The sequence below is a fragment of the Microbacterium phyllosphaerae genome (assembly GCF_017876435.1).
Classification (GTDB): domain Bacteria; phylum Actinomycetota; class Actinomycetes; order Actinomycetales; family Microbacteriaceae; genus Microbacterium; species Microbacterium phyllosphaerae.
In genome coordinates this window covers 3,235,275-3,463,454 of record NZ_JAGIOA010000001.1, presented here as the reverse complement: position 1 = coordinate 3,463,454, position 228,180 = coordinate 3,235,275, and the positions used below count along the sequence as shown (strand labels likewise).

Annotated in this window: 219 protein-coding genes, 5 tRNA genes, 1 other RNA gene and 1 pseudogene (2 of these 226 running past the window's edge); 169 read left to right on the top strand and 57 right to left on the bottom strand. The window is 68.6% G+C overall.

Annotated elements, in window-relative coordinates:
- The 3 genes in view from JOF42_RS16470 to JOF42_RS16460 are tightly spaced (at most 48 nt apart) and all read left to right on the top strand, a layout consistent with a single transcriptional unit that may run on beyond the window.
- On the top strand, positions 1–153 hold the 3' portion of the coding sequence (locus JOF42_RS16470) for a DUF4287 domain-containing protein (protein WP_056312982.1). 138 nt of this gene lie to the left of the window's left edge; the window shows 153 of its 291 coding nt (coding positions 139–291); the start codon falls outside the window, past its left edge; the stop codon is at positions 151–153.
- 33 nt (positions 154–186) lie between these two features.
- A complete protein-coding gene (locus JOF42_RS16465; protein ID WP_210099247.1) occupies positions 187–834 on the top strand; it encodes a dihydrofolate reductase family protein in 648 nt (215 codons plus the stop codon).
- 48 nt (positions 835–882) lie between these two features.
- A complete protein-coding gene (locus JOF42_RS16460; protein ID WP_210098792.1) occupies positions 883–1,860 on the top strand; it encodes a 1,4-dihydroxy-2-naphthoate polyprenyltransferase in 978 nt (325 codons plus the stop codon).
- 1 nt (position 1,861) lies between these two features.
- Here the strand turns inward: JOF42_RS16460 and JOF42_RS16455 are convergent, their stop codons facing one another.
- A complete protein-coding gene (locus JOF42_RS16455) occupies positions 1,862–2,206 on the bottom strand; it encodes a DUF4229 domain-containing protein (protein ID WP_210098791.1) in 345 nt (114 codons plus the stop codon).
- Between the two features lie 37 nt (positions 2,207–2,243).
- A complete protein-coding gene (locus JOF42_RS16450) occupies positions 2,244–3,137 on the bottom strand; it encodes a hypothetical protein (RefSeq protein WP_210098790.1) in 894 nt (297 codons plus the stop codon).
- 152 nt (positions 3,138–3,289) lie between these two features.
- Between JOF42_RS16450 and JOF42_RS16445 the strand changes: the two genes are divergently transcribed.
- The 5 genes from JOF42_RS16445 to JOF42_RS16425 all read left to right on the top strand — a co-directional run bounded on the left by JOF42_RS16445 (position 3,290) and on the right by JOF42_RS16425 (position 9,256).
- Positions 3,290–4,270, top strand: coding sequence for a glycosyltransferase family 2 protein (locus tag JOF42_RS16445; RefSeq protein ID WP_210098789.1), 981 nt, complete (start codon positions 3,290–3,292; stop codon positions 4,268–4,270).
- Positions 4,267–5,625, top strand: coding sequence for a polysialyltransferase family glycosyltransferase (locus JOF42_RS16440; protein ID WP_210098788.1), 1,359 nt, complete (start codon positions 4,267–4,269; stop codon positions 5,623–5,625). Before JOF42_RS16445 ends, JOF42_RS16440 begins: the two co-directional genes overlap by 4 nt.
- A gap of 11 nt (positions 5,626–5,636) precedes the next feature.
- Positions 5,637–6,827, top strand: coding sequence for an acylneuraminate cytidylyltransferase (locus tag JOF42_RS16435; RefSeq protein WP_210098787.1), 1,191 nt, complete (start codon positions 5,637–5,639; stop codon positions 6,825–6,827).
- A gap of 85 nt (positions 6,828–6,912) precedes the next feature.
- The gene (locus JOF42_RS16430) at positions 6,913–7,785 is read left to right on the top strand and encodes an N-acetylneuraminate synthase family protein (protein WP_210098786.1); all 873 of its coding nucleotides are present in this window, start codon (positions 6,913–6,915) and stop codon (positions 7,783–7,785) included.
- A 40-nt stretch (positions 7,786–7,825) separates the two neighbouring features.
- Entirely contained in the window at positions 7,826–9,256 is a 1,431-nt protein-coding gene (locus JOF42_RS16425; protein ID WP_210098785.1) for a DUF6716 putative glycosyltransferase, read from the top strand.
- An 85-nt stretch (positions 9,257–9,341) separates the two neighbouring features.
- Here the strand turns inward: JOF42_RS16425 and JOF42_RS16420 are convergent, their stop codons facing one another.
- On the bottom strand, positions 9,342–10,268 hold the full coding sequence (locus JOF42_RS16420) for a hypothetical protein (protein WP_210098784.1): 927 nt from the start codon (positions 10,266–10,268) through the stop codon (positions 9,342–9,344).
- 135 nt (positions 10,269–10,403) lie between these two features.
- Here JOF42_RS16420 and JOF42_RS16415 point away from each other — a divergent pair.
- Positions 10,404–10,479 (top strand): annotated as a pseudogene (locus tag JOF42_RS16415).
- Between the two features lie 91 nt (positions 10,480–10,570).
- On the opposite strand, the gene JOF42_RS16410 reads toward JOF42_RS16415, so the two are convergent.
- On the bottom strand, positions 10,571–10,738 hold the full coding sequence (locus JOF42_RS16410) for a hypothetical protein (protein WP_210098783.1): 168 nt from the start codon (positions 10,736–10,738) through the stop codon (positions 10,571–10,573).
- A 252-nt stretch (positions 10,739–10,990) separates the two neighbouring features.
- On the opposite strand from JOF42_RS16410, the gene JOF42_RS16405 reads away from it, so the two are divergent.
- The 3 genes from JOF42_RS16405 to JOF42_RS16395 are packed head-to-tail and all read left to right on the top strand — an operon-like array spanning position 10,991 to position 13,016.
- Entirely contained in the window at positions 10,991–11,980 is a 990-nt protein-coding gene (locus JOF42_RS16405; RefSeq protein WP_210098782.1) for an Abi family protein, read from the top strand.
- The gene (locus JOF42_RS16400) at positions 11,977–12,267 is read left to right on the top strand and encodes a hypothetical protein (RefSeq protein ID WP_210098781.1); all 291 of its coding nucleotides are present in this window, start codon (positions 11,977–11,979) and stop codon (positions 12,265–12,267) included. Before JOF42_RS16405 ends, JOF42_RS16400 begins: the two co-directional genes overlap by 4 nt.
- A gap of 8 nt (positions 12,268–12,275) precedes the next feature.
- Entirely contained in the window at positions 12,276–13,016 is a 741-nt protein-coding gene (locus tag JOF42_RS16395; protein WP_210098780.1) for a hypothetical protein, read from the top strand.
- 112 nt (positions 13,017–13,128) lie between these two features.
- Here the strand turns inward: JOF42_RS16395 and JOF42_RS16390 are convergent, their stop codons facing one another.
- From JOF42_RS16390 to JOF42_RS18240, 9 genes are all read right to left on the bottom strand, one after another.
- Positions 13,129–14,322: a low temperature requirement protein A gene (locus JOF42_RS16390; RefSeq protein ID WP_210098779.1), complete on the bottom strand. Its 1,194-nt coding sequence runs from the start codon at positions 14,320–14,322 to the stop codon at positions 13,129–13,131.
- A gap of 76 nt (positions 14,323–14,398) precedes the next feature.
- A complete protein-coding gene (locus tag JOF42_RS16385) occupies positions 14,399–16,180 on the bottom strand; it encodes an ABC transporter ATP-binding protein (protein WP_210098778.1) in 1,782 nt (593 codons plus the stop codon).
- Entirely contained in the window at positions 16,177–17,823 is a 1,647-nt protein-coding gene (locus JOF42_RS16380) for an ABC transporter transmembrane domain-containing protein (protein ID WP_210098777.1), read from the bottom strand. Before JOF42_RS16380 ends, JOF42_RS16385 begins: the two co-directional genes overlap by 4 nt.
- Positions 17,820–18,608, bottom strand: a complete 789-nt coding sequence (locus tag JOF42_RS16375; RefSeq protein WP_210098776.1) for an ABC transporter ATP-binding protein — start codon at positions 18,606–18,608, stop codon at positions 17,820–17,822. The genes JOF42_RS16380 and JOF42_RS16375 overlap by 4 nt, the downstream gene beginning before the upstream one ends.
- Positions 18,609–18,619: 11 nt before the next feature.
- The gene (locus JOF42_RS16370) at positions 18,620–19,717 is read right to left on the bottom strand and encodes a FecCD family ABC transporter permease (RefSeq protein WP_307803627.1); all 1,098 of its coding nucleotides are present in this window, start codon (positions 19,715–19,717) and stop codon (positions 18,620–18,622) included.
- A complete protein-coding gene (locus tag JOF42_RS16365) occupies positions 19,714–20,787 on the bottom strand; it encodes a FecCD family ABC transporter permease (protein ID WP_210098775.1) in 1,074 nt (357 codons plus the stop codon). The genes JOF42_RS16370 and JOF42_RS16365 overlap by 4 nt, the downstream gene beginning before the upstream one ends.
- A gap of 8 nt (positions 20,788–20,795) precedes the next feature.
- Positions 20,796–21,857: an ABC transporter substrate-binding protein gene (locus tag JOF42_RS16360; RefSeq protein ID WP_210098774.1), complete on the bottom strand. Its 1,062-nt coding sequence runs from the start codon at positions 21,855–21,857 to the stop codon at positions 20,796–20,798.
- 165 nt (positions 21,858–22,022) lie between these two features.
- Positions 22,023–22,865: a helix-turn-helix transcriptional regulator gene (locus JOF42_RS16355; protein ID WP_210098773.1), complete on the bottom strand. Its 843-nt coding sequence runs from the start codon at positions 22,863–22,865 to the stop codon at positions 22,023–22,025.
- Positions 22,862–23,815 carry a LacI family DNA-binding transcriptional regulator gene (locus JOF42_RS18240; RefSeq protein ID WP_210098772.1) on the bottom strand — a complete coding sequence of 318 codons (954 nt, stop codon included), beginning with the start codon at positions 23,813–23,815 and terminating at the stop codon, positions 22,862–22,864. The genes JOF42_RS16355 and JOF42_RS18240 overlap by 4 nt, the downstream gene beginning before the upstream one ends.
- Positions 23,816–23,902: 87 nt before the next feature.
- On the opposite strand from JOF42_RS18240, the gene JOF42_RS16345 reads away from it, so the two are divergent.
- Positions 23,903–24,922, top strand: coding sequence for a zinc-dependent alcohol dehydrogenase (locus JOF42_RS16345; protein ID WP_210098771.1), 1,020 nt, complete (start codon positions 23,903–23,905; stop codon positions 24,920–24,922).
- Between the two features lie 20 nt (positions 24,923–24,942).
- Positions 24,943–25,491, top strand: coding sequence for an isochorismatase family protein (locus tag JOF42_RS16340; protein WP_210098770.1), 549 nt, complete (start codon positions 24,943–24,945; stop codon positions 25,489–25,491).
- Between the two features lie 9 nt (positions 25,492–25,500).
- Here JOF42_RS16340 and JOF42_RS16335 read toward each other — a convergent pair whose 3' ends face one another.
- On the bottom strand, positions 25,501–26,115 hold the full coding sequence (locus tag JOF42_RS16335) for a TetR/AcrR family transcriptional regulator (RefSeq protein ID WP_210098769.1): 615 nt from the start codon (positions 26,113–26,115) through the stop codon (positions 25,501–25,503).
- Between the two features lie 70 nt (positions 26,116–26,185).
- Here JOF42_RS16335 and JOF42_RS16330 point away from each other — a divergent pair, with 70 nt between their 5' ends.
- Together JOF42_RS16330 and arfB are read left to right on the top strand one after the other, a co-directional pair.
- Positions 26,186–27,484, top strand: coding sequence for an MFS transporter (locus JOF42_RS16330; RefSeq protein WP_307803626.1), 1,299 nt, complete (start codon positions 26,186–26,188; stop codon positions 27,482–27,484).
- A 24-nt stretch (positions 27,485–27,508) separates the two neighbouring features.
- Positions 27,509–27,949 carry an alternative ribosome rescue aminoacyl-tRNA hydrolase ArfB gene (arfB, locus tag JOF42_RS16325; protein WP_210098768.1) on the top strand — a complete coding sequence of 147 codons (441 nt, stop codon included), beginning with the start codon at positions 27,509–27,511 and terminating at the stop codon, positions 27,947–27,949.
- An 11-nt stretch (positions 27,950–27,960) separates the two neighbouring features.
- On the opposite strand, the gene JOF42_RS16320 is transcribed toward arfB, so the two are convergent.
- On the bottom strand, positions 27,961–30,033 hold the full coding sequence (locus tag JOF42_RS16320; protein ID WP_210098767.1) for a DUF2156 domain-containing protein: 2,073 nt from the start codon (positions 30,031–30,033) through the stop codon (positions 27,961–27,963).
- A gap of 4 nt (positions 30,034–30,037) precedes the next feature.
- Positions 30,038–30,790 carry a hypothetical protein gene (locus JOF42_RS16315; RefSeq protein ID WP_210098766.1) on the bottom strand — a complete coding sequence of 251 codons (753 nt, stop codon included), beginning with the start codon at positions 30,788–30,790 and terminating at the stop codon, positions 30,038–30,040.
- Between the two features lie 103 nt (positions 30,791–30,893).
- Between JOF42_RS16315 and JOF42_RS16310 the strand changes: the two genes are divergently transcribed.
- Both JOF42_RS16310 and JOF42_RS16305 read left to right on the top strand, forming a co-directional pair.
- On the top strand, positions 30,894–31,970 hold the full coding sequence (locus JOF42_RS16310; RefSeq protein WP_210098765.1) for a PQQ-dependent sugar dehydrogenase: 1,077 nt from the start codon (positions 30,894–30,896) through the stop codon (positions 31,968–31,970).
- A 40-nt stretch (positions 31,971–32,010) separates the two neighbouring features.
- A complete protein-coding gene (locus tag JOF42_RS16305; protein WP_210098764.1) occupies positions 32,011–33,861 on the top strand; it encodes a glycerophosphodiester phosphodiesterase family protein in 1,851 nt (616 codons plus the stop codon).
- A 15-nt stretch (positions 33,862–33,876) separates the two neighbouring features.
- Here the strand turns inward: JOF42_RS16305 and JOF42_RS16300 are convergent, their stop codons facing one another.
- Entirely contained in the window at positions 33,877–34,545 is a 669-nt protein-coding gene (locus JOF42_RS16300; RefSeq protein WP_210098763.1) for a DsbA family protein, read from the bottom strand.
- Between the two features lie 80 nt (positions 34,546–34,625).
- Positions 34,626–35,051: a hypothetical protein gene (locus JOF42_RS16295; protein ID WP_245340831.1), complete on the bottom strand. Its 426-nt coding sequence runs from the start codon at positions 35,049–35,051 to the stop codon at positions 34,626–34,628.
- Positions 35,052–35,150: 99 nt separating this feature from the next.
- Here JOF42_RS16295 and JOF42_RS16290 point away from each other — a divergent pair, with 99 nt between their 5' ends.
- Genes JOF42_RS16290 through JOF42_RS16280 form a run of 3 tightly spaced genes read left to right on the top strand, consistent with a single transcriptional unit; the run spans position 35,151 to position 38,080 of the window.
- A complete protein-coding gene (locus tag JOF42_RS16290; protein WP_210098762.1) occupies positions 35,151–35,504 on the top strand; it encodes a PLD nuclease N-terminal domain-containing protein in 354 nt (117 codons plus the stop codon).
- Entirely contained in the window at positions 35,501–37,192 is a 1,692-nt protein-coding gene (gene menD / locus JOF42_RS16285) for a 2-succinyl-5-enolpyruvyl-6-hydroxy-3-cyclohexene-1-carboxylic-acid synthase (RefSeq protein ID WP_210098761.1), read from the top strand. Before JOF42_RS16290 ends, menD begins: the two co-directional genes overlap by 4 nt.
- Before the next feature lie 45 nt (positions 37,193–37,237).
- Positions 37,238–38,080 carry a polyphosphate kinase 2 family protein gene (locus JOF42_RS16280; RefSeq protein ID WP_210098760.1) on the top strand — a complete coding sequence of 281 codons (843 nt, stop codon included), beginning with the start codon at positions 37,238–37,240 and terminating at the stop codon, positions 38,078–38,080.
- 18 nt (positions 38,081–38,098) lie between these two features.
- Here JOF42_RS16280 and JOF42_RS16275 read toward each other — a convergent pair whose 3' ends face one another.
- A complete protein-coding gene (locus JOF42_RS16275) occupies positions 38,099–39,349 on the bottom strand; it encodes an isochorismate synthase (protein ID WP_210098759.1) in 1,251 nt (416 codons plus the stop codon).
- 59 nt (positions 39,350–39,408) lie between these two features.
- Between JOF42_RS16275 and JOF42_RS16270 the strand changes: the two genes are divergently transcribed.
- The 5 genes from JOF42_RS16270 (at position 39,409) to JOF42_RS16250 (ending at position 44,352) form a co-directional block, all read left to right on the top strand.
- Positions 39,409–39,972, top strand: a complete 564-nt coding sequence (locus JOF42_RS16270; RefSeq protein ID WP_210098758.1) for a DUF402 domain-containing protein — start codon at positions 39,409–39,411, stop codon at positions 39,970–39,972.
- 56 nt (positions 39,973–40,028) lie between these two features.
- Positions 40,029–40,688: a ubiquinone/menaquinone biosynthesis methyltransferase gene (locus tag JOF42_RS16265; protein ID WP_235560052.1), complete on the top strand. Its 660-nt coding sequence runs from the start codon at positions 40,029–40,031 to the stop codon at positions 40,686–40,688.
- 45 nt (positions 40,689–40,733) lie between these two features.
- Entirely contained in the window at positions 40,734–41,795 is a 1,062-nt protein-coding gene (locus JOF42_RS16260; RefSeq protein ID WP_210098757.1) for a polyprenyl synthetase family protein, read from the top strand.
- Positions 41,796–41,853: 58 nt separating this feature from the next.
- A complete protein-coding gene (locus tag JOF42_RS16255; protein WP_210098756.1) occupies positions 41,854–43,248 on the top strand; it encodes an FAD-dependent oxidoreductase in 1,395 nt (464 codons plus the stop codon).
- 81 nt (positions 43,249–43,329) lie between these two features.
- The gene (locus JOF42_RS16250; protein WP_210098755.1) at positions 43,330–44,352 is read left to right on the top strand and encodes an alpha/beta hydrolase; all 1,023 of its coding nucleotides are present in this window, start codon (positions 43,330–43,332) and stop codon (positions 44,350–44,352) included.
- On the opposite strand, the gene JOF42_RS16245 is transcribed toward JOF42_RS16250, so the two are convergent.
- Entirely contained in the window at positions 44,343–44,978 is a 636-nt protein-coding gene (locus JOF42_RS16245; RefSeq protein ID WP_245340830.1) for a GntR family transcriptional regulator, read from the bottom strand. The genes JOF42_RS16250 and JOF42_RS16245 overlap by 10 nt on opposite strands.
- Positions 44,979–45,418: 440 nt before the next feature.
- Positions 45,419–45,907, bottom strand: coding sequence for a YajQ family cyclic di-GMP-binding protein (locus tag JOF42_RS16240; protein ID WP_210098754.1), 489 nt, complete (start codon positions 45,905–45,907; stop codon positions 45,419–45,421).
- A 187-nt stretch (positions 45,908–46,094) separates the two neighbouring features.
- Here JOF42_RS16240 and JOF42_RS16235 point away from each other — a divergent pair, with 187 nt between their 5' ends.
- The 48 genes from JOF42_RS16235 (at position 46,095) to rplQ (ending at position 89,905) form a co-directional block, all read left to right on the top strand.
- A complete protein-coding gene (locus JOF42_RS16235) occupies positions 46,095–47,303 on the top strand; it encodes a sugar ABC transporter substrate-binding protein (RefSeq protein WP_210098753.1) in 1,209 nt (402 codons plus the stop codon).
- A gap of 64 nt (positions 47,304–47,367) precedes the next feature.
- The gene (locus JOF42_RS16230; protein WP_210098752.1) at positions 47,368–48,972 is read left to right on the top strand and encodes an ABC transporter permease subunit; all 1,605 of its coding nucleotides are present in this window, start codon (positions 47,368–47,370) and stop codon (positions 48,970–48,972) included.
- Position 48,973: 1 nt separating this feature from the next.
- Complete coding sequence (locus tag JOF42_RS16225) at positions 48,974–49,897, top strand: sugar ABC transporter permease (protein WP_210098751.1); 924 nt, start codon at positions 48,974–48,976, stop codon at positions 49,895–49,897.
- Between the two features lie 79 nt (positions 49,898–49,976).
- Complete coding sequence (locus JOF42_RS16220; RefSeq protein WP_210098750.1) at positions 49,977–50,309, top strand: PadR family transcriptional regulator; 333 nt, start codon at positions 49,977–49,979, stop codon at positions 50,307–50,309.
- Positions 50,306–50,953 (top strand): HAAS signaling domain-containing protein, encoded by a 648-nt coding sequence (locus tag JOF42_RS16215; RefSeq protein ID WP_210098749.1) that lies wholly within the window; start codon positions 50,306–50,308, stop codon positions 50,951–50,953. The genes JOF42_RS16220 and JOF42_RS16215 overlap by 4 nt, the downstream gene beginning before the upstream one ends.
- A 61-nt stretch (positions 50,954–51,014) precedes the next feature.
- Complete coding sequence (locus tag JOF42_RS16210; protein WP_210098748.1) at positions 51,015–51,167, top strand: hypothetical protein; 153 nt, start codon at positions 51,015–51,017, stop codon at positions 51,165–51,167.
- A gap of 132 nt (positions 51,168–51,299) precedes the next feature.
- Positions 51,300–52,313: an ABC transporter gene (locus JOF42_RS16205; RefSeq protein ID WP_210098747.1), complete on the top strand. Its 1,014-nt coding sequence runs from the start codon at positions 51,300–51,302 to the stop codon at positions 52,311–52,313.
- Positions 52,314–52,321: 8 nt separating this feature from the next.
- Positions 52,322–52,813, top strand: a complete 492-nt coding sequence (locus JOF42_RS16200; RefSeq protein ID WP_245340829.1) for a DUF6121 family protein — start codon at positions 52,322–52,324, stop codon at positions 52,811–52,813.
- Positions 52,814–52,873: 60 nt separating this feature from the next.
- Positions 52,874–53,521: a spermidine/putrescine ABC transporter substrate-binding protein gene (locus tag JOF42_RS16195; RefSeq protein ID WP_210098746.1), complete on the top strand. Its 648-nt coding sequence runs from the start codon at positions 52,874–52,876 to the stop codon at positions 53,519–53,521.
- 146 nt (positions 53,522–53,667) lie between these two features.
- Positions 53,668–54,144 carry a DUF2975 domain-containing protein gene (locus tag JOF42_RS16190; RefSeq protein WP_210098745.1) on the top strand — a complete coding sequence of 159 codons (477 nt, stop codon included), beginning with the start codon at positions 53,668–53,670 and terminating at the stop codon, positions 54,142–54,144.
- The gene (locus tag JOF42_RS16185) at positions 54,144–54,362 is read left to right on the top strand and encodes a helix-turn-helix domain-containing protein (RefSeq protein ID WP_210098744.1); all 219 of its coding nucleotides are present in this window, start codon (positions 54,144–54,146) and stop codon (positions 54,360–54,362) included. The genes JOF42_RS16190 and JOF42_RS16185 overlap by 1 nt, the downstream gene beginning before the upstream one ends.
- On the top strand, positions 54,362–58,132 hold the full coding sequence (locus JOF42_RS16180) for an SCO7613 C-terminal domain-containing membrane protein (RefSeq protein WP_210098743.1): 3,771 nt from the start codon (positions 54,362–54,364) through the stop codon (positions 58,130–58,132). The genes JOF42_RS16185 and JOF42_RS16180 overlap by 1 nt, the downstream gene beginning before the upstream one ends.
- A gap of 223 nt (positions 58,133–58,355) precedes the next feature.
- Positions 58,356–58,724, top strand: coding sequence for a 30S ribosomal protein S12 (gene rpsL / locus JOF42_RS16175; protein ID WP_056223944.1), 369 nt, complete (start codon positions 58,356–58,358; stop codon positions 58,722–58,724).
- Between the two features lie 5 nt (positions 58,725–58,729).
- A complete protein-coding gene (rpsG, locus tag JOF42_RS16170; RefSeq protein ID WP_042538706.1) occupies positions 58,730–59,200 on the top strand; it encodes a 30S ribosomal protein S7 in 471 nt (156 codons plus the stop codon).
- Positions 59,201–59,284: 84 nt separating this feature from the next.
- Positions 59,285–61,402 carry an elongation factor G gene (fusA, locus tag JOF42_RS16165; protein WP_210098742.1) on the top strand — a complete coding sequence of 706 codons (2,118 nt, stop codon included), beginning with the start codon at positions 59,285–59,287 and terminating at the stop codon, positions 61,400–61,402.
- Positions 61,403–61,550: 148 nt separating this feature from the next.
- Complete coding sequence (tuf, locus tag JOF42_RS16160; RefSeq protein ID WP_053097508.1) at positions 61,551–62,741, top strand: elongation factor Tu; 1,191 nt, start codon at positions 61,551–61,553, stop codon at positions 62,739–62,741.
- A 287-nt stretch (positions 62,742–63,028) separates the two neighbouring features.
- Positions 63,029–72,142 (top strand): isopeptide-forming domain-containing fimbrial protein, encoded by a 9,114-nt coding sequence (locus tag JOF42_RS16155; protein ID WP_210098741.1) that lies wholly within the window; start codon positions 63,029–63,031, stop codon positions 72,140–72,142.
- Positions 72,143–72,268: 126 nt separating this feature from the next.
- The gene (locus tag JOF42_RS16150; RefSeq protein ID WP_056312873.1) at positions 72,269–72,481 is read left to right on the top strand and encodes a hypothetical protein; all 213 of its coding nucleotides are present in this window, start codon (positions 72,269–72,271) and stop codon (positions 72,479–72,481) included.
- 862 nt (positions 72,482–73,343) lie between these two features.
- Entirely contained in the window at positions 73,344–73,652 is a 309-nt protein-coding gene (rpsJ, locus tag JOF42_RS16145) for a 30S ribosomal protein S10 (RefSeq protein WP_017201594.1), read from the top strand.
- 8 nt (positions 73,653–73,660) lie between these two features.
- Positions 73,661–74,320 carry a 50S ribosomal protein L3 gene (rplC, locus tag JOF42_RS16140; RefSeq protein WP_210098740.1) on the top strand — a complete coding sequence of 220 codons (660 nt, stop codon included), beginning with the start codon at positions 73,661–73,663 and terminating at the stop codon, positions 74,318–74,320.
- Between the two features lie 2 nt (positions 74,321–74,322).
- Complete coding sequence (gene rplD, locus JOF42_RS16135) at positions 74,323–74,985, top strand: 50S ribosomal protein L4 (RefSeq protein WP_194765132.1); 663 nt, start codon at positions 74,323–74,325, stop codon at positions 74,983–74,985.
- The gene (rplW, locus tag JOF42_RS16130) at positions 74,982–75,305 is read left to right on the top strand and encodes a 50S ribosomal protein L23 (RefSeq protein WP_017829206.1); all 324 of its coding nucleotides are present in this window, start codon (positions 74,982–74,984) and stop codon (positions 75,303–75,305) included. The genes rplD and rplW overlap by 4 nt, the downstream gene beginning before the upstream one ends.
- Positions 75,306–75,325: 20 nt before the next feature.
- On the top strand, positions 75,326–76,165 hold the full coding sequence (rplB, locus tag JOF42_RS16125) for a 50S ribosomal protein L2 (protein ID WP_053097483.1): 840 nt from the start codon (positions 75,326–75,328) through the stop codon (positions 76,163–76,165).
- 12 nt (positions 76,166–76,177) lie between these two features.
- Positions 76,178–76,459, top strand: a complete 282-nt coding sequence (rpsS, locus tag JOF42_RS16120; RefSeq protein ID WP_017829205.1) for a 30S ribosomal protein S19 — start codon at positions 76,178–76,180, stop codon at positions 76,457–76,459.
- A 25-nt stretch (positions 76,460–76,484) separates the two neighbouring features.
- On the top strand, positions 76,485–76,883 hold the full coding sequence (gene rplV / locus JOF42_RS16115) for a 50S ribosomal protein L22 (protein WP_194765133.1): 399 nt from the start codon (positions 76,485–76,487) through the stop codon (positions 76,881–76,883).
- A complete protein-coding gene (rpsC, locus tag JOF42_RS16110) occupies positions 76,883–77,638 on the top strand; it encodes a 30S ribosomal protein S3 (protein ID WP_042538759.1) in 756 nt (251 codons plus the stop codon). The genes rplV and rpsC overlap by 1 nt, the downstream gene beginning before the upstream one ends.
- Positions 77,638–78,057: a 50S ribosomal protein L16 gene (gene rplP, locus JOF42_RS16105; RefSeq protein ID WP_042538761.1), complete on the top strand. Its 420-nt coding sequence runs from the start codon at positions 77,638–77,640 to the stop codon at positions 78,055–78,057. The genes rpsC and rplP overlap by 1 nt, the downstream gene beginning before the upstream one ends.
- The gene (rpmC, locus tag JOF42_RS18125; protein WP_017829202.1) at positions 78,057–78,374 is read left to right on the top strand and encodes a 50S ribosomal protein L29; all 318 of its coding nucleotides are present in this window, start codon (positions 78,057–78,059) and stop codon (positions 78,372–78,374) included. Before rplP ends, rpmC begins: the two co-directional genes overlap by 1 nt.
- Positions 78,374–78,691, top strand: a complete 318-nt coding sequence (gene rpsQ, locus JOF42_RS16095) for a 30S ribosomal protein S17 (RefSeq protein WP_042538763.1) — start codon at positions 78,374–78,376, stop codon at positions 78,689–78,691. The genes rpmC and rpsQ overlap by 1 nt, the downstream gene beginning before the upstream one ends.
- Positions 78,688–79,056 (top strand): 50S ribosomal protein L14, encoded by a 369-nt coding sequence (gene rplN / locus JOF42_RS16090; RefSeq protein ID WP_053097479.1) that lies wholly within the window; start codon positions 78,688–78,690, stop codon positions 79,054–79,056. The genes rpsQ and rplN overlap by 4 nt, the downstream gene beginning before the upstream one ends.
- 3 nt (positions 79,057–79,059) lie before the next feature.
- Entirely contained in the window at positions 79,060–79,419 is a 360-nt protein-coding gene (gene rplX, locus JOF42_RS16085) for a 50S ribosomal protein L24 (RefSeq protein WP_140037892.1), read from the top strand.
- Positions 79,419–80,009, top strand: a complete 591-nt coding sequence (gene rplE, locus JOF42_RS16080; protein ID WP_210098739.1) for a 50S ribosomal protein L5 — start codon at positions 79,419–79,421, stop codon at positions 80,007–80,009. Before rplX ends, rplE begins: the two co-directional genes overlap by 1 nt.
- 120 nt (positions 80,010–80,129) lie before the next feature.
- The gene (gene rpsH / locus JOF42_RS16075; protein ID WP_045253835.1) at positions 80,130–80,528 is read left to right on the top strand and encodes a 30S ribosomal protein S8; all 399 of its coding nucleotides are present in this window, start codon (positions 80,130–80,132) and stop codon (positions 80,526–80,528) included.
- Between the two features lie 6 nt (positions 80,529–80,534).
- On the top strand, positions 80,535–81,071 hold the full coding sequence (gene rplF, locus JOF42_RS16070) for a 50S ribosomal protein L6 (protein WP_045253834.1): 537 nt from the start codon (positions 80,535–80,537) through the stop codon (positions 81,069–81,071).
- A gap of 2 nt (positions 81,072–81,073) precedes the next feature.
- Complete coding sequence (rplR, locus tag JOF42_RS16065; protein ID WP_029260926.1) at positions 81,074–81,433, top strand: 50S ribosomal protein L18; 360 nt, start codon at positions 81,074–81,076, stop codon at positions 81,431–81,433.
- Positions 81,430–82,128 carry a 30S ribosomal protein S5 gene (gene rpsE, locus JOF42_RS16060; RefSeq protein WP_056514163.1) on the top strand — a complete coding sequence of 233 codons (699 nt, stop codon included), beginning with the start codon at positions 81,430–81,432 and terminating at the stop codon, positions 82,126–82,128. Before rplR ends, rpsE begins: the two co-directional genes overlap by 4 nt.
- Positions 82,128–82,313, top strand: coding sequence for a 50S ribosomal protein L30 (gene rpmD, locus JOF42_RS16055; protein WP_042538783.1), 186 nt, complete (start codon positions 82,128–82,130; stop codon positions 82,311–82,313). The genes rpsE and rpmD overlap by 1 nt, the downstream gene beginning before the upstream one ends.
- Entirely contained in the window at positions 82,313–82,939 is a 627-nt protein-coding gene (rplO, locus tag JOF42_RS16050) for a 50S ribosomal protein L15 (RefSeq protein ID WP_210098738.1), read from the top strand. Before rpmD ends, rplO begins: the two co-directional genes overlap by 1 nt.
- Before the next feature lie 102 nt (positions 82,940–83,041).
- Positions 83,042–84,364: a preprotein translocase subunit SecY gene (gene secY / locus JOF42_RS16045; protein WP_210098737.1), complete on the top strand. Its 1,323-nt coding sequence runs from the start codon at positions 83,042–83,044 to the stop codon at positions 84,362–84,364.
- A complete protein-coding gene (locus tag JOF42_RS16040; RefSeq protein WP_210098736.1) occupies positions 84,361–84,957 on the top strand; it encodes an adenylate kinase in 597 nt (198 codons plus the stop codon). The genes secY and JOF42_RS16040 overlap by 4 nt, the downstream gene beginning before the upstream one ends.
- A gap of 10 nt (positions 84,958–84,967) precedes the next feature.
- Complete coding sequence (map, locus tag JOF42_RS16035) at positions 84,968–85,816, top strand: type I methionyl aminopeptidase (protein ID WP_210098735.1); 849 nt, start codon at positions 84,968–84,970, stop codon at positions 85,814–85,816.
- Positions 85,817–85,972: 156 nt separating this feature from the next.
- A complete protein-coding gene (locus tag JOF42_RS16030) occupies positions 85,973–86,632 on the top strand; it encodes a DsbA family protein (RefSeq protein ID WP_210098734.1) in 660 nt (219 codons plus the stop codon).
- Positions 86,633–86,811: 179 nt separating this feature from the next.
- On the top strand, positions 86,812–87,033 hold the full coding sequence (infA, locus tag JOF42_RS16025; protein ID WP_017201569.1) for a translation initiation factor IF-1: 222 nt from the start codon (positions 86,812–86,814) through the stop codon (positions 87,031–87,033).
- Positions 87,034–87,097: 64 nt separating this feature from the next.
- The gene (gene rpmJ, locus JOF42_RS16020; protein WP_005050492.1) at positions 87,098–87,214 is read left to right on the top strand and encodes a 50S ribosomal protein L36; all 117 of its coding nucleotides are present in this window, start codon (positions 87,098–87,100) and stop codon (positions 87,212–87,214) included.
- Positions 87,215–87,369: 155 nt separating this feature from the next.
- Positions 87,370–87,744, top strand: a complete 375-nt coding sequence (gene rpsM, locus JOF42_RS16015; protein WP_056312854.1) for a 30S ribosomal protein S13 — start codon at positions 87,370–87,372, stop codon at positions 87,742–87,744.
- Between the two features lie 32 nt (positions 87,745–87,776).
- Entirely contained in the window at positions 87,777–88,175 is a 399-nt protein-coding gene (rpsK, locus tag JOF42_RS16010) for a 30S ribosomal protein S11 (protein WP_045253826.1), read from the top strand.
- A gap of 134 nt (positions 88,176–88,309) precedes the next feature.
- Positions 88,310–89,299: a DNA-directed RNA polymerase subunit alpha gene (locus JOF42_RS16005; RefSeq protein ID WP_042538798.1), complete on the top strand. Its 990-nt coding sequence runs from the start codon at positions 88,310–88,312 to the stop codon at positions 89,297–89,299.
- A gap of 63 nt (positions 89,300–89,362) precedes the next feature.
- Positions 89,363–89,905 carry a 50S ribosomal protein L17 gene (gene rplQ / locus JOF42_RS16000; RefSeq protein ID WP_210098733.1) on the top strand — a complete coding sequence of 181 codons (543 nt, stop codon included), beginning with the start codon at positions 89,363–89,365 and terminating at the stop codon, positions 89,903–89,905.
- Positions 89,906–89,985: 80 nt separating this feature from the next.
- Here the strand turns inward: rplQ and JOF42_RS15995 are convergent, their stop codons facing one another.
- Positions 89,986–91,557, bottom strand: a complete 1,572-nt coding sequence (locus tag JOF42_RS15995) for an AMP-binding protein (RefSeq protein ID WP_210098732.1) — start codon at positions 91,555–91,557, stop codon at positions 89,986–89,988.
- A 131-nt stretch (positions 91,558–91,688) separates the two neighbouring features.
- Here JOF42_RS15995 and JOF42_RS15990 point away from each other — a divergent pair, with 131 nt between their 5' ends.
- The 12 genes from JOF42_RS15990 to JOF42_RS15935 are packed head-to-tail and all read left to right on the top strand — an operon-like array spanning position 91,689 to position 102,778.
- The gene (locus tag JOF42_RS15990; protein ID WP_210098731.1) at positions 91,689–92,489 is read left to right on the top strand and encodes a sulfite exporter TauE/SafE family protein; all 801 of its coding nucleotides are present in this window, start codon (positions 91,689–91,691) and stop codon (positions 92,487–92,489) included.
- A 60-nt stretch (positions 92,490–92,549) separates the two neighbouring features.
- Positions 92,550–93,005, top strand: coding sequence for an FAS1-like dehydratase domain-containing protein (locus tag JOF42_RS15985; protein ID WP_210098730.1), 456 nt, complete (start codon positions 92,550–92,552; stop codon positions 93,003–93,005).
- Positions 93,005–93,403: a MaoC/PaaZ C-terminal domain-containing protein gene (locus tag JOF42_RS15980; RefSeq protein ID WP_210098729.1), complete on the top strand. Its 399-nt coding sequence runs from the start codon at positions 93,005–93,007 to the stop codon at positions 93,401–93,403. Before JOF42_RS15985 ends, JOF42_RS15980 begins: the two co-directional genes overlap by 1 nt.
- Positions 93,403–94,548: a UDP-N-acetylmuramate dehydrogenase gene (locus JOF42_RS15975; RefSeq protein WP_245340827.1), complete on the top strand. Its 1,146-nt coding sequence runs from the start codon at positions 93,403–93,405 to the stop codon at positions 94,546–94,548. Before JOF42_RS15980 ends, JOF42_RS15975 begins: the two co-directional genes overlap by 1 nt.
- A 7-nt stretch (positions 94,549–94,555) precedes the next feature.
- The gene (gene pnuC, locus JOF42_RS15970) at positions 94,556–95,185 is read left to right on the top strand and encodes a nicotinamide riboside transporter PnuC (protein ID WP_210098728.1); all 630 of its coding nucleotides are present in this window, start codon (positions 94,556–94,558) and stop codon (positions 95,183–95,185) included.
- Between the two features lie 10 nt (positions 95,186–95,195).
- Positions 95,196–96,266 carry an AAA family ATPase gene (locus tag JOF42_RS15965; RefSeq protein ID WP_210098727.1) on the top strand — a complete coding sequence of 357 codons (1,071 nt, stop codon included), beginning with the start codon at positions 95,196–95,198 and terminating at the stop codon, positions 96,264–96,266.
- A 4-nt stretch (positions 96,267–96,270) separates the two neighbouring features.
- Positions 96,271–97,839: an AAA family ATPase gene (locus JOF42_RS15960; RefSeq protein WP_210098726.1), complete on the top strand. Its 1,569-nt coding sequence runs from the start codon at positions 96,271–96,273 to the stop codon at positions 97,837–97,839.
- A complete protein-coding gene (locus tag JOF42_RS15955) occupies positions 97,836–98,510 on the top strand; it encodes a potassium transporter Kef (RefSeq protein ID WP_307803625.1) in 675 nt (224 codons plus the stop codon). Before JOF42_RS15960 ends, JOF42_RS15955 begins: the two co-directional genes overlap by 4 nt.
- Positions 98,507–100,372, top strand: a complete 1,866-nt coding sequence (locus JOF42_RS15950) for a VWA domain-containing protein (RefSeq protein ID WP_307803624.1) — start codon at positions 98,507–98,509, stop codon at positions 100,370–100,372. The genes JOF42_RS15955 and JOF42_RS15950 overlap by 4 nt, the downstream gene beginning before the upstream one ends.
- Positions 100,365–100,973 (top strand): phosphohydrolase, encoded by a 609-nt coding sequence (locus JOF42_RS15945; RefSeq protein WP_210098725.1) that lies wholly within the window; start codon positions 100,365–100,367, stop codon positions 100,971–100,973. Before JOF42_RS15950 ends, JOF42_RS15945 begins: the two co-directional genes overlap by 8 nt.
- On the top strand, positions 100,966–102,327 hold the full coding sequence (locus JOF42_RS15940; protein ID WP_210098724.1) for an AMP-binding protein: 1,362 nt from the start codon (positions 100,966–100,968) through the stop codon (positions 102,325–102,327). Before JOF42_RS15945 ends, JOF42_RS15940 begins: the two co-directional genes overlap by 8 nt.
- Before the next feature lie 49 nt (positions 102,328–102,376).
- Positions 102,377–102,778, top strand: coding sequence for a VOC family protein (locus tag JOF42_RS15935; protein WP_210098723.1), 402 nt, complete (start codon positions 102,377–102,379; stop codon positions 102,776–102,778).
- A gap of 102 nt (positions 102,779–102,880) precedes the next feature.
- Here the strand turns inward: JOF42_RS15935 and JOF42_RS15930 are convergent, their stop codons facing one another.
- Both JOF42_RS15930 and JOF42_RS15925 read right to left on the bottom strand, forming a co-directional pair.
- Positions 102,881–104,080 (bottom strand): pyridoxal phosphate-dependent aminotransferase, encoded by a 1,200-nt coding sequence (locus JOF42_RS15930; RefSeq protein WP_210098722.1) that lies wholly within the window; start codon positions 104,078–104,080, stop codon positions 102,881–102,883.
- Between the two features lie 49 nt (positions 104,081–104,129).
- A complete protein-coding gene (locus tag JOF42_RS15925) occupies positions 104,130–105,557 on the bottom strand; it encodes an amino acid permease (RefSeq protein ID WP_210098721.1) in 1,428 nt (475 codons plus the stop codon).
- A 179-nt stretch (positions 105,558–105,736) separates the two neighbouring features.
- Here JOF42_RS15925 and JOF42_RS15920 point away from each other — a divergent pair, with 179 nt between their 5' ends.
- From JOF42_RS15920 to JOF42_RS15885, 8 genes are all read left to right on the top strand, one after another.
- Positions 105,737–106,195: an Lrp/AsnC family transcriptional regulator gene (locus JOF42_RS15920; RefSeq protein WP_210098720.1), complete on the top strand. Its 459-nt coding sequence runs from the start codon at positions 105,737–105,739 to the stop codon at positions 106,193–106,195.
- 37 nt (positions 106,196–106,232) lie between these two features.
- On the top strand, positions 106,233–107,060 hold the full coding sequence (locus JOF42_RS15915) for a PaaX family transcriptional regulator (RefSeq protein ID WP_210098719.1): 828 nt from the start codon (positions 106,233–106,235) through the stop codon (positions 107,058–107,060).
- A gap of 79 nt (positions 107,061–107,139) precedes the next feature.
- Entirely contained in the window at positions 107,140–107,580 is a 441-nt protein-coding gene (locus JOF42_RS15910) for a cupin domain-containing protein (protein ID WP_210098718.1), read from the top strand.
- Positions 107,577–108,443 (top strand): acyl-CoA thioesterase, encoded by an 867-nt coding sequence (locus JOF42_RS15905; protein WP_210098717.1) that lies wholly within the window; start codon positions 107,577–107,579, stop codon positions 108,441–108,443. Before JOF42_RS15910 ends, JOF42_RS15905 begins: the two co-directional genes overlap by 4 nt.
- Positions 108,444–108,476: 33 nt before the next feature.
- Entirely contained in the window at positions 108,477–110,138 is a 1,662-nt protein-coding gene (locus JOF42_RS15900) for an AMP-binding protein (RefSeq protein WP_210098716.1), read from the top strand.
- A 1-nt stretch (position 110,139) separates the two neighbouring features.
- Complete coding sequence (locus tag JOF42_RS15895) at positions 110,140–112,530, top strand: bifunctional salicylyl-CoA 5-hydroxylase/oxidoreductase (protein WP_210098715.1); 2,391 nt, start codon at positions 110,140–110,142, stop codon at positions 112,528–112,530.
- A gap of 82 nt (positions 112,531–112,612) precedes the next feature.
- Positions 112,613–113,020, top strand: a complete 408-nt coding sequence (locus JOF42_RS15890; protein ID WP_210098714.1) for a RidA family protein — start codon at positions 112,613–112,615, stop codon at positions 113,018–113,020.
- Complete coding sequence (locus tag JOF42_RS15885; RefSeq protein ID WP_210098713.1) at positions 113,020–113,856, top strand: fumarylacetoacetate hydrolase family protein; 837 nt, start codon at positions 113,020–113,022, stop codon at positions 113,854–113,856. Before JOF42_RS15890 ends, JOF42_RS15885 begins: the two co-directional genes overlap by 1 nt.
- 87 nt (positions 113,857–113,943) lie before the next feature.
- Here the strand turns inward: JOF42_RS15885 and ald are convergent, their stop codons facing one another.
- Complete coding sequence (ald, locus tag JOF42_RS15880; protein ID WP_210098712.1) at positions 113,944–115,038, bottom strand: alanine dehydrogenase; 1,095 nt, start codon at positions 115,036–115,038, stop codon at positions 113,944–113,946.
- 115 nt (positions 115,039–115,153) lie between these two features.
- Here ald and JOF42_RS15875 point away from each other — a divergent pair, with 115 nt between their 5' ends.
- Positions 115,154–115,663, top strand: a complete 510-nt coding sequence (locus JOF42_RS15875; protein WP_210098711.1) for an Lrp/AsnC family transcriptional regulator — start codon at positions 115,154–115,156, stop codon at positions 115,661–115,663.
- Between the two features lie 145 nt (positions 115,664–115,808).
- Entirely contained in the window at positions 115,809–116,885 is a 1,077-nt protein-coding gene (locus tag JOF42_RS15870) for an AraC family transcriptional regulator (RefSeq protein ID WP_210098710.1), read from the top strand.
- A 405-nt stretch (positions 116,886–117,290) separates the two neighbouring features.
- Here the strand turns inward: JOF42_RS15870 and JOF42_RS15865 are convergent, their stop codons facing one another.
- From JOF42_RS15865 to aceA, 3 genes are all read right to left on the bottom strand, one after another.
- Positions 117,291–117,725 carry a hypothetical protein gene (locus JOF42_RS15865; protein ID WP_210098709.1) on the bottom strand — a complete coding sequence of 145 codons (435 nt, stop codon included), beginning with the start codon at positions 117,723–117,725 and terminating at the stop codon, positions 117,291–117,293.
- Positions 117,726–117,815: 90 nt separating this feature from the next.
- On the bottom strand, positions 117,816–119,486 hold the full coding sequence (aceB, locus tag JOF42_RS15860) for a malate synthase A (RefSeq protein ID WP_210098708.1): 1,671 nt from the start codon (positions 119,484–119,486) through the stop codon (positions 117,816–117,818).
- Positions 119,487–119,507: 21 nt separating this feature from the next.
- Positions 119,508–120,833, bottom strand: coding sequence for an isocitrate lyase (aceA, locus tag JOF42_RS15855; RefSeq protein WP_210098707.1), 1,326 nt, complete (start codon positions 120,831–120,833; stop codon positions 119,508–119,510).
- Between the two features lie 136 nt (positions 120,834–120,969).
- On the opposite strand from aceA, the gene JOF42_RS15850 reads away from it, so the two are divergent.
- Positions 120,970–122,421 (top strand): helix-turn-helix domain-containing protein, encoded by a 1,452-nt coding sequence (locus JOF42_RS15850; RefSeq protein ID WP_210098706.1) that lies wholly within the window; start codon positions 120,970–120,972, stop codon positions 122,419–122,421.
- A 13-nt stretch (positions 122,422–122,434) separates the two neighbouring features.
- Here the strand turns inward: JOF42_RS15850 and JOF42_RS15845 are convergent, their stop codons facing one another.
- On the bottom strand, positions 122,435–122,992 hold the full coding sequence (locus tag JOF42_RS15845; protein WP_210098705.1) for a TetR-like C-terminal domain-containing protein: 558 nt from the start codon (positions 122,990–122,992) through the stop codon (positions 122,435–122,437).
- Positions 122,993–123,047: 55 nt separating this feature from the next.
- On the opposite strand from JOF42_RS15845, the gene JOF42_RS15840 reads away from it, so the two are divergent.
- Positions 123,048–123,761 carry an MBL fold metallo-hydrolase gene (locus JOF42_RS15840; RefSeq protein WP_210098704.1) on the top strand — a complete coding sequence of 238 codons (714 nt, stop codon included), beginning with the start codon at positions 123,048–123,050 and terminating at the stop codon, positions 123,759–123,761.
- On the opposite strand, the gene JOF42_RS15835 is transcribed toward JOF42_RS15840, so the two are convergent.
- A complete protein-coding gene (locus tag JOF42_RS15835) occupies positions 123,743–124,369 on the bottom strand; it encodes a class I SAM-dependent methyltransferase (protein WP_210098703.1) in 627 nt (208 codons plus the stop codon). The two genes, JOF42_RS15840 and JOF42_RS15835, sit on opposite strands and share 19 nt — an antisense overlap.
- Positions 124,370–124,533: 164 nt before the next feature.
- Here JOF42_RS15835 and JOF42_RS15830 point away from each other — a divergent pair, with 164 nt between their 5' ends.
- Both JOF42_RS15830 and JOF42_RS15825 read left to right on the top strand, forming a co-directional pair.
- Positions 124,534–126,087 carry a glucoamylase family protein gene (locus tag JOF42_RS15830; RefSeq protein WP_210098702.1) on the top strand — a complete coding sequence of 518 codons (1,554 nt, stop codon included), beginning with the start codon at positions 124,534–124,536 and terminating at the stop codon, positions 126,085–126,087.
- Between the two features lie 37 nt (positions 126,088–126,124).
- Entirely contained in the window at positions 126,125–126,754 is a 630-nt protein-coding gene (locus JOF42_RS15825; protein ID WP_210098701.1) for a TetR/AcrR family transcriptional regulator, read from the top strand.
- An 82-nt stretch (positions 126,755–126,836) separates the two neighbouring features.
- Here the strand turns inward: JOF42_RS15825 and JOF42_RS15820 are convergent, their stop codons facing one another.
- Entirely contained in the window at positions 126,837–128,345 is a 1,509-nt protein-coding gene (locus JOF42_RS15820; RefSeq protein WP_210098700.1) for a PucR family transcriptional regulator, read from the bottom strand.
- A gap of 116 nt (positions 128,346–128,461) precedes the next feature.
- Between JOF42_RS15820 and gabT the strand changes: the two genes are divergently transcribed.
- The 8 genes from gabT to poxB all read left to right on the top strand — a co-directional run bounded on the left by gabT (position 128,462) and on the right by poxB (position 139,905).
- Positions 128,462–129,823 carry a 4-aminobutyrate--2-oxoglutarate transaminase gene (gene gabT, locus JOF42_RS15815; RefSeq protein ID WP_210098699.1) on the top strand — a complete coding sequence of 454 codons (1,362 nt, stop codon included), beginning with the start codon at positions 128,462–128,464 and terminating at the stop codon, positions 129,821–129,823.
- A 1-nt stretch (position 129,824) separates the two neighbouring features.
- Positions 129,825–131,303, top strand: coding sequence for an amino acid permease (locus JOF42_RS15810; protein WP_210098698.1), 1,479 nt, complete (start codon positions 129,825–129,827; stop codon positions 131,301–131,303).
- A gap of 80 nt (positions 131,304–131,383) precedes the next feature.
- Positions 131,384–132,766: a flavin monoamine oxidase family protein gene (locus tag JOF42_RS15805; protein WP_210098697.1), complete on the top strand. Its 1,383-nt coding sequence runs from the start codon at positions 131,384–131,386 to the stop codon at positions 132,764–132,766.
- Positions 132,766–133,650 (top strand): universal stress protein, encoded by an 885-nt coding sequence (locus JOF42_RS15800; RefSeq protein WP_210098696.1) that lies wholly within the window; start codon positions 132,766–132,768, stop codon positions 133,648–133,650. The genes JOF42_RS15805 and JOF42_RS15800 overlap by 1 nt, the downstream gene beginning before the upstream one ends.
- Positions 133,650–135,194, top strand: coding sequence for an APC family permease (locus tag JOF42_RS15795; protein WP_210098695.1), 1,545 nt, complete (start codon positions 133,650–133,652; stop codon positions 135,192–135,194). Before JOF42_RS15800 ends, JOF42_RS15795 begins: the two co-directional genes overlap by 1 nt.
- A gap of 32 nt (positions 135,195–135,226) precedes the next feature.
- Positions 135,227–136,693, top strand: a complete 1,467-nt coding sequence (locus JOF42_RS15790; protein WP_210098694.1) for an NAD-dependent succinate-semialdehyde dehydrogenase — start codon at positions 135,227–135,229, stop codon at positions 136,691–136,693.
- A gap of 25 nt (positions 136,694–136,718) precedes the next feature.
- Positions 136,719–138,083: an NAD-dependent succinate-semialdehyde dehydrogenase gene (locus JOF42_RS15785; RefSeq protein ID WP_210098693.1), complete on the top strand. Its 1,365-nt coding sequence runs from the start codon at positions 136,719–136,721 to the stop codon at positions 138,081–138,083.
- Positions 138,084–138,180: 97 nt separating this feature from the next.
- On the top strand, positions 138,181–139,905 hold the full coding sequence (gene poxB, locus JOF42_RS15780; RefSeq protein ID WP_210098692.1) for a ubiquinone-dependent pyruvate dehydrogenase: 1,725 nt from the start codon (positions 138,181–138,183) through the stop codon (positions 139,903–139,905).
- Positions 139,906–139,922: 17 nt separating this feature from the next.
- On the opposite strand, the gene JOF42_RS15775 is transcribed toward poxB, so the two are convergent.
- A complete protein-coding gene (locus JOF42_RS15775; RefSeq protein ID WP_210098691.1) occupies positions 139,923–142,721 on the bottom strand; it encodes a hypothetical protein in 2,799 nt (932 codons plus the stop codon).
- A 27-nt stretch (positions 142,722–142,748) separates the two neighbouring features.
- The gene (locus tag JOF42_RS15770) at positions 142,749–144,572 is read right to left on the bottom strand and encodes an HSP90 family protein (RefSeq protein ID WP_210098690.1); all 1,824 of its coding nucleotides are present in this window, start codon (positions 144,570–144,572) and stop codon (positions 142,749–142,751) included.
- 192 nt (positions 144,573–144,764) lie between these two features.
- On the opposite strand from JOF42_RS15770, the gene JOF42_RS15765 reads away from it, so the two are divergent.
- From JOF42_RS15765 to JOF42_RS15730, 8 genes are all read left to right on the top strand, one after another.
- A tRNA-Trp gene (locus JOF42_RS15765) sits at positions 144,765–144,837 on the top strand.
- A 39-nt stretch (positions 144,838–144,876) separates the two neighbouring features.
- A complete protein-coding gene (gene secE / locus JOF42_RS15760) occupies positions 144,877–145,149 on the top strand; it encodes a preprotein translocase subunit SecE (protein WP_056312767.1) in 273 nt (90 codons plus the stop codon).
- A gap of 41 nt (positions 145,150–145,190) precedes the next feature.
- Positions 145,191–146,231: a transcription termination/antitermination protein NusG gene (nusG, locus tag JOF42_RS15755; RefSeq protein ID WP_210098689.1), complete on the top strand. Its 1,041-nt coding sequence runs from the start codon at positions 145,191–145,193 to the stop codon at positions 146,229–146,231.
- Positions 146,232–146,421: 190 nt separating this feature from the next.
- Complete coding sequence (gene rplK, locus JOF42_RS15750; RefSeq protein ID WP_053097443.1) at positions 146,422–146,853, top strand: 50S ribosomal protein L11; 432 nt, start codon at positions 146,422–146,424, stop codon at positions 146,851–146,853.
- 11 nt (positions 146,854–146,864) lie between these two features.
- Positions 146,865–147,554, top strand: a complete 690-nt coding sequence (rplA, locus tag JOF42_RS15745) for a 50S ribosomal protein L1 (RefSeq protein ID WP_210098688.1) — start codon at positions 146,865–146,867, stop codon at positions 147,552–147,554.
- Between the two features lie 164 nt (positions 147,555–147,718).
- Positions 147,719–148,537, top strand: a complete 819-nt coding sequence (locus JOF42_RS15740) for an amino acid ABC transporter substrate-binding protein (protein ID WP_210098687.1) — start codon at positions 147,719–147,721, stop codon at positions 148,535–148,537.
- A gap of 3 nt (positions 148,538–148,540) precedes the next feature.
- Complete coding sequence (locus JOF42_RS15735) at positions 148,541–149,206, top strand: amino acid ABC transporter permease (protein ID WP_210098686.1); 666 nt, start codon at positions 148,541–148,543, stop codon at positions 149,204–149,206.
- The gene (locus JOF42_RS15730; protein ID WP_281070773.1) at positions 149,193–150,014 is read left to right on the top strand and encodes an amino acid ABC transporter ATP-binding protein; all 822 of its coding nucleotides are present in this window, start codon (positions 149,193–149,195) and stop codon (positions 150,012–150,014) included. The genes JOF42_RS15735 and JOF42_RS15730 overlap by 14 nt, the downstream gene beginning before the upstream one ends.
- A gap of 15 nt (positions 150,015–150,029) precedes the next feature.
- Here JOF42_RS15730 and JOF42_RS15725 read toward each other — a convergent pair whose 3' ends face one another.
- Entirely contained in the window at positions 150,030–150,710 is a 681-nt protein-coding gene (locus JOF42_RS15725) for a LysE/ArgO family amino acid transporter (protein WP_210098685.1), read from the bottom strand.
- Between the two features lie 71 nt (positions 150,711–150,781).
- On the opposite strand from JOF42_RS15725, the gene JOF42_RS15720 reads away from it, so the two are divergent.
- A complete protein-coding gene (locus JOF42_RS15720; protein ID WP_210098684.1) occupies positions 150,782–151,660 on the top strand; it encodes a LysR family transcriptional regulator ArgP in 879 nt (292 codons plus the stop codon).
- Between the two features lie 43 nt (positions 151,661–151,703).
- Here the strand turns inward: JOF42_RS15720 and JOF42_RS15715 are convergent, their stop codons facing one another.
- Both JOF42_RS15715 and JOF42_RS15710 read right to left on the bottom strand, forming a co-directional pair.
- Positions 151,704–152,198, bottom strand: coding sequence for a MarR family winged helix-turn-helix transcriptional regulator (locus JOF42_RS15715; protein ID WP_245340826.1), 495 nt, complete (start codon positions 152,196–152,198; stop codon positions 151,704–151,706).
- 11 nt (positions 152,199–152,209) lie between these two features.
- Complete coding sequence (locus JOF42_RS15710; RefSeq protein ID WP_210098683.1) at positions 152,210–153,889, bottom strand: MDR family MFS transporter; 1,680 nt, start codon at positions 153,887–153,889, stop codon at positions 152,210–152,212.
- Between the two features lie 314 nt (positions 153,890–154,203).
- On the opposite strand from JOF42_RS15710, the gene JOF42_RS15705 reads away from it, so the two are divergent.
- Genes JOF42_RS15705 through JOF42_RS15685 form a run of 5 tightly spaced genes read left to right on the top strand, consistent with a single transcriptional unit; the run spans position 154,204 to position 157,276 of the window.
- Positions 154,204–154,827 carry a SipW-dependent-type signal peptide-containing protein gene (locus JOF42_RS15705; RefSeq protein ID WP_210098682.1) on the top strand — a complete coding sequence of 208 codons (624 nt, stop codon included), beginning with the start codon at positions 154,204–154,206 and terminating at the stop codon, positions 154,825–154,827.
- Between the two features lie 2 nt (positions 154,828–154,829).
- Positions 154,830–155,447 carry a SipW-dependent-type signal peptide-containing protein gene (locus tag JOF42_RS15700; protein WP_210098681.1) on the top strand — a complete coding sequence of 206 codons (618 nt, stop codon included), beginning with the start codon at positions 154,830–154,832 and terminating at the stop codon, positions 155,445–155,447.
- A 28-nt stretch (positions 155,448–155,475) separates the two neighbouring features.
- Positions 155,476–156,102 (top strand): signal peptidase I, encoded by a 627-nt coding sequence (locus JOF42_RS15695; RefSeq protein WP_210098680.1) that lies wholly within the window; start codon positions 155,476–155,478, stop codon positions 156,100–156,102.
- A complete protein-coding gene (locus tag JOF42_RS15690; protein ID WP_210098679.1) occupies positions 156,099–156,746 on the top strand; it encodes a hypothetical protein in 648 nt (215 codons plus the stop codon). The genes JOF42_RS15695 and JOF42_RS15690 overlap by 4 nt, the downstream gene beginning before the upstream one ends.
- Entirely contained in the window at positions 156,743–157,276 is a 534-nt protein-coding gene (locus JOF42_RS15685) for a hypothetical protein (RefSeq protein ID WP_210098678.1), read from the top strand. Before JOF42_RS15690 ends, JOF42_RS15685 begins: the two co-directional genes overlap by 4 nt.
- A 15-nt stretch (positions 157,277–157,291) precedes the next feature.
- Here the strand turns inward: JOF42_RS15685 and JOF42_RS15680 are convergent, their stop codons facing one another.
- On the bottom strand, positions 157,292–157,984 hold the full coding sequence (locus JOF42_RS15680) for a YqaJ viral recombinase family protein (protein ID WP_210098677.1): 693 nt from the start codon (positions 157,982–157,984) through the stop codon (positions 157,292–157,294).
- Positions 157,985–158,065: 81 nt separating this feature from the next.
- Positions 158,066–159,430: a glucose-6-phosphate dehydrogenase gene (locus tag JOF42_RS15675; protein WP_210098676.1), complete on the bottom strand. Its 1,365-nt coding sequence runs from the start codon at positions 159,428–159,430 to the stop codon at positions 158,066–158,068.
- A 51-nt stretch (positions 159,431–159,481) separates the two neighbouring features.
- Here JOF42_RS15675 and JOF42_RS15670 point away from each other — a divergent pair, with 51 nt between their 5' ends.
- From JOF42_RS15670 to rplL, 3 genes are all read left to right on the top strand, one after another.
- Positions 159,482–161,275, top strand: coding sequence for a glycoside hydrolase family 15 protein (locus JOF42_RS15670; protein ID WP_210098675.1), 1,794 nt, complete (start codon positions 159,482–159,484; stop codon positions 161,273–161,275).
- A gap of 233 nt (positions 161,276–161,508) precedes the next feature.
- Positions 161,509–161,997, top strand: coding sequence for a 50S ribosomal protein L10 (rplJ, locus tag JOF42_RS15665; RefSeq protein WP_210098674.1), 489 nt, complete (start codon positions 161,509–161,511; stop codon positions 161,995–161,997).
- Positions 161,998–162,047: 50 nt separating this feature from the next.
- Complete coding sequence (rplL, locus tag JOF42_RS15660) at positions 162,048–162,425, top strand: 50S ribosomal protein L7/L12 (protein WP_042539579.1); 378 nt, start codon at positions 162,048–162,050, stop codon at positions 162,423–162,425.
- A gap of 106 nt (positions 162,426–162,531) precedes the next feature.
- On the opposite strand, the gene JOF42_RS15655 is transcribed toward rplL, so the two are convergent.
- Entirely contained in the window at positions 162,532–163,536 is a 1,005-nt protein-coding gene (locus JOF42_RS15655) for a LacI family DNA-binding transcriptional regulator (RefSeq protein ID WP_210098673.1), read from the bottom strand.
- Positions 163,537–163,817: 281 nt separating this feature from the next.
- On the opposite strand from JOF42_RS15655, the gene JOF42_RS15650 reads away from it, so the two are divergent.
- The 8 genes from JOF42_RS15650 (at position 163,818) to JOF42_RS15615 (ending at position 172,966) form a co-directional block, all read left to right on the top strand.
- A complete protein-coding gene (locus JOF42_RS15650; protein ID WP_210098672.1) occupies positions 163,818–165,134 on the top strand; it encodes an ABC transporter substrate-binding protein in 1,317 nt (438 codons plus the stop codon).
- A 108-nt stretch (positions 165,135–165,242) separates the two neighbouring features.
- A complete protein-coding gene (locus tag JOF42_RS15645; protein ID WP_210098671.1) occupies positions 165,243–166,382 on the top strand; it encodes a carbohydrate ABC transporter permease in 1,140 nt (379 codons plus the stop codon).
- Positions 166,379–167,338, top strand: a complete 960-nt coding sequence (locus JOF42_RS15640) for a carbohydrate ABC transporter permease (protein ID WP_210098670.1) — start codon at positions 166,379–166,381, stop codon at positions 167,336–167,338. The genes JOF42_RS15645 and JOF42_RS15640 overlap by 4 nt, the downstream gene beginning before the upstream one ends.
- Positions 167,339–167,427: 89 nt before the next feature.
- Positions 167,428–168,804, top strand: coding sequence for a cystathionine beta-synthase (locus JOF42_RS15635; protein WP_210098669.1), 1,377 nt, complete (start codon positions 167,428–167,430; stop codon positions 168,802–168,804).
- A 76-nt stretch (positions 168,805–168,880) separates the two neighbouring features.
- Positions 168,881–170,032 carry a cystathionine gamma-synthase gene (locus JOF42_RS15630; protein WP_210098668.1) on the top strand — a complete coding sequence of 384 codons (1,152 nt, stop codon included), beginning with the start codon at positions 168,881–168,883 and terminating at the stop codon, positions 170,030–170,032.
- Between the two features lie 273 nt (positions 170,033–170,305).
- The gene (locus JOF42_RS15625) at positions 170,306–171,670 is read left to right on the top strand and encodes a multidrug effflux MFS transporter (RefSeq protein ID WP_372443565.1); all 1,365 of its coding nucleotides are present in this window, start codon (positions 170,306–170,308) and stop codon (positions 171,668–171,670) included.
- Positions 171,671–171,700: 30 nt separating this feature from the next.
- Positions 171,701–172,336 carry a phosphatase PAP2 family protein gene (locus tag JOF42_RS15620; protein ID WP_245340825.1) on the top strand — a complete coding sequence of 212 codons (636 nt, stop codon included), beginning with the start codon at positions 171,701–171,703 and terminating at the stop codon, positions 172,334–172,336.
- A gap of 30 nt (positions 172,337–172,366) precedes the next feature.
- On the top strand, positions 172,367–172,966 hold the full coding sequence (locus JOF42_RS15615) for a GNAT family N-acetyltransferase (RefSeq protein WP_210098667.1): 600 nt from the start codon (positions 172,367–172,369) through the stop codon (positions 172,964–172,966).
- A 208-nt stretch (positions 172,967–173,174) separates the two neighbouring features.
- On the opposite strand, the gene JOF42_RS15610 is transcribed toward JOF42_RS15615, so the two are convergent.
- Positions 173,175–173,262, bottom strand: a tRNA-Ser gene (locus JOF42_RS15610).
- A gap of 245 nt (positions 173,263–173,507) precedes the next feature.
- Here JOF42_RS15610 and JOF42_RS15605 point away from each other — a divergent pair.
- On the top strand, positions 173,508–174,386 hold the full coding sequence (locus tag JOF42_RS15605; RefSeq protein WP_210098666.1) for a hypothetical protein: 879 nt from the start codon (positions 173,508–173,510) through the stop codon (positions 174,384–174,386).
- Positions 174,387–174,395: 9 nt separating this feature from the next.
- Positions 174,396–175,286 carry an oxygen-dependent tRNA uridine(34) hydroxylase TrhO gene (gene trhO, locus JOF42_RS15600; protein ID WP_210098665.1) on the top strand — a complete coding sequence of 297 codons (891 nt, stop codon included), beginning with the start codon at positions 174,396–174,398 and terminating at the stop codon, positions 175,284–175,286.
- Positions 175,287–175,363: 77 nt separating this feature from the next.
- Here the strand turns inward: trhO and JOF42_RS15595 are convergent, their stop codons facing one another.
- The 4 genes from JOF42_RS15595 to JOF42_RS15580 all read right to left on the bottom strand — a co-directional run bounded on the left by JOF42_RS15595 (position 175,364) and on the right by JOF42_RS15580 (position 182,825).
- A complete protein-coding gene (locus JOF42_RS15595; RefSeq protein WP_210098664.1) occupies positions 175,364–177,619 on the bottom strand; it encodes a transglutaminase TgpA family protein in 2,256 nt (751 codons plus the stop codon).
- Entirely contained in the window at positions 177,606–178,823 is a 1,218-nt protein-coding gene (locus tag JOF42_RS15590) for a DUF58 domain-containing protein (RefSeq protein WP_210098663.1), read from the bottom strand. The genes JOF42_RS15595 and JOF42_RS15590 overlap by 14 nt, the downstream gene beginning before the upstream one ends.
- A gap of 15 nt (positions 178,824–178,838) precedes the next feature.
- Complete coding sequence (locus JOF42_RS15585) at positions 178,839–179,828, bottom strand: AAA family ATPase (RefSeq protein ID WP_210098662.1); 990 nt, start codon at positions 179,826–179,828, stop codon at positions 178,839–178,841.
- An 87-nt stretch (positions 179,829–179,915) separates the two neighbouring features.
- The gene (locus JOF42_RS15580) at positions 179,916–182,825 is read right to left on the bottom strand and encodes a DEAD/DEAH box helicase (RefSeq protein ID WP_210098661.1); all 2,910 of its coding nucleotides are present in this window, start codon (positions 182,823–182,825) and stop codon (positions 179,916–179,918) included.
- A gap of 50 nt (positions 182,826–182,875) precedes the next feature.
- Between JOF42_RS15580 and ffs the strand changes: the two genes are divergently transcribed.
- The 18 genes from ffs to JOF42_RS15490 all read left to right on the top strand — a co-directional run bounded on the left by ffs (position 182,876) and on the right by JOF42_RS15490 (position 204,049).
- An RNA gene (gene ffs / locus JOF42_RS15575) (signal recognition particle sRNA small type) lies at positions 182,876–182,972 on the top strand.
- Between the two features lie 43 nt (positions 182,973–183,015).
- Positions 183,016–183,627 (top strand): rhomboid family intramembrane serine protease, encoded by a 612-nt coding sequence (locus JOF42_RS15570; RefSeq protein WP_307803623.1) that lies wholly within the window; start codon positions 183,016–183,018, stop codon positions 183,625–183,627.
- Positions 183,624–184,313, top strand: coding sequence for a hypothetical protein (locus JOF42_RS15565; RefSeq protein ID WP_210098660.1), 690 nt, complete (start codon positions 183,624–183,626; stop codon positions 184,311–184,313). Before JOF42_RS15570 ends, JOF42_RS15565 begins: the two co-directional genes overlap by 4 nt.
- 61 nt (positions 184,314–184,374) lie before the next feature.
- Positions 184,375–186,489, top strand: coding sequence for a phosphate acetyltransferase (pta, locus tag JOF42_RS15560; RefSeq protein WP_210098659.1), 2,115 nt, complete (start codon positions 184,375–184,377; stop codon positions 186,487–186,489).
- A gap of 25 nt (positions 186,490–186,514) precedes the next feature.
- Positions 186,515–187,228 carry a hypothetical protein gene (locus tag JOF42_RS15555; RefSeq protein WP_210098658.1) on the top strand — a complete coding sequence of 238 codons (714 nt, stop codon included), beginning with the start codon at positions 186,515–186,517 and terminating at the stop codon, positions 187,226–187,228.
- Positions 187,229–187,237: 9 nt separating this feature from the next.
- Positions 187,238–188,458 carry an acetate/propionate family kinase gene (locus JOF42_RS15550; RefSeq protein WP_210098657.1) on the top strand — a complete coding sequence of 407 codons (1,221 nt, stop codon included), beginning with the start codon at positions 187,238–187,240 and terminating at the stop codon, positions 188,456–188,458.
- 102 nt (positions 188,459–188,560) lie between these two features.
- Complete coding sequence (locus JOF42_RS15545; RefSeq protein ID WP_307803622.1) at positions 188,561–189,352, top strand: HAD family hydrolase; 792 nt, start codon at positions 188,561–188,563, stop codon at positions 189,350–189,352.
- Positions 189,349–191,853 (top strand): glycoside hydrolase family 65 protein, encoded by a 2,505-nt coding sequence (locus JOF42_RS15540; RefSeq protein ID WP_210098655.1) that lies wholly within the window; start codon positions 189,349–189,351, stop codon positions 191,851–191,853. The genes JOF42_RS15545 and JOF42_RS15540 overlap by 4 nt, the downstream gene beginning before the upstream one ends.
- 2 nt (positions 191,854–191,855) lie before the next feature.
- Positions 191,856–192,935: a DUF2207 domain-containing protein gene (locus JOF42_RS15535; protein ID WP_210098654.1), complete on the top strand. Its 1,080-nt coding sequence runs from the start codon at positions 191,856–191,858 to the stop codon at positions 192,933–192,935.
- 104 nt (positions 192,936–193,039) lie between these two features.
- Positions 193,040–195,427, top strand: coding sequence for a DNA polymerase III subunit gamma and tau (locus JOF42_RS15530; RefSeq protein WP_210098653.1), 2,388 nt, complete (start codon positions 193,040–193,042; stop codon positions 195,425–195,427).
- Positions 195,427–196,020 (top strand): recombination mediator RecR, encoded by a 594-nt coding sequence (gene recR, locus JOF42_RS15525; RefSeq protein ID WP_210098652.1) that lies wholly within the window; start codon positions 195,427–195,429, stop codon positions 196,018–196,020. The genes JOF42_RS15530 and recR overlap by 1 nt, the downstream gene beginning before the upstream one ends.
- Positions 196,021–196,036: 16 nt before the next feature.
- Complete coding sequence (locus tag JOF42_RS15520; RefSeq protein WP_210098651.1) at positions 196,037–196,975, top strand: DMT family transporter; 939 nt, start codon at positions 196,037–196,039, stop codon at positions 196,973–196,975.
- Positions 196,976–197,069: 94 nt separating this feature from the next.
- Positions 197,070–198,353 (top strand): aspartate kinase, encoded by a 1,284-nt coding sequence (locus JOF42_RS15515; protein ID WP_210098650.1) that lies wholly within the window; start codon positions 197,070–197,072, stop codon positions 198,351–198,353.
- 270 nt (positions 198,354–198,623) lie between these two features.
- Entirely contained in the window at positions 198,624–199,694 is a 1,071-nt protein-coding gene (locus JOF42_RS15510; RefSeq protein WP_210098649.1) for an aspartate-semialdehyde dehydrogenase, read from the top strand.
- 83 nt (positions 199,695–199,777) lie between these two features.
- The gene (locus JOF42_RS15505; protein ID WP_210098648.1) at positions 199,778–201,250 is read left to right on the top strand and encodes a malate:quinone oxidoreductase; all 1,473 of its coding nucleotides are present in this window, start codon (positions 199,778–199,780) and stop codon (positions 201,248–201,250) included.
- 7 nt (positions 201,251–201,257) lie between these two features.
- The gene (locus tag JOF42_RS15500; RefSeq protein ID WP_210098647.1) at positions 201,258–201,911 is read left to right on the top strand and encodes a thymidine kinase; all 654 of its coding nucleotides are present in this window, start codon (positions 201,258–201,260) and stop codon (positions 201,909–201,911) included.
- A gap of 144 nt (positions 201,912–202,055) precedes the next feature.
- Positions 202,056–202,778 (top strand): FadR/GntR family transcriptional regulator, encoded by a 723-nt coding sequence (locus JOF42_RS15495; RefSeq protein ID WP_210098646.1) that lies wholly within the window; start codon positions 202,056–202,058, stop codon positions 202,776–202,778.
- Positions 202,779–202,789: 11 nt separating this feature from the next.
- A complete protein-coding gene (locus tag JOF42_RS15490; RefSeq protein WP_210098645.1) occupies positions 202,790–204,049 on the top strand; it encodes an alpha-hydroxy acid oxidase in 1,260 nt (419 codons plus the stop codon).
- A 3-nt stretch (positions 204,050–204,052) separates the two neighbouring features.
- Here JOF42_RS15490 and JOF42_RS15485 read toward each other — a convergent pair whose 3' ends face one another.
- The 6 genes from JOF42_RS15485 to JOF42_RS15460 form a co-directional block, all read right to left on the bottom strand.
- Complete coding sequence (locus JOF42_RS15485; RefSeq protein ID WP_210098644.1) at positions 204,053–204,898, bottom strand: DUF1295 domain-containing protein; 846 nt, start codon at positions 204,896–204,898, stop codon at positions 204,053–204,055.
- Between the two features lie 46 nt (positions 204,899–204,944).
- Positions 204,945–205,700: an HAD-IIB family hydrolase gene (locus JOF42_RS15480; protein WP_210098643.1), complete on the bottom strand. Its 756-nt coding sequence runs from the start codon at positions 205,698–205,700 to the stop codon at positions 204,945–204,947.
- Positions 205,697–206,173: a VanZ family protein gene (locus JOF42_RS15475; RefSeq protein ID WP_210098642.1), complete on the bottom strand. Its 477-nt coding sequence runs from the start codon at positions 206,171–206,173 to the stop codon at positions 205,697–205,699. The genes JOF42_RS15480 and JOF42_RS15475 overlap by 4 nt, the downstream gene beginning before the upstream one ends.
- Positions 206,174–206,239: 66 nt before the next feature.
- Positions 206,240–206,316 (bottom strand) — tRNA-Pro (locus JOF42_RS15470).
- Between the two features lie 53 nt (positions 206,317–206,369).
- Positions 206,370–207,305 carry a metallophosphoesterase gene (locus JOF42_RS15465; RefSeq protein ID WP_307803621.1) on the bottom strand — a complete coding sequence of 312 codons (936 nt, stop codon included), beginning with the start codon at positions 207,303–207,305 and terminating at the stop codon, positions 206,370–206,372.
- On the bottom strand, positions 207,302–209,863 hold the full coding sequence (locus JOF42_RS15460) for a transglycosylase domain-containing protein (protein WP_210098640.1): 2,562 nt from the start codon (positions 209,861–209,863) through the stop codon (positions 207,302–207,304). Before JOF42_RS15460 ends, JOF42_RS15465 begins: the two co-directional genes overlap by 4 nt.
- Positions 209,864–209,940: 77 nt before the next feature.
- Here JOF42_RS15460 and sp36 point away from each other — a divergent pair, with 77 nt between their 5' ends.
- Complete coding sequence (gene sp36 / locus JOF42_RS15455; protein ID WP_210098639.1) at positions 209,941–210,165, top strand: Sp36 family protein; 225 nt, start codon at positions 209,941–209,943, stop codon at positions 210,163–210,165.
- Positions 210,162–210,620 (top strand): RidA family protein, encoded by a 459-nt coding sequence (locus tag JOF42_RS15450; RefSeq protein WP_210098638.1) that lies wholly within the window; start codon positions 210,162–210,164, stop codon positions 210,618–210,620. The genes sp36 and JOF42_RS15450 overlap by 4 nt, the downstream gene beginning before the upstream one ends.
- Positions 210,621–210,684: 64 nt before the next feature.
- Here JOF42_RS15450 and acs read toward each other — a convergent pair whose 3' ends face one another.
- The gene (gene acs / locus JOF42_RS15445; protein ID WP_210098637.1) at positions 210,685–212,652 is read right to left on the bottom strand and encodes an acetate--CoA ligase; all 1,968 of its coding nucleotides are present in this window, start codon (positions 212,650–212,652) and stop codon (positions 210,685–210,687) included.
- Positions 212,653–213,064: 412 nt separating this feature from the next.
- Here acs and JOF42_RS15440 point away from each other — a divergent pair, with 412 nt between their 5' ends.
- The 10 genes from JOF42_RS15440 (at position 213,065) to JOF42_RS15395 (ending at position 222,493) form a co-directional block, all read left to right on the top strand.
- Positions 213,065–214,078 carry a TadA family conjugal transfer-associated ATPase gene (locus JOF42_RS15440; RefSeq protein ID WP_210098636.1) on the top strand — a complete coding sequence of 338 codons (1,014 nt, stop codon included), beginning with the start codon at positions 213,065–213,067 and terminating at the stop codon, positions 214,076–214,078.
- A 53-nt stretch (positions 214,079–214,131) separates the two neighbouring features.
- On the top strand, positions 214,132–214,971 hold the full coding sequence (locus JOF42_RS15435; RefSeq protein WP_307803620.1) for a type II secretion system F family protein: 840 nt from the start codon (positions 214,132–214,134) through the stop codon (positions 214,969–214,971).
- A gap of 71 nt (positions 214,972–215,042) precedes the next feature.
- The gene (locus JOF42_RS15430) at positions 215,043–215,240 is read left to right on the top strand and encodes a DUF4244 domain-containing protein (RefSeq protein ID WP_210098634.1); all 198 of its coding nucleotides are present in this window, start codon (positions 215,043–215,045) and stop codon (positions 215,238–215,240) included.
- Positions 215,240–215,584, top strand: a complete 345-nt coding sequence (locus tag JOF42_RS15425; protein ID WP_210098633.1) for a TadE family type IV pilus minor pilin — start codon at positions 215,240–215,242, stop codon at positions 215,582–215,584. Before JOF42_RS15430 ends, JOF42_RS15425 begins: the two co-directional genes overlap by 1 nt.
- 28 nt (positions 215,585–215,612) lie before the next feature.
- On the top strand, positions 215,613–215,942 hold the full coding sequence (locus JOF42_RS15420; RefSeq protein ID WP_210098632.1) for a helicase: 330 nt from the start codon (positions 215,613–215,615) through the stop codon (positions 215,940–215,942).
- A gap of 98 nt (positions 215,943–216,040) precedes the next feature.
- A complete protein-coding gene (gene topA / locus JOF42_RS15415) occupies positions 216,041–218,899 on the top strand; it encodes a type I DNA topoisomerase (RefSeq protein WP_210098631.1) in 2,859 nt (952 codons plus the stop codon).
- Positions 218,896–219,525, top strand: coding sequence for a dTMP kinase (gene tmk, locus JOF42_RS15410; protein WP_210098630.1), 630 nt, complete (start codon positions 218,896–218,898; stop codon positions 219,523–219,525). Before topA ends, tmk begins: the two co-directional genes overlap by 4 nt.
- 130 nt (positions 219,526–219,655) lie before the next feature.
- Positions 219,656–220,813, top strand: coding sequence for a DNA polymerase III subunit delta' (locus JOF42_RS15405; RefSeq protein ID WP_210098629.1), 1,158 nt, complete (start codon positions 219,656–219,658; stop codon positions 220,811–220,813).
- Positions 220,810–222,366: an alpha/beta hydrolase gene (locus JOF42_RS15400; protein WP_210098628.1), complete on the top strand. Its 1,557-nt coding sequence runs from the start codon at positions 220,810–220,812 to the stop codon at positions 222,364–222,366. The genes JOF42_RS15405 and JOF42_RS15400 overlap by 4 nt, the downstream gene beginning before the upstream one ends.
- 51 nt (positions 222,367–222,417) lie before the next feature.
- Positions 222,418–222,493 (top strand) — tRNA-Thr (locus JOF42_RS15395).
- Between the two features lie 58 nt (positions 222,494–222,551).
- Here the strand turns inward: JOF42_RS15395 and JOF42_RS15390 are convergent.
- Positions 222,552–222,869: a hypothetical protein gene (locus JOF42_RS15390; RefSeq protein WP_210098627.1), complete on the bottom strand. Its 318-nt coding sequence runs from the start codon at positions 222,867–222,869 to the stop codon at positions 222,552–222,554.
- A gap of 28 nt (positions 222,870–222,897) precedes the next feature.
- Entirely contained in the window at positions 222,898–223,797 is a 900-nt protein-coding gene (locus JOF42_RS15385) for a hypothetical protein (RefSeq protein ID WP_210098626.1), read from the bottom strand.
- 205 nt (positions 223,798–224,002) lie between these two features.
- Between JOF42_RS15385 and JOF42_RS15380 the strand changes: the two genes are divergently transcribed.
- Together JOF42_RS15380 and JOF42_RS15375 are read left to right on the top strand one after the other, a co-directional pair.
- Positions 224,003–224,584 (top strand): isochorismatase family protein, encoded by a 582-nt coding sequence (locus tag JOF42_RS15380; RefSeq protein WP_210098625.1) that lies wholly within the window; start codon positions 224,003–224,005, stop codon positions 224,582–224,584.
- Positions 224,581–225,108, top strand: coding sequence for a DUF1697 domain-containing protein (locus JOF42_RS15375; protein ID WP_210098624.1), 528 nt, complete (start codon positions 224,581–224,583; stop codon positions 225,106–225,108). The genes JOF42_RS15380 and JOF42_RS15375 overlap by 4 nt, the downstream gene beginning before the upstream one ends.
- On the opposite strand, the gene JOF42_RS15370 is transcribed toward JOF42_RS15375, so the two are convergent.
- Positions 225,098–225,316 carry a hypothetical protein gene (locus tag JOF42_RS15370; protein ID WP_210098623.1) on the bottom strand — a complete coding sequence of 73 codons (219 nt, stop codon included), beginning with the start codon at positions 225,314–225,316 and terminating at the stop codon, positions 225,098–225,100. The two genes, JOF42_RS15375 and JOF42_RS15370, sit on opposite strands and share 11 nt — an antisense overlap.
- Before the next feature lie 25 nt (positions 225,317–225,341).
- On the opposite strand from JOF42_RS15370, the gene JOF42_RS15365 reads away from it, so the two are divergent.
- A complete protein-coding gene (locus JOF42_RS15365) occupies positions 225,342–225,863 on the top strand; it encodes a CGNR zinc finger domain-containing protein (RefSeq protein ID WP_210098622.1) in 522 nt (173 codons plus the stop codon).
- A 28-nt stretch (positions 225,864–225,891) separates the two neighbouring features.
- Here the strand turns inward: JOF42_RS15365 and JOF42_RS15360 are convergent, their stop codons facing one another.
- From JOF42_RS15360 to JOF42_RS15350, 3 genes are all read right to left on the bottom strand, one after another.
- Positions 225,892–226,440, bottom strand: a complete 549-nt coding sequence (locus JOF42_RS15360; protein WP_210098621.1) for a type 1 glutamine amidotransferase domain-containing protein — start codon at positions 226,438–226,440, stop codon at positions 225,892–225,894.
- 108 nt (positions 226,441–226,548) lie between these two features.
- Positions 226,549–226,621: transfer RNA gene (locus JOF42_RS15355), tRNA-Lys, on the bottom strand.
- A gap of 130 nt (positions 226,622–226,751) precedes the next feature.
- The gene (locus JOF42_RS15350; RefSeq protein ID WP_210098620.1) at positions 226,752–227,408 is read right to left on the bottom strand and encodes a fasciclin domain-containing protein; all 657 of its coding nucleotides are present in this window, start codon (positions 227,406–227,408) and stop codon (positions 226,752–226,754) included.
- Between the two features lie 267 nt (positions 227,409–227,675).
- On the opposite strand from JOF42_RS15350, the gene sigK reads away from it, so the two are divergent.
- Positions 227,676–228,180, top strand: the 5' portion of a protein-coding gene (gene sigK / locus JOF42_RS15345; protein ID WP_210098619.1) for an ECF RNA polymerase sigma factor SigK. 95 nt of this gene lie beyond the right edge of the window; only the first 505 of its 600 coding nucleotides appear in the window; it begins with the start codon at positions 227,676–227,678; its stop codon lies off the right edge, out of view.

Genomic DNA, 228,180 nt, shown 5'->3' with positions numbered 1-228,180 from the left:
TACAGCCTCGGTCACGGCCATGCCCAGGCCATGGTGCACGTGATCCTCAAGGGACCGAAGATCAGTGACAAGCACGTCGGCAAGGGCGGGGCCCACGGCGATGCATCCGACACGCTCTGGCTCGACGGCAAGGACAGCAACCCGAACGCCTGACCCGCACCAGCCGACACCTGCAGAAGAGAGAGCATCATGGCCGTCCGCGTCGATCTCAACGTGTCCCTCGACGGATTCGCGACCACCACCGATCAGACACCCGAGAAGCCGTTCGGTGACGACTGGCCGCGTCTGGTCGCGGCCTATGCGGCCACGCGCACGTTCCGCACCCGCGTGCTCGGAGACGACTCCGGCGCCGGCACGACGGGGGTCGACGAGAAGTACGCCCACGCCTACTTCGAAGGCATCGGCGCCGAGATCATGGGCGCGGGCATGTTCGGTCTGCACCAGAATCCGGACGACCCGGAGTGGCGTGGCTGGTGGGGTGACGAGCCCCCCTTCCACCTTCCGGTCTACGTGCTCACACACACGGCCCGCGACTCGATCGAGTTCGCGAACGGCACGGTCTTCCACTTCGTCGATGCGGCGCCCGAAGAGATCCTGCCGCGTGCGATCGAGGCGGCCGGCAGCGGAGACGTGCGCATCGGCGGCGGTATCGACGTCGTGCGGCAGTTCCTCCGCGCAGGATTGGTCGACCGGGTGCACCTCGCGGTCGCTCCCCTCGTGCTCGGCAGCGGAGAGCGCATCTGGGACGGCCTGCGAGGCATCGAGAACGGCTACGACGTCGCGTCCGAGGTCGCCGAGTCCGGCGTCACGCACCTGACCTTCACCCGCGACTGAGGTCCCCTCGCCACGGCGCTCATCGGGTGCCCCAGTAGGATTCCCTGCGTGGCAGCATCCTCGAAGCGCAAGAAGAATCCGACCCGCGTGAGCGGCAATCCCGCGAAGCGGGCGAGCGGCGACCCGGCCCAGCGACCCGTCATCGAGGCGGGTCCGGTCACGGTCGGCGACTGGATCGGCGCGGCACGCCTGCGCACCCTGCCATTGGCGGTCGCGCCGGTCGTGATCGGCACCGGCGCCGCGCGCAGCACCGGGCCCGAGTTCCACTGGGTCATCGCCCTCGCCTGCCTCGCGGTCGCTGTGCTGCTGCAGATCGGCGTGAACTTCGCGAACGACTACAGCGACGGCATCCGCGGGACCGATGCGGTGCGTGTCGGCCCCGCGCGCCTCACGGCATCCGGCCGCGTGAAGCCCCGCACCGTGCTCATCGCGGCGCTCGTGTTCTTCGCTCTCGCCGCGGCGGTCGGCGTCGCGATCGTCATCCGCACGGAGCAGTGGTGGATGCTGGCGATCGGCGCGGCCTGCATCATCGCCGCCTGGTTCTACACCGGGGGCAAGAGGCCCTACGGCTACAACGCTCTCGGCGAGGTCTTCGTCTTCATCTTCTTCGGACTCGTCGCGACCCTCGGCACCACCTGGGTGCAGGTGTTCGTGCTGCCGCAGCAGGCCTGGCTCGGAGCCGTCGCCGCGGGTCTGTTCGCCTGCGCCGTGCTTCTGGCCAACAACCTGCGCGACATCGATCAGGATCGCGTGGTCGGCAAGCGCACACTCACGGTGCTGATCGGCAAGCGCGCGACGCAGGTGCTGTTCACCCTGTTCGTGCTGGTGCCGTTCGGCATCCTGGCCTTCATCGCTCTGCTGTACCCGATCGCCTGGATCGGCCTGTTGGCGCTGCTCGCGGGGCTCCCGGCGATCCTGATCGTCTGGACGTACCGCCAGGCGAAGGAGCTGGTCATCGCCCTCGCGCTGACCTCGCTGACAGCACTGCTGTACTCGGGCGCGTTCTTCTGGGCGCTCGCCTTCTGAGTCAGTCCTCGCGGCGAGTGGCTGTGTCGGCCGGGAGGGCTGTGTCGGCGGGGAGAGCTGTGTCGGCCGCGGTGGCGTCGTCGATCGCCTCGTCTTCGGCATCCGCATCGGCCTGCTCGGCCTCGCTGCGTCCGCCCCGGCGCTCGACGAGCCGCGCGGACGCGTCGGTCAGCGGCGCGCGCAGGAACAGCATCGAGATGCTGACGCCGATGAGGGCGGCGAAGATCGCGGCCAGCCACCAGAACTCGCGGAAGATCGGGAAGAAGAACCACAGGATCGCGAGCGGCACGAGGAAAGCCAGCAGTCGGAGCACGGTGTAGACGAGGAAAGGTGCGCGGTTCTTCACCCGGACAGTCTACGTTCGCGACCTGAAGGGTCAGCTGTCAGTCGTCGACCCCGAGCGATGCGAACGGAATTCCGCGGACCACGCGCTTCCACGGATGCTCCCCGAGCGACCAGAGCAGCTTCGCGTCGAGGTCGAGCGCCAGGTCCTCGCATCCGACCGGGAGCGGCACCCGGTCGCGTACCAGCGCGTCGCGCGTCCCGGTCCACAGGACTCCGGGGTGCATGCGATCGGACTGACTGATGAAGTGCCGGTCGCCCCAGCGCACCGCGCCCTGCATGCGACGGATGCCGGGGGAGAAGCGGCTCTCTTCGCGGAACGCGTCGTCGTCCGATTCCGGGATCGAGAACTCCGCGATGCGACCCGTGTCGTCTTTCAGATACTCGCCGATCAGCACCCGACGCAGGGGTGTGCCATCGTCGTCGAACACGCGACCGAGATATGAGCACCGGATGTCGATCGGATGCACGCGCGTGCGCACCGCGACGAGAGCGGTGGCGCGCAGGCCGCGACCGGCGGCGCCGGCGAGGCGTCGCGCCTCGGCACCGCGGACGCGGCGGATGCCGGCGAGGTCGAACTCCCAGATGCCCTTGCCGGTCGCTGCGACGAAGAGCCTGTCATCGAACCAGGCGAGGCCGCCGGCGTGGATGCGCGCGGGCTGCAGCACACCGTCTTCCTCGACGGCGAGCAGCACGTCGAGGTGGCGCGAGCGGTCGAGATCGACGAACGCGACACGCGATGCGAGGTGGTGCCCGTCGAGCCGCTGACGGAACCAGCTCACCGCGAGGGTGCGTCGGCCGTGCCACAGTCCGAGATCGATGCCCTGCGGATACCAGCGGCGGGTCCACGTGCGGGCGCTGAGCCAGCGCAGGTCGACCGTGCTGCGGCGCTTCTGCCGCACCGGGCGCCATGTCGTTCCGAACGGCCAGAGCATGGTCCCATCGTCGCCGATCGCCGACCTCGGTGCGAATCGGGCGCGCGCGCTCTGCAGGCGCACCGGGCAGCGTCACCGCCCGTTCACCCTCACGTCCCCGAACGGCAACGAACGCCTGAGAGCATGCCGAAACCGTCGACCCGGGGAGTTCCGTGCGCACACCGCTCGTCACCGTCATCGTGCCCGCCAAGGACGCGGGCCAGTACATCGGCACGACGCTCGAGACGCTGACCCGCCAGTTCGACGATCCGGCCTCGCTCAAGCTCGTCGCGATCGACGACGGATCCCGCGACGACACGGGCATGCTGATGCGGCACTACGCCGAGCGCTTTCCACATTCGACGGTCATCGAGAATCCGCAGCCGCGGGGGCTCGCGAGCGCTCGCAATCAAGGACTCGCGCATGTCGAGGGCGACGCCGTCTGCTTCCTCGACGGGGACGACTGGATGCAGCCGCAGCGACTGGCGGTGCTCACGCGACGCCTGCGCGAGCTGGACGCCGACTTCCTCCGCACCGATCACGTGACCGTGAAGGCCGGCGTGCGCACGCTGGTGCCGGCGCCGTATCCGTGGCGTGAGCGAGTGGGGTCACCCCGCGAGGCGATCCTTCCCGAGAACGAGCCGACCATGGTCGACTACCCCTTCGCGTGGGCGGGCGTGCTGCACCGCCGGCTGATCGACGACGGGCTGGTCGCGTTCACCCCCGGGCTCTTCACCGCCGAGGATCGCCCCTGGATCTGGCGGCTGCATCTGCAGGCCCGTTCGTTCGCGGTGGTCGATGCCCCCGCTCTGCTCTATCGCCGAGGGGTGTCGACCTCGCTCACGCAGGTGCGCGATCGGCGCCAGCTCGACTTCGTGCGCGCGATGGACGAGGTCCTCGACATCGCGGCGGCGGATGCCGAGGCGGACCGCTTCCTCCCCAAGGCCGTGTGGACCGTGCTGGCGCTCAGCTCGCGTCACCTCGTGCGCGCTCGACGGATGACGCCGTCGCTGCGCGCGGAGATGCGCGCCGGCATCCGCGGGCTTCTCGCCCGGCTGCCCGAGGCTGAGGCGTCGGCGGTGCTGGCCAGGCTCGACGGCCCGCGGCGCCGCGTGCTCGCCCCGTTGCTGCGCACGGTCGGGCGGGCGGCATGACCCAGCTCTTCGCGCTGCACAGCGCCTACGGCCTCGCCACCGCCGCGGCCGCGCTCGACGGCGGGCTCCTCGGAGACCACGGTGAGCGCATCCTCGTGCCGTTCGTGTCGTCGAAGATCCCCGAGACGTCGGTGGGGATCCTCGCCGACCCCGCGCTCGCGACCCTTCGGGACCGCTTCGACCGGGTCGAGGACCTCGACGCGCTGCTCGGGCCCCTGCATCCGAGCTCGTGGAAGCCGGATGCCGCCGATCTGCCACTGCTGCGCAGACTGTTCACGCGTGCCTGGGGTCTCGACGGCGACGACCTCGAGGTGCTGGTGCAGAGTCCGCAGGTCGCTCCCGCTCGCACTCTGATGATGCTGTTCCCGCACGCGCGCCTCACGATCATCGGTGACGGGCTGATGACGTACTCGCCCATGCGGGTGCGCCTGCCCCACACCGTGACCGCGCGGATCGGGCGGGTCGTGCACGCCGACGTGGTGCCGGGCGTGACCCCGCTGGTCGGCGCGCCCACCGCGACGGCGGTGCCCGTCTCTCCCGCGCTGTTCCGCACGGTGCTCGCGGAGACGGCCACGGGGGTGGATGACACGGCGGAGCTCGAGAGCGTCATCACGGGGGAGCCGACGGTGCTCGTGCTCGGCCAGTACCTCTCGGCGCTCGGCCTCGTGACAGCGAGCGAGGAGGTGGCGCTCCAGACGCAGATGATCGACAGGGCCGCGAGCCTTCACCCTCGGCACATCGTCTTCAAGCCGCATCCTGCCGCGCCGCCCCGGCTGAGCGACGCGCTGCGCGATCGGGCGAGGGCGCACGATGCCGTCTTCCACGAGTACCGCGGCGCGCTCGCCGCAGAGACGCTGGCCGAGCGGATCGACGCGCACGCCGTCATCGCCGGGTTCTCGACCGCGCTGCCGACCGTGCGCGCCCTCTTCGGCAGGGACATCGAGGCAGTCGGTGCCGACACCGTGCTCTCTCGGCTGACCCCGTACGAGAACAGCAACCGGGTGCCCGCGACCATCGTCGATGTGCTCACACGGCCGGACTCGCCCTATCGGGAGCCCGAGCGGATGCAGCTGCTGATCGACGCGGTCGGCTACGCCATGCAGCCGGTCGTCGCGGCACACCTGCGGAGGCGCGCGGTCGAGCTGCTGACGAGCATCCGCCCCTCCGATCGCGACCGCTACTTCGCGCCGGAGCGGCTGGCCGAACTGCTGCTGCCGGGGGCGCCACCCGAGACGGCGGTGCGCCGTGCGCTGCGTCCGGCCGGCGGAATCGGTCGAGTGGAACAGGTGCGGCTGACGGCGCTGGGCGCGCGTCGACGGATCGGGCGCGCGTGGCGCGCACTGCGGGGACGATGAAGGAGACGACGATGACGGATGACAGTCGAGAGGATGACGCCCTCAGGGTGGTCGCGATCATCCCGGCGCGGGGCGGGTCGAAGGGTGTGCCTCGCAAGAACGTGCGCAGGGTCGGCGGGGTGCCGCTGATCGAACGGGCGGTGCGCAGTGCGCTGGCAGCCGAAGGGGTCGACCTCGTGGTGGTCTCGACGGACGACGACGAGATCGCCGCGGTGAGCGCTGCCGCCGGGGCACGGGTCGTCAGGCGTCCCGCCGAGATCTCCGGCGACACCGCCTCATCCGAGAGCGCGATCCTGCATGCGCTCGACGAACTCGACAGGTCGGGTGACCGGGTCGACGTGGTCGCCTTCCTGCAGGCCACATCGCCGTTCATCCCCAGCGATGCGCTCGCGAACGCTGTGCGCGAGGTGCGCGCGGGCACCGCAGACAGTATGTTCTCGGCGCACGAGACCTACGGATTCCTGTGGGCGCGCGAGCACCCGGATCAGGCGGATGCCGGGGCGGCCGTCGCGGTCAACCACGACGCCACCCACCGGCCGCGGCGGCAGGACCGTGAACCGCACTTCCTCGAGACCGGGGCGTTCTACGTGTTCCGGGCCGACGGCTTCCGTCAGGCGAAGCACCGCTTCTTCGGACGCATCCGCATCGCCGAGGTGCCCGAGTGGACGGCCATCGAGATCGACGACGAGCAGCAGCTGAGGATCGCGCGCGCGCTCGCCGCGCTGCACGAGACTCCCGAGCGGATTCCTGTGCGGGCGATCGTGACCGACTTCGACGGCGTGCACACCGACGACACCGCGAGTGTCGACGCCGACGGCGTCGAACGCGTGCGCGTCAGCCGCGAGGACGGCATGGGGGTATCGCTGCTCCGCCGGGCCGGCATCCCGATGCTCATCCTCTCGACCGAGGTGAACCCCGTCGTGCGGGCGCGGGCCGACAAGCTGCGCGTCCCGGTGCTGCACGGCATCGACGACAAGGAGTCGGCGCTGCGCGGGTGGGCGCAGGAGAAGGGCATCCCTCTCGCCGAGATCGCCTACCTCGGCAACGACGTGAACGATCTGCCCGCGCTGCGCATCGTCGGGTGGCCCATCGCGGTCGCGAACGCGCATCCGCTCGTCCTCGAAGCGGCCCGCGTCGTACTCGGTCGCACGGGCGGCCACGGCGCCGTGCGCGAGCTGATCGAACGGGTGTTGCCCGCCTGACCGACTCCGGTAACCCTCCTGTCGCACGGCGTTCACCCCCGGCGCGTACTCAGGGGAGAAGGCCATTTCGACGACCGGAGGAACCATGACTGTCAGCATCGGCTCACGCGTGATCGGCGGCGGTCACCCCGCCTACCTCATCGCGGAGATCGGCCTCAACCACAACGGCGACGTCGACATCGCCAAGCGTCTGATCGACGTCGCGGCGAAGGCGGGTGCCGACGCCGTGAAGTTCCAGAAGCGCACTCCCGAGATCTCCACCCCCGAGCACATGCGCGACGTTCCGCGTGAGACGCCGTGGGGCACCATGAGCTACCTCGACTACCGTCGCCGTGTCGAGTTCGGTCGCGACGAGTACGTCGCGATCGGCGACCACGCCACGATGCTCGGCCTCGACTGGTTCGCCTCGCCGTGGGACGTGCCCAGCGTCGAGTTCCTCGAGGACCTCAACGTCGTGGCGCACAAGGTCGCCTCGGCCAGCCTCACCGACACCGAGCTGCTCGTCGCGCTGCGTGAGACCGGCAAGCCCGTCATCCTCTCGACCGGGATGTCGACGATCGAGCAGATCGACCGCGCGCTCTCGACGCTCGGCACCGACCGTGTGGTGCTCATGCACGCCACGTCGACGTATCCGCTCGAGCCCGAGGAGGCCAACCTCCGCGCGATCGCCACGCTGCGTGACCGCTACCCCGGCGTGCCGGTCGGATACTCGGGCCACGAGCGCGGTCTGCAGATCTCGCTCGCGGCCGTCGCGATCGGCGCCGTCGCGGTCGAGCGCCACATCACCCTCGACCGCACCATGTGGGGCTCCGACCACGCGGCCTCGCTCGAGCCGACCGGCCTCGAGCACCTCGTGCGCGACATCCGCGTGATCGAGACGGCCCTCGGCGACGGCGTCAAGCGCGTGTTCGACAGCGAGCGCGCACCGATGGCGAAGCTGCGACGCGTTCCGGCGTGACCGGAACGGCGCGGGCAGAACGGGCATGGGCGGAATGGGCATGAGCGGAATGCGCGGGAGCAGTTCGGACGGTTTGCGGGTCGTCGCGATCGCCGACGCCGACTCGTTCGTGAAGTGGTCGGCGTCGCTGCTCGGCAGCGTGCCCGGCATCCGCCCGCATCTGCTGCTGGTGCAGACGCCGTTGACGGCGAGCGTCGAGCAGCAGCGCACGGCACTGAGCGGAACGGGGATGCTGCCCGAGAACATCACCAGGGTGGCCTTCGCGCAGGCTGCGGGGTGGCTCGAGGGTCAGCGCCCCGACGTCGTCCTGCTCGCCGGGCGGGGTCCTTTCGTGCGCCTTCTGGGCCGGGTCATCGACGGTCTGTCGCGTCGCCCGGTCGTCGTCGCAGGGCTCCCCGGCATGGCGATCCCCGCGCAGCGCGGCGCCCTCGACTACCGCCGGCATGCCGACCTGCTCGTCGTGCATTCGCATCGGGAGGAGCGGGCGTTCGCCGAGCTCGGACGCCTGATCGGGGTGCAGGTGCCGACAGCGCTCGCGACTCTGCCGTTCGCACGGTCGCGTTCTCGGATGCTCGCCCACGATCGGGCGCGCGTGCTGACGTCGGACTCCGCAGGCGCGAACGGCACTCTCGTGGCCGAGCGACCCCGATCGCCGGAACAGGTGCCGCAGTCGGAGCTGCGTCCGGTGCGGATGCCGGCCACGGACATCGTGTTCGCCGCGCAGGCGCTGGTGCCGGTCGGCCGCGACGAGCGCGCGGAGATCGCGGCGACCCTCGTGCGCGCGGCCGAGGCAGATCCGAACCGTCGTGTCGTCGTGAAGCTGCGTTCGCGGCCGGGGGAGTCCGAGACCCACCTCGAGCGCGACCCGTACCTCGACCTCCTGCCCGCTCGGCTGCCCGACAACCTCGTCGTGTCCTACGGATCGATGGCGCAGGCGCTGTCGACGGCGGCCGGGCTCGTCACGGTGAGCTCGACCGCGGCCGTCGAGGCCGTGGCGCTCGGCGTTCCGGTGATCGCACTCGACTCGTTCGGAGTGAGCAAGAGCCTGCTGAACACGGTGTTCGTCGGCAGCGGTCTGCTCGGCGGGCGCAGCGAGGTCGTGGCGGGGCGCTTCCGGCATCCGCTGCCCGCTTGGCTGCGTGACAACTACTTCCACTCCTCGGCCGAATCGACCTGGTGGGAGCATGTCGAACAGCTCGTCGCGCTGCGCAGGGCCGGTGCTCTGCCGGCGAGACCGGTGCCCGCGGCACGGGGTGGCGCCCTGCACGAGGCATGGCACCGCGCGAGCGTGCTCGGCGCCGCGGACCGTACACTCAGCGGCGCGGCTGCCCTGGCGATCGGGGCTCCGGCCACGAAGGCGCTCGGGGCTCTGCGCCGGGGACGGAACTCGGGCGACGGCGGCACCTGGGCGGATGCGTCGACCGACGTCACGCTCGAGCCGAACCCGTTCCACGATTCGATCAGGCGGTGAGCTCACGCGGGTAGCGGTCTGATCCGGTTGCAGTTCGTGCCGCCCCGTCCGGACTGCGGCGACGCAGACTGCGACCGGAACGAGATCACGCCCGCCGAACGACGATCGACGGCGGGTTCGGGTCATCCCATCGCTGGAAGGTCTGCACCCACCAGAAGGCGGCGAACAGGATCAGCGCGACGGCCTCGCCGAAGAGCACGACCGGGGTCTCGCCGAACACCTGGCGGAAGGCGAGCGCCGCGACGAGCAGCAGGAGGTCGACGATCAGGAGACCTGCGATCCAGCGGTAGATCGATCGTTGGCGAGGAGTGGGCGGGGTCTCGCCGGGGTCGAGCGGCCCGCCGGCGTAGAGGATCGGGACCGCGGCGAACACGCCGAGGAACAGCAGGGTCACCACGAAGTGGATGCTGTGCACCGGCCAGAAGTTGAACGGGAAGTACTCGTTGAGTGCGGGTGCGAAAGCGAGGGCGGCGACGGCGGCCGCCGTGATCAGCGCGATGATCGACACCAATCGGGCCGAGGGGTTCGGCGTGCGGGTGCGGAGCCGGATCACGGCCATCGTGATCACGAGCGCCATGACGACCACGGCGTAGACGGCGATGCCGAGTCGCATGTCGCCCTGGAACTCGACCGGTACGCACTCGAAGATGTCAGGGCACTCGAACGGGCCGACTCGCTGGTGGTTCGCGAGACCGGTCGGCACGATTGCGATCAACGGCGCGAAAAGCGCTGAGATGTCGAGCAGTGTGGTCGCGCGGTCACGCCCGGACAGCGCGAGGAGTGCGAGTGATGCCGCGATCAGAGCCCCCACGAAGACGGTGCGAGCCGGTGTGTAGAAGTAGTGACTGATCGAGGGCAGAGGAGTCCATCCGAGAGCGAACGGCTCCCACGAGGTGACGATCGTCTGGATCACCACGCTGAGCAGCAGGGTGACGACGATGAAGACGAGGGACAGTCGCAGGTATCGATGCGTCTTCAGGCTGGTGGGGGCGGTGTCCTCATCAACGGCCATGAGGTGACCGTACACCTCGCTCGGGACGGAGTCGGATGACGCGGCGTGACGCCTCTCGACACGCGAGGACTCACTTTGTCAATCCCCGCAACGATGCTGGTCATCCAGATCACGGCGAGGTAACGTCATTCCCATCGCGGCGATCCGGGCGGTCCCGGGCCTCAGCTCATATCTGACGGCGTTGCGGGTTCGACTCCCGCCGTCGCGTCCACTTGCGGAGCCGAGCGGCCCCCTAGCCCGCTGGGATGCGCATCCTGGCGGGGATTTGAGCGGTATCGCAGGGGCTACGGTGTCACCCCTCGTCAGCCGCAGTAGTCCTTGAGGTTCGCGGAGCGCGTGTGCCGCTTCCAGCCGTTCTGCGCGGCACGCGGGCTAGCCCCGGCGCCTGTCCGACCGCAGGCGCATTTCCAGGCGGCACGGGGGCGTCCGAGGCGGTCCTCGCTGGCGTCGATCTCGATGAGCTGATGCATGAGTCAATCATGTGGCTGACTTCCGACACCGCCCGCTGTCGGATGCTGTCGACTGCGGTGGGCTTTCGTAGTACTCCTACAACGAAATCTGTGTCCGGCTATGAGAAGTCATGAGGTTCCGGAACTGGCTTGGCCGATGCCCCCGGATCCAAATAGGGTAGTGGTCATAAACACCAGCCCCTCTGTCGCTCACAGACTTTCGAGTCACCGAGATGACATGGGCTGGTTTTCTTCTTTCCGACGTTGGATAGCGTGAAACCTCATCTCCCTTACGACGAGCAGCTCGCGAAGATGCTCGGCCGTGGACTCACGAGCGAGGGACGTCCGGCCGCGATCGCCGCTCTGAAGCGCATCGGCTACTACCGACTGTCTGCCTACACATACCCATTTAGGGAACCGCCGACTGAGGCGGATGTGGAGATCAAACGCACTCGCTCCGAGAGGTTTCGAGCAGGAGCTCGCCTCGAGGATGCTCTCCATCTCTATGAGTTCGACCGTAAGCTCCGGGCCGTGCTGCTGCAGGCGCTTCAGGAGATCGAGGTCGGCTTTGCGACGAAGGTCGGGTACACGCTCGGCAAGCGAGCTGGCGATGGCCACCTCAAGATGGAACATCTCGACCAGTCGGCTTGCTGTCGTGTCACTCGGGACGGGGTCACGGAACACGCGGCGTGGGTGCAGCGCTACGAGAAGCTCCGCAAGGATGCGATGGACGAAGAATACGTAAAGCACCATATTCTGCACTACGACGGCGAGATTCCGATCTGGGTCTCGACCGGTTTCATGGACTTTGGCTGCTTGATCCGGCTCTACTCGCTCATGGACGGACGTGACCGCAAGAAGATCGCGTACGAGCTGGGGCTGAAGGGCAACGGTTCCGACACGCTCCATCGGTGGCTTCGGGCCCTCAACATTCTGCGCAACAATTGCGCACACAGCAACAGGATCTGGAACCGCGCGACGGTCGATGTGCCGCCGAAGTTCTCACCGCAGGTGGCTGCGGGGCAGCTGCACCATTTGAACGACCTCGAGAATCACCAGCGGCAGAAGATCTATCTGCTGATCGCGCTCACCGCGCACCTCCAGCGAGCTGTGAACCCGACCAGTACTTGGGCGTGGTCCACTCTGGTTACGCAGGCGAAGAAGCTCGGCAACGTCGGAGGAATGACGCTCGAGAACACGATGGGTTTTCCGGTGGGGTGGCAAGATCTGGAACTTTGGAAGAAGCCTGAAGGCCAACCGTGACCGGGGATCGCATTCACGATCACGTTTCTGTGCCGCAGGGTTGTTTGACCAGGGTGCCGCTGCTGACCGATGTCGGTGCCCTGTGCCATCCTGTCTTCATGACACCGGAACCGATCGTGAACGTGCTCATGCCGACCGATCTTGAGGCTCGGCGCCGTGAGCTACTGACTTCTGTCGGCTGCTCTCTCTACGATTTGCGGGACCGCGCGCACGAGTACGCGTTGTCGATCGAAGAGCTTGAAGTTCTCCGCGAACTCGAGCGCCTTGAGTTTCTCGCTGGTAACTAGCCGCCGACGTGGACGCATCGGCTCTCGAAGACGAGGCACACGAGTTCGCAGTCCAGCTGATGCTCCGCCTCTCGGAGATCCTCCCCACTGGACACCTCGGTTTCACCGCGGACGCTTCACCAGAACTTGATGGCTCGGCGCGCATCGCGATCGCCTCGGTGTTCGCGGGCGGGATCCCGCTGACGATTGATCAGCGCCCCGCCCTTCAGCTCGAGGTCGATTACAAGCTGATGATGAGTCCGACCTCGAAGCGCGCCACCGTCGTGGGGTCGACTTTCCTTGTGCGTCCCTTCGAAGTCGGCCGCCCGCTGTTTACCGTCGACTATGTGAGGAACGCCCACTCGAACACTCCTGCTGCGCACTACAATCTTCACTTCGAACACGGAAGTATCGAAGCTGAGCTGTTGAAGACGGGCGCATCTCGGCGCGGCAAGATCCATCAGAAAGGCGTCAAGTCCGGGAAGCCCCCGCGCCTGGCTGATCTGCATTTCCCCACGGGCGGGCACCGCTTCCGACTCTGTCTCGAGGATGTGATCGAGATGCTCTGGATCGAGTTCGGGATCGATGTGAAATCGACGGCGAAGGCCGCCATCTGCGAAGGTCGGGAACGTTGGCGTGTGATGCAGGTGCGTGCAGCGGTCGCTGATGATCCGCAGCCGGCAGCTGAAGAACTGCGTGCTCTTGGATATGTCGTCGAAGATCCGAAGTCGTTGCGGCCGCGGCGCCTCGACCGCATCCACGCGATCTGATTCCGTGACGTCGACGTGGTCCACGACACAGTTTGAGGCGCCGCCAGGGTGCGCCAGACCCAACGGTGGGCGTAGGTCCACGGTAAATGCGGCGGAGGGTGACCGCTCCCGTTCAGCCCCCGGAGCGGCGGCCTCGACGCAGACGTTCGACGGTCTCGCCCGCTGCGACACCGACGAGCACCAGCGCGGTCGCGATCGACAGGGTGAGGACGGTGACGATGACGCCTGCGAGCCCCACACCGGCGAGCAGGACGAGAGCCACCAGACCGATGAGCTGAGCCCGCGCCCAGCGCCCTTCGAGCACGCGGCGGAACAGCACAGTGCCGGTGAGGAAGAGGATCGGTGCGCCGACGACCACGACCGTCGCGGCGAGGCCGTGCTGGTCGGGCAGCGCGAGCATCTCCTTGTCGCCCACACTCAGGAGCACGATGCCGGCGATGATCGGAAGATGCACCCAGGTGTAGACGGTGCGAGCGAGCCGTGCCGGTTCGTCCGATGCCTCGATCGCCTCGGCGCCGATGCGTTCGCCGTGATCGAAGTAGATCCACCAGGTCGCCGCTGCCGCGACGAACGCCGTCATCATCGCAGCGATCGATGCGACGGACGACTCCTTGTCGACGAACGCGAAGCCGGTCACCAGCAGGCCTTCACCGAGCGCGATGAGCACGAACAGCGACGTGCGCTCGGCGATGTGCGGACCGGAGAGGTCCCACGAGCTCAGCCGGACCTTCTCGCGTCCGGGGACCGGAAAACCGAGCACAGTGCCCAGCAGTTCGAGTGCCAGTGCTGCGGCCCACAACGGCAGCTGCCACCCGAGGGGCATCAGTGCGCCCGCGATCCACAGGGCGCCACCGGCGACCGTCCAGCACAGGATGAGTGAGAAGTCGCGGGCCACCCGCCGGTCGTGTCGGGCTGTCGCCCACACGATGAACGCCGTGCGCCCGACCTGGAAGACGACATAGGCGATCGCGAACGCCCACGCCCGCTCGCCGAACGCCTCGGCGATCGAGACGCTCATCACGAGCGCCACGAAGGCCAGTGCGATCACCGCCGCGCGCACGGGGAGCTTCACGGGGTCGAGCCAGTTCGTCACCCAAGTGGTCGACACCCACGCCCACCACAGTGCGCACACCATGATGACGCCCTCGAAGGCACCCAGAGGCGTCTGGTTGTCGTAGAGGTAGGCAGACAGCTGCGTCAACGCGAGGACGAAAAGGAGGTCGAAGAACAGCTCGACGTACGTCACCCGATCCGCGCGCGGAGAGTCCGTGGGGCGCAGCACGTCACGGGCCATTCCGAATGCCATGCGACCATCCTGGCATCGCCGCTCGAGACCTCGGCGCACTCGCTCAGAGATGGGTCCTTGCCGAAGCCGGGAACGGTCAGCGGAACCCCGCCGTCGAGCCGGACGCTCCGGTGCGATCGATTCTGCCGGCGCTCTGGGCCAGCCAGAAGCTGCGGTACGGGCCGTCGGCCGCGAGCAGCTCGTCGTGCGTCCCGAGCTGCGCCACCCGCCCGTCGGCGAAGACCGCGATCTGCTCGGCGGTCGAGACGGGCTCCAGGCGGTGCGAGATCAGCACCGTCGTGCGGTCTCGGCGCAGTACCCGGATCGCGCTCTCCACGGCATCCCGGTGGTGGAGTCCGATGTCGGCCGTCGCCTCGTCGAGGATCACCAGGGCCGGGTTCGCGAGCAGGGCCCGAGCGATGGCGAGCTGCTGGATCCGACCCTCGTCGAGCGGGGCGGGGGCGACGGATGCGAGGAGCTCGACCGCCCACTCGGCATCCACCGCGACGAGTGCGGCGACCAGCTCGTCCTGGCTCGCATCGGGCGCCACGAGACGCAGGTTGTCGGCGAGCGAGCCGCGGAACTGATGAAGCTCCTGCGACACGTAATAGGGAGTCGTCGCCGCGGGCTCGAGCCGCACGCTGCCGGACTCCGGCAGATGGTGTCCTGCGATGACCCTCGCGAGCGTGCTCTTGCCCGATCCCGACGAGCCGACCAGGGCTGCGGTCGTGCCCGGCTCCACGCGCAGCGTGACGTCGACGACGCCTCGTCCGGTCGACGGATACCGATAGCCGACATCCTGCAGGTCCAGCTCGACCCGGGCATGATCGCCGACCGTACGGGCCGTGCCGGAGGCGGCTGTGCCGGATGCCGCGGAGTCCGTCTCCGGCGCCAGATCGATGACCCCCACGAGCCGTGCGAGACCGATCGCCGCGCGCTGGATGTCGTCGAGACCGAAGATCAGCTGACCGACCGGATCGAACAGGCGATGGAACACCAGCGCGGCCGTCGTGACCATGCCCACCGTGATCGCTCCGTTCGCGTGCAGCAGGAACCCGGTGGCGAGGATCGCCCCCAGGCCCACGAGTTCGCCGCCGTTGATCCAGCGGAAGAGGCGGTTGCGCACCCGGACGCCCTCGATCTGCATCCGGATCGAGTCCTCCGCGCGCGCAGCGACCCTGGCGAGTGCGTGGTGCTGCTCGTTGAGCGCGGTGAGGGTCTCGATTCCCTCGACGGCGTCGAGCACGGCCTGACTCCGCGCGGCCTCGCGCACCCGCACCTCGCGGAACACGACGCGCGATCGCCGGAGGAAAGCCCGGGTGCCGAGCACGTAGAACGGCACGGATGCGACGCCCGCGAGCGCGAGCCACGGGTCGAGGGCGGTCAGCGCGATCACCGAGACGCCGATCGCGAACCCGGCGGACAGCAGCACGGGGACGACGTTCCCACCGGCCTCGGCGACCGCGTCGACGTCTCCGGTGACCCGCGAGAGCAGATCCGCCGTCTCGCCGTCGTCGACCGTGCTCACCGGCAGACGCATCGCCGAAGCGAACACGTCTTCACGCAGGTCGGCGAGAAGGTCCTGCACGAGCCCGGTCAGCACACGAGCAGCCCACAGCATCACCGCCGCGGCGCCGACCGCCCCGGCGCCGGCGCCGGCCACCCACCCGGCGATCACGGCGAGACCCGCATCGCTCGACACGGCATCGACGACTCGGCCCAGGCATGCGGGAAGCACGATGCCGAGACCGGATGCCGCGAGGAACAGCACCGACACGCCGACGGTTCGTCCGCGGTGGCGGCGCAGCAGCATCCCGATGACGACGCGCACGCGAGCGCCCGTCGCGATCGGCAGCAGAGGCGTCGCAGTGTCGTTCATGCCTGGACCTCCGCCTCGTCGGGGGAGAGCGCGATGACGCGGTCGCAGGCGGAGAGGAGCACGGGGGAGGTGCTGATCACGATCGTCGTCCTTTCGAGTCGGGCGATCGAGCGCGCTATGTGCGCCTCGGTGATCGCGTCCACCGCGGACGTGGGTTCGTCGAGCACCAGGATGTCGGCGTCGGTGTGCAGCCCGCGTGCGAGCCCGATGCGTTGACGCTGCCCTCCGGAGAGGCGGCGGCCGGCTTCGCCGACCTGAGCGTCCCACCCTCCGACCTCGACGACCGTGTCGTGCAGTGCAGCCGCGGCGACGAGCGACGGCGTCGGCTCCGCCGCGGTGCCGGGGCCCTGCACGGCCTCGCGGACCGTGCCGTTCACGATCGTGTGACGGTGGGGCAGGGCGACGACCCGGCGGCGGTAGTCCGCCGCATCCAGGTCTCGCAGGTCATGGAGCGAGCCGTCGATCGCGACCGAGACGCGGCCCCGTGCCGCCGGAGTGCGCATGCCCAGGAGGCGCGACAGCGCGCGCGCCTCCTCGCTGTCGGACGGGCGGATGCCGAGCATCTCGCCGCGGCGCACGTCCACCCGGATCGACTCGTCGGGGCCTGTGAGGAAGGACAGAGCGACATCGCCGGCCGACGGGAGCGCGGAGCCGGGCGTCGGCGCGGTCGGGGACGGATGCAGAAGGTCTTCGGCATCCACCATTCCGGCGAGCCTCTTCGCGGAGGCGAGCTTGTGGATCCAGTTCGAGGGGAAGGACCCCGCATATGCCAGCGATCCGCTGAGGAACTGGGCGAGACCGAGCACCGTCACGAGCTCGCCGATGCTGATCTGCCCCTCGGCGGCGAACCACGCCGAGAGCCCGGCCAGCGCGGTGGTCGCCACGGCGGCGAGGACCGAGCTCACCGCTTCGTAGGCCGCGAGCGATCGGCCGGCGGTCGTCGCCGCGATGCGGCTGGCGTCGCTGGCCACGACGTAGCGCCGCACCGCCTCTTCGCGTGCTCCGATGCCGACGAGCACCCGGAATCCCGACATGAAGTCGGCGGCCACGGCACCCGCTTCCGTCGCCGCGCGCTGCTCTGCGGCACCTCGGCGTTCGAGCGGACGCGAGACGATCCGCATCGTGACCATCATGGCGACCGTCGAGACGAACACGACCAGGGTCGCGAACGGCGAGATCACGAGCATCGCGAGCGCCGCCCCGACGATCGCCGCGATCGTCGCGCATTGCTGCGCGACCGACCACGCGACGCCCGCGACGCGATAGGTGTCGGAGGTCACATACGTGAGCGCTTCGCCCGGAGTGGTCGCGCGCTGAGAGAGGCGAGGGCGAAGCATCCGCGACAGGGTGAGGTGGCGCAGTGCCTGCTCGCCGTATCCGTAGACGCCGACCATCAGTCGTGATGCCGCCTGGTAGCTCGCCGTCAACAGCAGGAAGGTGCCGACCAGGATGCCGATCCAGAGGGTGAGCGCGGCCGCGTCCGACGGGAGCACGGCGCGGTCGATCGTGGCGCCGATGATGACGGGGATGGCCGCCTCGGTGAGCGAGTGCACCACGAGCAGCATCGTCGCCGCGGCCAGGGTCAGCCCTCGCCCCTGCGACGTGAGGGCCAGCGCGAAGAGCCGTCGCGGAGTCGTGGTCACGGCTTCCGCCGACCGAGCGGCAGCACGAGCGGCGTGCCGGACACGGGATCGGTGATCACCCGGCAGGGCAGGTCGTACACGGCCTCGACGAGCTCCGCCGTGATGATCTCGCGGGGATCGCCCTGCGCCACGATCTCACCGTCGCGCATCGCCACGAGGTGGGTCGCGTACCGGGCGGCATGGTTGAGATCGTGCAGCACCGCGACCAGGGTCGTGCCGTTGCGGTGAAGGTCGGCGAACAGCTCCATCAGATCGATCTGGTGGGCGATGTCGAGGAACGTCGTCGGCTCGTCGAGCAGCAGATGCTTGGTCTGCTGCGCGAGGGCCATCGCGACCCAGACGCGCTGACGCTGGCCGCCGGAGAGCTCGTCGACCAGGCGTCGAGAGAGGTCGGTGACACCGGTGGCTGCCATCGCCTGCGACACAGCGCGCTCGTCGGCGCTGCTCCAGGTGCGCATCGCGCTCTGGTGCGGGAACCGTCCGCGTCCGACCAGATCCGCGACGGTGATGCCGTCGGGCGCGATCGACGACTGGGGAAGGAGCCCGAGCTTCTTCGCGGCATCCTTGGGCTTCAGCGTGCGCAGCTCGGCGCCGTCGAGCAGCACCGTGCCGGTGGTCGGGCGCAGCAGTCGGGCGAAGCCGCGCAGCAGCGTCGACTTTCCGCAGGCGTTGGGTCCGATGATGATCGTGAACGAGTCATCCGGAACCTCCAGCGACAGCCCCGAGACGATCGGGGTGTCGCCGTAGCTCAGGGTGATGTCGCGGGCCAGCAGCGAGGTGGTCATCGATGTTCCTTTCAGGCGCGACGCGCGTACTGGGCGGCGAGCAGCCAGGCGAGGTAGAGCCCGCCGACCGACACGGTCACCACGCCGACCGGCACGGCGACCAGCTGGGCGACGGTGTCCGACACGACGACGAGCGCGGCACCGGTGAGCATCACGGGGGCGGTGCCCATGGGGGTGTTCGAGCGGGTGAGACGCTGCGAGATCTGCGGTGCGGCGAGGGCGATGAACGAGATCGGGCCCGCGGCGGCGGTGACCAGGGCGACCAGGGCCACCCCGAACACCATCGCGGCGAGCCGCGTGCGTCCGGGGCTCACCCCGAGCGCGGTCGCCGCGTCATCACCCATCTCGAGCACCGGCAGGGTGCGGTTCAGCGGGAGCGAGGCGAGCGTCACGATCGCGAAGACGATCGCGGCGGGAATGAGCTGGTCGAACCCGAGGGAGGCGAGGGAGCCCGCGCCCCAGGTCGCTGCCATCATGGCCTTCTCGACGCTGACCGAGATCAGGATCCACGAGGTGAGAGACCCGAGCCCTGCCGAGACGCCGATGCCCACGATGATCAGTCGGAACGACGACAGCGTGTTCTTGTGGGCGAGCACGTAGACGAGCAGAGCCGTGAACAGGCCACCGACGAGGGCTCCGACGGCCTTGAACATGTATGCGTTCAGCTCGAGCACGACCATCATCACAGTCACGCCGAACTGGGCGCCCACTCCGAAGCCGATGATGTCGGGCGAGCCGAGCGGGTTGCGCGTGAGTGACTGGAAGATGCCGCCGGAGAGGGCCAGAGCCGCGCCGCACAGCACCGCGAACAGCACGCGCGGCAGCCGCCACTCGAAGACCACCTGACGGATGTCGGGGTCGGATGACGGGTCGAAGATCGCGCGGACGACGGAGGCGAAGTCGACCTCGTAGGCGCCGATCGTCATCGATGCGAGACCGGCAGCGATGATCACGACGACGAGAACCGCGCTGACGACGACGGAGCGCACCGGGATGAGCGCGGCGACGCGCGCGGTCTCGACGCGGAAGAGGCGACGGCTGTGATCGACCGGGGTGAAGTCGGGGGTCCGCTGGTCGTGAGAGGGCCGCTGACGCTGGTCGATGCTCACAGTCCGCTCACCCGCTTGCGACGAACGAGGATGATCAGGATCGGCGCACCGAGGAGCGCCGTGACGATGCCGACGCGCAGTTCTCCGCTGGGCAGCACGATGCGCCCGAGGATGTCGGCGGCCAGCAGGAACGCGGGGCCGATGACCATCGAGTAGGTGAGCACCCAGCGCTGGTCGGGGCCGGTGAACCAGCGCACGACGTGCGGGATCATGAGGCCGACGAACGCGATCGGGCCGGCGGCGGCGACGCTCGTGCCGGCGAGGATCGTGACGGCGATGATGACGAGCACACGGGTCACGCGCACGCGTGCTCCCAGCGACTGCGCCAGGTCGTCGCCCAGTGCCAGGGCGTTGAGCGAACGCGCGCACAGCAGCGCGATGATGAGGCCGCTCGCGATGAGCGGTGCGGCCCAGGCGAGCTGGTCGAGGGTGCGTCCGCCGATGGATCCGACTCCCCAGAAGCGCATGACCTGCAGGGTGCCGAGATCTCGCAGAACGATCGCGGTGGTGAATCCGGTGAACGCGGCGCCGAGAGCGACCCCGGCGAGCGTGAGCTTCATCGGTGTCGCACCGGAGCGTCCGAACGAGCCGAGGATGTAGACGAGAACGGTGAGGACGAAGGCACCGAGCAGCGCGAACGGCACGTACGCGCCGGGGGTGGTCAGGCCGAGGATCCCCACCGCGAACGTGACGGCGAACGACGCGCCGGCGTTCACGCCCAGGATGCCGGGGTCGGCCAGAGGGTTGCGGGTGAACGCCTGGATCAGTCCGCCGCAGACGGCGAGAGCCGCGCCCACGACGATGCCGAGCAGTGTGCGCGGGACACGCAGCTCCATGACCATCAGGTGCAGAGGGTTCTCGTCGTCGTAGGCGAAGACCGCGTTCAGAACCGTCACCGGGTCGATCGCGCGGTTGCCGATGGCGAGCGAGGCGACCGTGGCGGCGGCCAGCACGATCGTCGCTGCGACCAGGCCCGCCACGAGCGCCCCGTTGCGGCGCGGGGAGTCGTCTGCACGACTCCCCGCGCCCGTGATCGAGACGTCCGTGCCGTCTTCCGTCGCCAGGGACATCTCTCGGATCACTCGCCGGCGATCGTCGGCTCGCCCTGCAGGGCGGCTGCGAGGTCGTCGACGTAGGTCGGCAGGATGTACTTCAGCGAGAGCACGGTGGGGGCGCTGATCGCGGAGGCCTGGGCGTCGTCGGCGTAGATCACGTACGAGCCCGCCTCGATCGGCTCCCAGCGGGAGACGACCTTGTTCTCGACCGTGTACTCGCCCTCGTCGACGCTGCTGCCCCATGCGGCGAACAGGTCGGCCTGCACGTCGTAGAGCTTCTCGAGGCTGACGCCGGTGTACCAGTTGTCCCCCTCGGCGGTCGCCAGGAAGCTGTCCATCGCCGAGGTCGAGGTGAAGCCGAGCGCCTCGGTGATGCGCACGCGCGGGTCGTACTCGAGGTAGACGCCGAGGTCGGTGCCGCCCTCGTTCAGGGTCAGGCCCCAGACGAACGTCTTGCCGTCGAATTCGGGGTGCTCATCGGCGAGCGAGGTGATCATCTCCTCGGTCTCGGTGATCAGCTCCTCGGCCTTGTCGTCCTCCGACATGGCCTTGCCGATCGTGCGGGTCATGTCCTCCCAGGTGCTCGGGTCCCAGGCGCGCTCGATGTAGGGCACGGTCGGGGCGATCTCGGTCAGACGCTCGTACTCGACGTCGGTGACGCCCGAGTAGAGGCTCAGGATGAGGTCGGGCTTCAGCGCCTTGATCGCCTCGTAGTTGGGGCCGTCCTCCGTGAAGGGGATGATCTCGGGCGTCTCGCCGTACTCCTCGGTGACGAAGTCCTCGAACCAGGGCTGGTACCCGCTCTCATCGGCACCCCAGACCTCCTCCATTCCGACCGGGTTGGTGCCGAGGGCTGCGACGATGTCGGGGGTCATCCAGCCGAGGGTGACGATGCGCTGCGGCTTCTCGGGGATGACGGTCTCGCCGTGGGCGTGCTCGATCACCACGCCGTCGGCGGAGGTCGAGGCCGAATCGGCGGTGTCGGCAGAGGCCGTGCACCCCGCGAGGGTGAGGGCGGCGGCCAGGGCGGCCGCGACGAGCGCAGCACCACGGCGGGTCTTCGGGCGCGCAGAAGCGTGCGTCATGATTCTCCTTCAGAGAGAGGGGGGAGGGTATGCCGCGTCAACGCGGCGCAAGGTTAGGTAAGCATGTCCTAACAGAACGATGCTAGAACGCAGAGGACGGTTCGAGTGTCGTCAGGCAGACGACTTGTGTCGCTGAATCGACACCGGGACGTCATCCCGGGAGCGTCATCGCCAGTAGAGCTGGTGCGCGGAGTCGGCCTGCACGCGTGCGACGTGCTGCCTGGGGGTGAGGCCGAATCGCTCTTTGAACGCCGCAGAGAACGCGCTCGTCGTGGAATAGCCGCAGCGGTGGGCGGCAGCGCCGATGGGGGTGCCGTCGACGATCAGCCGGGCTGCGAGCGTCATCCGCACCCCGGTGCGCCATCGGGCGAAGGTCATGCCGACGTCGTTCTGGAAGATGCGCAGCACTGTGCGCTCATGGAGTCCGTGCGCGAGGAACAGCTGTCGCGCGCTGCGCGGGTCGCCGGGGTCGGCGAGCACCGCCTGCACCAGCGGGCGTACGCGCTCATCGGCCGGCAGCGGCACCTCTCCCCATCCGTCCGCGGCCTCGGCGGACGGATGCTGCAGCATCTCGATGAGCACTGACTGGATGCGCACCCGGAGGTCGGTCGGCATGTCGTTGATGCCGAGGTGCAGCAGCATCTCCTGCACGGCCCGGGGGACCAGCACCTGGGTGACCTCGTCGATCGGGGCGATCAGGGACGGGTCTGCGATGTAGGTGTAGCACCCGGTCGAGTCGCGCTCGTGGCGCGCCGTGTGCGGAGTGTGTGCAGGGATCCAGACCCCCTGTCCCGGGGCGAGGCGCCACATCGACTCCTGCAGCTGCACCCAGACCGTGCCGCGGTAGCACCACGCGAGCATCGCATCGGGGTGCGAGTGCGGCGGTGCGAGCGGACGGGTGTCGGTGTCCTCGCCGGTGACGACGCCGGTGCCCATCAGGTACGGCGCGCGGATCGTCGACGGATGCACCGGGCTCGCGTCCCAGTCCTCCTGGCGGTAGGAGTTCACGTCGTGCTCTGCGGTGCCGAGCCGGTCGATCCGCGTTCGATGATGTGAGAGCTCGGAGCGACGGCGGTCGCATCCACGACGCCCAGCGCGTCGCGTGCTGCACGACGGCCGTAGGCCACGGCCTCGATCCGCACGGTCGTGAGCGCGGGGCTCGTGTACGTGCCCCAACCGGCGTCGTCGAAGCCGATGACCGACAGATCATCAGGAACGCGGATGCCGAGACTGCGCGCTGCGCGCAGGACGCGAGCGGCGGAGTCGTCGTCGAAACCAGCGACACCGGTGATGCCCCGGGAGATCGCTTCGGCCAGGCCGGCTGTGCCGGCATCCGGATCTTCGGGCATGGCGACGGTCACGGGCGGGGCGATGTCGAGAGCCCGCGCGGATTCCCGCAGATGGCGTTCCCGAAGGGCGATCATCGCCGGGATGCCGTGGTCGTCGGAAGGTCTGGCGAAGGCGATGCGTGCGTGCCCCCGGTCCACGAGGTGAACCGCCTGCGTGAGCGTGTGCGACGCGAGGCCGTCGATCCATCCGCCGTCGAGACCGTCGCTCTCGGCACCGGCGTAGATCGCGCCGAGGTCGATGACCGCCCGGGGTGAGATGGCGTCGATCATGCGGTCGAGCGCCTCACCGCTCGACGGCAGCACTGCGACGGAGTGGCCGTGGGCGGCGAGTTCGCTGCCGAGTCCGTCGAGGAAGGAGTCGAGCGCGGTGCCTCGGGGTAATCCGCCGGTCGCGACCACGACCGTCCGGGTGGCGCCTTCGCGGAACGCGCGGGCGAGCGTGGTCGGGTATCCGAGTTCCTGCGCCGCATTCCGGACGCGATCGCGAGTGCCGAGGGGGATCGTCTGGCCCGCCGTGTCGTTGAGCACGAAGCTCACGGTGGTCGCCGACACTCCGCTCACCCGGGCGATGTCCCGGATGGTCGGGGTCTTGCGAGAACTCTCAGCCACGGGGATAGCTTAGAGTCACTAATGTTGTTTAGTAATGGCGGCGACCACGCGAGGCGGCACCGCACGACGCGATCGAGGGAGAGCGACATGAAGTCAGTGGTGATCACGGGCCCAGGAACCACCGAGGTCCTCGAGGTCGAGCAGCCGACGGCGGGCCCAAGTGATGTGCTGGTGAAGATGAAGGCCTGCGGCATCTGCGGGTCGGACCACATGTACACGACGTACGGCGGCATCCCGCCTCGCCAGGGGGCCACTCCGCTGGGGCACGAGCCCGCGGGGGAGGTCGTCGAGGTCGGGTCCGAGGTGACCGGTGCGAAGGTCGGTGACCATGTGGTGATCAATGTCATGGCGACGGTCGACGGGTTGCTCGGCAGCGGCGGTGCACAGGGCGGATTCAGCGATGTCATCGTCCTGAAGGACGCGCGGGCCGGGGTGCAGTTCCGAGTCATCCCCGATGAGATCCCGTGGGAGGTGGCCGCGCTGAACGAACCCATGGCCGTCGCCCGGCACGCGACCAATCGCACCGGATCGAAGCCCGGCGACAAGATCGTGGTGTTCGGTGCGGGGCCGATCGGCCTCGGCGCGGTGCTCGGCTTCAAGGCGCGCGGCGCGGGCCATGTCGTGGTCGTGGACATCGTCCCGAATCGCCTCGAGAAGGCACTGCTGATCGGGGCGGATGCGGTGATCAACTCGGCGGACGAGGATGTCTTCGCCCGTCTGGTCGAGCTGCACGGCACGGCGGCGCCGGTCGTCGGTGTGCGCGGGGAGCGCCCGGACTCGGATGTCTATCTGGATGCCGCCGGTGCGCCCGCCGTCATAGCGACGGCGACGTCGGCGGCCAAGCAGGGCGCGACCCTCGGGATCGTCGCCGTGCACAAGAAGCCGGTCGAGATCGACTTCGGGGCTCTGCTCACGACCGAGCTGACCGTCGTGCTCTCGATGGGCTACCCCACCGAGATCTTCGAGGTCACCGACGACATCATCGCGAACTGGCGCAAGTGCGAGCTGATCATCAGCGACCGCATCCCGTTCGATCGGGTGCAGGAGGCGCTCGCCCTGGCGGCGACTCCGGGTGCCGCCGAGAAGGTCGTCGTCACGTTCCCGTGACGACAGGAGGAGAGAACCGGATGCCGAACATCGAATTCCCGTCGACGACGGCGCTGGTCGTCGTCGACGTGCAGGCGGGAACCCTTCCGAACGCGAGAGCGGTCAGTGCCGAGAACCTCGTGTCCCACGTGGGCAGTCTCGTGGAGGCGTTCCGTGGCTCCGGCCGGCCCGTCGCCTTCGTGGTGTCGACCGGGACGGCGTCCGGTGTCACCGACCACGGACCCGGCGGGCGGGTCTGGCCCGAGGGGTTCGCTGAGCTCGCTCCCGGGATCGACGATCGCGGCGACGAACCCGTGCATCCGCGTGCCGGGTGGAGCGCGTTCGCAGGCACCTCGCTCCTCGACGATCTGACCGCGGCCCAGATCACCGACATCGTCGTCGTGGGCCTCGCGACGACCTTCGGCGTCGAGTCGACCGCACGTGACGCCGCCGACCTGGGCTTCTCGGTCGTCGTCGTGTCCGACGCGGTCTCCGACCCTGACCCCTCCGGTCACGAGCGCTCGCTGACGCGGGTGTTCCCCGCGCTCGGGAGAGTGCGGACGACAGCCGAGGTTCTCGCCGCGATCTGATCCGGCTGGTCAGTCCTGCGGTCCGGTGAGGGCTGCCTCGACCGGAGCCCAGCCGTTCTCGAGCACGGCGAAGCCGGCGTCGAGGATCCCGAGCTGGTCTTCGTGCTCGTTGACGAGCAGTTGCATCTGCAGCACGAATCGCGAGTAGACGCGGATCTCCGCCGTCGGCTCGGGGAGTCCGAGCTCGTCGGCGATCGCATCCGCCAGGGCATCCTCGTGCCGTAGCCACATCTTCGCGGCATACTCGCTCAGTGCCGGAGTCTCGTTGAGGAAGGCGAGGAAGATCCGCGTCACGTCGTTGCCGTGCTCGTCGATGTTCGCGCCGACCTCCGCGGTGTAGAAATCGCGGATCGCCCGGTTGATCGTGACGCCCTCGGCGCGGTCGCGCACTGCGGAGACGAGCCGATCGCGCTGCTCGTCGTCTTCGTCGAACACGAGCGCCTCCTTCTGGGGGAAGTGCGCGAACACCGTCGTGGGAGACACGTCGGCCGCATCGGCGACCTCGCGGATGCTGACGTTGTCGAAGCCGCGCTCGAGGAACATCATCGTCGCGACGTCGGAGATGTTCTTGCGGGTCGCCGCCTTCTTGCGCTCCCGGCGTCCGAGGGGTGCAGAGTTCGTCATGTCTCCACGATATCGCGCACTCGATACAAAACTGGCTTGACAACAAAACTGGTATTGATACAGTTTCGGAGTGACTTCACTTAAGAACCCGCCTGCGCGCAGCGAAAAGCGCGCCTGGATCATGCTCATCGTGCTGACGATGCTCACCGTCATCGGCATGACCGTCGTCCTCCCCGTCCTGCCCTTCGTCGTGCTGCAATACGTATCGCACGAAGGCGATCTCGCGATCTGGGTCGGAGTGCTCGAAGCGATCAACGGCCTGTGCGCCTTCCTGGTCGCTCCCTTCCTCGGTCGTCTCTCCGACCGCTTCGGCCGTCGCCCCGTCATCATCGGTGCCGCATTCGGTGCCGCGTTCGCCATGACGCTGTTCGGCATCGGGGGAGCGATCTGGGTGCTCGTCCTCGCCCGCGTCATCCAGGGCCTGACCGCCGGCGACATGCCCGCCCTCTTCGCCTACCTCGCCGACATCACCCCGCCCGAGAAGCGTGCGCAGCGGTTCGGCCTGCTCGGCGCCCTGTCGGGCATCGGCATGATGATCGGCCCGGCGATCGGCGGTCTCCTCGCCGCCGTGAGCCTGCAGCTCCCGGTCTTCCTCACCGCGGCGGTCGGGCTCATCATCGCGATCCTCAGCATCTTCCTGCTTCCCGAGAGCCTGAAGCCCGAGAACCGCATCCCGCGCATCGCCGTCCGCGACCTGCAGCCGTTCGCCGTCTTCAAAGACGCCTTCCGCCGCAAGGAGCTCCGGGGCCTCATGATCGGCTTCGGTCTGCTCGCGCTGCCGTTCGGCTTCTTCGTCAACAACTTCAGCGTGCTCGCCCTGGACTCGATCCAGTGGGGTCCCACGCAGATCGGTCTGCTCACCGCGGCCGTCGGCATCATCGACATCCTCATCCAGGGTGTGCTGCTCGGCATCCTGCTGCCGCGCATCGGAGAGCGCGGCGTGATCGTGAGCGGCATCGTCGCGCAGATGATCGGCCTGATCGGCCTCGCGGTCGTCGCCTCGATCTTCGCGCAGCCGTGGGTGTTCATCGTGGGTGCGCTCATGCTCGCAGCAGGCCAGGGCGCCTCGCAGGCAGCGATGGACGGAGCCATGTCGAACGCGGTCGGCGACGACGAGCAGGGCTGGCTGGGAGGAGCGACCCAGTCGCTCGCCGCGGCGATGAACACGGTCGCACCGCTGATCGCCGGCGCGCTCTACGTCACCGTGAGCCACGCCGCCCCGTACTGGCTGGGTGCCGCGCTCATGGTCGTCGCCGCGATCGTGGTCGGCCGCGCGCACATCGCGAACACCGCGAAACGCGAGCCGACCGATGCCGATGCGGATGCCGACGCCGACCTGCCGACCGAGCTCGCGCACGCCGACAACTGACCTGGGCGGAGGGATGATGGATGCATGCCGTCATCCCACCGCCCCGGGCTCCGGGTCTCGTCGGGCCTCACGATCCCCGAGGCCGAGCTGTCGTGGCGCTTCTCGCGCTCGTCGGGGCCCGGCGGGCAGGGCGTGAACACGGCGGACTCGCGCGTGGAGCTCGTGTGGGATGCCGCGCACAGCACCGTTCTCACGCCCCATCAGCGCGACCGCATCCTCGACCGACTGAGCAGTCGTCTGGTGAACGGAGCGCTGACGATCGCGGCCTCCGAGCACCGCGCGCAGCTGCGCAATCGTGATGCCGCACGGGAACGCCTCGTGGCGCTCGTCGCCGACGCTCTGCGGCCGCCGGCTCCTCAGCGTCGGGCGACGAAGCCGAGCCGTGGGTCGAAGGAACGGCGGCTGACCGCGAAGAAGCGGCGCACCGACGTCAAGCAGATGCGCAAACCGCCGCGCGACGGGTGACGACTCCCCGATCAGTCCTTGCCGCCGCGCACGAGTTCGAGACCAGCGCCGGCGAACTGTCGCAGGGTCGCATCCGGCAGGAACGCCCGAGTGAGGGCCGTGCCGATCGCGGCGAGGTCGCTCTCGTCGCGGAACAGCAGGTACATGGTCTCGTAGCGAGGGTGGAACTTCTGCTTGAACCGGTGCAGCGATCCGAACCCGTACACCGGCTCGAGAGCCTCCGCGAGGCGGTCGCTGAGCGCGGCGATCATGCCGGCATCCGGCGGATAGTCGTGGGCGAGGGGAGCACCCGACAGCGACATGATCTGCGCGCCCTCCTCGGAGAACTGACGAGCGGATGACCCGATCAGGTACTCCATGACCGGAGCGAAGCCGCCCTCCCGACGGCGCATGAGGTCGAGCGTCCAGCCCCGCACCGTTCCGGCGTCACCGTAGACCGGCAGCCACGACAGGAATCCGTCGACGTCGCCGTTCGGAGCCAGAGCGAGGGCGAGGCGCACCTCGGGATCCTCCGCCTCCTCGAGGGTGCCGAGCGTGAACCGCATCTCCGGGAGGTCCTTGTCACCGACCCAGGCCTCCGAGATCGCGCGCAGCTGCTGCTGCACGCCCCACGACTCCGACTTCAGATGCGTCATCCGGAAGGTCATCTCGTCACGGCCGGCGCGGTTCAGCGAGGTGCGCACCGAGTTCCAGCGCTTGCCGGTGAACTCGAGACCAGGAAGGTCGACGATCGTGTCGTCGGCGACCACGATGCTCCGCCAGGTCGATGGCACGGCCTCGCGGGTGGCGTCGTCCGAGCTGAAGAAGCACGGGACGAGTCCCGCGAGTTCCGCGGTTCGGATGAAATCCGCGACGGCATCGGCACGGGCATCCGCCGGTCCGATCGGATCCGCGAGCGCCAGCGCGACCCCGGCTCGCCGCTGGTACGCGACGATTCCCCCGGCTGTGCGGGCGTAGCTGTTGCCCTCCCAGGTCGTCATCCACGACAGGGTGCCGCCGCCGTGCGCACGCAGCTCGGTCTTCACCTCGTCGACCGAGGGAGCCGGCTGGATGCCGAGCAGCGACTTGCGCTTCGCCCGGAACGCGCGCCGCACCCACACCAGGTAGACGAGCAGGATCAGCCAGAGGAAGCCGTTGGCGAGCGAGAGCTCGGTCTCGCCGTCCCACCGCAGGTCGACCTGCGCCTGCGAGAAGACCGTGATGAGGATCAGCAGGAGTGCCGCCACCAGGACGTTGAACAGGCCGAGCAGGATCACGAGCACCCACGCCCAGCGGCGACCACGCAGGAGTCCGTTCATGAGAACGACGATGACGACGAGGTCGATCGCCAGGTCGATGAATCCCCCCGAAGCGGGCTCCGTCGGACCGAACGGGCCGTCGGTGGCGACGAAGGTCGTGATGATCTCGACCGCCCCCAGCACCAGCAGCGCGATCACCGCGATCAGCCTCTGCTCGCGTACCGTCGTGCGCCGCACACGCAGAGTGCGGTCGGCGAACAGGATCAGCAGCACCGCGAGCAGGTGCTCGAGGTCGGCGAGCGCGCCCCAGAACAGCATCGCGGTGAACACGAAGCCGAGCAGCACCAGCCAGCCGCGCACCCGCCACGGCGGGCGGAAGAGGCCGACGGCCGCCGCGATGCAGGCCATCGTCCCGCCGGAAGCGCCGACGTCGAGCGCCTGCGCCTGGGCCTCGGCCCACGCCCACGGCAGCTGCGACGCGACGGCGAGCACCAGAGCGGTCGCGAACACCGCGAACAGCTGACCGATCCAGTAGTAGGCGAGAGCGACTCGGGTTCCCCGGCGGAACTCGAGGTACGCCATGCCCCAGAATCCCGAGATCGTGAAGACGTAGACCCAGGGCTGGTTCACGAAGAACGTGCCGGTGAGGGGAGTCCACCACTTGCCGTCGAGGAAGTTCGGCAGTCCGTAGGCCACGGTGGCGAAGAGCGGGGTGTCTTCGAACGGGCGCCACAGGCCCTGCCACACCACTCCGACGACGAGGATCAGCGCGATCATCGTGAGGGTCGCGGGGAGTCGTCGCACGATGGCGAGAACGGGATGCGCGGGGGTTCGCGTCTCGGTCATGCGCTCAGCGTAGCGAGGACGTGCCTCCGTCCGGAGTGGGGCGCCGGGGCGTGTAGTGACTCCAGGCCCACCGGAACCCGATACCGCCGAACGTCATGAAGCCGACGGTGAAGAGCAGGCCGGCGATGATCCCGCATCCGATGGCCCACGCGAACGAGCCTCCACCGGCGATGATCGCCGAGCCGACCAGCATCCCCACCACGCATGCGTTCACGACGATCAGCAGCATCACCGAGCTGCCGAGCAGGATGCTGGCGCTCCGAGGTCGCAGGAACGAGTACGTGCGCTTCATGCCCGCGGCGTCGTCGTAGGGCGAGGCGAGGAACGCATCCGCCACCGCGGGGTCGAGGTCGACGTACGCGCCGCGGATGCGGTTCATCGCGACGACGTACATCATGTCCTCCTCCGACACGTTCATCACCCGGACCTGCGTCATGAAGCCGATGAGCGCGAGGAACCCGAGGATCGCGAGCGAGGCGCCGCCGAACCAGCCGCCGAAATCGGAGGCCTGCCCGAGCAGCCCGATCGTCACGAGACCGGCCGACACGAGGGTCAGGAAGATCGTGATTCGGGTGAGCACCTCGCTCTGCGCGGTGCTGCGTGCCGCGAGCAGGCCCCAGTGCTCGGTGGCCAGCAGCTGCGCGCGGCGGCCCAGCACCGCATCCGATTCCCTCGTCGGCGGTGCGATCTCATCGTCGGATGCCGGTTCCGGCCCCTCCTCCGGTACGGGCAGCTCCAGGGAGGAGCCTTCGCTCATATCGGTATTGTGCTCCTGCGTCCGGGGTCTCCGATACCGGTTCCGCGGGGCGGTTCGCGGCTCGAGGGTGTCGCTCGGTGGCGATCCCGCCTTGAATGGAGTCATGCACGCGAAGACGACCCGACGCCGTCCGACATCACACCCGCGCACAGCCGCCGCGCTCGCCGCCGCATCCCTGTCGACGGTCCTCCTGCTCGTCTCGTGCACGCCCGAGCCGACGTCGGTCTCGCTCCCGGCGCCCGAGTCGTTCGCCGAAGGGCTCGATGCGCCCTGGTCGATCGCCTTCCACGACGACGTCGCTCTCGTGAGCGAGCGCGACTCCGCGCGAGTGCTCGAGATCGCCGAAAGCGGCGAGACGCGCGAGGTCGCCGTGATCGACGGTGTCGCGCCCGGCGGCGAGGGCGGCCTGCTCGGACTCGCGGTGCATGACGGCGAGCTGTTCACCTACTTCACGGCGCAGAACGGGAACCGCGTCGAGCGTCGGGAGATCCGCGGAGAGGCCGGCGACCTGTCTCTCGGCGAGCCGACGACGGTGATCGACCGCATCCCCTCGGCGGGAAACCACAACGGCGGCCGCATCGCGTTCGGTCCCGACGGCATGCTGTACGTCACCACCGGAGATGCGGGTGACCGCGACAGCGCCCAGGACCTCGATGCTCTGGCTGGCAAGATCCTGCGTCTCACGCCCGAGGGCGACGTGCCGGCCGACAACCCGTTCGAGGGGTCGCCCGTGTACAGCTTCGGACACCGCAATCCGCAGGGCATCGCGTGGGATGCCGACGGCGCGATGTACGCGAGCGAGTTCGGGCAGGACACGTGGGATGAGCTGAACGTCATCGACGCCGGCGGCAACTACGGCTGGCCCGAGGTCGAGGGCATCGCCGGGGACCCCGACTACATCGACCCGGTGCAGCAGTGGTCGCCCGACGACGCGAGCCCGAGCGGCATCGCGGTCACCGGATCCGACATCGTGATCGCGAACCTGCGCGGCGAGCGCCTGCGCACCGTTCCTCTCGACGATCTGACCGCGAGCACCGAACAGTACGTGGGGGAGTTCGGTCGGCTGCGTGACGTCGTGATCGGAGCCGGGGGCACGTTCTGGTTCCTCACGAACAACACGGACGGCCGCGGGAACCCGTCCGACGGCGACGACCGCATCATCCGTCTCGGGCTCGACTGATCCCGCGCCCTCAGTCGCGGTCTCCCGATACGCTCGCAGCATGCAGACGAGTTCCCCGCCGCCTCATGAGCCCTCGGCGGGCCAGCGGGTGCTGGCCGCGATCAGGTCCGCGGCCGCGATCCTGCGACGCCGACTGCTTCTCGTGATGGTGGTGTCCATCGTGACCCAGGGGCTCTACGTCTGGGTCGTGCTCCCGGTGCTGTTGGTCCTGTTCCAGAGCGCGCTGACCGCGGCGGGTGTCGACGGACTCAGCCTCGCCGGGCTCCCCGGCCTTCTCGGCAGCCCCCTCGCTCTGCTCGCCCTGGTGCTGCTCGCCCTCGTGGCGACGGCGTTCGCTCTCGTCGAGGTCAGCATCTTCTCGGTCGTCGCCCACCTCTGCCTCCGAGGCGACGCACCCGGTGTCGCCGCGATCCTCCGCGGCGTCTGGCGGCTCCTGCGGCGAGCGGGCAACTGGCAGCTCATCCTCGTGGCCGTCTACGCGCTGCTGGTGCTTCCTCTCTCGCATCTCGGCGTGGGTGCGAGCCTGACCTCGCACATCGCCATCCCGACGTTCATCAGCGGCGAGCTGGTCAAGACCCCACTCGGCGCATGGGCGTACGGGATCGTCGTGGTCGGCCTGCTGTACCTCGCCCTGAGGCTCGCGGCGACGGCCGCCGCGCTCGCCGGAGACGAGCGCACCGTGCTCGCCGCGATGCGGCGCAGTGTCGCGCTGACGCGGAGGACGCAGGTGCACATCGCGGGGGTCTTCGTCACCGTCGGCGTCGCCGCCGCGACGGTCTACCTCCTCGCGGCATTGCTGGGCGCGATCCCGGTCGCGATCGCCTCGGGGTCGGATGCCGGAGACGGCGTCGCCGGCAGCGTGCTCGCCCTCCTCGACCTCGTGCGCTTCGTCACGACGGGGTTCGCGGCGGCGTTCCTCGCGTTCTTCTTCGTCTCCCTCGACCGTGGAGTCTCCCTCGACCGCAGCCTCTCGGGCGACGGTGGAGTCGCCGCCGAGGAGCGTGCGTCCCGGCCTGTGCGCGACGCACCCTCACGTGTCGTCGCCGTCACCGCCTTGGTGCTCTTCGGCATCCTGGCGGTGCCGCCCGTCGTGTTCGCGACGATCGCATCGGGCGATGCCGCATCCGAGCCGCTGATCATCGCGCACCGCGGCTACACGGCAGCGGGGGTCGAGAACACGATCGCCTCGTTGCAGGGTGCAGCCGAGGCGGGGGCCGACATGGTCGAGATGGACATCCAGGAGACCGCGGATCAGGGGTACGTGGTCATCCACGACGTGAGCCTGCAACGCCTCGCCGGCGACGGACGCTCCGTGTACGACCTCACCGAGGCGCAGGCCTCACAGGTCACGGTCCGTCAGGGTGAGTTCGAGGACCGCATCCCGACCCTCGCCGAGTACCTCCGGACTGCCGACGATCTCGGCATCCGTGTGCTCGTCGAGGTCAAGCCGCACGGGCACGAGATCCCGGGGTTCGCCTCGCGCGTGGTCGCGGTGATGAACGACCTCGACCCCGACCGTCGCCACATGATCCAGTCGCTCGATGCCGGGATCGTCGACGAGATTGCCGCCGCCGACCCCGAGCGCGAGGTCGCGCTGGTCACCGGATTCCAGATCGGCGACGCACCGCGCACGGACGCGGGCACGGTCGCGATCGAGGACTGGTCGTACTCCGACGAGATGCTCGTCGACCTGCACGATCAGGGAAGGCGGCTGTTCGTCTGGACGGTCGACGACGCCGGAGTCCTGGGGGAGTACCTCGACCGCGGCGTCGACGGCATCATCACCGACCGCGTGGCCGAGGCCGTCACCGCGCGTGACCTCGACCAGCGGATCACCAACCCGGTCAGCCGGTACCTCGACGCCGCCAGCCGGACGATCCGGCCCTGGTGACCGCCGCGGCCGAGTTCAGTCGCTCACGGCGTTCTCGCTCACGGCCTTGTCGATCGCGGCCTCGAGGTCGTCCCACGCCTCCAGCACCACGGGCTCGCCGTCGATGAAGAAGCTGGGGGTGCTGCGCACGCCCAGCTTCTCTCCGTCGCTCTTGTCGGCCTGCACGCGCGCGAGGGTCGCGGGGTCGGCGACGGCCGCGTCGTAGGCCGCCATGTCGAGTCCGAGATCTGCGGCGAAGCCCCGGAACACCTCGGGCGTCTCCTGCGACTGCTCGCCCCACTGCGACTGCGTCTCGAACAGGCGGTGGTACATGTCCTCGAAGCGGTCCTGCTGGGCCGCGGCCTCGGCGGCGAGCGCGGCCTGGGTCGAGTTGAGGTGGCCGGGCAGTGGGAAGTACCGCACGACATAGGTGATGTCGCCGGCGTACTGCTCGCGCAGGTCTTCGACGATCGGGTAGAAGGCGCCGCAGGCCTCGCACTCGAAGTCGAGGAACTCGACCACGGTCACGGCATCCGCTCCTCCGTCGTCGAGCACGTGCGAGTCGGTGCGGACGGTCTGCAGCTTCTCGCCCTCGGGGGCGGTCGGCTCCGCGGCGCGCTGCGACATCGCGTAAACGATGCCGACGACGGCGAGGACGATGGCGACGGCGATGGCGATCAGGGTCGCCTTGACAGGGGTCTTCATGGGGTTCTCCAACGGTGGGGATCAGGCAGGGTGAGGATGCCGCGGCGCGGCCGGGGTCGCCGAACGACGGCGTGCCTGATTCAGGTGCGGGAGAGGGAGAGCTGAGCGAGCGTGAGAGCGGGGACGTGCAGGCGAGGGCCGGCGCGTGTCGGGGCGGAGGTCGCGAGCGCTCTGCTCGTCACGATGAGGTTCGAGGCGCGACCGAAGCGCAGAAGAAGCAGCACGAGCAGGAAGCAGCACAGCGCGGCCGCGACCACGAGGCCTCCGTCTGACGACACCGCATCGACGACCGTGATCTCGGCGTCGTGATGGCCGGAGGCGGATGCGGCCGACGCAGCGGACGCACCGGGCGCGAGGCACAGCGCGGAGTGGGCATCGGTCTTGCCGTGCGAGGTCGACCACGCACCGATCACCAGCAGCACGGCGAGGCCGAGGGTGAGAGCGACCCGGAGGATCAGCATCCGCTCGGTGCCGTGCTGTCGCAGGCGCATCGACGGGTGGGGCATGGTCCGCGCAGTCTAACAATCGGGTGTCGGAAAGCGATCTCAGCCCTCGTGGGGCGGCACGACCGGTCCCGCCTTCGCACACCCGCCTACACTGGAGGGGTGGCAAGACTGTTGATCGTGGGCGGCTTCCTGGCCGCCATCTTCTGGGTGTACAGCATCGTCGACTGCGCCGTGCAGCCGTCGACGCGGCACCGCGGTGTGCCCAAGGCCGCCTGGGTCGCGATCGTCGTCTTCATCCCGGTCATCGGCGGGATCCTCTGGTTCGTCATCGGTCGCCGTCGCGCGAACGACCCGGGCGATGCCATCCGCATCACCGGCCCGGACGACGACCCAACGTTCCTGCGCACCATCAGCAAGAGCGAGCAGGATGCCCGCATCCGCCGCCTCGAAGAGGAGCTCGCCCGCCTCGAGGACGAGACCGACGACGGCGCCGCGCCGGATCCGCGTCCGTGACGGCATCGGCTGAGTCGGCGTCGCCGGCTGCGGATGCCGCGGCATCCCTGATCGCCGACCTCATCGGTCACGGAGTGCGTGACCTCGTGCTCTCGCCCGGCTCCCGTTCGCAGGCGCTCGCGCTCGCCGCGATGCACTCCGCGAACCAGGGGCACCTGCGGGTGCACGTGCGCATCGACGAACGCGTCGCCGGGTTCACCGCCCTCGGCCTCTCGCGGGAGACCGGTGTTCCCGCAGCGGTGCTCTGCACCTCGGGAACCGCCGCAGCGAACCTGCTGCCCGCCGCGATGGAGGCATTCCACTCCGGTGTGCCTCTGCTTCTACTGACCGCCGACCGCCCGCCCGAGCTCCGCGGCATCGGAGCGAACCAGGCGACCGCCCAGCCCGGCATGTTCGCACCCTGGGTGCGCGAGCAGGTCGACGCTCCCGTTCCCGGCGACGGTTCCGGCGACGGCGACTGGTCGGGGATCGCTGCCCGTGCGGTCGGGATCGCGATGGGGGCGGATGCTCCGCACGGCCACCCCGGCGTCGCCGGCCCCGTGCACCTCAACCTGCCGTCGCGGGAACCGCTTTCGGGCGCACTCCCGGCCGTCGAGATCGTGCCGGGCGACGCGGCACGCCCCGCGCTGCCCGAGCCGATCGTGCTCGACCGGGGCCCTCGCACCGTGGTGATCGCCGGTGCGGACGCCGGCGCCGATGCCGAGGAGATCGCGCACGCCGGTTCCTGGCCGCTCATCGCCGAGATCGTCAGCGGTGCTCGGTTCGGACGTCAGATCGTGCACGGCTACCGCGCCCTGCTCGGCGACGACGAGCTCGGTGGGCGCATCGAGCGTGCGGTCGTGCTCGGCCACCCGACCCTCAGCCGCGAGGTCACCCGACTGCTGTCCCGCGCAGACGTCGATGTGATCGCCGTGCGTCGAGGCGGCGAAGAGCTGAACCTCAACGGACGCACGACGCCCGCGGCGACCGTCACCGTGGCCCCCGGTGCGGGCGACCGCGACTGGCTCGGCGCCTGGCTCACCGCATCCGCCTCGCAGATCGTCGACCTGAGTGAGCGTGCCCCGGATCACGACGGGCTCGCGTCGTCCGACCCCCGTGCGCGGCGAGACGCCGTCGAGGTCGAGCTCGCGGCCGTGCGGCGCCCGCTCGACCGCGAGCTCCTCGCCGATGCCGTGTGGCGGGCGACCTGGCCCCATGACCGTCTCGTGTTCGGCTCGTCGCGCCTCGTCCGCGTCGCCGATGCGGTGCTCGGCGGCAAGAAGGTGCCGGTCCATGCCAACCGCGGCCTCGCGGGGATCGACGGCACGATCGCCACCGCGACGGGCATCGCCCTCGCCAGTCAGGCGGGCGGGGCTCCCGGTGTCACCCGGGTGCTGCTGGGCGACCTCGCGTTCCTGCACGACGTCGGAGCGCTCCTCCTCCCGCCCGACGAGGACGAACCGCGACTGCAGGTGATCGTCGGCAACGACGGCGGCGGCACGATCTTCGACGGGCTCGAAGTCGGAGCGACCGCCGACCGTGCCGATCTCGACCGTGCCTTCTACACCCCGCACACGGTGCGACTCGAGAAGCTCGCGCTCGCGTACGGCTGGGAGTATCAGCGCGTCACGACCCGTACCGCGCTCGATCAGGTGCTGACCACACCGGCGGGCGGTCGTCAGCTGATCGAGGTCCCGCTGACCCGCTGACCCTGATTCCCCTGCGACGGCCGGCCGCGGTGGCAGGATGAACGCATGACAGCGCACGAGTGGGCCAAGACACTGCAGGTCGGAGACGGATTCCGTCTGGCAGACGTCGACCCGAGGAGCACTCCCGGCTATGACGGCTCCAAGGCCGACGGTGCGCGGGCCCTCGAATCCGGCCTCGACGAGCTCAACCACCTGCAGGAGCGCCTGTTCGCGGAGAGCCGGGTCGGCGTCGCGAAGGACTCGGTGCTGCTGATCCTGCAGGCCATGGACTCGGCAGGAAAGGGCGGCATCGTGCGTCACGTCGTCGGCGGCGTCGATCCGCAGGGCGTCGCGCTCACCGCGTTCAAGGCGCCGACGGCGGAGGAGCTCGCCCACGACTTCCTCTGGCGCGTCACGCCGCGTCTGCCGGAACCCGGGTTCATCGGCGTCTTCGATCGCTCGCACTACGAGGACGTGCTGATCGGTCGGGTGCGCTCCCTGGCTCCGGCCGACGAGATCGAGCGCCGTTACGACGCGATCAACACGTTCGAGGCCGAGGCTGCGGCATCGGGCATCCGCATCATCAAGGTCATGCTGCACATCTCGCCCGACGAGCAGAAAGCGCGCCTGATGGAACGCCTCGAGCGGCCGGACAAGCACTGGAAGTACAACCCGGGTGATGTCGACGAGCGACTGCTGTGGGACGACTACATGGCGGCGTATCAGACCGTGTTCGACCGCACGTCGACCGCTGCAGCTCCCTGGCACGTGATTCCGGCGGATCGCAAGTGGTACGCGCGGCTCGCCGTGCAGGAGCTGCTCCTCGACGCGCTGCAGGGCATCGACCCGCAGTGGCCCGCCGCCGAGTTCGACGTCGAGGCCGAGAAGAAGCGCCTCGCCGCCAGCTGAGCGTCGTGGTCGGAAGGCTCAGGCGAGGGCGTCGACCAGCGGGCGGAACTTGACGCGGGTCTCGAGCAGCTCCGACTCGGGGTCGGAACCGGCCACGATCCCGGCACCCGCATAGGCGGTGACGGCGATCTCGGTGGCGGCGGGGGAGAACTGCGCACAGCGCAGGGCGATCGCCCATTCGCCGTTGCCCGCAGCATCCACCCATCCGACCGGACCCGCGTAGCGGCCTCGGTCGAACGGCTCCAGCTCGCGGATCGCGGCGATCGCGGCAGGGGTCGGGGTGCCGGCCACGGCGGCGGTCGGATGCAGTGCACCCACCAGGTCGAGCGACGAGCCGCCGTCGGCGAGCTCGCCTTCGACGTCGGTCGCCAGGTGGAAGAGGTTCGGCAGCTTGAGCAGGAACGGCTGTTCGCTCGCGGCGAGAGCACGGGTGTGCGGACGCAGCGAGGCGAGGACACTCTGCACGGCGTACTCGTGCTCGTCGAGGTCCTTCGTGCTCGAGGCGAGATGGGCGGATGCCACGGTGTCGGCGTCCGCGTCGGCTCCGCGTCCGATCGTGCCGGCCAGCACGCGTGCGGTGACCGTGCGCTGCTGCACCGTCACGAGGGTCTCGGGGCTCGCGCCGATCAGCCCGTCGACCGCGAAGGCCCACGTGTCGGGGTAGCCGGTCGACAGCGCCCGCACGAGGCGACGCAGATCGGAACCGGCGGGGATGCTGCCCGTGAGGTCGCGGGCGAGCACGACCTTGCTCAGCTCACCGGCGGCGATGCGTGCGAGGGCCTGGCTCACGGAATCCTGGTAGCCCTGGGGGCTCTGCGCGCCCGGGCCGACGGTTCCCGCCCAGTGCGGGCCGTACTCGTGCGTCGTGGCATCGGGGGCGGCATCGGACGACGAGGAGCGGATGCTCGTGAGCCACGTGCGACCGTGACTGCGGCCGATCACGAGCGTCGGGACGATCAGCACGCTGTCAGCGGCCGAGTCCTCGTCGAAGGTCAGCGCTCCGAAGGCCACGAGTCCCGTGCCGGGAAGGCCCAGCTCGTCGTGGATCTCTGCATCTTCCGAGAGGTCACGCCACGCGGTCGAGATCGCCGCCGAGCGCAGATCAGAAATGCCGGCGGGCACCCGCACGGTCTCGACGACACCGTCGCCGACGGCCACGATCCCGTCTCCGCGGCGCAACCACGCGAGAGGTCGGGCCGGGTCGGCATAGGCCAGGAGGTCCTCGACCGGATCGATCTCACGGGTCTCCACGACCAGCCTGGTGCTCACCCCTCCAGCCTAGTTCGTCGCCGATACGCAGGGCCCGAGGCGGCGCCTACGCTGAGTCCATGAGCGACGCGCGCCCCGCACCCGGCACCGAGATGATCTTCCAGTGGCGCAAGTGGGACGGCTCCCCGCACTGGCGTCACGAGTGCGTGTACCTCGGCGCCGACGAATGGGGCGACTGGATCGGACAGCCCGTCGGCTGGCGCAGTGCACGTCCGGGGGCGTCCTTCATCGCGGCGGGACCCAACGTGACGCTGGTGCCGCGGCAGACCGACTACGCGCTGACGGTGAACCGCGACCACCCCAAGGCGATGCGCATCTACATCGACCTCGGATGGGATGTGCGCTGGTCGGACGACCCGCTGCTGGCGACAGGCATCGACATGGACCTCGACGTCGTCCGTGTCGAGGGTGAGCGGGGCACGTGGGTCGACGACCGCGACGAGTGGGCCGAGCACAGCGCGCAGTACGGGTATCCCGCCGACATCATGACGCGGCTCGAAGCACTCGCGCTCGATCTCGAGCAGCGCGTGCGCGAGCAGAGCGCTCCGTTCGACGATGCCACCGCAGATCTCTGGCTCGACCGCCTCGAAGCCCTGCACCTCGCGCCTAGACTGGAGCCGTGACCTCGAACGAAGCAAACCGCGCCGATCTCGGCAAGGACCCCGCCCGCGTCAGCGGCATGTTCGACCAGGTCGCCGCGGGCTACGACCGCACGAACACGGCGATGACGGTCGGCAACGATGCGCTGTGGCGTGCGGCCACGACCCGCGCCGTCGCTCCGAAGCCGGGCGAGAAGATCCTCGACCTCGGTGCGGGTACCGCCTCGTCGTCGGCATCCCTCGCACGCAGCGGGGCAGAGGTCGTCGCCGCCGACTTCTCGCCGGGCATGCTCGCCGAGGGGCAGCGTCGTCACGGCAGCATCCGCAATCTCTCGTTCGTGCAGGCGGATGCCACCGATCTGCCGTTCGCCGACGGAGAGTTCGACGCGGTCACGATGTCGTATGCGCTGCGCAACGTGAACGATCCGAAGAAGGCGCTTCGCGAGCTCCTCCGCGTCACGAAGCCGGGCGGCCGCCTCGTCATCAACGAGTTCTCGACCCCTCCCGGGTCCGTGTTCCGTGCCGCCTACCGCTTCTACAACTCGCAGGTGCTGCCTCGGGTCGCCCGGGTCGCCGGCACGAACGGCGACGCCTACGACTACCTGAACGAGTCGATCCGCGACTGGCCCGACCAGAAGAAGCTCGCGGCCTGGATCCGCGAGGCGGGCTGGACCGAGGTCGAGTACCGCAACCTCTCCTTCGGCATCGTCGCGCTCCACCGGGCGTTCAAGCCCGCGTGAACATCATGCGCGAACCCGCATCTCCGACGACGGTAGGCTGAGAGCGTGACTTCGAGCCGCGTAGCCCCTGGTTCGCGACTGGCGAGCCGTCTCGGTTTCAGCGACCGTGTCTTCATCGGCACCGCTGGCCGACGCGTCGCGCGGGCGATCGAAGACGGCCTCGAGAAGGTCGAGACGGGCCTCGCAGAAGACGTGCGCGTCGCGGATCCGCTGGCAGACGCCGCGAGCCGCTACCTGTACGCGGCCGGAGGCAAGCGCATCCGTCCCGTGCTCACGCTGCTCGCCGCCCAGCTCGGCGACGGCAACACCGAGCAGGTGATCGACGTCGCCAAGGCTCTCGAGATCACGCACCTCGGATCCCTGTACCACGATGACGTCATGGACGGCGCAGACCGTCGACGCGGTGTTCCCGCGGCGCAGACGGTGTGGGGCAACAACATCGCCATCCTCACCGGCGACATCCTCTTCTCCCGTGCGAGCCAGCTGATGTCGCGTCTGGGTGAGCGGGCGATCCGCCTGCAGGCCGACACGTTCGAGCGCCTGGTCCTCGGCCAGATGCACGAGACGATCGGTGCGCAGCCCGACGACGACCCCATCGAGTTCTACATCCAGGTCCTCGCCGACAAGACCGGGTCCCTGATCGCGGCCGCCACCCAGGGTGGCGTGATCTTCTCGAACGCACCGTCGGAGTACGAAGAGCCGCTGCGCGTCTACGGCGAGAAGATCGGCGTCGCGTTCCAGCTGCTCGACGACGTGATCGATCTCTCGGCGAAGCCCGAGGACACCGGCAAGGTCCCGGGAACCGACCTGCGTGCCGGAGTCCCGACCATGCCGTACCTGCTGCTCAAGGCAGAGCCGGACGACGCGTCGATCGACCTCGCGTCCCGCATCGACGACGGTGTCGCCCGTATCGCCGATGGTGCCGACCCGTCGATCCTCGACGGACCGCTCACCGAGCTGCGCGACCACACCGGCACTCAGAAGACCCTGGCGCTCGCGCATTCCTGGACCCAGGATGCGATCGACGCGCTCGCCCCGCTTCCGCGTGGCACCGTGCGCGAGGCGCTCACGCGCTTCGCCGAGACCCTCGTCGAACGCTCCAGCTGATCGTGCCGCGGCGCGTCGCCGCCTGTGCCGAGCGTGACGGCCTACGAAAGGACCCCCTATGACCAAGCTCAGACTGGCCATCGTCGGAGCGGGCCCCGCCGGCATCTACGCCGCCGACATCCTGCTGAAGGCCGAGCGCAAGTTCGACGTCTCGATCGACCTCTTCGAGCAGCTTCCCGCGCCGTACGGACTGGTCCGCTACGGCGTCGCGCCCGATCACCCGCGCATCAAGGGCATCATCAACGCGCTGCGCGACGTGCTCGACCGGGGCGACATCCGCCTGTTCGGCAACGTGCGATTCGGCGAGGACATCACGCTCGACGACCTCAAGAAGCACTACAACGCCGTGATCTTCGCCACGGGTGCGATCCGCGACACGTCGCTCGACATCCCCGGCATCGACGCGGTGGCCTCCTACGGCGCCGCCGACTACGTCAGCTGGTTCGACGGCCACCCCGACGTGCCGCGCGAATGGCCGCTGGATGCCGCATCCGTCGGCGTGCTGGGCAACGGCAACGTCGCCCTCGACGTGGCCCGGATGCTCGCGAAGCACGCGGAAGACCTGCTCGTGACAGAGGTGCCCGAGAACGTCTACGAGGGGCTCAAGGCCAGCGCGGTCACCGACGTGCACGTCTTCGGACGACGTGGCCCTGCGCAGGTGAAGTTCACCCCGCTCGAGCTGCGTGAGCTCGGCGAGCTGCGCGACGTCGACATGGTCGTCTACGACGAGGACTTCGACTACGACGAGGCATCGAAGGATGCGGTGTCGAGCAACAAGCAGGTCATGGTCATCGATCGCATCCTGCAGTCGTGGCGCAAGCGCCCGTCCGTCAACGACGCCCGAGGCGATGAGAACAACGTCGGTGGCACGGCATCCCGTCGTCTGCACCTGCACTTCTGGGCCCGTCCGGTCGAGGTCCGCAAGGACGACGCGGGGCGCGTCGCCGCGCTCGTCTACGAGCGCACGAAGCCCGACGGTCAGGGCGGTGCCGTGGGCACCGGCGAGATGCGCGAGGTCCCGCTGCAGGCGCTCTACCGCGCGATCGGCTACTTCGGTTCGCCGCTGCCGGGCGTGCCGTTCGACAAGAAGCACGGTGTGATCCCCAACCGCGAGGGCCAGGTGCTCGCGAAGGACTCGAATCAGCAGATGACGGGCATCTACGCGACCGGGTGGATCAAGCGCGGACCGGTGGGCCTGATCGGTCACACGAAGTCCGATGCCATGGAGACCGTGCGTCACATCATCAACGACCAGGGCTCCTGGTGGCACCCGGAGGACCCCTCGGAAGAGGCGATCCCCGCGCTGCTGCAGGAGCGCGACGTCAAGTGGACCGACCTCGACGGCTGGCACCGTCTCGACGAGCACGAGGTCTCTCTCGGTGCACCGCACGAGCGTGCTCGCGTCAAGGTCGTCCCTCGCGACGAGATGGTGCGCGTCTCCCGCGGGGAGTGACCGTCATCGGATCGTCGCCGGCGACTCGACGCCGGACACGCCGCTCCGTACGCGCAGGGACGCGTCGGCTAGCCTGGCCGCATGCCTGAGTGGATACCGGACGTCCTCGGCGACGAGTTCGAGCAGCTCACGCTCGAGCTCACCGATGACGACGAGGGAGCGGTCGTCGCCACCCTTGTGCGCGCTCTGCCGGGGGAGCGGAGCTGGTGGGATCGGCTGCGCGGACGCCGTCGCCCTCTTGACGACGTCGATGTGCTCTACGTTCACGGGTGGTCGGACTACTTCTTCCAGAAGAGGCTCGCCCGGTTCTGGACGGCCAGAGGCGCGCGGTTCTTCGCGCTCGATCTGCGCAAGTACGGTCGCAGCCTGCGCGAGGGGCAGACGCCCGGGTACATCACCGACCTCGCCGCCTACGACGAGGACATCGCCGCAGCACTCGAGGCGATGGGACGCAGCGCCGACGGATCCACCTCCGGCCGGCGTCTGGTGCTTCTCGGGCATTCGACCGGGGGGCTCACCCTGAGTCTGTGGGCGTCACGGCATCCGCTTGCCGCGTCCGCTCTGATCCTGAACAGCCCGTGGCTGGAGTTCCAGGTCGCGTCCGCGCGGCCGCTGATCGCGCCCGTGGCCGAGCTGCAGGCGCGCTGGGCGCCGCGGGAGGTCGCTCCGCAGGTCGATCTGGGCTTCTACACGCGAGCGCAGCAGGAAGTCGCCGACCCGGACGATCCGGTGGAGGTGAATCCCGTGTGGCGGCCTGCGCAGACGATGGCCGTGCACGCCGGCTGGTTCCATGCGGTGCTCTCGGGGCACGCCGCAGTGGCCGCGGGGCTGACGATCGACGCGCCCGTGTGCGTGCTGCTCTCGGCGCGTTCTGCGACGCCCACGCGGTGGTCGGAGGACCTCACGCGGGCTGACTCGGTGCTCGTCGTGGACGACATCGCACGTGCGGCGCTGAAGCTCGGCCCCTCGGTGACGGTCGAGCGCATCGACGGTGCGCTGCACGACATCTTCCTCTCTCGCCATGAGGCGAGAGAGGAAGCGTATCGCCGCCTCGACCGCTGGGTCAGAGGCTGGTCGGCCGCAGCCGGTGGTGATCAGACGTAGTGCATCAGCCGAGCGAGACGCTCGGCATCGTCTGCATCGCCGCGCAGCACCGCGAGCCGGAAGTCCCGATAGACCTGGAGCATGCGCTCCCGGTCGTCGTCGGGCACGGTCCAGCCGCGGAGGTTGCGGAACAGCGCCATGCTCGCGTCGTTGATCAGCACCTGGTGCTGGACGTTGCGACTGCGCTCGCTGAGAAACGAGAACACCGCCCACCGTGTATGGGAGATGCGCACGTCATCGTCGAGCGCCGTGAACATCTCCTCGACGAGGTCGGCGAGGGTCTCGCGGTCGTGCTGCGTCATCCGTGCGATGCCCATGCGGGCCGCCATTCCCGCCTGATACCCCGCGAACTCGAGCGTCTGCTCCACGGTCTCCGGAGTGACGGCTGTCACCTCGGTGTATCGGCTCGGGTACATCGTCACGAGCCCGAGGCGCTCGAGGCGCTGCAACGCCTCTCGCACCGGAGTCCGCGACACGTGCAGTTCTTCGGCGACGTCGACATCGCGGATGCGATGCCCCGGTTCCAACACGCCGTCCACGATCTGCGCGCCGATGTGCTGGAACACCTCCTCGGCCAAGAGCTGCTTGCTTTCTCGAATGCTCGTCATCGAACTGTTGCTGTTCATGGATTGCCCCCAGTTGCTTTCCAGATCCGAGCCCCCCATGATGTGCCCGGACGGCCACTACATCACGAAGTAGATCGCGATGCCAACAATCCACAGGCGCATTTTCCGGCGGGGGCGTGAGCCCTCGTGGGAGGTGTGTCGTCGCGGGATTCGTACAGGTGATTTTCTATGGCCGGCGAGCGTCGGAGACACTCGCCGGCCATAGACGATGGCGCGCACGGAGCTGCACTGCGCCCAGTCCCCACAAGGCGAGGACCGCGTTCCGCGAAGCCGCGGAACAGGGTCCGGCAGCGCGTCATGCTTCGCCGTATCGTCTGTCGCATCGGGACGCGACAGCATCAAGTCTCCGGCACCCACGCCCATATATCGGAATGGGATCTGCGGGGACACACAGAGAGGGGGCGGATGCCACGCATCCGCCCCCTCTCTGTGTGCGTGACTCAGCGGTAGTTTATGAACTGCAGATCGAGGTCGAGGTCGGAGCCCTTCAGCAGCGCGATCACCGACTGCAGGTCGTCGCGGCTCTTGGACTGCACGCGCAGCTCGTCGCCCTGGATCTGGCTCTTCACGCCCTTGGGGCCCTCGTCACGGATGATCTTGTTGATCTTCTTCGCGTTCTCCGACGAGATGCCGTCCTTGAGGGAGGAGACGATCCTGAACTCCTTGCCGCTGGCGAACGGGTCGCCGGACTCGAGGCTCTTGAGAGAGATCCCGCGCTTGATGAGCTTGCTCTGGAACACGTCGAGAACGGCGTTCGCGCGCTCTTCCGTGCCGGCGATGATCAGGATCTGCTCGCCGCTCCAGGCGATCGACGCGCCGGTGCCCTTGAAGTCGTAGCGCTGCTCGATCTCCTTGCGCGCCTGGTTGAGGGCGTTCTCGGCCTCCTGGTGATCCACTTTCGAGACGATGTCAAAGGAACTGTCAGCCATACGCAAAGTGTATCGATACCGCTGATTCCACGCCTCTTTGGAAGCGTTTCCACAACGTTTCATCGCCGAGATCACGGTCACAGCTTGGTATCGACCTGCATTCTCGTTGCAGATCCCGTCGATATCGTTGCATACTGTAAGCGCTTGCAGTACCGCAGGCCACCAGTACTCAGAGAGGCACACACCAATGAAGGTGAACAAGAGGGGCATCGTCGCCGCCGGCGTCATCGCGATCGTTTCGACTCTTTCCCTTGCCGGTTGCTCGACCGCGACGAACGGCGATGACTCGTCGGGCGCCGAGAGCGGCGGAACGCTGACCGTCTGGGTCGACGCGGAGCGCGTCGACGCGCTGCAGGGTGCGGCCGACTCGTACGAGGAGAAGACCGGCGTCAAGGTCGAGCTCGTCGGCAAGTCCGTCGACGACATGAAGGACGACTTCATCCAGCAGGTGCCGACCGGCAAGGGCCCCGATGTCGTCATGGGCGCCCACGACTGGCTCGGCGAGCTGTCGACCAACGGTGTCGTCGCACCGCTCGAACTCGGCGACTCGTCGGCGGACTACCTGCCCGTCGCCCTCCAGGCCGCCACCTACGACGGCACGGTCTACATGCTCCCGTACGCGGTCGAGAACATCGCCGTGCTGCGCAACGCCGACATGGTTCCCGAGGCGCCCACGAGCTTCGACGACATGGTCTCGAAGGGCACGTTCGTCGTCGAACAGGGTGCAGAGGGCAACCCGTACCACCTGTACCCGTTCCAGACCGCTTTCGGGGCTCCCGTCTTCGGCACCGACGACTCGGGCAGCTACGACTCGACCGACCTCCAGCTCGGCAGCGACGGCGGCTTCGCCTTTGCCGACTGGCTCGCCGCGCAGGGCGCAGCGGGCACGCTGAACACCGACATCGACGGCGAGATCGCGAAGCAGCAGTTCCTCGACGGCACCGCGGCCTTCTGGCTGACCGGTCCGTGGAACGTGGGCGCGGCCACCGATGCCGGCATCAACGTCGCGATCGACCCCGTCCCCAGCCCGACGGGCGAGACGGCCTCGCCGTTCGCCGGTGTCAAGGGCTTCTTCGTCAGCTCCGAGTCGAAGAACAAGGTCGCCGCGAACGACTTCCTCGTCAACTACATCGGCACCGAAGAGGTCCAGCTCGAGCTGTTCAAGGCCGGAAACGTGCTGCCCGCCCTGACGGCGGCGGCGGACACCGCGGCATCCGACCCGATCATCGCCGGCTTCCAGGCCGTCGGGGCCGACGCCGTCCCGATGCCGGCCATCCCCGCCATGGGCTCGGTCTGGGAGTTCTGGGGTGTCGCCGAAGCGGCGATCATCAACGGCTCGGACCCGAAGACGACGTGGCAGAAGCTCGTCGACGACGTGACCGCAGCGATCAAGTAGCACACAGCACGATCCCTGCCGGGGCGGACGTCGTCCGCCCCGGCAGCTCGACGACGGGGACGAGATGACAGAACTCGCTGAGCCCACGGCTCCATTGAACAAGCGCCAGCGCCAGGCGGCGAAGATCGCCGACGCGGCATCCGGACCGATCGGCTGGATGCTGCTGAAGATCCTGCTGCTGGCGGTCGTCGACGCGATCGCACTCTATGCGGCGTTCGTGCTCTTCGGCCAGCAGGAGTGGCTGGTGCTCGGCCTCGTGGTGGCCGTCACGGTCCTCGTCAACTACATCTACTTCTCGCGCAAGCGGGTCCCGGCGAAATATCTCACGCCGGGGATCATCTTCCTGATCATCTTCCAGGTGTTCACACTGCTGTACACGGGGTACATCGGCTTCACGAACTACGGCACCGGGCACAACGGCACCAAGGATCAGGCGATCTCCTCGCTCCTGGCCTCCTCGCAGGAGCGGGTCGAGGACTCCGCCACCTACCCCGTGACCGTCGTCGAGCAGTTCGGCACCTACGGCCTCCTCGTCACCGATCCCGAATCCGGCGATGCCCTGCTCGGCACGGCCGAGCAGCCGTTGGCCGAGGTGGACGCGGACTTCGAGGGCGGCCAGGCGGTCGCGGTCGACGGGTGGAACACGCTTCCGCTCGCGAAGGTCTTCACGCTCTCCGCCGAGCTCGAGAAACTCTCGGTGCCGTTCAGCGACGACCCGAACGACGGCAGCCTCCGAGCCCCCGACGGGCAGAAGGGGTATCTGTACGTCTCGAGCCTCGAGTACGACGCGGATGCCGACACCATCACCGACACGACGACCGGCGCCGTCTACGCCGACACCGGCGAGGGCGCGTTCACCGCCGAGGACGGCGCGGAGCTGCTGCCCGGATGGCAGACGACGGTCGGCTTCGACAACTTCGTGCGCGCGGTCACCGACGAGTCCATCCGCGGGCCCCTCATCTCGGTGACGATCTGGACCTTCGTCTTCGCGCTGCTCTCGGTCGCGACGACGTTCTTCCTCGGGCTCCTGCTCGCACTGGTCTTCAACAACACGCGGATGCGGTTCCGCAACGGCTACCGCATCATCCTGATCCTCCCGTACGCGTTCCCCGCGTTCCTCTCTGCGCTGGTCTGGGCGGGCATGATGAACGAGAGCTTCGGCTTCATCAATCAGGTGATCTTCGGCGGGGCGGACATCCCGTGGCTCAGCGATCCGAACCTCGCCAAGGTGTCGGTGCTCCTGGTGAACCTCTGGCTCGGATTCCCGTACATGTTCCTGGTCTGCATGGGAGCGCTGCAGGGCATCCCCGAGGACGTGAACGAGGCCGCCGTGATGGATGGCGCGAACCCCTGGCAGGTGTTCCGCCGTATCAAGCTGCCGCTGCTGCTCGTCACCGTCGCACCGCTGCTGATCTCGTCGTTCGCGTTCAACTTCAACAACTTCAACCTGATCTACATGCTGACCAAGGGCGGGCCGCGGTTCGACGATGTGAGCATCCCCGTCGGACACACCGACATCCTGATCTCGATGGTCTACAAGGTGGCGTTCACGGGGCAGTCCCGCGACTACGGCCTCGCATCCGCGTTCACGATCCTGATCTTCATCGTGGTCGCGACGATCTCGATCATCAGCTTCCGCAAGACCAAGGCCCTCGAGGAGCTGAACTGACATGAGCACCACGGATACGCGCACCGCCGCACCCGTCACGGTCGAGCGGAATCTCGGCCCCCGTCGTCGCTCGATCGGCGCCTGGTTCGCCGACACCGGGTGGCGCCATGTCGTCGCCATCATCGTCAGCGCGTTCGCGCTGTTCCCGCTTCTCTATGTCGTATCGGCGTCCCTGAACCCGCGCGGCACGCTGACGGGATCCAACCAGCTGTTCTCCGCGTTCGGCATCGACAGCTATGTGCGCATCCTCAGCGATCCGCAGAACCCGTACGGCCTGTGGTTCCTGAACACCCTGATCATCGCGGTCGTCACCGGAGCGTCGACCGTCTTCATCGGGGCTCTCGCGGCATATGCCTTCTCGCGTATGCGCTTCGCCGGCCGTCGCATCGGACTCGTCACGATCGTGGTCGTGCAGATGTTCCCGCAGCTGCTCGCCGTGGTCGCGATCTTCCTGCTGATGTCGACGCTGGGCGACTGGTTCCCGGCCATCGGTCTGAACACTCACACCGGGCTCATCCTCGTGTACCTCGGCGGCGCGCTCGGGGTGAACACCTACCTGATGTACGGCTTCTTCAACACCCTGCCGATGGAGCTCGACGAGGCGGCCCGCATCGACGGCGCGGGCCACGCGCGGATCTTCTTCACGATGATCCTGCCGCTGGTCGCGCCGATCCTCGCGGTGGTCGCGCTGCTGTCGTTCATCGGCACGGTGAACGAATACGTGATCGCGAGCGTCATGCTCGTCGACGTCGAGCAGCAGACCCTCGTGGTCGGCCTCACCAAGCTCGTCGCGAACCCGCGGTACGCGGACTGGTCGGCGTTCTCGGCCGGCGCCGTGATGGCGGCCGTTCCGGTGATGATCCTGTTCCTCTTCCTGCAGCGGTACATCGTGGGCGGTCTGACGGCGGGCGCGACGAAGGGCTGATCCTCCGTCATCCCGGTGCAGGCGCCGAGCGGGACGATGCGGCCATCGGTAGCGTGCGTGACATGCTACCTTGTGATGCATGACAGCTGACATCGGCGCGCAGATGCGCAAGGGCGTCGTCGAGTACTGCGTGCTCGGCCTGCTCTCGCGCGAGCCCATGTACGGCTGGCAGCTGTCCGACGAGCTCACCCGTGCGGGGCTCATCGCCAGCATCGGCACGCTCTACCCCCTGTTGGGGCGGCTGCGCGACAACGGCTGGGTCAGCACCTTCGACCTGCCGTCGGAGAGCGGACCGGTGCGCAAGTACTACCGGCTCACGGATGCGGGGACCGAGCAGCTCGCCCGGTTCCGCGCGCAGTGGGCACCGTTCGCCCGTGTGGTCACGGGCATCGTGGGAGAGGGAAGATCATGACCCGGACCAGTGCTGACAGCCTGCGCGACGACTATCTCGCGCGGCTCGACGAGGCCATGCGCGGACTGCCGCACGGCGTGGCCGCCGACATCCGTGGCGGTATCGCCGAGGAGCTCGACGGGCTCGATCCCGCCCAGACGGCCGAGCGGATCGGGCGCCTGGGCGACCCCGGCGCCATCGCCAGGGAGGCCCACGACGCATGGCGCGGAGAACACGTGGGGGAGGATGCGGTCGCGCCGGTGCCCCGCGTGCCCGCGACGAGCACGCGAGGGTACGCGATCGCGGCGGCCCTCACGCTGAGCTTCGGCGGCATCGTGCTGCCGATCGTCGGGTGGTTCGTCGGCGCGGTGCTGGTGAGCCTCAGCAGCCTGTGGAAGACGGGGGAGAAGGTCATCGCCATCGTCGTCCCCTTCGCGCTGTGCACGCTCTCCGGCATCCTCATCTCCGGGCTGGGCTTCGCCAGCTGGTCGAGCAGCGGCAGCTCGACCGGCAGCGGCACGGGTGGCGGCGCGGAGGTCATGAACCCTCTCCTGCCCACCTGGTACGACCTGATCTGGTTCGGAGCGATCGCGCTCGGCATCATCCTCATCCCGCTCTCGGGTCTCTGGCTGCTGTGGCGACTTCGCGGCCGCACCGGGCGCTGACGAGGGGTCGTCGTCGGCGTTGCGCCGGGCGACCGTCTGATCCTGGCTCTAGCCTGAATGCATGACACGGGTCGCGGGGCGCAACGTGGCGATCAGCTGGATCGCCGGTGTGCTGTGTGCCGGGGTGGTCGCCGCCCTGGTCTGGTTCTCGATGCCGATCATGCCCGTCATGACCGCCTTCGTCGGAGACGCGCTCCGCTCCGTCCTCCCCTGACGCGCCCGACGTGCCGCCGCCGCCCGATCCGAGGTGGCTCACGGGCTGGGCGACACGTCGGCACGCCTCCCTCGGGGCGCGGGGGCGCGGCGGTAACCTCGCAGAGCACACATCCGATGAGAGGCGCACCCCATGAGTGACCCCGAGGTTCCCCAGCCCGAGCGGCCGAAGGACGTCAACGACGTCGTCGACAGCGCGAACGCTGGACTCGACGCCGCCGCCGCAGCGGGTGCCGGTGTTCCCGGCGCGCCCGCGAACACCGCCGACGAGGCGCCCGCCGTCACGACGAGTCCTGCTGTCGACCCCGACCTGGCCGCGTTCGAAGCGGCTGAGAACGAGCACCCCGGCACCTTCGCGACTCCGGAGCTGAACGACCCGAAGTACCTCGACGACGACACCACGTCGACCACGTCGTCGTGGAACTCCGATGCCGATGCCACCGCCGTGTACACGCCGCCGGCCGCATACGGTTCGTCCGCCCTCGCGGGATCCGCGTACTCGTCGGCCGACGACACCGAGACGCGCATCGTGCCCTCGGAGCCCGCCGCCGCCGAGCCGGTGGTCGCGCCGACCCAGCAGCAGCAGCCGATCTTCGTGCAGGCCCCCGAGCCTCCGCGCGAGCGCGGCAACCGCGGAACCGCAGGGGGCATCGGCCTTCTCGCCACGCTCGCCTTCGCGATCCTGTACCTGGGTGCGACGCTCGGGCTCGGCGCCTTCGCCGGCGACGTCACGACCGAGAACATCGGCGAAGCCGCGTTGGCGCCGCTGACGACCTGGGGCTTCTGGGTTCCCGTCGTCGTGTTCTTCCTCGGATTCTGGCTGCTCGGCGCCTTCATCAACCGCGGACGCTGGGGCCTCTGGGTCGTGTTCGGCATCATCGTCGGGCTGATCGCCTACGGCGGCCACATCCTCGGTGCGCTGTTCGAAGCCCCGTTCTGGCTGCTCACCGCTCGCGAGGGCAACGACCTCGTCGGTTCGCAGCTGTTCCACCCGCTGGCGATCGCCGCATTCGTGTTCGCCCGCGAGCTCACGATCTGGTTCGGAGCCTGGGTCGCCCGCAGCGGTGCCCGCAAGACCGAGCTCAACGCCGAGGCGCAGCGCGAGTACGAGCGCACGCTCGAGGCCGGCCCGACGCTGTCGAGGTAGTCACCACCATGTCATCGCCGAACCCCCGCGGACCCGAGTCCGCGGGGGTTTCTGCTCTTCTGGCGCTGGTGCTCGCGACCATCAGCTTCTTCGCCCTCGCGGTCTTCGGGCTCGGCGCCGTCAGCATCGTGACCGACAGCGACATCATCTCGGCCCCCGGGCTCGGGCAGGTGCCGGGCGCGGTCGGGATGCTGGTCGCCGTGATCGCCTTCGCGCTCGGGCTCTGGTTGGCCCTGCGGCGACCGCATCCGTCTTTCCTGGCTGTGCCCGGCATCGCGGTCGGGACGGCTCTGGCTCATCTGATCGCCGTCTGGATCGGCGTGGCCACGGCGCGTGGCGACCTCATCGTCGCGACGGCGGTCGCCGGCGACCTCGTCCGAGGGGGAGCGAGCGCGGTGCTGCTGGCCGCCGCCGCGGTGGCGGCCTGGGGCGGTATCGCGCTCCGGCGCACCCGCGCGGAGCATCCTCGGTGGCCGTGGGAGCGCGACGACGAGGAGTGACGCCCCGCCGTCATGCCGGAAATCGGCGTGGAGAGGCCGCGCGCCCCGTACGCTCTACGTGTGGAGCGCTCGTTGGAGACGCAGGTCGACCAGGCCGTCGAGGCCTGGCTGCGCTGGGTGCCCCGGTGGGAGCCGGCCACCCACCGCGGAAGGGTCGCGCCGTGCCGGAGGTGTCTCGGTTCCCCGATCCTCTCGGCGGCGGGCATCGGAGCCAACACGCCGCACGGCGTGCAGCACGGACTGTCGACGCGGATCAAGACGATCGTCGATCACGCCGTGGCCGAGTACACGGCGAGGAACCTGCCGATGCTGCAGCGCGAACTCGATCAGCAGGCCGCCCGCAACCGTGCTCGCAGCTACCGCCCGGCCGACGGTCTCGATCCGGAGTTCGACGGTCTGCCACTGGATCCGGAACCCGTTCCCGGCGCCCCGTTCCTCTTCACGATCGCCGGTCTCGCAGACGACGCGACAGCCGACCTTCCGCCCCTCCCTCCGCTGAGCGATGAGGCCAAGGTCGCGCTGCGCCAGGAGGTCGCACTCGCCGACGAGTACGCGAACATGGTGGGCCGCGAGATCTGCACCATGCTGCTGCGTCATCGCATATACATCCAGGCGGCGATCTCGCAGCACGTCGAGCCCCAGATCGAGGCGCTGCTCGCCGAGCTCACCGACTCGCTCGATTCTCCGTTCGACCCCGACCAGTCCTAGCTCCTGAGTCTCCAGGGACGAGGCCGGTGACGGCACTCTGCGCCAGCCTGCGGATCCGCTGAGAGACGTCCGCGCAACTGGCGATGGGAGCAGAGCGTGGGTATCGTTTTTCGATAGATACCCATTGGCGATCGATAGGGCTACCCATGCATCCTCGTGTCTCTCGCGTTCTCAAGGCGCTGATCATCGTGCTGCTCGGACTGCTCCTGGCCAGCCAGACCCTGGTCATCCCCGAGGTCGCCCGTATCACCGCGATCCGCAATCCCGACGTCGCGCAGCTGGAGGTCCCGGGGATCATCGGCGCGGTGGTCTTCATCGCCCTGATCGAGGTGACGCTGGTGTGCATCTGGTTCCTCCTCTCGCTCGTGCAGGAGGACCGCATCTTCCGCGTCGAGGCGTTCCGGTACGTCGACATCATCCTCGGCGCGCTCGTCGCGGCCGGCGCGATCATCCTCGTCTCGTACATCGTGATCGTCGCCAGTCGGGCCGTCTCGCTGTCGCTGTCGCTGCTCGCCGTCCTGGGGATCGTCGTGAGTGCTGCACTCGCACTTCTCGTGGTCGTGCTTCGCGGTCTTCTGCGCAAGGCTCTCGAACTCGAGCAGGACATGTCGGAGGTCGTCTGATGCCGATCGTCATCGACCTCGACGTGCAGCTCGCCATCAAGAAGATGAGCGTGCAGGACTTCGCCGACGCCATCGGCATCACCCCCGCGAACGTGGCGGTGCTCAAGAACGGCCGGGCGAAGGCGGTGCGCTTCACGACTCTCGAGGCGATCTGCCGCGTGCTCGACTGCCAGCCGGGCGACATCCTGCGGTGGGTCCCCGAGTCCGAGGAGCAGTGATGAGCGTCACATCCATGAACCGGTCGGGTGCGTCCGCGCCGTCGACCACCTGGGGCGAGTCCGTCGCCCTGCGGCTTCTCGACGGCACGACCTGCCCGGTGTGCACGGGGGTGTTGGTCGACGGATGCTGCAATCGATGCCGCTCCGACCTGCGCGGCGCCATCGGGATCGAGGTGTGGAACGCGTCGCTCGCCGCCGCGACGGCGATGCGCGCTCGCGACGCCGTGCTGGAGCGTGTCCCCGTGGTGTGGGCGTCAGCCGACATGGCGACCGCGTCCGTGGCGGATGACGCGTCGTCGCCCCGGGCATCCGCCGTCGGGCCAGGGGCGACCGTCGACGGGCCGGAGACGGCATCCGCGGAACCCCCGCAGCCTCCGCCGGGTTCGTCCGGAACCGACTCGGCGGCATCGCCGCAGAGCAGCGCCACGCTCCAGTCGGTGCTCGCGACGGCGGGAGCGGGACTGTTCGCCGTGGCGGCGATCGTGTTCACCTACTTCAACCCCGACCTCGCCGATCGCGCTCTGCGCAGCGTGATCGTCGGTCTCATCACCCTGCTGTTCCTCGGGGGAGCCTGGCTGCTGTCCCGCCGGGGCCTGCGCTTCTCCGCCGAGGCGGTGGGCGGCCTCGGACTGGTCTTCGCCGGACTCGACGTGCACGCGATCGCCCAGCTCGCCGCACCGGAGGTCGACCCCTGGCTCACGGCCGCTGTCGTGTCGGCCGTCGCCGCGATCGTGATGCGGGGTGCCGGCGCGCAGCGCGGGATCAGGGTCTGGCAGTGGACCGCGGTGGTCACGCTGTCGCTCATCCCGGGCATGCTGGGTGCGGCGGGAGCGACGACGCTCGCGGGCGTGGCGGGCGCCGTCGGGGTCGCCTTCGCCGCGGCGGCGATCATCGAGTCGATGCGTCCGCCGAACGTCGAGCGCATCACCCTCGTGGTCGTGCAGTTGGTCGCGAGTGCGAGCGCCCTCGTGCGGGTGTGGCGGATCGATCTCGGGAGCGAGACGGCGTTCCTGCTCGCCGTGAGCGGGCTGCTCGCGCTGATCGCGGTGCATGCCGTGATCGCGGCTCGACGGGTGCTCGGTGCTCTGTGGGCATATGTCGCGGGGGCGACGGGGTCCGCGGCGGGCGTGCTTCTCGTGTACGCCATCCCCGGCATCCGGGAGCTCGAGGTCTCGTGGCACTTCGCGATCATCCCGGCTGCGGCCTCGGTCATGCTCGTGCTGATCGGCGCGGTCGTTCCGCTCCCCACACGGGTCCCCCGCGGGTTCGTGGCCGGGGGAGTGCTGTCGGTGCTCGCACTGCCGGCCCTCGCTCTCCTCGCCGCGGCGGTGATCACCGGTATGACCACCGTCGGCGGGTTCCTCCGACAGATGGACGGGACGGATGCTGTCGGCATCGCCGGTGCGGGGGCACCTCTCGGGCTCGCGGCCGTCTGCGTCGGACTCCTCGTGTTCGGCCGTCTCGCGCGCGGACGCGACGGCATCCGGTCACTGGCTGTGCCGTCGGCGCGGCTGTCGCTCGTGTCCGGTGCGCTCGCGGTGCTGGTTCTCGGCTGCAGCGGACTGCTGGTGCTGCCTGCCGCCGTCGCCGTCCTGACGGGTGCGGTCGTCGCGGTCGCCGCGGTGATGGCGCGGACACCGGAGCGCACTGCGGGCAGAGGCATCGTGCCCCTCTTGCTCATCGGCGCCCATCTCGCTCTCGTCGCCTCGGTGATCGTCGCCTGGCGCGATGCATCCGCCGTCCCGCTCGCGGGCATCGCGACGCTGATCGCGCTGGGCGCCCTCGCCGCCGCACGTCCGGCCGCCCGGCGGTTCCTCTCCGTCGGCATCGGCTTCGCATACGGGCTCGTCCTCGTCGCGACGGCGCTGGGCGAGAGCGGTGTCGGTGGCATCGCCCTCCTGTGCCTGACGGCATCCGCAGGGCTGCTCGTCGCGATCTCGGCGACGTATCTGCCGCGCATCGGTGCGCGTTCCTGGCAGGCGATTCTCGTCGTCTCCGCCGTCCCGTTCGGCATCGGCGTCCTGCAGGTGGTCGAGGAGCGCAGCGGCTGGACCGCGCTCTCGACCGGTCTGATGTTCGTGCTGGCGCTGACGCTGCTGCTCACGCGCCGCCCAGGACTCACACGCCTCGTGCGCACGGCTGCGGCGGGGATGCTCGTGCCGACCCTCGCGGTCGTGGTGGTCTGCCTCGGAGCCCAGCTGCTCGACTCGAGCGGATCGCCCGTGGCTCTCCCGATCGTCGCGGTGCTCGTGGCTCTGGCCCTGGCGTCGTCGACGTCCGTCCGCGCAGCGCTCGTCGCGAGAGGGCACGCGGTGTCGACCGCCGGTGCCGCTCGTGTCGCGATCGAATCGTCGGCGCTGCTGACCGGGATCATCGCGACGGGCCTGGCGGTCGGCCGCGAGGCGGCAGGATTCGGTACCGCGCTGATCGTGCTCCTCGTCATCGGGATCGGTGCCGTCGCCGCAGCCCTGTTCGCCGGTCGCCGCTATGCCTGGGGCGTCGCCGGTGCCGCATTCACCGGGGCCCTGTGGTGCGTCTGGGGAATCGTCGGCGTCGACCTGCTCGAGGCCTACCTGCTCCCGCCGACGCTGGGTGCCGCACTCGTGGCCGTGTTCCTCACGATCCGCGGCAGCAGGGCGACCGCGCTCTTCGTCACGGGGCTGCTCGCCGCGATCGGACCGATCCTGGCGATCGTCGCCCTCGTCGAACCGGATGCCGTCAGCCAGCAGGCGGTCTCGTGGCGGGTGGCGGCGCTCCTCGCCGCCGCATGGACGCTGCTCGCGCTCGAGGTCGTGGTGCGTCGGGCGCACCCCGGCTCGCGGATGCACAGACTTCGAGCGCTGCGGATCCCGACGCTCGTCGCGGCGGGTCTCGCGGCGGTCGCCGGGCCCCTCCAGGGCATCCGCATCGGACTCGGATGGGACTTCGCACGCCTGCACGGGCTCGGGCTCTTCCTCGCCTGCATCGGCATGAGCGCGATGGGCGCCCTGGTGCTCGCACTCGCCGCTCGCGCGATCCGCACCGCTGCGGGGGAGAGCGCGCCTCTGCGGACGACGCGGTGGCTGGGGGCGCCGGCCGCCCTCGCGCTCGCCGCGGGCACCTGGACCGCGATCGAGCGCGACTGGCTCTCGATCTGGCCCATGTGGATGCTGATGCTCGGCTACCTGATCGCGATGGTCGCGACCGCCCGCACGGGGACTCGGGGAGGAACGACCGCCCCGCCGGTGTGGTTCCTCTTCTCGATCGCGTTCGTCACGGCCGTCGGGGCGTGGAGCCCGCGCGATCTGCGGGTCGAGTGGTTCTCGCTTCCGCTCGGCGCATTCCTCCTCGCTGCCGGTGCGCTCGCGCTGCGACGGAACCCCGATGAACGGCCGGTGCGACGAGGAACTCCGAACAGCTGGCCCGCCGGCTGGACCGGGTCGTGGGCGCTGCTCGCGCCGGGCATCGTCACGATGATGATCGCGTCGATCGTCTCGACGTTCACCGATCCGCTCACCTGGAGGGCCATCCTCGTGATGGTGCTCGCGCTCGCAGCGATCCTGATCGGATCTCGCGAGCGACTCGCCGCCCCGTTCGTGCTCGGACTCGTCGTGCTGCCGATCGAGAACGTGTTCGTCTTCTCCGTGCAGATCGGCCGCGGGGTCGAATCGATGCCCTGGTGGATCACGCTCGCGGTCATGGGAGCGGTGCTCCTCATCATCGCCGTGACGGCCGAACGCCGCACGGGGGAGAGTGGCGGCGTGGCTGCGCGCATGAGGGATCTCCGGTGACCTGGGCGCGGCGAAGCCGACTCTCATTTGACCGCCACGTTACGCGGCATTACACTTGATCAGGTGTGTGCACGTCTCGACGTGCGCGCTGGGCGTCGGCTCCATGGCCGGTCCGCCCCCACGGCATACCCACCACCACAAAAGCTCGTCGGTTCCGGCGTGCCGGTGGGTCATGATGTGAAACCCATCACGCTGTCACCGTGCAGCATTATGAGGAGAGAACGTGCCAACCATTCAGCAGTTGGTTCGCAAGGGTCGCTCGCCCAAGGTCACGAAGACCAAGGCGCCCGCACTCAAGTCGAACCCGCAGCAGGCCGGGGTCTGCACCCGCGTCTACACCACCACCCCGAAGAAGCCGAACTCGGCGATGCGCAAGGTCGCTCGTGTGAAGCTCCGCAACGGCTCCGAGGTCACCGCGTACATCCCGGGTGAGGGTCACAACCTTCAGGAGCACTCGCTCGTGCTCGTCCGTGGTGGTCGTGTCAAGGACCTCCCCGGTGTTCGTTACAAGATCGTCCGTGGCGCCCTGGACACCCAGGCCGTCAAGAACCGTAAGCAGGCTCGCAGCCGCTACGGCGCGAAGAAGGGCTGAGTCCAATGCCTCGTAAGGGTCCCGCCCCCAAGCGTCCCGTCGTCAACGACCCGGTATACGGCGCTCCGATCGTCAGCCAGCTGGTCAACAAGATCCTGGTCGACGGCAAGAAGTCGCTCGCCGAGTCGATCGTCTACAACGCCCTCAAGGGCGTCGAGGCGAAGAACGGTCAGGATGCCGTCGCCACTCTGAAGAAGGCGCTCGACAACGTGCGCCCGACTCTCGAGGTCAAGAGCCGCCGCGTCGGTGGCTCGACCTACCAGGTTCCGGTCGAGGTCAAGCCTCACCGCGCGAACACCCTCGCGCTGCGCTGGCTCGTCAGCTACGCCAAGGGTCGTCGTGAGAAGACGATGACCGAGCGTCTCCAGAACGAGATCCTCGACGCGTCGAACGGTCTCGGTGCAGCGGTCAAGCGCCGCGAGGACACGCACAAGATGGCCGAGTCGAACCGCGCGTTCGCTCACTACCGCTGGTAACAGCTTCGCCCGCCCCCGATCACACATCGGGGGCGGGCACCCCCCTCTTCGCAGTACGACTGCACGAAAGATAAGGACACTCCTGTGGCACAAGACGTGCTCACCGACCTGAACAAGGTTCGGAACATCGGCATCATGGCTCACATCGATGCTGGCAAGACCACCACGACCGAGCGCATCCTGTTCTACACGGGCGTCAACCACAAGCTCGGCGAGACCCACGACGGTGCATCGACCACCGACTGGATGGAGCAGGAGAAGGAGCGCGGCATCACGATCACGTCTGCCGCCGTGACCTGCTACTGGAACAAGAACCAGATCAACATCATCGACACCCCCGGTCACGTGGACTTCACGGTCGAGGTGGAGCGCTCGCTCCGCGTCCTCGACGGTGCCGTCGCCGTGTTCGACGGCAAGGAGGGCGTCGAGCCCCAGTCCGAGACCGTGTGGCGTCAGGCTGACAAGTACAACGTCCCCCGCATCTGCTTCGTCAACAAGATGGACAAGCTCGGCGCGGACTTCTACTTCACCGTCGACACCATCATCAACCGCCTCGGTGCCAAGCCGCTGGTCATCCAGCTGCCCATCGGTGCGGAGAACGACTTCATCGGCGTCATCGACCTCGTCGAGATGCGTGCGCTCGTCTGGGCCGGTGACTCCAAGGGTGACGTCACCATGGGCGCCTCCTACGAGATCCAGGAGATCCCGGCCGACCTCAAGGAGAAGGCCGACGAGTACCGTCAGCAGCTCCTCGAGACCGTCGCCGAGACCGACGACGCCCTGCTCGAGAAGTTCTTCGGTGGCGAAGAGCTGACCGTCGCCGAGATCAAGGGCGCGATCCGCAAGCTCACCGTGGCTTCCGAGATCTACCCGGTCCTCTGCGGTTCGGCGTTCAAGAACCGTGGCGTCCAGCCGATGCTCGACGCGGTCGTCGACTACCTGCCGAACCCGCTCGACGTGGGCTCGATCCAGGCGCACGACCCCAAGGACTACGACACGATCATCGAGCGTCACCCCGACGCGAAGGACCCGTTCGCCGCTCTCGCGTTCAAGGTCGCGGTGCACCCGTTCTTCGGTCGCCTCACCTACGTGCGCGTCTACTCGGGCCAGCTCGACTCCGGTGCCCAGGTCGTCAACTCGACCAAGGGCAAGAAGGAGCGCATCGGCAAGATCTTCCAGATGCACGCCAACAAGGAGATCCCGGTCCCCTCGGTCACCGCGGGCAACATCTACGCGGTCATCGGTCTGAAGGACACCACCACCGGTGACACCCTGACCGACCCGGCCTCGCCGGTCGTCCTCGAGTCGATGACGTTCCCCGAGCCCGTCATCGAGGTCGCGATCGAGCCGAAGACCAAGGCCGACCAGGAGAAGCTGGGTGTCGCCATCCAGAAGCTCGCTGAGGAGGACCCGACCTTCCGCACGGAGCTCAACCCCGAGACCGGTCAGACGACCATCAAGGGCATGGGCGAGCTGCACCTCGACATCCTCGTCGACCGCATGAAGCGCGAGTTCAACGTCGAGGCGAACGTCGGAAAGCCCCAGGTGGCGTACCGCGAGACGATCCGCAAGGGCGTCGAGAAGTACGACTACACGCACAAGAAGCAGACGGGTGGATCGGGTCAGTTCGCGAAGATCCAGTTCAACATCGAGCCGCTCGACCTCGACGACGAGAAGACGTACGAGTTCGTCAACGCCGTCACCGGTGGTCGCATCCCGCGTGAGTACATCGGCTCGATCGACGCCGGTTTCCAGGACGCGATGAACGTCGGCGTCCTCGCCGGCTACCCGATCGTCGGCGTCAAGGCGACGATCGTCGATGGTGCTGCTCACGACGTCGACTCCTCGGAGATGGCGTTCAAGATCGCAGGATCGATGGGTATGAAGGAAGCCCTTCGTCGGGCGAGCCCGGCACTCCTCGAGCCGCTCATGGCGGTCGAGGTGCGTACTCCCGAGGAGTACATGGGCGACGTCATCGGTGACCTGAACTCGCGTCGCGGTCAGATCCAGTCGATGGAGGACGCCGCAGGCGTCAAGGTCGTCCGTGCACATGTCCCGCTGTCCGAGATGTTCGGATACATCGGTGACCTGCGCTCGAAGACCTCGGGTCGCGCCGTCTACTCGATGGAGTTCAACAGCTACGCTGAGGTTCCCCGCGCTGTGGCCGACGAGATCGTCCAGAAGCACCAGGGCGGCGAGTAACAACTTCCTGGGAGCCGGGTTCCGGCCCGGCTCCCAGGTCTCCTACAACTTCACATTCCCTCTCTACTAAACTGAGAACCTAACCCGTAGAGATCCGGTCGCAATCCAGTGCCCGGTGACCTCTACACGACGTCCTGAGGAGGACCAAGTGGCTAAGGCCAAGTTCGAGCGGACCAAGCCGCACGTCAACATCGGAACGATCGGTCACGTCGACCACGGCAAGACCACGCTCTCCGCAGCGATCTCGAAGGTGCTTGCTGACAAGTACCCCTCCGACACGAACGTGCAGCGCGACTTCGCTTCCATCGACTCGGCGCCGGAAGAGCGCCAGCGTGGAATCACCATCAACATCTCGCACATCGAGTACGAGACCCCGAAGCGCCACTACGCGCACGTTGACGCTCCCGGCCACGCCGACTACGTCAAGAACATGATCACCGGTGCGGCTCAGATGGACGGCGCGATCCTCGTGGTCGCCGCCACCGACGGCCCCATGGCTCAGACGCGTGAGCACGTTCTGCTCGCCAAGCAGGTCGGCGTTCCGTACCTGCTCGTCGCGCTGAACAAGGCCGACATGGTCGACGACGAGGAGATCCTGGAGCTCGTCGAGCTCGAGGTCTCCGAGCTGCTCGCCTCGCAGGGCTTCGCCGAGGACGCTCCTGTCGTCCGCGTCTCCGCTCTGAAGGCACTCGAGGGTGACGAGAAGTGGACCCAGTCCATCCTCGACCTCATGGAGGCCGTCGACAACAACGTTCCCGACCCCGTGCGCGACAAGGACAAGCCGTTCCTGATGCCCGTCGAGGACGTCTTCACGATCACCGGTCGTGGAACCGTCGTCACCGGCCGCGCCGAGCGTGGCACGCTGGCCATCAACTCCGAGGTCGAGATCGTCGGACTCCGTCCGACCGTCAAGACCACGGTCACGGGTATCGAGATGTTCCACAAGCAGCTCGACGAGGCATGGGCCGGCGAGAACTGCGGTCTCCTGCTCCGTGGCACGAAGCGTGAGGACGTCGAGCGCGGTCAGGTCATCGTCAAGCCGGGTTCGGTCACGCCGCACACCGACTTCGCCGGTACCGCGTACATCCTGTCCAAGGATGAGGGTGGGCGTCACAACCCCTTCTACACGAACTACCGCCCGCAGTTCTACTTCCGCACCACCGACGTCACCGGCGTCATCACGCTGCCTGAGGGCACCGAGATGGTCATGCCCGGCGACACCACCGACGTGACGGTCGAGCTGATCCAGCCGATCGCCATGGAGGAGGGCCTCGGCTTCGCCATCCGTGAGGGTGGACGCACCGTCGGCGCCGGTACGGTCACGAAGATCATCAAGTAAGCATCTGCTTCCTGAAAAGGGGTCGGACCTTCGGGTCCGGCCCCTTTTTCGTCCCCTCGACGCGCCGCGCCGGTTTATGTCCTTGAATATAACGCGAAGTGTCATATATCGTTATGACTGCTGCGTTCCGCGCAGCGCGCATGCTCGTGCCCGAGGTCAAGGTCGGTCACACGCCTCTGACGCTCGGCGAGCCTCGCAGCTTCCCTGAGCTCCTTCAGCGGCGCGCCTGCGCATAGGGGAGTGCCTGCACACCGGGGAGTGGCGTGCAGGGTTAAGGGGAATTCAGCATGCGTTCGACCCTGCGTCGAAAGAACATTCAGCGCGCCCGGAGACTGACGGCCATCACCGCCGTCGTCTCGCTCATCGCCGGGGCGCTCGCTCTCGGAGTGACGGCGCAGACCGCATCCGCGGATCCGTGGGCACCCACGGTCTCGGCGCAGAACGTCGATCCGGTGTCGGCCGGCAAGGACTTCGTGCTGGCGGGCGAGAACGTCGGATTCGACATCGACGTCACCAACAGCGGCGGGGGAGCGCAGTTCAACCTGAGCCTGATCGCAGCGGTCCCCGCAACCGTCACGCTCGTCTCGGGCGGGACGTTCGGCACGCCGACGGTCTATGCCGAGGGCGATGTGCTCCCGAACCGTTCGCGCACGGCATCCGATGCCTCGTGCGAGTCGCTCGGCCTCGTGAAGGCGCCCGGCCAGTCGCTGCTCTGCGCTGTGCCCGCCGGCCAGCAGGTGTGGGTGTGGTCGAACGTCAACGACCTCCCGCAGGGCGGCACGGTCTCCTCGCGCGTCACCATCGCTCCGAACGGCGACGACTATCCCGTCGGCAGCGAGGTGGGCTTCTCGATCCGCGCGTACACCAGCAACGACCCCACGCGCCTCCCCACGTTCGACGGGTCGCCCAGTGTCTCGCGCACCACCGCGCACACGTCCGGCGCGGGTGTCGCGACCGATGACGTGCCCGTGCAGGCACTGCGCATCGTCAAGACCGAGCCGAGCGCAGAGACCGAGCTCCTGCGCGGCGTGCACCGCAACGTGACGACCTACACGCTCGACGTCGAGAACACGACCAGGGGCGCCACGACGGACGCGACCGTCACCGACTACCTCCCCGCGGGCCTCGAGTACCTCGGTCTCGCCACCGGAGACAACTCCACCGACGTCGAGTACGACGGCTCGGGCCGCGTGGTGGGCGGCGTGACGGCAGGCGAGAGCGTCGACACCGTTCAGTTCACCGCCTCCGAAGCTGCGGCGCTGGGTCTTCCCGGTGCGGGCGTCTACACGAAGATCACCTGGTCGCTCGGCGATCTCGCAGCCGGTGCGAAGGCGCAGATCCGCTACCACGCCGCCGTTCCGCTGTTCGACAACGCGCTGTGGCCCGACGGCACGGCACCCGCACCCGAGGGAGGGGCGCAGGCCGCCAACCTCGACAACAACACGGGGGCATCGACGCGTCACGGCGGCGAGAGCGAACCGACGGACGCGCAGTCCTTCCGCAACGTCGCCGCGATGGCCGGTACCTACCAGGGGCCGGTGCTGAACGACGACGAGGATCTTCGGGCGGCACGAGACGACGATGACGAGATCATCGAAGCCGTCGACGTGCGGGTCCTCAAGAGCGTCGACGACGGAAAGGCCTTCACGACGGGGTCCATCGCCACGTACTCGGTGCAGGTCGACGTCAGCGAATACGTCGATGCACGGGGGATCGTGCTCACCGACGTGATCGCCAACGGGCTGTGCCCGGCGTTCCCCGGTTCGCCCGACGGCGTCGCCCTCATGATCGGCGACCTCGAGGTCTCGCAGCAGATCTGGAACGCGCAGGTGCCCGGAGACGCCTGCAGCTTCCCGACCGAGGCGAACGGTGCGGTGCTCTCGCCCGAGCTGCACCTCGCATCCATCCGCTACACGCCCGCCGACGGCACCTTCACGGTCGTGTTCGCGGTCGACGACCTCGCCGCGGGCGAGTCGTTCACGGCCGAGTACTCCGTGATGCAGCGCCCGAACTACACGGGCGCGGCCGGTGGCACGAGCTCGGGTGACAGCTTCCTCAACCACGTGACGGTGACCGCCCAGACCGAGCCGATCGCGGCGATCGCGAACGACCCCGCGCTGAGCGACCGCGTCGGCGGCACTCGCTTCGTGAAGGACGACTCGTCGGCGGTCATCACGTCGAACTTCACCGACCTCAGCAAGACCGTGCTCGAGCGCGGACAGTCGTTCGCAGGCGCGACCGAGGCCGACTGGGTGACGGCGGCCACGCAGCCGTTCTCGCCGGGTGATGACGTCTGGTATCGCCTGGTCGTGCCGTTCGCCGACGGCATCGACACGCGCAACCCGCTCCTCACCGACTATCTTCCCGAGGGTGTCGAGGTGCGGGAGCTCCTCTACGCCTACCAGGGCATCACCGGCTTCGCCGACGTGACCACCCCTGTCGCCTACGGCACGGGATCCTTCCCGACGGCGTACATCCCGAACACCGCCCCGACCGGCACCTCGCTCACCTGGGAGCTCGGCGCTCGTAACCGCGGCACCAGCACCGACCGGTTCGTCCCGGCCGGCAGCAGCGTGACCGTGTACGTGCGCGGAGAGGTGCAGTCGCAGTCCGCGTCGCCGGACGAGGTCGACAGCCCCGCCAACCAGGCGAAGTACCAGCAGGTGAACGTCGACGGCGTGCTCTCGTTCCTTCGTCGCGAGGCCACGATCGACCTCGACTGGGGCTCGACGCTGACCAAGGGCATCCGCTCGGTGAACGGCGAGGTCGTCGGTGCCGCGTTCGGCTCCCGCGTGCCCACGCGGCAGGTCGTGCAGAACGACGAGGTCGAGTACCGCATCGATGTGAAGGCGCCGCAGAACCCGACCACCGACTACGTCGTGTGGGACGTGCTTCCCGCCGGCGTGAAGAAGGCGGACGTGGCCTCGTTCACCTCCGCGCTCTCCGCCGCGGGTGTCGAGACGGCGATCGACGAGGCGGATGTCGATGTCGCGGCGTTCGACCAGGGCGAGACCCTTCCCGACGGCATCGCGCTGACCGGCGCCTTCGCTGATCGTTCGGTGATCGCGTGGACGGTCCGCGCCTCGGTCGTCGGATCCACTGCGGCGACGGATGCCGCGCCGGCGGTCGTCCGCGGCCTCACGCTCGGCTACACGCTCACCGTCCCGTCGGGCGTCCCTGGCGGCGGCGAGGCCGCGCAGCCGACCCAGAGCTACACCAACTCCGCCGGGATCGTCAGCTACGGCATCGAGAACAGCGGGTCGAAGACCACCACCGTGGTTCCGCAGAGCGACGCGGGCGGCCAGCAGCTGACCACCCGCTCCCCGGGTGACGGCGAGGTGTCGGTATCCGACATCGACACCGTCGGCACCGCCGAGGTGCACCTGCCCGACGTCGCGATCGCGAAGAAGCTCGTCTCGACCGAGGTGGCCCCCACGGCGTCGACCGGTGTGACGGACCTCGGCGACGGATCGCGCAACACGGCCTCGCAGATCGTGCAGGGCGAGCACGCCACGTTCGAGTACTCGGCGACGATCCCGGCGCACACCACCGTCAAGGGTGCTGTGCTGTCCGACGGCGGGGCGCTCGCACTGCAGAACGGCAGCGTGACGTACCAGTACGTCGCCGGCAGTGCGAAGTACTTCGGACCCACGGATGCGCCGCTCACGATCGGCACCGGCACGGGCGACTTCCGCACGGCCGAGACCGCGGGCGCAGCTCACGGTGTGCTGACCTTCCCCGACACGTACACGAACGACACCGCTACGGCGCAGACGTTCCGCGTGCAGATCACGCTCTGGGTCAAGGACAAGGATGCCTCCGCGGCGAACGCCGCAGTCGTGAACGTGCTCCCCGGCGCGATGGCGAACACGGCGAGCCTGAGCTTCCTCGACCCGAACACCGAGGGGGCGTCGCGCCTCACGCGCACGGCCACCGCCGAGGTGCAGTTCGTCGAACCCGCTCCCACGCTGACGAAGAAGGCGTCGTCCGCGACCGTCTCCGCGAACGGCACCGTGACCTACACGCTCACGGCGGCGAATGCGGCGAACAGCCCCGCCCTGTACGACGTCGTGATCCTCGACTGCGTGCCGGCCGAGATCACGCCGAGCGCACTGTCGGCGTCCGCCGGCACCCCTCGCATCCTCGCCGAGACCTGCGCGATCGGAGCCGGCGACGTGATCCAGCGCGGATCCGGCACCGGGACCCTCATCGAGTGGACCATCCCCGCCCTCCGCGGCGACGGCTCCGCGCCCACGCTCACGTATGTCGGCACCGTCGAGGCGCTGGCCGGTGGAGGCTCGCAGTTCACGAACCGCGCGGAGCTGACCGGTCGCACGCTGCCCCTGGCAGTGGGCGCCGACAGTGACACGTCGGACCGCAGCGGCACCTACGCGGCGAAGGCGGATGCCACCGTCCGGATGCCGGATGCCGCGATCGACAAGTCGGTCAGCACGTCGTCTGCGCCGGTCGGCGACACCGTCACCTACACCGTCACCACGACGCTGCCGACGAGCACCAACTTCTACGACGTGACCCTGACCGACACGCTTCCCGAGGGCGTCGAGTTCGTCGCGAGCGGCACGCACACCGAATCCACGCAGTGGGCCGGAGCGCCGGACGCTCCCGCGATCGGACAGCCGACGCTGAACGGCCGGGTGCTGTCGTGGAGCGTCAGCCCTGACGACATCATCGCCTGGGATCAGACCCGCACCATCACGGTGACCTATCAGGCACGCATCACGAAGGCCGTGACCGCGGCCTCGCTCGTGAACAACGCCACGTTCACGTGGAGCCGGGTGAACGGATCCACGTCGGAGCGCACGTCGCAGAGCGACACCGCCACCGTCACGGTGCGCAACCCGAACGTGACGATCGCCAAGGCGGTCAAGACGACCGGTGCGGCCGACAGCACGTACGGCGCGGCATCCGCGGGCGGCGCAGACCAGTCGTTCACCTATCGCGTCCGCGTGTCGAACGCGACCGGTGCAGGCACGTCGCCCGCCTACGGCGTCGTCGTCACCGACACGGTGGGTGCCGGCATCCGCATCGACACCGCTCAGGCGGTCTTCTCCGGAGCGTCGTTCTCGGACGCGGACGCGCTGCGCGCCGGCAAGGGCGGAACGATCACCTGGACCCTCGCCGGTCCGCTGAGCAACATCGCGGGATCGAACACGTACGACCTCGTCTACCAGGGCACGTTCGTGGCGTCCGCATCGCTCGGGACGGGCGCGCTGGGCAACCAGGTCGCCGTCACGCGCTACGAGTCGGCCGCGACCGACGGCTGGGTGTACACGCCCGGAACCGGCACCCGCCCCGGCGGCGCGCCGAACGTCACGACCAACACCACAGGCAGTGCGGCGATCACGCCCCGCTTCCCGCAGGTCGCCCTGAGCAAGCGGGTCACCGCCGGCTCCGAGGCCTTCGTCGGCGAGAGCTTCTCGTGGACACTGCAGGCGGTGAACACCGGAACGGGCGCGGCCCAGACCGTCACGCTCACCGACACGCTTCCGGCGAACTGGCAGTACGACGCGACCGTGACGCCTCGCCTCACGGTGGGCACGCAGGCCGCGGTCGACCTCGGAGCCCCCGTTCTCGGTGTCGCCAACGGTCGTGAGACGGTGACCTGGACGCTCGGATCCTCGACGGGTCAGGCACTCCTGCCCGGCACAGCGACCGGGGCGACGGTCGGTCAGCGCACACTGCTCGTGACCTTCGCGGCCACGCCGCACCCCGGTGCGGTGACGGACGCGGGCGCAGGCCTCTCGATCAACCACCGCAACACGGTGACGGGAGCCGCGACCGACCCGACCGGAGCCACGCGCAACGCGAGCGGCGTCTACGTCGGACCGGATGCCACGGCCGACGCCCACATCGCACGAGCCGACCTCAAGATCGTGAAGGCGGCGATCGGCGGCGACGCGCAGGGGGCGTGGACCGCCGGCGATGCCGCGCGCTCCGGCTACACGCAGCCGCAGTGGCGCATCACCGTCACGAACCAGGGACCGGATGCCGCGAGCGGACCGTTCGTCATCACCGACGAGAGCGTCCTCCCCTCGGGAGTCTCGACGGGCGCGTTCACCGCGCGGTACTACTCGTCCGCGTCCGACACCACCGGTGTCGCGCTCGCGCTGACCGGCACCGGCACCGCATCCGACCCGTTCGTGGTGGGCGACCGGACGCGCACACTCGCCGCCGCAGGCACCGACCGGGTCGTCCTGGTCGCGAACGTGTCGATCCAGGCGCCCGCGACAGGGACCGCCACGAACACGGCATCCGTCACCGGCCGCACGTTCGAGCGTCCTGCGGACATCACGAAGGACAACACCGCCACGGCGTCGAAGCCGATCTCGAGCGCGGCGGACCTCGCCGTCACGAAGTCGGTCAACACGGCGGAGGTCACGGCCGGTCGCTCGCTCACCTGGAGCATCAAGGTGCGGAACAACGGCCCGTCTGTCGCGGTCTCCACCGACTCCGACCGGATCACGGTGACCGACACGATCCCCGCGGGGATCAGCGACGTGCGGGATCCGTCCGCAGGCCTGACGGCCTGGGTCGCCACGGCATCCGACGGATGGCCGGCCGCCGCCGGCGACACGGTCACCTGGACCTTCGTCGGCGCGCAGATGCCGGTCGGGCCCGCGCAGGATCTGTCGCTCACCGGCACGGTCGACTCGTCGTGGACCGCCGGAGAGATCAGCAACACGGCATCCGTCGCTCCCGGCGCGACGACAGACCCCGTCCCGGGCAACAACTCGTCGGAGGTCACGGTCACGCCGGGCGACGACACGACACTCGCGGTCACGAAGACGCGCGTCGTGCGCGACGGAGACGACTGGAAGGACGCCTCCCAGTTCGGGGCGGCACTGCCGGACGTCTCCGCGGGGGAGACCGTCAGCTACCGCGTGGTCGTGACGAACAACGGACCGGCGGATGCCAGGGACGTGCGCATCGTCGACGAGGTGCCGTCGATGCTCACCTACTCCTCGGCGCAGGACGAGAACGGCACCTGGACCCGCACGGCGGGACCGGGCGCGAACGACACCTTCGCGGTGGAGGGCAGCGTTCCGGCGGCGTCGGGGGAGAACACGCGGTCGTTCATCGTGACGTACGCCGTGGATTCGGCGCTGGCTCCCGGCTCCGAGGTGGTGAACTGGGTGCAGGCCGAGGCCGAGAACTCGACGAACACCCCGCGTGACGGCGACACCACCGCGACCGATCGGGTGGCCGACCTGTCGATCGTCAAGCAGGCGATCGATGGCGACGGGGCTCCTGTCGGCGGTGCGGACGCACCCCAGGTGACGGCCGGGACGCAGACGCGCTTCCTGCTGACCGTCACGAACAACGGCCCGAGCATCTCGAGCGCGCCGATCGACATCACCGACCGCCTGCCGGCCGGGATGACGTACGTCTCGTCGAGCATCGACGTCGCCGGTTCCGGTGCTGTCGCGGCCGACGCGACGGTGACGGACGGAGGACGCTCGATCGCATGGTCCGCACTGGCCGAGGGCGAGACCCTCGCATCCGGCGCGACGGTCGTGATCGAGGTGACCGCAGCGGTCGCTGCGGACGTGCACCCGCAGCATCTCGTGAACGTGGCTGACGTGACGGGTCCCGAGGACTTCGATCCGACCAACAACCACGCCGAGGCCGACGTCGAGATCGTGACGCTCGCCGAGCTCTCGATCACGAAGGTCGTCGCCGACGGTCCGTGGATCGCGGGTACCGAGGTGCAGTACACGCTGACGGTGCGCAACGACGGCCCTTCGGTCGCCGACGCGTTCGTCACCGACGTCCTGCCCGACGGGCTCAGCGCGGTCTCGATCGCCGGTGAAGGCTGGACCTGCGACGACGCGAGCGAGAGCTGCCTGCGTGCGGACCACCCGCTGGGTGAGAGCATCATCACCGTCGTCGCGCTCGTCGCCTCCGGTGTTCCGACGGGTACGCAGCTGACGAACACGGCGACGCTGTCGTGGTCGGACAGCCGGTCGGACTCGCCGCACGAGGATTCGGATGACGCGGTGATCGACGTGACGACGGATGCCGATCTCCAGCTCACGAAGACGGCGATCGACACCGAGGGTGCGGAGGTCTCCGCAGCAGTGGCAGGCGAGAGCGTCCGCTACCGCATCGAGGTCGCCGACCTCGGAGACAGCGACGCGGTCGGTCCGATCACGGTCGTCGACCGACTGCCCGAGGGCGTCAGCTTCACCGCTCTCGCGGGTACGTCGACGGACGCCTGGACGGCCGTCGTGGATGACGCGGACCCGCAGACCGTGACCTTCACGCTCCTCTCCGGAGACGCGGGAATCGTCAGTGGCGGCTCGGCGCCCGCGATCGTGTTCGACGTGCTCGTCGACCCGACCGTGGTGCACGGGGCCACCCTCACCAACACCGCCACGGTGTCGTCGGGCACGCCCGACTCGAACTCCGACAACGACACCGACACGGCAGCCGTGACGGTGGATCGCGAGGTCGACCTCGCGATCACCAAGACGCATGATGCGGATGCCGTGCGCATCGGCGACCTGCTGCCGTTCACCCTCGAGGTGCGCAACAGCGGACCGTCCGAGGCGACCGGCATCGTGGTGACCGACGTCGTGCCCGCGGGGCTCGAGGTCACGACGGTCACGGGCGACATGGTGGGAGACGACTGGGCGATCGAGTCGGTCGAGCCCGTCGACGCCGCGGATCCGCTCTCGGGCACCCGCGTGACGGCGCGCTACGCGCTGTCGCTCGCGCCCGGTGAGTCCGCATCCGCGCTCCTCGTGAACACCCGTGTTCTGGTCTCGGCGTACTCCGAGGTCGTCAACGTGGCCGATGTCACGGCCTCGGAGATCACCGACGCGCACCCTGATCGCACGCCGGACGACAACCGCGCGTCCGATGCGGTGAGTGTGCCAGGGCTCGCTGCGCTCGTGGTCACCAAGACGGCTGTCGGCGCCTTCCAGGTCGGCAAGGTCGGCGAGTACGAGATCGTCGTGCGCAACGACGGCCCCACCGCCGATCCCGGTCCCGTCACCGTCACGGATGCCCTGCCCGCGGGGCTCACGTTCGAGAGCTCGCCCGACGAGGGCGTGCAGGTCGACGGCCGTGTCGTGACGTGGACGCTCGCGGACGGTCTCGCGCTCGATGAGGAGGTCACGCTCACTCTGCGCGTGCGAATCGGCGAGCAGGCGTATCCGTCGGTCACCAATGCCGTCGTCGTGGATTCGCCGACGGAGCAGACCGATCAGGCACAGCTCGTCGACGACGCGACGGTCGACGTCAAGGCCGCTGATCCGCTCGCCACGACCGGAGCCGAGGCCGCGTGGGGACTGCTCGTCGTCGCACTGCTGATGCTCCTCTCCGGAGGGCTGTTCCTCGCCTACCGCCGGCGACGGGAAGCCGTCGCCGCCGAGTAGCGCCGACGGGGAAGGGGCGGTCTTCATGACCGCCCCTTTCGCGTCTCTTCCGTCGACGCACGGTTGCGGGCAGAATGTACGTGCGTCGGGGATCCGCCGCATTTGATCGCATACAAGGGGGCCCGCATGGGTATCGAGGACACCGTCAACAAGGGCAAGGATCTCTACGAGCAGAACAAGGACAAGATCGCCGAGGCCGTCAAGAGCGAGCAGGCCGAGGACATCAGCGACAAGGTCCTCGACGGGGTCGCCGACTTCGCGAAGAAGCTCGCCCCCGGCGCCGCGGACAAGATCGACGAGATCCGCGACAGCGCCGACAAGGCCGTCGGCAACGAATAGCACTCACCGGCAGCATCGAGAGCGGCGGCTCCCCTGTGAGGGGGAGTCGCCGTTCCGCTGTCTCGGGAACCAAGTATTCTGCCCGGCGGTATCGCGTTTCACCGGACTCGTCGCGTAGGATGGTGCTGATCGCCTGGGGAACTTGCGATCAGGGATGTCGAAGGGGTTCGACTTCCCGAACTCACGCGGTTCGCCGCGTCAAACTGGGGAACGATTTTGGGGATCATCGTGCGACGCGCGCACTCTGTGCGCTCTGACGTCATCCCGCCCGCGCGGCGGCAGCTTCGCCGCGCCCTCGAACGAGGATCTCGGCGTCCCTTCACGCCGGATTCCTCGCGTTCGGTGTGCCCCCTCGCACTGAACGCCCTCCCCAAGCGGGGCGAGGCATGGGGATGCCTCGCCCCGCTCTCCTCAGCGCGCTGAGGGGTCGTCGGCGGCGTCGATCAGAGGCGCCGATCCGACGGCTGGGGCGTGCCCTCAGGGGATGCACAGCCGGCGCGACACGCCCGGGTTTGCGCAAGTGAAATCGGCCGTGGCAGAATAGACAGGTTCGACATTCCGGCGCGCTCAGCGTGGCCGGATCACCATCACGGCAGTGCATAGGCGGCGCAGACGCGCAGGGACCTAGGCCGCGGGTGGCAGAACGATCCCGACATCTTCATCACGAGGGCTTCGCCGTGCGCGGTGGAGGTCGGACATCCGCTCGCTGAGAGGCGTGCGGAATGACAGCAGAACAGTGGTGCAGCAGATCGACTCGCGAGAGCCGTTCGAGTGCCGAGGCGCGAACAGCGCCGACGTGCGTCCAATGCCCCTGGGTCACCCGGCCCAGGTCGGTAAGACGCCTAAAGAGAGAGAGCAGACAATGGCGGGACAGAAGATCCGCATTCGCCTGAAGTCGTATGACCACGAGGTCATCGACACGTCCGCACGCAAGATCGTCGACACTGTGACCCGTGCGGGCGCAACCGTCGTCGGCCCCGTGCCCCTTCCGACCGAGAAGAACGTCGTGTGCGTCATCCGGTCGCCCCACAAGTACAAGGACAGCCGCGAGCACTTCGAGATGCGCACCCACAAGCGTCTGATCGACATCGTCGACCCGACGCCCAAGGCCGTCGACTCGCTGATGCGTCTCGACCTGCCTGCCGATGTCAACATCGAGATCAAGCTCTGAGGTCGGACATGGTTGACATCAACTCCAAGGTTTCCAAGGGCATGCTCGGCACCAAGCTCGGCATGACCCAGGTCTGGAACGAGAGCGGCAAGCTCGTTCCCGTCACCGTCATCGAGCTCGCCTCGAACGTGGTCACGCAGATCCGTACCCCCGAGAAGGACGGCTACAACGCCGTGCAGATCGCGTACGGCCAGATCGACCCGCGCAAGGTGAACAAGCCGCTGACCGCTCACTTCGAGGCTGCAGGCGTCACGCCGCGTCGTCACGTCACCGAGATCCGCACCGCGGATGCCGCTGACTACTCGCTGGGCCAGGAGCTCACGGTCGACGGCACCTTCGAAGCAGGCCAGCTCGTCGACGTCGTCGGCACGAGCAAGGGCAAGGGCTTCGCCGGTGTCATGAAGCGTCACAACTTCAAGGGCGTCTCGGCATCGCACGGTTCGCACCGCAACCACCGCAAGCCCGGCTCCATCGGCGCATCGTCGACTCCGAGCCGCGTCTTCAAGGGCATGCGCATGGCCGGCCGTATGGGTGGCGAGCGCGTGACCGTCCTCAACCTCACGGTGCACGCCATCGACATCGAGAAGGGTCTGCTGCTCGTCAAGGGCGCCGTCCCCGGTGCTCGTGGCCGCATCGTCTACGTCCGCAACGCAGTGAAGGGTGCCTGATCATGGCTGACTCCACTCTCGCGCTTGACGTCCTCAAGGCAGACGGCAAGAAGGCTGGCTCGATCGAGCTCCCCGCCGCACTGTTCGACGCCAAGACGAACATCCCGCTCATCCACCAGGTCGTCGTCGCGCAGCTCGCGGCGGCTCGCCAGGGAACCCACTCGACCAAGCGTCGCGGTGAGGTCTCGGGTGCCGGCCGCAAGCCCTTCAAGCAGAAGGGCACGGGTAACGCCCGTCAGGGCTCCATCCGCGCGCCGCACATGACCGGTGGTGGAATCGTGCACGGCCCCAAGCCGCGCGACTACTCGCAGCGCACTCCCAAGAAGATGATCGCCGCCGCCCTCCTGGGTGCGCTGAGCGACCGCTTCCGCGGTGAGCGCATCCACGCCATCGAGTCCTTCGGCATCGACGGCACGCCTTCGACCAAGACCGCGGTGAACTTCCTCACCAACGTCGTCTCGTCGAAGAACGTGCTCGTCGTGATCGAGCGCAACGACGACGTGACGCTGAAGAGCATCCGCAACCTGTCGAACCTGCACGTGCTGACGTTCGACCAGCTCAACGCATACGACGTGCTCGTCTCCGACGACATCGTCTTCACCCAGGCCGCGCTCGAGGGCTTCATCGCCTCCAAGTCCGGCGCCAACCAGGAGGTCTCCGCATGAGCGAGCAGGCATCTGTTCTCCAGACGGCCCTGAACAAGGACCCGCGCGACATCATCCTGAAGCCGGTCGTGTCCGAGAAGAGCTACGGTCTCATCGACGAGGGTAAGTACACCTTCCTCGTGGACCCGCGCGCTTCGAAGACCGAGATCAAGCTCGCCATCGAGAAGATCTTCGGCGTCAAGGTCGCAGGGGTCAACACCCTCAACCGCGTCGGCAAGGCTCGTCGCACCCGCTTCGGCACCGGCAAGCGCAAGGACACCAAGCGCGCCATCGTGACCCTGAAGTCGGGCACCATCGACATCTTCACGGCAATCGGCTGATCCGGGGGATAAGGACAATAATGGCTATTCGCAAGTACAAGCCCACGACCCCGGGCCGTCGCGGCTCGTCGGTGGCTGACTTCGCCGAGATCACCCGATCGACGCCGGAGAAGTCGCTGCTGCGCCCGCTCTCGAAGACCGGTGGTCGCAACAACCAGGGCCGCATCACGACCCGTCACATCGGTGGTGGCCACAAGCGCCAGTACCGCGTCATCGACTTCCGTCGCAATGACAAGGACGGCGTGGACGCCCGTGTCGCTCACATCGAGTACGACCCCAACCGCACGGCCCGCATCGCGCTGCTGCACTACTTCGACGGCGAGAAGCGCTACATCCTCGCGCCGGCGAAGCTGAAGCAGGGCGACGTCGTCGAGTCGGGTGCCGGTGCCGACATCAAGCCGGGCAACAACCTCCCGCTGAAGAACATCCCGACGGGTACCGTCATCCACGCGATCGAGCTCCGCCCCGGTGGCGGCGCGAAGATGGCACGTTCGGCCGGTGCATCCGTCCGTCTCGTCGCCAAGGATGGCAACTTCGCTCAGCTGCGTCTGCCCTCGGGCGAGATCCGCAACGTCGATGCGCGCTGCCGCGCGACCATCGGCGAGGTCGGAAACGCCGAGCAGTCGAACATCAACTGGGGTAAGGCCGGCCGCATGCGCTGGAAGGGCGTCCGCCCGACCGTGCGTGGTGTCGCGATGAACCCGGTCGACCACCCGCACGGTGGTGGTGAGGGCAAGACGTCCGGTGGACGTCACCCCGTCTCCCCGTGGGGTCAGGCTGAGGGTCGTACCCGTCACGCCAACAAGGAAAGCGACAAGTACATCGTGCGTCGTCGTAACGCCGGCAAGAAGCGTAAGTAGGAGTAAGAGAAGATGCCTCGCAGTCTTAAGAAGGGCCCCTTCGTCGACGATCACCTGCTTCGCAAGGTGGTCGTGCAGAACGAAGCCGGCACCAAGAACGTCATCAAGACCTGGTCCCGCCGGTCCATGATCATCCCGGCCATGCTGGGTCACACGATCGCGGTCCACGACGGTCGCAAGCACATCCCCGTGTTTGTGTCCGAGACCATGGTCGGCCACAAACTGGGCGAGTTCGCGCCCACCCGCACCTTCCGCGGCCACGAGAAGGACGACAAGAAGGGCCGCCGCCGCTGACGCGGTGGCGATAGAGGAGAGAGAAATGGTGGAGTCCATCGCACGCGTGCGACACATCCGCGTGACCCCTCAGAAGGCTCGTCGTGTCGTCGCGCTCATCAAGGGCAAGCAGGCCCAGGAGGCTCTGGCGATCCTGAAGTTCGCACAGCAGAGCGCCAGTGAGCCGATCTACAAGCTTGTCGCGTCGGCCATGGCCAACGCGCAGGTCAAGGCGGATCGTGACGGCGAGTACCTCGACGAGCAGGACCTGTACGTGGCTAACGCCTACGTAGACGAGGGCACGACGCTCAAGCGTTTCCAGCCCCGTGCACAGGGTCGCGCTTTCCAGATCAAGAAGCGCACGAGCCACATCACGGTCGTGCTCTCGACGCCCGCCGCAGCCCCGGCTGCTGCGAGCGACAGCAACAAGAAGGCGAGCAAGTAATGGGACAGAAGGTAAACCCGTACGGCTTCCGCCTCGGCATCACCACGGACCACGTGTCGCGCTGGTTCTCGGACTCGACGAAGCCGGGTCAGCGTTACGCCGACTACGTCGCCGAGGACATCAAGATCCGCAACCTGCTGAAGACGCAGCTCGACCGCGCCGGTGTCTCGAACATCGAGATCGAGCGCACCCGTGACCGCGTCCGCGTCGACATCCACACCGCCCGTCCGGGCATCGTGATCGGTCGTCGTGGCGCCGAGGCCGAGCGCATCCGCGGCGACCTCGAGAAGCTCTCGGGCAAGCAGATCCAGCTGAACATCCTCGAGGTCAAGAACCCCGAGGCCGACGCTCAGCTCGTCGCGCAGGGCATCGCCGAGCAGCTCTCTGCTCGTGTGGCGTTCCGTCGTGCGATGCGCAAGGGTCTCCAGGGCGCGCAGCGCGCTGGCGCCAAGGGCATCCGCATCCAGGTCTCCGGCCGCCTCGGCGGCGCCGAGATGAGCCGTTCGGAGTTCTACCGCGAGGGTCGTGTGCCGCTGCACACGCTGCGCGCGAACATCGACTACGGCTTCTACGAGGCGAAGACCACCTTCGGCCGCATCGGCGTGAAGGTCTGGATCTACAAGGGCGACCTGACCAACAAGGAGCTTGCCCGCGAGCAGGCCAACGCACCGAAGTCCCGTCGTGACGACCGTGGTGGCGACCGCCGCCGCGCGCCGCGCAACGAGGCCCCTGTCGCAGAAGGAGCGTCTGCCTGATGCTTATTCCCCGCAAGGTCAAGTTCCGTAAGCAGCACCACCCCGGCCGTAGCGGCCAGGCGACCGGTGGCACCAAGGTCTCCTTCGGTGACTACGGCATCCAGGCGCTCACGCCTGCCTACGTGACGAACCGTCAGATCGAGTCCGCTCGTATCGCGGTCACCCGTCACATCAAGCGTGGCGGAAAGGTGTGGATCAACATCTACCCCGACCGTCCGCTCACCAAGAAGCCTGCCGAGACCCGCATGGGTTCCGGTAAGGGTTCCCCCGAGTGGTGGGTTGCCAACGTCAAGCCGGGTCGCGTCCTCTTCGAGGTCTCCGGTGTGAGCGAAGAGCTCGCTCGCGAGGCACTGACCCGAGCAATTCACAAGCTGCCGTTGAAGGCACGCATCATCAAGCGCGAGGAGGGCGACGCGTAATGGCGATCGGCACCAAGGAGCTCGCTCCGGCAGAGCTCGACACGTTCGAAGACCAGCGCCTCGTTGAGGAGCTGCGTAAGGCCAAGGAGGAGCTGTTCAACCTCCGTTTCCAGTCGGCCACCGGCCAGCTGGAGAGCCACGGCCGCATCCGCGCGGTCAAGCGCGACATCGCGCGCCTGTACACCGTGATCCGCGAGCGCGAGCTGGGCATCCGTGCGACGCCCGCTCCCGTCGAGGCTCCGGCCAAGAAGGCGACCAAGTCGAAGGCGAAGAAGGCGGACTCCGCCGACGACGCCGTGAAGGAAGAGGCTGAGTGATGGCCACCAAGAAGGAAGCCGCTGTCGAGGCTGAGCACGCCGCACACGACGTCCGCGATGCGGATGCCCGTGGGTACCGCAAGTCGCGTCGTGGCTACGTCATCAGCGACAAGATGGACAAGACCATCGTGGTCGAGGTCGAGGACCGCGTGAAGCACCCGCTTTACGGCAAGGTCATCCGCCGCACCTCGAAGGTCAAGGCGCACGATGAGGCGAACTCCGCCGGCATCGGCGACCTCGTCCTGATCAACGAGACCCGCCCGCTCAGCGCCACGAAGCGCTGGCGTCTGGTGGAGATTCTGGAGAAGGCCAAGTGATCCAGCAGGAATCCCGCCTCAAGGTCGCCGACAACACCGGCGCGAAGGAGCTGCTCACCATCCGTGTTCTCGGCGGCTCGCGTCGTCGTTACGCCGGTCTGGGTGACACCATCGTCGCGACCGTCAAGGACGCGATCCCGGGCGGAAACGTCAAGAAGGGCGATGTGGTCAAGGCCGTCATCGTCCGCACGGTCAAGTCCACGCGCCGTCCCGACGGCTCGTACATCAAGTTCGACGAGAACGCCGCCGTGATCCTGAAGAACGACGGGGAGCCCCGCGGCACCCGTATCTTCGGACCGGTCGGTCGCGAGCTTCGTGACAAGAAGTTCATGAAGATCGTCTCGCTGGCGCCGGAGGTTATTTAAGTCATGGCGAAGATCAAGAAGGGTGACCTGGTTCAGGTCATCACCGGAGCCACGCAGGAGCGTGGCGGCGATCGCGGCAAGCAGGGCAAGGTCCTCGAGATCCTGGCCGAGAAGAACCGCATCATCGTCGAAGGCGTGAACTACGTCACCAAGCACACGCGCGTCGGACAGACGCAGCGTGGCACCAAGACGGGCGGCCTCGAGACTGTCGAGGCCTCCATCCACATCTCGAACGTCGCACTCGTCGACCCCTCGACCAAGAAGCCGACCAAGGTCGGCCACCGGGTCGAGGAGCAGACCAAGGACGGCGTCAAGCGCACCGTCCGTGTGCGGTACGCGAAGAAGTCAGGTAAGGACCTCTGATGGCAACCACCGACGCTGCGGTGGCTGGCAAGATCCAGCCCCGCCTGAAGGCGAAGTACAAGGCCGAGATCCAGCAGAAGCTGCAGGATGAGTTCGGCTACACCAACGTGATGCAGATCCCCGGTCTGGTCAAGGTCGTCGTGAACACCGGTGTCGGTGAAGCGGCCCGTGACAGCAAGGTGATCGACGGCGCGATCGACGATCTCACCAAGATCACCGGTCAGAAGCCGCTCGTCACGAAGGCTCGCAAGTCGATCGCGCAGTTCAAGCTGCGTGAGGGCCAGGCCATCGGCGCACACGTCACCCTCCGTGGTGACCGTGCGTGGGAGTTCCTGGACCGCCTCGTCTCGCTCGCACTGCCCCGCATCCGCGACTTCCGCGGTCTGTCGGCCAAGCAGTTCGACGGCAACGGCAACTACACCTTCGGTCTCCAGGAGCAGAGCGTGTTCCACGAGATCGATCAGGACAAGATCGACCGGGTTCGCGGTTTCGACATCACTGTCGTCACCACCGCGAAGACGGACGACGAAGGTCGCGCACTTCTGCGTCACCTCGGCTTCCCCTTCCGTACGGAAGACGCCAAGGCGTAAGCGGTTTCGGGCGGGGCGCACAGCGCCCCGCCCGATCCCGTACAATTGAAGATTGCGTGTCATCGCAGGCCGTCTGTCGTGTAACGGCAGCCGGAACCTCATGAACAAAGGAAAACAACAATGACAATGACAGACCCGGTCGCAGATCTGCTGACCCGTCTGCGTAACGCGAACTCGGCGCACCACGATTCCGTGACCCTGCCGTCGAGCAAGCTCAAGACGCACATCGCCGAGATCCTCCAGCAGGAGGGCTACATCGCCGGCTGGGAGACGACTGACGCACGCGTCGGCTCGAACCTCACCCTGCAGCTGAAGTACGGCCCCAACCGTGAGCGTTCGATCGCGGGCATCAAGCGCGTGTCGAAGCCCGGTCTCCGCGTCTACGCGAAGTCCACGGAGCTCCCCAGGGTCCTCGGCGGACTCGGCGTGGCCATCCTGTCCACCTCCTCCGGTCTTCTCACCGACCGTCAGGCAGAGCAGAAGGGCGTGGGCGGAGAAGTTCTCGCCTACGTGTGGTAATCGAAAATGTCGCGTATTGGACGACTTCCCATCGACGTTCCCGCGGGCGTGACCATCTCGGTCGACGGCCGTGAGGTCGCGGTGAAGGGCCCCAAGGGTGAGCTCACCCTGACGGTCGCCAAGCCCATCGAGGTCGCGGTCGAGGAGAACCAGGTTCTCGTCAGCCGTCCCGACGACGAGCGCGAGTCCCGGTCGCTTCACGGCCTGACCCGCACGCTCATCAACAACAACATCATCGGCGTGACCCAGGGCTACACCAAGGGTCTCGAGGTCGTCGGAACCGGTTACCGCGTCGCTCAGAAGGGCAGCTCGGTCGAGTTCGCCCTGGGCTTCTCGCACCCGGTCCTCATCGACCCGCCCGCCGGTATCACGCTCACGGTCGAGGGCAACAACAAGCTCACCGTCAGCGGAATCGACAAGCAGGCTGTCGGCGAGGCAGCTGCGAACATCCGCAAGATCCGCAAGCCCGAGCCGTACAAGGGCAAGGGTGTGCGCTACGCCGGCGAGATCGTGCGTCGCAAGGCCGGAAAGAGTGGTAAGTAACCATGGCTCTCAAGTCAAAGTCTGACGCCCGCGCGCGTCGTCATGCCCGCCTTCGCAAGAAGGTCGTCGGCACCGAGGTGCGTCCGCGCCTCGTCGTCAACCGTTCGGCTCGCCACGTCTTCGTGCAGCTTGTCGACGACAGCAAGGGTCACACCGTGGCGTCGGCTTCGACGCTCGAGACCGACCTGCGCTCGCTCGAGGGTGACAAGACCGCCAAGGCCCGCAAGGTCGGCGAGCTTCTCGCCGAGCGTGCGAAGGCTGCCGGCGTTTCCGAGGCAGTGTTCGACCGTGGCGGAAACCGCTACGCCGGTCGTGTCGCCGCCATCGCCGACGGCGCCCGCGAAGGGGGTCTGGCACTGTGAGTGACAACAAGGAGAACGAAGTGACCGAAGCGGCAGCTGCCACTTCCGAGACTGCCGCCGGCACCACGCAGGCAGAGCCGTCTCAGCGCGACAACCGCCGCGGCGGTGGCCGTGGAGACCGCAACCAGGGTGGCCGTGACCGTAACTCTCGCGATCGTGGGGACAACCAGTTCCTCGAGCGCGTGGTCACCATCAACCGCGTCTCGAAGGTCGTGAAGGGTGGTCGTCGCTTCAGCTTCACCGCTCTCGTGGTCGTCGGTGACGGCAACGGTCTGGTGGGCGTCGGCTACGGCAAGGCTCGCGAGGTCCCTCTGGCGATCTCGAAGGGTGTCGAAGAGGCCAAGCGCAACTTCTTCCGCGTTCCGCGCGTCGGAAGCACCATCCCGCACCCCGTGCAGGGTGAGGCTGCGGCAGGCGTCGTCCTGCTTCGTCCGGCCGCTGCCGGTACCGGTGTCATCGCCGGTGGTCCGGTCCGCGCCGTGCTCGAGTGCGCCGGTATCCACGACGTGCTGTCGAAGTCGCTCGGCTCGTCGAACACGATCAACATCGTGCACGCGACGGTGACGGCTCTGAAGCAGCTCGAGGAGCCCCGTGCGGTCGCCGCACGTCGTGGCCTCGAGTTCGACCAGGTCGCACCCGCGCGTCTCGTCCGTGCGGAGGCTGACGCCATCGCCGCACAGAAGGTAGGTGCCTGATGGCTGCGCGCCTGAAGGTCACGCAGGTCAAGTCCAAGGTGAGCGAGAAGCAGAACCAGCGTGACACGCTGCGCAGCCTCGGTCTGAAGCGCATCGGTGACAGCACCGTTCGCCCCGACGACGCGCAGACGCGCGGTTACGTCAAGACCGTCGCCCACCTCGTCAAGGTTGAGGAGATCGACTAATGGCTGAGAAGAACGAAGCCGAAGGCGCCGAGAAGGCTCCGAAGAAGGCCGCAGCTCCCAAGGCCGCAGCCGAGAAGAAGCCCGCCGCCAAGAAGGCACCCGCGAAGGCGTCCGAGGCCAAGGCCGAGACCGCCAAGAAGCCGGCTGCCAAGAAGGCCGCGCCGAAGAAGGATGCTCCGGCATCCCGCGCCGGCGTGCTGAAGGTGCACCACCTGCGTCCGGTCCCCGGATCCAACACCGCGAAGACCCGTGTCGGTCGCGGTGAGGGCTCCAAGGGAAAGACTGCAGGTCGCGGTACCAAGGGTACGAAGGCTCGCAACACCGTTCGCGTCGGCTTCGAGGGTGGGCAGATGCCGCTGCACATGCGCACCCCGAAGCTGCGCGGGTTCAAGAACCCGTTCCGCGTGGAGTACCAGGTCGTGAACCTGGAGAAGCTCGCGGAGCTGTACCCCAAGGGTGGCGACGTCACCATCAGCGACCTGGTCGCCAAGGGTGCCGTTCGCAAGAACGAGAAGGTCAAGGTTCTCGGAAACGGCGACATCGCCGTGAAGCTCACCGTCGCGGTCGACAAGGTCTCGGGTTCCGCCGAGCAGAAGATCGTGGCGGCTGGCGGATCCGTCAAGTAACCACTTCATGAGAGGGGTCGGAGATTCTCCGGCCCCTCTTATGGGTTAGCCTGTTCTTTCAGCCGTCCTTCAGGGACGGCAACCTTTTCAGGAGGAACGTCCTTGTTTAGCGCCATCGCGCGGATCTTCCGCACGCCCGACCTGCGTCGGAAGATCGGTTTCACCCTCGCCATCGTCGCCATCTACCGACTTGGCTCGAATGTCCCTGCTCCGTTCGTGAACTTCCCGAACGTCGAGGAGTGCCTGGCTCAGAACTCAGGCACTGATGGGCTCCTCGGGCTGGTCAACCTCTTCTCCGGCGGGGCGCTCCTCCAGCTGTCGATCTTCGCGCTCGGCGTCATGCCGTACATCACCGCGACGATCATCACGCAGCTCCTGCGGGTCGTCATCCCTCACTTCGAGGCACTGCACAAGGAAGGACAGGCCGGTCAGGCCCGTCTCACCCAGTACACGCGGTACCTCACGATCGCCCTGGCGCTGCTGCAGTCGACCACCCTCGTCACGGTCGCCCGCAGCGGTCAGCTCTTCGGCACGACCGATGTCGCGGCCTGCCAGAACCTGCTCACGAACGACGTGTGGTGGGCGCAGCTGCTCATCATCATGGCGATGACCGCCGGTACCGGCCTCATCATGTGGTTCGCCGAGCTCGTCACCGAGCGCGGCATCGGCAACGGCATGTCGCTGCTCATCTTCACCTCGATCGCCGCGACGTTCCCCGGTGCCATGTGGCTCATCTGGGAGAGCAAGGGCTTCGAGGTCTTCCTGCTGGTGCTGCTGGTCGGAATCATCGTCATGGCTCTCGTCGTGTTCGTCGAGCAGTCGCAGCGTCGCATCCCGGTGCAGTACGCGAAGCGCATGGTCGGCCGTCGCACGTACGGCGGCACGAACACGTACATCCCGATCAAGGTGAACATGGCGGGTGTGATCCCCGTGATCTTCGCCTCGTCGCTGCTGTACATCCCGGCACTGATCGCGCAGTTCAACACCCCGCAGGACGGCTCCGAGCCCGCCGCGTGGGTCACCTGGATCAGCGCGAACTTCACGACGGGAAACCACCCGGTCTACATGGCCGCGTACTTCCTGCTGATCATCGGGTTCACGTACTTCTACGTCGCGATAACGTTCAACCCCGTCGAGGTCGCCGACAACATGAAGAAGTACGGCGGCTTCATCCCGGGTATCCGCGCGGGTCGTCCGACCGCCGAGTACCTCGACTACGTGCTCACCCGCATCACGCTGCCCGGCTCGATCTACCTCGGGCTGATCGCGCTGATCCCGCTGATCGCTCTCGCCACCGTCGGCGCCAACCAGAACTTCCCGTTCGGTGGCGCATCGATCCTCATCATCGTGGGTGTCGGTCTCGAGACGGTCAAGCAGATCGATGCACAGCTGCAGCAGCGTCACTACGAAGGGCTCCTCCGATGACAGCCACCGCTCGTCTCCTCATCGTCGGCCCGCAGGGATCCGGCAAGGGCACCCAGGGTGTCCGCATCGCCGAGTCGTACGGCATCCCGGTCGTCTCGACCGGAGACATCTTCCGCGCGAACATCAAAGAGGGCACACCGCTCGGCCAGCAGGTCACGGCGATCCTCGACAAGGGCGACCTGGTCCCTGACGAGCTGACGAGCGAGATCGTCCGCGACCGTCTGTCGCAGGACGATGCGGCGAAGGGCTTCCTGCTCGACGGCTACCCCCGCAACGCGGCTCAGGTGGCTCACCTCGATGCGTTCCTGGCGGAGCGCGGCGAGTCGCTCGACGCCGTCATCCTGCTCGATGTGTCCCGCGAAGAGAGCATCGAGCGTCTCAAGCTCCGCGCAGCGGAGCAGGGGCGATCGGATGACACCGACGAGGCCATCGCCCACCGTCTCGACATCTACGAGCACGAGACGGCGCCGATCCTCGAGGTCTACGGCCCCCGTGGAATCGTCGACCGCATCGACGGCGTCGGCAGCCTCGACGAGATCACCGAGCGCGTCTTCGCGGCGCTGACCGCACGCGGTCTGCGCCTCGCGGCCTGATCTGCGCACGATGTTCCGCAAGTCGATCTACAAGAGCGCCGCTCAGCTGCGGGCCATGGTCGAACCGGGCCTCATCACGGCCGCGGCTCTCGACGCGGTCCGTCCGCTGATCCGGCCGGGCGTCACGACGCTCGAGCTGGATGCCGAGGCGAACAGGGTCATCCTCGCTCGTGGCGCGGAGTCCAACTTCCAGCTCGTGCGTGGCTACCGTCACACCACGTGCATCTCGGTCAACGACGAGGTCGTGCACGGCATCCCCGGAGAGCGTGTGCTGCAGGCGGGCGACATCGTCTCGATCGACTGCGGTGCGCAGTTCCAGGGCTGGAACGGTGACAGTGCGATCACCGTCGTCGTGCCCGACGAGACCCGCCCTGAGGTCGTCGCCCGGCGCCAGGAGCTCTCCCGCGTCACCGAGGGGTCGATGTGGGCCGGAATCGCCGCCATGGCGTCCGCGTCGCACCTGGGTGACATCGGGGCAGCGATTCAGGGATACATCGAGGCTCAGGGGCCTTCGGCGGTCTCCGGTGAGACGTACGGGATCCTCCGCGAGTACGTGGGTCACGGCATCGGTCGCAAGATGCATGAAGCACCGAGCGTCTTCAACTACCGCACTCCCGATCCGGGACCCGAGCTCAAGTCGGGTCTCGTCCTCGCCATCGAGCCCATGGTCACCGCCGGAAGCGATGAGACGTTCGTCGAGGACGACGACTGGACGGTCTCGACGACCGACGGCACCGACGGCTCGCACTGGGAGCACAGCGTCGCGCTGCATGAGGGTGGCATCTGGGTGCTCACCGCGGCCGACGGGGGAGCAGCTGGTCTCGCGCCCTTCGGCGTGACTCCGACGCCCATCGCCTGAACCGCGGATGCCCTGAGCGGCGTCCGCTCGTCATACAGGGGATCGTCACAACGCGCACATAGGTTTCTCCGGGCACAATGGATGTATGGGTGCGCGTGCGCCCGCAGACTTCAGGCCGGGTCCGCCGCGAGCGGGCCTCGACAGAAACGGAAAACCATGGCAGCCGCGAAGAGCAACACCAACTGGTTCGTGATCGGCGTCTCGGCGGCAGTGGTGGTCGTTCTGGCCGTCCTCGCCTTCGTCGTCGTGTCGCTCAACAACCAGGCGACCGACCCCGGCACCGCGCCGCAGAGCTCGATCGTGAACGAGGAGACCGGCGCGATCTCCTTCGGCACAGGCGAGGACGAGATCGACACGTACGTCGACTTCATGTGCCCCGTGTGCGGCCAGTTCGAGGATGCGTACGGCGAGCAGCTGCAGACGGCGGCGGCCGACAACAAGATCACGCTGAACATCCACCCGGTCTCGATCCTCAACCGGTACTCGACGACGGGTCAGTACTCGTCGCTGTCAGCCGGCTCGATGTACTGCGTCGCCGCCGAGGCACCCGACGCGACCCTGGACTACTTCAACCTGCTCTTCACGAACCAGCCCGAGGAGAACTCCGCGGGCCTCAGCGTCGAGGAGCTGAGCGCTCTCGCCGAGCAGGCGGGTGCGGGAGCTGCCGCCGACTGCATCGCGGACGGCACGTACACGAAGTTCGCCGACTCGCAGACGAAGACCCACGACATCAAGGGGACTCCGACGGTCGAGGTCAACGGCACGCGCATCGACAACAGCGAGATCGCCACCGAGTTCGCCAAGATCCTCGGCTGATCTGTCCGATATCGACTCGGGAGTTCCGGCATCCTGCTCAGGTTGCCGGAACTCCCGTTGTCGGATAACATAGATCCTTGGTGCCTTGCGCCTTGATTCGGCGTGTCTGAATCGGCAGAGGCATCGCAATCCAACCACCCACCGCAGATCGACCGATCTGCAGAAGCGTCAGCGAGGCTATGGCTAAGAAAGACGGTGTCATCGAGATCGAGGGCGTGATCTCCGAGGCTCTGCCCAACGCGATGTTCCGCGTTGAGCTTTCCAACGGACACAAGGTCCTGGCAACGATCTCCGGCAAGATGCGGCAGAACTACATCCGCATCATCCCCGAGGACCGCGTGGTCGTGGAGCTCAGCCCCTACGACCTCACCCGCGGCCGTATCGTCTACCGCTACCGCTGATCGGTCGAGAAGTAACGGCCTGCCCCAGCTCGGGGCGGTACGAAGACAGCGAACAGGAAACATCATGAAGGTCAACCCCAGCGTCAAGCCCATCTGCGATCACTGCAAGGTGATCCGTCGTCACGGCCGCGTCATGGTGATCTGCAAGAGCAACCCGCGCCACAAGCAGCGCCAGGGCTGAGCGCCCGTCGGCGATGCCGGCGGACTCTTCGGATCTGACTCACAACTCAATACACACAACGGCAGGATCAGAACCCACGCGAGTGGGGGACACCTCGGGGCGGAGGCCCGAGCACCGATCCTGCTCCACACCTCCACAACACTCAGGAGAACCGCATGGCACGTCTTGCCGGCGTTGACATCCCGCGCGACAAGCGCGTGGTGATCGCCCTTACCTACATCTACGGCGTCGGCCGTACCCGCTCGGTCGAGATCCTCAAGGCGACGGAGATCGACGAGAGCATCCGCGTGAAGGACCTCAGCGATGACCAGCTGATCGCCCTCCGCGACCACATCGAAGGTACCTACAAGGTGGAGGGTGACCTGCGCCGCGAGGTCGCCGCAGACATCCGCCGCAAGGTCGAGATCGGCTCCTACGAGGGCATCCGCCACCGTCGTGGCCTCCCGGTCCGTGGTCAGCGCACCAAGACCAACGCCCGTACCCGCAAGGGCCCGAAGCGCACCGTCGCAGGCAAGAAGAAGGCCCGCTAAGCGCGGCCCCCAGGGACTAGGAGAACACTTTCATGGCTGCACCCAAGGCCGCCGCGCGCAAGCCGCGCCGCAAGGAAAAGAAGAACATCGCACTGGGCCACGCCCACATCAAGTCGACGTTCAACAACACCATCGTCTCGATCACCGACCCGTCCGGCGCTGTCATCAGCTGGGCATCGTCGGGTGGCGTGGGCTTCAAGGGCTCGCGCAAGTCGACGCCCTACGCCGCTGGAATGGCTGCCGAGTCGGCCGCCCGCCAGGCGCAGGAGCACGGCGTCAAGAAGGTCGACGTCTTCGTCAAGGGACCGGGATCGGGTCGCGAGACCGCGATCCGCTCGCTGACGGCCGCCGGCCTCGAGGTCGGATCGATCCAGGACGTCACGCCGCAGGCGCACAACGGTTGCCGCCCGCCGAAGCGTCGCCGCGTCTGATCAGGCTTGTTGAGCCGCTCGTGCCCCTGGGGCCCGAGCGGCTCGACGCCCGCCAGCGGGCATCGACTCACAAAACTCAAGACCTCACCCCACCACATGTCATATAGCGGGCATGTGATCGAAAGGAACACAGAGTGCTTATTGCACAGCGTCCCACACTGACCGAGGAAAAGATCGTCGAGAACCGGAGCCGGTTCATCATCGAGCCTCTGGAGCCCGGCTTCGGATACACGATCGGCAACGCGCTTCGTCGCAGCCTGCTGTCGTCGATCCCCGGCGCCGCGGTCACCAGCGTTCGCATCGACGGCGTGCTGCACGAGTTCAGCACCATCCCCGGCGTGAAGGAGGATGTCACCGAGATCATCCTCAACATCAAGCAGCTCGTGGTCTCGTCGGAGCGCGACGAGCCCATCACGGCGTACCTGCGCAAGACCGGTTCGGGCGAAGTGACCGCCGCTGACATCTCGGCTCCGGCCGGTGTCGAGGTCCAGAACCCCGAGCTCGTCATCGCGACCCTCAACGAGACCGCGAAGTTCGAGCTCGAGCTCACGATCGAGCGTGGCCGTGGCTACGTCTCGGCGACGCAGAACCGCAACGAGTACGCAGAGGCCGGTCAGATCCCGATCGACTCGATCTACTCGCCGGTCCTCAAGGTCAGCTACCGCGTCGACGCCACCCGTGCGGGTGAGCGCACCGACTTCGACAAGCTCGTCCTCGACGTCGAGACCAAGTCCGCCATCAGCCCCCGCGACGCTGTCGCGTCGGCTGCGAAGACGCTCACCGAGCTGTTCGGTCTCGCTCGCGAGCTGAACGTCGAGGCAGAGGGCATCGAGATCGGTCCGGCACCGGTGGAGGCAGTGAACTCCAGCGAGCTGTCGATGCCGATCGAGGACCTCGACCTCTCGGTCCGCTCTTACAACTGCCTGAAGCGTGAGGGCATCAACACCGTTTCCGAGCTCGTCGCCCTGTCGGAGACGCAGCTCATGAACATCCGCAATTTCGGCCAGAAGTCGGTCGACGAGGTGCGCGACAAGCTCATCTCGCTCGGTCTGTCGCTCAAGGATTCGGTGCCCGGTTTCGACGGCGCCCACTTCTACGGCGGCAGCGAAGACGAGTCCTTCTGACCCACCCGGATTGTCATCTGGCAGCGGCCAGCTGACCCGACCTTTCCTGACCAGGAGCTAGATATGCCCAAGCCCACCAAGGGTCCCCGCCTCGGAGGCGGCCCCGCACACGAGCGTCTGCTGCTTGCCAACCTCGCGGCGGCTCTGTACACCCACAAGTCGATCAAGACGACCGAGACCAAGGCCAAGCGCCTGCGTCCGCTCGCCGAGCGCCTGATCACCTTCGCCAAGCGCGGAGACCTTCACGCTCGTCGTCGCGTCCTCTCGGTCATCGGCGACAAGAACGTCGTGCACACCCTCTTCGCCGAGATCGCACCGCTGGTCGCTGACCGTGAGGGCGGCTACACCCGCATCACGAAGGTCGGCAACCGCAAGGGCGACAACGCCCCGATGGCCGTGATCGAGCTCGTCCTCGAGCCCGTCACCCCCAAGGTGAAGTCGACCAAGAAGGCCGCCAAGGCTGAGAAGCCCGCCGAGGTCGTCGAGGAGGCCCCCGCTGAGGAGGCTCCCGTCGAGGAGACCACCGACGCCGGTGCCGAGTCGCAGGCCGAGGGAGAGGCAGCCGAGGCTGCCGCCGAGGACGCTGTCGAGAAGAAGTCCGAGTAAGCACCTCGCTCGCATGAAGAAGCCCGCCGCCCCGACAGGGACGGCGGGCTTCTTCATTCTCCGGGAGTCACGACCCGCGATCAGCGGGCGCGCAGGTCCTTGCGGAGGATCTTGCCCGACGCGGACTTCGGGATCGCATCGATGAACTCGACCTGCCGCACCTTCTCGTGCGGGGCGACGTGGGCCGCGACGTGGGCGATCACGGCATCCGCATCGAGGTCCGCCCCCTGCTGCAGCACCACGAATGCCTTCGGCACCTCCTGACCGTCGTCGTCGAGGGCGCCGATGACGGCGGCATCGGCGATGGACGGATGCTCGAGCAGCACCGCTTCGAGCACGGCGGGAGCCACCTGGTAGCCCTTGTACTTGATGAGCTCCTTCAGCCGATCGACGATGCGGAAGATGCCGTCGTGCGTGACCGTCGCGACATCGCCGGTGTGCAGCCACCCGTCCGCGTCGAGCATCTCGGCCGTGGCATCCGGCCTGTTCAGGTAGCCCTTCATGACCTGGGGTCCGCGGATCAGCAGTTCGCCCGGGGCACTCGTACCCTCGCCGGGTGCTTCGACGTCGCTGCCGTCTTCGGCGACCAGCCTGGCCTCGGTGTTCGCCAGCAGCATGCCGACCGAGGAGCGGTCGATGTCGGGGCGGTCGTAGGGGATCGCGTGGGTCACAGGGCTGGTCTCGGTCATGCCGTAGCCCTGGCAGACGATGCAGCCGAGACGGTTCGCGACGGCCGAGGCCAGGGCGCCGTCGAGGGGCGCCGCACCCGAGAAGATCACCTTGATCGCAGAGGTGTCGAACTGATCGACGAGCGGATGCTTCGCCAGGGCGACCGCGATCGGCGGGGCGATGAACACCCACGTCGTGCGGTGCTCCTGCACGACGCGGAGGAACTCGCCGAGGTCGAACTTCGGCATCGTGACGAGTGCCGCACGCTGCCGCAGAGCGAAGTTCAGCAGCACGGTCATGCCGTAGATGTGGAAGAACGGCAGCACCGCGAGCACGCGATCGTCGTCGCCGAGTGAGATCGTCGACCGGCACTGGCTCACGTTCGCGATCAGGTTGCGGTGAGTGAGCATGACGCCCTTGGGGCGCCCGGTCGTGCCTGACGAGTAGGGGAGCACGGCGAGGTGCGTCGCGGGGTCGAATGACACCTCGGGTGCGGCCCGCCCTTCGCCGAGCAGCGCGGGCAGAGACGGATGCCCGTCGGCCCCGTCGAGCACGATCACGTGGTCATCGTCGAAGCCGAGCGCCGCGGCAGCAGCCTTCGCGCCGGGGAGCAGGGGCGAGACCGTGATGAGCCAGGTCGCCTCGGCATCCGTCAGCTGGTTCGCGATCTCCTCTGGGGTGTAGAGGGAGTTGATGGTCGTGGCCGTCGCACCCGCCCGGAGGACGCCGTGGAACACCGTGGCGAATGCCGGGACGTTCGGGCAGAGGATGCCGACCTTCGTGCCGACTCCGACGCCCCTGGCCGCGAGGGCACCGGCGAACAGGTCGATCTGTCCGATCAGCTGGCGGTAGGTCGTCGTCGCGCCGCTCATGCCGTCGACGATCGCCACCGCATCGAGCCGTTCCTCGTCGACATCGCCGAACAGGAACTCGTGGATCGAGACCGCAGGGATCTCGACATCGGGATAGGAACTGCGCACCATGAGATCTCCTTCGATCCGGGGAGGCGACGACGCCGGCTGGTGCGATCCAGTGTCGCACAGTTAGGCACCGAGTCCCAGGGCCTGCGTGTGACCCGTCCACGGAGCCGAATCCCCGGGAGTAGGCTGATCCGGTGACTGATGCAGAGACCCTGAGCAGAGGGCCTCGCGCCTACACCGCCTTCATCGGCATCGGCCTGATCGCAGGCCTCCTCTCCGGACTCTTCGGCGTGGGTGGCGGCACGGTGATCGTCCCGCTGCTCGTGCTGTTCCTGCACTTCAACCAGCGTCTCGGCGCGGGCACGTCGCTCGCGGCGATCGTCCCCACTGCGACGGTCGGCGTCGTGTCCTATGCGATCAACGGCTCGGTGGCCTGGATCCCCGCACTGATCCTCGCGGCAGGCTCGGTGGTCGGCGCCCAGATCGGCACCCGGCTGCTGCCGAAGATCTCGCAGACCGTGCTGCGATGGTTCTTCGTGGGCTTCCTCGTGATCGTGATCGTGAGTCTGTTCCTGGTGGTCCCGTCGCGGGACGCCGAGTTCGAGCTGCAGCTGCTCAACGGGCTCGCCCTGCTCGTGGTCGGCGTCGGCACCGGCATCCTCGCCGGGCTGATCGGCGTCGGCGGGGGAGTGATCGTCGTGCCCGTGCTGATGCTCGCGTTCGGCACGAGCGACCTCGTGGCCAAGGGCACGTCGCTGCTCATGATGATCCCCACCGCCATCTCCGGCACGATCGGCAACCTCCGCAACCGCAACGTCGACCTCCTCGCCGCGGCGATCGTCGGGATCTCGGCGTGCACGACCACGGCCCTCGGAGCGTGGCTCGCGACCCTCATCGACCCGGTGGTGGGCAACATGCTGTTCGCGGCATACCTCGTGGTCATCGCCGTGCAGATGGCCATGAAGGCGATCAAGGGTCGCAAGAAGAAGGACTGAGCGGTCTTTGATCCGGTCGCCGGTCACCGCGCCCCGCGACCGAGAACGTAGGATCGAGGGGTGGCAGTGAACCAAGATCTGGTCGGCCGGGAGTTCCCGCCGACGTCCCCCTACCTCGTCGGCCGCGAGAAGGTGCGCGAGTTCGCGCGCGCCGTCTTCGCCGATGCTCCGCAGCACACCGACGTCGAGGCCGCTCGTGCGGCGGGCTTCGACGACGTCGTGGCGCCGCCGACCTTCGCGATGGTCATCCAGGACCACACGCTGCAGCAGCTGCTCGCCGAACCGGATTCGGGCATCGTGCTGGCACGGACGATCCACGCCGAGCAGAAGTTCACGTACACCCGGCCGATCGTGGCGGGCGACGAGCTCACGGGTCGGCTGCGGGTGACCGGCATCCGCATGATGGGCGGCAACGCCATGATCACCAGCGAGGCCGAGATCACGGATGCCGCCGGCGAGCACGTCGTCACCGCCACCAGCGTGCTGCTGGTCGGCGCCGAAGAAGGAGCCGCGTGATGCCGTTCGCTGTCGGAGACGTCGTCGCAGAGCGCACCGTCCACCTCACCCGGGAATCCCTGGTCCGCTACGCGGGCGCGTCGGGGGACTTCAACCCGATCCACTACCGTGACGACGTCGCGGCCTCGGTGGGCCTCCCCGGAGTCCTCGCGCACGGCATGCTCACGATGGGCATCGCCTCGTCGGTGGTCGTGGCCGCGCTCGAGCCGGGCACCCGGATCCTCGACTACGGTGTGCGCTTCACGAAGCCCGTCGTCGTCGACCCGAACGACGGAGCCGACCTGCATGTGCTGGCCACCGTGGGCGCGGTGGACGAGGCCTCGACGCGGGTCGATCTCAAGGTGACCTTCGGTGGGACGACCGTGCTCGTCAAGGCGCAGCTGCGCATCGCCTCCTGATGGGTGATCCCGTGGTGCACGAGGTCGAGCCGCTGCGGCTCTCGACCCTGACGACCCTCCGCACCGGCGGCGCCCCCGAGCGGATGCTCGAGGCGACGACCTCGGCGGAGCTCGTCGACGCGCTCACCGATGTGTGGTCGCGTGGTGAGGAGTGGTTCGTCCTCGGAGGGGGCTCCAATCTCTTCATCGGCGACGAGCCGTTCGAGGGCACGGTCATCCGCGTCCTGACCCGCGGCATCGACGAACTTCCGTCGCCGCACGACGGCCGCGTCCGTCTGCGTGTGCAGGCCGGGCACGGCTGGGACGACCTCGTCGCCTACGCCGTCGAGCACGGCTACGCCGGTCTCGAGGCGATGAGCGGCATTCCCGGTACCGTCGGGGCGGCTCCCGTGCAGAACATCGGCGCCTACGGGCAGGAGATCCAGGAGACCCTCGTCGAGGTCGAGCTGATCGACGAGGCGACGGGGAAGATCTCCGTGGTCTCTGCCGCAGACCTCGGGCTCGGGTTCCGCACGTCCGTGCTCAAGCACCACTACGGCAGCGTGCCGCAGCGCCGTGCCGTCATCCTGTCGGTCACGGTCGACCTCGTCGTCGCAGGAGAGCGTGTCGTCCGCGGCGAGCAGCTGCGCCGAGCGCTCGGTCTCGACTCCGACGCGCCCGTGCCACTCGGATGGGTGCGCGAGCGCATCCTCGCCACTCGCGCGTCGAAGGGGATGCTGCTCGACGAGAACGACCCCGATACGCACGGCGTCGGCTCGTTCTTCCAGAACGCGATCGTGCCCGAGGTCGTCGCCCGCGCGCTGCCGCCCGAATGCCCGCGCTGGCCCGTGTCGCCCGACCTCGATGCCGTGACGGTGATCCCGCTCGCGGCGTACGACGGATTCGTGCCCCCGGCCAAGGCCGAGGCTCCGGACGTCAAGGTGAGCGCAGCGTGGCTGATCGAGCAGGCGGGGATCCGCAAGGGGTTCAAACTGCCCCGATCGAGGGCATCCGTCTCGACCAAGCACGCCCTCGCGCTGACCAACCGCGGTGGAGCGACGGCGGCCGAGGTCTCTGAGCTCGCCCGGTTCATCCAGAGCCGTGTGCACGCCGAGTTCGGTCTCGTGCTGCAGCCCGAGCCGGTGCTGCTCGGCGTCGAGCTGTAGGAGTTCCGTGCTCGAATGGCTCCAGGCCGAGTGGCCTCAGGTTCTCGGCTTCGTCACCGGCGCGATCTGCGTGTGGCTCGCCGGTCGGCGCAACGTCTGGAACTACCCGATCGGCATCGCCAACAACGTGGTGCTGTTCGTCGTCTTCATCGGCGCAGGCCTGTATGCCACGGCCGTGCTGCAGGTGGTCTATCTGCTGATGGGCGCGCACGGCTGGTGGCGCTGGACGCGCGGTGCCGAGCAGAGCCGCACCTACGTGGCGAACACCCCGAGGCGCGCGTGGCCGTGGCTGGTGCTCGCGGCAGTCGTCGGTGCCGCCGTGCTGGTGTGGGTGCTCACGACGTTCACGGACTCGCAGGTCGCGATCCCGGATGCCGCGACGACGGCCGCGAGCCTCGTGGCGCAGTACATGCTCAACCGCAAGTGGATCGAGAACTGGTTCGTCTGGATCGGTGTCGACATCGCCTTCGTCGCCCTCTCGATCGTCGCGGGTCTCTGGGTCATCGCCGCGCTCTACGCGCTCTTCGTCGGCCTGTGCCTGATCGGCTACCGGTCGTGGCGGCGAGCCGCGCTCACCGATCGCGAGGCTGATCCGGCGGCCACCTCGTCGATGACCTCCGAGTCCGCTCGATCGTGAGGCGAGACGCATGAGCGGTCACGGACTCGTCCTCGGCAAGTTCTATCCGTTCCACAGCGGGCACTCGCACCTCATCCGCCAGGCCCAGCGCGACAGCGACCGGGTCACCGTCCAGGTGCTGGGCGCCTCGGTCGAGTCGATCCCGCTCGAGGTGCGCGCCGAGTGGATCCGTGAGTCGCACCCGGGCGTGCGCGTGGTCGCGGCGATGGACGACGCCCCCGTGGACTTCGAGTCCGAGGCCGCGTGGGACGAGCACATGGCGCTGATCGGGTCGCTGCTCGACGAGCCCGTCGACACGGTGTTCTCGTGCGACGCCTACGGGGGTGAGCTGGCGAGGCGGCTCGACGCCCGGTGGGTGCGGATCGATGAGGGGCGACGGATCAACCCGGTCTCGGGGACTGCCATCCGCGCCGACGTCGCCGGCAACTGGCATGAGCTGGCGCCTGCGGTGCGCGCCTGGCTGACCGCCCGGATCGTTGTGCTGGGGGCGGAGTCCACCGGGTCCACCACTCTCGCTGCCGCGCTGGCCGAGAGGCTGGGAACGCTGTGGGTGCCGGAGTACGGGCGCGAGCACTCCGAGATCCGCGAGGGGGGCCTCGCGGCGCCGTGGCGCAGCGACGAGTTCGACCTCATCGTCGACCGGCAGATCGCCCTCGAGCAGCAGGCTCTGAGAGAGGTTCCGCTGCCGGTGCTGGTGTGCGACACGGACGTGCTCGCGACAGCGCTGTGGCACGAGCGCTACGTCGGCTCGACGGCCGCGCGCCTGTACGACGCGGCAGCCGCGCATCCGCCACTGCTCTACGTGCTCACGGGCGACGAGATCCCCTTCGAGCAGGACGGGATGCGCGACGGCGAGCACATCCGCCACGGGATGCAGCAGCGCTTCCGTGATGTCCTGGCGGCGCAGGACGTGCCGTGGCTCGAGGTGCGAGGGGATGTGCCGACGCGGGTCGAGGCCGCGGCATCCGCTCTCGCACCGCTCCTCGCCGAGCACCTGCGCTTCGCGGTTCCGCTCGAGGCGCGGCCGCTCGACGAGCAACGAGCGCTCCAGAAGGACGCCCGATCGACATCGTTAGGATGATCGCATGCCCGACCGCTGGAACAGAGTCTCCGCATCACCCACGAACCCCGGCAGCGGCCACGGCGTCGAGGCACTGACCGCCGAGGACCTGTTCCGTCCGGCAGCGCAGGCGGCCGTGCCTCTCGACGAGAAGCTCCGCCAGGTGTACTACTGGATCGTCAATCGCGCGGTGATCTCGCCGTACTACGACATGGAGTTCTCGCACGGCGAGCCGCTCTCGATCGGGCTGGGGGATGCCGGGGCGACGGTGTCGCTGCCGACGCAGGCGTCGTTCTCCTCCAACGTACTCGTGCCGCTGCTCACCTTCGCGGTCGGCGGCAAGTGCCTGCTCATCGGCGGACCGGGTCGCGGCAAGACCACCGTGGCCGTGCTCATGGGCGTGCTCGCGGGCACGGCGTCGGCGGATGTCCGGCGGGCCGTGCAGCAGGGCCAGCCTCAGCTCACGGTCAGCGACCTCGTCGGCATCCCGCTGCCCCGTGATCTGGTCGGAGCCGAGAAGCTGACCGACATCCGCATCGCCTGGCGCGACTGGTTGGGTCTGCCCGTCAAGATCATCGACGAGTACAACCGCATCCCCACCAAGACCCAGTCGGCGCTGCTGACGATGGTCGCGGAGGGGTATGTCGAGAGTCACGACCAGATGCGTCGCACCGCGCCGGACGGAGGAGTGGAGAGCTGGTTCTTCACCGCCAACGACGACGCCGGAGGCGGAACATTCCCCGTCATCCAGGCGCTGCGCGACCGCATGGACGTCACGGTGCAGGCGGCCGGGTTCAACAGTCGGTTCTTCGACGAGCTCATCACCCGGGTCGAGGCGGGGGAGAAGCCCGAGGAGCATGTGCCCGTCGAGCTCTCGTTCGACGCGGCGCAGCAGTCCGAGATGCGCGCGCAGATCCGAGCGGTGCCGATCCCGGATGCCGTGCGTGAGCGTCTGCGGTTCTTCCTCAGTCACTTCGAGTTCGTGCAGCACGGCGGACGCCGCTTCGAGTACCGCACGAAGGACGTCGTGACGACGGCAGGAGGACGGGTCGGCGAGGTCATCGAGGCGAACAGCGGAGCCGACCTCGAGGTCGATCTGGGGGCGCAGACTCGCAACGGACTCTCGGTGCGCGCGCTGCAGACGCTCATCGTGTACGCGAAGGCCATGGCCTGGTTCCGGGGTGTGGATGCCGTCGAACTCGACGACGTCGCGGCGGTCCTGCCGTTCGTGCTCCGCGGCAAGCTGCTGCCGAACGCGACGCATCCGCGCTTCGACGTCGGAGCCGAGCGCGAGCTCAGCACCGACACCGTCAGCTGGCTGGCCGACCTGTTCGCGCAGTCGTGCCGACAGTATGACGCGCTCGGGCGCGACACCGACGACGAGGTCGCCGCGCTGCTCGCCGAGTTCGACCGCGGACTCGACGGCGTGCCGGCGCTCGAGGCCTCCCGTCGCATCACCGCAGTCGAGGCGCAGCTGCGCCGGATCGCCACGGTCGGCAAGCTGTACGGTCGCGACTTCGATGACGTCATCGCCCTGAAGTACCTGCATCAGCGGTACACCGCCTACGTGCGCTGGCAGGAGCTGCGCGGGTGAACCGCGTCCCCGTGCAGCTGGCGAACGTGTCGGCACCCTTCCCGCCGGCCGAACTGCCCGATCTGGCGTCTGCGGGGCTCGACGCCTCCGTCGCGGCGACGTCGGTGCGCAGCGCCCACGGTGACCCGCTGCTGTTCGCCCGGGCGCTCGCCGCCGGGGCGGCGCACGACCCGGCTGCGCTGGCCGACCGCGAGCGTGCGCTCGAACTCGTCTCGCTCGCGGCGTGGCGTGCGGGGGCACTCGGTCTGCGCGCCGACGCGCTCGCCCGACTCGATCGTCTCGATTCGGCGGGGCAGAGGCTGGCCGCCGCCGCGACGCTCGGACTCGGCGTCGATGCGCTCGACGAGTTCCGTCGTCGGCAGCGAGTCGATCGGTTCTGGTGGCCCGGCCGGGCCGACCAGCGTGGCTACGTGCTCGCGACCGGCGGGTTCCGGGGCCTCGGCGGGGCCTGGATCCGTCCTCCCGAGCGGGTGGAATCCCTGGCGGATGCCGGTGCGTTCGGATTCCTCGTCGCCGGTTCCTGGTGGCGCCTCGACAGCGATGTCTGGGCGGCGCGACTCTCACTCCTTCCGGATCGGCCGGAGACCGTGGCACCCCGTGACGACGCGGTGAGCATCGTGATCGGTCCCGACACGCACCTGGCCTGGGTGCACGTGCGGGAGCCGCAGTGAGCAGGCTGCCCGATCCGGTGCCGCTGACCGCCGACGCCCGCTCCGCGTGGGAACGGGCGCTGGCGCTGTGGCGGGTACGTCTCGACGATCCGTCCGTCCGCCCCGGCGCGGCGCAGGCGCAGGGAGCCCCCGCCTGGTTCTCGTTCCCGCCCTCCGTGACCGTCGACCCCCGATATCTCGCCGACCGCGGACTTTCGGATGAGCTGTGGAGCATGTTCGCGCACGAGATCGGGCACCACGTGCTGGCCCCGAGCACGCGCATCGACTCGCTCAAGATCGACCACCAGATGGCTCGCGCGATCGCGGTGGCGTCGCCGCGGGCGAATCCGGGCGACGGCGCCCGTCGGCTCTCCAACCTGTGGTCGGATCTGCTCGTGAACACACGGGTCGCCCAGCTGCAGCGCACCGACCAGGGCGGCACGGTGACCGCGACGCGCGATCTCGGCATCGTCCGCCTCGGCCTGGCTCTCTACCCGGCGCCCGAGGGCAGCGCCGATCGGCTGTGGTGGGTGTACTGCCGTGCCTACGAGCTGCTCTGGCAGCTGTCGGCCGGGACCCTGTGCGCGCTCGAGCCACCGCCTCGACCCGTGCGCACCTTCACCGAGACGAGCTTCGTGCCGCTGAGCGAGATCCCCGAGAAGCACCGTGAGAAGGAGCGGCTGCTGCGAGAGGCCCGCGCCGAGAGTGAGCGCGTCGCCGCCGAACTCGCCGGAGCGACCGCCACCAATCCCGATGTCGATGCCTCCCTCATCGCCGATGCGGTGCGGTTCTTCTCCACCGATCCGGTGTCGGGGGCTGCGCTGTTCGGGGTGATCGCGGCGCCCTACCTCGCGGAGGAGGCGCTGGCCGGGGGTGGCAGATCGGGCAGCGGATGCGGCATCGACGACGCCCCGGCCACCGCTGACGAGCTCGGACGCATCCTCGCCGACCAGCGGCTGCGCGACGACCTCCCTCTCCACCCCGGCATGGTGCGGGATCCGGGAGACGAGGGAGACCCGGTTGACGCGATCGACGATACGACGAAGAAGGACGGGCAACGGCTCACGATTGCCCGCACGCTCGCCCTGTATCGCGACAGCGGAGAGGATGCGGTACTGGCCGCCTGGTATCGCAACGAGGCCGCGGCGTGGGTGCGCCCCTACACACGGTCCGCACCGTCGACGCCGACCGGAGGCATCCCGGGTCCGGTGGAACTGTGGGAGGTGGGTGATGCGCTCGCCGATCTCGACTGGCCGCTGACCCTCCGTTCGGGCACGGTGATCCCCGGCGTCACGACGCGGCGGCGCTCGGAGCTCGACGATGAGCCGATCGTGCAGGAGACGAGTCTCGAACTCGACCTCTACATCGACTCCTCCGGGTCGATGACGCATCCTCGCAACGGCTCCCCGGCCGTGCTCGCGGGGACGATCCTCGCGCTCTCGATCCTCCGCGGCGGTGGCCGAGTCAGGGTCACGAGCTTCTCGGGCACGGGCGAGGTGGCCGGGATGCCGCGGTTCGGCCGCGACCCCGCCGAGATCATCGCCGCGATCTCGCTGTTCTTCGGCCGGTCGACGTCGTTCCCGCTCGACCTCTATTCCGCCAGGTACGCGGGTCTGCCACCCGCGGACGACGATGCGCAGCGTCATGTGGTTGTGCTCTCGGATGACGGGCTGGTGTCGATGTTCGGCGTCGGCAACGAGCCCTATGCGGGTGTCGCTCGTGCCGTTCGCGAGGTGCTCACCACCGGTACGCTCGTGCTCATGGACCGCAGGCACCAGGTCGCGCAGCTCGCCGAACGCGACGGCTACGACGTGGTGTACCTGCAGACGATGGCCGACGCTCCCGCGGCGTGCGCGGCCCTGGCGGTGACCCTGCATGGCTGACACCGAGGATCTTCTCGCGGCGTGGAGCGAGCGCTCGGGCGGCGAGGCCGAGGCCTGGGCCCGCACACGTACAGGGCCGTCTCTCGAATCCGTCGCGGCGCGGATCTCGCGCGTCCCCCAGGAGTTCCTCGACGAGCGGGTGTCACTGCGTGCGCTCGCCGGAGACGTGCTCGGGGCGCAGATCGTCGCGTCGAGATTCGACGACGACCCGCGCGTGCGGCAGGGAGCAGCCATCGGGCTGTGGCTGGTCGCCGCCGAGGGGCTCCTCGAACCGCTCGACCCGCCGCTCTCCACCGGGCCGACGGCTCTCGCCGTCGACGCGCTCGCGCTGCGCGTGGCCCCCGTCTCCTCGCCCGCGGAGTGGACGTCCGACGATGAGCGCCGCACCGAGGCCGCCCGCAGTTTCCTGCTCTGGTGCGGATTCCTCCCCGCGGGGGAGGACGCGGCGACGGCTGCCTCGCTTCTCGCCGCCTGCGACTCACTCGCCCGCAACCGGGCCCTCGCCGAGGCGTACGAGGGTCACAGGCACCGCGCCGACATCGCCCGCAAGCTCGACGAGGCGCGCCGCAAGGAGGCGGCGGCACGGTACTCGAGTGAGTGACCCCGACCTCCGGGGGGCGCTGACCCTCGCCGAGTACGCGCCGGGAGAGGCGGCGGTGCTGACGGACGCCGAGCGCTGGCCGACCATCGACGCGGCCGGCGCGGCGAGACTGACGCGCTGGCGGGCGCATCCGGACGCCCCGCACTGGACCCACTCGACCGGAGATCGGCTCAGCGCGGAGCAGGTCGATCGGGTGCGGCAGCCGCTGTCGACGACCGGCTGGCTCGCCGAGCACCTCGATGCCGCGCGGCGCACGCTGCGCTACCGCGGGATGCCGACGGATGCCGCGCTCGAGGACTTCCCGACGATCTCCCGAGCCGACCTCGTCGACGACCTCGCCGCGTTCGTGCCCCTCGACGCGGACCTCTCCCGCATGCTGCACGGCACGAGCTCTGGGTCGACGGGGGCGGCACTGCTCATCCCCGACGACGTCGAGGAGGTCGCACGCGGCTTCCATCTGCTCGTCGCGCTCGCGGCATCCGTCGGGGCCGTGGTGCGTGCCGACGGTGAGCGGATGGCGGTGGCGAACCTCGTCTTCCAGCAGCAGGCCTTCACCTACGTGTCCGTGATCTCGAGCTTCGCGCACCGAGCCATGGCGCGGCTGAACCTGCATCCGTCCTCGTGGGTCGATGTCGCATCACGCGATCGGTTCCTGGCCGACGCTGATCCGCAGATCCTCAGCGGGCACCCGACGAGCCTCGCCGAACTGCTGGATGCAGGACTCGACTCCGTGCTGCATCCCACCGTGATCTTCTCCGGTGCCATGGCACTGTCTGCCCCGCTGCGCGCGCGACTCGAGGCGGCGTTCGCGTGCCCGGTGATCGACGTCTACGGGCTGCACGAGACCCGACCGATCGCGGCGCGCACGGATGACGGCTCTTTCCGGATGCTCGACCGGCGCGTGCACGTGGAGGTGCTGGATCCTCGGCGGGATGTCGCGGTGGAACCGGGCGCCGTGGGCGAGATCGTGGTGACGGCGGGGGAGAATCCGCTGCTGCCGCTGGTGCGGTACCGCACCGGCGACTTCGGTCGGCTGGTCACCCTCGACGACGGCGCGTTCGGCATCGCCGACCTCGAAGGGCGCGACAACACGCGCTTCCGCGCGGCTGACGGCACGCTCGTGCCGTGCGTCGAACTGACGCAGCAGCTTCAGGCTCGTGGGGCGCTCGGATGGTCGATCGAGCAGCACGCCGACGGCCGTCTGTATGCGGTGATCTCGGGCGGCGACGAGGCAGGCATCCGGCTCGCGCTGACGGCGCTGCTCGGCGTGCCGATCGAGCTGCGCCGGGTCGAGCGGCTCATCGACCTCGGCGAGGGCAAACCGCGGCGGTACCGCAGCACCGTTCCCGACTGACTCCGCCGACCCGACTGACAAGGTCGCCGGTTCGCCGTACACTCGCGGCATGAGCGGACTGACCCCCTACCTGCTGTTCCCCGGAAACGCGGCCGAAGCGCTGGAGCACTACCGGGCGGTCTTCGGTGGCGATCTGCAGCTTCTCGACTATGCCGCGGCCGGCCGTCACGACGGGCCGGGTGATGCGGTCGCGCACGGGCAGCTGTCAGGCCCTGTCGAGCTGGCGGGGGCCGATGCCGGGGCCGACGACGACGCCGTGCAGATGAGCGGGATGTTCCTCTCGCTGCTCGGCACCGCCGATGCCACGACGCTGACCAGCTGGTTCGATCAGCTGTCGTCCGGGGGCCGCGTGATCGACGCCCTGCAGAAGCGCCCCTGGGGCGACTACGACGGAACCCTCATCGATCGATACGGAATCCGATGGCTCATCGGATTCCACGACGAGGACTGACGGCGGTCAGCCGCGGCCGGTGACACGCCGGTACGACGACGCCCCCCCCGCTGTCCTCAGCCCGGTGGGCGTGGACGGCCGGATGGGCGTCGGTGTCGCGGGTCAGCTGAACAGGCGCTGCAGGCGCTGGACGCCCTCGAGCAGCTGGTCGTCGCCGAGCGCGTATGACATCCGGATGTAGCCGGAGGGGCCGAAGGCCTCGCCGGGAACGACGGCGACCTCTGCCTGCTCGAGGATCAGGTCGGCGAGCTCGAGGGAGGTTGTGGGCGTCACGCCGCCCCACGTGCGGCCGAGCAGACCCTGCACGTCGGGGTACACGTAGAACGCGCCGAGCGGGTTCGGCACGACGAGCCCGTCGATCTTCGACAGCTCCGACACGATCAGGCGACGGCGGCGGTCGAAGGCCTCGCGGAACTGCTCGGCCTCGGTCTGCGGACCGTTGAGGGCGGCGATCGCAGCCTTCTGCGCGACGTTGTTCACGTTGCTCGACAGGTGCGACTGCAGGTTGCCGGCGATCTTGATCGCATCCGCCGGTCCGACCATCCAGCCCACGCGCCATCCGGTCATGGCGTAGGTCTTGGCCACACCGTTCACGAGGATCGTCTGGCCGGCGAGATCCGGGACTGCCTCGACGATGGAGGTCGCCTTGACGCCCTCGTAGGTGAGGTTCTGGTAGATCTCGTCGGAGATCACCCAGATGCCGTGCTCGAGGGCCCACTCGCCGATGGCGGCGGTCTCCTCGGCGGTGTACACCGACCCGGTCGGGTTGGAGGGCGAGACGAACACGAGCGCGGTGGTGCGCTCGGTGCGGGCGGCCTCGAGCTGCTCGACCGTGACCTTGTAGTCCTGGTCGGCGCCGGCGAACACCTCGACCGGGGTGCCGTCAGCCAGGCGGATCGCCTCGGGGTAGGTGGTCCAGTACGGGGCGGGGAGCAGCACCTCGTCGCCGGGGTTCACCACGGCCTGGAACGCCTGGTAGACCGACTGCTTGCCGCCGTTGGTCACGATGACCTGGCTCGGCGACACCTCGAGGCCCGAGTCCCGAAGGGTCTTCGCGGCGATCGCCTCGCGGAGTGCCGGAAGGCCGGCCGCCGGCGTGTACCGGTAGCTCGCCGGGTCTGCGAGCGCCTCGGCCGCGGCATCCACGATGAACTGCGGCGTCGCGAAGTCGGGCTCGCCCGCGGCATACGAGATGACGGGCTTGCCTTCGGCCTTGAGGGCCTTCGCCTTGGCATCGACCTTGAGGGTCGCCGATTCGGCGATGGCGGAGAGCTTGCGAGAGAGAGGAGCGCGTTCGGTCACGACTACGAGCGTACTCGGGTCGACCGCGCGGATGACGGCTCGGGCGTCGTCAAGAATCGCGGTTCTTTCCGTGCGACGTCGGAGCATCCGCCGCCTCGAGGTCTGCGGCGGCGCGGCGTCGACGCCTCTGCACGAGCAGGAAGGCGACGATCGCGATCACCAGGCACGGGATGCCGAACGGCAGCGTCGCGCGGAACTCCTCGGTCAGAGCCGTCGACGCCGCGATCGCCACCATCAGCAGCGCCCCGACGATCGCTCCGATCCGTGAGCCCCACACCGTGTACTTCGGCTTCTCTCCGCGTGCGGCCAGCGTGCGGCGGAAGGCGACGTGCGTGACGAAGATCATGAACCAGGTGAAGAGGGCACCGAACATCGAGATCGCGAACATCATCGTGAAGGCCTGGTCGGGATTCAGCACGTAGATCACGGTCGCCACGACGATGCCGCCGGTCGACAGCAGGAGGGCGTTCAACGGGGCTCCGTTGCGGCCGACCCTGCCGAAGACCTTCGGCGCCTCGCCCGCGCGCGAGAGGGAGAACATCATGCGGGTGGAGATGTAGAGCTGGCTGTTCATCGCCGACAGTGCGGCGATGATCACGACGAAGTTCAGCACCGAGTCGGCGAACGGGATGCCGATGACCTGCATGACCGTCACGAAGGGGCTCGACCCCGACAGGATCTCCGATACCGGCGCGATCGACACGATGAGCGAGAGAGTGAGGATGTAGAAGATCAGCAGTCGGAACGCCGTGACCTTGAACGCCTTCTTGACCGCCTTCTCGGGCTCGGCGGCCTCGCCGGCGGCGACCGCGATCATCTCGATGCTGAGGTAGCTGAAGATCGAGACGATCACGGCGAACCACATGCCGCTCAGGCCGTTCGGCATGAAACCGCCCTCGGCTCCCCAGTTGTGCAGGCCGCGCTTCTGGTCGCCCGAGAAGAACACCAGCCAGCCGGCGACGACGATGAACGCGAGGATGGCGAACACCTTGATCGCCGAGAACCAGTACTCGAGGGTTCCGAAGCTCTTGACGTTCATCGCGTTCACGAGGATCAGCGCACCGCCGAAGAGCACCACCCAGATCCAGGGCGGGATGCCGGGGAACCACAGCTGCATGTACTCGCCGACGGCGGTCACTTCTGTGCCGACCGCGAGGACGATGCATCCCCAATACATGTAGCGCACGAGGAAGCCCGCGAGCGGACCGATGTAGTGCTCGGCGTAGGCGCCGAACGAGCCGGACGTCGGGTGCTGCACCGTCATCTCGGCGAGCCCCGCCATGAGCAGCAGCGCGATCATGCCGCCGATCAGGTAGCTCAGCACGACACTGGGTCCGGCGAAGCCGATGGCGAATCTGCTGCCGAGGAACAGTCCTGTGCCGATCGCGCCGCCGAGCGCGATCATGCTCAGCTGCCGCGCGGTCAGGGCCTTCTGCAGACCGATCTCTCGGGTCTGGATGTCGGTGGATTCAGCCATGGCTGTCCTTCGGCGTCGTTGCTCGTGGATGAGGATGCCGCGCGGGATCGGTCGTCGGCCCTGCGGCGCGTCGAGATTCTTGCAAGGATTCGGAGGTCATGACACAGTCGTGAAGATCATTCGAGAATTCAGCTGATTCTCGAATCCTGTGCGATTCTCGTCACTGGCGAAGGAGAACGATGACGTTCACGATGACGGATGCAGACCGGCGGATCCTCCGAGAGCTCTCGCAGGACGGCCGGCTGTCGAACAAGGAGCTCGCGGTGCGCGTGGGGCTCGCGCCCTCGACCTGCCATGGGAGGGTGCGGATGCTCGAGGACGCCGGGGTGATCCGCGGTTACCGGGCCGTCGTCGACGCCCAGGCTGCCGGCGCCGCGATCAGCGCGCTGATCTCGGTCGCCGTGCTCAATCACGCGCGCAGCCAGGTGACCGAGATCGTGCCGCTGCTGCAGGGGGTCCCCGGAGTGCAGCAGGTCTTCCTCCTCGGGGGCGACAGGGACATCGTCGTGCATGTCGCGATGGCCGACGTGCCGTCTCTGCGTGAGTTCATCAGGGCGCACATCGGCTCGCACCCGGACCTCGGTCAGTCGCAGACGCAGCTCATCTTCGAGCACGCGATCGGCGGCGCTCCCGCGTGACCTCGGCGCGAGTGTCGGCGCACTACGCTGAATTCCCATGAGGGCGGATTCGAGTGCAGCGGATGCCGACGATCTGGTGCCCGAATCCGGAGTCAGGCCTCCGCACCTCATCGTGACGGTCTTCGGACGCCACGTGCGTGCGCACGGAGGTGAGATCCGCATCGCGGCCCTCATCGAGATGATGTCGGCGCTCGGTGTCGATGCGGGAGTCGTACGCTCCTCCGTCTCGCGGCTGAAGCAGCGCGGCGTCCTCGTGAGTGAGGGTGGCGGCGCCTACCGGCTGTCCGCGTCTCTGGACGGCGTCTTCGCGGCGGGCGACCGCCGCATCTTCGAGTCCCGCAGGGCCGAGGCGAAGGATCCGTGGCTGCTGGCCTCGTTCAGCGTCCCCGAGAGCGAGCGTCCGGTGCGCCACCAGCTGCGCAGGCTCCTGCAGCGACTCGGGTTCGGGCAGGTGAGCGGCGGGCTCTGGATCGCTCCCGGGCTGATCGTCGACGAGACCGAGACGGCGCTGCGCGGGGCGGGGCTCGACGGCTACGTCGACCTGTTCCTCGGCTCGCGGGTGTCGTCGGAGCCGGCCGAGGATTCGGTGAGGGAGTGGTGGGATCTCTCCGCGATGGAACCCCTGTATCGCGCGTTCGTCGACACGTTCGGCGGCGTGATCGGCGAGACCGACGAGCGCGCGGCCTTCGCGGCGCACGTGCGGGCCATCACGCAGTGGCGCCGCCTCGTCTACCTCGACCCAGGCCTGCCGCTGGGTCTGCTGCCTGACGGGTGGGTCGGCGTCGAGGCCGCGCGCGTCTTCGCCGAGCTCCATGCGGCTCTGGAGCCTGCGGCGGAGCGCTTCGTGACCGCGGTGATGCCCTGACGCTTCATATTGCTGTCACGCTTGTGTGACGGTCGTCACGTATGTGACACTTCTTCGACACGCAAGCGAAGGAGCTTTCATGACCGAGCATGAACTGCGCTGGGACAGTGCCCCGCAGGTGACCCGCAGCGGCGAGGAAGACACCCAGACGATGTCGTCGGGCGGGTGCGTCCGCGTCTCCGGGGTCGGTCCGCAGCACACCGGAGCCACGAAGATCTGGTTCGGCCAGGTGTCGAACGATCCCGGCTACCGGTCGCTGCCGCATCACCACGGCGAGGCCGAGACCGGCGGATACGTCCTTCGGGGAACAGCGCGCATCTACTTCGGCGAGGGATACCGCGAGTACCTCGACATGACGGCGGGGGACTGGGTCTTCGTGCCGCCGTTCATGCCGCATGTCGAGGCGAACATGTCGGTGACCGACGAGCTCGTCTGGCTCACCACCCGCACCCCCGACAACATCGTCGTGAACCTCGACGACGTCGACGATTCGACACTCGAGGGCTTCCGTCGCGCATGAGCACGTCCGCCCCGTTCCATCGAGCGATCGCCCTCACCGAGGTGTCGACGACGCATGCAGAACGTGCCTTCGAGGCCCAGCCGCAGCCTGTTCCCTGGCCGAAGGCGTACGGCGGCGACATGGTCGCCCAGAGCATCGCGGCGGCGCTGCGCACGGTGGCCGATGATCGGGTGCTCCACTCGGTGCACAGCACCTTCCTCCGCGGTGTCGACGTCACCGAGCCGGTGCACTACGCGGTGGAGATCCTTCGCGACGGCCGAGGGTTCTCGACCCGGCACGTGCGCGGGCACCAGCACGGTGGACTCTCGTTCATGGCGACGGCGTCCTTCCACGTCCCGGAGGAGTTCCCGGCGCATGCGCCACCGATGCCGGAGGCGCCGATGCCGGAGCTGCTCCGGTCGTCCGCAGAGGTGCTCGAGGGTGCCGACGGTGCCGACGCCGACTACTGGTCGCACGGTCGGAGCTTCGACCTGCGGCACGTGCCCGGGGCGGTGTACATCGAGATCGAGGGAGAGCGCACGGCGCATCAGGCGGTGTGGGTGCGCGCCTTCGATCGGCTCGACGATGACCCTCGAACGCATCAGATCGCGATCGCCTACGTCTGCGACTACACGATCCTCGAGCCGATCCTCCGCGTGCTCGGGCTGCCCTGGCGCTCCGCGGGGCTGGTGACGGCCAGTCTCGATCACGCCATGTGGTTCCATGCGCCGGCGCGCGCCGATGACTGGCTGCTGTACGCGCAGGAGAGCGCCGCGATCTCCGATGGGCGAGGCCTCGGCATCGGTCGGTTCTACACACGCGACGGCCGGCTGGTCGCCACCGTCGCCCAGGAGGGGATGATCCGCCCGGGTCGTCCGCTCTGATCTCACCTCATCTTCGCTTCGAAGGGACCAGCAATGACGCTTTCCCCCTCCGCGCACGTCGACACGTTCACGCGCGATTCACTGCCACCGGTCGACCGGTGGCCTACTCTCGAGTTCACGATCCCCGACGTCCGGTACCCCGAGCGGCTGAACGCGGCATCCGAGCTCCTCGACCGCACCATCGACCGGTTCGGCGCTGAACGCCCCGCGATCCTCCTCGCCGACGGCGCGCACTGGACGTACGGAGAGCTGCGCAGACGGGTCGACCAGTTCGCCCAGGTGCTCACGGAGGATCTCGGGCTCGTCCCGGGCAACAGGGTCCTGCTGCGGATGCTCAACGGGCCGTGGACCGTCGTCTGCTGGCTCGGCGCCCTCAAAGCGGGAATGGTCGTCGTCACGACGATGGTGGCGTGGCGTGCCAGGGAGGTGCGGCCGATCGCGCAGCGAGTTCGGCCAGGCGTGGCCGTGGTCGATCATCGCGGCGTCGTCGAGGCCGAGGCGGCGTTCGCCGACCTGGGTGCTCCACCCGTCGTGCTCATAGCCGGGGGCGAGGACGATGCGTTGGCACGGGCCTGCGATGCGAAGAGCGGGGTGTTCACCGCCGTCGACACTGCAGCCGACGACGTCGCACTCCTCGGCGCGACCAGCGGCACCACGGGTGTGCCGAAGATCACCATGCACTTCCACCGAGACATCCTCGCGAACGCCGACACGTTCGCGCGCCACGTGCTGCACCTGACGTCCGACGATGTGAGTGCGAGCACGGCGCCCCTCGCCTTCACCTTCGGCCTCGGTGGCAACGTCGTCTTCCCGTTGCGTACGGGCGGCTCGATGGTGCTCGTCGAGAGAGCCACACCGGTCGAGCTCGCGAGGCTCATCGAACGGCTGGGGATCACGGTGCTCTACACCGCTCCGACGGGCTACCGCAGCGTGATCAAAGAGGGCCTGGCCGATGAGCTCCGACGCCTGCGCATCGCGGTCGCGGCGGGGGAGCACCTCACGACCTCGACCTTCGAGGCCGTCGAGGCGGCCAGCGGTCTGCGGCTGATCAACGGCATCGGCGCGACCGAGATGCTGCACGTCTTCATCTCGGCATCGGGTGACGACATCCGCCCGGGCACGACCGGTCGAGCGGTGCCGGGCTATCGCGCCACGATCCTCGATGACGAGGGTCGCGAGCTCGGTGCGGGGGAGCCGGGACGACTCGCCGTCATCGGACCGACCGGGTGCCGCTACCTCGACGACGAGCGCCAGAGCGTCTATGTGCACGACGGGTGGAACATCACCGGCGACACGTTCGTGAGAGACGAAGACGGCTACTTCACCTTCCAAGCCCGCAACGACTCGATGATCGTCACGGCCGGCTACAACGTCGGCGCCCCCGAGGTCGAGGAGGTCGTGCTCGGCCACCCCGACGTGCGGGAGTGCGCCGTGGTCGGGTGCATGGACCCCGAGCGGGGCATGATCGTGGTCGCGTTCGTCGTTCCCCGAGACGGAGTCGACCCGTCCGAGGCACTCACCACGAGCATCCTCGATCACGTCAAGTCGCGACTGGCGATCTACAAGTGCCCCCGCCGCGTCGACTACCTCGACGAGCTGCCCCGCAACCCGAGCGGCAAGGTGCAGCACTTCATCCTGCGCGAACGGGCGGCCGCCGAGGCCGACGTCGCCCCATCTCACAACCGAGGAGCCTGACATGCGCGTTGCCGTCATCGGCGGAGGCCCGGGAGGGCTCTACTTCGCCGCTCTCATGAAGCAGCTCGACCCCACCCACGACATCACCGTGTGGGAACGCAACGCCCCCGACGACACCTTCGGGTTCGGGGTCGTCTTCAGCGACGAGACCCTGGGCGGGATCGAGAACGCCGACCCGGTCATCGCGGCGCGGATGAGCGAGCAGTTCGCCCGGTGGACCGACATCGACATCGTCTTCGGCGGTGCCACGCACACGATCGGCGGCCAGGGCTTCGCGGCGATGGGGCGCAAGGAGCTGCTGCAGCTGCTGCAGGGGCGCTGCCTCGAACTCGGCGTGGAGATCCTGTTCCGCACGCCCGCCCCTGACGCCGCCGAGCTGATGACGCAGTACGACCTGGTCCTCGCCGCCGACGGCGTGAACTCTTTCGTCCGGGGTCAGTTCGCCGACCGATTCGGACCCGATCTCGATCGTCGCGTCTCGAAGTACATGTGGCTCGGGACAGACCGGGTCTTCGAGGCGTTCACGTTCGCCGTGCTGCACACCCCGCACGGGATCATGCAGCTGCACGGCTACCCGTATTCCGAAGCTCGCAGCACGTTCCTGATCGAGATGCACGAGGACGTGTGGCGCGCGGCGGGTCTGGACGCGACGGAGGATCAGGTGTTCCCGCCCGGCGTCAGCGACGAGTACTCGGTCGCGCGCGTCCGAGAGCTGTTCGCCGAGGTGCTCGACGGGCATGAGGTGCTGACGAACAACTCCAAGTGGCTGAACTTCACCACGGTCCGCAACGAGCACTGGCACCACGAGAACCTCGTCATCCTCGGAGACGCCGCGCACACGGCACATTTCTCGATCGGGTCCGGCACGAAGCTGGCGATGGAGGATGCTCTCGCGCTTGCCGCGTGCGTGCACGAGCACTCGTCCCTCGACGCGGCGCTCGACGCCTACGAGGAGGAGCGTCGTCCCGTCGTCGCCTCGACGCAGCGCGCGGCGCAGGCGTCGCTCGAGTGGTTCGAGAGGATCGGTCAGTATGCCGATCAGGAGCCTCTGCAGTTCGCTTTCAACCTGCTGACGCGCAGTCGACGGATCACCCTCGAGAACCTCGCGATGCGCGACCCCGCATTCGCGGCCGAGATCGTCAGCGGCGCGCCGCTCGCGAGTCGCGACGACGCGGAACCTGCGATGTTCCGCCCGCATCGCATCGGGCGCCTCGAGCTCAAGAACCGCATCGTGGTGTCGCCCATGGACATGTACTCGTCGATCGAGGGGGTGCCCGGCGATTTCCATCTGGTGCATCTCGGCTCCAAGGCGATGGGCGGCGCCGGACTCGTGATGACCGAGATGGTGTGCGTGTCATCCGCGGGGCGGATCACGCCGGGGTGCGCGGGTCTGTACTCGGACGAGCAGACCGATGCCTGGCGGCGCATCGTCGGATACGTGCACGGCCACTCGACCGCGATGATCGGCGTGCAGATCGGTCACTCCGGTCGGAAGGGTTCGACGCGTCGGATGTGGGAAGGGATCGATCGACCGCTCGAGCAGGGCAACTGGGCGACCGTGGCCCCCTCGGCTCTGCCGTACAGCCCCGAGAATCAGGTCCCGCAGGAGGTCGATCGCGAGACGATGGACCGGATCCGCGACGAATTCGTGGGGGCCACCCTGCGGGCGGCGGACGCCGGATTCGATCTGGCCGAGCTTCATGCCGCCCATGGCTACCTCATCTCGTCGTTCCTCTCGCCGGTCTCGAACCGGCGCACCGACGATTACGGCGGCTCGCTCGAGAACCGCCTGCGGTATCCGCTCGAGGTGTTCGACGCGATGCGCGCAGCATGGCCCGCCGAGCTGCCGCTCACTGTGCGCCTCTCGGCCGAGGACTGGATCGAGGGCGGGAACACGATCGACGACGCCGTCGAGATCGCCAGGGCGTTCATCGCGCACGGCGCGGATGCGATCGACGTGTCATCCGGACAGATCGCGTCGCACGAGCATCCGCAGTTCGGGCGCAGCTACCAGACGCCCTTCGCGGATGCGATCCGCAATCGGGTGGCGGCGGCTGCGGGTGTGAGCGTGATCGCCGTGGGAGCGATCTCGAGCCACGACGACGTCAATTCGATCCTGCTCGCGGGGCGTGCCGACCTGGTGGCCCTCGGCCGCACGCATCTGTGGGACCCGCAGTGGACCCTGCATGCGGCGGCGGAACAGGGCTACCGCGGAGCCGGTGCCGACTGGGTGCCGCAGTTTCGGGCAGGGTCCCGCAAGCCGCCGACGTCGCGCACGGATGCGGTGCGGCCGCGACTGGCCCTCGTGCGGGACGCGCGGGCGGACGACGTCGACCCGAGCCGCCGGCGATGGGTTCCGCGGTCCGTGACCGCCGATGCCCTCGCCCGCTGAGAGCGCACGGGCCCTCCGAAGAACACTCGAACGTCGCCCGCGACGCGGATCGACAGCCAGACCGACACGAAGGAGACCGCACATGTCGCGGCAGATCATCAACCCCGACTCCCTGGTGAAGCCGATCGGCTTCGCCCACGGCGTCCGCGCAGGAGCATTCGTCTACCTCGGCGGCCAGACCGCCATGGATGCCGAGGGGCGCATCGTGCCCGGCGGCATCGTCGAGCAGTTCGTGCAGGCGTTCTCGAACGTGCTCACGACACTCGCCGCGGCCGGCGGTGAGCCGAGCGACCTGGTCGACGTCACGATCTACCTCACCGACGTCGACGACTATCAGCGCAACGGCCGGGAGATCGGTCGTCGCTGGCGGGAGCTCGCCGGAACCGAGTACCCGGCGATGGCGGGGATCGGTGTGACGAGACTCTGGCAGCCCGAGGCGCTCATCGAGATCCAGGGCGTCGCCCATGTCTCCGGCTCGCAGGAGAGCTGATGCGACTCGCAACCGTGCGCCGGGCCGACCGCACGCACGCGGCGGTCGGCGATGATCGGGGATGGGTGCTCTTCGACGAGGCGGATGCCCAGGAGCTCGTCGGTACGTCGGGGTGGCGAGACCGCGCCGAGGCCGCACTGCGGCATCCCGCGCGCATCGCGCTCGAGATGCAGGAGTTCGCGAATCCCGTGCCACGACCGGCGAAGGTGTTCTGCTGCGGCTTGAACTACCGCGACCACATCGTCGAGACCGGTCGTGCCGTGCCGGAGTTCCCGACCCTGTTCGCCAAGTTCGCCGACACGCTCACGGGGGCCGAAGACGACATCGTCGTGCACAACACCGACAGGCTCGACTGGGAGGCCGAGCTCGCGGTCATCGTCGGCACCGAGGTGCATCGGGCCGATCGCGTGCAGGCGCAGGCGGCGATCCTGGGGTACGCCGTCTCGAACGACATCTCGATGCGCGACTGGCAGCAGCGCACACTGCAATGGCTGCAGGGCAAGGCGTTCGACGCCACGACACCGGTCGGACCGTGGGTGGTCACCGCCGACGAGATCGACCCGAACGGCGGTCTGCGGATCACCTGCGCGGTGAACGGCGAGCTCGTGCAGGACGCGGACACGGCCGACCTCGTCTTCGACGCCGCCGACCTCATCGCGTACGTGTCGCAGATCACGGTCCTGCGTCCTGGCGACATCGTTCTCACCGGGACGCCGGGGGGAGTGGCGCTCGGCATGCCGGAGCCGCGGTGGCTCCGCGACGGCGATGTCGTCACCACCGAGATCGAGGGGATCGGCGCGCTGCGCAACACCATCCGATTCGACGACGGGCCCTAGGCGCGCGACCGTCGGGGACGGAAAAGGGCCGGGGAGATGGTCCCCGGCCCTTCTCGCGTGCGCTGTCCTGCCCGTCGCTCGGAGCGGTCAGGCGCTCGCGAAGCCGTGCGCGCGGGAGACGGCATCGAGGGTGATGCGGCCGCCCTGCACGTTGAGCCCCTTGGCGAGGGCCGCATCGTCCGACGCCGCGCGCTCCCAGCCCTTGCCGGCGATGGCCGACACGTATGGGAGCGTGGCGTTGGTCAGCGCGCGGGTGGCCGTCTCGGGCACAGCCCCGGGCATGTTCGCGACGCAGTAGTAGATCGAGTCGTGCACGGCGAACGTGGGGTCGTCGTGAGTGGTGGGGCGGGACCCCTCGAAGCATCCGCCCTGGTCGATCGCGATGTCGACGAGTACCGAGCCGGGCTTCATCGTGGCGACCATGTCGTCGGTGACGAGCTTCGGTGCCGCGGCGCCGGGGATCAGGACCGAGCCGATCACGAGGTCGGCGCTCGCCAGCTCTTCGGCGATGTCGTACCTGCTCGACGCGCGGGTCTGCAGGGCGCCGCCGTAGCGGTGCTCGAGCTCGCGAAGTCGCGGAAGCGAGATGTCGATCACGGTCACCTGAGAACCGAGTCCGAGTGCGTTCGCCGCCGCATGCTCGCCGGCGACGCCTCCGCCGATCACCACCGTCTTGGCGCGAGGAGCTCCCGCGATGCCGCCCATCAGCACGCCGCGTCCTCCGGCGGATCGCATCAGCGAGTACGAGCCCATCGTGACCGACAGGCGCCCGGCGATCTCGCTCATCGGCACCAGCAGCGGAAGGCTGCGGTCAGGCAGCTGCACGGTCTCGTAGGCGACGGCGGTGGTGCCCGCATCGACGAGCGCGGACGTGAGCGCGCGGTCTGCCGCGAGATGCAGGTAGGTGAACAGTGTGAGGTCGGGGCGCAGGAAGCCGTACTCCTGGGCGATCGGCTCCTTCACCTTGATGAGAAGATCCGCCTCGCCCCAGGTCTCTTCGGCGGTCTCGACGATCTCGGCGCCCGCGATGCGGTAGGCCTCGTCGGAGATGCCCGACCCGACACCCGCTCCGGACTGCACGAGCACACGGTGGCCCTCGTGGACCAGGCGGTCGGCCCCCGCGGGGGTGAGCGCGGTGCGGTTCTCGTTGTTCTTGACCTCTGTGGGCACGCCGATCTTCATCGATCCTCCAAAGTACGGTTGCGTGAGTGCATTTCAGAATCGCAGAAACGTCGGTTGATCGACAGAATGCCTGAAGAACATTCGTTCGTCCAGCGGATCCTGCATAATCGTTCGCATGGAGACGACGTCCGAGACCCCTCAGCCGAACACCCTTCGGGCTCCGGCGCTCGATCCGATCGATGCACGGATCGTGCAGCTGCTGAGTGCCGACGGGCGGATGACCAACGCCGAGCTCGCCGGCCACCTCGGTGTCGCACCGTCGACCGCGCACGCCCGTCTGCGTGCGCTCGTCGACCGCGGGGTGATCAGCGGTTTCCACGCGAGCGTCGACGAGCGCAAGCTGGGTGCGGGCCTGCAGGCCATCATCGGGGTGAGCCTCCGCCCGAGTGCTCGGCGCGAGAGCATCGTCGAGTTCGCCGACCGCGTGCGAGCGCTTCCGCAGGTGATCCAGGTGTTCTTCCTCGGCGGAGACGACGACTTCCTGCTGCACATCGCCGTGGCCGACTCGTCGGAGATGCGGGAGTTCGTGCTCGAGCACCTGTCGGCGCAGAGCAGCGTGGCCTCGACCAGGACCAGCATCGTGTTCGACTACCACCGCAACTCGGTCGCGGCCTCGTTCCGCTGAGTCCGCCGTCGGCGCTCGGCGTCGACAGCAGCGGCGCGGGCGTCAACGTATATTGCACGACCTCGTCCGCGTGAATATGGTGAGGGCGGGATCGGGCTCTCGTCGCACACGCGGCCCGCACCCGATGGGGGATGCGATGGGGCGCATGATCGATGATGCCGAGCTGGCCGCGTGGCTGGGCCGTCTGTCCGGTGGCCTGTGGGCGCCGGCGGGTGGCGCGGCCGCCGAAAGCGGCCCCGGGCTTCCGTCCTGGTTCTCCGCAGAGGTGATCCGTCTCGACGGCAACCTCGGGATGCTCCAGCTCTCGAACTTCGGAACCATGCGGGCCGACGACCCGGACGCCTTCGAGGCCGCGCTGCTGCGGAGATCGATCGGCGCGACCATGCTCTACAGCACGCTCGAGACCCCGCACACGGTCAGTTACGACCGCGGTTCCCCCGAAGATGAGGACATCGTCATCGTCGGGATGTCGAACCAGGGTGGTCAGCGACTGCGCACGGCCGCAGGCGTCCAGTTGATGAGCGTCGGACGCATGGGCTTCATGTCGAGCATGGGGGCCTCCGCGGTCGAGCATCTCGCCGTCAGCGACACGACGGGAGTCGTCGTCCCGGTCGCGGCGATCCCCGGGTACCGGCATGTGCTGGCCCGGGGTGCGGAGATGTTCCCCGACACCCCTCTCACGCGGGCGGCGGGTGCCTCGTTCGGGCGGATGCTGTTCGAGTGGGCCAAGGACCCCGATCAGGGCGCGGGAGCTCTGGCCGGCACCGAGGCGGCGCTCCTCGCGCTGGTCCGGGGCCTGTTCCGGCAGTTCCCCGGCGACGGCGAGACCGATCGCGCGAGCGAGCTCCGCGCGGAGGCGGGGAGGATCATCGAGCGGCGGCATCGCGACGCCGGATTCGACATCGAGGCGCTCGCCGCGGAACTTCATGTCAGCCGCCGCCAGCTCTTCCGCCTCTACGCGGGAACGGACGAGAGCCTTGCCGGCAGACTGCTGCGCCGCCGTCTGATCACGGCCCGAGAGGAGCTGCTGTCGACTCCACCGCAGGACCTCGCCGCGGTCGCCCTGAGGTCGGGGTTCGCCGACGCTGCGGCGCTTCGAGCACAGTTCTCCCGTCACGTCGGTCTGAGTCCGAGCGCCTTCCGTCTGGCCGCACGCACGCAGCCGCCGCGACTGGCCGAGGCGATGCTGCTCACCGACGAACAGTCCGGCCCGACGCTCTGACTCGCATCACCCGGTGCTGCGGCGAGCCGTGGGTGCGGCCGTGCTTCTCGGGTGCCTCGGGTGCCAGGCGGTCGCGAATCGCGTGCCAAGTGCGGTGTTGAGTGCCGGGGTCGGCGCACCCGGTGACAGAAGCTGCCGAACCTCTTCCGAGGCCGTGCAGGCGTCCATAACCTGGGCCTGCCCGTGTCCCCAGGCGGGTCATGACGGCGGGGGAGGAAGGAGCCGCGGCTCCCGATTCGCCCGTCCGTCACGGCTTCCGGACGTGGCGGTCTCGCCCGTCCGGAAGCTCGGGGACAGGCGCGCGAGCGTCGGGCATGACGGACCACCTGCGCGGGAGCACAGGTGGACGTGCGGATGCTCCGGTCGGGGGGACCGGGGCATCCGCGACCTTCTCGGAGACGGACCTCAGGCTTCGAACGACGAGGGCAGCGCGCAGTAGTCCGCGAAGCGGCGGGTCGGATTCGCGGGGTCGGTCAGGTCGACGAGAGCCGAGGCGATCGCGTGCGGAGCCTCGTCGCCGGCGAGCTGCCACACGATGAAGTTCCAGAGCCCTCGCGCGGTCTCGCTCAGCAGCGCGGGCGGTCCCGAGACAATGAGGATGCCGGCGTCGTCACCCGAGTCGCGGAACGGGGCGATGACGTCGGCGCGCAGCGCCTGTTCGTCGCCGTCAGCCGAATGCTGCCGCGCGACCTGCTGGCCGGCGGCGGTCAGGGCCTGTGCGAGGCCGTCAGCCGCCTGGCGCGACCGATCGGCATCCGCTCCGGCGACCACGACCAGCCGTCGTCCTCGCGGATACAGGTGCAGGAACTCGGAGGAGATGTCGGACCAGGCGTCGCTCATGATCTCAGGCTACGCCCGGTCGGCAGGGGGCAGGGCGGAGCCCCTCGGATGCCGCGGTCCGGCATCCGAGGGACTCCTGTGTCGTGCGGGTCAGGCCTCGTCGACGAGGAAGCGGCTGTACGCGCCGAGGGTGAGGAAGGCCGGGAACTCCTCCTGCAGAGCCACCTCGCGGAACACGGATGCCGCATCGTCGAAGCGGTCGCCGGCCGATCGCGTCGCCTGAGCGAGCACATCGCGGATCAGTCCCTCGACGTACTCGGCGGTGATCGGCGTTCCGTCCTCCGTGGTGCGGTCCTGGTGGATCCACTGCCACACCTGGGAGCGGCTGATCTCGGCGGTGGCGGCATCCTCCATCAGGTTGTCGATGGCGACGGCACCGAGGCCTCGCAACCATGCCTCGAGGTAGCGGATCGCCACAGAGACGTTGTCGCGCACGCCCCTCGCCGTGATCGGGCGTCCGATGTGCACATCGAGCAGCTGCGCCGCGGACACCGTGACCTCGGGACGCTGCCGGTCGACCTGGTTCGGTCGCTCACCGAGCACGGCATCGAACTCCGCCTGAGCCGTGGGGATCAGATCCGGGTGGGCCACCCAGGTGCCGTCGAAGCCGTCTCCGGCCTCGCGCTTCTTGTCGGCCGAGACCTTCTCGAACGCCCGGGCCGTGACCTCGGGGTCTCGTCGGTTGGGGATGAAGGCGCTCATGCCGCCGATCGCGTACGCGCCCCGCTTGTGGCAGGTCTGCACGAGCAGCTCGGTGTAGGCCCGCATGAACGGGACGGTCATGGTGACCTCGCTGCGGTCGGGGAGCACGAATCGTGCCCCTCGGCCGCGGTAGTTCTTGATGATCGAGAAGATGTAGTCCCAGCGTCCGGCGTTGAGGCCCGCGCAGTGGTCGCGCAGCTCGAACAGGATCTCGTCCATCTCGAACGCCGCGGGCAGCGTCTCGATGAGCACCGTCGCCCGGATCGTGCCGTGCGGGATGCCGACGTACTCCTCACTGAAGGAGAACACGTCGTCCCAGAGCTTCGCCTCCTCGCTCGACTCGATCTTCGCGATGTAGAAGTACGGGCCGCGGCCGTTCGCGATGAGCTCGGTCGCGTTGTGCAGGAAGTAGAGCCCGAAGTCGACGAGCGAGCCGGATGCCGCGGTGCGGCGCCCCGCCCGATCGATGAACTGCAGGTGCTTCTCGGGCAGGTGCCAGCCGCGGGGCCGCATCACGATCGTGGGGGTGCGCTCGGCGGTGACGCGGTACTCCTTGCCCGGACCCGACGCGGTCGAGGGGCCGGTGAAGGAGAGCTCGCCGCGGATCGCGTCACGCAAGGACAGCTGCCCTTCGATGACGTTCTTCCAGGTGGGGCTCGTGGCATCCTCCTGGTCGGCGAGCCACACCCGAGCGCCCGAGTTCAGGGCGTTGATCGTCATCTTGGGGTCGGTCGGTCCGGTGATCTCGACGCGTCGGTCTTCGAGACCGGGGCCTGCGCCGGCGACCCGCCACTCGGCATCCTCGCGGATGTGAGCCGTGTCGTCGCGGAACCGCGGGTCGTGGCCGTTGCCGATCTCGAACCGTCGACGCATGCGGTCGGCGAGCCGGTCGTGACGACGGGAGGCGAAGCGGTGGTGCAGTTCGGTGAGGAACGCGATCGCCTCAGGGGTGAGGATCTCGTCGTAGCGGTCGCGCAGGGGACCGGTGACGGTGATCGCCGGGCCCTGCTGCGTCGTCTGGATCGGAGCGGTGGTCGGGGGAGCGGTGGGAGTGGTCATGATCTGAGTCCTTGGGATGGCTTAGTGGAACTGCGCGGCTTCGGTGGAGCCGGCCAGGGCGAGGGTCGCGCTGTCGGGGTTGAGCGCGGTGGAGATGACGTCGAAGTAGCCGGTGCCCGCCTCGCGCTGGTGCTTGGTGGCGGTGTAGCCGTTCGCCTCGGCGGCGAACTCGGCCTCCTGCAGCTCGACGTACGCGCTCATGGCGCGCTCGGCGTAGCCGCGGGCGAGGTCGAACATCGAGTGGTTCAGGGCGTGGAAGCCGGCGAGCGTGATGAACTGGAACTTGTAGCCCAGGTCAGCCAGCTCCTGCTGGAACGTCGCGATCTCGGCGTCCGACAGGTGGCGCTTCCAGTTGAAGCTCGGGGAGCAGTTGTAGGCGAGCAGCTTGCCCGGGAACTGCGCGTGGATCGCGGCGGCGAAGTCGCGAGCCAGCTCGATGTCGGGCTCACCCGTCTCGACCCACAGCAGGTCGGCGTACGGCGCGAAGGCGAGACCTCGGCTGATGACCGATTCGATGCCGGGGCGGATGCGGTAGAAGCCCTCGGTCGTGCGCTCGCCGGTGGTGAACCGCTGGTCGCGCTCGTCGACGTCGCTGGTGAGCAGATCGGCGGCGAGAGCATCCGTCCGGGCGATGATGACCGTCGGGACCCCGGCCACGTCGGCCGCGAGGCGCGCCGCGTTCAGGGTGCGGATGTGCTGCTGGGTCGGCACGAGCACCTTGCCGCCGAGGTGGCCGCACTTCTTCTCGCTCGCGAGCTGGTCCTCCCAGTGGATGCCGGCGGCGCCCGACTGGATCAGCGACTGCGCGAGCTCGTAGGCGTTCAGCGGCCCACCGAAGCCTGCTTCGGCGTCGGCCACGATGGGCGCGAGCCAATCCTGGGTGACGTCACCCTCGGCGTGCTCGAGCTGGTCCTGACGGATCAGCGCGTTGTTGATGCGACGTACGACCGCAGGCACCGAGTTCGCGGGGTAGAGCGACTGGTCGGGGTAGGTCTGGCCGGCGAGGTTGCCGTCGGCCGCGACCTGCCAGCCCGAGAGGTAGATCGCCTTGAGGCCCGCCCGGACCTGCTGCACAGCCTGGCCGCCGGTGTAGGCGCCGAGCGCCCGCACGTAGTCCTCGGTGTGCAGGAGGTTCCAGAGGTTCTCGGCACCGCGGTGGGCGAGGATGGACTCCTCGCGGACCGATCCGCGGATGCGGATGACGTCTTCGGCCGAGTAGGTGCGCTCGACGCCGTCCCAACGGGGATCCGTCTCCCAGATCTCCCGGAGCTCGGCGGCCGTCTGAACCTGGTCGCCGGCGCGCAGGCCGACGGGGCGAGGTGCGTGGTTCTGAGCGGTGGTCGTCATGGTGTCTCCTCCGTTGGATGCCCGGACCGTGAAGCCGGGTGGCGTGTTTCCACTGTGGGTGAAGAAGTCGCGCTCACCTGACCGATCTGCCTGTGAAGATCGCTGGAAATTCTGTTTCTGTGACAGAATCGGGCGCATGAGCACCTCAGCGGTCGAAGAATACGCCGACGCCCTCACGATCGGACGCCGCATCCGTCAGCTCCGCACGGCGCGCGGGATGACCCTCGACGACCTCGCTGCCGCCGTCGACCGGGCCCCGAGCCAGATGTCGATGATCGAGACAGGCAAGCGCGAACCGAAGCTCACCCAGCTGCAGGCGATCGCACGGGCGCTCGGCGTGACGATCGACGCGCTCCTGGAGGGCGAGCCGCTCGATGAGCGCAGCGCGATCGAGATCGCCCTCGAACGCGCCATGAAGGGCCAGACGTTCCAGGCGCTCGGGATCGAGCCGTTCCGGATCGCGAAGAGCATGCCGACGGATGCCCTCAAGGCGCTGCTCGCACTGCACGGAGAGATCGACCGGCTCAAGGACGAGCGGGCCGCCACTCCGGAGGAGGCCCGGCGTGCGAACGTCGAACTGCGCCACCTCATGCGCCGACAGGACAACCACTTCGCCGACCTCGAGCAGAAGGCCGCCGAGATCCTGGCAGCCGTCGGGCATCCGGGCGGCCCGCTCACCCAGCGGACGGCCTCCGAGATCGCCGCCTATCTCGGGTTCACGCTGCACTATGCGCCGGACCTGCCGCAGACCACTCGCAGCGTCGCCGACCTCGCGCACGGGCGTCTGTATCTGTCGAGCAGTGTTCCCGCCAAGGGCGACGCGCGGACGGCCGTGCTGCAGGCCCTGTCGAGCCGCATCCTCGGACACTCGGAGCCGCGCAGCTACGCCGAGTTCCTGCGGCAGCGCGTGGAGACGAACTACCTCACCGGTGCGCTGCTGGTGCCCGAAGCGCACGTGGTTCCCGCGCTGAAGGATGCGAAGACACGAAGGGCCATCTCGATCGAGGATCTGCGCGACGCCTACTCGGTCTCGTACGAGACCGCCGCGCATCGCTTCACGAACCTGGCCACGCGCCACCTCGACATCCCCGTGCACTTCCTCAAGGTGCACGAGTCGGGCACGATCACCAAGGCGTACGAGAACGACGACGTCAACTTCCCGACCGATCGGCTCGGCGCGATCGAGGGGCAGATGTGCTGTCGCCGGTGGACGAGTCGCGTCGTGTTCGACGAGGACGACCGTTTCAATCCGTACTACCAGTACACCGACACCGGCAACGGCACGTACTGGTGCACGGCCCGGGTCGAGGCGTCGAGCGAGGGACTGCACTCGGTCAGCGTGGGCGTGCGCTTCGACGACACCAAATGGTTCGTCGGTCGGGACACCCCGCATCGCGGAGTGTCGAAGCACTCGGTCGAAGTCTGCTGCCGCAGGGCCCCGGCCGACCTCGAAGGGCGCTGGCGCGAGAACTCCTGGCCGAACGTGAAGACCCCGCGCACGCTGCTGGCGACCCTGCCGACAGGCTCGTTCCCGGGCGTCGACACCACCGACGTGTACGAGTTCCTCGAGGCGCACGCGCCCCGCTGACGACTCGGGCGGTTCAGGCCTCGATGCCGCGCAGGACGATCTCGAGCCCGCGGTCGAACGCCTCGTCGACGTCGGCGCCCTGACGGAACCCGCCGTTCTGCTCCATCATGCAGAAACCGTATGCCCAGGCCGTGAGGGTGCGCGCGACGGGGAGCGGATCAGCCGTCGTCAGTGCGCTCACCGCGCCGAGCAGGGTCGTCATCAGCGGGGCCAGGGTCTCCTGCGAGGGTGTCGCCTCGGGACTCGGCGAGTTGAACAGCAGGGTGGTCACGCGGGGCGACCTGGTCGCGAAGGCGCGCAGCGCGCGGGCGACGCCGGCGAGGACCTCGCGCGCGTCGGTGGAGTTCTCGACGACCTCGTCGACCGCGACGCCGAGTTCTGCCGCGGCATCGTCGGCCGCCAGACGGAGAAGGTCATGCCGGTTCGCCGCGCGCTTGTAGAGGCTCGGGGCGCGAACGCCGACGGCCGCAGCGACGGCGCTCATGGTGACGGCATCCACTCCGTCGCGTTCGGCGATCGTGCGGACGGCGGTGACGAGCGCGGGAGTGCTCACTCTCTGCGGTGCGGGCATGCTCTCAGCATAAGGCTATTGACTGTAGCCATCAAGGCTATGTACTGTAGCCAACATGACAGCTCAGCTCCTCCGCATCGGCGACGACATCATCGCCATCCACGCGATCGTCACTGACGACGGCGTCACTCTCATCGATGCCGGACTCTCGGGAGACCTCGGCATCCTCACCGCGGCGCTCGCGGGAGTCGGGCGTTCGCTCGACGACATCCGTGGGGTCGTGCTCACTCACGGTGACACCGACCACATCGGCATCGCCGAGGCCCTGCGCTCGCAGCACGGCGTTCCCGTGCACATCCTGCAGGCGGATGCCGAGCTCGCCACGGGCGCGGTGCCGGCGCGCGGCGTGAAGGCCGATGCCTGGAAGGTCGGTCCGTTGCTCGGCTTCATCTGGACGGGGCTGCGTCGAGGAGCGATGCGCACCAGGCGTCCGTCGATCGTCGTGCCCATGGCTGACGGCGACGTGCTCGATCTGCCCGGCGCGCCCGAGGTCATCGCGATCCCCGGCCACACGAAGGGTTCTGCGGCGATCCGGGTGTCGGCGGTCGACGCGCTGTTCCTCGGAGATGCGATCACCACCAGGCACGTGCTCACCGGGGTGGAGGGCGCGCGGCTCGCGCCGTTCAGCGACGACCCTGCGCAGACTCGTCGCAGCCTGGAGAGGCTTCGGGCGCTTCGGGAGACCCGCATCTTCCCGGGTCACGGCCCCGAGTTCACGGGACGGCAGTCGACCTGCTCGATGCCCTCGACTCACGCGGCTGAGGGATGACTCGCGGCCCGCGGCAGCGGGGGCCGCGCGGTCACGACGTAGCGCTCGTCGGGGATGTCTCGTCCCCAGAGTTCAGCCTCCGGCAGATGCCTCACGGTGACCCCTCGGAACCCGCACTGCTCGAGGAGTGCGACGGTCTGCGCGGCTGTGAGACCCGCGTCGGTGTGCCATCGGCCCTCGACGAGGATCACGATGCCGTCGGGGCGAAGGAGTGCACCCCAGACACGCAGCGCCTCGGCGGGGTCGGGCATGGCCCACAGGACGTGCCGGCTCAGCACCACGTCGTAGTCCCCGTCGGTGAGGGGTGGATCCGCGGCATCTGCGCAGATGAAGGTCGCGTCGGCTCCCTCGGCCTGCTGTTTGGTGCGCGCGAGCTCGATCATGCGGGGCGAGAAGTCGACGCCGACGACATCGTGACCGTGGCTCGCGAGCAGGAGTGAGAGTGTGCCCGTGCCGCAGCCGAGATCCGCCACCCGTGCGGGCGCGTCGCCGACGAGCGGCAGGAGCAGCGATTCCCAGGCGTGACGCGCATCGTCGCGGCGCAGGCCGTGGTCCCACGCGTCGTCGAAGGTGGGTGCTTCATGGTCCCAGAGCGTCGGATCGGACATGCGCACACGGTACCCCCGGCCGCGGACAACGGAGGGCGGGGCGCTGAGTGCGGCGTGAAGCCCGCACTGCTCAACGACACGGTTGTGTCAAAGGTATACAGGTGTTAGGTTTTCGTGCATCGGTGCGCTGCTGCCCGCAGCGCCGTTCTCGATGAGGAGACACGATGAAGCGATGGATGAGCGCAGTGGCGACGGCCGGACTGGTGGTCGCGGGGCTGAGCCTCGCCGGACCCGCGACCGCGGGCGGTGGGCGGCCGGGTACCGAAGACCTGAACCGCTGGGCGACGGACACCTGGCGATCCCTGGACGCGATGACGGACGAGCAGACGGGTCTGCCCGCCGACAATGTGACCGGTGATCTCGAGACACCGGGCGACTACACGTCGCCGACGAACATCGGCGGCTACCTGTGGTCGACGGTCACGGCCCGCGACCTGGGGATCATCACCGACGACGAGGCGCGCAGTCGCCTGTCGACCACGCTCGACACCCTCGCGGGGCTCGAGCGCAACGACGCCAGCGGGATGTTCTACAACTGGTACTCGCCGACGACGGGCGAGAAGCTGACGACCTGGCCGGACTCGGGCGACACCGTGCACCCGTTCCTCAGCACGGTCGACAACGGATGGCTCGCCGCTGCCCTCCGCATCGTCCGCGAGGCGGAGCCGGAGCTCGCGACCGAGGCGGACGCCCTGTACGACTCGATGGACTTCGGGGCGTTCTTCGATCCTGCCGGCGCCGCCGGCCTGCCTGCGGGCACGAACCGCGGAGGGTTCTGGGATGCGGCTCCGCCGGACTGCAGTGTCGAGGCGCCCATGTACAACGGCTCGGGCGAGACCGCCTACTACACGTGCCACCACTACGACACGACCGTGAGCGAGAGCCGCATCGCGACCTATCTCGGCATCGCCAACGGGCAGATCCCCGCCACTGCGCTCTCCGGGACGCATCGCACGATGCCTCCCGGCTGCGACTGGGCCTGGCAGGAGCAGCTCCCGCACGGCGACTACCGCACCTACGACGGAGTCGAGGTCTGGGAGGGCGTGTACGACTACGACGGGATGTCGTTCGTCCCGAGCTGGGGCGGCAGCATGTTCGAGTCGCTGATGCCCGACCTCCTGGTGCCGGAGACCAAGTGGGGACCGAAGTCGTGGAAGCTCAACCACCCGATCACGGTCGCCGTGCAGAAGCAGCACGGGCTCGACGAGACCGGGTACGGCTACTGGGGCTTCTCGCCCGCGAGCGATCCCTTCGGCGGCTACGCCGAGTACGGAGTCGACATCGCCGGCATGCGATCCGACGGCTACACGTCGGATGCGGAGAAGACCGACGTCGACGTCGACCGGCCCGGATGCACGACGGGAACGAATCCGTCCCCCGAGTTCGGCGACGGAGTGGTGACGCCTCACGCGGCGTTCCTCGCGCTGCCGTACGACCGCAAGGGTGCACTCAAGAACCTCCACGGCATAGAGGACGAGCTCGACGCCTACGGGCCCGGCGGCTTCTACGATGCCGTGGCTGTCAAGAGCGGCACGATCGCCGAGCGCTATCTGTCTCTCGATCAGTCGATGATCATGGCGGCGATCGGCAATGAGCTCACGAAAGATACACTCAAGGACTACTTCGTGGACCGCGAGATGGAACAGCGACTGCGGCCCGCGATGAAGCAGCAGGTATTCGGCTCGTCATGGGGATCGGGAAACGGCCACCACGGCTGAGGCTCCGCCTCACCCGCGCCGACGACGGGAGCGGGCAATGAGCACGGATGAGCAGCAGGGAACGCCGGCGCGCAGGCCCCGAGGCCCCTATGCCACGGGGCAGGCGCGCCGGCAGGCGATCGTCGACGAAGCGCTCGCGGTCTTCTCGCGCACGGGATTCCGCGGAGGATCCCTGCGGGAGATCGCGAAGCGCGTGGGCGTGACGCCCACCGGCCTGCTCCACCACTTCGCCGACAAGGAGGAGCTGTTCGCCGAGGTGATCCACCAGCGCGACGAGAAGGTGCGAGAGGCGGCAGGGGATCCCGCGGAGCACACGCTGATCGAGCAGGCGAAGCGGGTCGTCGCCCACAACCGGACGTCGAGAGGGCTGACGTCGCTGTACGCGATCGTCTCGGCTGAAGCGACGGATCCCGGCCACCCGTCGCACTCCGACTTCGCCGCCCGGTACCGCGACCGCGCCGCCGAGGCCGAGGAGATCCTCCGCAGCGGCCAGCTCGACGGAGAGGTGCGCGACGACATCGACCCCGCGCTCGCGGCGCGCCTGATCAGCGCGGTCATGGACGGCATCCAGTTGCAGTGGCTGCTGGACGATTCCGTCGACATGGTGGCCCTGTTCGAGGAGTTCGTCGGACGGTACCTGCATCCCGCCGAGGGGACGGACGGCTGAGCGATCCCCGGATGGCTGGGCGAGGGCATCCGGATTCGCCGCCAGGCGGGAGAACGTCAGCCGGCTGACCGAGAGGGCGCGTTCAGTCCCGCGCGGTCTGCAGCAGCGTCCACAGCTCGGCGCGGGCGGGGAACGATGAGAGGTCGGATGCGAGCAGCGCACCGGCCTGCGCGATGCGCGATCGGAGCGTGTGGCGATGCACGCCGAGGGCTGCGGCCGCCGGTTCGGCTTTTGCGTCGTGCTCGAGCCAGACGCGCAGTGAGCCTTCGAGGTCGCTGCCCGATCGCGCGTCGTGATCTCGCAGTGGGGCGAGACGGGATTCGGCGACCAACCGCGCCTCGTCGGTCGCCAGTGCGCTGAGGATGCTGGACCCTGCCGCATCCGCGAAGTGGAACACCCCGGCATCCGACTGCTGGCGCAGCGCAGCGAGCGCCTGTGCGTGCGCTCGGGAGAACGCGTCGTACGACTCCGACCCGGACGCCCCGATGCGGATGCCGAAGCGGGTGGCGATCTCGTCGAGCAGCGACTCGTCGGCCATCGACAGGCAGACGACGACGCCCTCCGGCGACTCCGCGAGGAAGCTCGCGGTGCCGTGCTCCGAGCGTCGCCGCTCCCACCAGTCGCTCAGAGGGCCGGCGGGGGCGTCGGCCGCGATCGCCACCACGACGGGCGCGGCGGGCATGCTGCCGAGCACTCTCCTGGCGAGAGTCGGATCATCGTCGAGCAGGGAGCTCAGCAGTTGGGAGTTGAGGCGGCGTCGGCTGCGGGCCAGCTGGTCGCTCTGCTCGAGGGCGAGCCCCGCCATCGCGATCACCGAGGTGACGACCGTGCGCGCTTCGGGGTCGAGCGCATCGACCGCGAGCGCGATCACGCCGCGCAGCTGTCCACCGCGGCCGACCGTGAAGAGCATGAACGTCTGCTCGTCGATCGTGAGCGACTGGCCGGCCTCGAGCCCGCGGGTGAGGACCTCGGTGGCCCGCTCGCCGAGCGAAGCCAGCCGACCCGCGGACATAGACGTTCGCGGGTGCGACAGCTGCAGAGCGCCGGAGGCGTCGTACATGCCGACCCAGACGCCGAGGCGTCGGCCGAGTTCGGCGACGGTCGCATCCAGGCCGTGCGGGCGGAGCGCGGCGAGTGCCAGTGCCCGCTGCGTGTCGAGCGCCCACGATCGGCGGGCGTACGCCTGAGCGGCGATCGCCTCGGAGTGTGCGCGGGCGACGGCGATGAACGGCGTGCGATAGGGGACCTCGAACAGGGGGATCCCGCGGCGGGCGCATTCGGTGACGAGCTCATCGGGGATGCCTGCCCGATGCACGTCCGTGCCGAATCCGAGACCGAGCACTCCGCGGTCGGAGAGGCGTCCGACGTAGACGTCGAAGTCGGTGCCGGCGTCGAACTGGGTGCCGGTGGTGAGCAGCGCGAGGTCTTCGGCGAGGAACGGAGTCGGGTCGGCGAGGTCGGAGCTGTGCACCCAGCGCAGGGGGTGATCGAGCGCACCGGGTGGAAGGTCGCCCTCCGTCGAGATGAGACCCAGGCCGAGGTCGCGACGGCTGAGCAGGGCTCGCAGCGTGGGCTGCTCGGCGGCATCCATGTCCTGCGCTCCTCTCCGACTCGCGCGGCACACTTGTACAGACCGGCGATGATCTCGATCAGATTGTACAGCCGGGTGAATGCGGCGGTCGCCGCTCGGGTCGTACGCTCGCCCACATGGCACTCCTCGACAACGCAGCTGTTGCAGTTCCCCTCGGCGGACCCGAGCTCCCCCAGGAGCGTCGCCTCGTGACAGACCTTCCCGGCCCGCGGTCGGCGGAGATCCTCGCACGCAAGGCCGACGCGGTGGCAGCCGGAGTCGGACACACGGTTCCCGTCGCGGCCGTCGCCGCCGGTGGAGGAGTGGTCGTCGACGCCGACGGCAACTCGCTCATCGACCTGGGATCCGGCATCGCCGTGACCACGGTCGGCAACGCGCACCCGAAGGTCGCGGCCGCCGTCGCCGCCCAGGCCGCGCAGTTCACCCACACCTGCTTCATGATCTCGCCGTACGAGTCGTACATCGGTGTGGCCGAGGCACTCAACCGCCTCACGCCCGGCGACTTCGCGAAGAAGAGCGCGCTGTTCAACTCCGGCGCCGAGGCCGTCGAGAACGCGATCAAGATCGCCCGCAAGCACACCGGTCGCCAGGCGGTCGTCGCCTTCGACCACGGCTACCACGGCCGCACCAACCTCACCATGGCGCTGACCGCCAAGTCGATGCCCTACAAGAGCGGCTTCGGTCCGTTCGCCCCCGAGGTGTACCGCGCTCCGATGTCCTACCCGTTCCGCGACGGACTCGCCGGCCCCGAGGCGGCATCCCGCGTCATCCTCCAGCTCGAGAAGCAGATCGGCGCCGACAACCTCGCCGCCGTGATCATCGAGCCCATCCAGGGTGAGGGCGGCTTCATCGTCCCCGCCGAGGGCTTCCTGCCGGCGATCGCCTCGTGGTGCCGCGAGAACGGCGTCGTCTTCATCGCCGACGAGGTGCAGACGGGCTTCGCCCGCACCGGCCACATGTTCGCGAGCGAGATCTTCGGCATCGAGCCCGACCTGATCACCACGGCCAAGGGCATCGCGGGCGGCCTGCCGCTCGCCGCCGTCACCGGCCGCGCAGAGATCATGGACGCCTCGCACTCGGGCGGCCTCGGCGGCACCTACGGCGGCAACCCGATCGCCTGCGCGGCAGCCCTCGCGGCGATCGACGTCTTCGAGAACGACGGCGTGATCGAGCGTGCACGCGAGATCGGAGAGATCCTCACGCAGCGCCTCGGCGCGATGCAGGAGAAGGATGCCCGCATCGGCGACATCCGCGGATACGGCGCGATGATCGCGGCCGAGTTCATCGACCCCGAGACCAAGGCGCCGGATGCCGCGCTCACCGCAGCCGTCGCCAAGGCGTGCGTCGCCCAGGGCGTCATCGTCCTCACCTGCGGCACGTACGGCAACGTCATCCGCTTCCTGCCGCCGCTCGCGATCGGCGACGCCCTTCTGAACGAGGGCCTCGACGTCGTCGCGGCAGCGCTCGCTGCGGCCTGACATGTCGACCGAACCGGAATCGCAGTGGGATCGGCCCGTCTCTCCTGAGACGTCGGCCGGTTTCGCCGGCGCGAACCCGCGCACGAAGAAACTGCGGTCCCGTCACGTCACGATGATCACGCTCGGCGGGATCATCGGCGCGAGCCTCTTCGTCGGATCCGGCAACGTGATCCGCGCCGTCGGACCCGCCGCCGTGCTGTCGTACCTCATCGGCGGTCTGCTGGTGTTCCTCGCCATGCGCATGCTCGGCGAGATGGCGGCCTCGCGTCCGGCCATCGGATCGTTCATGGAGTACGCCAGGGTCGGCCTCGGCAACTGGGCCGCCTACCTCGTGGGCTGGCTGTACTGGTACTTCTGGGTCGGCGTGCTCGCCTACGAGGCGGTGCTCGGCGGCGAGACCATGGCCAGCTGGTTCCCGGTGGTGCCGTCGTGGGCCTGGTCGCTGATCCTGATCGGGATCTTCGTCGGGACGAACGTCATCTCGGTGCGCACGTTCGGCGAGGTCGAGTTCTGGCTCGCCAGCATCAAGGTGCTCGCGATCGTCGTGTTCCTCGGTGCCGGTCTGCTCTTCGCCTTCGGACTGTGGCCGAACTCCGAGGTCTCGGTCTCGAACCTGTGGGAGCACGGCGGTTTCGCCCCGAACGGCTACGGCGTCGCGTTCACCGGCGTCGCGCTGGTGATCTTCTCGTACTTCGGCACGGAGATCGCGGTGATGGCCTCCGCCGAGTCCGAGAACCCGGCCAAGGGCATCCGCCAGGCCACGAGCACGATCATCTGGCGCATCCTGCTGTTCTTCGTCGGCTCGGTGCTCATCATCGTCACCGTCGTGCCGTGGGACGAGCTCCCCGTGCCGACCGACGTCGCGAACGCGCCGTTCACGTACGCGCTCGAGCAGTTCGGCATCCCCGGCGCGAGCATCATCATGCAGCTCGTCATCTTCACCGCGGTCATCTCGGTGCTGAACTCCGGCCTGTACTCCGCGTCGCGCATGTTCTCGGCGCTGGCTGAGCAGGGCTTCGCGCCGAAGATCATGACGAAGAAGTCGAAGAGCGGCGTACCTGTCATGGCGCTGCTCGCCTCGACCATCGGCGGCCTCATCGCCACCCTCGTCAACTTCTTCACGCCCGGCTCCGGCATCTTCGACTTCATCATGAACTCGGCGGGTCTCGTCGCGCTGTTCGTCTATGTCTTCATCGCGCTGACCCAGTGGCGGCTGCGTCAGAAGATGACGCCGGAGGAGGTCGCGAACCTCAAGCTCAAGATGTGGCTCCACCCGTGGCTCAACATCCTGCTGATCGCCTGCATCGCCGCGGTGCTCGTGGTGATGCTCACGACCGAGGGCGGACGCACCCAGGTCTGGACGAGCCTCATCGCCACCGGCGTGCTCGTGCTCTTCTGGCCGTTCGTGCGCCGCAATCTGAAGAAGCGCAACGCCGCACAGGCGCCTGAGACATCGGGAAGCGACGCCGTCGCGACCTGAACACACGTCCGGTCGCGATCCGTATCGGGGGATTTCGGATCGCGACCGGCACTACCCACTTTCCAACGAAGGAGAAGCAGATGGCTGAGATCACTCGTGACGTGCTGATCGTCGGTGCGGGAGCCGCAGGGCTCACGGCGGCGAACGACCTGCGCAAGGCCGGCCTGTCGGTGGCCGTGCTGGAGGCCCGCGACCGCGTCGGCGGGCGTCTGTGGACCGACGTCATCGACGGCGCGATGCTCGAGCTCGGCGGCCAGTGGGTCTCGCCCGATCAGGATGCGCTGAAGGACACGATCGAGGAGCTGGGGCTCGAGACCTACAGCCGCTACCGCGAGGGCGACAGCGTGTACGTCGGCCCCGACGGTCAGACGCACCGCTTCACGGGCGAGATGTTCCCGGTGTCGGCTGAGACCGAGGCGGTCATCGCCGAGATCACCGAGCGACTCGACGCCATGGTCGCCGAGATCGACCCGGATCGCCCCTGGGCGCACGCGAACGCCGCCGAATGGGACTCCGTCACGTGGGACGCCTGGCTGCGGGCTCAGACCGACGACGACGAGGCCGTGCGCAACCTGGCCTTCGCCACGGGATCCGCGATGCTCACCAAGCCCACGCACTCGTTCTCGCTGCTGCAGTCGCTGCTGATGGCGGCATCCGCAGGTTCCTACTCGAACCTCGTCGACGCCGACTTCATCCTCGACAAGCGCGTCGTCGGCGGCCTGCAGAAGGTGCCGCAGCTGCTCGCCGAGCGCCTCGGCGACGACGTCTACCTGAACCAGCCTGTGCGCTCGCTCGAGTGGAGCGCCGACGGCGTGACCGCCACGACCGACGAGCTCACGGTGCGTGCGCGCTTCGCGATCCTCGCCCACGCTCCGGTGCTCTACAGCCGCATCGCCTTCGTGCCGCCGCTGCCGCGTCGCCAGCACCAGATGCACCAGCACATCTCGATGGGCTTCGTCATCAAGGTGCACGCCGTCTACGACCGCCCGTTCTGGCGCGAGCAGGGCCTCAGCGGCACCGCGTTCAGCCCGTACGAGTTGTCGCACGAGGCGTACGACAACACGAACCACGGCGACGAGCGCGGCACGCTGGTGGGCTTCGTCAGCGACCAGAACGCCGACGATCTCTTCGCGCTCACGGCTGAGGAGCGCAAGGAGCGGATCCTCGAGTCGTTGTCGCACTACTACGGCCCCGAGGCCAAGAACCCGGTCGTCTACTACGAGAGCGACTGGGGCACCGAGGAGTGGACCCGCGGTGCGTACGCCGCGAGCTTCGACATGGGCGGCCTGCACCGCTACGGTGCTGACCTTCGCTCGGCCGTCGGACCGATCCACTTCGCGTGCAGCGACCTCGCCGGCGCCGGCTACCAGCACGTCGACGGCGCGATCCGCATGGGGCACCTCGTCGCGTCGAACATCGTCGAGTCGAGCCGCGCAGCGGGCGACACGGTCGAGGCCGGCTGATGACCGGTGCGGTCGTCGTCGGCTACACGGCGACGGATGCGGGAGCGGATGCCGCGGCGCTCGGAGCCCGGCTCGCCCGCAGCCTGGGCGCGGTCCTGCATCTGGTGATCGTGCTGCCCTTCGAGGGCACCCGCAGCGCGGCCGTGCCGCCGGAGCGCGCCTACGAGGACCACATCCGCCGCCAGGCGAAGGAGTGGCTCGAGGATGCGGTCGTCCGGCTGCCGCAGGAGCTGACGCGCACGGGACACGTGCGCTTCGCCGAGTCGTTCGCCGAGGGGCTCATCGCGGCCGGCGAGGAGTTCGATGCGCGCCTGATCGTCGTCGGCACGGCCAACGGCAGCATCTTCGGCCGCCACCGTCTCGGCAGCGTCGCCTCCGAGCTGCTGCACTCGTCGACGATCCCCGTCGCGCTCGCGCCGTCGGGCACGGCCGCGCAGGACGATCACGTGCTCCCGCGGCTGACGGTCGCGATCGGCACCCGCCCCGGCGCCGACAACCTGCTCGACGAGGCTGCGGCGATCGCGACCGAGTCGCGGGTCGGCCTGCGTCTGGTCTCGCTCGTGCCGTTCGACGTGCCTCCGGGCCTCGACACCGGCGCGATCCGGGTGGTCGGCAACGAGCACGGGCACGACGTGCTCGCCGCCGCGAAGGGTCTGCTCCCTGACGAGCTCACCGCCGAGCTCGAGGAAGCACCCGGCGACACGGTCGAGGACGCGGTCGCGAACCTCTCGTGGCTTCCCGGAGAGGTCGTGCTCGTCGGCTCCAGCCGTCTGGCGCAGCCCCGCCGCCTGTTCCTGGGCTCCACCGCAGCGAAGATGCTGCACGAACTGCCCGTACCCATGATCGTCGTCCCGCGCACCCGCGCCGAAGCAGGAGTCCGCTGATGAGCAGCTCGAACCGGGCGACGGAGCCCGAATCCGGTGTGACGACCGGCATCTCCCAGAAGGGTCTGAGCGCCGGCGCCGTCGGCGTGCTCGGCGCCGTCGTCATCGGCGTCTCCACGATCGCCCCCGCATACACGCTCACGGCATCCCTCGGACCGACGGTCGCGGTCGTCGGCACCCAGGTGCCCGCGATCATGCTCGTCGGCTTCATCCCGATGCTCCTCACCGCGTTCGGATACCGCGAGCTCAACCGCATGATGCCCGATTCCGGCACCTCGTTCACCTGGGGTGTGCGGGCGTTCGGACCCTGGATCGGCTGGATGACCGGCTGGGGGCTCATCGCCGCCACGGTCATCGTGCTGTCGAACCTCGCCGGCATCGCCGTCGAGTTCCTCTTCCTGCTGATCGCCCAGGTCAGCGGCAACCCCGCGATCGCCGATCTGGCGTTCAACCCGATCATCAACGTGGTCGTCTGTCTGCTCTTCATGCTCGGCGCGACGCTGGTGTCGTACCGCGACATGCAGACCACGCAGAAGTTCCAGTACATCCTGGTCGGCTTCCAGGTGCTCGTGCTCGTCATCTTCGCGACGGTCGCGATCGTCAAGGCCGTCTCGGGCGACGCCCCCGAGCCCACCGCGTTCTCGTGGTCGTGGTTCAACCCGTTCGAGGTCCCGTCGTTCAGCGCCTTCGCGGCCGGCCTCTCGCTGTCGATCTTCATCTTCTGGGGCTGGGACGTCGTCCTCACCATGAACGAGGAGACCAAGGACCCGGCCAAGACCCCCGGTCGCGCGGCGATGGTCACGGTCGTGGTCGTCGTGGCGCTCTACCTGCTGCTCGCGATCGGCCTGATCATGTTCGCAGGCGTCGGCACGGGCGACTACGGTCTCGCCAACGAGGACATCTCGGCGAACGTGTTCTTCGCGCTGTCCGACCCGATCCTGGGCCCGCTCGCGTTCCTGGTCTCGCTCGCGGTGCTCTCGAGCTCCGCGGCCTCGCTGCAGTCGACGGCTGTCGGCCCCGCTCGCACGCTGCTGGCGATGGGGCACTACGGCGCCCTGCCCAAGAAGTTCGCACGGGTCAGCCCCCGGTTCTTCACGCCCGGGTATTCGACGATCGTGTCGGCGGTGGTCGCCTCCGTCTTCTACGCCGTCATGCGCCTGCTGAGCGAGAACGTGCTCACCGACACGATCCTGTCACTCGGCATGATGATCTGCTTCTACTACGGGCTCACGGCGTTCGCGTGCGTCTGGTACTTCCGCAAGCAGTGGTTCGACTCGGCGAGGAGCTTCTTCTTCACGTTCCTGTTCCCGCTCGTCGGCGGCGCGATCCTCGCGGTACTGTTCGTGACCACGCTCATCGACTCGATGGACCCGGCCTACGGCAGCGGTTCGAGCATCGGCGGCCTCGGCCTCGTGTTCGTCCTCGGCGTCGGCATCATCGTGATCGGCATCGTGATCATGATCTGGCAGGCGATCAAGCGCCCCGCCTTCTTCCGCGGCGAGACCCTCGGCGTCGACGCGCCGCCGAGCGCCCGCCGCCGCTGATCCCCACCCACGTCCCCACAGAAAGAGAATCCATGAGCACTCAGACAGAGCAGGCGCTGCTCGACAGCATCCCCACCGGCCTTTTCATCGGTGGCGAGTGGATCGACGGCGAGACCGGTGGCACGTTCGACGTGCAGGACCCGGCGACCGGTGCGGTCATCCGCACGATCGCGGACGCGACGCCCGGTGACGGCATCCGTGCCCTCGACGCAGCCGTCGCCGCGCAGGACGCGTGGGCGGCCACCGCTCCTCGCACCCGCAGCGAGATCCTGCGCCGCGCGTTCGACCTCGTGCAGGAGCACAAGGAGGACCTGGCGCTGCTGATGACGCTCGAGATGGGCAAGCCGCTCGCCGAGGCACGCGGAGAGGTCGCCTACGGCGGCGAGTTCCTCCGGTGGTTCAGCGAGGAGGCGGTGCGCATCAGCGGCCGCTACGGCATCAACCCCGAGGGCACCGGCCACATGGTCGTCTCGCAGCGCCCGGTGGGTCCGTCGTTCTTCGTGACGCCGTGGAACTTCCCGTTCGCGATGGCGACGCGCAAGATCGCCCCCGCGCTGGCCGCCGGCTGCACGGTGGTCATCAAGCCCCCGGCACTCACGCCGCTGACGACGATCTTCTTCACGTCGCTGCTCGAGAAGGCGGGCCTGCCCGCCGGCGTCGTCAACGTCGTGCAGACGTCGAAGTCCTCGGCGCTGTCGGCCCCGATCATCGCCGACCCTCGCCTGCGCAAGCTGTCGTTCACCGGCTCGACCGAGGTCGGACGCAAGCTCATCGCGCAGGCCGCCGAGGGCGTGCTGCGAGTGTCGATGGAACTCGGCGGCAACGCCCCGTTCGTCGTGTTCGACGATGCCGACCTCGACAAGGCCGTGGACGGCGCGCTGGCCGCGAAGTTCCGCAACATCGGTCAGGCCTGCACCGCGGCGAACCGCTTCATCGTCCACAAGGACGTCGCCGAGGAGTTCGCCCGCAAGGTCACCGAGCGGGTCAACGCCATGAAGATCGGCCGCGGCACCGAAGAGGGAGTCGCCATCGGTCCGCTCATCGATGAGGGCGCTGTGGCGAAGACCGGAGAGCTCGTCGACGATGCCGTCGAGCGCGGCGCGACGCTGCTCGCCGGCGGCAAGGCGCTCGAGGGCACCGGCACGTTCTACGAGCCGACCGTGCTCACCGACGTCGTCGCCGGCTCCGCGATCCTCCGCGAGGAGATCTTCGGACCGGTGCTCGCGATCGCGACCTTCGACACCGAGGACGACGCCGTGCGTCTCGCGAACGACACCGAGTACGGGCTGGTGTCGTACGTGTTCACCGAGAACCTGCAGCGCGGTCAGCGGATGATCGACAAGCTCGAGACCGGCATGATGGGTCTCAACGTGGGCGTGGTGTCGAACGCGGCAGCCCCCTTCGGCGGCGTCAAGCAGTCCGGCGTCGGTCGTGAGGGCGGTCTCGAGGGCATCCACGAGTACCTGTCCACCAAGTACACGCTGATCCCGGTCTCCTGACCGGTCGGCCAGAGGAGGAGAGAACATGACCGATTACGCCGTCATCAACCCCGCCACCGGAGAGACGCTGGCGTCCTTCGACACGTTCACGGATGCGCAGATCGAGGAGGCCGTCGCGGCCGCCGACGAGGCGCACCGCGAGTGGTCCCGTTCGTCGACCGTGGCGGAGCGCGCAGCCCTGCTGCGCCGTGCGGCCGAGCTGCACCGCGAACGCCGCGAGGAACTCGCCGACGTCTTCGTGCGCGAGATGGGCAAGCCGCGCGAGGCCGCGCTCGGAGAGGTCGACTTCGCCGCCGACATCGCCGAGTACTACGCCGACCAGGCCGAGGCGATCATGGCCGACCAGCCGATCGCCATCCTCGGAGACGGCTCGGCGATCGTCCGTCGCTCATCGCTCGGACCGCTCGTCGGCATCATGCCGTGGAACTTCCCGGCGTATCAGATCGTGCGTTTCGCAGCGCCGAACCTGATCGTGGGAAACACGATCCTGCTCAAGCCCGCCCCGCAGTGCCCGGAGTCGTCGACCGCCATCGAGGCGATCTACCACGACGCCGGATTCCCGAAGGGCGCGTACCAGAACGTCCTCGCGACGAACGACCAGATCGCCGACATGATCGCCGACCCGCGCGTGCAGGGCGTGTCCCTCACGGGGTCCGAGCGCGCCGGTGCGGCGGTCGCCGAGATCGCAGGGCGCAACCTCAAGAAGGTCGCGCTCGAGCTCGGCGGATCCGACCCGTTCATCGTGCTGTCGACCGACGACCTCGACGCCACGGTTCAGGCCGGCGTCGACGCACGACTCGACAACAACGGTCAGGCGTGCAACGGCGCCAAGCGCTTCATCATCGTCGACGGTCTGTACGACTCGTTCGTCGAGAAGTTCACCGCCGCGATGGCGTCGGTGACGGCGACCGACCCGACGCTCGATGACACCGTGCTCGGCCCGGTCTCGTCCGAGACGGCGGCTGAGAACCTGCAGAAGCAGATCGACCAGGCCGTCGAGCAGGGTGCCACCCTTCTCACCGGCGGCACGCGCGACGGCGCGTTCTTCGCTCCGACCGTGCTGGCCGACGTGACGCCCGAGATGAACGTCTACCGCGAGGAGCTCTTCGGCCCCGCGGCCGTCGTCTACCGGGTCGCCGACGAGGACGCCGCGGTCGCCCTCGCGAACGACACCACCTTCGGCCTCGGCTCGTACGTCTTCACGACCGACGCCGAGCAGGCCGAGCGCGTGGCCGACAACATCGAGGCGGGGATGGTCTACGTCAACCTCGTGCTCGCCGACAGCCCCGAGCTGCCGTTCGGCGGCATCAAGCGCAGCGGCACCTCGCGTGAGCTCGGCCACCTCGCGGCCGACGAGTTCGTCAACAAGAAGCTCATCCGCATCGGCTGAGCGACGCGCACGACAGGAGGGGCGGATGCTTCGGCATCCGTCCCTTCGTCGTCTTCGGACCGGAGCCCGCACAGGCACCCGGGCGTAGGTTGGAAGCATGGCAACCGTCGCAGCGAACATCGTCAAGACCCTCCGCGCCAACGGGATCGACCGTGTCTACGGCCTCCCAGGCGACTCCCTCAACGGATTCACCGACGCGCTCCGCAAGGACGGGAGCATCCGGTGGGTGCACGTGCGGCACGAGGAGTCGGCGGCGTTCGCGGCGGCGGCGGATGCGGCGCTCACCGGCGACCTCGCTGTGGTGGCAGGATCCTGCGGCCCTGGCAACCTGCACCTGATCAACGGCCTGTACGACGCCAACCGCTCGCGCGTGCCTGTGCTCGCGATCGCGGCCCACATCCCGACCACCGAGATCGGCACCGGGTACTTCCAGGAGACGCACCCGCAGGAGCTGTTCCGCGAGTGCAGCGTCTACGTCGAGTACGTCGCCGACCCCCAGCAGATGCCGCGCCTGCTCGAGATCGCGATGCGTGCGGCCATCGAGCAGCGCGGAGTCGCGGTGCTGGTGATCCCCGGTGACGTCGCACTCGCCGAGATCGCGGATGACCGCGCCGTGGTGATCGAGCGCACGCATCCGGTGATCGTGCCGAGCGGCGACGAGCTCGAGCGGGCGGCGACCCTGCTGAACGCCTCGACGAAGACGACGATCCTCGCGGGTGCGGGTGTCGAGGGCTCGCACGACGAGGTCATCGCGCTGGCCGATCGCCTCGGCGCCCCGATCGTGCACGCGCTCCGCGGCAAGGAGTTCATCGAGTACGACAACCCCTTCGACGTCGGCATGACCGGGCTTCTCGGCTTCGCCTCCGGCTATCGGGCCATGGAGGCGGCCGACACCCTGCTGGTGCTCGGCAGCGACTTCCCGTACGAACAGTTCTATCCGGATCACGCCACGACCATCCAGGTCGACATCCGCGGGTCACAGCTGGGCAAACGGCATCCGCTCGATCTCGGTCTGGTCGGCGACGTGGGAGCGACCGCCGCGGCGCTGCTGCCTCGCCTCGCGGCGAAGACCGATCGTGGCCACCTCGACGACTCGACGGCGCACTATCGCAAGACCAGGGCGAAGCTCGACGACCTCGCGACGCCGACGAAGGCCGGCCGTCCGATCCACCCGCAGTACCTCGCCCGACTGCTGAACGAGCAGGCGGCGGACGACGCGGTCTTCACCGCCGATGTCGGCTCGCCCACCGTGTGGGCGGCCCGGTACCTGTCGATGACCGAGAACCGGCGACTGATCGGCTCGTTCACGCACGGGTCGATGGCCAACGCGCTGCTGCACGGCATCGGCGCGCAGGTCTCGCACCCCGACCGCCAGGTGATCGCCCTCGCCGGTGACGGCGGGCTCGCGATGATGCTGGGGGAGCTGCTGACCCTCACGCAGAACAGGCTGCCGGTGAAGACGATCGTCGTGAACAACTCGTCGCTGAACTTCGTCGAGCTCGAGATGAAGGCCGCCGGCTTCGTGAACTACGGCACGTCGCTCGACAACCCGAGCTTCGCGGCGATCGCGGAGGCCATGGGCATCTTCGCCCGTCGGGTCGAGAACAGCGAAGACCTGCCGGATGCTGTGCGCGAGGTGCTCGCCCACGACGGCCCCGCGCTGCTCGACGTCGTCACCGAGCGTCAGGAGCTGTCGATGCCGCCGGCGATCGAGGCCGCGCAGGTCAAGGGCTTCGCGCTGTACGCGATCCGCACGGTCATGTCGGGCAAGGGCGACGAATTGCTCGACCTCGCGCGGGCCAACTGGCGTCAGCTCCTCTGAGCCGAGCGCGCTGACGGTCAGGCGTCGAGCAGAGCGCGCACCTCGGCGGCCTCGACGTGTCGGCCCAGCGACTCGAGCACGGTGCCCAGCTCGAGGGCTGAGACCTGCCGAAGAGGGGGGACCTCGGCGGCGTGCTCGAGCGCGCTGCGGTAGATCGGCACGGCATCCGCGGCACGGTCGTCGCCGGCGAGCAGGCGGGCGGCGAACAGCTCGGAGCCCCCGGCCGAACCGGCATCCCCGATCGCGGCGAACCCGTCGGCGGCGGTCAGCGCGGCGGCCACCGCCTCCTCCGTGCGTCCGAACTGGGCGAGCGCACGGCCGCGCGAGTCGGTGACGTCGGCGAGCAGCCAGCCGGCCCCGTGCTCCTGCGCGAGCGCTGCGACCTCGTCGAAGAGGGCGAAGGCGCGATCATCCTGCCGCGCCCCGTAGGCCTGGCCCAGGTTGTGCAGCACGTCGGCGAGAGCGCCGACGGCGTCCGGTGCCTTGCGCACGATCTCGGATGCCGCCTCCAGCGTCTCGATCGCCTCATCGTTCTCGTCGAAGCGGGCGAGGATCTTCGCACGCTCGGTCAGAGCCACGGCCTGGTCTGCGTGCTCCTCGGCCTCGCCGAACAGTTCCGCCGCGTATCCGAAGGCGCCGACGGCCTGCCCGAACTCGCCCGAAGCGGCCAGCGCGCGAGCGAGGAGAGATGCCGTCATCGCCCGCGACGCGGCGTGGACCTCGGCCTGCTCCTCGCTCTCGAGCACCTGGCCGAAGAGCTCGGCCGCGACCTCGGCGTCACCCGCCGCCAGCATGGCCCTGGCGAGGCGGAAGTCGGCTCCCGCCTGATCGCCGCCCTCCTGGGCGACGAGCCGAGACGTGACGCGATACCGGGTCACGGCCTTCTCGGGGTCGCCGGCGTCCTCCCAGAGCGCCCCGGCGAGCAGATGCGCCGCCGCCAGTGCCTTGGTCGCGCCGAGGCCGGCGAGCAGGCGCGTGGCCTCGTCGGCATCCGCCGCACCCTCCACGAACGCCTCACTGCCGCCGCGCACCCTGGCGCGGGTCTGCAGCGCCTGCGCGCGGTGCCCGATGCTGAGGTCGTCCTGGTCGAGGAAGCGATCCAGCAGGGCGGCGGCCGCCTCGATGTCGCCCTTCTGCAGCACCGCGGCGATCGCGACGAGCGTGGTGGTGTTCGACAGCCGCACGTCTCCCGCTTCCGCGAACGCCCGAGCGGCGATCTCGGCCATGTCGAGCGCTGCACCGGGCTCGTCCGCGTGCATGTGCAGCGAGGCTCGGCTGATCGCGAGGTCTCCGCGCGACCACGCGGGAAGGGATGCTGCGGTCGCCAGCTCGTCTTCGAGGGCTGCCGCGGCCTCCGGGGTGTCGAGCCCGAACGTCGCGAGGCCCAGCCGCTGCTCGAGGTCTGCCTGCACGTCGAGCCCCGCGGCGCGGAGCGCGTCGATCCGTGCGGGGAGGAGCTCTGCGGCCTCGTCGGCGCGGTCGAGGGCGATCAGGATGCCGAGGCGCATCGACATGAGCTGAGCGAGCTTCGACGGATCCTCCACGGCCAGGGCGTGGGGGAGCGCCTGCAGCGTCTCGTGCTCCGCTCCGAACTGTGCGAGGTCCATGACCCGGTCGAACCACGCGTCCGCGTCAGCGGGCGTCGTGCTGTCGGGGGACGAGACGAAGGCATCCGATCGGATGGGCACGTCGTAGCTCTCGTCGGCGAGAGCCCGGAGGCGCACGAGTGCACGGGCGTGGCCGTCTGTGCCGTCGCGGTGGTCGAACTCGGCTCCGATGCGCTCGGCGGACGCCCAGGCGGCCGCGGCCAGGTCGGCGGCACCCCAGGGGCCCTCATGGTCTTCGAAGAACACGATGAGCGCGGGGGAGTCGGCGCCGCGCACGGGCGTGTGGGCATGGCCGGCCGCCGTCACGCGGTCGAGCGCGAAGGCGAACGCGGCGAGGGCGGCGAAGTGCGCGTCGACGTTGAGTCCGTCGTGCGCGAGCCACCCGATGTGGCGCTCGATCTGCGCGAGAGCGCGTGCCTCGTTGCCGGTCAGTGCCGAGAACACGATGTTGTTCGCGACGATGCGCAGGTTGTCGGGGTTGTCCTTCGCGAGGCGATAGCTGCGCAGGTGCGCGCTCTTCGCGTCATCAGGGCGCCCGGCTCGGAGGTACGGCACGAGAACGCGGGAGAGCGCGTGCTCGGGCTCCTCTCCGCACGAGAATCCGCCCTCGAGCATCTCCTCGACGAGCCGGATGGCCTCGGCATCTCGGTCGGTCTCGGCGAAGAAGCCCGCGACCTGGCTGCGGCCGCAGGCGTCGCAGTGGCTGTGGTCGTCGCGGGGAGTGGCCTCCAGCTGCACGCGCAGAGCCTCGGCCTCATCGATGCGACCGGCGTCCCAGGCATCCTCGAATCGCGCCGTGAGCACGCCGCTGATGCCGAGCCCTGCCGCGCGGTAGTGCTCCTCCATGTCGTCGAGCACCGCCGCGATCTGATCGAGCGAGAAGGCGGGCGACGAGCGCAGCGACGAGGCCATCCACTTGAACTGCCACATCAGGTCGGCGCCGCCGTACTCGAGGTCGGCGGGGAAGCGCTGCGGGTCGGCGTCGTGCCGGGCGAGGCACCACGCGAACGAGTTCAGCATGACGTCGGTCGCGCCGTTCATGTTCGCCGACGCGGTCTGGCGCATCCGGGCCTCGTACTCGAGCTGCTCGTCGCCCAGCTCGACGGCGAGGGCGACGGCCTCGGCGACCAGTGCCTGTTCCGCCGGGCCCCACGGGGTGCGGTCGATCTCCTCGATGAGCTGCGTGAAGCGCTTCTGCGGACGTGCCATGCGGGGTTCCTTCGAACGGAGTGGGGGTCAGAGCGCGTCGTCGAAGGGGACCGAGTCCTCTTCGATGCCGGCCGAGAGCGAGACGAGATCGGTGAGTGCCGTGGTCATCAGGGTGCGGTCCGCATCGGAGAGCGGGTGGTGCCCGGCGAGGAGCGCCTGGATGTAGAGCAGCTGCACCGTGCGGGCGAACACCGCGTCGTCCTGCACCCGGACGAGGGCGCGTACGACCCGGTTCGACCAGTTCAGGCAGAGCCGTGCGCTCAGGTCGTCGTCGCGGGATGACGAGAGCGTCGAGTCGATGCGGTCGAGCACTCCGCCCCACAGCGAACCGGTGATGCCCTTGGTGCGGCCCCGGTCGATGCGGCGGAGCACCTCGGGGTCGGCGACGTAGAGGGCGGCGAGCTGGGGCTGGTCGATCGAGCGCACCGTGACCGAGCATCCGGACGCCGTGAGCACCGCGCCTGCGCGAGCCTCGAGTGCCACCGCCGCATCGCGGTCATCGAGGGGAGGAGGGTCGAGGCGGTCGAGCTCGCCGGTGACGTCGACGAGTTCGACCGTGACGTGCGGGTAGAGGTCGGGCAGCATCCGCACGAGGTCGGCGTCGTACAGATAACCGCCGTTGACCAGTACTTCCGAGCTCGGCGAGATGCCGGCGACCTGGCGGAACTCGTCGACCGACGGGGCGAAGCGCACGTGCGGGTACCGCTCGACGAGGTCGCCGATGCGCAGGGTGCCGTGCGTGGTCTCGAGGGTCAGCCATCGGGTGATGAACCGCGCGAGCTCTTCGTCGTGTCGCACGAGCGACTTGAGGCCGACCTCATGGATCGCGACGAACTGGGCGAGCCGGTGCGGCTCGCGCAGGCCCAGCTCGAGGACCCAGCGACGGATGCCGGCGCCGAACTGCTCGCGCACGCGCTCGAGCGCCGCATCGTCGACGAGCGATTCACGGCTCGCCGTCGGGGCGAGGCCGGTCGAATCGACGACGGCGCGCACGAAGAACGCCCACTCCGGAAGCACGTCGTCGACGCGCTCGCCGAGCAGCATCCGGCCGAGGTACATGCGCGTCGCCTGTCGGGCGCCGGGCGGGGGAGCGTACGGGAGCACGTAGGCGAGTCCGCGGGTGCCGGTGGCCGGCTCCGAGAGCTCGATCGCATCGAGGGGGGAGGCGCCGAGGAGATCGCGCCCGTACTGCACCGCGTCGTCGATGTTCTCGGCGACGTCGAGGAAGGGTGCGCGCCGGGTCACCTCGACGTCGCCGACCGGGGTGTCGAGCGTGACCCGCACGGGGAGGAACTCGGCGAACGTCGTCGCGAGCGCCCGCACGGCTGCGGGGCGCAGGAGATCATCGGCGTCGAACCGCGGCACCAGGTGCACGCTCGTGCCGATCGGCAGGTCGTCGTCGATCTCGACCACGCGGAACGTGCCGTCGGCGCTGCCCGTCCACTCGACGGCCGAGCCGCCGCGTGCGCTGCGGGAGCGGATCACGATCGTGTCGGCGACCATGAAGCAGCTGAGGAGTCCGATGCCGAACTGGCCGAGATAATCGCTGCGGGGCAGGTCGAAGATGTCCCGCTTCGAGCTGCGCCCGACGGTGGCGAGCAGGTCGGCCACCTCGTCGGCGGTCAGACCCACGCCGTCGTCGCGCAGGACGAACTCGCCCGAGGCTTCGGTCAGCGGGGTGATGCGGATGCGTCCGCCCTCGCCGTCGACCTCGCGTCGGGCCGTGATCGCGTCCCTGGCGTTCTGCAGCAGCTCCCGCAGGTAGACCCGAGGGCTCGAGTAGATGTGGCGACTCAGAAGGTCGACGACCCCGCGCAGGTCCACCTGGAACTGCTGCACGTCAGCGCTCACTGCGCTCCCTCCGATTGCATCCGCCCGCCGAGCCTAACAACAACGCCCGGGCCGGGCCCGGTTCGGCACCGGCCGATGGATGCCGTATGCTTGACGAGCAGTTGTTGTCTGCATTCTTTCGCCGTGCCCCGGTCCTTCCGGTCCGGTTGCGGTGGCAGGATGAAGATGACACCCCGAGACCTCCCGGTCTCTAGGGCGGTAGCTCAATTGGCAGAGCAGCGGTCTCCAAAACCGCAGGTTGCAGGTTCGATTCCTGTCCGCCCTGCGCGTCAGCACACGCTGACACACGAAAGGTACATTCAGGATGGATCAGGACGAACCGCGCGGCGAGGTCGTCGCGTCAGGAGCCACCCGCGAGAAGAAGCGTGGCATCGCAGGCTTCTTCGGGAGCATCGCCCTGTTCTTCCGTCAGGTCATCGCAGAGCTGCGCAAGGTCGTCACGCCGACCCGCAAGGAACTGGTCAAGTTCACCGCAGTGGTGCTCGTCTTCGTTCTGATCGTCATGGGCATCGTCTACGGACTGGACACCTTGTTCGCCTGGGTGACGCACATCGTCTTCGGGGTCCCGGGCGCCTGACGCCCTCGCGGCCCCGGCCGCAGTGATTGGAAAGAAACAACGTGTCTGAACGATATTCCGACGACGCCGACTGGGCGACGGCTGCCGAGCAGTCCAGCGAAGAGGACGAGGCCCAGGAGGGCAACGTCCTCGCTGCGGAGGAGAACTCGGTCACTTCGGCTGAGCACGTCGCCCTCCACATCGAGGACGTCGACGGCGACGAAGACGCCGACACGCAGGACGACACCGACATCGAGATCGACGACCCGGAGGCCGACGCGATCGTGAACGACGCTCTCAACCTGGACGAAGCGGCTGAGTCTGAGGCTGCCGCTGAGGTCCTCAACGATTCTGTGGCGGAAGAGACCGCCGAGCTCGAGGCCGCAGAGGCCGACGAGGTCACCCCGTACGACGGTCCCGACGTGAACGGCGACGAAGACGCCGAGTCCGACGAGGACGAGTCCGACGACGACGCCGAGGAAGACCCGTACGAGGCGTTCCGCCTCGACCTGCGGATGCTCCCGGGCAAGTGGTACGTCATCCACTCGTACGCGGGCTTCGAGCGCAAGGTCAAGGCGAACATCGAGCAGCGCAAGTCGACGCTCGAGGTCGAGGACGAGATCTACCAGATCGAGGTCCCGATGGAGGACGTCGTCGAGATCAAGAACGGCCAGCGCAAGATGGTCACCCGCGTGCGCATCCCGGGTTACGTGCTCGTGCGCATGGAGCTCACGGAAGACACCTGGTCCGTCGTCCGTCACACGCCTGGCGTCACCGGCTTCGTGGGCAACGCTCACAACCCGACGCCGCTGCGCTTCGAAGAGGCCTTCAACATGCTGAAGTCCCTCGTCGAGGTCAAGGACGTCCCGACCGCCAAGAACATCGCATCGAAGGGCGGCGTCGCCGTCGCTCGGCCGCTTCCCGCCGAGGTCGACTTCGAGGTCGGCGAGACCATCACGATCAAGGAGGGCTCGTTCGCGGGGCTTCCCGGTTCGATCAGCGAGATCAAGCCCGAGAGCGGCAAGCTCACGGTCCTCGTCTCGCTCTTCGAGCGTGAGACCCCGGTCGAGCTGTCGTTCGACCAGGTCACCAAGATGATCTGACACACGCTTCCACGAGAACGGCCGTCCCCTCCGGGGCGGCCGTTCTCGCGTATGAGGCATGCCTTCGGATCAGGTAGACTTATGTGGTTTGTGTGCCGCTTCGGCGTGCGCGCAGACGACCGCAGCCCGGAGATGCCGGGTTCGCGGGAGAGCGGATGCACCCGCATCCGTTCGATGAAAGGAAGAGGATATGGCACCGAAGAAGAAGGTGACCGGCCTGATCAAGCTTCAGATCAACGCCGGTGCAGCCAACCCGGCGCCGCCGATCGGCCCCGCGCTCGGTCAGCATGGCGTCAACATCATGGAGTTCTGCAAGGCGTACAACGCCGCGACCGAGTCGCAGCGCGGCAACGTCATCCCCGTCGAGATCACCGTCTACGAGGACCGCAGCTTCACGTTCATCCTGAAGACCCCGCCGGCCGCGGAGCTCATCAAGAAGGCCGCCGGCGTGCCCAAGGGCTCGTCGACGCCTCACACGGTCAAGGTCGCGAAGATCACCAAGGACCAGGTCCGTCAGATCGCCGAGACCAAGCAGGCCGACCTGAACGCGAACGACATCGAGGCTGCCTCGAAGATCATCGCCGGCACCGCCCGTTCCATGGGCATCACGGTCGAGGGCTGAGGAGAATAATCATGGCTACGAAGTCCAAGGCTTACAAGGCTGCCGCCGAGAAGATCGAGGCAGACCGTTTCTACACTCCCACCGAGGCAGTCGCCCTCGCCAAGGAGACCGGCTCGTCGAAGTTCGACTCGACCGTCGAGGTCGCGCTGAAGCTCTCGGTCGACCCCCGCAAGGCAGACCAGATGGTGCGCGGCACCGTCATCCTGCCCCACGGCACCGGTAAGACCGCCCGCGTCATCGTCTTCGCCACCGGCCCCGCGGCCGAGGCAGCGATCGCCGCAGGTGCAGATGAGGTCGGCGGCGCCGAGCTCATCGAGAAGGTCGCCGCAGGCTGGACCGCGTTCGACGCGGCCGTCTCGACCCCGGAGCTCATGGGCCAGGTCGGTCGTCTCGGAAAGGTCCTGGGTCCGCGTGGACTCATGCCGAACCCGAAGACCGGCACCGTGACCCCCAACACGGCCAAGGCCGTCGAGGAGATCAAGGGCGGAAAGATCGAGTTCCGCGTCGACAAGCACGCCAACGTGCACTTCGTCGTCGGCAAGTCGTCGTTCTCGGCCGAGCAGCTCGACGAGAACATCGGCGCAGCGCTCGAGGAGATCGTCCGCCTCAAGCCGTCGAGCTCGAAGGGCCGTTACATCCAGAAGGGTGCGGTGTCGACCACGTTCGGCCCCGGCATCCCGCTGGATGTCAACGCCATCTGAGTGTGATTCCTGAAAGGCCCCCGCATCGCGCGGGGGCCTTTCTGCATCCCACGACGACATCGAGCGTCATCAGATGTTGGGATGCGGGCCGGATGCCACGTACTGTGGGTGAGTTCCGCGCCACAGCACACGCGCCTCACATCGCACCCCAGGAGGGTACTCACATGTCCCGTCGCCTCATCGCCGTCACCGCACTGGTCGTCGCCGCCGCAGCACTCACCGCATGCAGCGGAAGCACGACCCCCTCCGAGAGCAGCTCGAGCGAGGGCGCGGCGGACAGCAGCTTCGGACTCGTCAAGGACGGCGTCCTCACGGTCGCGACCGAGGGCACCTACCGTCCGTTCAGCTTCCATGCCGACGGCGGCACCGGCGACCTCACGGGCTTCGACGTCGAGATCATCCAGGCCGTGGCCGACAAGCTCGACCTCGAGGTCGAGTTCCAGGAGACCCAGTGGGACGCGATCTTCGCGGGCCTCGATGCGGGGCGCTTCGACGTGATCGCGAACCAGGTGAGCATCAACGACGAGCGTGAGGAGAAGTACCTGTTCAGTGAGCCGTACACCGTCTCGCCCGGAGTCATCGTGGTCGCCGAGGACGACGACTCGATCTCGTCGTTCGACGACCTGAAGGGCAAGACGACCGCGCAGTCCCTCACGAGCAACTGGTACGAGTTGGCGACCGACTCCGGTGCCACGGTCGAGGGAGTGGAGGGCTGGGCGCAGGCCGTCGAGCTGCTGCGCCAGGGTCGTGTGGATGCGACCGTCAACGACAAGCTGACCTTCCTCGACTACGAGAAGACGAACAGCCCCTCCGGGCTCAAGATCGCCGCCGAGACCGACGACGCCGGAAAGCAGGCCTTCGTGTTCACGAAGGACAAGACGGCGCTCGTCGAGGCGATCGACGGAGCTCTCGACGAGCTGCGCGCCGACGGCACCCTCGCCGAGATCAGCGACAAGTACTTCGGCGAAGACGTCACCCAGTAACCCATGGAGAACCCCTGGCAGCTGTTCCTCTCGTCACTCGGGCCCATCGCCCTGGCGGGGGTGACGGTGACGGTGCCGCTCGCGCTCGTGTCGTTCGCGCTGGGGCTCGTCATCGCGATCGGCGTCGCCCTGATGCGGATCTCGGTCATCCCGATCGTGTCGGGCATCGCGCGGTTCTACATCTCCGTGATCCGCGGAACGCCGATGATCGTGCAGCTGTTCGTGATCTTCTACGGCCTCGGGTCGATCGGGCTCAAGCTCGACCCGTGGCCGAGCGCCATCATCGCCCTGTCACTCAACGTCGGCGGGTACGGAGCCGAGGTCGTCCGTGCTGCGATCCAATCGGTGCCGAAGGGGCAGTGGGAGGCGGCGTACACGGTCGGGATGAATCGGACACGCACTCTGACCCGCGTCATCCTCCCGCAGGCCGCTCGGGTCTCGGTGCCGCCGCTGTCGAACACGTTCATCTCGCTCGTCAAGGACACCTCGCTGGCATCCCTGATCCTCGTCACCGAGCTGTTCAAGGTCGCGCAGCAGATCGCATCGGCCACCCTCGATTTCATGGTGGTCTATCTTGCGGCGGCGCTGGTGTACTGGGTGATCTGTCTGGTGCTGTCGTTCGGGCAGAGCGCCCTCGAGAGGAGGCTCGACCGCAATGTCGCCCAGTGATCCCGCCGGCTCGGGTGAGCCCACGACCGACGCGCTGCTGACCGCGCGCGGCCTGCGCAAGAGCTTCGGCGACAACGAGGTGCTCCGGGGCATCGACCTGACGCTGCACCGCGGCGAGGTCGTGGTGCTGATCGGACCGAGTGGATCCGGAAAGACCACCGTGCTCCGAGCCCTCAACGGCCTCGAGACGCCGGACTCCGGCACGATCGTCGTCGCCGGGGGTCCCGACATCGACTTCGCACCGGGCTCGCCGGTGAAACCGCGTGAGCGCAAGCAGAAGCGTCTGGCGCTGCGTGATCGCTCGGCGATGGTCTTCCAGCACCACAACCTCTTCCCTCACCTCTCGGTGCTCGAGAACGTGATCGAGGGGCCGTGGCGCGTGCAGGGGCGCCCCAAGGCCGAGGTGGTCGCGGAGGCGCAGGCGCTCCTCGCCAGGGTGGGGCTCGCCGACAAGGCGGATGCTCGCCCGCACGAGCTGTCCGGTGGGCAGCAGCAGCGGGTCGGCATCGTGCGCGCGCTCGCGCTGCGCCCCGACCTCCTGCTCTTCGACGAGCCGACCAGCGCACTCGATCCCGAGCTCGTCGGCGAGGTGCTGCTCGTGATCAAGGAGCTCGCCGATGAGGGATGGAGCATGGTCGTCGTCACGCACGAGCTGAGCTTCGCTCGTGAGGCGGCTGATCGGGTGTTCTTCATGGATGCGGGAGTCGTCATCGAGGAGGGCCCGCCCTCCGAGATCTTCGGCGCTCCTCAGCACGAGCGCACGCAGCGGTTCCTCACCCGCATCCTGCGCCCCCTCGACGGGGACTGACGACGGCTCGCTCGGTCAGCCGCCGATGACCGGCAGGACCAGGCTGACGGCGAGCGTGATCATCACGACGGCGATGAGGGCGTCGAGGATGCGCCACGAGCGTTCGGTGCGCAGCCACCGGCCCAGGTAGCGCGCGCCGAAGCCGAGGGCGGTGAACCACAGGATGCTGGCGGCGATGGCGCCCGCCGCGAACAGCCAGCGCTCGTCGCCGTGCGTCGCGGCGATCGAGCCGAGCATCAGCACCGTGTCGAGGTAGACGTGCGGGTTCAACCACGTCAGGGCGAGGATGGTCGCGATCACCGGCCCGAGAGCGGTGCGGGTGGCGGCGCGCGGCCGCGTCGCCGTCGCGACGCCGGGGGCGGTCGGCGCCGAGGCAGTGGCGTCGGCATCCGCGGAATCCACCCGCAGCTCCTCGCCGCCGAGCCATGCGCGTCGTGCGGCGAGGATGCCGTACGCCAGGAGGAACAGGGCACCCGCCCATCGCGCCACGACGACGAGCCACGGGGCGGCCGAGATGACGAACCCGAGGCCCGCGACACCCGCGGCGATCAGCAGGGCATCGGACAGGGCGCAGATGACGACGACCGGCAGCACGTGCTCGCGACGGATGCCCTGGCGCAGCACGAAGACGTTCTGCGCGCCGATGGCGACGATGAGGGACAGGCCGAGTCCGAGGCCCGAGAAGACGGAGAGCATGGGTCCACGGTAGGGGGGACTCGAACATGAGCACCAGCGAGGATTACTGTCGAACCATTAGCATCACTTATGTGAAGATCGATCCTGAGCTCGCGGCCACCGTCGCCGCCGTCGCAGACGAGGGAACACTCGATGCGGCGTCTCGTCTGCTTCAGGTGACTCCGTCTGCGGTGAGTCAGCGTCTCAAAGCCCTCGAGGAGCAGCTGGGTCGAGTGCTCGTCGTGCGCTCGAAGCCGGCGCGCCTCACCGAGGCGGGGGAGGCGGTCGTGCGGCTCGCGCGTCAGATCGCGCTGCTCGAGCACGACGCGCTCGGCGAACTGGGCCTCGAGTCGGAGAGGACGACGCGCACCCGCATCCCTCTCGCTGTCAACGCCGACTCGATGGCGACGTGGTTCCTGCCCCCGCTCGCTCGGCTCTCCGCAGCACACGATCTCGACTTCGACCTGCACCGGGATGATCAGAACTTCACCGCCAGGCTGCTCGAGTCGGGGACGGTGATGGCCGCCGTCACGAGCGAGTCGGCGCCGGTCGCCGGATGCTCGGTGTCAGCGCTCGGGGTGCTGGAGTATCACGCGATGGGTGAGGCCGCCTTCGTCGAACGCTGGTTTCCACGAGGGGTGACCCGCGATGCATTGGAGGCCGCGCCGTTCGTGGACTTCGACCGGCGAGACACTCTGCAGCACGAGTGGCTGACGGCCATGGGTGTGACGCCACAGGGCGTGCCGAGGCATTACGTCCCCGCATCCCATGACTACGCCCTCGCCGTCCGCCTCGGGCTGGGGTGGGGGATGATGCCGCTCCTGCAGCAGTCAGACCATCAGCTCGTGTCACTCGGCGGGCCGCCGTTGCGCGTGCGCCTGTACTGGCAACAGTGGAACCTGCGGTCGCGCGTGCTCGACACCATCGCCGACGAGGTCGCCGCCGAAGCCCGACGCGTTCTGGCTCACTGAGCCCGCTCGGTCGGTGCTGACAACCGAGCGGCCGGGGCGGGTGTCAGCCCCCGGTGTCGGGGGTGCGGCCGGAGCCGAGGGCGTGCAGCAGCCGCGTGAGGTTGTCGATGTCGTCGACGCTCCACTCCGACAGGTGCCGCATCAGCAGCCCCTCCTGCGGGAGCCGCGCCTCGGCGAGCTTCGCCTCACCGTGCGGGGTGAGGCTCAGCAGTGAGGAGCGTCCGTCTTTCGGGTCGGGGGAGCGTTCGATCAGACCCAGGGACTCGAGCTCGCGAACGGTGCGGCTGATCTGGCCCTTGTCGACGAGCATCCGCTCCGACAGGGCCGAGGCGGTGACCTGGCCGCACCGCGCGATCGTCGTGAAGGTCTTGTAGGCCCCGGGGAGCATGCCGGGGCTCACCCGATCGGCGTTCTCCATGATCAGCCGACGGAAGTGGGTGATCAGTTCGCTGAACTCGGCTTCGAGGGCGTGGACCGCGTGGGCCCGCACCCCTTCGGAACCCCGCGCAGGGGCGGGGATCATCTCTGCGTCGGACATCGGGTGTCGCGCTACCGATCGTTCCGCGGTACGACGTTCACGGTCCCGGTCGGAGATCCGGTGAGCGCCTCGGCGTCGGCGATCGCGACGTCGGCGGCGCCTTCGACGGTGCCTGCGCCCTTCTCGGAGTCGGCCTTCGCACGCTCGCTCGTGGTCATGCGGGTCAGCGGCTTGTTCGGCAGGAACAGGATCGCGATCAGGCTGATCACGGCGAGCGGGATGCCGATCAGGAACGCGTGCGAGATGGCCTGTGCGTAATAGTCCTCGATGATCGACCGCACGGGCTCGGGAAGCAGACGCACCTCGGGGAGCGTCCCGCTGGACAGCTGAGCTGCGACCTCCGCGCCCTTGTCGCCGAGCTGGGCGATGGCCGCGCCGATCTTCTCCTTGCCGTCGCTGAACAGGCTTGTGAGCGAGTTCGCCAGCACGGCGCCCATGACCGAGACGCCGATGGTCCCGCCGAGGCTGCGGAAGAAGGTGACACCGGAGCTCGCGACTCCCATCTCGGTCGGCTTCGCGACGTTCTGCACGATCAGCACGAGGTTCTGCATGGTCATGCCCACTCCGGCTCCGGTGAGGAACATGTACAGGGAGACGAGCGCGAAGTTGGTGTCGTAATGCAGGGTCGACAGCATCGTGGAGCCCGCGATCAGCAGCACCGAGCCGAGGATCAGGTACCCCTTCCACTTGCCGAAGCGCGTCACGAGCTGGCCGATCACCATCGACGAGATCAGCAGCCCGGCCATCATCGGCAGCGTCATCAGGCCTGCCTCGGTCGGCGAGGCCCCCCGCGACAGCTGCATGTACTGAGCGAGGTAGACCGAGGTGCCGAACATGGCGACGCCGATCGAGATCGAGGCGACGACCGACAGCGTGAAGGTGCGGCCGCGGAACAGCGACAGCGGGATCAGGGGCTCTCTGACCTTGATCTCGACGATGATGAACGCGATCGTGGCGACGACGGCGCCGCCGACCATGAGCACCGTCTCGGTGCCCCACCAGTCGAACGTCGTGCCGGCGTTCGTCACCCAGATGAGAAGCAGGGACACCGCGGCGGAGAGCAGCACGATGCCCAGGTAGTCGATGGATGCCTTGCGGGTGCGTTCGGTGCTGATGTGCAGAGTCTTCTGCAGGATGATGAGCGCGGCGACGGCGAAGGGCAGTGCGACGAAGAAGTTCCAGCGCCAGTTGATCGTGTCGGTGACCCAGCCGCCGAGCAGCGGGCCGCCCACGGTCGCGACGGCCATGACCGCGCCGAAGAGTCCCATGTAGCGGCCGCGCTCTCGCGGGCTGATGATGTCGGCCATGATGACCTGGCTGAGGGCGGCGAGACCGCCACCGCCGATGCCCTGGATGGCACGGAACGCGATCAGCGTGTCGGTGTCCTGCGCGAAGCCCGCGGCGGCGGTGGCACCGACGAAGATCACGATCGCGAGCTGGATGAGGAGCTTGCGGTTGAACAGATCGGCGAGCTTGCCCCAGACCGGCGTCGAGATCGCCGTGGTGAGGAGCGTCGCGGTGATGACCCAGGTGTAGGCGGCCTGATCTCCGCCGAGGTCGTGGACGATGACGGGCATGGAGGTCGAGACCACCGTGGTGGCGATCATCGAGACGAACATGCCGAGGAGCAGGCCGGTCAGGGCCTCGAGCACCTGGCGGTGCGTCATCCGAGTGGGGGAGTCCGTGGTCATGCGGAGCCTTTCGCGAGTCGCTGGGTCGTGCTGCGTCAGCTCTGGCGCGGCGGATAGATGGTTGAACTTCGTCAACTATACGCAAGTGGTTGATGTTCGTCAACCATCGTCGACCGGCCCATCGGTTCGTGCTTGGCACAGACGTTTCGTCGGGAAATGCGGGGAGCGATGTGCGATCGTGATCGACACGGCCTTGATATACGAGATGTCTTGGACAAAACTGACCGAAACGAAGCGACGACGTCGATGTGGGCCGCTGAGGGGCGGCCATCCCCAGTCATCCGCGGGTCGTGATTCCTGAGGGGGAATGTGCAATGTCAACGAAGGACACGCAAAGGAAAGTGCTCGCAGTGTTGGCCGGAGGGCTCGTGCTCGGCGTCGGGATCGGGGTGACGCTCGCCGCCTGGAACGACTCGGAGTTCGCGACGGGCACGTTCACCGCCGGATCCTTCAACCTCGAGGGCTCGACGACGAGCGCGACGGGAGGCTACGCGAGTCACAACGTCGACACGGGCGGTTCCGCCGCGTCGCTCGTCTTCCAGCTGCCTGCGGTGGCGTCGTCCATGGCCCCCGGCGATGTCGTCTACGCACCGTTCTGGGTGCGTCTCGACAGCACCACGACCAACAGTGCGACCTTGCTCCCGACGGGTGTCACCGCCGGCACCGGTGGCAATGAGGCCAATCTCTCCTACGTCGTCACAGCCATAGCGCCGGGAGCCACCTGCGGTGCGGGAGCGACGGGCACCGTCGTGGCCACGGGCACGACGTTGAGCGCCCAGACCGCGCCCACGTCGGTACCGCTCACGAAGGGGGCCACCGCGGGAACGGCCGGAACCGCCGTCCAGCTCTGCTTCGCGGTCACCGGAGGCGCCGGCCTGACTCAGGGCGCATCGGCCACCGCGACCTGGAAGTTCACGGCGACGTCGACCGCGAACTGATCATGGCCGAGACCCGCAGACGCATGCGGGAGCGGAAGCGGCTGCTCGTGCGTCGGGTGCGCGCCCTGCTCGCGGGAGGGCTGGTGCTCGGCATCGGCACGACGGCCACTCTCGCCGCCTGGAACGACTCGGAGTACGGCACCGCGACCTTCACCGCGGGTCGATTCGACATCGTCGGTGCGGTCGACGGTACGACGTTCACGAATCACCCCGTCGGCACGCCGGGCGCGCTGTCGTTCAGCACTCCGTTCAACGCGCTCGCGCCGGGGTCGACCGTCTATGCGCTGTTCAGCGTCAAGACCGCCAATCCGTCGGTCGCAGGGACGCTGCAGCTCAGCGTGGCGTCGACCGGGGGAACAGGCCTGGGCACGTACCTGCGCTACGGGGTGCGGTCGATCGCGGGAGTCGCCTGCAACGCGACCACATACACGGCCGGGACCGCGGTGGTGCCCGACAACTCCGCGATCGGCACCGCCGGCACCGGCACCCAGGCCGTCGCGGCCAACGGCACGTCGACGGTCAACTACTGCTTCGCGGTCACACTGCCCGCGGGCACGCTCAACACCGCGCAGGGGCTGACGGCGATCCAGACGTGGCAGATCACCGGGACCTCGTCCTGAGGCGACGGCGAAGAAGAGGGAACGAACGATGACCGTGCAGCCGACGAGGCGGAGCCTGCGGGAGCAGGCGTCGACGGTCGGCGAGCCCTCGGCATCCGTGGCTGTGTCGTCCTCTCTCCCTCGTGCGCGGCATCGCGGGATCGGACGGATGCTCGGGGACGCCCTGCTCTGGGTCGCTGCAGCGGCCGGAGTGCTCTGCATGGTGCTGGTGGTGCTCGCGCTCACGGCGAACATCACGCTGATCATGTTCCGCACCGGCTCCATGTCTCCCACCATCCCGGCCGGCTCCGTCGCCGTCGTGCAGAGCGTCCCTGCCTCCGAGATCGACGTCGGAGACGTGGTCACGGTCGACCGAGAAGGGGATCTGCCCGTCACCCACCGAGTCACCTCGGTCTCTGCCGGCCCGACCGACGCCCAGCGCGTGATCACGATGCGCGGAGATGCGAACGCGGCGGACGACCCCTACCCCTACACCGTGCAGACGGTGCGCGTCGTGCTCTTCTCCGTGCCCGGCATCGCGACCGTGATCGTGGCCATGGGCGACCCGCTGGTGCTCGGCGGTCTCACGATCGGAGCGTCGGTGCTCGTCGTCTGGGCGTTCTGGCCGCGTTCATCACGGCAACGCCGTGACGACGACACCCCGAGGGCGCCATGACGGACGCGAGGGCGGTGGCGTCGCGCATCCTTGCCATCGTGCTCGGCGCGACGGCAGCCGTCGTGTGTGCACCGCCCGCATGGGCGGCGCCGACGACGGAGATCGTGCAGGGCGATGTGCTGCGGATCGTCTCGGTCGCCGACTGGGAGGCCGCGTCCGACATGCTCCCCGGACAGACCATGCAGTGGGACGTCACGGTGAGCGCCGAGGCGTCGGATCCCGGCGTCATCAGGGTCGGCGTGAGCGCGAGCGGTGATGCCGCGATCGTGGTCGACGTGCGCGCCTGCGCGCAGGAGTGGGATCCGACCGGATGCTCGAGCGGCGCCTCCGAGCTCATGGCCGCCTGGCCGGTGCCCCGCGACGGCACCGAGACCCCGCTCGCGGAGATGACGGACTCCGAGGTCATGCACCTGCGCCTTGAGGTCAGACTCGAGCGAGCGGACCCGGGGACGACTCAGGTGCGCGTGCACGCCTCGGGTGCCGGAGAAACCGTCGTCGTCGGACCCGACGGCGGTCTCGCGACGACCGGGCTCACACCGGTCGTTCCGTGGTCGCTCGGCGTCGCGGCGGTGCTGGTCGGTGGCGGGCTCACGATCGCCGCCCGCACGCGTCGAGGATCGACGGCGGGGGAGGATGCCCCATGAGGGACCTCGCAGAGAGCTCGCGCCGTCGCCGCGCGCTCGCCGCGATCGCGGGGGCGGCCCTTCTCGTGGGCATCGGACTCGCTCCCGCCGCCCAGGTGTCCGACGCGTCCTTCACCGATGCGGAGCAGGCGCAGACCACCTTCACCGCCCGTCTCCTGCCGCCGCAGATCACGAGCATCCCCACCTGCATCCGCCCTCCCGTGCTGGGCGGATCGTTCATGAAGGTCACGTGGGAGTGGCCGGCGGTCACCCCCTACTCGAGTTTCTCCGGCAGCAATGTCGAATGGCGGGTGGGCACCAACGTGATCGTCCCCACGGTGACCGGCCCGGACGCGCAGGGCCGTTACACCGCCGACATCACCACCGGTCTGCTCAGCGGACTGCTCGGGTCGTTGCTCGGAGCCGACATCGTCCTCGAGATGCGCACCACATACGGCACCTGGAAGACCTCGACGACACCCACCACGGTCACCTACAACGCGCCGCTTCTGTCGACGGCGGTCTCGTGCACCCCGGCGAACGGGACGTGACGCGGCCCGCGAGATTCAGTCGGCGAGGGCGAGCGCGCGGAAGGCGTCGCGCTCGCGGAGGTGCTCACGGCGGCTGGCGGCTGCGGCGGCCGTGGCTTCGGCGATCCGCGTCGGCACCTGCATGCCGGTGGTGCGCCGGTACAGCTCGTCGATGAGGTCGGTCGCCAAGCCCACCAGCTTCGCGATCTCGCGGTCGTCGCGGTCGATCCAGACGCACTTGGGCTCGTCGTGGATGGGGGAGAAGTCGACGTGCTCCTCCCACACGAACAGCGTGCGCTCGGCGCCGAGCACGTGCTGCTGCCACCACACCTGACGGAGGTAGGTGCGGGGGATGCCGCGGAACGCCTTGTTCGTCGTCTTGATCTCGGCGAGCTCGACGCGTCCGCCCGCATCGACGGCGATGCCGTCGGGAGTGGCGAGGTGGCGGTGTTCGACCTCGGCGCGGAACAGGGCGGAGGAGGGAAGGATGCCGTGCGTCGCAGCGACCCAGGCGGCGATCTCGGGCTCGCGGCGCCGACCGTGATCCGTGTACGCGTTGCCGCCGAAACGGGGACCGCCGCCGAGCTTCGAGTCTGCTGCGCGTGCGATCGATCGCTCGCTCGTGAGACCGGCCACATCCGTCGCGGTGATCCCGCGCGAGCGGGCCCGCATCCAGGCCACGCGGTCGCGGGAGTCCGCGACGATGCGAGCTTGGAGTTCCGGGGTCACCCATCGAGCGTAACCCCGGTCAGGGACTCTCGTTCCCGTACACGCCGCTCCGCGGCATCCCTCGTTCCGTCCGGACGTCACTCAGCCGAGGGCGGGCCAGCCGTCGGGTCCGGGTGAGCCGGCGACGTACTCCTCGAGGGGTACCTCGCCTCGGTGCCACGCCTCGAGGATGGGCGCGACGATCCGCCAGCACTGCTCGGCGGCATCGCCGCGCACGGCCAGCAGCGGGTCGCCGTCGAGCACCCCGGAGAGCACTTCGGCGTACGCCTTGAGAGCCCCCTCGCCGAGCTCTGCCGACAGCGTCGCGCGCTCCAGCTCGAACGGATCCTCCGCGGCGTTCAGGTTCAGGTCGAGCGAGATCCGGTCGGGGCCGAGCGAGAAGCGGAGGGCGGCGCCCGCAGACGAGCCGGTCAGTCCGGTCGGCAGGTGCCTGACGGGACGGAAGTGCACGACGATCTCGGTCGCCGGCGTGCCGAGCGCCTTGCCGGATCGCAGCCGGAACGGCGTCCCCGCCCAGCGGCTGTTGCGCACCTCGAAGGTCGCCTCGGCGAGGGTCTCGGTCTGACGCTCGGGGTCGACGCCGGGCTCGTCGACGTACGACGGCTTCTCGGCACCGCCGACCGTGCCGGCCGTGTACCGAGCCCGGCGCGACGACGCCACCGGGTCGTCGCCCCACACCGTGGTCGCCCGGAGCACGGCGCTCGTCGCCGCGCGGAAGTCGACCTCGTCGAGCGTCGTCGGCTCCTCCATCGCCAGCACGGCGAGCACCTGCAGGAGATGGCTCTGGATCATGTCGACCAGCGCCCCGGCCGAGTCGTAGTACCCGGCGCGGCCCTCCAGAGCGAGCGATTCGTCGTAGACGATGTCGACCGACTCGATGCTCTCGGCCGACCACAGCGGTTCGAGGATGCGGTTGGCGAAGCGCGCGCCGAGCAGGTTGAGAGTGGTCGAACGACCGAGGAAGTGATCGACCCGGAAGACCTGACTCTCGGGGACCAGCGCCGTGAGCGTGCGGTTCAGCGCTCGCGCGCTCTCTTCGTCGGTGCCGAACGGCTTCTCCATGACGAGGACGGCGCCGTCGGGCAGCATGTCGGGCGTCAGCGCCGCGATCGAGGCCGCCGCGACCGAGGGTGGCACGGCGAAGTAGATCGCCACCTGCCCGGCGCGGTCCTTCAGCACCGCGCGCAGGTCATCGGATTTCGTGATGTCGGTCCGCACGTATTCCACGTCGACGCGGGAGGCGGCGGCCTCGGCATCCATCGTCGCGAACGCCGTGCGGACGACGGCCTCGAGATCGGCGTCGGTCAGCTCCTCGCGGTCGGCGCCGACGATGCTGACCGAGCGAGCGGGCTCTCTCATCAGCAGCTGTCCCAGCGCGGGAAGGAGGAGACGGGAGGCGAGATCGCCACCGGCTCCGAAGATCACGAGCGTCGTCGCATCGGCCATGACCCCACCGTAACCCGTCCACCCCGTCGACAGTCGTGCCAGAATCGGTCGATGCCCGCTCCCATCGAGGACTACGCCCTGCTCAGCGACTGCCGCACCGGCGCGCTCGTCTCGAAGGAGGGCAGCATCGACTGGCTGTGCCTGCCTCGGTTCGATGCGCCGTCGCTGTTCGGAGCGCTGCTGGGGGAGGCGCCGAACGGATGCTGGACACTGCGTCCGCTCGATGAGACGGCGACCTCCGAGCGGCACTACGTGTCGGACACGTTCATCCTCGTCACCCGGTGGGAGACGTCGGACGGTGTCGCGGAGGTGCACGAGTTCATGCCGCTGCATCCGACGCGCAGCGACGTCGTGCGTCGGATCGTCGGCATCACAGGTCAGGTCGAGTTCGTCACCGAGCTGCGTCTGCACTTCGACTACTCCCGCAGGCTTCCGTGGGTGCGTCAGGTGGGTACGAGCGAGCAGCCGGCCCTGCGCGCGACGGCCGGACCGGAGGCGGTGATCGTGCGCGGAGTGCGGCTCGTCGCGGAGGATCACAGGCATCGGGGGACGCTCACGGTCTCGGCGGAAGAGGTCCGAGACCTGACTCTCAGCTGGTTCCCCTCGCACGAGCATCACCCGGCACCGCTCGACGTCGACGACGCGATCGCCGCCACGCGAGCGTGGTGGCAGGGCTGGGCGAGCGGGATCCAGCACGACGGTGCGTACCGTGGCGAGGTCGTGCGCTCCCTGCTCGTGCTGCGGGCGCTCACGAACAAGGACACCGGTGGCATCGTGGCCGCGGCGACCACGTCGCTCCCCGAGGAGTTCGGCGGCTCGCGGAACTGGGACTACCGCTTCGTCTGGCTGCGGGACGCCGCGCTGACGCTCGAGGCGCTCATCGCCCACGGATTCCTCACCGAAGCCCATCACTGGCGTCGATGGCTGCTCCGAGCCGTCGCCGGTGAGCCGAACGAGGTGCAGATCATGTACGGGATCGCCGGGGAGCGCGACCTCATCGAGCGCGAGCTCACGAGCCTGCCCGGCTACGGAGGGGCGGCGCCGGTGCGGATCGGCAACGGCGCGGTCGACCAGTACCAGGGAGATGTGATCGGCGAGGTGCTCGTCGCGCTCGAGTGCGCCAGGATCGCAGGTCTCGAGGAGGGCGACTTCTCGTGGCCCCTGCAGCGGGCGCTCATCGAGCAGGTGATCGCGTCCATCGACCGCCCGGACAACGGCATCTGGGAGATCCGGGGCGAGCCGCAGTGGTTCACCCACTCCCGGGTCATGATGTGGGCGGCTCTCGACCGCGGCGTCCGCGCCGTGCGGGAGCGCGGCCTCGCCGGTGACGCCGATCGCTGGGCGACGGTGCGCGACGGTCTGCGCCGCGAGATCGACGAGCGCGGCGTCGACGCGGACCACGGATACTTCATCCAGCACTACGGCTCCACCGAGGTCGACGCCTCGCTGCTCGTGCTCCCACAGGTCGGGTACTGTGCCGCCGACGACCCGCGGATGCTCCGCACCGTGGAGCAGATCGAGCGCACCCTGCTCACCGACGGATTCCTCCGTCGCTACCGCACGGAGTCGGGTGTGGACGGGCTCGACGGCGATGAGCATCCCTTCATCGCGTGCAGCTTCTGGCTGGTCGAGCAGTATGCGACGAGCGGTCGTGTCGACGAGGCGCGCGATCTGATGGAGCGGTTGATCGGGATGACGAACGACCTCGGACTGCTGTCGGAGGAGTACGACGTCGCGAACGCGCGGCAGGCGGGCAACACCCCGCAGGCGCTTTCGCACCTGAGCCTCATCCGCGCCGCCGACGCGCTCGCGGGCCACGGAGGTCGCGCGGCGCACCGTCGGTGATCCCGACCGATTTGGGGCCGAGGGTGCCGTGGGGTACAGTTGTCGTAACCGAAGACCGCTGGTCATCGTCGTGTGCGCAAGCGCATGAGGATTGAAGCTCTGCTCAGCAGGGGCCCGCGCAGGACACGAACTTCTCAAAGCTCCGTGCGCTTGCGCCGGAGCTTTTCTGTTGCCAGGGGTCGGAACCGGTGCCTCACCGCCGTGAGGCACCTCGTACACACCAAGGAGTGACCATGGCGCAGAAGGATGCATCGGTCGCCGAGCTCACGAAGTCATTCGAGGACTCGACTGCCGTTCTGCTGACCGAGTACCGCGGTCTGACGGTTGCCCAGCTCAAGGAGCTGCGCAACAGCATCCGTCAGGACGCTGAGTACGCCGTGGTGAAGAACACGCTGACCAAGATCGCCGCCAACAAGGCTGGCATCACCGCGCTGGACGACGACCTCAAGGGTCCGTCGGCCGTCGCGTTCGTGCACGGTGACTTCGTCGCCACTGCAAAGGCTCTGCGTGACTTCGCCAAGGCCAACCCGCTTCTCGTGATCAAGTCCGGCATCTTCGAGGGCAACGCCCTCACCGCCGACGAGGTCAACAAGTACGCCGCGCTCGAGAGCCGTGAGGTTCTGCTGGCGAAGGCTGCGGGCATGATGAAGGCCACGATGGGCAAGGCTGCCGCCACCATCGATGCTCTTCGCGAAAAGCTGGAGACCGCCGAGGCCGCGTAAGCGACCTGACGTTCTCGTTCAACAAACCCCATCTATCTAGGAGATACATCATGGCTAAGCTCACCACTGAGGAGCTGCTCGAGCAGTTCGCCGGCCTGACCCTCGTCGAGCTCAACGACTTCGTCAAGGCGTTCGAGGAGAAGTTCGAGGTCACCGCTGCTGCCCCCGTCGCCGTTGCCGGCGCAGGTGGCGGAGCTGCTGAAGAGGTTGAGGAGAAGGACTCCTTCGACGTCATCCTCGAGGCTGCTGGCGACAAGAAGATCCAGGTCATCAAGACCGTCCGCGAGCTCACCTCGCTGGGTCTCGGCGAGGCCAAGGCTGTCGTCGACGGTGCTCCCAAGGCCGTGCTCGAGGGCGCGAACAAGGAAGCAGCCGAGAAGGCCAAGGCTGCCCTCGAAGAGGCAGGCGCCACGGTTACCCTCAAGTAATCCGTTCCAGGTCGCGGCATAGCGCCTCGCCCTGGAAGCGTCTGAACGCTTCACGAAAGCCCCGGGTCCGCCCGGGGCTTTCGTGCGTCCGGGAGCGAGATCGGGTTCAGCGGCGCCCGGCGGTGGAGCTGCGCACGACCAGAGCGGATGCCGTGACGGTGCGCTCCCGGGGCGAGTCCGGATGGTCGATCTGCTGCTGCAGCAGGCGCACCGCCTCGTGCCCCTGCTCGCGCGGCGACTGCTTGATGGTGGTCAGCGCGAACATCTCGGCGTGCTGATGGTCGTCGACCCCGACGATGCTCAATTCCGTGGGCACCGCGATGCCCAGGCGGCGTGCGGCGATCATCGCCCCGATCGCGGCCTCGTCGCACACGCCCACGATCGCCGTGGGGCGGCCCCGGCGATCGGCCAGCAGCTCGACGGCGGCGGCGTAGCCGCCGGGCATCGTGGGGGAGGCATCCGCGATTCGCGCGACGGCCTCGAGCCCCGCCGCGGCGAGGGCTTCGAGATAGCCCTCGACCCGCTGGGCGTCGCCGAAGCTGAGGTCGTCGGGGTCCGCCGCGCCCCCGACGAAGGCGATGTCGGTGTGTCCGAGCTCGATGAGGTGCTCCGTCGCGATCCGCGCGGCGGCGACGTCGTCGATCGACACGGCACTGGAGCCTTCGCTGTAGGGGCCCACGCTGACCAGCGGCCGCTCGGAGCGGTGCAGCCGGTCGAGCTCCTGCGCGCTCGGTTGGATGCCGACGGCGATGATCCCGTCGAACCGCCGCCCGGGGAGCACCGTGTCGAAGAGCCGCTGCCTCGTCTCGGTGCCCTCGCGGATCCCGTACAGGGCGAGTTCGTAGTCGAGGGCGAACAGCGACTCCTGGATGCCGGCGAGCAGCTCGGAGAAGTACCAGCGGTCGACCGGGGGCATGATCACGCCGACGGTCTGCGTACGGCCGGTGGCGAGGCTCGTGGCGGAGGAGTGGGCGACGTACGCCAGTTCGTCCGCAGCGTCCGCGACCCTCTTGCGAGTGCCCTCCGAGACGTAGCCGCGACCGCTCAGTGCTCGGCTCGCGGTGGCCTTCGACACGCCTGCGCGCGCCGCGACGTCCGCGATCGTGCTCATCGGTCCTCCTCGACCATGCGTCCGGCGCCTCAGCCCCTCCTGCGCGCCGATGACAGCGTAGCCGCTCGTCGCGGGGAAAGGAACCGGTTCCAGTCCGAAAGTGAGGGAGCGCTCCCATGCGGGCGATCCGCGGAGTCGAAAAGGTTGCGAGCTTGTGATCCTGGCGTGTTGTGTCGGGGTGTTCGACCCCGATAGGTTGTCCTGGAATCGGTTCCCGATTCTGTGCCGAGGGGCGGCGCAGAATGAGCGGGGGGCCGTGAAACTCGAAGAGGAGAATTCACATGGGTCTGTCACAGCGTTCGCGGCGTTACGCGCCGATCGCCCTGCTGGGAGTCGCGGGCATCGCGCTCGCCGGTTGTGGTGCTCCCGGCGGATCGACGGGCGGCGGCGGAGGAGGCGGCGGCGACAACACCGTCACCATCTACGGCACGATCGTCGAGGGAGAGGCGGAGCTCCTCGCGGAGTCGTGGTCGGACTTCGAGAAGGAGAACGACATCACGATCAAGTACGAGGGCAGCCAGGACTTCGAGACGCAGCTCGGCACCCGCGCACAGGGCGGCAACCCGCCCGACATCGCGATCTTCCCGCAGCCGGGTCTGTTCGCGGACTACGCGGCTCGCGACTTCCTGAAGCCGGCTCCCGACGCGGTCGAGGCCAACGCGAAGAAGTACTGGACGCAGGGCTGGGTCGACTTCGGCACGTACAAGGACGAGTTCTACGGCGCACCGCTCATGGCGAGCGTCAAGGGCTGGGTCTGGTACTCGCCCAAGAAGTTCGCCGAGTGGGGCGTCCAGGAGCCCACGAGCTGGGATGAGCTGCTCACGCTCACCAAGACCATCCAGGAGAAGAGCGGCACGGCTCCGTGGTGCGCCGGCTTCGAGTCGGGTGTGGCGACCGGCTGGCCCGGAACCGACTGGATCGAGGACCTCGTGCTCCGCAACGCCGGTGCCGACGTCTACGACCAGTGGGTCAAGAACGAGGTCCCGTTCACGGACCCCCAGATCAAGGAGGCGTTCGACGCCACGGGTGAGCTCCTGCTCAACCCCGACTACGTCAACGCCGGCTTCGGCGACGTGCGCTCGATCAACTCGACCGCGTTCGGCGACGTCGCACCCAAGGTCGCGAGCGGCGAGTGCGCGCTGACCCACCAGGCATCCTTCCTCTCGGGCTTCTTCCCCGACGGCACGGACATCTCCGAGGACGGCGACGTCTGGGCCTTCCTGCTCCCGAGCAAGAGCGAGGACGAGACGTTCATCACCGGTGGTGGCGAGATCGTCGGCGCGTTCAGCGACGACGAGGCGACGCAGAAGGTGCTCGAGTACCTGTCGAGCCCCGAGTGGGCTGACAAGCGTCTGGCTCTCGGTGGCGTCACGTCGGCCAACAAGGGCGTCGACATCGAGGCCGTCGAGAACCCGATCCTCCAGGAGTCGATCAAGCTGCTGCAGGACGACTCGGTCACCTTCCGCTTCGACGGTTCCGACCAGATGCCGGGTGCTGTCGGCTCGGGCACGTTCTGGAAGGGCATGGTCGCGTGGATCAACGGAACCTCGACCGATGAGGTGCTGACGCAGATCGAGACCGGCTGGCCGTCCAGCTGACCGGATGAGGTGGGCCACCCGAACGGGTGGCCCACCTTCTCATCTCCCAACCGGTCCGCGCATCGTCGCGCGGACCGCTGATCAGCTCCGTCTCATGAAGGGGAATCCATGAACGCGACTGTGTTCTTCCAATGGATCGGGTCTCTGCCCCCGATCGTCCAGGCTCTCGCCGTCGTCATCGCCTTCGCGGTGGTGGTCGTGGTGATCCTGCTTCTCGTCGACATCGCGCCCCGCAAGGGCGCGCTCTACACCGGCATCCGCCTCGCGATGTGCCTCCTCATCCCGCTCGCGGTGATGTGGTTCTTCAACTCCTACTACTGGGCGATGGGAGTCGCGGTCGCCGTCGGCGCCCTGTTCTTCTTCCTGGACTACCGATCGCGCGACGGTGTGGGATACCTGATCCAGCTGGTCGCGTTCATGGCGCCGGCGATCCTGCTGCTCCTGGCCGGGCTCATCCTCCCGTCGATCCAGACGGTCTACGCGTCGTTCTGGAACTCGACGGGCAGTGACTTCGTCGGCTTCTCGAACTACCTGTGGATCTTCACGCAGTCCGACGGTGTGACCTCGGTCGTGAACACGATCGTCTGGGTGCTGCTCGTGCCGACCCTGTCGACCCTCATCGGCCTCGCCTACGCGGTGTTCATCGACAAGACCCGCGGCGAGAAGATCTACAAGCTGCTGGTCTTCATGCCGATGGCCATCTCGTTCGTGGGTGCCAGCATCATCTGGCGCTTCGTGTACGCCTACCGCGGCCCCGACTTCGAGCAGATCGGTCTCCTCAACCAGATCCTGGTGTGGTTCGGCGGCGAACCGCAGCAGTTCCTGCTCAACGGGCCGTGGAACAACCTCGCCCTCATCGTGGTGCTGATCTGGGTGCAGACCGGTTTCGCGATGGTCGTGCTCTCGGCATCGATCAAGGGAGTCCCTGCGGAGCTTCTCGAGGCGGCCGAGCTCGACGGCGCGAACGCCTGGGAGCGCTTCTGGTCGGTGACGATCCCGTCGATCCGACCGGCTCTCATCGTGGTCCTGACGACGATCTCGATCGCATCGCTGAAGGTCTTCGACATCGTGCGCACGATGACCGGTGGAAACTACGGCACGTCCGTGCTCGCGAATGAGATGTACACGCAGTTCTCCAAGTTCGAGGCGGGACGCAGCGCTGCGCTCTCCGTCATCCTGTTCATCCTGGTGCTGCCGATCGTGATCTACAACGCGCGCCAGATCAAGAAGCAGCGGGAGATCCGATGACCGACACCGTGAACTCAGACACCGGCCAGAGCACGAGGGCGATCACCACCGCCGGACGCTTCGAAGCCTCCGCAGGGCGAGCGCGCAAGCGCCTCAGTCGGCCGTGGGCGACAGTCGCCTCGATCGTCATCGCCGTCCTCTGGACGATCCCGACGCTCGGACTCTTCATCTCGTCGTTCCGTGAGAGGGATGCGATCGAGACCACCGGCTGGTGGACCTTCTTCACCAACCCGCAGTTGACCCTCGACAACTACGCGGCCGTGCTGCAGTCGGGCACCACGCAGCTGACCATCCTGGAGTCGTTCTTCAACTCCATCGTGATCACGATCCCCGCCACGGTCATCCCGCTGATGATTGCCGCGATGGCCGCATACGCGTTCTCGTGGATCGAGTTCAAGGGTCGCAACGCGCTGTTCATCTTCGTGTTCGCGCTGCAGATCGTGCCGATCCAGATGGCTCTCGTTCCGCTGCTGTCCTCGTTCTCGCGGGGCATCAACCTCTTCGGGATCCAGGTGACGGAGGGGCTCGACATCTCGGGCGGCTACGCGCAGGTGTGGATCGCGCACTCGATGTTCGCGCTGCCGCTGGCGATCTACCTGCTGCACAACTTCATGTCGGAGATCCCGGGCGAGATCATCGAGGCCGCGCGCGTCGACGGTGCCTCTCGTGGGCAGATCTTCTTCCGGGTGGTGCTGCCGCTGACGATGCCGGCGATCGCGTCGGTCGCGATCTTCCAGTTCCTCTGGGTCTGGAACGATCTGCTCGTCGCACTCGTGTTCGCCGACGGCGCCGCATCGCCGATCACCAAGGTGCTCGCCGAGATCACCGGTCGTGGTGAGGGCTGGTACCTGCTCACCGCCGGTGCGTTCGTGTCGATCATCGTGCCGCTGATCGTGTTCTTCTCGCTGCAGCGCTACTTCGTGCGCGGACTCCTGGCGGGTTCGACGAAGGGCTGATCGGTTCACGCCGACATCTGTGACACACGATGCCGCGGCCGGGTGCAACACAACCCCGGTCGCGGCATCGTCGCACGTACGCTGTGAACATGAAGTACGCAGACTCCATCGTCGACCTCGTCGGCGACACGCCCCTCGTGAAGCTCCAGCACGTCACCGAGGGCGTGGAGTGCACGGTGCTCGTGAAGCTCGAATACCTCAACCCCGGCGGATCCGCGAAGGACCGCATCGCCTCGCGCATCATCGACGCCGCCGAAGCATCGGGTGAGCTGAAGCCTGGTGGCACGATCGTCGAGCCGACGAGCGGCAACACCGGGGTGGGGCTGGCACTCGTCGCCCAGCAGCGCGGCTACAAGTGCGTCTTCGTGCTGCCCGACAAGGTGGGCGAGGACAAGATCGACGTCCTCCGCGCGTACGGTGCCGAGGTCGTGGTCACTCCGACCTCGGTCGCAGCCGACAGCCCGGAGTCGTACTACAGCGTCAGCGATCGGCTCGCTCGTGAGATCCCCGGGGCGTTCAAGCCCAACCAGTACGAGAACCCCAACGGCCCGCGCAGCCACTACGAGACCACGGGCCCCGAGATCTGGCGCGACACCGACGGGCGCATCACCCACTTCGTCGCGGGCGTCGGCACCGGCGGCACCATCACGGGCACCGGACGGTACCTGCGAGAGATCTCGGACGACCGCGTGCGCATCGTCGGGATCGACCCCGAGGGCAGCGTCTACAGCGGCGGCACCGGGCGTCCGTATCTCGTCGAGGGGGTCGGCGAGGATATCTGGCCCGGCGCCTACGACCCGAAGATCCCGCACGAGATCGTCGCGGTCGGCGACGCCGAGTCGTTCGCGATGACCCGCCGCCTCGCCCGCGAAGAGGGCATCCTCGTCGGCGGGTCGAGCGGTATGGCCGTGGTCGGCGCGCTGCGCGTCGCCCGGGAGCTGCCCGCGGATGCCGTGATGGTGGTGCTCCTGCCCGACGGCGGTCGCGGCTACCTGAGCAAGATCTTCAACGACGGATGGATGCGGTCGTACGGATTCAGCGAGGTGGAGGAGGGCGAGACGGTCGCCGACGTGCTGACCGCGCGCTCCTCGCGACTCGGAGAGGGCATCCCCGATCTCGTGCATGCGCACCCGACCGACACCGTGCTCGAGGCCATCGGCATGATGACCGAGTACGACGTCTCGCAGCTGGTGGTGCTGAGCGCCGAGCCTCCTGTGATGATGGGCGAGGTCGTCGGCACGGTGGACGAGAAGGGGCTGCTCGACCTGCTCTTCCGCGGAGACGCGAAACCGGCGGATGCCGTGGGCGCTCACGTGGGGGAGCGGCTGCCGCTGATCGGCATCCATGCTCCGATCGCGCAGGCCCGCGCGGCGCTCGCCGACGTCGACGCGCTTCTCGTGACGATGGACGGCAAGCCGCACACCGTGCTCACCCGGCAGGACCTGCTCTCGTACATCTCGCGCTGACGCCGGGCAGCGGGGCACCGACGCCGGGCGTAACAGGGGCGGATGCCCGGGGTGGGGCGGACGTAGGCTGAGACACATGTCCGAGCATGCTTTCGCCACCCGAGCCATCCACGCAGGTCAGGCGCCTGACCCGACCACGGGGTCGATCATCCCGCCGATCTACCAGGCGTCCACGCACGTGCAGGACGGCATCGGCGGATTCCGCGACGGGTACGAGTACAACCGCGCGGGAAACCCGACGCGCTCGTCGCTCGAGACGCAGCTCGCCGCTCTCGAGGGCGGGGCGAACGCGCTCTCCTTCGCGTCGGGGCTCGCCGCCGAGGACGCGCTGCTGCGCGGCATTCTGAAGCCCGGCGATCACGTCGTGCTCGGCAACGACGTCTACGGCGGCACCTACCGTCTCTTCGCTCGTGTGCTCTCGCCGTGGGGGATCGACTTCACGACGGTCGAGCTGTCCGACGTCGACGCGGTGCGCGCGGCGATCCGCCCCGAGACGAAGATCGTCTGGATCGAGACGCCGAGCAACCCGCTGCTGAAGATCGTCGACATCGCTCTCGTCGCCGAGATCGCGCACGCGGCCGGGGCGATCGCGGTCGTCGACAACACCTTCGCGTCTCCCGCGCTGCAGCAGCCGCTCTCGCTCGGTGCCGACCTGGTCGTGCACTCGACCACCAAGTACCTCGGCGGGCACTCCGATGTGCTCGGCGGCGCCGTGGTCTTCGGCGACGACCGTTTCTTCGAGCAGATCAAGTTCCAGCAGTTCGCGGTCGGTGCCGTCTCGGCCCCGCTCGACGCCTGGCTCACGACCCGCGGCATCAAGACCCTCGCGGTGCGGGTGCGTCAGCACTCCGAGAACGCGCAGGCGATCGCCGAGTGGGCCGCGGCACGCCCCGAGTTCGCGACCGTGTACTACCCGGGGCTCGCCTCGCACCCCGGCCACGACGTCGCCGCACGGCAGATGAGCGGATTCGGTGGGATGCTCTCGCTGGGCCTCTCGGCGGGGGCTGCGGCCGCCAAGGCCTTCGCGGAGTCGACCGAGCTCTTCCAGCTGGCCGAGTCGCTCGGCGGAGTCGAGTCGCTGATCGGCTACCCGCCGGACATGACCCACGCCTCGGTGCGCGGAACGGCCCTCGCCGTGCCCGAGAACGTCGTGCGTCTCTCGGTCGGCATCGAGGGTGTCGACGACCTCATCGCGGATCTCGAGCAGGGACTCGCGCGCCTGGGTTGACTCCGGACCCGCATCCGCGCGCCGAGGTCGCACGGATGCATGGTCAGACGACGGATGCAGGTCGAAACCGCGCGTTTCGGCCTGCATCCGTCATTTTCGGCCTGCAGGTGTGAGTGATCCGGGCTGCGCGGGTGTTCGTCGGGCCGCGTGCGTGGTCCGGCGGGGCTGTACCATGGAGACTTCGCCCGGATCGAATCGTTTCGAGACTCCTCGACGATCCGACCGCTCTCGCGACTCGATCTCATCCCCCCCTCGAACTCCGGAAGGACCGTCGTGCCCGACGCTCCATACACTGACCCCCGCCAGACGAGCCCCGTTCCTGAGCGGACCGCCACCGGCAGCATCCGCATCCCGTCGCCGACGGGCGCCATCCGCACCCTCGGATCGAACCCGGCCACCGCGCCGATCATGCTGCACCCCGGTGACTCGATCTCGAACGGTCGTCGCGCGCTGTACATCGTGCTGCTCGGCGCACTCACGGCGCTGGGCCCGTTCACGATCGACCTGTATCTGCCCGCGTTCCCGGTGCTCGAGCAGGACTTCGAGACCACGGCCGCGGCGATCCAGCTCACTCTGACCGGCACCATGATCGGCTTCGCCCTCGGGCAGCTCGTCGTGGGCCCTCTGAGTGACAAGGTCGGCCGGCGCATCCCGCTCATCGTCGTGACCGCCCTGCACGTGCTGGCCAGCGTGGCCGCCGCCTACGCGCCGACGCTGCCGCTGCTCAGCGGCGCGCGCGTGCTGATGGGTGTCGGCGCCGCCGCCGGTGGCGTCGTCGCCATGGCGATCGTGCGCGACCTGTTCGGAGGTCGCCGTCTGGTCGTGATGCTGTCGCGTCTCGCCCTGGTGTCGGGCGTCGCCCCGGTGATCGCACCGCTGATCGGGTCGTGGCTGCTCACCCTGATGCCCTGGCGGGGGATCTTCGTGGTGCTCGCCCTCTACGGCGTCGTGATGCTGGTGTCGACCGTGGTGTTCATCCCCGAGACCCTTCCCGTCGCCCGTCGCCAGGAGAAGGGCGGGTCGACCGTTCTGCAGCGCTACCGCTCGGTCTTCTCCGACCGGGTCTTCATCGGCGTGCTGATCATCGGCGGCATGACGTTCTCGGGTCTCTTCTCGTACCTGTCGGCGTCGCCGTTCCTGTTCCAGCAGACGCACGGGCTCGATGCGCAGCAGTACGGACTGCTGTTCGCGGTCAACTCGCTCGGCGTCGTCGCCGGGGTGCAGACGGCCTCGCGGCTCGCCGCGAGATTCGGCCCGCAGTGGGTCATGGCCTATTCGACGGCCGTGCTGCTGCTCGCCGGGGCCGCCATCATCGTGACCGACCAGCTCGGCCTCGGCCTGTGGGGCACGGTCATCCCGCTGTTCGTGTTCATGACGGCCTGCGGATTCACGTTCCCGAACGTGCAGGTGCTCGCTCTCGACCGGCACGGCAAGGCGGCGGGAACCGCGGCATCCGTGATCGGAGCCACGAACTTCGGCGTCGCGGGGCTCATCTCCCCGGTCGTCGGATGGATCTCGCATGGGGCCGGAATCACCGCGACCACCATGGCCTCGGTGATGGTCGGATGCGCGGCGATCGGCGTGCTGTCGCTCTGGCTGATCGTGCGTCCTCGGACTGTCGGCATGCTCGCTCCCTGATTCTCAGCGTCCGACCGGCAGAATGGTGCGATGAGACGACGCACGCTGCTGTGGTGGGGAATAGGGATGCTCGCTGCGGCGACGGCCCTCGGAGCGGCGATCGTGTTCGGGTACACCGAGCCGCCGGGGTTCGACACCTGGTGGAACAGCGAGGTCATCGAGAACCGCGCCGACTGGATGCTGTCGTTCGCCCTGATCCTCAATGACATCGGCGGCGGGATCGTCGCGATCCTCGTCGTGCCGCTCCTCGTGATCATCGCGCTGCTGATCGCTCGACGATGGCAGGCGGCGGTCTTCGCCGCCGCGGCATTCCTCGCGAGCGCCGGCGCCGTGCAGCTGCTGAAGCAGTTGTTCGGACGCGCGCGGCCCGAGGACATGATCGTGCTCAGCGACTTCGGATCCTTCCCCTCGGGGCACACGGCGAACGCCGCGACGATCGCCGTGGTGCTGTGGCTGGTGTTCCCGCGGGTGTGGACCGCCCTGCTCGGCATCCTCTGGATCATCGCGATGGCGGTCTCGCGCACACTGCTCTCGGTGCACTGGGCCACCGACACGATCGGCGGCGCGCTCGTGGGCGCGGGAGTGGTGCTCGTGCTCGGGGCCTGGCTGTTGCCGTGGGTGAGCAGGAAGGCGAGAGAGGACCCGGCGGTCGCGCCGATAGGCTGACGGAACCCCCCATCTCTTCGAGGAGCAGCAGTGTCGCGCATCCGCCCGTATCGCCCGTCAGACCGCACCGCGATGTACGACATCTGCACCAGGACCGCGGATGCCGGAGCCGACGCGACGGGGATCCTCTCGGACGACTCGCTGTGGGGTGATCTGTTCGCCGTGCCGTACGTCGAGCGGCATCCGGATCTCGCGTGGGTGGTCGAGGCCGATGACGAGCGCGTGATCGGCTACATCGTCGCGACCGATGACACCGAGGCTTTCGCGACCTGGTTCCGTGACGAGTGGTGGCCGACTCGGCAGGAGCGGTATCCGCGTGCAGCCGAGCCCACGACTCGCGAGGAGCGGATGATCGAGCACGGGTACAGCCAGGGGCCAGGGCGCAACGCGAACGCAGCGGAGTACCCCGCCCATCTGCACATCGACCTGCTGCCCGAGACGCAGGGGCAGGGGCTCGGACGCCGACTCATCGAGACGCTCTTCGCCGAGCTCACCCGCCGCGGAGTGTCGGGGTTGCACCTGGGCATGGACCCGAACAACACCGGCGCCGCCGCCTTCTATGAGCGTCTGGGCATGACACCGTTGCCGGCCGATCCCGGCGGACAGAGCTATGGAGTGAAATTCGGCTGAGGGCCAGCAGCGCTGCGCTCGCTTCTCCCCGAATCCCCAGTGCTCGATGAAAAAGCACGAAGGGCCCGCGCTGGCGCGGAGACCCTTCGTGCTTTTTGGCGGTGACGGCGGGACTCCGGTGCTCGCTGCGCTCGCTCCTCCCCGAATCCCCAGCGCTCGATAAAAAAGCTAGAGGGCCCCCGCTGGCGCGGAGACCCTCTAGCTTTTTTGGCGGTGACGGCGGGATTCGAACCCGCGGTTGCTTGCACAACACACGCTTTCCAAGCGTGCTCCTTCGGCCGCTCGGACACGTCACCAAGGAACAACCTGAACAGTCTATCCGATCGCGTCGAGTGCCCTTGACCAGAGTGCTCGGCACCGTCAGCGCGGGGATGCCGTCGCACCGGTATGCGATGCAATGATGCCTTGCGCTCGCGCGCAGCGCGTTCATAGTCTTCATTCATCGACGTTGTGCGCTCATATGACTCGCCCCCCTGTACTCGGTATGGGCCACAACGTCGGCCCCCTGCCGTGATTCGGCGCCCACCTCGAGAGGACATCCATGACGACAGTCGACACGGCGGCATCGACCAGCACCGCGGTGCGCACAGCGCTGCGCATGGCGCACTCACGCGCACTCGTCGATTTCGGCCTCGACGCGATCGGGCGGGTGCGATTTGGCTGGCGTGACCGCTCGATCGGCTCCGTGGTCGAGCGTGCGGGCACGCGACACTGGCTGCGCGTGGTGTGGGCTCGCCGCGGCTGGGCGCGAAGCGCGTGGTGGACGGGCAATCACGATGCCGCGACGATCGCAGGGGTCGAGAAGCCTCGGCTGCTCGATGTGCGCGCGTGGGAAGAGGGGCCGCTGGTCTACCGGGCCGAGCTCATGAGTCTGCTCCCCGGGCGCGCGTGCGCGCCGACCGCGGTACTCCAGCGCACTCCCGGGCTCGACGAGGCATGGTGGGTCGAGCTCGAGCGCAGCCTCGACAGGGTCTCCGCGACGGCGACCGACCGCACACTGCTCGACTCCGAGATCATGCGCCGCCGGATCACGGTGTTCTTCGGCGTCGATCTCGACATCGATGAGCGTGACTGGCGGCCGAGCCACGGAGACCTGCACTGGAACAACCTCCACCGCGAGCCGTTCGCGATCGCCGATTGGGAGTCGTGGGGTCTCGCTCCGCAGGGGTACGACGCCGCATTCCTGCTCGGCCACTCGCTGGCAGTGCCGCACGTCGCCGAACAGATCGCCCGCCGGTTCCGTCGCGACCTCGAGACAGAGGGCGGTGTCATCTCTCAGCTCTACGTGCTGACGAAGCTGCTGACCAGGGCCGACGCCGGGGAGCACGGCGAGCTCGTGCCCGCGATCCACCGACATGTCGGCCGTCTGCTCGGCACCCGGATGCCGCTTCGGCGCGGAGGAGGCGCTCACACGACGTAAAATCTCTGGGTGGCAACCCCCAAGATCGTCCTCTTCTACGTCTTCACCCCGCTCGCCGACCCCGAAGCGATCCGGGTGTGGCAGCGAGACCTCGGCGAGGCACTGGGACTCCGTGGCCGACTCCTGATCTCGAAAGACGGTGTCAACGGCACGCTCGGGGGCGACCTGCTGTCTCTCAAGAAGTGGGCCAGATCCTTCCGGTCGTACGCCTCGTTCAAGAACGCCGACATCAAGTGGAGCGAGGGAACGGGGGTCGACGCCGACGGGCGCAGCCTCGACTTCCCGAAGCTCAGCGTGAAGGTGCGCGACGAGATCGTGTCGTTCGGAGCACCCGGCGAACTGCGCGTCGATGAGCAGGGTGTGGTCGGTGGCGGCACGCGACTCACGCCCGAGCAGCTCCACGAACTCATGGACGAACGCGGGGATGACGTGGTGTTCTTCGACGGGCGCAACGCCCTCGAGGCGCAGATCGGCCGCTTCCGCGGAGCCGTCGTGCCCGACACCGAGACCACCCGCGACTTCGTGCAGCTGCTCGACTCCGGCGAGTACGACGACCTCAAAGGCAAGCCGGTCGTCACGTACTGCACCGGCGGCATCCGGTGCGAGGTTCTGTCGAGCCTCATGACGGCTCGCGGGTTCGGCGAGGTGTACCAGCTCGAGGGCGGCATCGTCCGCTACGGCGAGAAGTACGGCGACGACGGCCTCTGGGACGGGTCGCTCTACGTCTTCGACAAGCGCGGATCCGTCGACTTCTCGGATCACGCCGCCGTCATCGGCGAGTGCGTCGGATGCGGTGTCGCGACCAAGCGCACCGCCAACTGCCCCGATCTGTCGTGTCGCACGCAGTTCGTCGTCTGCGAATCGTGCGACGCGGTGCGCTGCGAGCAGCACGCGGCCTGAGCCGAGGCGGCCTCACGCACGACGAGCGCGCGGGAACCATGCCGCTCGCTCCCGAGGAGCGCGACACGATCCCACGGTCAGGTGGTCAGCGTTGCGTCCGCTCGACGACTGACGAAGAGCGAGCGGGGAAGCAGTAACGCCACCACGCGGGTACGGCCGTCGACACTTCGGCGCAACCCGGCGATCACGTCGCCGAGGGGGCTGGCGAGGTCGTCGCTCGAATCGTCCGAGGGCCGTGCATAGCTGGCACGCTCGATCGCATCGACCAGGAGGCGCATCGCACCGGCATCCACCCCGTTGTCCCTGATCAGATCGTCGCCGCGCATGCGGGGAGTCTCCGCATCCGACAGCGGCAGTCCGAGATCCTGCACCGTGGCGCGGAGTTCCTCCCACGCCGCCGCCGCGTCTCCTCGCCGAGCCCGACCTCGGCGAGCAGCCCCGACGGACAGACGGATCAGAGCGGGGAGCAGCAGCAGGACCAGCACACCGATCGTCACCAGCATCACGGGGGTGGGATCCAGGCGGCGCAGCTCTGCGTTCGACGAGGCGTTGTCGCCGGCATCCTCTCGCTCGATGTCCGGCCCGGACGTCGACGTGGCGCTCGGCGTGGCGCTCGGAGCAGTCGGCGTGGAGCCGCCGGAGCTGCCTCCGGTGGTCGAGCCGGCGGCGAAAGCGGTGGGCACGCCGAGCGATGCGGTCGGCTCGAACGGCACCCATCCGATGCCCGGGAAGAGCACCTCGGGCCACGAGTGCAGCTGGTCGCTGGAGACCGAGTACACGGCCTCGGCGCCACGGGTGTTGTCGGTCAGTGCGCCGGGAAGGTATCCGACGACGATGCGCACATCCATGTCGAGGCTCTCGGCCATGAGGGCGAACGCGCCGGCGAAGTGGATGCAGTAGCCCGACTTCACCTCGAGGAACTGCGCCACGGCATCAGCCCCGGTGCCGTCGAAACCCTCATCGACGGGGGTGTCGAGCGAGTACTCGAACTGGCTGCGGAACCACGACTGCAGCGCGATCAGCCGGTCGTAGTCGTTCGTTGCATCTGCGGTGACCTCGGCGGCCGTGACGCCGATCACCTCCGGCAGATCCACCGGCTCGGCGTCGGGGTCGACGACCGGCTCGGCGGCGGGGAGGGCGCGGATCTGCTCGAGGGTGGGAGACACCTCGACCGATCGCACCGTGTAGTCGTTGCCGACGGCATCCGCGCTCCGCGATGCGAGCGTGCGGTTCTCGGGGCTCACCCTCCAGCTCGAGGGGGCGCCCTGCACGCTCGTGGCCGGATAGGGCACGGGGAGCCACGAGCTCGACATGCGGATGACCCTGATCGACGTGTTCTGATCGGTGGTGTCGATGTCGTCGGTCCACTCCTCGGGGCCGAATCCGTCGCTCTGCGACTGCAGGTCGCCTCTGTCCGGCTCCCAGACCCGTCCGTCGAAGTCGGAGAGCGTCGTGAGCCGCAGGTAAGGGGCGGTGTCGGCGGTCGTCGCCACCGTGAGCACCTCGACCGGGTTCGGCTGACGCAGGTCGTCGCCGAGACGCAGCGAGGCGTCGACCGTGACGCCCACTCCGGTGCCGGCGAGGCTGGCGGACACCGGCAGGACGGGGGCCACGATCACGGTCGCCACGAGCGCCGCGACCCCGACTCCGGCGGCGACGGCCGTCGACGTGCGCCGGGGGGACTCGGAGTCCTGCGCCGCCGTGTAGCGCAGCAGCACGAGGATCAGGATGCCGAGCATGACGAACCAGACGATGTTCACGCCCCCGAGGGTGACGATCATCGGCACGGATCCGACAACGCCCGTCAGCAGGATCGCGAGGATCGCCCCGCGCTGCGCCACGAGCTGATCGAGCAGGATCGCGACCACGGCGAAGCCGATGCCCATCACGGCCTCGAGTCCGGGGGAGGCCGCGATGGGGGCGGCGCCGAAGGCGACCTCTTCCCATGCGGCGGCGGCGAGCGTCTGGAAGGTGAAGACCGTCGCATCGGTGGGGATCACCCCGAAGACCGCGGTGTCACCCGCCACGAGCAGCACGACCGTGCCGACCGCGACCAGGATCTGCACACCGATCGTGGCGAGATCGCGCACCCAGGCGGCCCGGCGGCGCATCAGCGTGCGCACCGACATGCCGGTGAGCGCCGTCACGACGATCACCGCGAGCACGGCGAACGACCAGGTGCCGGGTTCGATGACGGAGGTGTACGGCCACATCGCGACGAGTCCGGCGGCCGCGGCCAGCACCGACGGCAGGACGGTGCCGGCGGGCAGCTCATGCTCGCGGTGCCACGACAGGCGGGAGGCGCGTTCAGCCGTACGGTCAGCGCGCGACATCGGTCGCTCCTCGCTGCGATTCGGCGGGCCCCAGCCCGACCCGGTCGGGCAGGACGTCTTCCCACGACTCGGTCACGTCGTCGCCGAGCGTTGCGACCCGCCAGCCGTGCTGCACGGCGGCCTCCACGGCGCCGGGCAGCGGCGCGGTGGCGAAGAGCATCGGCGCTGCTGCCCCCGAGGGCCGCAGCAGCGCGGCATCCTCCTCATCGAGTTCTCCGGTGATGTACACCAGGGGGCCGGGAGGGGTGCCGCCGATCAGGGTCGTGATGTCGCGGGCGTCGCCCCGAGGCGCCACGAGGGCGAGGGCGACGAGCAGACCGTCTCGGTCGTCCTCGTGACCGCGGAGGGCGCCGAGGAGAGTGCCCGCGCTGTCGATCACGTCGACGCCGTAGCCCTCCTGCACGAGATGCACGGCCACCGAGGCGCACATCGAGACGGCGGTCTCGAAGGCGGGGTCGGCCGCGTCGCCGGGCCGAGCCCACCGGGCGGCGCTGCGGTCGAGGATGACGAGGGCATCCGGACTCGACTCCTCCTCTTCTTGCCGCACCATCAGCTGGCCGCGGTGCGCGGTCGCCCGCCAGTGGATGCGGCGCATGGAGTCGCCGGGGATGTATCGGCGGGGCGAGAGGTTGTCGCTGCCCTGACCCAATCGGCTCGACGAGGTCTGGGCCGTGCCCCCGGCCGCGCCGACCTTGACGGTGAGCGGGGCGAGGGTGAACACCTCGGGCACGACGGTCACGGTACGGGTCTCGCCGAACGCCTGCTCGCGCTGCGCGAGTCCGAACGGATCGACCGTGCGGAGCACCAGCGGGCCGATCGGCCAGACACCCCGCCGCACGCCCGTGATCAGATAACTCAGCTGCCCCGTCTCGGGCGGGTACTCGCCGGCGGAGTCGCCGCTGACGGCATCGGGCAGCACGTCTCGCCAGAGCCCTCGGGGCACGCGCAGTGCCCTCAGGGTGACGCGCAGGGTGACCCGCGAGGTCTCGGAGACCGTCAGCAGGTCGGTCGAGATCTGCCGTGCGACCGAACCGGAGCGTCGAGGAAGCCGCACGGCGAGGATCGAGAAGACCGTGACCGCGAGCAGGAGCACACCGATGTAGAGGAGGATCTGCGCCCCCAGCATGTTCGCCGCGATGAGGCAGCCGACACCGGCCACGAGCGCACCGGTGCCCCGAAGGGTGAGGGTTCGACGACGGGGCATGGTGAGCCGGGCGGGTCAGGAACGCGCGGTCACGGGGACGCGCACGCGCTCGACGATCTGACGGAGCGCGGCCTCGATGGGCTGGGCGCCGGCCCGGTGCGCTCCGCGGGCGGGCAGCAGACGGTGGGCGAAGACGGGGATGAGCAGAGCGGTGACGTCATCGGGGATCACGAAGTCGCGTCCGTCGAGAGCCGCCCACACCTTGGCCGCCCTGATCAGCTGGAGCGTCGCCCGGGGGCTCGCGCCGAGATGCAGGTTGGGATCGGCGCGAGTGGCCTGCGCGAGGGCGACCGTGTACTCCTCGAGGGCGGGGGCGACGTGCACGGAGCGCGCCCAGGCGATCAGCCCCGACACCGACGCCGCATCGGCCACGGCCCGCACCGAGGCGAGCGGGTTGACCGTGTCGCGCTGGCGGAGCATGAGGGCTTCGGCTGCGGCATCCGGGTAGCCCATCGAGATGCGCATCATGAACCGGTCCCGCTGCGCCTCGGGGAGAGCGTACGTCCCCTCCATCTCGAGGGGGTTCTGCGTCGCGACCACGAGGAAGGGATCGGGCAGCATGTGGGTCGATCCGTCGACCGTGACCTGGCCCTCCTCCATCGCCTCGAGCAGCGCCGACTGGGTCTTGGGCGACGAGCGGTTGATCTCGTCGGCGATCACGATGTGCGCGAAGACGGCTCCGCGTTTGAACTCGAACTCCCGATCGACGGGGTTGTAGACGCTCACGCCGGTCACATCTCCGGGGAGCAGGTCGGGGGTGAACTGGATGCGGCGAACCGTCGCATCCACGCTCGCGGCCAGAGCGCGGGCCAGCATGGTCTTGCCCACGCCCGGTACGTCCTCGATCAGCAGATGCCCTTCGGCGAGCAGGCAGACGAGCGCGCTCCGCACGGCATCCGGCTTTCCGTCGATCACCCGTCCCACGGACTCGACGATGGCCGTCGTCTGCGCGGCGAACTGCTCGGCATCGACGACGGTCGGGATCAGGGGCGGATTCTCTGGCATGCGTTCCCTCTCACGTGAGCGCTGCGGTGCGCGTGAACCGATCGTAACCCGGCTGCCTGCCGATGGGGTGGGAACAGCCCGCGCAGGTCAGCCCCAGACACGTGCTCTCGGCTCCGCCGCGTCGAGTCGATCGTCGGCGCTGCGGGCGAGGCGCAGCAGGGCGAGGCCCTCCACCCCGGTCAGCTCGTGCAGGGCGCAGGAGCCGATCTGCGACTGCCAATGAGCGCGGAACAGCTCGGCGTCGCCGCGGCGTCGGGCGATCATGCGCGGCACGGCGAGCAGCGTGCGACCGGGGGAGAGACGGTCGGCCAGCCGCTCGAGCGCGCGAAGACGCGGCAGGCCGGCCGCATCGATGCGCAGGAGGAACCGCGGTGTGCGCACGGGAGCGAAGAGCTCCTCCACCGCGTCGGCGACAAGGACGGCATCCTGCGCACGGCCCCCGATCTCGATGCGGATGCGCGTCGGGTCCGCCTCGTCAGGACGCGCCGTGATCGCGGATTCGTCGACGGGCGCGATGCGCCCCGCTTCGCGCAGCGTGCGCACGACGGCGATCGCCGCCGAACGATAGACCTCGGCCGGTCGCGCACGATCGCGGAGGGTGCGCAGAAGCATGCGCAGACCGGATGCCGTCGCCGCGACGACGCCTCCGCCGAGGGCGAGTGCGACCCCGAGGAGTGGCGAGAGGGAGACTCCGGAGACGGCCAGCACCGCGACGAGGGCGCCGACCGTCGCGGTTCCCGCGACGGCTGCCCCGACGGCAGCCGCGGTCGCCGTCTGCCGGGCGCGGAGCAGCGGCGCCCGCGGAGTCCGCCGGATCGAGATCGTCTCCCGTTCACGGGGCGTGTACGGCTCGCCGATCCGCCACTCGGCTCTGGTCCGAGCGCGGGGTCGCCACTGGTCACGCAGGAGGGAGTCGATGTCACCGATGGTGGTCGAGGGGTCCTTGTCGAGCACGCGCTCCCACGCCTCGACGACGGGTGCGGCGAGGGCATGACCGAGCCCGCTGACGATCCGACCCTCGCCGTCGGCGCTCAGCCCCCACAGGTGCGAGTGTCGACGACGCAGCCGCGCGGACTCGGAGCCGTCGTCGAGATCGACGTCGGAGGGGATCAGGCACACGACCGACCAGTTGTGCGCGACCTTCTCGGGCCACGCGGGGTCGAGGCGCAGGGTGCGCCCCCGCAGCTGCTGGGTGCCCGATGATGTGGCCACGGTCGTGAGGTCGACGAGGGTGTTGACCGAGGGACAGTCCCACCCTTCGCCGAGGAGTCCTCGGGTGCCGACGAGCAGGCGGACGTCTCCTCGCCGGATCAGCTCGGACACGGCCCCGACCACCCGCCCGCTCCCCGCACCGCGCAGCTGCAGGTCGCGCACCGGGCCCACTCCGTCGGCGACCCGGACGGCCTCGCCGAGCAGATCGCTCAATCCACGGGAGATGTCGGCGGCATCCTCGGCGCGGACGCGCACGTGCTGCGAGGTGAGGAGCACCGGGCGCAGCCGCGCGGTGACCGCGTCGACCGCGAGCAGCTCGAATGTGCGCAGAGCGCCTGCAGGGGCATCCCCGGCCAGCCCTCGGTTGTTCCCGTGCTCGACGAAATCGGTGACGACGACCGCGCGGATCCTGTCGCCGTCGTCGCCGGTGAGCTCTCGGCGCAGGATCTCGACGGCGGCGTGGTCCTTGGCCGCGGAGAACGCCAGCGTGGTCTCGACCGGATTGCGTCCGCGGCGGATGCCACGGTCGGTGAGCGCGTAGCCGAAGTCAGCGAGCGATCGTCGCACGTACTCCCACTGACGCACGGCGGACGGATCGGACAGCAGCCGGGCATGGGCGAACCGCGACAGCACCGTCAGCAGGTCGTCGGTGGTGTAGCGATCGAGCAGCACGGGCGGGATCGCGGCGACGAGCGGATGCTGCGGAGCCACCTCTCGCAGCACGAGGGCGCACGAGCGCGTGAGGGCGAAGTCGGTCGAGAAGGCGCGATCGAGTCGCGCCAGCGCAGCGTCGCCCTCCTCCTCGCCGGATGCGTCGTCGGGTTGGAGCTGCTGCTCGAGGTAGGCGAGCGCATCCGGGGTCGACAGCACCTGCCTGATCAGGTCGTGCAGGAGGGATTCGTGCCGTCGGATGAAGGTGGCCTCCGCCGGCGTCGGCTCGGCGAACAGCACATGGTCGCGATACGGCGCCAGATGCCCCTCCTTGACGACGGCGGGGGTCGGCACCTCGTAGTCGACCTCGCCGAGCAGGTTGCTGTAGTTCTCGAACTCGGTCTCGTCGTCGGGCGACGGCAGGGTCGCGGTCAGGCCGATCAGCGTCGGCTCGATGCCCCTCTCGCGAATGCGTCCGGCCAGGTACGCCACGACGATCGCCCAGTGGTCGAGCAGGTGGTGGCACTCGTCGAGCACGACGGTGCGCACGCCCGCCGCCACGAGCCGGTCGATGAGCGCGACGGCGTTCGGATGCAGCACACGTGCGAGCTCGGCGGGTCGCTGACGCGTGAGTCGTGAACGCAGACGCCGCGTGCGGCTGCGGATGCCGGAGCGGTAGCGGCCGGCGTTGTCGACCGCGAGCTCGGCCAGCCAGGTCGCGGCATCCGCCTCGGTGCGTCCGCTCGCGACCAGCTCGTCGGTCCAGACCGCGAGGGCGAGGTCGTCGAAGGGCGACCCGTCGCCGGTCACGCTGAGCAGCTGGTAGGTGAGGACCGTGAGGTCGGCGATCCGATCGGGGTCGTCGGAGACGGCTGTCGCCTCAGGCGCCAGCTCGGTCGCCGTGCGCAGCCACTGCTGACGGATGGTGACGGTCGGTGCGAGCACGAGCGCGCGATGCCCTTCGCGCGCGGCGAGCAGCAGGCCGAGCAGGGTCTTGCCCGAGCCAGGGGGCGCCACGATGTGCAGCGGGTCGTCGCCGCCGGGTTCGAGCCGGTCGAGGACCTCGGCCTGGTACGTGCGCAGGGCGCCGGAGAAATGCCACGTCGACAGGGGAGAGGCGGTGGCGGGATCCATGACCTGCCCAGTCTGTCAAAGAGCACGGGCGGACATCGGCTAGACTTGTCGACGGCTCTCCGCGTGGCGGCATCCAGGCCAATTCCCCCAGGGCGGAAACGCAGCAAGGGTAACCGGGCTCTGCTGGGTGCGCGGAGGGTCACTTTCTTTTTGTCAGCGTCCTCCGGGGCAGTCCTGCCAGGATCGTGACGTGACAAGGTCAGACGTGATGAGCACCGCCGACGCCCCGCGCTCGAGCGCTCTGGGTCGGTTCGCGTCTCCTGTCCTGCTGGTCGCCCTCATGTGGATCGTCCAGCTCGCCGATGCGATCCTGCCCGGATCCTTCACCGGCTTCGGGCTCCGCTCCTGGGATCTCTCCGGTCTCGGCGGCATCCTCGTCGGGCCCCTGCTGCACGCCGACTGGGCGCATCTGATCGGCAACACCGTGCCCCTGCTCGTGCTCGGCTGCCTCGTCGCGGTCGAAGGGCCGCGTCGCTTCTGGGCGGTGACCGCGTTCGCCGCCGTGATCGGCGGCCTCGGTACCTGGCTCGTCAACGCGCCGGGAACTCTGACCGTCGGCGCCTCCGGGCTCGTCTTCGGATACTTCGGCTACACCCTGATGCGGGTGTTCGCCCCCGGCCGAGTGGCGCACCGCGTGCTCTATGCGGTGATCGCCCTCGTGGTCATCGGACTCTACGGCGGGTCCATGCTGGCCGGCGTCGTCGGGGTGCGTGAGGGCATCTCATGGCAGGCCCACCTGTTCGGCGCGATCGGCGGCGGCCTCGCCGCGTTCGTCGGCAGGGGCGGAACACGGCGCCGATGAGCGTCACCAGAGGATCGCGCCGCGCGAAGCCGCGCACGCGCAGGCGACCGACCCGTCGTCCGCGCTCGCGCACGCGCCGGATGTCGCCGCGCCGCCGTGCCCAGCGACGGATGCAGCGGCTGAAGGTGCTGCGGCGCATCGCCTGGTCCGCCGCGGCGGTGGTCGTCGTCGCGCTCGCCGCGGTGCTGATCCCGCTGGGACTCGCCCACGAGAAGCCGCTGGCGATCTGCATCACCGATCCGAGCACATACCCCGACGCCGGGATCGAGGGGTGGCAGGGTGAGCAGCTCGAGAATGCCGCGACCATCATGCAGACGGCCACCGCGCTCGGCTTCGGCCGCGACGGTCAGATCCTCGGCGTGATGACGGCGATGGGTGAGAGCAGCCTGCACAACATCGACTACGGCGACTGGGAGACGAGCGGATTCACGAACCCCGACGGTAGTCGGACGACGAGCATCGGACTCTTCCAGCAGCAGGACTGGTGGGGCACCCCGGAGCAGCGGATGGATCCCGCGACCGCCGCGACGCTGTTCTACGAGCGACTCGCACGCGTGCACGACTGGCAGTCGCTCGACCCCTCGCTCGCGATCCACCGGGTGCAGATCAATCTCGATCCGGCGTACTACACGCGGTACTCGGCTGATGCCACTGCCGTCGTCGAGGCTCTCTCGACCCCCTGCTGAGCGGGTTTCGCACGGCTGTCAACCCAGCGCGTCCATGGGGAGCTGCACCTAGTGTGGAGCTGTGGCGAAGAGCATCTACATCACCTCGGCCGAAGGACATACGGGCAAGTCGACCATCGCGCTCGGCGTGCTCGACGCGCTGATGCGCGTCTCGCCCCGGGTGGGGGTCTTCCGTCCGATCGCCCGGTCGGTGACCGAACGCGACGACGTGCTCGAACTCCTGCTCGCGCATGACGGCGTGCACCTCGACTACGAGGACTGCATCGGGGTGACGTACGACGACGTGCGTGACGATCCCGACCGTGCGCTCTCGACCATCGTGGCCCGCTACAAGGCGGTCGAGGCCCAGTGCGACGCCGTGGTGATCATCGGCAGCGACTACACCGATGTGGCGAGCCCCGCGGAGCTCGGCTACAACGCGAGGATCGCCGCGAACCTCGCAGCCCCCGTGCTCCTCGTGCTCAGCGGCCGCGACCAGCAGCGTCAGGCCGAGCAGCTCGGCACGACCACGGCCCGCACGCCTGCGGCCGTCGGACAGATCGCCGCGCTCGCGCTCTCCGAGCTGGACGCCGAGCGCGCCGAGCTCTTCGCTGTGGCCGTGAACCGGGCCGACCCCGACGCACTCGGCGACATCGAGGCTGCGGTCGCCGCGGTGCGCCCGCAGAAGACCACGCCCGTCTGGGCGATCCCGGAGGACCGTACCCTGGTCGCACCGTCGATCAACGGCATCCTGTCGGCCGTCGACGGCCGACTGATCAAGGGCGATCCCGACCGGTTGGCGCGCGAGGCGTTGACGATCGTCGTCGCGGGGATGTCGATGGTGAACGTGCTCCCGCGCCTCACCGAAGAATCGGTGGTGGTGATCCCCGCAGACCGCACCGAAGTGCTGCTGGCGACGCTGCTCGCCGATGCGTCGGGCACCTTCCCGCGGGTCGCAGGCATCATCCTGAACGGCCCGTTCCCGCTGCCGGATCCGATCGTCCAGCTGCTCGACGGCTTCACGTCGACCGTGCCGATCATCGCGACCGATCTCGGCACGTACGACACCGCGGTGCGGGTGATGGGGGCGCGCGGACGCATCTCGCCCGAGTCCCGGGGCCGCTACGACCGCGCCCTCGGGCTCTTCCAGACCCACGTCGACATCACCGAACTCACCACCCAGCTCGGCCTCGCCGAGTCCCGGGTGGTCACCCCCCTCATGTTCGAGTACGGACTCATCGAGCGGGCGCGCGCCGACCGTCGGCGCATCGTGCTTCCCGAGGGCGACGACGACCGCATCCTCCGCGCAGCGGCGACGCTGCTGGCGCGCGAGGTGGCCGACCTGACCATCCTCGGCGATGAGTCGGCCGTGCGCTCGCGCGCCGTCGAGCTGGGCGTCGACATCACCGCCGCGCAGGTGATCAGCCCGACCGACCCCGAGATGGTCGAGCGCTTCGCGACCGAGTACGCGCGACTCCGTGCGCACAAGGGCATCACGGTCGCACAGGCGGCCGACACGGTCACCGACGTCTCGTACTTCGGCACGATGATGGTGCACCTGGGCCTCGCCGACGGCATGGTCTCGGGAGCCGCGCACACCACGGCGCACACGATCCGTCCGTCGTTCGAGATCATCAAGACCAAGCCGGGTGTGAACGTCGTCTCGAGCGTGTTCCTGATGGCCCTCGCCGACCGGGTGCTCGTGTACGGCGACTGCGCGGTCATCCCCGATCCGACGAGCGAGCAGCTGGCCGACATCGCGATCTCGTCGGCCGCGACCGCCCGCCAGTTCGGCATCGAGCCGCGCATCGCGATGCTGTCGTACTCGACGGGGGAGTCCGGGTCCGGTGCCGACGTCGACAAGGTGCGCGCCGCCACCGCACTCGTGCACGAGCGTGCGCCCGAACTGCTGGTCGAGGGTCCGATCCAGTACGACGCCGCGGCCGACGCCGCCGTGGCCAAAGCCAAGCTGCCCGATTCGGCCGTCGCTGGCCGGGCGACCGTCTTCGTCTTCCCCGACCTCAACACGGGCAACAACACCTACAAGGCTGTGCAGAGGTCGGCGGGCGCCGTCGCGATCGGGCCCGTGCTGCAGGGGCTCAACAAGCCGATCAACGACCTGTCGCGCGGAGCCCTCGTCGACGACATCGTCAACACGGTCGCCATCACGGCGATCCAGGCGCAGACCGCCGAGTGACGACGCCGCCCCTATGCTTTCCAGCATGACGATTACCTCGATCCAGCAGCAGCTCGCGACACCCGAGGGGTTCGCCAAGGCCGTGACTCCGAAGAGGACGATCTACGGCGTCGCGGTCACCTCGCTGGTGCTGAGCGCGATCGGCATCGGCATGAATCTGTTCCAGCTCGGGTCCGCGAGCGACTGGCAGTGGTCGCTCATGTTCCGCTACTTCTTCGACGCCGGAGCGATCGAGTTCACCGGCAGCCGTTCGGGTCGCAGCGAGATCTGGCGCTTCCTCTACGTGTACGGCCCCATCGTGCTGCTGCCGCTGGGCATCATCCTGCTCGTCGTGCACTTCGCCACCCGCGACAAGGCGGGCGCTGGGCTGTACGAGAGCTACCGTCAGCGCGGATGGATCGGTCGTCAGCTGCTCCCCGGGCTCAAGGTCAAGAACGGCAACAGCGAGGTCGCGATCGCGTTCATCTCGCACCCCAGTGTTCCGGATGCCGAGTTCGAGGCAGCCGCGCAGCACTACGCCGGGTACCTCGGCACTCTCGACAAGAAGGCCACGAAGGCCGCCGCATCCGCCGCTCTCAAGCAGAAGGTGCTCGCCGGCGTGAGCGCCGCGGCCCTCGCCCCGGGGGTCCCGCCGGCGATCCTCGCGGCGCCCGCCCAGGGAGACGGCGCCTACGTGATCGTCGTCCCGCCGGACGCCGCCGGCAAGGGCTCGCTCCAGGTCCTGCCGATCAAGGCCTGAGCGTCGGCCATGAGCGCGATCCTCGTCATCAACAGCGGGTCCTCCTCGCTGAAGTACAGCCTGATCGACATCGAGAACGAAAACGAGCTGGCCGCCGGCCTCATCGAGCGGATCGGCCAGGACGTCAGCGCGATCCGTCACACGGTGCGGCCGGATGCCACGGCGGATGCCGTCGTGACGATGCTCGACGCCTCGTACGACTCGGAGCGACCCGTCGTCGATCATGACGCCGCTTTCGCGGTCATGCTGGAGCAGTTCGCCGAGCACGGGCCGCTGCTCGACGAGCATCCGCCGGTCGCCGTCGGCCACCGCGTCGTGCACGGAGGCGCGAGGTTCTATGCACCGACGCTCGTCACACGAAACGTCGAGGAGCAGATCGAGGAACTCGCGGTGCTCGCCCCCCTGCACAACCCGGCGAACCTCGCAGGGATCGTCGCCGCACGTGCTGTGTTCTCCGACGTCCCGCATGTGGCGGTGTTCGACACCGCGTTCCACCAGACGCTGCCGGCCGCCGCCTACACCTACGCGATCGACGCCGAACTCGCCGCGACGCACCGGGTGCGCCGCTACGGGTTCCACGGCACCAGCCACCAGTTCGTGAGCGAGTCGGCCGCGACGTTCGTCGGACGCGACATCGGGACGCTCCGTCAGCTCGTCTTCCACCTCGGCAACGGCGCGTCCGTGACCGCGATCGACGGCGGCCGCTCGGTCGAGACCTCGATGGGGCTCACGCCGCTCGAAGGCCTCGTCATGGGCACGCGCTCCGGAGACCTCGACCCCGCGGCCCTCGTGCATCTGTCCCGTCGAGCCGGCTACTCGATCGACGACCTCGACGCGCTGCTGAACTCCCGCAGCGGGCTCAAGGGGCTCGCCGGGCGCAGCGACATGCGTGACATCCTCGCCGGGCGTGAAGACGGCGACGAGGCGGCGACACTCGCCTTCGACGTCTACATCCACCGACTGCGCGCCTACGCCGGCGCCTACATCGCCCAGCTCGGCGGGGTCGACGTGATCTCCTTCACCGCCGGGGTCGGCGAGAACGCCGCCGCCGTGCGTGCCGAGGCCATGGCGACACTCGGATTCGCCGGGGTGGAGATCGACCCCGCGCGCAACGAGGAGCGACAGCGAGGCATCCGTCGGATCTCCACCGACGGCTCGCGCGTCACGGTGCTCGTGGTACCGACGAATGAAGAGCTCGAGATCGCCAGACAGACCTCGCGCATGCTCTGATCCACACGCCCTCGGGGGTTACCGGCGATGCCGTGCCGCACTACGCTTGCACAGTGGCACGGAGAGGTGCCGGAACCCCTCGTCCTTCTCCTGGAGGCTCCTGTGCCCGAAGCCCTGCCCGATCCGCTCCGTACCGAAGGCGTCCTGTTCGACCTCGACGGCGTGCTCACCCCGACGGCCGAGGTGCACATGCGCGCGTGGAAGGTCGTGTTCGACGACGTCTTCGAGCGCTGGGACATCACCCCGCCGTACTCGGACGCCGACTACTTCGACTACGTCGACGGCAAGAAGCGCTACGACGGCGTCGCGAGCCTGCTGCGCAGCCGCAACGTCGAGATCCCGTGGGGTGAGGTCGACGACGAGCCCGAGGTCGAGACGATCTGCGGAATCGGCAATCGCAAGAACGCCGCCTTCGCCCAGTCGCTGCGTGCCGAGGGCATCGCACCGTTCCCGGGTTCCCTCGCACTCGTCGAGAAGCTCTCCGCCGCAGGAGTGCCGCTCGGCGTCGTGTCGAGCTCCAAGAACGCCGAAGAGGTGCTGGCCGCCGCCGGCATCCGCTCGTTCTTCCGCATCGTGGTCGACGGGGTCGTGGCCGAGCGCGAGAACCTCGCCTCCAAGCCCGCCGCCGACATGTTCCACGCCGGTGCCGTGGCGCTCGGGGTCGACCCCGCGCACAGCATCGCCGTCGAGGACGCCACCTCCGGTGCCGCCTCCGCCGCCGCGGCGGGGTTCGCGACGGTCATCGGCGTCGACCGGGGCGCAGGAGCGGAGGCTCTGCTCGCCGCGGGGGCGACCGTCGTCGTCGAGGACCTCGACGTCTTCCTCGCAGACCAGGCCACGACGGCCACCGACTCCACCCCCCGCTCCGACTCCGACTCCGAGGAGACCGCATGATCGACCGCGACCGCTTCCCCGTCGACCCCTGGCGACTCATCGAGACGCGCTACTCCGAAGACGGAGTGGGGGAGACCCTGTTCGGCGTCGGCAACGGCTATCTCGGACTCCGCGGCAACCACATCGAAGGACGCGGCGCGCACGAGCACGGCACCTTCATCAACGGCCTGCACGAGACGTGGCCGATCCGTCACGCGGAGCAGGCGTACGGCTTCGCCGAGGTCGGGCAGACGATCGTCAACGCGCCCGACGCCAAGGTCATGCGCGTCTACGTCGACGACGAGCCGATCTCGTTCGACGAGGCCGACGTGCGCGAGTACCGCCGCACGCTCGACATGCGCACCGGCGTGCTCGAGCGCGTCGTGGTGTGGGAGACACCTTCGGGCAAGCGCGTGCGGATGCGCGACGAGCGCATCGTCAGCTTCGAGGAGCGACACCTCGCAGTGCTCCGCCTCGAGGTCGTCGTCGAGAACGCCGACGCACCGGTCACGATCAGCTGCCAGATGATCAACCGTCAGGACGGGGCCGGCGTGTACGCGGGCACACCGAACCAGGCGAAGGGCGGGTTCGACCCCCGCAAGGCCGAGAAGATCGCCGAGCGCGTGCTCGAGCCCGCCGAGCACTGGCAGGACGGACTCCGATCCGCTCTGTCGTACTCGGTCGCGGCATCGGGCATGACGGTGGCGGTCGTCGCCGACCACATCATCGAGACCGAGAACGAATACACCTCGCGCACGCTCATCGAGGAGGACATCTCGAAGAACGTCTTCCGCGTGCAGGCGAAGGCCGGTGTGCCCATCTCGGTCACCAAGCTCGTGAGCTACCACACCTCACGCGGCGTGCCCGCTCGAGAGCTCGTCGACCGCTGCCGCCGCTCGCTCGACCGCGTCGCCTTCGAGGGCGTCCAGGCGCAGTTCGACCGCCAGGCCGCGTGGCTCGCGGCGTTCTGGGCCCGCAGCGACGTGCAGATCGGCGAGCACGACGACATCCAGCAGGCCACCCGCTGGTGCCTCCTGCAGCTCGCGCAGGCATCGGCCCGTGCCGACGGCACCGGCGTGCCGGCGAAGGGCGTCTCGGGGTCGGGGTACAGCGGCCACTACTTCTGGGACACCGAGATCTACGTGCTCCCGTTCCTCACCTACACGTCGCCGCAGTGGGCTCGGAACGCGCTGCGCGCACGGGCGCTGATGCTCCCGGCCGCCCGTCGACGGGCAGCGCAGCTGAACGAGGCGGGCGCCCTGTTCCCGTGGCGCACGATCAACGGCGAAGAGGCCTCGGCGTACTACGCCGCAGGCACCGCGCAGTACCACATCAACGCCGACGTCAGCTTCGCTCTCGGCAAGTACGTGCGAGCGACCGGCGACGATGACTTCCTGCGTCGCGAGGGCATCGACATCGCGATCGAGACGGCCCGGCTGTGGGCGACGCTCGGGTTCTGGCGCACGTCGCGCCTGGTGGCCGACACCCAGGCCGACGACGGGGTCGAGACGTTCCACATCCACGGCGTCACAGGGCCCGACGAGTACACGACCGTCGTGAACGACAACCTGTACACGAACGTGATGGCGCGCTACAACCTGCGCTATGCCGCGAAGGTCGTCCGCGAGGCGCAGGAGGCCAACGGCGAGGAGTTCGCCAGGGTCGTCGAGCGCACCGGTCTCGCCGAGGGTGAGGCCGAGGGCTGGGAGCGCGCCGCGGATGCGATGTTCATCCCGTTCAGCGAGCGGCTCGGCATCCACCCGCAGGATTCGCTCTTCCTCGAGCGCGAGGTCTGGGATCTCGCGCACACCCCGTCCGAGCAGCGTCCGCTGCTGCTGCACTTCCACCCGCTCGTGATCTACCGGTTCCAGGTGCTCAAGCAGGCCGACGTGGTGCTCGCCCTGTTCCTGCAGGGCAACCACTTCACGCCCGAAGAGAAGAAGGCCGACTTCGACTACTACGACCCGCTGACCACAGGCGACTCGACGCTGTCGGCGGTCGTGCAGTCGATCCTGGCCGCGGAGGTCGGATACCAGGACCTCGCGCTGCAGTACTTCCGGCAGTCGCTGTTCGTCGACCTCCACGATCTGCACCACAACGCGGCCGACGGCGTGCACGTCGCATCCGCCGGCGGCGTGTGGACGGCTCTCGTGTGCGGATTCGGCGGCATGCGCGACTATGCGGGCGAGCTCAGCTTCGACCCGCGCCTCCCCGCCGACTGGCCTTCGCTGTCGTACCCGCTGCAGTGGCAGGGGTCTGCGCTGCAGATCACTCTGACGAAGGATGCTCTGCGCGTGCAGGTGCGTACGGGCGACCCCGTGCCGTTCACGGTGCGCGACGTGGCGTACGTGGCCACCACGGAGGAAGAGGTCGTCGTGCCGCTGGACGACCAGGGACCGCTGATCCCTGGCCGACCGTCGCTGCGCCAGTTCGCCGACGCACTGCGCGAAGACGGCACGCGGCTGTCGGCATCCGTCCCCGTCATCACCACAGCGATCCCGGTGATCGAGCCGATCGACTGAGCGTGCTGATCACGGCGTCGCTGTTCGGGCTCGCGCCCGCGCTGCTGCTGCTCGTGCTCGCGATCGTCGAGCGGGCACGATCGGTGCAGCGCGTGGCGTCGCCCGGACCGCGGTTCGAGCCGTCGCCCGGTGCGACGGTGCTGTACGACGCACTGCTGCTGAAGGCCGACCGCAGGGCGATCGCGGCTGCTCTGATCGACCTGGCGGTGCGCCGCAAGGTGAGGCTGCTCGTGGATGCCGAGGCTCCGCCGGCGCGCGGATCGGGCCGCCGGGCGCCGGTGGGCATCGAGGTCGTGGAGGGCGCGACGTTCACCCCGGAGGAGCTGAGCGTCCTCGAAGCGCTGTTCGGCCCTGATCACACGCCCGGCCGTGTGCGACGGTTCAGCTCGGATGCCCGTGCGCTGGATCGCCGAGTGCGCGCAGTGCTCGACGAGGCCGAGAAACGTCTCGCGGAGGCGGGCCTGATCGCGCGGGGACGCCGCGCGTGGGCCACCTACCTGCTGCGCGTGGGGGCCTGGCTCGTGATCGGGATCTGCCTGCTGCTGCTCTTCGCCGCCCTCACGGTGAGCGAACCCGGCGCCGCGCTGTACGCGGTCCTGAGCATCGGTCTGGTGGCCGCCGTTGCGGTGATCGTCGTCGCGCCGCGACCCTGGCGACGGTTCCTTCCCCCGGCGCAGCCGCTCCGCGGGCATCTCGCCGGCATCCGGGAGTACGTCGCGCTGGCCGAGGCCGAGCCGCTGCGGTTCCTGCAGTCGACGGCGGGCGCGGAGCTGCGGTCGGATGTCTCGCCGGAGGCGGCGTCGGAGCGACTGCAGCGGTTCCTGGTGAACGAGCGTCTGCTTCCGTATGCCGTGCTCTTCGGTCTGGAACGCTCGTGGACCGCAGCGCTCCGCACGGAGTCGCAGGAGCTGCGGGTCGCAGAGGGAGCGGGGGACGCGCTCGAGATCGCGGTCACCCTGTTCGATGCGATCGAGCTGGTCGGCGGAGTCGTGCACCTCGTCGGAGCGGTCGGGGATCTGGTCGACGCGACGGGCGGGATCGTCGAGGTCGTCGGCGGGGTCTTCGAGGCCGTCTCGACATGATTCCCGGCGCCGCGACCGGAATCCCGGCCCCCCTGCCCACGGAGCTTGGTCGATCGACCGGTCGCGCCTGCCGGAACGTCCGTGGCACGCCGTAGGCTGTTGTGGTGACCACAGCCCTCTACCGCCGCTACCGCCCCGAGTCGTTCGGCGAGATGATCGGGCAGTCCCAGGTGACCGAACCGCTGATGACCGCGCTGCGCGGCGACCGCGTCGGCCACGCCTACCTCTTCTCCGGGCCGCGCGGCTGCGGCAAGACGACCTCGGCCCGCATCCTCGCCCGGTGCCTCAACTGCGCCGAAGGTCCCACCGACGTCCCCTGCGGCACCTGCCCCAGCTGCGTCGAGCTGTCGCGCGCGGGAGGCGGCTCGCTCGACGTCGTCGAGATCGACGCCGCCAGCCACAACGGCGTCGACGACGCCCGCGATCTGCGCGAGCGCGCGACCTTCGCACCCAGCCGCGACCGCTACAAGATCTTCATCCTCGACGAGGCGCACATGGTGACGCCGCAGGGGTTCAACGCGCTGCTCAAGCTCGTCGAAGAGCCGCCGGAGCACGTCAAGTTCATCTTCGCGACGACCGAGCCCGAGAAGGTTCTCGGCACGATCCGCTCGCGCACCCACCACTACCCGTTCCGTCTGGTGCCGCCGGCCGCGATGCTCGAGTACGTCGAGAAGCTGTGCACCGAAGAGGGCGTGATCGCCGAACGAGGTGTGCTTCCCCTCGTGGTGCGCGCCGGAGGAGGGTCTCCGCGAGACACTCTCTCGCTGCTCGACCAGCTGATCGCCGGCTCCGATTCGCCCGCCGGCTCCGACACCGTGACGGTCGCGTACGAGCGTGCCGTGGCGCTGCTCGGCTACACGCATGCGGCGCTGCTCGACGAGATCGTCGACGCTCTGGCCGTCGCCGACGCGGCCGCGGCGTTCCCCGCGATCGACCGCGTCGTGCAGACGGGACAGGATCCTCGCCGCTTCGTCGACGATCTGCTCGAGCGACTGCGCGACCTCATCGTGATCGCGGCCGTGGGGGAGGGCGCCTCGTCGGTGCTCCGAGGCACCGCCCAAGACGAGCTCGCCCGCATGCGCACGCAGGCGGATGCGTTCGGATCCGCGCGTCTGTCTCGTACCGCCGACGTCGTCAGCGCGGCACTCGACGACATGTCGGGAGCGACCTCGCCGCGACTCCACCTCGAGCTCATGGTCGCGCGCGTGCTCGCGGCGGGAGCCGAGTCCGGCACGGTCGCCGCGCCCGCACAGGTCGGAGCAGCGGGTGCATCCGCGCGCACTCAGGCGACAGCGACCCCGACGACATCCGAGCCGCGTGCTCGCGCTGCGGAACCGACGGCGGCGACGCCCGCCACGGCCGCTCCCGCTCAGGCGGATCAGGCCGCTCAGGCGGATCAGGCCGCGCAGGCGGCTCAGACCGCACCCGGCGCCGCGATCGCCGCTGCGTCGACGGCCCAGGCCGAGACGATCTCCGACTCGTCTGAAGCCCCCGCGGAGAACGCCGGGGCGGGCGAGGAGTCGGCGGGCAAGGGCGAAGCCGGCGCGGCGTCTGCATCCGCCTCGGCATCCACGTCGGTCGAGCCCGAATCTGCACCCGCAGCATCGGCCGGTCCCGTCACATTCGACGGCATCACCGCAGCCTGGCCAGGGGTGCTCAAGCGGCTCGAGGGCCTCAGCCGTACCTCGTGGCTGCTCGCGACCGCGGTTCAGCCGCTCGCCTTCGACACCGATTCCGAGGTGCTCACCCTCGGATTCACGAGTCAGCACGACGTCGCGAAGTTCAAGGGCACGGTTCCGGGTGCAGGGCCGTCCGATCACCTTCGCATGGCGATCGAGCACGAGGTCGGCGTCAAGGTCAAGTATCGGCCCGCCCCGATGCCTGCGGGCGGGGCGCCACGTCAGCCTGCGACCCCCTCATCCGGCGCGCCGGCAGGCGACGCCACCGCATCGGAGCCTGCGTCAGCGGGCTCACCGCGTCCTCAGACACGAAGTGCTTCTGCAGGGCCGGTGACCGAGTGGGCTGTCGCCGCCATCCCGGCATCCGCCGACCCCGCACCCGTTCCTGTCGCGGCGCCGGCCGCCACTCCGCAGTCACCGCCGTCGCCTCCCGCCACGGCGGCTCCGGCGGCCGCGGCAGCACCGGCAGCACCGGCAGCCCCGGGATCGGCAGCCCCGGCATCGGCAGCTCCGAATGCTCCGACGGCCCCCGCCGCAGACCGGCCGGCGTACGGCGACGAGCCGCCGCCTCCGCTCGATGACGAACCGCCGTACTTCGACGACGAGCCGCCCTACGACCCGGCCTACGAGCCGGTGCCGACGACGCAGGCCGCGCCGGCGCGCAAGGTGGCCTCAGCCGCCGCAGCCCCGGTGATCACCGAGCGCACCCCCGCCGGGGGAGTCCAGCGTTACGGTGAGGCCGTGATCCGCCAGGTGCTCGGCGCGACATTCGTGCGCGAAGAGCCCTACGAGCCCCCGACGAGGTTCTCCTGATGTATGACGGAATCGTCCAGGAGCTGATCGACGAGTTCGGTCGGCTGCCGGGAATCGGACCCAAGTCCGCGCAGCGCATCGCGTTCCACATCCTGCAGACGCCGACGTTCGACGTCGCGCGTCTCTCCGAGCTGCTCGTCGAGATCCGCGTCCGGGTGCGCTTCTGTGAGATCTGCGGCAACGTGGCAGAGCAGGAGCGCTGCGCGATCTGTCGCGATCCGCGCCGCAATCCCGAGCTGATCTGCGTCGTCGAAGATGCGAAAGACGTGGCGGCCATCGAGCGCACCCGCGAGTTCCGCGGTCTCTATCACGTGCTCGGCGGGGCGATCAGTCCCATCGCCGGCATCGGTCCCGATGATCTGCGCATCGCGCAGCTCATGACGAGGCTCGCAGACGGAACGGTGCAGGAGGTCATCCTCGCCACGAATCCGAACCTCGAAGGCGAGGCGACCGCGAGCTATCTCAGCCGCCTCCTCACCACCATGCAGATCACCGTGTCGCGCCTCGCCTCCGGCCTCCCGGTCGGCGGCGACCTCGAGTACGCCGACGAGGTCACCCTCGGTCGTGCCTTCGAGGGGCGGCGCGTGCTGTGAACCCCCGGCGCGTGCGGTGAACACCCAGGGCGGCTTCTCACGCCGTGGGTGGCTGCTCTTCGGAGCGATGGCCCTGCTGTGGGGCGTGCCGTACCTGTTCATCAGCATCGCGGTCGAGTCGCTCTCGCCACCGGCCATCGTCGCCGGGCGCACGCTCATCGCGGCCGTGCTCCTGCTGCCGTTCGCGATCCGCGGGGGAGCGCTTCGCGCGGCATTGACGCACTGGCCGTGGATCCTCGCCTTCGGCGCTGTCGAGATGGCCGGCCCTTTCGTGCTGCTCGGCCATGCCGAGATGACGCTTCCTTCGGGCATGACCGGGCTGCTCGTCGCCACGGTTCCGCTGTTCGCCGCGCTGATCGCCCTGGGCGGCGGAGACCGTGGCGTCCTGCGCCCGGCGCGCGCGATCGGCCTGCTCGTCGGTTTCATCGGGGTGGCCATCGTCGTCGCCGGCCCGGGGCTCTTCGGTGGCCAGGTCAGCCTGCTCGCCGCGGGTGAGGTGCTGCTGGTCGCCATCCTCTACGCGATCGCGCCGTTCATCGTGGCCCGCAAGCTCGCCGACGTGCCCTCCCTCGGCACGATCACGCTGTCGCTGCTCATGATCGGCGTGATCTATCTGCCGATCGGACTCCTCACCCAGCATCAGGTGCCGACCCTGCCGTCGATCTTCGCTCTCCTGGCGCTCGCGGTCATCTGCACCGCGGTCGCCTTCCTCGCCTTCTTCGCGCTCATCCGCGAGGTGGGTCCCGTCCGTGCGCCGCTGTTCACCTACGTCAACCCGGTCGTGGCGATCATCCTGGGCGCGATCGTGCTCGCCGAGCCTCTGACGCCCGGACTCCTCATCGGGTTCCCGCTGATCATCGCCGGATGCTGGTTCGCCGCCACGGGTGGGAGATTCCGTCCTCCGGCATCCGTCGCGACCGATCTCGCCCCGGCGCCCCTCCCGCCCGCCCCCTGACGCGGCCAGCCGACCGTCACATGCGACGAAGCGCATATGCGCCGATCGTAGAATGGGCCGTGGGCGGATCCGCCCGACATCCCAGGGAGTGATCGTGGCCCTCATCGTGCAGAAGTACGGCGGCTCGTCTGTCGCCGACGCAGAGAGCATCAAGCGCGTCGCCAAGCGCATCGTCGACACGCGTCGTGCAGGCCATGACGTGGTCGTCGCCGTGAGCGCCATGGGCGACACGACCGACGAGCTGCTCGACCTCGCCAACGAGGTGGCGCCGATCCCCGCGCCGCGGGAGCTCGACATGCTGCTCTCGAGCGGTGAGCGCATCTCGATGGCGCTGCTCGCCATGGCGATCCACTCGATGGGCTTCGAGGCCCGTTCGTTCACGGGCAGCCAGGCCGGCATGATCACCGACTCGCAGCACGGCGCCGCGCGTATCGTCGACGTCACGCCGATCCGCCTGCGTGAGGCGCTCGACGAGGGAGCCATCGTCATCGTCGCCGGCTTCCAGGGGTTCAACCGCGACACCCGCGACATCACCACGCTCGGTCGTGGCGGCTCCGACACGACGGCCGTCGCACTCGCCGCAGCCCTCGACGCCGACGTCTGCGAGATCTACAGCGACGTCGACGGCATCTTCACGGCAGACCCCCGCGTGATCCCGAAGGCGCAGAAGCTCGACCACATCGGCAGCGAAGAGATGCTCGAGCTCGCCGCCAACGGCGCCAAGGTGCTCTACATCCGCGCCGTCGAGTACGCACGCCGGCACGGCGTCCTGATCCACGCTCGGTCGACGTTCTCGTCGTCCGAGGGCACATACGTTCTGGGCGAGGGCATGAAGAACCCTCGCGAAGCCGAGGGAGCAGAAGCCATGGAAGAACCGATCGTCGCCGGTGTCGCCACCGATTTCGGCCAGGCCAAGATCACCGTCGCGGGTGTCCCCGATGTGCCGGGCAAGGCGGCTGAGATCTTCAAGATCGTCGCCAAGTCGGGTGCGAACGTCGACATGATCGTGCAGAACGTGTCGGCCACCGGGCGCACCGACATCTCGTTCACGGTTCCCAAGGCCGATTCGGCGGCAGCGCTCAAGGCGCTGGCCGGCGAGCAGGCCGAGGTCGGCTTCCAGAACCTCGTGCACGACGACCAGATCGGCAAGCTCTCGGTCGTGGGCGCCGGAATGCGCACGCACTCGGGAGTCTCGGCGGTGCTGTTCGAGGCGCTGTCGGCCGGCGGCATCAACATCGAGATGATCTCGACGTCCGAGATCCGCATCTCGGTCGTGCTCCGCGACACCGACCTCGCCGAGGCCGCTCGCACCGTGCACACCGCATACGGTCTCGACGGCGACGCAGAGGCGACCGTCCACGCCGGCACCGGTCGCTGAGCCGCGCCGGTCGGTCACGATCTGCGGACGACCGCACGATCCGCGGATGCATCCGGCGAATCCGTCCGTGAATCGTGACTGCACCCGCGAATCGTTCACCGACCGCCGTGCCACGGGCGACCGCCGTGCCACCGGCGTCCGTCGGTCCTCGAGCACCGGACGGCACGGTAGACTCACCGAAACCCTGACATCGGCGCCAGGCGCGGCATCCGCATCCCGACGTCGCGCCCGAAGCCTCTCTTGCAGTACTGCACGACGCCAAGGAACATCATGACCCGCATCTCCGACTCAGGACTCTCCGTCGCCATCGTGGGCGCCACCGGCCAGGTGGGCACCGTCATGCGCGAGATTCTCGCCGAGCGGTCCTTCCCGATCCGCGAGCTGCGCCTGTTCTCGTCGTCGCGCTCCGCGGGCACCGCCATCGAGTTCGGCGGCGCGACGGTCATCGTCGAAGACGTCGAGACCGCGGATGCCGGGGGCATCGACATCGCACTCTTCTCCGCCGGGGCGACCGCCAGCCGCGCCTACGCGCCGCGTTTCGCCGAGGCCGGGGCCGTCGTCGTCGACAACTCCAGCGCCTGGCGCAACGACCCCGAGGTTCCGCTCGTCGTCAGCGAGGTCAACCCGCACGCGATCGACGATCGCCCCCGCGGCATCATCGCGAACCCCAACTGCACGACGATGGCTGCGATGCCGGTGCTGAAGGCTCTGGATGCCGAGGCGGGCCTCGAGCGCCTGATCGTCTCGACGTATCAGGCGGTCTCCGGCTCGGGTCTGGCCGGCGCGCAGGAGCTCCTCGGCCAGGTCGAGGGCGTGCTCGCCCAGGGTGACACGCTGCGCCTCGTGCACGACGGCTCGTCGATCGACTTCCCCGAGCCCGAGAAGTACGTGGCTCCTATCGCGTTCGACGTGATCCCGTTCGCGGGCAACCTCGTCGACGACGGGCAGAACGAGACCGACGAAGAGAAGAAGCTCCGCAACGAGAGCCGCAAGATCCTCGAGATCCCCGACCTCCGCGTCGCGGGAACCTGCGTGCGGGTTCCCGTCTTCACCGGCCACTCGCTCTCGATCAACGTCGAGTTCGCCCGCGACATCACGCCGCAGCGTGCCGCGGAGGTGCTCTCGGCCGCTCCCGGGGTCGTCCTCGACGAGGTCCCCACACCGCTGCAGGCCGCCGGCAAGGACCCGAGTTTCGTCGGACGCATCCGCGCCGACCAGTCCGCCCCCGAGAACAAGGGCCTCGTGCTGTTCATTAGCAACGACAACCTGCGCAAGGGCGCGGCGCTCAACGCCGTGCAGATCGCCGAGATCCTCGCCGAGCGTCTGGCCGTCATAGCCTGACCGCATCGCCGCCATGCGGAACCGGTCTCGCGAGGCCGGTCCGCATGGTCAGTCGTGCCGTGACCGCGAACTAGACTGTCGTGGTGACCGAAACCGTCGATGTCGTCTTGATCGGTGGTGGCATCATGAGCGCCACCCTGGGTACCCTTCTGCACGAGCTGCAGCCGGATTGGAAGATCGTCGCGTTCGAGCGACTCTCCGATGTGGCTCAGGAGTCGTCCAACCCGTGGAACAACGCGGGCACGGGCCACGCGGCGCTCTGCGAGCTGAACTACATGCCGCAGCAGAAGGGCGCTCCTCTCGACCCCGCCAAGGCCGTCTCGATCAACGAGCAGTTCCAGCAGAGTCGTCAGTTCTGGTCGTCGCTGGTCGACAGGGGAGTGCTCGACGCCCCCTCGACTTTCATCAACGCCACGCCGCACATGACGTTCGTGCGCGGCGAGAAGGATGTCGCGTACCTCAAGGACCGCTACGAGGTGCTGAAGAAGCAGCCCCTGTTCGACGGCATCGAGTACAGCGAGGATTCCCGCGTCATCAACAAGTGGGCGCCGCTGCTCATGCAGCAGCGTCGCAAGGGCGAGCCGTTCGCCGCGACACGCGTGCCCGCCGGCACCGATGTCGACTTCGGTGCGCTGACGCACCAGCTCTTCGACCACCTCACGGACTCGGGCGTGGCGCTGCGCACCAACCACGAGGTCAAGAGCCTGAAGAAGCAGAAGGACGGCACCTGGCTCATCAACTACCGCACGACCATCGGGCGCACGCCGAACCAGATCAAGGCGCGTTTCGTGTTCGTCGGCGCCGGTGGCTGGGCTCTCAAGCTGCTGCAGCGCTCGGGCATCCCCGAGATCAAGGGCTACGGCGTCTTCCCGATCGGCGGTCAGTTCCTCAAGACCTCCGACCCGAAGATCGTCGCCCAGCACAAGGCCAAGGTCTACTCGCAGGCGTCCGTCGGGGCCCCGCCCATGTCGGTGCCGCACCTCGACACGCGTGTGGTCGACGGCGAGGCCTCGCTGATGTTCGGACCGTTCGCGACGTTCAGCCCCAAGTTCCTCAAGAACGGGTCGATGCTCGACATCGTGTCGCAGGTGCGCACGCACAACCTGTGGCCGATGCTGCGGGTCGCCTTCGCGAACCCCGACCTCATCACCTATCTGGTGGGCGAGCTGCTCAAGAACCATGCGAAGAAGGTCGACAGCCTCCGCACGTTCATGCCGACCGCCAAGGATGAGGACTGGACCCTCATCGACGCCGGTCAGCGCGCGCAGGTGATGAAGAAGGATGCCAAGAAGGGCGGCATCCTGCAGTTCGGCACCGAGGTCGTCTCGGCAGCCGACGGGTCGATCGCCGGCCTGCTCGGCGCCTCGCCGGGAGCATCCACCGCCGTGCCGATCATGCTCGACCTGCTCAAGAAGTGCTTCCCCGCCGAGTACCCCGGCTGGGAGTCCGAGCTGCGCGAACTGATCCCGACGTTCGGCGAGCAGCTGAACAAGGACGCCGCTCTCGCCGCGAAGTCGACCTCCGCGACGGCGGCGACGCTCGGCATCAACGAGTGACCGGCCTGTGGCGAAGCTCTACTTCCGCTACGGGGCGATGAACTCGGGCAAGTCCACTTCGCTGCTCCAGGCTGCGTACAACTACGAGGAACGCGGTCAGCACGTGCTGCTCGCCAAGCCCGAGATCGACACCAAAGGCGCGTCGCAGATCGACAGCCGACTCGGTGTGTCGCGCGACGTCGACTTCCTCGTCGGGCCCGAGGACGATGTCCGCGCGCTGTTCGCGACGCACCGCGAACGTGTTCGCCGGGCCACTGAAGACGAGCTGCTGCCCAGCGGCCCGGTCGACGTCGCCTGTCTTCTGATCGACGAGGCGCAGTTCCTCACCGCCGAGCAAGTCGACGATCTGTTCCGCATCGCGATCGAAGACGGCATCCCGGTGATGGCGTACGGCATCCGCAACGACTTCCTCACCCACGCGTTCCCCGGCTCGGCGCGCCTGCTCGCGATCTCCCACTCCCTCGAAGAGCTCAAGACGATCTGCCGCTGCGGACGCAAGGCCGTCTTCAACGGCCGTGTGATCGGCGGACGATTCGTGTTCGACGGCGACCAGGTGGCGATCGACGAGGGCGCCGACGGGTCCGCGGCGCCCGAGCTCACGACCTACGAGTCGCTGTGCGGAGCGTGCTACCTCGACGAGTCCGGCGGACGCCTGGGCTGAGAGCCCACCGCCGGTGCCCCGCCCTTCGGGTGGTGATCTCGTGCGCCCGGATTGCGTGGTCTGACCACACGCGCTACTGTGGTCAGACCACATGAGGGCGTCGGTGATCGACCCCCGCAGACACGCGAACGACGAGGAGAGCGGATGCCGGAGCAACCCGCACGCGCCTGGCGTCTCGTGCTCGAACATGTCGAACGCGACCTGCTCGACGGGCGCCTCGGCCCCGGTGACCGACTCGCGTCCGAGCGCGACCTCGCCGCCGACCTCGGAGTGGGGCGCTCGAGCGTCCGAGAGGCGCTGCGCGTGCTCGAGGTCATGGGTCTGATCCGCACGGCGACGGGCTCAGGGCCGCAGTCGGGAGCGATCGTCATCGCCACCCCGTCCGGTGGCATGTCGACGCTGCTGCGGCTGCAGGTCGCCGCTCAGGGATTCCCTCTGACCGATGTCGTGCAGACGCGACTGCTGCTCGAGGATGCGGTCGCCGCAGCCCTGGCGCAGCACAGCGATCCTGATCTCACGCACGCCCACAGCGTGCTCGACGCGATGGATGCCGAGGGGCTGACCCCCGGCGAGTTCCTGGCGCTCGACGCACAGCTGCACCTCGCCCTCGCCGAGTCCAGCGGCAACACCGTCGTCGCGGCGATCATGGCGGGGCTCCGCACCTCGATCGAGTCGTATGTGCAGGAGGGGGCCACGGCCATCGCCGACTGGGATGCCATGGCGGCCGTCCTGCGATCCGAGCACCGCGCGATCGTCGCGGCCATCGCCGCGGGTGATGCGCCGACGGCTCAGGCACTCGTGCGCGCCCACATCACCGGCTACTACACCGCGGCGGGGCTCACCCGCGGCACCCGATCCACCGACTGAGAGGACACGAGATGGTCCAGCGCCAGCTTCCCAACCCCGTAGAGCTGCTCGAGCTCATGAAGTTCAAGAAGCCCGAGTTCGACGGCAAGAAGCGCCGCCTCGACTCGGCACTCACGATCGACGACCTGCGCACCATCGCGAAGCGCCGCACGCCGAAGGCCGCGTTCGACTACACCGACGGGGCTGCGGAGGGCGAGCTGTCGCTCACGCGTGCGCGCCAGGCCTTCCAGGATGTCGAGTTCCACCCCGGCATCCTCCGCCCGGCGCCGACCGTCGACACGTCCGTCGACATCCTCGGGGGCCCGTCCGCGCTTCCCTTCGGCATCGCGCCGACCGGGTTCACCCGCCTGATGCAGACCGAGGGCGAGATCGCGGGCGCCGGCGCCGCAGCCGCCGCCGGCATCCCGTTCACTCTGTCGACGCTCGGCACGACCTCGATCGAGGGTGTGAAGGCCGCGAACCCGCACGGCCGCAACTGGTTCCAGCTGTACGTCATGCGCGACCGCGAGATCTCGTACGAGCTGACCCGTCGTGCCGCCGCCGCCGGTTTCGACACCCTGCAGTTCACGGTCGACACCCCGGTCGCCGGAGCGCGGCTGCGCGACAAGCGCAACGGCTTCAGCATCCCGCCGCAGCTGACGCTCGGAACGATCGTCAACGCCATCCCTCGTCCGTGGTGGTGGTACGACTTCCTCACCACGCCCAAGCTCGAGTTCGCGTCGCTGAGCACCACCGGCGGCACCGTCGGAGAGCTGCTCGACGCGGCGATGGACCCGACGATCAGCTACGACGACCTCGCGGTGATCCGCGACATCTGGCCCGGCAAGATCGTGATCAAGGGCGTGCAGAACGTCGAGGACTCGGTGCGGCTGCGTGACGCCGGTGTCGACGGCATCGTGCTGTCGAACCACGGCGGGCGCCAGCTCGACCGTGCGCCGATCCCGTTCCACCTGCTGCCCGAGGTGCGCAAGGCCGTGGGCGACGACTTCACCGTCATGATCGACACCGGCATCATGAACGGCGCCGACATCGTCGCCGCCGTCGCACTCGGTGCCGACTTCACGCTCATCGGCCGCGCCTACCTGTACGGGCTCATGGCGGGTGGCCGTCAGGGCGTCGACCGCACGATCAGCATCCTCCGCACCGAGATCGAGCGCACCATGCGCCTGCTGGGTGTCGCCTCGCTCGCCGAGCTCGAGCCCGCGCACGTCACGCAGCTCACGCGCCTCGTTCCGGTGGCGCGCGCCGCGTCCGACGTCGTCGTCGGCTGACCCTCACACCGCGGACTCGGCGACCCGCCGGGTCCGCGGTGGCCAGGGCACGAGCATCGACGTCGTCCGACGGTACTCGGCGTACGCGGGGTACTTTCCCGCGGTGATCGACTCGGTGAAGACCGTCGAGCCTATGAATAGGATGCTGAGCAGGAACGGTCCGATGATCGACCAGTTCAACGCCCCGCCGAGCAGGCCTTCGCCCGAGGCCACGGCGGCCGTCGCGCCGATCGCGTAGAGCGCCCACCACTGGCTCTGCTCGAAGAAGAAGTTGGGGTGCCTGCTGTAGCGGAACAGTCCTTCGGTCGCGAAGCCGGGAGCGAGTGCGCCGCCTGTCTGCTTCTTGCGCCGGTGGAACTCCCACTGCTGTTGGTCGGCGACCGTCTCGCCGAGCAGCAGCGCGAGGAAGACCGCGGCGAACACGAGGTCCCACGCGTTCAGCGGAGCCGGATGCTGCAGGGCGATCTCAGCCGGGAGCGTGATGAGCACGAGCAGCGTCATCTGATACCCGATGATGAACAGCAGATTGAAGAGCTGGAACTGCCACGGCTTCATGCGTCCGCGCAGGATCGCCCACCGGTAGTCCTCCATGCCGGTGTATCCGCCCTTGCGGGCGAAGTTGAAGGTCAGACGCGCACCCCACATGGTCACGAGAACGGCCATCAGCACCAGACGGCCGGCGTCGCCGCCGCCCGCGAGTGCCGCACCGGCGAAGATCCACACGTAGACGACGGGCACGATCGACCAGGCGCGGTCGACCCACGAGGTGTCGCGGGTCACGAGAGACAGGATCCAGCAGGCCGCGCTCGCGACAGCTGCGGTCAGGATGACGATGAGCAGCGGTTCCATACCGACATGCTAGAACTCCGCCGCACGCGCGGGGTGTAGGCAGCCGTCAGAGCGTGGGGAGGAGTGCGTCGAGCTTGTCGGCGGTGTCCTCCCAGCCCTCCACGGCCACCGACGGCACACCGATCGCGAGCACCGGGTAGTCGTTGCCGCCCTCGTCGAGACGGTCGCCGTAGAACAGCATGGAGGTCAGGGGGATACCGGTGTGCTCGGCGAGCTGTCGCATGCCGTATGCCTTGTCGATTCCTGCGAGCGTGATGTCGATCGAGGTCGATCCGCCCGAGCGCACCTCGAGGTCGGGAAGTCGGGTGGCGACGGCATCCCGCAGCGCCTCCCGCTTCGCGCCGCTCGGGTCCCAGTCGCGCTTGGCGTCGTGCGGTGCCTTCTGGCCGAGAGCCGAGAACGTGATCTGCGAACCGCGGTCCTCGAGGATCTCACCCCAGGGCTGGGATTCCCACAGCCCCAGGCGCTCCGCCTCCTCGCGCAGCGCACTCAGCGCTCGCGCCTTCTGCTCCGCGCTGAGATCCTGCGCGTACACCGGAGCGAATCCTGTGCCGTCCCACCGCAGGTACCGCGTTCCGCAGGTGGGGAGCAGGTGCAGTCGAGCGGCGGCCGTCGCATCGATGTCGCCGAGCTTCGCGATCACCTGCGAGCGGAACTGGGCCTCGTTGCCTCCCGAGATGATCGCGACATCGACCTTCGAGAGTAACGCGAGCAGCAGACGGGCGATCCGCGGGTCGATCGCGGCCTTGGAGGCGGCGAGGGTGTCGTCGAGATCGAAGGCGACCAGAGCAGGCGAGGTCATGATGCTTCCTGGGTATGTGGCGGACGGGAAGTGGGATGCGGGGCGAACAGCAGCGTTCCGGCGATCGCGATGAAGACGCCGATCAGGGCGCCGCCCGAGTTCGCGACGACGTCGGTGATCGTCGCAGCGCGGTGGGGGAGGGCGAGCCGCTGTGCGATCTCGATCGTGAGCGACAGCACAGGACCCGCGACCACCGCGAGAAGCCAGAGGCGGCGCGGCACGAGGACGAACGCGAGGATGCCGACCGGCACGAACACGAGCACATTCGCGATGATCTCGAGGCGCGTGAAGTCGAGCGACTCCCAGCCCAGGCGGTGAGCCGCCGAGAGCACGAGATCGAGCAGGTTCGGCATCGTCTCCTCCACACGCGCGGGCGTCAGCGTGAGCAGGGCGAGACCTACGAGGAACGGGATGCCGAGACCGAGTGCGATGCCGCGGGTGAGGCGGCGCGGGGGAGGGAACAGGTTGCTCACGCGGTCCCTTTCGCCTCGGTCCTGGTACAGAGAAGGCCGCCCGTGAGGGCGGCCTTCCGGTGTTACTGGTCGGGGTGACAGGATTTGAACCTGCGACCTCTTCGTCCCGAACGAAGCGCGCTACCAAGCTGCGCCACACCCCGTTTTGCAACCCTCCGAGTCTACAGCGAAATGGTCTCAGCGCCGAATCGAGGGCTCATCCGCGCGCCGTGAGTGTCAGCAGCGTCGCCTCGGGGCGGCACGCGAGACGCACGGGAGCGTAGATCGAGTGACCGCAGCCGGCGCTGACGTTGAGCGGGACGGTGCGCCCGCCCTGCGTCCAGGTGCTGAGGCCCTTGGCCTGCTTCAGCGGTATGTCGCAGTTCGCGACCAGGGCGCCGAAGCCGGGCAGGCACACCTGGCCGCCGTGCGTGTGGCCGCCGAAGATCGCGTCGGCGCCGAGCTCGATGTACCGGTTCATCACGCGCTGGTAGGGCGCATGCGTGACGCCGAGCACGGAGGTCGCGGCATCCTGCGGGCCGAGGGCCCTGATCGCGGCGGGGAGGTCTTCGAGCCGGTCCCACTGCCGGTGCGCGTCGCTCACGCCGAAGAAGTCGAGCGGGTTCCCTGCGACAGTGAGCCGCGCGGCGGTGTTGTTCAGATCCGTCCAGCCGAGCTCGTCGGTGAAGTACGCATCCATCGCATCCGTGTCGAGGAACGTCGGTTCGGTGTGCCGTTTCGATGGTCCGGCGAAGTAGCGGATCGGGTTGCGTGGGGCGGGGCCGTTCACATCGTTCGAGCCGTGCACGAACACACCGGGGATGCCGGCGAAGGGCTCGAAGGCCCGACGGATGCCTGCGAGGCCGTCGCGGTGCCCGAGGTTGTCACCGGTGTTGATCACGAGGTCGGGCTTCAACTGCGCGAGAGAGGCGAGCCAGTCCTGCTTGCGGTGCTGCCACGGTGCCATGTGCGCGTCCGAGATGTGCAGCACGCGCAGGGGGGAGGAGCCGGGTGCGAGTGCGGATGCCGTCGCCTCCCGCACCGTGAAGAGGTAGCGCTCGATGCCGATGCCCCAGACGGCGGCCGCAGCACCAGCGGCCCCCACCGCGCCGAGCGCGATGAGGGCCGGGTGTGCCGTGCGTCGTGAGGTCACTGACACGTGACCTTGACGGTCGTGCTCTTGTTCGCTGCGGCGTTGGCGGCGGGTGAGGTCGACGCGACCTTCGCCCCGTTGCCGTTGCATGACCCGTCGAAATCGATCGATGTGAAGCCGGCGCCGAACAGTGCTTCCTGTGCCTTCTCTCTCCCCTGCCCCGTGATGTCGGGCACGGTCGCACCCTGTCCGTTGCTCGGCGAGAGCGTGATGGTCGCACCGTTCGGGGCCTGACCGGCAGGGTCCTGCGCCACGACGATGTTGGTCGCCTTGTCGCTGTCGACCGCGGCGCCGACCGTGACCTGGAATCCCTTGTCCTTCAGAGTCGCCGTGGCCTCTTCGACCGTCTGTCCGACGACGTTCGGCACGTCGGTCAGCACCTGACGGATCAGCTTGTTGTCGGGCTCGGGGAACCGGTCGCCGCCGTAGACGTTGTTCGCCGCGCGTTGCATGTCCTTCGCCACGTAGTAGCGCATCTCGTTCAGCGCGGTGCCGTTCCAGCCCTGGTTCAGGATGCTCGCCTGGCCTTCTGAACGTCCGACCCACACCGCGGTGGTGACCTTCGTGCTGGACTCGATCATCATGGTTCCCCACTTCTCGTGGGTACCGGTCTTTCCGATCACAGGGACGCCGTCGTTGTTGTTCGCTTTGGCGCCGGTTCCACCGTTCATGACGCCTTGGAGGGCGTACGCCGCGGTCGCAGCGACCTCGGGGGTGATGACCTGCGAGCACTTCGATTCGGGGACGGGCAGTTCGTTGCCGTCGGCGTCGACGACCCGGTCGATGGACTTCGGAGTGCAGTAGATCCCCTTGTTCGCGACTGTGGCGTAGGCGCCTGCCATGGCGAGCGGTGAGATGTACTTCGATCCGAGGATGTCGTACGGCACGGGCGGGTCGTCTGTCGTCTTGTCCCCGTTGGCGAGGGTGACGCCCATGCGATCGGCGACTCCATTGATCTCGCAGAGGTCCAGCTTCTCCGCCATCGCGAGGTAACCGCTGTTGAGCGAGTCTCTGGTGAAGCGCATCACCGTGCCGGTGTAGCCGCCCTGCCGATTGAAGTTGTCGATCTTCGTCGTGTTGGTGATGCTGTCGTCGCCGCACTTGAAGTTCCTGAACACCCGGTTGTTGGCGTTCAGCGTCTCCCGCACGGAGTGCCCGTTCTCAAGCCAGTCGATCAGCGTGAACAGCTTGTAGGTCGACCCGACGGAGAAGCCGTTCGATCCGCCGTGCGCCTTGTCTGTCGCGAACACGAGGGCGCTGTACGCCTGGTCGCCCGTAACCGTTTCGCTGAAAGTGGTGTTCTGGGTGATCGCGAGAACGCGGCCGGTGCTCGTTTCGAGCGAGACACCGGCTGCTCCGAAGTACTGGTTGTCATAGCCGGCCGGCACGATGTTGCGCATGCTCTCCGCGGCAGCGGTCTGGATGTCGATGTTCATCGTCGTGTAGATCTTCAGGCCGCCCTGGCGCAGCAGATCCTTGCGCGCCGTCGCGTCCTCGCCGAATGCCGGATCGGTCAGCACGACCGACTTCACGTACTCGCAGAAGTAGGCGCTGCGCGCGACGTTGCCTGCGGAGACACAGCCCTGTGTGGGCTGTGTGATCGCGGGGGTGATGGGGGAGGCATCCGCCTCGTCGAACTGCGCCTGCGTGATCTTGCCGAGCGTGAGCATGCGGTCGAGCACGTAGTGACGGCGATCCAGCGTCTGGGCGTAGCCGTCTTCCTCGGTGTTGTGCGCGACGCCGTCCTTGTCGGTCCACGTGCCCGCGGGCTTGTCGATCCGGTACTGGTTCGGGTTCTGCACCATGCCGGCGATCGTGGCTGCCTGGGCAGCCGTCAGCTTCGCCGCGGTGGTGGAGAAGTAGTAGTTGGCGGCGGCCTCGATGCCGTAGACCGTGCCGCCGAAGTTCGCGATGTTGAGGTACCCGAGAAGGATGTCGTTCTTCGAGTACTCCTTCTCGATCTGCAGGGCGTAGCGCATCTCCTGCAGCTTGCGCTCGATGCCCTTGGCGCCGTCGGCGTTCGTCGCCTCGGTCCAGCACTTCTGGAGGTCGTCGGCATACGTGCCGGATGCGGGGTCGGCCTCCTGCTCGCACTCCTGGATCAGCACGTTCTTCACGTACTGCTGCGTGATGGTCGACGCGCCTCGGTCGTCGGTGCCTCGGAGGTTGTCGACCAGAGCCTTGGCCGTCGCGCCGACGTTGACGCCGCCGTGGCTGAAGTAGTCCTTGTCCTCGCTCGAGAGGATCGCGTCGTAGACGACCGGGTTGATCTGGTCGTACGTCAGCGGGATGCGGTTCTGCTCGTAGAACGACGCCAGCTCGACGGGATTCTTGTCGGCGTCCATCGCGTAGATGGTCGACTGCTCCATCGGACGGTTCACCTGGAGGTTCGCGGGGAGCTTCTCGAAGATGGTGAGGGCCTGGGATCCGGCGATACCCGTCATGGCGAGAACAGGGGTGACGCTGGCCGCGACGAGGAGACCGGCGACGGCGCTGAGCCCGACGAGTCCGAGGACTCCGCCGAGCGCACCTTTCACCGTGCGATTCTTTTGAGGCATACGCTGATCGTAGGGGAGTTCCCTGAATACCGCCTTTGACGCACCCGCGCGCGCGAGTGCTGCCAGACAGGAGTGCCATGACCACGTGGGAGTACCTGACCACCCCGCTGCTGATCCACAACACCGCTGCGATCCTCAACAACTGGGGCAAGCAGGGATGGGAGCTCGTGCAGGTCATCCAGGGACCCGAAGGAGGCCTCGTCGCCTACTTCAAGCGCCCGGTGACGGCGCAGTCCACGGGAAATGCCGGACTCGCTGCCGCCGCCGAGGCGTCTCGCCAGTTCGAGGGAGGGGCGGCATGAGCGTCTCCTCGCGTCTCGCCGAGCTCGGCATCGAGCTGCCCGTCGTCGCCGCCCCCGTCGCGGCGTACGTGCCGGCCGTCGTGCATGACGGACTCGTCTACACCTCGGGTCAGCTCCCGTTCTCCGGTGGCGCGCTGCCCGCCACCGGCAAGGTCGGCGCCGAGGTCGGCGCCGATGACGCGAATGCCTACGCACGCACCTGCGCCCTGAACGCTCTCGCGGCCGCCGCCGCGGCAGCCGGTGGCGTCGACAGGATCGCCGGAGTCCTCCGGGTCGGCGGATTCGTGGCATCCACGCCCGATTTCAGCGGCCAGCCCGGCGTGATCAACGGTGCGAGCCTCGTGCTGGGCGAGATCTTCGGCGAGGCCGGACAGCACGTCCGCGCGGCCGTCGGCGTGCCGGTGCTGCCCCTCGACAGCCCGGTCGAGGTCGAGGTCACCTTCATCCTCGCCTGAGCCCGCTCTCACGCAGAACGCCCCCACCCGATGAGGACATCGGATGGGGGCGTTCTTCGTCGGATTACTTGACCTGAGCCGAGATGATGCTCATCACGGCCGTGTCGGCCAGGGTCGTGGTGTCGCCGACCTCGCGGCCCTCCGCGACATCGCGCAGCAGGCGTCGCATGATCTTGCCGGAGCGTGTCTTCGGCAGCTCGCCGACGATGTAGACGTCGCGGGGCCGTGCGATCGCACCGATCTGCTCGCCCACCCACAGGCGCAGCTGCTGGGCGAGGCCCGCCGGGTCGTGAGCCGAGAGATAGCTCTCCTTGATGATCACGAACGCGACGACGGCCTGGCCGGTGGTCTCGTCTGCGGCGCCGACCACCGCGGCCTCGGCCGTGGCCTCATGCGCGACCAGGGAGGATTCGATCTCGGCCGTCGAGAGGCGGTGGCCCGACACGTTCATCACGTCGTCGACGCGTCCGAGCAGCCAGAGGTCGCCGTCGGCATCCAGGCGCGCTCCGTCGCCGGCGAAGTAGTAGCCCTGCTTCTCGAACTTCTCCCAGTAGGTCTCGCGGTAGCGCTCGGGGTCGCCCCAGATGCCGCGGAGCATGCTCGGCCACGGCTCGGTGATCACGAGCAGGCCGCCGTTGCCGTTGCCGACCTCGACGCCCGACTCGTCGACGACGTCGATCGAGATGCCGGGGAGGGGGACCTGCGCCGAACCGGGCTTGGTCGCGGTGACGCCGGGAAGCGCCGAGACCATGATCGCGCCCGTCTCGGTCTGCCACCAGGTGTCGACGATCGGCGTCTTGCCTGCGCCGATCACATCGCGGTACCAGATCCAGGCCTCGGGGTTGATGGGCTCGCCCACCGATCCGAGCAGTCGCAGCGACGACAGATCGAACTTCGCGGGCACGCTGCGACCGATCTTCATGAACGAGCGGATCGCGGTCGGCGCGGTGTAGAAGATCGAGACCTTGTACTTCTCGATGATCTCCCACCAGCGACCGGGGTGCGGAGCATCCGGAGTGCCTTCGTAGATCACCTGGGTCGCGCCGTTGGCGAGGGGGCCGTAGGTGACGTAGCTGTGGCCGGTGATCCAGCCGATGTCGGCCGTGCACCAGTAGACGTCGGTCTCGGGATGCAGGTCGAACACGTACTTGTGCGAGTACGCGGCCTGGGTGAGGTAGCCGCCGGACGTGTGCAGGATGCCCTTCGGCTTTCCGGTGGTGCCCGAGGTGTAGAGGATGAACAGCGGGTTCTCGGCGGGGAACGCCTCAGCGGTGTGCTCGTCAGATGCCGCGGGAACGACCTCGTGCCACCAGAGGTCGCGGCCCTCTCGCCACTCGACCTCGTTCTCGCCGCGGCGGACGACGAGCACGTGCTCGACCGTCTGCTGCTCACCGTCGCCGCGGTCGGCGAGGGCCTGGTCGACGGCAGGCTTGAGAGCGGACACGCGACCCTTGCGATAGCCGCCGTCGGCGGTGATCACGAGCTTCGCGCCGGCGTCGTCGATGCGCGAACGCAGGCTGTCGGCGCTGAAACCGCCGAACACGACCGAATGGATGGCTCCGACGCGCGCGACGGCGAGCATCGATGCGACCGCCTCGGGGATCATCGGCAGGTAGATCGCGACGCGGTCGCCGTGGCCGACGCCGAGGCCCTCGAGCACGTTGGCGACGCGTTTGACCTCTTCGGTCAGCTCGGCGTATGTGATCGAGCGGGAGTCGCCGGGCTCGCCCTCCCAGTGGAGCGCGACGCGGTCGCCGTTGCCCGCCTCGACGTGACGGTCGAGGCAGTTGTAGGCCACATTGAGCTCGCCGTCGTCGAACCATTTCGCGAACGGGGGCGTCGACCAGTCGAGCACCTGCGTGAAGGGCTTGTGCCACTCGAGCAGCTCGCGCGACTGCTCTGCCCAGAACGCCTCGCGGTCTGCCGCGGCGTTCTCGTACAGGGCCGGCGACGAGACCGACTGGGCGACGAATTCGTCGGACGGCGGGAACTGGCGGGTCTCATCGAGAAGATGATCGATCTGGCTGCTCATCGGCAGGCGCTCCTTTGCGGCATGGCAGGTACTGCGGGCATGACCGTACGGGGGCACGATCAGGTCAGGGCGAATCTAGTCCCGGCCACCGACGTCGCATACTGTCGAAAGTAGGTAGTGCGACGGGTTTTGTCAGGACGCTTGCCTTGCGTACACTCGACGACAGCCGAATTCTCATTCTGGCCTTGGCGTGCCCGATTCCCCCATCAGGGGACGCCGTGGGCGGCATCTCATTCCCCCCGTGAGGTGCCGCCCTTCTCTGCATGTGAGCGCTCCCAGGGCCCACCTGATCGATGCACCGCAGCCGGAATCGGCTCTGCACGGATGCGGCGGCGACGCAGTTGCTCACAGGAGGCGTCCACACCGAGCGCACCGACGGCTCTCCGTCGGTCATGCCGCCTAGTTTCGGGGGATGCCTGATCCCTTCGTCATCCGCCCGCGTGCCGCGTCGGCACCGAGCCCCGGTGTGCCGGCCGTCGGCCATGCCCCGCTCGACATCGACCCGGTCTTCGGGCCGCTCGCCGAGTACTGCCGCGATGACGACGTCACCGACATCTTCGTCAACGGCGCCGCCGGTCTCTTCGTCGACCGTGGCCACGGCGCGGAACCGGTGCCGGCATGGAGCGCCTCCGAACGCGAGGTGCGCGATCTCGCGGTGGCGCTCGTCGGACTCGGCGGCCGGCATCTCGACGACCAGGCGCCATGCGTCGACGTACGACTGCAGACCGGCATCCGCGTGCACGCGGTGCTCGCGCCGATCTCGACGTCGGGGACGTCGCTGTCGATCCGCGTTCCGAGAGTGCGTGCCGCCGATCTCGACGCCCTTGCAGACCTCGGGGCGTTCGACGCGCGGCAGCACAGCTGGCTGCTCACACTGGTGGCCGAGCGCGCGAACATCCTCATCACCGGCGGCACCGGCACAGGAAAGACGACGCTGCTCTCCGCCCTGCTCTCCGCGGCGCCCGCCTCGGAGCGGATCGTCACGATCGAGGACGTCGCTGAGCTGCGACCGAGGCATCCGCACCACGTCGCGCTCGAAGCACGCCAGTCGAACCTCGAAGGCGCGGGCGGCATCAGCCTGGCCCGTCTCGTGCGGGAGTCGCTGCGCATGAGGCCGGATCGGCTCGTCGTGGGGGAGTGCCGAGGGGAGGAGGTCAGAGAGCTGCTGACCGCGCTGAACACGGGGCACGACGGAGGAGCGGGCACTCTGCACGCGAGCGGTCTGAACGATGTACCCGCGCGGCTCGAGGCGCTCGGTGCGCTCGCCGGCATGGATGCCACGGCACTCGCCCGTCAGGTGGTGAGCGCGTTCACCGTCGTCCTGCACCTGGAGCGCTCACCCGGAGGGCAGAGGCGAATCACGCAGGCCGGGGAGTTCGCCGTGGTCGGCGACCGACTCGGCATCGCGGAAGTGCGACCGTGGTGAGGGGGAGGGCGCGGCGGGAAGAGCCGAGCGGCGGGGCCGACGCGGCGACGGCGGTGCAGACGCTCGCAGTGCTACTGCAGGCCGGGGCTGTTCCGATGGTCGCCTGGCGTCACCTCGCCTCGATCGGCGACGTGCATGCCGCAGCGGTCGTCGAGCGCGTCGACGAGGGTGTTCCGCTGGTCGCCGCGATCGAGGCCGAAGGCGGCGCATGGCGAGACCTGGCCGCCGCCTGGGAGATCGCGACGACCGTGGGTGCCCCGCTCGCCGAGGTACTGCGGATGATCGCCGAGACGCTCCGCGACGCCGCTGCGGCAGCCGATGACGTGCGCATCGCGCTGGCCGAGCCGGCGGGCACGGCGCGACTGCTGCTGTGGATGCCGTTCGCGGGGCTGCTGCTCGGCTTCGCCCTGGGGTTCGACACCCTGGGCGTGATCGTCGGCACCCCGGCCGGGGCCGGATGCGTCGTCGCCGGAGTTCTGCTCGTGCTCGTCGCGCGTGCCTGGACCGCACGACTTCTCAGGCGTGCCCGCCCGGAGGCCGGCACCCCCGGGATGCAGGCCGAGCTGATGGCCGTCGCGCTGTCGGGAGGCGCATCGATACCGCGCGCGCTGCACCTCGTGGCGGAGACCCCCGCGACGAGACGCGGTGATGACGCCCGCATCCGTTCGGTGCTCGAGCTGTCGACGTCGGCCGGCGTGCCGGCCGGTGAACTGCTGCGTGCCTCCGCCGCACAGGACAGGCATGCCTCTCGAATCGATGGCCGCATGCGAGCGGCCAGGCTCTCGACGAAGCTCCTCATCCCCCTCGGTGTCTGCACGCTGCCCGCGTTCCTGCTGCTCGGCGTCGCCCCTCTGCTGCTCAGCGTGCTCGCCTCGACCCCGCTGCCGCTGTGACCGCTGCCACTGTGACCGCTGCCGAAACACACCGGATGCACGTCGCATCCACCCACAGAAAGAAGGAACCCATGAACGCCATCCCTCCGCTCACCCGCGGCCGCGCTGCCACTCTCTTCGGAGACGACACCGGCGCCGCCACCGCCGAGTACGCGATCACGACCATGGCGGCCGTCGCCTTCGCCGGCCTGCTCGTCGTGATCATGCGCTCCGACGAGGTGCGAGGCATCCTCACCGACCTGGTGCGTCGGGCCCTCACGGTGTCGTGATGCTCCCCGACCGAGACGGTGAACGCGGATCCGTGGCGGCAGAGCTCGCGCTCGCCCTCCCGGCCGTCGTCCTCGCCCTCCTGCTCGGAGCGGGAGCACTCGGCGCCGCCGCTCGGCAGGTCGCGCTGCAGGATGCGACCGCCGATGCCGCACGGCTTCTCGGCCGAGGGGAGGACGACGGGGCAGCGGCGCACGCGGTGACCGCAGCTGTGCCCGGAGCGGGGATGACGAGCTCGTCTTCCGGAGATCTCGTGTGCGTGTCCGCACGCACCGACTACGCGATCGGCGGATTCATCAGGCTCGGGTTGCAGGCGTCGAGTTGCGCGCTCGGTGGCGGGCTGTGATGCCCACGAGCGGACGGAGGGGGCGCTGATGGCCGGATCAGCTCTCGCCGCGGGCCTCCTCTCGATCGCAGCGGCCCTCTCTCTGGGGCTCGCGGCCGTCGGGGGAGCGGCGGTCACGGCGCAGCGCGCCGCCGGGGCCGCCGACGCTGCAGCGCTCGCCGCAGCGGACGCCGCCAGTGGAGCGATCGTGACGGGAGACGACCCGTGCACCCTCGCCGCACGTGTCGCCGCGGCCTCGGGGGCGACGCTCACCGCGTGCGCCCTCGACGGCTTCGTGGCGACCGTGCAGGTGAACGCGGCGTACGCTGGACTCGCTGCCGTCTCCCGAGCCCGTGCTGGGCCACCCGAGGGATCCTGACGGCGGCACGAAGCACTTTCCCGCGAAAATGCAGGCGACCTCTGTGACCAACCCATCACGGCGGTGTGTATGGTGTGCTTCGAAGAAAGGATGCTCCCTTGGCTGAAGGCAAGAAGCTCGTCATCGTCGAGTCTCCGACGAAGATGCGGTCGATCCAGGGGTACCTCGGCGATGGCTACGAGGTGCTCAGCTCGGTCGGACACATCCGCGACCTCGCAGACAAGAAGGACATCCCCGCGGCCGACAAGCAGGCCTACGGGAAGTACTCGATCGACGTCGACAACGACTTCGACCCCTACTACGTGGTCTCCGATCGCAAGACGAAGACCGTCGCCGAGCTCAAGCGTGCGCTCAAGACGGCCGACGAGCTCCTGCTCGCCACTGATGAGGACCGCGAGGGCGAGGCCATCGCGTGGCATCTGCTCGAGACCCTGAAGCCCAAGGTCCCGGTCAAGCGCATGGTCTTCCACGAGATCACCAAGGACGCGATCCAGGCTGCCATCGGCAACACCCGCGAGCTCGACATCGACCTCGTCGACGCGCAGGAGACGCGCCGCATCCTCGACCGCCTCTACGGGTGGGACGTCTCGCCCGTGCTCTGGTACAAGGTCAAGACCGGCCTTTCGGCAGGACGCGTGCAGTCCGCCGCGACCCGCATGATCGTCGAGCGCGAACGCGAGCGCATGGCGTTCGTGTCGGCCGAGTACTGGGACGTCGAGGCGCTCGCCTCGTCGTCGTCCGGATTCAAGGTGCGCCTGGTTCGCGTCGACGGTGGCCAGCTCGCCCGCGGCACGGACTTCGACGACGACGGAAAGCTCAAGAAGGCCGTCGTCATCCTCGACGAGAAGAAGGCCGCTGCTCTGGCGCACGCGGTCGACGCGGCTGGCACCGGTGCGGTGACGAAGGTCGAGGCGAAGCCCGGAACCCGCAGCCCGTACGCCCCCTTCACGACCTCCACCATGCAGCAGGAGGCAGGACGCAAGCTCTCGATGAGCGCCAAGCAGGCGATGAGCGTCGCCCAGCGTCTGTACGAAAAGGGCTACATCACCTATATGCGTACCGACTCCGTGGCGCTGAGCACGCAGGCGGTGCAGGCTGCGCGCAGCCAGGCCGTCGCGCTCTACGGCGACTCGGCGGTGCCGCTCAAGCCCCGCGTCTACAAGTCGAAGAGCAAGAACGCGCAGGAGGCGCACGAGGCGATCCGACCCTCGGGCGAGAACTTCCGCACCCCGAAGTCGGTCGCCTCCGAGCTCGACCGCGAGGAGCACCGTCTCTACGACCTGATCTGGAAGCGCACCGTCGCCAGCCAGATGGCCGACGCCAAGTACGAGACCACGACGGTCACGATCCTCGTCGATGCGGCGGGGCAGAAGGCCGAGTTCACGGCATCCGGAACCGTGTACACCTTCAAGGGCTTCCTCGAGGCCTATGAAGAAGGACGCGACGAGAAGCGCAACGACAAGGACACCGACGAGAACCAGTCGCTGCCGATCGTCGCCGTCGGCGACGAGCTGCGCATGTCGGAGTCCGAGGCCAAGGGGCACCGCACGACCCCGAAGCCGCGTTACACCGAGGCATCCCTGGTCAAGGCGCTCGAGGAGCACGGCATCGGACGCCCGTCGACGTTCGCGAGCATCATCGGCACCGTGATCGATCGCGGCTATGCGACCAAGCGCGGCCAGGCCCTCGTGCCTACGTGGCTCGCGTTCAGCGTCGTCCGTCTGCTCGAAGAGCACTTCGCCGACCTCATCGACTACGACTTCACGGCCGCGCTCGAAGACGACCTCGATGCGATCGCCCGCGGCGAGCAGAAGCGCGTCGAGTGGCTGCGCTCCTTCTATTACGGCTCGGATTCGCACGTCGGCCTGCGTCAGACCGTCGACAACCTCGGCGAGATCGATGCGCGTGCCCTGAACTCGACGCCGATCACCGAGACGGCGACGCTGCGTTTCGGCAAGTACGGTCCGTACCTCGAGGTCGCGAACCCCGAGGCTCCCGACGAGAAGCCCCGCATCGTCAACGTGCCGGAAGACCTCGCGCCCGACGAGCTCACGGCGGCCAAGGCACAGGAGCTCATCGATGCTCCCGTCGCCGGCGATCGCGTGCTCGGAACCAACCCCGACAACGGCAAGATCGTCGTCGTCAAGGACGGACGCTTCGGTCCGTACGTGCAGGAGACCGACCCGGTGTCTGAAGACGCCGCGGTCGACGAGGCGACCGGCGAGGTCGTCGAGGCACCCAAGCCGAAGCGCGGCGCGAAGAAGGATGCGGCACCGAAGCCCCGCACCGCCTCGCTGTTCCGGTCGATGTCGGTCGACACTATCGAGCTCGACACCGCGCTGCAGCTGCTCAGCCTGCCTCGCGTCGTGGGTGCCGACCCCGAGACCGGCGACGAGATCACCGCGCAGAACGGTCGTTTCGGTCCGTACCTCAAGAAGGGCACCGACTCCCGGTCGCTCGAGAGCGAATCGCAGATCTTCGATGTGACCCTCGAGAAGGCCCTCGAGATCTACGCGCAGCCGAAGTACGGAGCCGGATCCCGCCGTGCGTCGAGCGCGCTCGCCGAGTTCGAGGCCGACCCGGTCAGCGGCAAGCCGATCCGCATCCGCGACGGTCGCTTCGGCGCGTACGTCACCGATGGCGAGACCAACGTGACGATCCCCCGCGGCCAGAAGGTCGAGGACATCACCTTCGAGATCGCCGTGCAGATGCTGGCGGACAAGCGTGCCAAGGGGCCGGCTCCCAAGCGGGGAGCGGCCAAGAAGGCTCCCGCCAAGAAGCCCGCGGCCAAGAAGGCGCCTGCGAAGAAGGCGCCTGCGAAGAAGGCTCCCGCGAAGAAGACCACCGCCGCGAAGGCATCTGCGACGGATGCCGAGAAGGCCGCCGCTCGTTCCGCCGCGGCCAAGAAGGCAGCGGCCACACGCGCCGCGAACGCTGCGAAGAAGGCCGGTTCGTGACGTCGGAGTCCGGCGTCTGGATCACGCTCGAAGGCGGAGACGGCTCGGGCAAGACCACTCAGTCGAACCTGCTCGCCGAGTGGCTGATCGATGAAGGCCGCACGGTGGTGCGCACCCGCGAGCCCGGCGGCTCGGAGGTCGGACAGCTGATCCGCGACATCGTTCTGCACCATCGCGGTGACATCGCCCCGCGTGCCGAAGCGCTTCTCTATGCCGCAGATCGGGCGCACCACGTGGCGACAGTCGTCCGACCGGCGCTCGCCCGCGGCGAGGTCGTGCTGCAGGACCGATACCTCGACTCCTCCGTGGCGTACCAGGGGGCTGGTCGTGTGCTCGACGGCGACGAGATCCGCAACCTCTCGCTGTGGGCCGCAGAGGGTGCGCTTCCCGATCTCACCGTGCTGCTCGACCTCGATCCCGAGTCTGCACGCGTGCGCCTCGACTCCGCAGACAAGCCTTTCGATCGGCTCGAGGCCGAGAAGACCGAGTTCCATGCGCGCGTGCGAGACGCGTATCTGCGCCTCGCGGATGCGGAGCCCGAGCGGTTCCTCGTGCTCGACGCCTCGGCGACACCCGAGGCCATCGCCGCGCAGATCCGCGAACGCGTCTCGACCCTGCTCGGCTGAGGGCTTTCGCGCCTGCTGGTCGCGCATTCGACCACGCGCGTCGATCCATCCGCGGGCTCCTCGTCGTTCGGCGCGCTCGCCTTCGGCCGGGAGTGCCGCCGACGTCGGTGCTCCCGATTAGGCTGAGACCATGCCCCAGACTGTCGCCGCCCCGTTCCCGTGGGCCGATGTGTGGGGGCAGGACGCCGCGGTCGAGACGCTGCGCAACGCGGCATCCGACCCGACGGCTCTGTCGCATGCGTGGCTGATCACCGGGCCTCCCGGGTCAGGGCGCTCCACGCTCGCCCACGCCTTCGCCGCCGCGCTGGTCGCGGATCATCCCGACGACGAAGCGGCGATGCGACAGGTGCTCGCCGGAACCCACCCCGACGTGACGGCGCTGCGCACCGACAAGGTCATCATCACGATCGCCGAGGCCCGCGCCCTGGTCGAGCGTTCGTACTTCGCACCGTCCGCGGGGCGCTACCGGGTGATCGTCGTCGAGGATGCCGATCGCATGGTCGAGCGCACCTCCAACGTCCTCCTGAAGGCGCTCGAGGAACCGCCCGAGCAGACCGTCTGGATCCTCTGCGCGCCCAGTGAGGCCGATCTGCTGCCCACCATCCGCTCGCGGGTGCGCTCGCTGCGACTGCGCGAGCCCGACGTCGCAGACGTGGCGCGGCTGATCACGCTGCGCACCGGGGTCGACGAGGCGATCGCCGAACAGGCTGCACGGCATGCGCAGCGACACATCGGCATGGCCCAGCGTCTGGCGACCGATGACGCCGCGCGCAGGCGCCGTGACGAGACCCTGCGATCCGTGCTGGGGGTGCGCGGGGTCAGCGACGCGGTCGAGGTCGCCGGGCGCATCATCCAGGCGGCCACAGACGATGCCAAGGCTCTCACCGCCGAACGCGATGCGGCCGAGCGCGCCAATCTGCTGCGCATGGTCGGCATCGCAGAGGGGCAGGCAGTTCCGCCGGCACTGCGCAGCCAGATCTCCGCGCTCGAAGACGATCAGAAGAAGCGTGCGACCCGCAGCCTGCGCGACGGCATCGACAGGGTCCTGACCGATCTGCAGTCGCTCTTCCGTGATGTGGTCATGCTGCAGTTCGGCCGGGACGCCGAGCTGATCAACCGTGAGCTGCGCGAAGAGCTGGCGGCGCTGGCGGCCGCATGGCCCGAGACCCGTACCCTTGTCGTACTCGACCACCTTGCCGATACGCGCCAGTCGCTGGAGCGCAACGTCGCACCACTGCTCGCCCTCGAGAGCTTGCTCGTGACTGTCACGAGCGGGAGGACACCGTGAACACTCGACCGACTTCCCGCATCCGTCGCGCCGTGGCGGTGATCGCCGGTCTCGCCGCGGCATCCGTCGCACTGTCCGGGTGCCTGTACGCGATGATCCCCGAGGGTGCCGAGCCCAAGCCTTCGGTCACCAACGCACCCGACACCGAGGGCGTCGCGGAAGACCTGATGCCGTTCTACGGGCAGACGCTCGCGTGGACCGAGTGCGGCACGGGCTTCGACTGCACCGACGTGACCGCGCCCCTCGACTGGGAGAACCCTGACGACGGCGAGATCACCCTCTCCGTCGTGCGCCATCAGGCCACGGGGACCGCGCAGGGATCCCTGCTCACGAACCCCGGAGGGCCCGGCGCCAGCGGTGTGGAGCTCATCCGCGACAGCCTCGACTTCGCGGTCGGCGCCGACCTGATCGAGAACTACGACGTGATCGGTTTCGACCCCCGCGGCGTCGGACAGTCGACCGCCGTCACCTGCTTCGATGCCGCAGGCATGGACGACTACCTGTACTCGATCCCCGACGCACCCCGCGGCAGCGAGGACTGGGAGGCCGAGCTGCTCGAGGCGCACAAGGAGTTCGCCGACGCGTGCGAAGCGAACAGCGGTGGCATCCTTCCCTACATCACCACCATCAACGCAGCGCGGGACATGGATCTCATCCGTGCGGTTCTCGGTGACAGACAGCTCAACTACCTCGGCTACTCGTACGGCACGTTCCTCGGTGCCACCTATGCGAACCTCTACCCCGAGAAGGCGGGGCGCCTCGTGCTCGACGGCGCGATCGACCCGGCGGTGTCGGGTCTCGACGTGGGCGCGACTCAGGCGCTGGGGTTCGAATCGGCCCTGCGCGCGTATATGAAGGATTGCCTCGACTCGGGGGAGTGCCCGTTCAACGGCACTGTCGACGAGGCGATGGCCGACCTCGGCGCTCTGCTCTCGAGCGTCGATGCGAACCCGCTCGAGAACGGCGACGGGCGGATGCTCGGGGCCGACGCCCTCATGACCGGGATCATCGCGGCGCTCTATTCCGCCGACAGCTGGCAGTACCTGACCCAGGCCTTCGACGAGACGCTGCAGGGCGACCCCACGACGGCGTTCTTCCTCGCGGACTTCTACAACGGGCGCGAGGACGGCGCCTATCTCGACAACTCGAGCGAAGCCTTCCGCGCTTACAACTGCATGGACTATCCCGTCGAAGACGACCCTGCCGCCGAGGCCGCGAGCGACGCGAAGATCGCCGAGGGTGCGCCGACCATCGCGCCGTACTGGGACGGGCCGGACTCCTGCTCGGTGTGGCCGTACCCGCCCACCGGCACTCGGGGCGAGATCACCGCAGAGGGTGCGGGGCCGATCCTCGTCGTCGGTACCACCAACGATCCGGCCACGCCGTACGAGTGGTCGGAGTCGCTCGCCGACCAGCTCGAAGAGGGCGTGCTGATCACTCGCGTCGGCGAGGGACACACGGGATACAACAAGGGCAACACGTGTGTCGACAGTGCTGTGGAGGCCTTCCTCCTCGACGATGTCGTGCCCGAGGACGGCCTTCGCTGCGAGTGAGTCGGGCTCGATTCGCGGTGCGGCTCCGGAACGGGTAATATCGATGATCGCGCCGCTTTAGCTCAGTCGGCAGAGCATTTCACTCGTAATGAAAAGGTCGTCAGTTCGATTCTGACAAGCGGCTCCAGCAGGCCCCGTGATCTGAAAAGATCACGGGGCCTTATGGTTTCCTCCGACAGGCGCTCTCAGCGGCGGGTGCTCAGCGCCATCCTCACGCGCCGCCAGAAGGGCTCGGAACGGAATCCGGGCTCGTCTCGACGAGCGTGAGCAGACACCAGGACGGCAGTCGCACCGGTGACGATCGCGAACATCGGACCGACCCAGGGAGTCTGAGACGCCAACGCGAGACCACCCGCGGTGACCGCTCCGACGATGAGCGCGCCCGCTGCGACTCCCATCCACCGTGCCGGGCCGGCGAGAGGTGCGCCGAAGGACAAGCCGGCGCTCACGGCGAGAGCCGCTGTCGCGACGTAGACGACGGTGGCGAGCTGCGCCTCCGACATCAGCGACGCTCCTCTGAACGCGCGAGGCTCAGCACTTGATCCTCCAGATCACTCCCGGAATGGGAGCCGCGGTGAAGAACAGGCACGACTTCGGGCTGTCGCTCTGGGCGAGATTCGCCTGCACGCTCATGTATCCGGCGAATGCACCGCAGGCGACGGTGAATCCGGGGGCACCCCGTGCGAAGATCGCGCACATCGAGCCGGCAGCACCCAGGTCCCGGACCCGGGAGGTCTCGGTGCGAGAGAGTTTCATGCCCCAGGCTGGTGCGTACCAGATCCAGCTGGGATCGGCGACGATGGGGTATGCGGTCGATTCGTCGGCCTCGACCACCTGCACCAGCTCCTTTCCGTGGATCTCGTAGTGGGTGTCGACGCGGGCACCGTTCGCATCCACGGCCCAAGGCGCGTCGACATTGACGAAGTCGCCCGCGGCGTTGACGAACACGACTTCTCCGGTGTCGCTCTCGTACGGGCGGTAGCCCTGCATCCGGTAACCGAACTCATGCGCGCTCGATGGATCCGCGATCACCGTCTGCACGCGGGTCGAGCCGTCTGCCAGCGTCTGCACCGCGACGGCGTCGGCCGACCCGTCGGCGGCGGGGTAGACCACGGTTCCGTCGTCCGTCACGACCCCCGAGCCCACGGCGATCTCGTCGGGAAGGGCGATCCTCGCGGTCTGCGTCCCCTCAGCGCCCGCGACCGTGACGACGATGTCGCCGTCCGGCGAGAGCGGAACCACCGCGCTGGTGTCGTTCGCGCGCGTGAGCACCTGCCCGTCGTCGACGATGCCCGGCTCCGCCAGGTCGTTTGTGGGAGCGGCTGCCTCGATGGCCTCGGAGGCCTGCTCGGCGCGCGAGGTGTCATCCTCTGCCTGCGCGGGAGCGCCCATCGATGTCGCAAGTACGACCATGGTCAGGAGCGAGGCCACGAACCCCAGTTTTCTTCGTGCCACTGTTCTCACCTTTCTCTATACATGAAGACATTGTGTCTTCGTTCGGGGTCACTCTAAGCGTGTATGAGGTTTCCGATCTAAGACTCCTGGCCAAAGATCGTCGGCGTCCACGTGGACCTGTGGCCATTCTCCGCAGATCGCACGACGACGGATGCGGAACGCACAGGCGTACCCTCGAACCATGAGCAGAGCGCTTCTGATCGTCGATGTGCAGAACGACTTCACCGAGGGCGGTGCGGTGGCCGTCGAGGGCGGCGATGCGGTCGCATCCGCCGTCTCCGTCTTCCTCGAGGCCCACGCCGATGACTACGACGTGATCGTCGCGTCACGGGACTGGCACGACCCCGACGGGGACAACGGCGGTCACTTCGCCGAAGCCCCCGACTTCGTCGACACGTGGCCCGTCCACTGCGTCGCGGGCACGTACGGTGCCGAGTACGACCCGCTGCTGGTGGTCGACGCGGTCACGCACCACGTGCAGAAGGGTCAGGGGAAACCCGCCTACTCGATGTTCGAGGGTGCGACGGAGACGGGCGACACCGTCGCGGCGATCCTCACGAGCGCGGGCGTGCTCAGCGCGGATGTGGTCGGGATAGCCACCGACCACTGCGTCCGCGCATCCGCCCTCGACGCGATCGCGCACGGTGTGCAGGTGCGGATCCTCACCGACCTCATCGCCGGTGTCGCTCCCGAGTCGAGCGAGGCGGCGCTCGCAGAGCTCGCTCATGCGGGCGCCGCTCTGATCGACAGCGGCGCTGCGTGACGCGCAGCGCCCTGCTGCTGCGCGCGGTCAACGTCTCCGGGCGCAACCGTGTGCCGATGGCGGAGCTGCGGGAGGCGCTCGTCCCGGTGCTGGGGGAGGTGTCGACGTACATCGCGAGCGGGAACATCGTGTGCGCGCATCCGGACGATCCGTCATCCGCGTGCGCGGAGGTCCGCGCGCTCATCGCCCGCGAGTTCGGCGTCGACACTCCTGTGATCCTGCGGACCCACGAGGCGCTCGTGCGTGCCCTCGACTCGCACCCCTTCGACGGGGCATCCGAGAAGTTGCTGCACGCGATGTTCCTCGAAGGGCGCCCCGCGGTCGGGGCGATCGAAGAGTTGCAGCAGCGTCTCGTGCCGGGGGAGCGGATCGCGCTCGTCGGCGACGATCTCTGGATCGACTACGCCGAGGGCGGCGTGCACAGCACGAAGCTCACCAAGGCCGTGCTCGACCGTGCGCTCGGGGTCGCCGGCACGGCTCGCAACCTCCGCACGGTGCGGAAGCTCGCCGAGCTCACGGAATGAGCGGATCGACGTGCCGCGCGCCACGGCTGAGCGCAGTCGGGGGAACCTGCGGGTGCGACTGCAGGTCGACGCGGCGCGTTCCGCATTCGCCGCACCGCACGTAAAGGACGATGCCCTCGCTCGTCGGATGCCTCGACTCGACGCGCCAGGCGTGCTCGTGCGCGGTTCTGGTCGGGCGGGGGATCGGCAGGGTGTTCAGCGAGGTCATGCATCCAGCGTGATGTAATGGCCTTATGCATCTCAACCCTTACGGCGAGTATGCGGTGCTGCTGGCCGCATCGCTCGCCGACGACTTTCCCGCCGATCGCGCCGGGATCGAGGCGAGAACGCTCGAGATGGGCATGACGATGACATTCCCGCCCGCACCTGATGATCACGAGCGGGTGCGTGAGGTCATCGACGACTGGTTGCGGATCGTCGACGAGCGGGATCCCTCGGCGAGGGCCGACGTGCTCAACGCCCAGATGGCGAAGGCCGCGGCCTATCCACGCCTGACGAATCATGACGGCGAGGGATGGCACCTGCACTACCGAGACGACGTGCAGTCACTGCCGTACGTGCTCCGGGCGATCTTCGCGGTCGGCACCTCGCTGCACCTCGTCACGCGCGGCATGGATCGCCTCGGTCGCTGCGAGGCGTCGCCGTGCACGAACGTCGTCGTGGATGTGACGCGCAACGGTCGGCAGCGCTTCTGCTCGGTGCGCTGCGCGAACAGAGCGGCGGTCCGGCGTCACAGGGCGCGCGCGGGCGCCTGACACCGGACCGCCGGATGCTCGGTTCAGATCACGCGGTCTGCTCGGCGTGCCGCCCTTCGGCGACCTCTTCGATGAGCTTGGCGTTGAAAGCGGGCAGATCGTCGGGGGTGCGACTCGAGACGAGGCCCTCGTCGACCACGACCTCCTCATCGACCCAGGTCGCTCCGGCGTTGCGGAGGTCGGTCGCCAGACTCGGGTAGCTCGTGAGCGTGCGTCCGTCGACGACGCCGGCCTCGATCAGGATCCAGGCGCCGTGGCAGATGACGGCGACGGGCTTGTGCTGTTCGAAGAATGAGCGGGCGAGGTCGATCGACGGCTTGTCGAGGCGCAGGTGATCGGCGTTCACCACTCCGCCCGGAAGCACGAGCGCATCGAATTCGTCGGCCTTCGCCGTGTCGGAGGTCAGGTCGACGTGCTGCACATGACCGTTCTTGCCGGTGATCTGGAGTCCTTCGGGTGCGATCAGCGTGGCGCTCGCGCCCTCGCCCTGCACCGCTTCCCACGGACTGGTCAGCTCGCTGTCCTCGAATCCGTCTGTGGCCAGGAATGCCACTCGGCTGTCGGTGAGAGTCGCCATGATGCGTCCTTTCGTGGAGGTGGAGGTCCCGGTGGGGATGACTCGACACTCTCGCACGCGCCGGATGCCGTGAAGGGGGTGGCCGGATTGCTCCGGCGGTGATAACGGTGGGCCCCGTGGGGCTCGAACCCACGACCCGCGGATTAAAAGTCCGATGCTCTGCCAACTGAGCTAGAGGCCCGCCCCTTCAGTCTAGGGCGCAAAGAAGGAGCCGCTGACGACGTGTCGCCAGCGGCTCCTTCTCCATCTCACCGTCCTCCCCCTGAGTGGCGAGATGGTGTGTGCCGAGTCCTGCCTCGGCGTCCCATGGCTTACTCAGCCGGGGGCATCAGAACCGAGTCGATGAGGTACACGGTCGCGTTGGCGGTCTTGACGCCACCGCAGATGACGTTCGCGTCGTTGACCATGAGCTCGTCGCCGCTGCCGGTGACCTCGAGGTCAGCGCCCTGGACGGTGGCGTGCGTGCCGTCGATGTCCGAGGGGGCGATCTGGCCGGGGACCACGTGGTACGTCAGGATCGAGCTCAGCGTGGCGCTGTCGGTCTTGAGAGCCTCGATGGTGGCCGGGTCGATCTTGGCGAAAGCGTCGTCGACCGGGGCGAAGACGGTGAACTCGTCACCGTTCAGCGTGTCGACGAGGTTGACGTCGGGGTTGAGCTGACCGCTGACTGCGGCGACCAGGGTCTTGAGAAGCGGGTTGTTGGACGCGGCGGTGGCGACCGGGTCAAGAGCCATGCCCTCGACCGATCCTGCGCCGTCCGGCACTGCCTCTGCGTATGCGGCGCAGCCGGGGCCGACGAGGTCCGCGGCCGGGTCCATCGTCTCGGGAGCAGTCGTCTCGGACGACTCCGGTGCCGTCGACTCCGACGGCTCGTCGGTGGTTCCGCCCATGGAACATGCGGAGAGCAGGAATGCGCTCGCAAGGCCGAGGGTGATGGCTGCGGTGACCTTCTTCTTGGTGCTGAACATCTCGAGCTCCTTCAGAACTTTGCCACGGCCTCTCCGTGGCGTTGACAGCTGTTCGGAGCCCCTCCGAGATCGGATGGGAAATTCTCGAAAGAAATCTCAGACCGCCCCGATCCAATCCGTTTCGGGGGTCTGTCGCGAACAGCTTTCAACGAGAAGCACTTAAGAGGACACGAGGGCGACGCGGACGATGTCGGCGCCGGCCTTCTCCTCCACAACTTTTCCGTCACTTTCAGGTGGCGGTTGCAGGGGAAAGCGCGGGTATGCGGCATGCTGGTTGAGATGGTCATCGATGGGATGGACGTACCCGAAGACGGTACGCCGAGGGATGCTGTCGCTGACCTGCTCTTCCGCATCGGCGACGGAGATCAGCGCGCGTTCGCCGAGCTCTACGACTCGCTCTCGTCGAGAGTGTTCGGGCTCATTCTCCGTGTCCTCGTCAACCGCTCGCAGAGCGAAGAGGTGCTTCAGGAAGTTTTTCTGGAGATCTGGCAATCCGCTACGAAGTTCGCTCCGAACAAGGGGCAGGGAAGAACCTGGGTGATGACGATCGCGCACCGTCGTGCGGTCGACCGGGTACGGGCGTCCCAGTCCAGCGCGGACAGAGACGTACGGGCCGGGTTCAGGGATATCGGGGTCGCGCACGACAGTGTCGCGGAAACGGTGGAACTGGGCATCGAGAGCGAGAAGGTGGTTCACGCGCTCTCAGGTCTTCCCGAGGCACAGCGCGAAGCCCTCGTACTGGCCTACTACGGCGGATACAGTCAAAATGAAG

Bases quoted from the DNA above. Each gene is read 5' to 3' on its own strand.
- JOF42_RS16450 (WP_210098790.1), bottom strand. From the start codon at position 3,137: ATGCTCTGGCCGTTCGGAACGACATGGCGCCCGGTGCGGCAGAAGCGC.
- JOF42_RS16440 (WP_210098788.1), top strand. From the start codon at position 4,267: ATGACCCAGCTCTTCGCGCTGCACAGCGCCTACGGCCTCGCCACCGCC.
- JOF42_RS16435 (WP_210098787.1), top strand. From the start codon at position 5,637: ATGACGGATGACAGTCGAGAGGATGACGCCCTCAGGGTGGTCGCGATC.
- JOF42_RS16430 (WP_210098786.1), top strand. From the start codon at position 6,913: ATGACTGTCAGCATCGGCTCACGCGTGATCGGCGGCGGTCACCCCGCC.
- JOF42_RS16425 (WP_210098785.1), top strand. From the start codon at position 7,826: ATGAGCGGAATGCGCGGGAGCAGTTCGGACGGTTTGCGGGTCGTCGCG.
- JOF42_RS16420 (WP_210098784.1), bottom strand. From the start codon at position 10,268: ATGGCCGTTGATGAGGACACCGCCCCCACCAGCCTGAAGACGCATCGA.
- JOF42_RS16410 (WP_210098783.1), bottom strand. From the start codon at position 10,738: ATGCATCAGCTCATCGAGATCGACGCCAGCGAGGACCGCCTCGGACGC.
- JOF42_RS16390 (WP_210098779.1), bottom strand. From the start codon at position 14,322: ATGGCATTCGGAATGGCCCGTGACGTGCTGCGCCCCACGGACTCTCCG.
- JOF42_RS16385 (WP_210098778.1), bottom strand. From the start codon at position 16,180: ATGAACGACACTGCGACGCCTCTGCTGCCGATCGCGACGGGCGCTCGC.
- JOF42_RS16375 (WP_210098776.1), bottom strand. From the start codon at position 18,608: ATGACCACCTCGCTGCTGGCCCGCGACATCACCCTGAGCTACGGCGAC.
- JOF42_RS16365 (WP_210098775.1), bottom strand. From the start codon at position 20,787: ATGTCCCTGGCGACGGAAGACGGCACGGACGTCTCGATCACGGGCGCG.
- JOF42_RS16360 (WP_210098774.1), bottom strand. From the start codon at position 21,857: ATGACGCACGCTTCTGCGCGCCCGAAGACCCGCCGTGGTGCTGCGCTC.
- JOF42_RS16345 (WP_210098771.1), top strand. From the start codon at position 23,903: ATGAAGTCAGTGGTGATCACGGGCCCAGGAACCACCGAGGTCCTCGAG.
- JOF42_RS16340 (WP_210098770.1), top strand. From the start codon at position 24,943: ATGCCGAACATCGAATTCCCGTCGACGACGGCGCTGGTCGTCGTCGAC.
- JOF42_RS16335 (WP_210098769.1), bottom strand. From the start codon at position 26,115: ATGACGAACTCTGCACCCCTCGGACGCCGGGAGCGCAAGAAGGCGGCG.
- arfB (WP_210098768.1), top strand. From the start codon at position 27,509: ATGCCGTCATCCCACCGCCCCGGGCTCCGGGTCTCGTCGGGCCTCACG.
- JOF42_RS16320 (WP_210098767.1), bottom strand. From the start codon at position 30,033: ATGACCGAGACGCGAACCCCCGCGCATCCCGTTCTCGCCATCGTGCGA.
- JOF42_RS16315 (WP_210098766.1), bottom strand. From the start codon at position 30,790: ATGAGCGAAGGCTCCTCCCTGGAGCTGCCCGTACCGGAGGAGGGGCCG.
- JOF42_RS16310 (WP_210098765.1), top strand. From the start codon at position 30,894: ATGCACGCGAAGACGACCCGACGCCGTCCGACATCACACCCGCGCACA.
- JOF42_RS16305 (WP_210098764.1), top strand. From the start codon at position 32,011: ATGCAGACGAGTTCCCCGCCGCCTCATGAGCCCTCGGCGGGCCAGCGG.
- JOF42_RS16300 (WP_210098763.1), bottom strand. From the start codon at position 34,545: ATGAAGACCCCTGTCAAGGCGACCCTGATCGCCATCGCCGTCGCCATC.
- JOF42_RS16295 (WP_245340831.1), bottom strand. From the start codon at position 35,051: ATGCCCCACCCGTCGATGCGCCTGCGACAGCACGGCACCGAGCGGATG.
- JOF42_RS16280 (WP_210098760.1), top strand. From the start codon at position 37,238: ATGACAGCGCACGAGTGGGCCAAGACACTGCAGGTCGGAGACGGATTC.
- JOF42_RS16270 (WP_210098758.1), top strand. From the start codon at position 39,409: ATGAGCGACGCGCGCCCCGCACCCGGCACCGAGATGATCTTCCAGTGG.
- JOF42_RS16265 (WP_235560052.1), top strand. From the start codon at position 40,029: ATGTTCGACCAGGTCGCCGCGGGCTACGACCGCACGAACACGGCGATG.
- JOF42_RS16255 (WP_210098756.1), top strand. From the start codon at position 41,854: ATGACCAAGCTCAGACTGGCCATCGTCGGAGCGGGCCCCGCCGGCATC.
- JOF42_RS16250 (WP_210098755.1), top strand. From the start codon at position 43,330: ATGCCTGAGTGGATACCGGACGTCCTCGGCGACGAGTTCGAGCAGCTC.
- JOF42_RS16245 (WP_245340830.1), bottom strand. From the start codon at position 44,978: ATGAACAGCAACAGTTCGATGACGAGCATTCGAGAAAGCAAGCAGCTC.
- JOF42_RS16240 (WP_210098754.1), bottom strand. From the start codon at position 45,907: ATGGCTGACAGTTCCTTTGACATCGTCTCGAAAGTGGATCACCAGGAG.
- JOF42_RS16235 (WP_210098753.1), top strand. From the start codon at position 46,095: ATGAAGGTGAACAAGAGGGGCATCGTCGCCGCCGGCGTCATCGCGATC.
- JOF42_RS16230 (WP_210098752.1), top strand. From the start codon at position 47,368: ATGACAGAACTCGCTGAGCCCACGGCTCCATTGAACAAGCGCCAGCGC.
- JOF42_RS16225 (WP_210098751.1), top strand. From the start codon at position 48,974: ATGAGCACCACGGATACGCGCACCGCCGCACCCGTCACGGTCGAGCGG.
- JOF42_RS16220 (WP_210098750.1), top strand. From the start codon at position 49,977: ATGACAGCTGACATCGGCGCGCAGATGCGCAAGGGCGTCGTCGAGTAC.
- JOF42_RS16215 (WP_210098749.1), top strand. From the start codon at position 50,306: ATGACCCGGACCAGTGCTGACAGCCTGCGCGACGACTATCTCGCGCGG.
- JOF42_RS16210 (WP_210098748.1), top strand. From the start codon at position 51,015: ATGACACGGGTCGCGGGGCGCAACGTGGCGATCAGCTGGATCGCCGGT.
- JOF42_RS16205 (WP_210098747.1), top strand. From the start codon at position 51,300: ATGAGTGACCCCGAGGTTCCCCAGCCCGAGCGGCCGAAGGACGTCAAC.
- JOF42_RS16200 (WP_245340829.1), top strand. From the start codon at position 52,322: ATGTCATCGCCGAACCCCCGCGGACCCGAGTCCGCGGGGGTTTCTGCT.
- JOF42_RS16190 (WP_210098745.1), top strand. From the start codon at position 53,668: ATGCATCCTCGTGTCTCTCGCGTTCTCAAGGCGCTGATCATCGTGCTG.
- JOF42_RS16185 (WP_210098744.1), top strand. From the start codon at position 54,144: ATGCCGATCGTCATCGACCTCGACGTGCAGCTCGCCATCAAGAAGATG.
- JOF42_RS16180 (WP_210098743.1), top strand. From the start codon at position 54,362: ATGAGCGTCACATCCATGAACCGGTCGGGTGCGTCCGCGCCGTCGACC.
- rpsG (WP_042538706.1), top strand. From the start codon at position 58,730: ATGCCTCGTAAGGGTCCCGCCCCCAAGCGTCCCGTCGTCAACGACCCG.
- JOF42_RS16155 (WP_210098741.1), top strand. From the start codon at position 63,029: ATGCGTTCGACCCTGCGTCGAAAGAACATTCAGCGCGCCCGGAGACTG.
- JOF42_RS16150 (WP_056312873.1), top strand. From the start codon at position 72,269: ATGGGTATCGAGGACACCGTCAACAAGGGCAAGGATCTCTACGAGCAG.
- rpsJ (WP_017201594.1), top strand. From the start codon at position 73,344: ATGGCGGGACAGAAGATCCGCATTCGCCTGAAGTCGTATGACCACGAG.
- rplC (WP_210098740.1), top strand. From the start codon at position 73,661: ATGGTTGACATCAACTCCAAGGTTTCCAAGGGCATGCTCGGCACCAAG.
- rplD (WP_194765132.1), top strand. From the start codon at position 74,323: ATGGCTGACTCCACTCTCGCGCTTGACGTCCTCAAGGCAGACGGCAAG.
- rplW (WP_017829206.1), top strand. From the start codon at position 74,982: ATGAGCGAGCAGGCATCTGTTCTCCAGACGGCCCTGAACAAGGACCCG.
- rplB (WP_053097483.1), top strand. From the start codon at position 75,326: ATGGCTATTCGCAAGTACAAGCCCACGACCCCGGGCCGTCGCGGCTCG.
- rpsS (WP_017829205.1), top strand. From the start codon at position 76,178: ATGCCTCGCAGTCTTAAGAAGGGCCCCTTCGTCGACGATCACCTGCTT.
- rplV (WP_194765133.1), top strand. From the start codon at position 76,485: ATGGTGGAGTCCATCGCACGCGTGCGACACATCCGCGTGACCCCTCAG.
- rpsC (WP_042538759.1), top strand. From the start codon at position 76,883: ATGGGACAGAAGGTAAACCCGTACGGCTTCCGCCTCGGCATCACCACG.
- rplP (WP_042538761.1), top strand. From the start codon at position 77,638: ATGCTTATTCCCCGCAAGGTCAAGTTCCGTAAGCAGCACCACCCCGGC.
- rpmC (WP_017829202.1), top strand. From the start codon at position 78,057: ATGGCGATCGGCACCAAGGAGCTCGCTCCGGCAGAGCTCGACACGTTC.
- rpsQ (WP_042538763.1), top strand. From the start codon at position 78,374: ATGGCCACCAAGAAGGAAGCCGCTGTCGAGGCTGAGCACGCCGCACAC.
- rplX (WP_140037892.1), top strand. From the start codon at position 79,060: ATGGCGAAGATCAAGAAGGGTGACCTGGTTCAGGTCATCACCGGAGCC.
- rplE (WP_210098739.1), top strand. From the start codon at position 79,419: ATGGCAACCACCGACGCTGCGGTGGCTGGCAAGATCCAGCCCCGCCTG.
- rpsH (WP_045253835.1), top strand. From the start codon at position 80,130: ATGACAATGACAGACCCGGTCGCAGATCTGCTGACCCGTCTGCGTAAC.
- rplF (WP_045253834.1), top strand. From the start codon at position 80,535: ATGTCGCGTATTGGACGACTTCCCATCGACGTTCCCGCGGGCGTGACC.
- rplR (WP_029260926.1), top strand. From the start codon at position 81,074: ATGGCTCTCAAGTCAAAGTCTGACGCCCGCGCGCGTCGTCATGCCCGC.
- rpmD (WP_042538783.1), top strand. From the start codon at position 82,128: ATGGCTGCGCGCCTGAAGGTCACGCAGGTCAAGTCCAAGGTGAGCGAG.
- rplO (WP_210098738.1), top strand. From the start codon at position 82,313: ATGGCTGAGAAGAACGAAGCCGAAGGCGCCGAGAAGGCTCCGAAGAAG.
- JOF42_RS16040 (WP_210098736.1), top strand. From the start codon at position 84,361: ATGACAGCCACCGCTCGTCTCCTCATCGTCGGCCCGCAGGGATCCGGC.
- map (WP_210098735.1), top strand. From the start codon at position 84,968: ATGTTCCGCAAGTCGATCTACAAGAGCGCCGCTCAGCTGCGGGCCATG.
- JOF42_RS16030 (WP_210098734.1), top strand. From the start codon at position 85,973: ATGGCAGCCGCGAAGAGCAACACCAACTGGTTCGTGATCGGCGTCTCG.
- infA (WP_017201569.1), top strand. From the start codon at position 86,812: ATGGCTAAGAAAGACGGTGTCATCGAGATCGAGGGCGTGATCTCCGAG.
- rpmJ (WP_005050492.1), top strand. From the start codon at position 87,098: ATGAAGGTCAACCCCAGCGTCAAGCCCATCTGCGATCACTGCAAGGTG.
- rpsM (WP_056312854.1), top strand. From the start codon at position 87,370: ATGGCACGTCTTGCCGGCGTTGACATCCCGCGCGACAAGCGCGTGGTG.
- rpsK (WP_045253826.1), top strand. From the start codon at position 87,777: ATGGCTGCACCCAAGGCCGCCGCGCGCAAGCCGCGCCGCAAGGAAAAG.
- rplQ (WP_210098733.1), top strand. From the start codon at position 89,363: ATGCCCAAGCCCACCAAGGGTCCCCGCCTCGGAGGCGGCCCCGCACAC.
- JOF42_RS15995 (WP_210098732.1), bottom strand. From the start codon at position 91,557: ATGGTGCGCAGTTCCTATCCCGATGTCGAGATCCCTGCGGTCTCGATC.
- JOF42_RS15980 (WP_210098729.1), top strand. From the start codon at position 93,005: ATGCCGTTCGCTGTCGGAGACGTCGTCGCAGAGCGCACCGTCCACCTC.
- JOF42_RS15975 (WP_245340827.1), top strand. From the start codon at position 93,403: ATGGGTGATCCCGTGGTGCACGAGGTCGAGCCGCTGCGGCTCTCGACC.
- JOF42_RS15965 (WP_210098727.1), top strand. From the start codon at position 95,196: ATGAGCGGTCACGGACTCGTCCTCGGCAAGTTCTATCCGTTCCACAGC.
- JOF42_RS15960 (WP_210098726.1), top strand. From the start codon at position 96,271: ATGCCCGACCGCTGGAACAGAGTCTCCGCATCACCCACGAACCCCGGC.
- JOF42_RS15945 (WP_210098725.1), top strand. From the start codon at position 100,365: ATGGCTGACACCGAGGATCTTCTCGCGGCGTGGAGCGAGCGCTCGGGC.
- JOF42_RS15935 (WP_210098723.1), top strand. From the start codon at position 102,377: ATGAGCGGACTGACCCCCTACCTGCTGTTCCCCGGAAACGCGGCCGAA.
- JOF42_RS15925 (WP_210098721.1), bottom strand. From the start codon at position 105,557: ATGGCTGAATCCACCGACATCCAGACCCGAGAGATCGGTCTGCAGAAG.
- JOF42_RS15920 (WP_210098720.1), top strand. From the start codon at position 105,737: ATGACGTTCACGATGACGGATGCAGACCGGCGGATCCTCCGAGAGCTC.
- JOF42_RS15915 (WP_210098719.1), top strand. From the start codon at position 106,233: ATGAGGGCGGATTCGAGTGCAGCGGATGCCGACGATCTGGTGCCCGAA.
- JOF42_RS15910 (WP_210098718.1), top strand. From the start codon at position 107,140: ATGACCGAGCATGAACTGCGCTGGGACAGTGCCCCGCAGGTGACCCGC.
- JOF42_RS15905 (WP_210098717.1), top strand. From the start codon at position 107,577: ATGAGCACGTCCGCCCCGTTCCATCGAGCGATCGCCCTCACCGAGGTG.
- JOF42_RS15900 (WP_210098716.1), top strand. From the start codon at position 108,477: ATGACGCTTTCCCCCTCCGCGCACGTCGACACGTTCACGCGCGATTCA.
- JOF42_RS15895 (WP_210098715.1), top strand. From the start codon at position 110,140: ATGCGCGTTGCCGTCATCGGCGGAGGCCCGGGAGGGCTCTACTTCGCC.
- JOF42_RS15890 (WP_210098714.1), top strand. From the start codon at position 112,613: ATGTCGCGGCAGATCATCAACCCCGACTCCCTGGTGAAGCCGATCGGC.
- JOF42_RS15885 (WP_210098713.1), top strand. From the start codon at position 113,020: ATGCGACTCGCAACCGTGCGCCGGGCCGACCGCACGCACGCGGCGGTC.
- ald (WP_210098712.1), bottom strand. From the start codon at position 115,038: ATGAAGATCGGCGTGCCCACAGAGGTCAAGAACAACGAGAACCGCACC.
- JOF42_RS15875 (WP_210098711.1), top strand. From the start codon at position 115,154: ATGGAGACGACGTCCGAGACCCCTCAGCCGAACACCCTTCGGGCTCCG.
- JOF42_RS15870 (WP_210098710.1), top strand. From the start codon at position 115,809: ATGATCGATGATGCCGAGCTGGCCGCGTGGCTGGGCCGTCTGTCCGGT.
- JOF42_RS15865 (WP_210098709.1), bottom strand. From the start codon at position 117,725: ATGAGCGACGCCTGGTCCGACATCTCCTCCGAGTTCCTGCACCTGTAT.
- aceB (WP_210098708.1), bottom strand. From the start codon at position 119,486: ATGACCACTCCCACCGCTCCCCCGACCACCGCTCCGATCCAGACGACG.
- aceA (WP_210098707.1), bottom strand. From the start codon at position 120,833: ATGACGACCACCGCTCAGAACCACGCACCTCGCCCCGTCGGCCTGCGC.
- JOF42_RS15850 (WP_210098706.1), top strand. From the start codon at position 120,970: ATGAGCACCTCAGCGGTCGAAGAATACGCCGACGCCCTCACGATCGGA.
- JOF42_RS15845 (WP_210098705.1), bottom strand. From the start codon at position 122,992: ATGCCCGCACCGCAGAGAGTGAGCACTCCCGCGCTCGTCACCGCCGTC.
- JOF42_RS15840 (WP_210098704.1), top strand. From the start codon at position 123,048: ATGACAGCTCAGCTCCTCCGCATCGGCGACGACATCATCGCCATCCAC.
- JOF42_RS15835 (WP_210098703.1), bottom strand. From the start codon at position 124,369: ATGTCCGATCCGACGCTCTGGGACCATGAAGCACCCACCTTCGACGAC.
- JOF42_RS15830 (WP_210098702.1), top strand. From the start codon at position 124,534: ATGAAGCGATGGATGAGCGCAGTGGCGACGGCCGGACTGGTGGTCGCG.
- JOF42_RS15825 (WP_210098701.1), top strand. From the start codon at position 126,125: ATGAGCACGGATGAGCAGCAGGGAACGCCGGCGCGCAGGCCCCGAGGC.
- JOF42_RS15820 (WP_210098700.1), bottom strand. From the start codon at position 128,345: ATGGATGCCGCCGAGCAGCCCACGCTGCGAGCCCTGCTCAGCCGTCGC.
- gabT (WP_210098699.1), top strand. From the start codon at position 128,462: ATGGCACTCCTCGACAACGCAGCTGTTGCAGTTCCCCTCGGCGGACCC.
- JOF42_RS15810 (WP_210098698.1), top strand. From the start codon at position 129,825: ATGTCGACCGAACCGGAATCGCAGTGGGATCGGCCCGTCTCTCCTGAG.
- JOF42_RS15805 (WP_210098697.1), top strand. From the start codon at position 131,384: ATGGCTGAGATCACTCGTGACGTGCTGATCGTCGGTGCGGGAGCCGCA.
- JOF42_RS15800 (WP_210098696.1), top strand. From the start codon at position 132,766: ATGACCGGTGCGGTCGTCGTCGGCTACACGGCGACGGATGCGGGAGCG.
- JOF42_RS15795 (WP_210098695.1), top strand. From the start codon at position 133,650: ATGAGCAGCTCGAACCGGGCGACGGAGCCCGAATCCGGTGTGACGACC.
- JOF42_RS15790 (WP_210098694.1), top strand. From the start codon at position 135,227: ATGAGCACTCAGACAGAGCAGGCGCTGCTCGACAGCATCCCCACCGGC.
- JOF42_RS15785 (WP_210098693.1), top strand. From the start codon at position 136,719: ATGACCGATTACGCCGTCATCAACCCCGCCACCGGAGAGACGCTGGCG.
- poxB (WP_210098692.1), top strand. From the start codon at position 138,181: ATGGCAACCGTCGCAGCGAACATCGTCAAGACCCTCCGCGCCAACGGG.
- JOF42_RS15775 (WP_210098691.1), bottom strand. From the start codon at position 142,721: ATGGCACGTCCGCAGAAGCGCTTCACGCAGCTCATCGAGGAGATCGAC.
- secE (WP_056312767.1), top strand. From the start codon at position 144,877: ATGGATCAGGACGAACCGCGCGGCGAGGTCGTCGCGTCAGGAGCCACC.
- rplK (WP_053097443.1), top strand. From the start codon at position 146,422: ATGGCACCGAAGAAGAAGGTGACCGGCCTGATCAAGCTTCAGATCAAC.
- rplA (WP_210098688.1), top strand. From the start codon at position 146,865: ATGGCTACGAAGTCCAAGGCTTACAAGGCTGCCGCCGAGAAGATCGAG.
- JOF42_RS15740 (WP_210098687.1), top strand. From the start codon at position 147,719: ATGTCCCGTCGCCTCATCGCCGTCACCGCACTGGTCGTCGCCGCCGCA.
- JOF42_RS15735 (WP_210098686.1), top strand. From the start codon at position 148,541: ATGGAGAACCCCTGGCAGCTGTTCCTCTCGTCACTCGGGCCCATCGCC.
- JOF42_RS15730 (WP_281070773.1), top strand. From the start codon at position 149,193: ATGTCGCCCAGTGATCCCGCCGGCTCGGGTGAGCCCACGACCGACGCG.
- JOF42_RS15725 (WP_210098685.1), bottom strand. From the start codon at position 150,710: ATGCTCTCCGTCTTCTCGGGCCTCGGACTCGGCCTGTCCCTCATCGTC.
- JOF42_RS15715 (WP_245340826.1), bottom strand. From the start codon at position 152,198: ATGTCCGACGCAGAGATGATCCCCGCCCCTGCGCGGGGTTCCGAAGGG.
- JOF42_RS15710 (WP_210098683.1), bottom strand. From the start codon at position 153,889: ATGACCACGGACTCCCCCACTCGGATGACGCACCGCCAGGTGCTCGAG.
- JOF42_RS15705 (WP_210098682.1), top strand. From the start codon at position 154,204: ATGTCAACGAAGGACACGCAAAGGAAAGTGCTCGCAGTGTTGGCCGGA.
- JOF42_RS15700 (WP_210098681.1), top strand. From the start codon at position 154,830: ATGGCCGAGACCCGCAGACGCATGCGGGAGCGGAAGCGGCTGCTCGTG.
- JOF42_RS15695 (WP_210098680.1), top strand. From the start codon at position 155,476: ATGACCGTGCAGCCGACGAGGCGGAGCCTGCGGGAGCAGGCGTCGACG.
- JOF42_RS15690 (WP_210098679.1), top strand. From the start codon at position 156,099: ATGACGGACGCGAGGGCGGTGGCGTCGCGCATCCTTGCCATCGTGCTC.
- JOF42_RS15685 (WP_210098678.1), top strand. From the start codon at position 156,743: ATGAGGGACCTCGCAGAGAGCTCGCGCCGTCGCCGCGCGCTCGCCGCG.
- JOF42_RS15675 (WP_210098676.1), bottom strand. From the start codon at position 159,430: ATGGCCGATGCGACGACGCTCGTGATCTTCGGAGCCGGTGGCGATCTC.
- JOF42_RS15670 (WP_210098675.1), top strand. From the start codon at position 159,482: ATGCCCGCTCCCATCGAGGACTACGCCCTGCTCAGCGACTGCCGCACC.
- rplJ (WP_210098674.1), top strand. From the start codon at position 161,509: ATGGCGCAGAAGGATGCATCGGTCGCCGAGCTCACGAAGTCATTCGAG.
- rplL (WP_042539579.1), top strand. From the start codon at position 162,048: ATGGCTAAGCTCACCACTGAGGAGCTGCTCGAGCAGTTCGCCGGCCTG.
- JOF42_RS15655 (WP_210098673.1), bottom strand. From the start codon at position 163,536: ATGAGCACGATCGCGGACGTCGCGGCGCGCGCAGGCGTGTCGAAGGCC.
- JOF42_RS15650 (WP_210098672.1), top strand. From the start codon at position 163,818: ATGGGTCTGTCACAGCGTTCGCGGCGTTACGCGCCGATCGCCCTGCTG.
- JOF42_RS15645 (WP_210098671.1), top strand. From the start codon at position 165,243: ATGAACGCGACTGTGTTCTTCCAATGGATCGGGTCTCTGCCCCCGATC.
- JOF42_RS15640 (WP_210098670.1), top strand. From the start codon at position 166,379: ATGACCGACACCGTGAACTCAGACACCGGCCAGAGCACGAGGGCGATC.
- JOF42_RS15635 (WP_210098669.1), top strand. From the start codon at position 167,428: ATGAAGTACGCAGACTCCATCGTCGACCTCGTCGGCGACACGCCCCTC.
- JOF42_RS15630 (WP_210098668.1), top strand. From the start codon at position 168,881: ATGTCCGAGCATGCTTTCGCCACCCGAGCCATCCACGCAGGTCAGGCG.
- JOF42_RS15620 (WP_245340825.1), top strand. From the start codon at position 171,701: ATGAGACGACGCACGCTGCTGTGGTGGGGAATAGGGATGCTCGCTGCG.
- JOF42_RS15605 (WP_210098666.1), top strand. From the start codon at position 173,508: ATGACGACAGTCGACACGGCGGCATCGACCAGCACCGCGGTGCGCACA.
- JOF42_RS15595 (WP_210098664.1), bottom strand. From the start codon at position 177,619: ATGTCGCGCGCTGACCGTACGGCTGAACGCGCCTCCCGCCTGTCGTGG.
- JOF42_RS15590 (WP_210098663.1), bottom strand. From the start codon at position 178,823: ATGCCCCGTCGTCGAACCCTCACCCTTCGGGGCACCGGTGCGCTCGTG.
- JOF42_RS15585 (WP_210098662.1), bottom strand. From the start codon at position 179,828: ATGCCAGAGAATCCGCCCCTGATCCCGACCGTCGTCGATGCCGAGCAG.
- JOF42_RS15580 (WP_210098661.1), bottom strand. From the start codon at position 182,825: ATGGATCCCGCCACCGCCTCTCCCCTGTCGACGTGGCATTTCTCCGGC.
- JOF42_RS15565 (WP_210098660.1), top strand. From the start codon at position 183,624: ATGAGCGTCACCAGAGGATCGCGCCGCGCGAAGCCGCGCACGCGCAGG.
- JOF42_RS15555 (WP_210098658.1), top strand. From the start codon at position 186,515: ATGACGATTACCTCGATCCAGCAGCAGCTCGCGACACCCGAGGGGTTC.
- JOF42_RS15550 (WP_210098657.1), top strand. From the start codon at position 187,238: ATGAGCGCGATCCTCGTCATCAACAGCGGGTCCTCCTCGCTGAAGTAC.
- JOF42_RS15540 (WP_210098655.1), top strand. From the start codon at position 189,349: ATGATCGACCGCGACCGCTTCCCCGTCGACCCCTGGCGACTCATCGAG.
- recR (WP_210098652.1), top strand. From the start codon at position 195,427: ATGTATGACGGAATCGTCCAGGAGCTGATCGACGAGTTCGGTCGGCTG.
- JOF42_RS15510 (WP_210098649.1), top strand. From the start codon at position 198,624: ATGACCCGCATCTCCGACTCAGGACTCTCCGTCGCCATCGTGGGCGCC.
- JOF42_RS15495 (WP_210098646.1), top strand. From the start codon at position 202,056: ATGCCGGAGCAACCCGCACGCGCCTGGCGTCTCGTGCTCGAACATGTC.
- JOF42_RS15490 (WP_210098645.1), top strand. From the start codon at position 202,790: ATGGTCCAGCGCCAGCTTCCCAACCCCGTAGAGCTGCTCGAGCTCATG.
- JOF42_RS15485 (WP_210098644.1), bottom strand. From the start codon at position 204,898: ATGGAACCGCTGCTCATCGTCATCCTGACCGCAGCTGTCGCGAGCGCG.
- JOF42_RS15480 (WP_210098643.1), bottom strand. From the start codon at position 205,700: ATGACCTCGCCTGCTCTGGTCGCCTTCGATCTCGACGACACCCTCGCC.
- JOF42_RS15460 (WP_210098640.1), bottom strand. From the start codon at position 209,863: ATGCCTCAAAAGAATCGCACGGTGAAAGGTGCGCTCGGCGGAGTCCTC.
- sp36 (WP_210098639.1), top strand. From the start codon at position 209,941: ATGACCACGTGGGAGTACCTGACCACCCCGCTGCTGATCCACAACACC.
- JOF42_RS15450 (WP_210098638.1), top strand. From the start codon at position 210,162: ATGAGCGTCTCCTCGCGTCTCGCCGAGCTCGGCATCGAGCTGCCCGTC.
- acs (WP_210098637.1), bottom strand. From the start codon at position 212,652: ATGAGCAGCCAGATCGATCATCTTCTCGATGAGACCCGCCAGTTCCCG.
- JOF42_RS15440 (WP_210098636.1), top strand. From the start codon at position 213,065: ATGCCTGATCCCTTCGTCATCCGCCCGCGTGCCGCGTCGGCACCGAGC.
- JOF42_RS15430 (WP_210098634.1), top strand. From the start codon at position 215,043: ATGAACGCCATCCCTCCGCTCACCCGCGGCCGCGCTGCCACTCTCTTC.
- JOF42_RS15425 (WP_210098633.1), top strand. From the start codon at position 215,240: ATGCTCCCCGACCGAGACGGTGAACGCGGATCCGTGGCGGCAGAGCTC.
- JOF42_RS15420 (WP_210098632.1), top strand. From the start codon at position 215,613: ATGGCCGGATCAGCTCTCGCCGCGGGCCTCCTCTCGATCGCAGCGGCC.
- JOF42_RS15405 (WP_210098629.1), top strand. From the start codon at position 219,656: ATGCCCCAGACTGTCGCCGCCCCGTTCCCGTGGGCCGATGTGTGGGGG.
- JOF42_RS15390 (WP_210098627.1), bottom strand. From the start codon at position 222,869: ATGTCGGAGGCGCAGCTCGCCACCGTCGTCTACGTCGCGACAGCGGCT.
- JOF42_RS15380 (WP_210098625.1), top strand. From the start codon at position 224,003: ATGAGCAGAGCGCTTCTGATCGTCGATGTGCAGAACGACTTCACCGAG.
- JOF42_RS15370 (WP_210098623.1), bottom strand. From the start codon at position 225,316: ATGACCTCGCTGAACACCCTGCCGATCCCCCGCCCGACCAGAACCGCG.
- JOF42_RS15365 (WP_210098622.1), top strand. From the start codon at position 225,342: ATGCATCTCAACCCTTACGGCGAGTATGCGGTGCTGCTGGCCGCATCG.
- JOF42_RS15360 (WP_210098621.1), bottom strand. From the start codon at position 226,440: ATGGCGACTCTCACCGACAGCCGAGTGGCATTCCTGGCCACAGACGGA.
- JOF42_RS15350 (WP_210098620.1), bottom strand. From the start codon at position 227,408: ATGTTCAGCACCAAGAAGAAGGTCACCGCAGCCATCACCCTCGGCCTT.